188 protein-coding genes, 1 tRNA gene and 13 pseudogenes (2 of these 202 cut by a window edge) are annotated in these 230,686 nt (G+C 57.8%); 102 read left to right on the plus strand and 100 right to left on the minus strand.

Features of this window, described 5'->3' with window-relative positions; all coding sequences use genetic code 11:
* From tssI to ACA048_RS14030, 13 genes are all read right to left on the minus strand, one after another.
* Positions 1 to 2,257, minus strand: partial view of a type VI secretion system tip protein TssI/VgrG gene (tssI, locus tag ACA048_RS13970; RefSeq protein WP_497629659.1) — the 5' portion only. Its footprint begins 1,268 nt before the window's first position; only the first 2,257 of its 3,525 coding nucleotides appear in the window; the start codon lies at positions 2,255 to 2,257; the stop codon falls past the left edge of the window.
* A 316-nt stretch (positions 2,258 to 2,573) separates the two neighbouring features.
* Entirely contained in the window at positions 2,574 to 3,518 is a 945-nt protein-coding gene (locus ACA048_RS13975) for a carbohydrate kinase family protein (protein ID WP_497629660.1), read from the minus strand.
* A gap of 13 nt (positions 3,519 to 3,531) precedes the next feature.
* Positions 3,532 to 5,028, minus strand: coding sequence for a xylulokinase (gene xylB, locus ACA048_RS13980; RefSeq protein WP_497629661.1), 1,497 nt, complete (start codon positions 5,026 to 5,028; stop codon positions 3,532 to 3,534).
* Positions 5,029 to 5,186: 158 nt separating this feature from the next.
* On the minus strand, positions 5,187 to 6,659 hold the full coding sequence (locus tag ACA048_RS13985) for a mannitol dehydrogenase family protein (protein WP_497629663.1): 1,473 nt from the start codon (positions 6,657 to 6,659) through the stop codon (positions 5,187 to 5,189).
* A 15-nt stretch (positions 6,660 to 6,674) separates the two neighbouring features.
* On the minus strand, positions 6,675 to 7,778 hold the full coding sequence (locus ACA048_RS13990) for an ABC transporter ATP-binding protein (RefSeq protein ID WP_497629664.1): 1,104 nt from the start codon (positions 7,776 to 7,778) through the stop codon (positions 6,675 to 6,677).
* Between the two features lie 140 nt (positions 7,779 to 7,918).
* On the minus strand, positions 7,919 to 8,749 hold the full coding sequence (locus ACA048_RS13995) for a carbohydrate ABC transporter permease (protein WP_123431547.1): 831 nt from the start codon (positions 8,747 to 8,749) through the stop codon (positions 7,919 to 7,921).
* Positions 8,750 to 8,759: 10 nt separating this feature from the next.
* Complete coding sequence (locus ACA048_RS14000) at positions 8,760 to 9,686, minus strand: carbohydrate ABC transporter permease (RefSeq protein ID WP_497629665.1); 927 nt, start codon at positions 9,684 to 9,686, stop codon at positions 8,760 to 8,762.
* Between the two features lie 119 nt (positions 9,687 to 9,805).
* Positions 9,806 to 11,116, minus strand: a complete 1,311-nt coding sequence (locus ACA048_RS14005) for an ABC transporter substrate-binding protein (RefSeq protein ID WP_497629667.1) — start codon at positions 11,114 to 11,116, stop codon at positions 9,806 to 9,808.
* 225 nt (positions 11,117 to 11,341) lie between these two features.
* Entirely contained in the window at positions 11,342 to 12,247 is a 906-nt protein-coding gene (locus ACA048_RS14010) for a helix-turn-helix domain-containing protein (RefSeq protein ID WP_497629668.1), read from the minus strand.
* A gap of 79 nt (positions 12,248 to 12,326) precedes the next feature.
* Positions 12,327 to 13,208, minus strand: a complete 882-nt coding sequence (locus tag ACA048_RS14015) for a phosphatidylinositol-specific phospholipase C domain-containing protein (RefSeq protein ID WP_497629670.1) — start codon at positions 13,206 to 13,208, stop codon at positions 12,327 to 12,329.
* A 125-nt stretch (positions 13,209 to 13,333) separates the two neighbouring features.
* On the minus strand, positions 13,334 to 14,200 hold the full coding sequence (locus tag ACA048_RS14020; RefSeq protein ID WP_497629671.1) for a phosphatidylinositol-specific phospholipase C domain-containing protein: 867 nt from the start codon (positions 14,198 to 14,200) through the stop codon (positions 13,334 to 13,336).
* Positions 14,201 to 14,318: 118 nt separating this feature from the next.
* Positions 14,319 to 15,644: a glycosyltransferase gene (locus ACA048_RS14025; RefSeq protein ID WP_497629672.1), complete on the minus strand. Its 1,326-nt coding sequence runs from the start codon at positions 15,642 to 15,644 to the stop codon at positions 14,319 to 14,321.
* Positions 15,645 to 15,693: 49 nt separating this feature from the next.
* On the minus strand, positions 15,694 to 16,062 hold the full coding sequence (locus ACA048_RS14030; protein WP_497629673.1) for a response regulator: 369 nt from the start codon (positions 16,060 to 16,062) through the stop codon (positions 15,694 to 15,696).
* Between the two features lie 261 nt (positions 16,063 to 16,323).
* Between ACA048_RS14030 and ACA048_RS14035 the strand changes: the two genes are divergently transcribed.
* From ACA048_RS14035 to ACA048_RS14055, 5 genes are all read left to right on the plus strand, one after another.
* Positions 16,324 to 19,815 carry a response regulator gene (locus tag ACA048_RS14035; protein WP_497629674.1) on the plus strand — a complete coding sequence of 1,164 codons (3,492 nt, stop codon included), beginning with the start codon at positions 16,324 to 16,326 and terminating at the stop codon, positions 19,813 to 19,815.
* A complete protein-coding gene (locus tag ACA048_RS14040) occupies positions 19,815 to 20,648 on the plus strand; it encodes a CheR family methyltransferase (RefSeq protein WP_497629675.1) in 834 nt (277 codons plus the stop codon). The genes ACA048_RS14035 and ACA048_RS14040 overlap by 1 nt, the downstream gene beginning before the upstream one ends.
* Complete coding sequence (locus ACA048_RS14045) at positions 20,645 to 21,238, plus strand: chemotaxis protein CheB (protein ID WP_497629676.1); 594 nt, start codon at positions 20,645 to 20,647, stop codon at positions 21,236 to 21,238. The genes ACA048_RS14040 and ACA048_RS14045 overlap by 4 nt, the downstream gene beginning before the upstream one ends.
* On the plus strand, positions 21,232 to 22,413 hold the full coding sequence (locus ACA048_RS14050; protein ID WP_497629677.1) for a hybrid sensor histidine kinase/response regulator: 1,182 nt from the start codon (positions 21,232 to 21,234) through the stop codon (positions 22,411 to 22,413). Before ACA048_RS14045 ends, ACA048_RS14050 begins: the two co-directional genes overlap by 7 nt.
* A 77-nt stretch (positions 22,414 to 22,490) precedes the next feature.
* Positions 22,491 to 22,868, plus strand: coding sequence for a response regulator (locus ACA048_RS14055; RefSeq protein ID WP_497629678.1), 378 nt, complete (start codon positions 22,491 to 22,493; stop codon positions 22,866 to 22,868).
* Positions 22,869 to 22,877: 9 nt separating this feature from the next.
* Here ACA048_RS14055 and ACA048_RS14060 read toward each other — a convergent pair whose 3' ends face one another.
* The 4 genes from ACA048_RS14060 to ACA048_RS14075 all read right to left on the minus strand — a co-directional run bounded on the left by ACA048_RS14060 (position 22,878) and on the right by ACA048_RS14075 (position 28,292).
* Positions 22,878 to 23,789: a halovibrin HvnA gene (locus ACA048_RS14060; protein WP_497629679.1), complete on the minus strand. Its 912-nt coding sequence runs from the start codon at positions 23,787 to 23,789 to the stop codon at positions 22,878 to 22,880.
* A 163-nt stretch (positions 23,790 to 23,952) separates the two neighbouring features.
* On the minus strand, positions 23,953 to 25,623 hold the full coding sequence (locus tag ACA048_RS14065; RefSeq protein ID WP_497629680.1) for an ATP-binding protein: 1,671 nt from the start codon (positions 25,621 to 25,623) through the stop codon (positions 23,953 to 23,955).
* Positions 25,620 to 27,122 (minus strand): ATPase domain-containing protein, encoded by a 1,503-nt coding sequence (locus ACA048_RS14070; RefSeq protein ID WP_497629681.1) that lies wholly within the window; start codon positions 27,120 to 27,122, stop codon positions 25,620 to 25,622. The genes ACA048_RS14065 and ACA048_RS14070 overlap by 4 nt, the downstream gene beginning before the upstream one ends.
* A 114-nt stretch (positions 27,123 to 27,236) precedes the next feature.
* Positions 27,237 to 28,292, minus strand: coding sequence for a tetratricopeptide repeat protein (locus ACA048_RS14075; RefSeq protein ID WP_497629682.1), 1,056 nt, complete (start codon positions 28,290 to 28,292; stop codon positions 27,237 to 27,239).
* A gap of 184 nt (positions 28,293 to 28,476) precedes the next feature.
* Between ACA048_RS14075 and ACA048_RS14080 the strand changes: the two genes are divergently transcribed.
* Genes ACA048_RS14080 through ACA048_RS14090 form a run of 3 tightly spaced genes read left to right on the plus strand, consistent with a single transcriptional unit; the run spans position 28,477 to position 31,772 of the window.
* Positions 28,477 to 30,612: an FUSC family protein gene (locus ACA048_RS14080; RefSeq protein WP_497629683.1), complete on the plus strand. Its 2,136-nt coding sequence runs from the start codon at positions 28,477 to 28,479 to the stop codon at positions 30,610 to 30,612.
* Positions 30,602 to 30,802, plus strand: a complete 201-nt coding sequence (locus tag ACA048_RS14085; RefSeq protein ID WP_007949274.1) for a DUF1656 domain-containing protein — start codon at positions 30,602 to 30,604, stop codon at positions 30,800 to 30,802. Before ACA048_RS14080 ends, ACA048_RS14085 begins: the two co-directional genes overlap by 11 nt.
* 4 nt (positions 30,803 to 30,806) lie before the next feature.
* A complete protein-coding gene (locus tag ACA048_RS14090; protein WP_497629685.1) occupies positions 30,807 to 31,772 on the plus strand; it encodes an HlyD family secretion protein in 966 nt (321 codons plus the stop codon).
* 208 nt (positions 31,773 to 31,980) lie between these two features.
* Here the strand turns inward: ACA048_RS14090 and ACA048_RS14095 are convergent, their stop codons facing one another.
* The 4 genes from ACA048_RS14095 to ACA048_RS14110 form a co-directional block, all read right to left on the minus strand.
* Positions 31,981 to 33,402: an efflux transporter outer membrane subunit gene (locus ACA048_RS14095; protein WP_497629686.1), complete on the minus strand. Its 1,422-nt coding sequence runs from the start codon at positions 33,400 to 33,402 to the stop codon at positions 31,981 to 31,983.
* A complete protein-coding gene (locus ACA048_RS14100) occupies positions 33,399 to 36,581 on the minus strand; it encodes an efflux RND transporter permease subunit (RefSeq protein WP_497629687.1) in 3,183 nt (1,060 codons plus the stop codon). Before ACA048_RS14100 ends, ACA048_RS14095 begins: the two co-directional genes overlap by 4 nt.
* 15 nt (positions 36,582 to 36,596) lie before the next feature.
* Positions 36,597 to 37,850 (minus strand): multidrug efflux RND transporter periplasmic adaptor subunit MexE, encoded by a 1,254-nt coding sequence (mexE, locus tag ACA048_RS14105; protein ID WP_497629688.1) that lies wholly within the window; start codon positions 37,848 to 37,850, stop codon positions 36,597 to 36,599.
* A 325-nt stretch (positions 37,851 to 38,175) separates the two neighbouring features.
* Positions 38,176 to 39,093 (minus strand): LysR family transcriptional regulator, encoded by a 918-nt coding sequence (locus ACA048_RS14110; protein WP_497629689.1) that lies wholly within the window; start codon positions 39,091 to 39,093, stop codon positions 38,176 to 38,178.
* A gap of 268 nt (positions 39,094 to 39,361) precedes the next feature.
* On the opposite strand from ACA048_RS14110, the gene ACA048_RS14115 reads away from it, so the two are divergent.
* From ACA048_RS14115 to pgm, 4 genes are all read left to right on the plus strand, one after another.
* A complete protein-coding gene (locus tag ACA048_RS14115) occupies positions 39,362 to 40,384 on the plus strand; it encodes a zinc-dependent alcohol dehydrogenase family protein (RefSeq protein WP_497629690.1) in 1,023 nt (340 codons plus the stop codon).
* A 560-nt stretch (positions 40,385 to 40,944) separates the two neighbouring features.
* The gene (locus ACA048_RS14120; RefSeq protein WP_497629691.1) at positions 40,945 to 42,405 is read left to right on the plus strand and encodes a hypothetical protein; all 1,461 of its coding nucleotides are present in this window, start codon (positions 40,945 to 40,947) and stop codon (positions 42,403 to 42,405) included.
* Positions 42,406 to 42,472: 67 nt separating this feature from the next.
* On the plus strand, positions 42,473 to 43,873 hold the full coding sequence (locus ACA048_RS14125) for an aminotransferase-like domain-containing protein (protein WP_497629692.1): 1,401 nt from the start codon (positions 42,473 to 42,475) through the stop codon (positions 43,871 to 43,873).
* Between the two features lie 111 nt (positions 43,874 to 43,984).
* Positions 43,985 to 45,631 carry a phosphoglucomutase (alpha-D-glucose-1,6-bisphosphate-dependent) gene (gene pgm / locus ACA048_RS14130; RefSeq protein WP_497629693.1) on the plus strand — a complete coding sequence of 549 codons (1,647 nt, stop codon included), beginning with the start codon at positions 43,985 to 43,987 and terminating at the stop codon, positions 45,629 to 45,631.
* 149 nt (positions 45,632 to 45,780) lie between these two features.
* Here pgm and ACA048_RS14135 read toward each other — a convergent pair whose 3' ends face one another.
* The gene (locus ACA048_RS14135) at positions 45,781 to 46,476 is read right to left on the minus strand and encodes a pirin family protein (RefSeq protein ID WP_497629694.1); all 696 of its coding nucleotides are present in this window, start codon (positions 46,474 to 46,476) and stop codon (positions 45,781 to 45,783) included.
* A gap of 236 nt (positions 46,477 to 46,712) precedes the next feature.
* On the opposite strand from ACA048_RS14135, the gene ACA048_RS14140 reads away from it, so the two are divergent.
* A complete protein-coding gene (locus tag ACA048_RS14140; protein ID WP_497629695.1) occupies positions 46,713 to 49,184 on the plus strand; it encodes a UvrD-helicase domain-containing protein in 2,472 nt (823 codons plus the stop codon).
* Positions 49,185 to 49,244: 60 nt separating this feature from the next.
* Here ACA048_RS14140 and ACA048_RS14145 read toward each other — a convergent pair whose 3' ends face one another.
* Positions 49,245 to 49,520 (minus strand): DUF1652 domain-containing protein, encoded by a 276-nt coding sequence (locus ACA048_RS14145; protein WP_497629696.1) that lies wholly within the window; start codon positions 49,518 to 49,520, stop codon positions 49,245 to 49,247.
* Between the two features lie 240 nt (positions 49,521 to 49,760).
* Here ACA048_RS14145 and ACA048_RS14150 point away from each other — a divergent pair, with 240 nt between their 5' ends.
* The 12 genes from ACA048_RS14150 (at position 49,761) to ACA048_RS14205 (ending at position 65,928) form a co-directional block, all read left to right on the plus strand.
* Positions 49,761 to 50,576 (plus strand): AraC family transcriptional regulator, encoded by an 816-nt coding sequence (locus ACA048_RS14150; protein WP_497629698.1) that lies wholly within the window; start codon positions 49,761 to 49,763, stop codon positions 50,574 to 50,576.
* A 50-nt stretch (positions 50,577 to 50,626) separates the two neighbouring features.
* Positions 50,627 to 52,033, plus strand: a complete 1,407-nt coding sequence (locus tag ACA048_RS14155; RefSeq protein WP_497629700.1) for an NAD(P)/FAD-dependent oxidoreductase — start codon at positions 50,627 to 50,629, stop codon at positions 52,031 to 52,033.
* A 30-nt stretch (positions 52,034 to 52,063) separates the two neighbouring features.
* The gene (locus ACA048_RS14160; protein ID WP_497629701.1) at positions 52,064 to 52,405 is read left to right on the plus strand and encodes a cupin domain-containing protein; all 342 of its coding nucleotides are present in this window, start codon (positions 52,064 to 52,066) and stop codon (positions 52,403 to 52,405) included.
* A 47-nt stretch (positions 52,406 to 52,452) separates the two neighbouring features.
* Positions 52,453 to 53,538 carry a polyamine ABC transporter substrate-binding protein gene (locus ACA048_RS14165; protein ID WP_497629703.1) on the plus strand — a complete coding sequence of 362 codons (1,086 nt, stop codon included), beginning with the start codon at positions 52,453 to 52,455 and terminating at the stop codon, positions 53,536 to 53,538.
* A gap of 102 nt (positions 53,539 to 53,640) precedes the next feature.
* On the plus strand, positions 53,641 to 53,892 hold the full coding sequence (locus ACA048_RS14170) for a hypothetical protein (RefSeq protein WP_497629704.1): 252 nt from the start codon (positions 53,641 to 53,643) through the stop codon (positions 53,890 to 53,892).
* A 400-nt stretch (positions 53,893 to 54,292) separates the two neighbouring features.
* Positions 54,293 to 55,750, plus strand: a complete 1,458-nt coding sequence (locus tag ACA048_RS14175; protein WP_497629705.1) for a serralysin family metalloprotease — start codon at positions 54,293 to 54,295, stop codon at positions 55,748 to 55,750.
* A 61-nt stretch (positions 55,751 to 55,811) separates the two neighbouring features.
* Positions 55,812 to 56,225 carry an AprI/Inh family metalloprotease inhibitor gene (locus tag ACA048_RS14180; protein WP_497629706.1) on the plus strand — a complete coding sequence of 138 codons (414 nt, stop codon included), beginning with the start codon at positions 55,812 to 55,814 and terminating at the stop codon, positions 56,223 to 56,225.
* A 152-nt stretch (positions 56,226 to 56,377) separates the two neighbouring features.
* Positions 56,378 to 58,153, plus strand: coding sequence for a type I secretion system permease/ATPase (locus ACA048_RS14185; protein WP_497629707.1), 1,776 nt, complete (start codon positions 56,378 to 56,380; stop codon positions 58,151 to 58,153).
* Positions 58,150 to 59,484: an HlyD family type I secretion periplasmic adaptor subunit gene (locus tag ACA048_RS14190; RefSeq protein WP_497629708.1), complete on the plus strand. Its 1,335-nt coding sequence runs from the start codon at positions 58,150 to 58,152 to the stop codon at positions 59,482 to 59,484. The genes ACA048_RS14185 and ACA048_RS14190 overlap by 4 nt, the downstream gene beginning before the upstream one ends.
* A gap of 2 nt (positions 59,485 to 59,486) precedes the next feature.
* Positions 59,487 to 60,851 (plus strand): TolC family outer membrane protein, encoded by a 1,365-nt coding sequence (locus ACA048_RS14195; RefSeq protein WP_497629709.1) that lies wholly within the window; start codon positions 59,487 to 59,489, stop codon positions 60,849 to 60,851.
* Positions 60,852 to 60,923: 72 nt separating this feature from the next.
* Entirely contained in the window at positions 60,924 to 63,971 is a 3,048-nt protein-coding gene (locus ACA048_RS14200; protein ID WP_497629710.1) for an autotransporter domain-containing protein, read from the plus strand.
* Positions 63,972 to 64,074: 103 nt separating this feature from the next.
* Positions 64,075 to 65,928: a polyurethane esterase gene (locus ACA048_RS14205; protein ID WP_497629711.1), complete on the plus strand. Its 1,854-nt coding sequence runs from the start codon at positions 64,075 to 64,077 to the stop codon at positions 65,926 to 65,928.
* 134 nt (positions 65,929 to 66,062) lie between these two features.
* Here the strand turns inward: ACA048_RS14205 and ACA048_RS14210 are convergent, their stop codons facing one another.
* Positions 66,063 to 66,287 carry a YgdI/YgdR family lipoprotein gene (locus ACA048_RS14210; RefSeq protein ID WP_497629712.1) on the minus strand — a complete coding sequence of 75 codons (225 nt, stop codon included), beginning with the start codon at positions 66,285 to 66,287 and terminating at the stop codon, positions 66,063 to 66,065.
* A 171-nt stretch (positions 66,288 to 66,458) separates the two neighbouring features.
* Here ACA048_RS14210 and ACA048_RS14215 point away from each other — a divergent pair, with 171 nt between their 5' ends.
* The 3 genes from ACA048_RS14215 (at position 66,459) to ACA048_RS14225 (ending at position 71,430) form a co-directional block, all read left to right on the plus strand.
* Positions 66,459 to 68,126, plus strand: a complete 1,668-nt coding sequence (locus ACA048_RS14215) for a VRR-NUC domain-containing protein (protein WP_497629714.1) — start codon at positions 66,459 to 66,461, stop codon at positions 68,124 to 68,126.
* Positions 68,123 to 70,402, plus strand: a complete 2,280-nt coding sequence (locus ACA048_RS14220; protein ID WP_497629715.1) for an ATP-dependent DNA helicase — start codon at positions 68,123 to 68,125, stop codon at positions 70,400 to 70,402. Before ACA048_RS14215 ends, ACA048_RS14220 begins: the two co-directional genes overlap by 4 nt.
* A gap of 128 nt (positions 70,403 to 70,530) precedes the next feature.
* Complete coding sequence (locus ACA048_RS14225; RefSeq protein WP_497629717.1) at positions 70,531 to 71,430, plus strand: zeta toxin family protein; 900 nt, start codon at positions 70,531 to 70,533, stop codon at positions 71,428 to 71,430.
* Here ACA048_RS14225 and ACA048_RS14230 read toward each other — a convergent pair.
* On the minus strand, positions 71,411 to 72,163 hold the full coding sequence (locus ACA048_RS14230; RefSeq protein WP_497629719.1) for a DJ-1/PfpI family protein: 753 nt from the start codon (positions 72,161 to 72,163) through the stop codon (positions 71,411 to 71,413). The genes ACA048_RS14225 and ACA048_RS14230 overlap by 20 nt on opposite strands.
* 147 nt (positions 72,164 to 72,310) lie before the next feature.
* Between ACA048_RS14230 and ACA048_RS14235 the strand changes: the two genes are divergently transcribed.
* The gene (locus ACA048_RS14235) at positions 72,311 to 74,233 is read left to right on the plus strand and encodes a hybrid sensor histidine kinase/response regulator (protein ID WP_497629720.1); all 1,923 of its coding nucleotides are present in this window, start codon (positions 72,311 to 72,313) and stop codon (positions 74,231 to 74,233) included.
* Between the two features lie 80 nt (positions 74,234 to 74,313).
* Here ACA048_RS14235 and ACA048_RS14240 read toward each other — a convergent pair whose 3' ends face one another.
* The 4 genes from ACA048_RS14240 to ACA048_RS14255 form a co-directional block, all read right to left on the minus strand.
* Positions 74,314 to 74,790 carry a PA2171 family ribosome-binding persister protein gene (locus ACA048_RS14240; protein ID WP_497629721.1) on the minus strand — a complete coding sequence of 159 codons (477 nt, stop codon included), beginning with the start codon at positions 74,788 to 74,790 and terminating at the stop codon, positions 74,314 to 74,316.
* Positions 74,791 to 75,068: 278 nt separating this feature from the next.
* Positions 75,069 to 75,365: a hypothetical protein gene (locus ACA048_RS14245; RefSeq protein WP_497629722.1), complete on the minus strand. Its 297-nt coding sequence runs from the start codon at positions 75,363 to 75,365 to the stop codon at positions 75,069 to 75,071.
* A 188-nt stretch (positions 75,366 to 75,553) separates the two neighbouring features.
* Complete coding sequence (locus ACA048_RS14250; protein ID WP_497629724.1) at positions 75,554 to 76,897, minus strand: cation:proton antiporter; 1,344 nt, start codon at positions 76,895 to 76,897, stop codon at positions 75,554 to 75,556.
* 353 nt (positions 76,898 to 77,250) lie between these two features.
* Positions 77,251 to 78,405, minus strand: coding sequence for a MalY/PatB family protein (locus tag ACA048_RS14255; protein WP_497629725.1), 1,155 nt, complete (start codon positions 78,403 to 78,405; stop codon positions 77,251 to 77,253).
* A 315-nt stretch (positions 78,406 to 78,720) separates the two neighbouring features.
* Here ACA048_RS14255 and fdnG point away from each other — a divergent pair, with 315 nt between their 5' ends.
* The 12 genes from fdnG to ACA048_RS14315 all read left to right on the plus strand — a co-directional run bounded on the left by fdnG (position 78,721) and on the right by ACA048_RS14315 (position 93,806).
* Complete coding sequence (gene fdnG / locus ACA048_RS14260) at positions 78,721 to 81,786, plus strand: formate dehydrogenase-N subunit alpha (RefSeq protein WP_497629727.1); 3,066 nt, start codon at positions 78,721 to 78,723, stop codon at positions 81,784 to 81,786.
* Positions 81,787 to 82,722 (plus strand): formate dehydrogenase subunit beta, encoded by a 936-nt coding sequence (fdxH, locus tag ACA048_RS14265; protein WP_497629728.1) that lies wholly within the window; start codon positions 81,787 to 81,789, stop codon positions 82,720 to 82,722.
* Positions 82,719 to 83,372: a formate dehydrogenase subunit gamma gene (locus ACA048_RS14270; RefSeq protein WP_497629729.1), complete on the plus strand. Its 654-nt coding sequence runs from the start codon at positions 82,719 to 82,721 to the stop codon at positions 83,370 to 83,372. Before fdxH ends, ACA048_RS14270 begins: the two co-directional genes overlap by 4 nt.
* A gap of 4 nt (positions 83,373 to 83,376) precedes the next feature.
* A complete protein-coding gene (fdhE, locus tag ACA048_RS14275) occupies positions 83,377 to 84,303 on the plus strand; it encodes a formate dehydrogenase accessory protein FdhE (RefSeq protein WP_497629730.1) in 927 nt (308 codons plus the stop codon).
* Positions 84,304 to 84,356: 53 nt separating this feature from the next.
* On the plus strand, positions 84,357 to 85,787 hold the full coding sequence (selA, locus tag ACA048_RS14280; protein ID WP_497629731.1) for an L-seryl-tRNA(Sec) selenium transferase: 1,431 nt from the start codon (positions 84,357 to 84,359) through the stop codon (positions 85,785 to 85,787).
* Positions 85,784 to 87,691, plus strand: a complete 1,908-nt coding sequence (gene selB, locus ACA048_RS14285; RefSeq protein ID WP_497629732.1) for a selenocysteine-specific translation elongation factor — start codon at positions 85,784 to 85,786, stop codon at positions 87,689 to 87,691. The genes selA and selB overlap by 4 nt, the downstream gene beginning before the upstream one ends.
* A gap of 6 nt (positions 87,692 to 87,697) precedes the next feature.
* Positions 87,698 to 87,793, plus strand: a tRNA-Sec gene (locus ACA048_RS14290).
* A gap of 159 nt (positions 87,794 to 87,952) precedes the next feature.
* On the plus strand, positions 87,953 to 89,032 hold the full coding sequence (locus tag ACA048_RS14295; protein WP_497629733.1) for an AI-2E family transporter: 1,080 nt from the start codon (positions 87,953 to 87,955) through the stop codon (positions 89,030 to 89,032).
* Between the two features lie 54 nt (positions 89,033 to 89,086).
* Positions 89,087 to 90,271, plus strand: coding sequence for a patatin-like phospholipase family protein (locus ACA048_RS14300; protein WP_497629734.1), 1,185 nt, complete (start codon positions 89,087 to 89,089; stop codon positions 90,269 to 90,271).
* Positions 90,272 to 90,563: 292 nt separating this feature from the next.
* Positions 90,564 to 91,853: an NAD(P)/FAD-dependent oxidoreductase gene (locus ACA048_RS14305; protein WP_497629735.1), complete on the plus strand. Its 1,290-nt coding sequence runs from the start codon at positions 90,564 to 90,566 to the stop codon at positions 91,851 to 91,853.
* Positions 91,854 to 91,878: 25 nt separating this feature from the next.
* Positions 91,879 to 92,436 carry a helix-turn-helix domain-containing protein gene (locus tag ACA048_RS14310; RefSeq protein ID WP_497629736.1) on the plus strand — a complete coding sequence of 186 codons (558 nt, stop codon included), beginning with the start codon at positions 91,879 to 91,881 and terminating at the stop codon, positions 92,434 to 92,436.
* A 23-nt stretch (positions 92,437 to 92,459) separates the two neighbouring features.
* Positions 92,460 to 93,806 (plus strand): glutamine synthetase family protein, encoded by a 1,347-nt coding sequence (locus ACA048_RS14315; RefSeq protein WP_497629860.1) that lies wholly within the window; start codon positions 92,460 to 92,462, stop codon positions 93,804 to 93,806.
* A gap of 46 nt (positions 93,807 to 93,852) precedes the next feature.
* Here ACA048_RS14315 and ACA048_RS14320 read toward each other — a convergent pair whose 3' ends face one another.
* The 6 genes and pseudogenes from ACA048_RS14320 to ACA048_RS14345 form a co-directional block, all read right to left on the minus strand.
* Positions 93,853 to 94,338 (minus strand): short chain dehydrogenase, encoded by a 486-nt coding sequence (locus ACA048_RS14320; protein ID WP_497629737.1) that lies wholly within the window; start codon positions 94,336 to 94,338, stop codon positions 93,853 to 93,855.
* A gap of 738 nt (positions 94,339 to 95,076) precedes the next feature.
* Positions 95,077 to 95,256 carry a hypothetical protein gene (locus tag ACA048_RS14325; protein WP_497629738.1) on the minus strand — a complete coding sequence of 60 codons (180 nt, stop codon included), beginning with the start codon at positions 95,254 to 95,256 and terminating at the stop codon, positions 95,077 to 95,079.
* 5 nt (positions 95,257 to 95,261) lie between these two features.
* Entirely contained in the window at positions 95,262 to 95,549 is a 288-nt protein-coding gene (locus ACA048_RS14330; RefSeq protein WP_497629861.1) for a hypothetical protein, read from the minus strand.
* Between the two features lie 161 nt (positions 95,550 to 95,710).
* Positions 95,711 to 96,827: pseudogene (locus tag ACA048_RS14335) on the minus strand (aconitase family protein); the annotation flags it as partial.
* A gap of 128 nt (positions 96,828 to 96,955) precedes the next feature.
* Positions 96,956 to 97,621, minus strand: a complete 666-nt coding sequence (locus tag ACA048_RS14340; protein ID WP_497629739.1) for an MliC family protein — start codon at positions 97,619 to 97,621, stop codon at positions 96,956 to 96,958.
* 323 nt (positions 97,622 to 97,944) lie between these two features.
* A complete protein-coding gene (locus ACA048_RS14345) occupies positions 97,945 to 98,304 on the minus strand; it encodes a hypothetical protein (RefSeq protein ID WP_497629740.1) in 360 nt (119 codons plus the stop codon).
* Positions 98,305 to 98,463: 159 nt separating this feature from the next.
* Here ACA048_RS14345 and ACA048_RS14350 point away from each other — a divergent pair, with 159 nt between their 5' ends.
* Positions 98,464 to 98,691, plus strand: coding sequence for a DUF3079 domain-containing protein (locus ACA048_RS14350; protein ID WP_497629741.1), 228 nt, complete (start codon positions 98,464 to 98,466; stop codon positions 98,689 to 98,691).
* 100 nt (positions 98,692 to 98,791) lie between these two features.
* Here the strand turns inward: ACA048_RS14350 and ACA048_RS14355 are convergent.
* Positions 98,792 to 98,914: pseudogene (locus tag ACA048_RS14355) on the minus strand (hypothetical protein); the annotation flags it as partial.
* Positions 98,915 to 98,992: 78 nt separating this feature from the next.
* Positions 98,993 to 100,330: an MFS transporter gene (locus ACA048_RS14360; protein ID WP_497629862.1), complete on the minus strand. Its 1,338-nt coding sequence runs from the start codon at positions 100,328 to 100,330 to the stop codon at positions 98,993 to 98,995.
* Between the two features lie 314 nt (positions 100,331 to 100,644).
* On the opposite strand from ACA048_RS14360, the gene ACA048_RS14365 reads away from it, so the two are divergent.
* A complete protein-coding gene (locus ACA048_RS14365; RefSeq protein ID WP_497629742.1) occupies positions 100,645 to 101,418 on the plus strand; it encodes a ParA family protein in 774 nt (257 codons plus the stop codon).
* A 120-nt stretch (positions 101,419 to 101,538) separates the two neighbouring features.
* Here ACA048_RS14365 and ACA048_RS14370 read toward each other — a convergent pair whose 3' ends face one another.
* Both ACA048_RS14370 and ACA048_RS14375 read right to left on the minus strand, forming a co-directional pair.
* Positions 101,539 to 102,813 carry a glucarate dehydratase family protein gene (locus ACA048_RS14370; RefSeq protein ID WP_497629743.1) on the minus strand — a complete coding sequence of 425 codons (1,275 nt, stop codon included), beginning with the start codon at positions 102,811 to 102,813 and terminating at the stop codon, positions 101,539 to 101,541.
* Positions 102,810 to 104,207 carry an MFS transporter gene (locus ACA048_RS14375; RefSeq protein ID WP_497629744.1) on the minus strand — a complete coding sequence of 466 codons (1,398 nt, stop codon included), beginning with the start codon at positions 104,205 to 104,207 and terminating at the stop codon, positions 102,810 to 102,812. The genes ACA048_RS14370 and ACA048_RS14375 overlap by 4 nt, the downstream gene beginning before the upstream one ends.
* 106 nt (positions 104,208 to 104,313) lie before the next feature.
* On the opposite strand from ACA048_RS14375, the gene ACA048_RS14380 reads away from it, so the two are divergent.
* On the plus strand, positions 104,314 to 105,216 hold the full coding sequence (locus ACA048_RS14380; protein WP_497629745.1) for a LysR family transcriptional regulator: 903 nt from the start codon (positions 104,314 to 104,316) through the stop codon (positions 105,214 to 105,216).
* Positions 105,217 to 105,291: 75 nt separating this feature from the next.
* Here ACA048_RS14380 and ACA048_RS14385 read toward each other — a convergent pair whose 3' ends face one another.
* Both ACA048_RS14385 and gfa read right to left on the minus strand, forming a co-directional pair.
* On the minus strand, positions 105,292 to 105,732 hold the full coding sequence (locus ACA048_RS14385; RefSeq protein WP_497629746.1) for a hypothetical protein: 441 nt from the start codon (positions 105,730 to 105,732) through the stop codon (positions 105,292 to 105,294).
* A 973-nt stretch (positions 105,733 to 106,705) separates the two neighbouring features.
* Positions 106,706 to 107,284, minus strand: a complete 579-nt coding sequence (gene gfa / locus ACA048_RS14390; protein ID WP_497629747.1) for an S-(hydroxymethyl)glutathione synthase — start codon at positions 107,282 to 107,284, stop codon at positions 106,706 to 106,708.
* A gap of 88 nt (positions 107,285 to 107,372) precedes the next feature.
* Between gfa and ACA048_RS14395 the strand changes: the two genes are divergently transcribed.
* The 3 genes and pseudogenes from ACA048_RS14395 to ACA048_RS14405 all read left to right on the plus strand — a co-directional run.
* Positions 107,373 to 107,693, plus strand: a complete 321-nt coding sequence (locus tag ACA048_RS14395; protein WP_497629748.1) for an acyl-CoA dehydrogenase family protein — start codon at positions 107,373 to 107,375, stop codon at positions 107,691 to 107,693.
* Positions 107,694 to 107,801: 108 nt separating this feature from the next.
* Entirely contained in the window at positions 107,802 to 108,203 is a 402-nt protein-coding gene (locus ACA048_RS14400) for a HAMP domain-containing protein (protein ID WP_497629749.1), read from the plus strand.
* Positions 108,188 to 108,787, plus strand: a pseudogene (locus tag ACA048_RS14405) (methyl-accepting chemotaxis protein); the annotation flags it as partial. The gene ACA048_RS14400 and the pseudogene ACA048_RS14405, both read left to right, overlap by 16 nt.
* 345 nt (positions 108,788 to 109,132) lie before the next feature.
* On the opposite strand, the gene ACA048_RS14410 reads toward ACA048_RS14405, so the two are convergent.
* Positions 109,133 to 109,846, minus strand: a complete 714-nt coding sequence (locus tag ACA048_RS14410) for a Crp/Fnr family transcriptional regulator (protein ID WP_497629750.1) — start codon at positions 109,844 to 109,846, stop codon at positions 109,133 to 109,135.
* A 76-nt stretch (positions 109,847 to 109,922) separates the two neighbouring features.
* A complete protein-coding gene (locus tag ACA048_RS14415; RefSeq protein WP_497629751.1) occupies positions 109,923 to 118,571 on the minus strand; it encodes a GH36-type glycosyl hydrolase domain-containing protein in 8,649 nt (2,882 codons plus the stop codon).
* A 513-nt stretch (positions 118,572 to 119,084) separates the two neighbouring features.
* Between ACA048_RS14415 and ACA048_RS14420 the strand changes: the two genes are divergently transcribed.
* The 9 genes and pseudogenes from ACA048_RS14420 to ACA048_RS14460 all read left to right on the plus strand — a co-directional run bounded on the left by ACA048_RS14420 (position 119,085) and on the right by ACA048_RS14460 (position 128,452).
* Positions 119,085 to 119,657, plus strand: coding sequence for an ABC transporter transmembrane domain-containing protein (locus ACA048_RS14420; RefSeq protein ID WP_497629752.1), 573 nt, complete (start codon positions 119,085 to 119,087; stop codon positions 119,655 to 119,657).
* Between the two features lie 97 nt (positions 119,658 to 119,754).
* A complete protein-coding gene (locus tag ACA048_RS14425) occupies positions 119,755 to 120,102 on the plus strand; it encodes a hypothetical protein (protein WP_497629753.1) in 348 nt (115 codons plus the stop codon).
* A complete protein-coding gene (locus tag ACA048_RS14430) occupies positions 120,081 to 120,623 on the plus strand; it encodes a VCBS domain-containing protein (protein ID WP_497629863.1) in 543 nt (180 codons plus the stop codon). The genes ACA048_RS14425 and ACA048_RS14430 overlap by 22 nt, the downstream gene beginning before the upstream one ends.
* Positions 120,624 to 121,318: 695 nt before the next feature.
* Positions 121,319 to 121,462 (plus strand): annotated as a pseudogene (locus ACA048_RS14435) (Crp/Fnr family transcriptional regulator); the annotation flags it as partial.
* Between the two features lie 206 nt (positions 121,463 to 121,668).
* Complete coding sequence (locus ACA048_RS14440) at positions 121,669 to 122,082, plus strand: arsenate reductase ArsC (protein WP_497629754.1); 414 nt, start codon at positions 121,669 to 121,671, stop codon at positions 122,080 to 122,082.
* Positions 122,083 to 123,264: 1,182 nt separating this feature from the next.
* Entirely contained in the window at positions 123,265 to 124,761 is a 1,497-nt protein-coding gene (gene gmtY, locus ACA048_RS14445) for a gamma-mobile-trio recombinase GmtY (protein ID WP_330216361.1), read from the plus strand.
* Positions 124,758 to 127,349, plus strand: coding sequence for a gamma-mobile-trio integrase GmtZ (gene gmtZ, locus ACA048_RS14450; protein ID WP_497629755.1), 2,592 nt, complete (start codon positions 124,758 to 124,760; stop codon positions 127,347 to 127,349). Before gmtY ends, gmtZ begins: the two co-directional genes overlap by 4 nt.
* On the plus strand, positions 127,324 to 127,983 hold the full coding sequence (gmtX, locus tag ACA048_RS14455) for a gamma-mobile-trio protein GmtX (protein WP_330216363.1): 660 nt from the start codon (positions 127,324 to 127,326) through the stop codon (positions 127,981 to 127,983). Before gmtZ ends, gmtX begins: the two co-directional genes overlap by 26 nt.
* A 238-nt stretch (positions 127,984 to 128,221) precedes the next feature.
* A complete protein-coding gene (locus ACA048_RS14460; protein ID WP_497629756.1) occupies positions 128,222 to 128,452 on the plus strand; it encodes a hypothetical protein in 231 nt (76 codons plus the stop codon).
* A 261-nt stretch (positions 128,453 to 128,713) separates the two neighbouring features.
* On the opposite strand, the gene ACA048_RS14465 is transcribed toward ACA048_RS14460, so the two are convergent.
* On the minus strand, positions 128,714 to 129,538 hold the full coding sequence (locus ACA048_RS14465; RefSeq protein ID WP_497629757.1) for an inositol monophosphatase family protein: 825 nt from the start codon (positions 129,536 to 129,538) through the stop codon (positions 128,714 to 128,716).
* A 10-nt stretch (positions 129,539 to 129,548) separates the two neighbouring features.
* Here ACA048_RS14465 and ACA048_RS14470 point away from each other — a divergent pair, with 10 nt between their 5' ends.
* From ACA048_RS14470 to ACA048_RS14485, 4 genes are all read left to right on the plus strand, one after another.
* Complete coding sequence (locus tag ACA048_RS14470) at positions 129,549 to 129,902, plus strand: Xre family toxin-antitoxin system antitoxin (RefSeq protein WP_497629758.1); 354 nt, start codon at positions 129,549 to 129,551, stop codon at positions 129,900 to 129,902.
* Between the two features lie 132 nt (positions 129,903 to 130,034).
* Positions 130,035 to 130,268 (plus strand): BPSL0761 family protein, encoded by a 234-nt coding sequence (locus tag ACA048_RS14475; protein WP_497629759.1) that lies wholly within the window; start codon positions 130,035 to 130,037, stop codon positions 130,266 to 130,268.
* A gap of 90 nt (positions 130,269 to 130,358) precedes the next feature.
* A complete protein-coding gene (locus tag ACA048_RS14480) occupies positions 130,359 to 130,559 on the plus strand; it encodes a hypothetical protein (protein WP_497629760.1) in 201 nt (66 codons plus the stop codon).
* Positions 130,560 to 130,906: 347 nt separating this feature from the next.
* Positions 130,907 to 131,242, plus strand: coding sequence for a helix-turn-helix domain-containing protein (locus ACA048_RS14485; protein WP_497629761.1), 336 nt, complete (start codon positions 130,907 to 130,909; stop codon positions 131,240 to 131,242).
* Between the two features lie 154 nt (positions 131,243 to 131,396).
* On the opposite strand, the pseudogene ACA048_RS14490 reads toward ACA048_RS14485, so the two are convergent.
* Positions 131,397 to 132,226, minus strand: a pseudogene (locus tag ACA048_RS14490) (TolC family protein); the annotation flags it as partial.
* Positions 132,227 to 132,517: 291 nt separating this feature from the next.
* Here ACA048_RS14490 and ACA048_RS14495 point away from each other — a divergent pair.
* From ACA048_RS14495 to ACA048_RS14515, 5 genes and pseudogenes are all read left to right on the plus strand, one after another.
* On the plus strand, positions 132,518 to 132,670 hold the full coding sequence (locus ACA048_RS14495; RefSeq protein ID WP_497629762.1) for a transposase: 153 nt from the start codon (positions 132,518 to 132,520) through the stop codon (positions 132,668 to 132,670).
* 190 nt (positions 132,671 to 132,860) lie between these two features.
* A pseudogene (locus ACA048_RS14500) lies at positions 132,861 to 132,929 on the plus strand (gamma-butyrobetaine hydroxylase-like domain-containing protein); the annotation flags it as partial.
* 236 nt (positions 132,930 to 133,165) lie between these two features.
* The gene (phaC, locus tag ACA048_RS14505; protein WP_497629763.1) at positions 133,166 to 134,845 is read left to right on the plus strand and encodes a class II poly(R)-hydroxyalkanoic acid synthase; all 1,680 of its coding nucleotides are present in this window, start codon (positions 133,166 to 133,168) and stop codon (positions 134,843 to 134,845) included.
* 279 nt (positions 134,846 to 135,124) lie between these two features.
* Positions 135,125 to 136,087 (plus strand): annotated as a pseudogene (locus tag ACA048_RS14510) (transposase); the annotation flags it as partial.
* A complete protein-coding gene (locus tag ACA048_RS14515; RefSeq protein ID WP_497629764.1) occupies positions 136,059 to 136,496 on the plus strand; it encodes a transposase in 438 nt (145 codons plus the stop codon). The pseudogene ACA048_RS14510 and the gene ACA048_RS14515, both read left to right, overlap by 29 nt.
* 444 nt (positions 136,497 to 136,940) lie before the next feature.
* Here ACA048_RS14515 and ACA048_RS14520 read toward each other — a convergent pair whose 3' ends face one another.
* Positions 136,941 to 139,181, minus strand: coding sequence for a methyl-accepting chemotaxis protein (locus ACA048_RS14520; protein WP_497629864.1), 2,241 nt, complete (start codon positions 139,179 to 139,181; stop codon positions 136,941 to 136,943).
* A 562-nt stretch (positions 139,182 to 139,743) separates the two neighbouring features.
* Between ACA048_RS14520 and ACA048_RS14525 the strand changes: the two genes are divergently transcribed.
* The 4 genes from ACA048_RS14525 to ACA048_RS14540 all read left to right on the plus strand — a co-directional run bounded on the left by ACA048_RS14525 (position 139,744) and on the right by ACA048_RS14540 (position 143,076).
* Entirely contained in the window at positions 139,744 to 140,670 is a 927-nt protein-coding gene (locus ACA048_RS14525; RefSeq protein ID WP_497629765.1) for a transporter, read from the plus strand.
* 625 nt (positions 140,671 to 141,295) lie between these two features.
* Positions 141,296 to 141,469, plus strand: coding sequence for a hypothetical protein (locus ACA048_RS14530; protein WP_497629766.1), 174 nt, complete (start codon positions 141,296 to 141,298; stop codon positions 141,467 to 141,469).
* 39 nt (positions 141,470 to 141,508) lie between these two features.
* Complete coding sequence (locus ACA048_RS14535) at positions 141,509 to 142,513, plus strand: patatin-like phospholipase family protein (RefSeq protein WP_497629767.1); 1,005 nt, start codon at positions 141,509 to 141,511, stop codon at positions 142,511 to 142,513.
* 344 nt (positions 142,514 to 142,857) lie between these two features.
* Entirely contained in the window at positions 142,858 to 143,076 is a 219-nt protein-coding gene (locus tag ACA048_RS14540) for a hypothetical protein (protein WP_017736579.1), read from the plus strand.
* Positions 143,077 to 143,190: 114 nt separating this feature from the next.
* Here ACA048_RS14540 and ACA048_RS14545 read toward each other — a convergent pair whose 3' ends face one another.
* The 5 genes from ACA048_RS14545 to ACA048_RS14565 all read right to left on the minus strand — a co-directional run bounded on the left by ACA048_RS14545 (position 143,191) and on the right by ACA048_RS14565 (position 146,005).
* Positions 143,191 to 143,811, minus strand: coding sequence for a tyrosine-type recombinase/integrase (locus ACA048_RS14545; protein WP_497629768.1), 621 nt, complete (start codon positions 143,809 to 143,811; stop codon positions 143,191 to 143,193).
* 184 nt (positions 143,812 to 143,995) lie between these two features.
* Entirely contained in the window at positions 143,996 to 144,238 is a 243-nt protein-coding gene (locus ACA048_RS14550) for a hypothetical protein (protein ID WP_497629769.1), read from the minus strand.
* Positions 144,239 to 144,481: 243 nt separating this feature from the next.
* Positions 144,482 to 145,345: a tetratricopeptide repeat protein gene (locus ACA048_RS14555; RefSeq protein ID WP_497629865.1), complete on the minus strand. Its 864-nt coding sequence runs from the start codon at positions 145,343 to 145,345 to the stop codon at positions 144,482 to 144,484.
* 15 nt (positions 145,346 to 145,360) lie between these two features.
* Positions 145,361 to 145,585 (minus strand): hypothetical protein, encoded by a 225-nt coding sequence (locus ACA048_RS14560; RefSeq protein WP_497629770.1) that lies wholly within the window; start codon positions 145,583 to 145,585, stop codon positions 145,361 to 145,363.
* 186 nt (positions 145,586 to 145,771) lie between these two features.
* A complete protein-coding gene (locus tag ACA048_RS14565) occupies positions 145,772 to 146,005 on the minus strand; it encodes a BPSL0761 family protein (RefSeq protein ID WP_080942986.1) in 234 nt (77 codons plus the stop codon).
* A 215-nt stretch (positions 146,006 to 146,220) separates the two neighbouring features.
* Here ACA048_RS14565 and ACA048_RS14570 point away from each other — a divergent pair, with 215 nt between their 5' ends.
* Complete coding sequence (locus ACA048_RS14570; protein ID WP_497629771.1) at positions 146,221 to 146,505, plus strand: hypothetical protein; 285 nt, start codon at positions 146,221 to 146,223, stop codon at positions 146,503 to 146,505.
* A gap of 230 nt (positions 146,506 to 146,735) precedes the next feature.
* On the plus strand, positions 146,736 to 147,200 hold the full coding sequence (alaE, locus tag ACA048_RS14575) for an L-alanine exporter AlaE (RefSeq protein ID WP_497629772.1): 465 nt from the start codon (positions 146,736 to 146,738) through the stop codon (positions 147,198 to 147,200).
* A 768-nt stretch (positions 147,201 to 147,968) separates the two neighbouring features.
* Here the strand turns inward: alaE and ACA048_RS14580 are convergent.
* The 3 genes from ACA048_RS14580 to ACA048_RS14590 form a co-directional block, all read right to left on the minus strand.
* Positions 147,969 to 148,664, minus strand: a complete 696-nt coding sequence (locus tag ACA048_RS14580) for a VIT1/CCC1 transporter family protein (RefSeq protein WP_497629773.1) — start codon at positions 148,662 to 148,664, stop codon at positions 147,969 to 147,971.
* A gap of 251 nt (positions 148,665 to 148,915) precedes the next feature.
* Positions 148,916 to 149,281 (minus strand): histone-like nucleoid-structuring protein, MvaT/MvaU family, encoded by a 366-nt coding sequence (locus ACA048_RS14585; RefSeq protein ID WP_497629774.1) that lies wholly within the window; start codon positions 149,279 to 149,281, stop codon positions 148,916 to 148,918.
* 221 nt (positions 149,282 to 149,502) lie between these two features.
* A complete protein-coding gene (locus ACA048_RS14590) occupies positions 149,503 to 149,643 on the minus strand; it encodes a hypothetical protein (protein ID WP_497629775.1) in 141 nt (46 codons plus the stop codon).
* Here ACA048_RS14590 and ACA048_RS14595 point away from each other — a divergent pair.
* Positions 149,642 to 149,782 (plus strand): hypothetical protein, encoded by a 141-nt coding sequence (locus tag ACA048_RS14595; protein WP_497629776.1) that lies wholly within the window; start codon positions 149,642 to 149,644, stop codon positions 149,780 to 149,782. The genes ACA048_RS14590 and ACA048_RS14595 overlap by 2 nt on opposite strands.
* A gap of 59 nt (positions 149,783 to 149,841) precedes the next feature.
* On the opposite strand, the pseudogene ACA048_RS14600 reads toward ACA048_RS14595, so the two are convergent.
* A pseudogene (locus ACA048_RS14600) lies at positions 149,842 to 150,173 on the minus strand (DUF4113 domain-containing protein); the annotation flags it as partial.
* Positions 150,174 to 150,509: 336 nt separating this feature from the next.
* On the opposite strand from ACA048_RS14600, the gene ACA048_RS14605 reads away from it, so the two are divergent.
* Positions 150,510 to 150,800, plus strand: coding sequence for a hypothetical protein (locus ACA048_RS14605; protein WP_497629777.1), 291 nt, complete (start codon positions 150,510 to 150,512; stop codon positions 150,798 to 150,800).
* 195 nt (positions 150,801 to 150,995) lie between these two features.
* On the opposite strand, the gene ACA048_RS14610 is transcribed toward ACA048_RS14605, so the two are convergent.
* The gene (locus ACA048_RS14610; RefSeq protein ID WP_497629778.1) at positions 150,996 to 151,304 is read right to left on the minus strand and encodes a hypothetical protein; all 309 of its coding nucleotides are present in this window, start codon (positions 151,302 to 151,304) and stop codon (positions 150,996 to 150,998) included.
* Between the two features lie 156 nt (positions 151,305 to 151,460).
* On the opposite strand from ACA048_RS14610, the gene ACA048_RS14615 reads away from it, so the two are divergent.
* The 3 genes from ACA048_RS14615 (at position 151,461) to ACA048_RS14625 (ending at position 152,886) form a co-directional block, all read left to right on the plus strand.
* The gene (locus ACA048_RS14615; protein ID WP_497629866.1) at positions 151,461 to 151,757 is read left to right on the plus strand and encodes a YoqU family phage-derived protein; all 297 of its coding nucleotides are present in this window, start codon (positions 151,461 to 151,463) and stop codon (positions 151,755 to 151,757) included.
* A gap of 427 nt (positions 151,758 to 152,184) precedes the next feature.
* Positions 152,185 to 152,379, plus strand: coding sequence for a hypothetical protein (locus ACA048_RS14620; RefSeq protein WP_497629779.1), 195 nt, complete (start codon positions 152,185 to 152,187; stop codon positions 152,377 to 152,379).
* A 207-nt stretch (positions 152,380 to 152,586) separates the two neighbouring features.
* Entirely contained in the window at positions 152,587 to 152,886 is a 300-nt protein-coding gene (locus ACA048_RS14625; protein ID WP_497629780.1) for a hypothetical protein, read from the plus strand.
* A 185-nt stretch (positions 152,887 to 153,071) separates the two neighbouring features.
* Here ACA048_RS14625 and ACA048_RS14630 read toward each other — a convergent pair whose 3' ends face one another.
* On the minus strand, positions 153,072 to 153,380 hold the full coding sequence (locus ACA048_RS14630) for a hypothetical protein (protein WP_497629781.1): 309 nt from the start codon (positions 153,378 to 153,380) through the stop codon (positions 153,072 to 153,074).
* Between the two features lie 906 nt (positions 153,381 to 154,286).
* Between ACA048_RS14630 and ACA048_RS14635 the strand changes: the two are divergent.
* Positions 154,287 to 155,073, plus strand: a pseudogene (locus ACA048_RS14635) (transposase).
* 549 nt (positions 155,074 to 155,622) lie between these two features.
* Positions 155,623 to 158,946 carry an Ig-like domain-containing protein gene (locus ACA048_RS14640; protein WP_497629782.1) on the plus strand — a complete coding sequence of 1,108 codons (3,324 nt, stop codon included), beginning with the start codon at positions 155,623 to 155,625 and terminating at the stop codon, positions 158,944 to 158,946.
* A 226-nt stretch (positions 158,947 to 159,172) separates the two neighbouring features.
* Here the strand turns inward: ACA048_RS14640 and ACA048_RS14645 are convergent, their stop codons facing one another.
* Positions 159,173 to 159,700 (minus strand): GNAT family N-acetyltransferase, encoded by a 528-nt coding sequence (locus tag ACA048_RS14645; RefSeq protein ID WP_497629783.1) that lies wholly within the window; start codon positions 159,698 to 159,700, stop codon positions 159,173 to 159,175.
* Positions 159,701 to 159,975: 275 nt separating this feature from the next.
* Between ACA048_RS14645 and ACA048_RS14650 the strand changes: the two genes are divergently transcribed.
* Together ACA048_RS14650 and ACA048_RS14655 are read left to right on the plus strand one after the other, a co-directional pair.
* Positions 159,976 to 160,788: a MerR family transcriptional regulator gene (locus tag ACA048_RS14650; protein ID WP_497625067.1), complete on the plus strand. Its 813-nt coding sequence runs from the start codon at positions 159,976 to 159,978 to the stop codon at positions 160,786 to 160,788.
* A 385-nt stretch (positions 160,789 to 161,173) separates the two neighbouring features.
* Positions 161,174 to 161,365: pseudogene (locus ACA048_RS14655) on the plus strand (cytochrome c); the annotation flags it as partial.
* 198 nt (positions 161,366 to 161,563) lie between these two features.
* On the opposite strand, the gene ACA048_RS14660 reads toward ACA048_RS14655, so the two are convergent.
* Positions 161,564 to 162,469, minus strand: coding sequence for a LysR family transcriptional regulator (locus ACA048_RS14660; RefSeq protein WP_497625068.1), 906 nt, complete (start codon positions 162,467 to 162,469; stop codon positions 161,564 to 161,566).
* A gap of 127 nt (positions 162,470 to 162,596) precedes the next feature.
* On the opposite strand from ACA048_RS14660, the gene ACA048_RS14665 reads away from it, so the two are divergent.
* Positions 162,597 to 163,589, plus strand: a complete 993-nt coding sequence (locus tag ACA048_RS14665) for a zinc-dependent alcohol dehydrogenase family protein (RefSeq protein WP_497625069.1) — start codon at positions 162,597 to 162,599, stop codon at positions 163,587 to 163,589.
* Between the two features lie 76 nt (positions 163,590 to 163,665).
* On the opposite strand, the gene ACA048_RS14670 is transcribed toward ACA048_RS14665, so the two are convergent.
* Positions 163,666 to 163,977, minus strand: a complete 312-nt coding sequence (locus tag ACA048_RS14670) for a hypothetical protein (RefSeq protein WP_497625070.1) — start codon at positions 163,975 to 163,977, stop codon at positions 163,666 to 163,668.
* Positions 163,978 to 163,982: 5 nt separating this feature from the next.
* A complete protein-coding gene (locus ACA048_RS14675; protein ID WP_497625071.1) occupies positions 163,983 to 164,576 on the minus strand; it encodes a cyclodeaminase/cyclohydrolase family protein in 594 nt (197 codons plus the stop codon).
* A gap of 123 nt (positions 164,577 to 164,699) precedes the next feature.
* On the opposite strand from ACA048_RS14675, the gene ACA048_RS14680 reads away from it, so the two are divergent.
* Entirely contained in the window at positions 164,700 to 165,671 is a 972-nt protein-coding gene (locus ACA048_RS14680) for a ribonuclease Z (protein ID WP_497625073.1), read from the plus strand.
* Between the two features lie 339 nt (positions 165,672 to 166,010).
* On the plus strand, positions 166,011 to 166,844 hold the full coding sequence (locus tag ACA048_RS14685) for a GntR family transcriptional regulator (RefSeq protein WP_497625074.1): 834 nt from the start codon (positions 166,011 to 166,013) through the stop codon (positions 166,842 to 166,844).
* 155 nt (positions 166,845 to 166,999) lie between these two features.
* On the opposite strand, the gene ACA048_RS14690 is transcribed toward ACA048_RS14685, so the two are convergent.
* The 11 genes from ACA048_RS14690 to ACA048_RS14740 form a co-directional block, all read right to left on the minus strand.
* Entirely contained in the window at positions 167,000 to 168,160 is a 1,161-nt protein-coding gene (locus ACA048_RS14690; RefSeq protein ID WP_497625075.1) for an acyl-CoA dehydrogenase family protein, read from the minus strand.
* Positions 168,157 to 169,965: an acyclic terpene utilization AtuA family protein gene (locus tag ACA048_RS14695; protein WP_497625076.1), complete on the minus strand. Its 1,809-nt coding sequence runs from the start codon at positions 169,963 to 169,965 to the stop codon at positions 168,157 to 168,159. The genes ACA048_RS14690 and ACA048_RS14695 overlap by 4 nt, the downstream gene beginning before the upstream one ends.
* On the minus strand, positions 169,950 to 170,714 hold the full coding sequence (locus ACA048_RS14700) for an enoyl-CoA hydratase-related protein (RefSeq protein WP_497625077.1): 765 nt from the start codon (positions 170,712 to 170,714) through the stop codon (positions 169,950 to 169,952). The genes ACA048_RS14695 and ACA048_RS14700 overlap by 16 nt, the downstream gene beginning before the upstream one ends.
* The gene (locus ACA048_RS14705) at positions 170,711 to 171,958 is read right to left on the minus strand and encodes a CaiB/BaiF CoA transferase family protein (RefSeq protein ID WP_497625078.1); all 1,248 of its coding nucleotides are present in this window, start codon (positions 171,956 to 171,958) and stop codon (positions 170,711 to 170,713) included. Before ACA048_RS14705 ends, ACA048_RS14700 begins: the two co-directional genes overlap by 4 nt.
* Before the next feature lie 24 nt (positions 171,959 to 171,982).
* On the minus strand, positions 171,983 to 172,528 hold the full coding sequence (locus ACA048_RS14710; protein WP_497625079.1) for a 2,4'-dihydroxyacetophenone dioxygenase family protein: 546 nt from the start codon (positions 172,526 to 172,528) through the stop codon (positions 171,983 to 171,985).
* Positions 172,525 to 173,322 (minus strand): cupin domain-containing protein, encoded by a 798-nt coding sequence (locus ACA048_RS14715; RefSeq protein ID WP_497625080.1) that lies wholly within the window; start codon positions 173,320 to 173,322, stop codon positions 172,525 to 172,527. Before ACA048_RS14715 ends, ACA048_RS14710 begins: the two co-directional genes overlap by 4 nt.
* A 553-nt stretch (positions 173,323 to 173,875) precedes the next feature.
* Entirely contained in the window at positions 173,876 to 175,195 is a 1,320-nt protein-coding gene (locus ACA048_RS14720) for an outer membrane protein transport protein (RefSeq protein ID WP_497625081.1), read from the minus strand.
* Between the two features lie 163 nt (positions 175,196 to 175,358).
* Positions 175,359 to 177,260, minus strand: coding sequence for an acyl-CoA synthetase (locus ACA048_RS14725; RefSeq protein ID WP_497625082.1), 1,902 nt, complete (start codon positions 177,258 to 177,260; stop codon positions 175,359 to 175,361).
* Positions 177,260 to 178,216, minus strand: coding sequence for a fumarylacetoacetate hydrolase family protein (locus tag ACA048_RS14730; RefSeq protein ID WP_497625083.1), 957 nt, complete (start codon positions 178,214 to 178,216; stop codon positions 177,260 to 177,262). The genes ACA048_RS14725 and ACA048_RS14730 overlap by 1 nt, the downstream gene beginning before the upstream one ends.
* Positions 178,217 to 178,391: 175 nt before the next feature.
* A complete protein-coding gene (locus tag ACA048_RS14735; RefSeq protein ID WP_497625084.1) occupies positions 178,392 to 179,483 on the minus strand; it encodes a VOC family protein in 1,092 nt (363 codons plus the stop codon).
* A gap of 87 nt (positions 179,484 to 179,570) precedes the next feature.
* Entirely contained in the window at positions 179,571 to 180,185 is a 615-nt protein-coding gene (locus ACA048_RS14740) for a TetR/AcrR family transcriptional regulator (RefSeq protein WP_497625085.1), read from the minus strand.
* 42 nt (positions 180,186 to 180,227) lie between these two features.
* Here ACA048_RS14740 and ACA048_RS14745 point away from each other — a divergent pair, with 42 nt between their 5' ends.
* Both ACA048_RS14745 and ACA048_RS14750 read left to right on the plus strand, forming a co-directional pair.
* Positions 180,228 to 180,416 carry a hypothetical protein gene (locus tag ACA048_RS14745; RefSeq protein WP_497625086.1) on the plus strand — a complete coding sequence of 63 codons (189 nt, stop codon included), beginning with the start codon at positions 180,228 to 180,230 and terminating at the stop codon, positions 180,414 to 180,416.
* Positions 180,413 to 181,648 (plus strand): NADH:flavin oxidoreductase/NADH oxidase family protein, encoded by a 1,236-nt coding sequence (locus ACA048_RS14750; protein WP_497625087.1) that lies wholly within the window; start codon positions 180,413 to 180,415, stop codon positions 181,646 to 181,648. The genes ACA048_RS14745 and ACA048_RS14750 overlap by 4 nt, the downstream gene beginning before the upstream one ends.
* 21 nt (positions 181,649 to 181,669) lie before the next feature.
* Here the strand turns inward: ACA048_RS14750 and ACA048_RS14755 are convergent, their stop codons facing one another.
* Positions 181,670 to 182,317 carry a TetR/AcrR family transcriptional regulator gene (locus tag ACA048_RS14755; RefSeq protein ID WP_497625088.1) on the minus strand — a complete coding sequence of 216 codons (648 nt, stop codon included), beginning with the start codon at positions 182,315 to 182,317 and terminating at the stop codon, positions 181,670 to 181,672.
* A 2-nt stretch (positions 182,318 to 182,319) separates the two neighbouring features.
* Entirely contained in the window at positions 182,320 to 183,978 is a 1,659-nt protein-coding gene (gene mhpA / locus ACA048_RS14760) for a bifunctional 3-(3-hydroxy-phenyl)propionate/3-hydroxycinnamic acid hydroxylase MhpA (RefSeq protein WP_497625089.1), read from the minus strand.
* 361 nt (positions 183,979 to 184,339) lie between these two features.
* Here mhpA and ACA048_RS14765 point away from each other — a divergent pair, with 361 nt between their 5' ends.
* Complete coding sequence (locus ACA048_RS14765) at positions 184,340 to 187,219, plus strand: ATP-binding protein (RefSeq protein WP_497625090.1); 2,880 nt, start codon at positions 184,340 to 184,342, stop codon at positions 187,217 to 187,219.
* Here ACA048_RS14765 and ACA048_RS14770 read toward each other — a convergent pair.
* Positions 187,216 to 187,932 carry a hypothetical protein gene (locus tag ACA048_RS14770; RefSeq protein ID WP_497625092.1) on the minus strand — a complete coding sequence of 239 codons (717 nt, stop codon included), beginning with the start codon at positions 187,930 to 187,932 and terminating at the stop codon, positions 187,216 to 187,218. The two genes, ACA048_RS14765 and ACA048_RS14770, sit on opposite strands and share 4 nt — an antisense overlap.
* A 355-nt stretch (positions 187,933 to 188,287) precedes the next feature.
* Here ACA048_RS14770 and ACA048_RS14775 point away from each other — a divergent pair, with 355 nt between their 5' ends.
* From ACA048_RS14775 to ACA048_RS14790, 4 genes are all read left to right on the plus strand, one after another.
* Positions 188,288 to 188,503, plus strand: a complete 216-nt coding sequence (locus ACA048_RS14775; protein WP_497625093.1) for a hypothetical protein — start codon at positions 188,288 to 188,290, stop codon at positions 188,501 to 188,503.
* Positions 188,504 to 188,620: 117 nt separating this feature from the next.
* Entirely contained in the window at positions 188,621 to 190,138 is a 1,518-nt protein-coding gene (locus ACA048_RS14780; RefSeq protein WP_497625094.1) for a TolC family protein, read from the plus strand.
* Positions 190,139 to 190,168: 30 nt separating this feature from the next.
* The gene (locus ACA048_RS14785) at positions 190,169 to 191,281 is read left to right on the plus strand and encodes an efflux RND transporter periplasmic adaptor subunit (protein WP_497625095.1); all 1,113 of its coding nucleotides are present in this window, start codon (positions 190,169 to 190,171) and stop codon (positions 191,279 to 191,281) included.
* Positions 191,278 to 194,376, plus strand: coding sequence for an efflux RND transporter permease subunit (locus ACA048_RS14790; RefSeq protein WP_497625096.1), 3,099 nt, complete (start codon positions 191,278 to 191,280; stop codon positions 194,374 to 194,376). Before ACA048_RS14785 ends, ACA048_RS14790 begins: the two co-directional genes overlap by 4 nt.
* A gap of 255 nt (positions 194,377 to 194,631) precedes the next feature.
* Here the strand turns inward: ACA048_RS14790 and ACA048_RS14795 are convergent.
* Positions 194,632 to 194,778 (minus strand): annotated as a pseudogene (locus ACA048_RS14795) (GNAT family N-acetyltransferase); the annotation flags it as partial.
* 376 nt (positions 194,779 to 195,154) lie between these two features.
* Here ACA048_RS14795 and ACA048_RS14800 point away from each other — a divergent pair.
* Positions 195,155 to 195,886 (plus strand): annotated as a pseudogene (locus ACA048_RS14800) (IS110 family RNA-guided transposase); the annotation flags it as partial.
* A 112-nt stretch (positions 195,887 to 195,998) separates the two neighbouring features.
* Here the strand turns inward: ACA048_RS14800 and ACA048_RS14805 are convergent.
* Positions 195,999 to 196,862, minus strand: coding sequence for a LysR family transcriptional regulator (locus tag ACA048_RS14805; RefSeq protein WP_288099608.1), 864 nt, complete (start codon positions 196,860 to 196,862; stop codon positions 195,999 to 196,001).
* Positions 196,863 to 196,974: 112 nt separating this feature from the next.
* Here ACA048_RS14805 and ACA048_RS14810 point away from each other — a divergent pair, with 112 nt between their 5' ends.
* Positions 196,975 to 197,583, plus strand: coding sequence for a LysE family translocator (locus ACA048_RS14810; protein ID WP_497629867.1), 609 nt, complete (start codon positions 196,975 to 196,977; stop codon positions 197,581 to 197,583).
* A gap of 109 nt (positions 197,584 to 197,692) precedes the next feature.
* Here ACA048_RS14810 and tnpC read toward each other — a convergent pair whose 3' ends face one another.
* From tnpC to tnpA, 3 genes are all read right to left on the minus strand, one after another.
* Entirely contained in the window at positions 197,693 to 199,243 is a 1,551-nt protein-coding gene (gene tnpC / locus ACA048_RS14815) for an IS66 family transposase (RefSeq protein WP_497625097.1), read from the minus strand.
* A gap of 61 nt (positions 199,244 to 199,304) precedes the next feature.
* A complete protein-coding gene (tnpB, locus tag ACA048_RS14820; protein ID WP_497625098.1) occupies positions 199,305 to 199,640 on the minus strand; it encodes an IS66 family insertion sequence element accessory protein TnpB in 336 nt (111 codons plus the stop codon).
* Positions 199,637 to 199,960: an IS66-like element accessory protein TnpA gene (gene tnpA, locus ACA048_RS14825; protein ID WP_497625099.1), complete on the minus strand. Its 324-nt coding sequence runs from the start codon at positions 199,958 to 199,960 to the stop codon at positions 199,637 to 199,639. The genes tnpB and tnpA overlap by 4 nt, the downstream gene beginning before the upstream one ends.
* A gap of 408 nt (positions 199,961 to 200,368) precedes the next feature.
* Here tnpA and ACA048_RS14830 point away from each other — a divergent pair, with 408 nt between their 5' ends.
* On the plus strand, positions 200,369 to 200,836 hold the full coding sequence (locus ACA048_RS14830; protein WP_497625100.1) for a hypothetical protein: 468 nt from the start codon (positions 200,369 to 200,371) through the stop codon (positions 200,834 to 200,836).
* 18 nt (positions 200,837 to 200,854) lie between these two features.
* Here the strand turns inward: ACA048_RS14830 and ACA048_RS14835 are convergent, their stop codons facing one another.
* The 20 genes from ACA048_RS14835 to ACA048_RS14930 form a co-directional block, all read right to left on the minus strand.
* The gene (locus tag ACA048_RS14835) at positions 200,855 to 201,049 is read right to left on the minus strand and encodes a hypothetical protein (RefSeq protein ID WP_497629948.1); all 195 of its coding nucleotides are present in this window, start codon (positions 201,047 to 201,049) and stop codon (positions 200,855 to 200,857) included.
* A gap of 111 nt (positions 201,050 to 201,160) precedes the next feature.
* Positions 201,161 to 202,771, minus strand: coding sequence for a gamma-glutamyltransferase family protein (locus ACA048_RS14840; RefSeq protein WP_497625101.1), 1,611 nt, complete (start codon positions 202,769 to 202,771; stop codon positions 201,161 to 201,163).
* 79 nt (positions 202,772 to 202,850) lie between these two features.
* A complete protein-coding gene (locus ACA048_RS14845) occupies positions 202,851 to 203,630 on the minus strand; it encodes an amino acid ABC transporter ATP-binding protein (protein WP_497625102.1) in 780 nt (259 codons plus the stop codon).
* Positions 203,631 to 203,632: 2 nt separating this feature from the next.
* Entirely contained in the window at positions 203,633 to 204,406 is a 774-nt protein-coding gene (locus ACA048_RS14850) for an amino acid ABC transporter permease (protein WP_222586833.1), read from the minus strand.
* A gap of 12 nt (positions 204,407 to 204,418) precedes the next feature.
* A complete protein-coding gene (locus tag ACA048_RS14855; protein ID WP_497625103.1) occupies positions 204,419 to 205,225 on the minus strand; it encodes an ABC transporter substrate-binding protein in 807 nt (268 codons plus the stop codon).
* A gap of 72 nt (positions 205,226 to 205,297) precedes the next feature.
* A complete protein-coding gene (locus ACA048_RS14860) occupies positions 205,298 to 205,966 on the minus strand; it encodes a GntR family transcriptional regulator (RefSeq protein ID WP_497625104.1) in 669 nt (222 codons plus the stop codon).
* Between the two features lie 492 nt (positions 205,967 to 206,458).
* Positions 206,459 to 207,742, minus strand: coding sequence for an OprD family porin (locus ACA048_RS14865; protein ID WP_497625105.1), 1,284 nt, complete (start codon positions 207,740 to 207,742; stop codon positions 206,459 to 206,461).
* 144 nt (positions 207,743 to 207,886) lie between these two features.
* Positions 207,887 to 208,891 carry a CDP-6-deoxy-delta-3,4-glucoseen reductase gene (locus tag ACA048_RS14870; RefSeq protein WP_497625106.1) on the minus strand — a complete coding sequence of 335 codons (1,005 nt, stop codon included), beginning with the start codon at positions 208,889 to 208,891 and terminating at the stop codon, positions 207,887 to 207,889.
* Between the two features lie 31 nt (positions 208,892 to 208,922).
* Positions 208,923 to 209,942: a 4-hydroxy-2-oxovalerate aldolase gene (gene dmpG, locus ACA048_RS14875; protein ID WP_497625107.1), complete on the minus strand. Its 1,020-nt coding sequence runs from the start codon at positions 209,940 to 209,942 to the stop codon at positions 208,923 to 208,925.
* 10 nt (positions 209,943 to 209,952) lie between these two features.
* Positions 209,953 to 210,894, minus strand: coding sequence for an acetaldehyde dehydrogenase (acetylating) (locus ACA048_RS14880; protein WP_497625108.1), 942 nt, complete (start codon positions 210,892 to 210,894; stop codon positions 209,953 to 209,955).
* Positions 210,891 to 212,750, minus strand: coding sequence for a feruloyl-CoA synthase (locus ACA048_RS14885; RefSeq protein WP_497625109.1), 1,860 nt, complete (start codon positions 212,748 to 212,750; stop codon positions 210,891 to 210,893). The genes ACA048_RS14880 and ACA048_RS14885 overlap by 4 nt, the downstream gene beginning before the upstream one ends.
* A 125-nt stretch (positions 212,751 to 212,875) precedes the next feature.
* Positions 212,876 to 213,658 (minus strand): 2-keto-4-pentenoate hydratase, encoded by a 783-nt coding sequence (locus ACA048_RS14890; protein ID WP_497625110.1) that lies wholly within the window; start codon positions 213,656 to 213,658, stop codon positions 212,876 to 212,878.
* A gap of 32 nt (positions 213,659 to 213,690) precedes the next feature.
* Positions 213,691 to 214,668, minus strand: coding sequence for an NAD(P)H-dependent flavin oxidoreductase (locus ACA048_RS14895; protein WP_497625111.1), 978 nt, complete (start codon positions 214,666 to 214,668; stop codon positions 213,691 to 213,693).
* A 40-nt stretch (positions 214,669 to 214,708) separates the two neighbouring features.
* Entirely contained in the window at positions 214,709 to 215,521 is an 813-nt protein-coding gene (hcaB, locus tag ACA048_RS14900; RefSeq protein ID WP_497625112.1) for a 3-(cis-5,6-dihydroxycyclohexa-1,3-dien-1-yl)propanoate dehydrogenase, read from the minus strand.
* 10 nt (positions 215,522 to 215,531) lie between these two features.
* Positions 215,532 to 216,062, minus strand: a complete 531-nt coding sequence (locus ACA048_RS14905; protein ID WP_497625113.1) for a 3-phenylpropionate/cinnamic acid dioxygenase subunit beta — start codon at positions 216,060 to 216,062, stop codon at positions 215,532 to 215,534.
* 11 nt (positions 216,063 to 216,073) lie between these two features.
* Positions 216,074 to 217,423, minus strand: a complete 1,350-nt coding sequence (locus ACA048_RS14910; RefSeq protein WP_497625114.1) for an aromatic ring-hydroxylating oxygenase subunit alpha — start codon at positions 217,421 to 217,423, stop codon at positions 216,074 to 216,076.
* A 53-nt stretch (positions 217,424 to 217,476) separates the two neighbouring features.
* Positions 217,477 to 217,818, minus strand: coding sequence for a non-heme iron oxygenase ferredoxin subunit (locus ACA048_RS14915; RefSeq protein WP_497625115.1), 342 nt, complete (start codon positions 217,816 to 217,818; stop codon positions 217,477 to 217,479).
* The gene (locus ACA048_RS14920) at positions 217,815 to 218,669 is read right to left on the minus strand and encodes a DODA-type extradiol aromatic ring-opening family dioxygenase (RefSeq protein WP_497625116.1); all 855 of its coding nucleotides are present in this window, start codon (positions 218,667 to 218,669) and stop codon (positions 217,815 to 217,817) included. The genes ACA048_RS14915 and ACA048_RS14920 overlap by 4 nt, the downstream gene beginning before the upstream one ends.
* Before the next feature lie 4 nt (positions 218,670 to 218,673).
* Positions 218,674 to 218,970, minus strand: a complete 297-nt coding sequence (locus tag ACA048_RS14925) for an extradiol ring-cleavage dioxygenase (RefSeq protein ID WP_497625117.1) — start codon at positions 218,968 to 218,970, stop codon at positions 218,674 to 218,676.
* Positions 218,971 to 218,976: 6 nt separating this feature from the next.
* Positions 218,977 to 219,792 (minus strand): alpha/beta fold hydrolase, encoded by an 816-nt coding sequence (locus tag ACA048_RS14930; protein ID WP_497625118.1) that lies wholly within the window; start codon positions 219,790 to 219,792, stop codon positions 218,977 to 218,979.
* Positions 219,793 to 220,124: 332 nt separating this feature from the next.
* Here ACA048_RS14930 and ACA048_RS14935 point away from each other — a divergent pair, with 332 nt between their 5' ends.
* The 9 genes and pseudogenes from ACA048_RS14935 to mhpB form a co-directional block, all read left to right on the plus strand.
* Positions 220,125 to 220,700 (plus strand): TetR/AcrR family transcriptional regulator, encoded by a 576-nt coding sequence (locus ACA048_RS14935; RefSeq protein WP_497625119.1) that lies wholly within the window; start codon positions 220,125 to 220,127, stop codon positions 220,698 to 220,700.
* Positions 220,701 to 221,647: 947 nt separating this feature from the next.
* On the plus strand, positions 221,648 to 222,778 hold the full coding sequence (locus tag ACA048_RS14940) for a PAS domain-containing protein (RefSeq protein WP_497625120.1): 1,131 nt from the start codon (positions 221,648 to 221,650) through the stop codon (positions 222,776 to 222,778).
* Positions 222,775 to 224,211, plus strand: a complete 1,437-nt coding sequence (locus ACA048_RS14945; RefSeq protein ID WP_497625121.1) for a sigma-54 interaction domain-containing protein — start codon at positions 222,775 to 222,777, stop codon at positions 224,209 to 224,211. Before ACA048_RS14940 ends, ACA048_RS14945 begins: the two co-directional genes overlap by 4 nt.
* A 239-nt stretch (positions 224,212 to 224,450) precedes the next feature.
* Positions 224,451 to 225,053 (plus strand): dimethylamine monooxygenase subunit DmmA family protein, encoded by a 603-nt coding sequence (locus ACA048_RS14950; protein ID WP_497625122.1) that lies wholly within the window; start codon positions 224,451 to 224,453, stop codon positions 225,051 to 225,053.
* Positions 225,050 to 226,018 carry a PDR/VanB family oxidoreductase gene (locus tag ACA048_RS14955; RefSeq protein WP_497625123.1) on the plus strand — a complete coding sequence of 323 codons (969 nt, stop codon included), beginning with the start codon at positions 225,050 to 225,052 and terminating at the stop codon, positions 226,016 to 226,018. The genes ACA048_RS14950 and ACA048_RS14955 overlap by 4 nt, the downstream gene beginning before the upstream one ends.
* A gap of 17 nt (positions 226,019 to 226,035) precedes the next feature.
* Positions 226,036 to 227,076, plus strand: a complete 1,041-nt coding sequence (locus tag ACA048_RS14960) for a heme-dependent oxidative N-demethylase family protein (protein WP_497625124.1) — start codon at positions 226,036 to 226,038, stop codon at positions 227,074 to 227,076.
* Positions 227,077 to 227,164: 88 nt separating this feature from the next.
* Positions 227,165 to 228,694 carry an APC family permease gene (locus ACA048_RS14965; protein WP_497625125.1) on the plus strand — a complete coding sequence of 510 codons (1,530 nt, stop codon included), beginning with the start codon at positions 227,165 to 227,167 and terminating at the stop codon, positions 228,692 to 228,694.
* A gap of 53 nt (positions 228,695 to 228,747) precedes the next feature.
* Positions 228,748 to 230,001 (plus strand): annotated as a pseudogene (locus tag ACA048_RS14970) (gamma-aminobutyraldehyde dehydrogenase); the annotation flags it as partial.
* Between the two features lie 53 nt (positions 230,002 to 230,054).
* Positions 230,055 to 230,686, plus strand: the 5' portion of a protein-coding gene (gene mhpB, locus ACA048_RS14975) for a 3-carboxyethylcatechol 2,3-dioxygenase (RefSeq protein ID WP_497625126.1). 322 nt of this gene lie beyond the right edge of the window; only the first 632 of its 954 coding nucleotides appear in the window; it begins with the start codon at positions 230,055 to 230,057; its stop codon lies off the right edge, out of view.

Consider the following 230,686-nt stretch of genomic DNA (forward strand, 5'->3'; position numbering starts at 1 on the left):
TCCCTTTGCCGTCATAACCATACGCCGCGCAGAACTGACGAATATCCTCAGCCGATTCCTCCAGATTCACATCCGGCGCGAAGCAGCCAAACACTCGTTCACTGTTGCTGCGGTTATTCCCCGTACCATCAAAGAACACCCCAATCCGCAACGTAATATCTTCAACCTCAACCTCAACCTCAACCTCAACCTCAACCTCAACCTCTTCCTCTTCTTCCTCCAGCTCTTCCTCCTCAGCCGCTCGCGCTGCCTTAGGCTCCAAATCAGCCACAGCATTAAACTTGGCAACCGGCGGAGCACTCAGCAGTTTCCCTGCTGCGGCAGCCGCTGCTGCACCCGGAGTAATCGGCGGAAGAATCTTAATCCCACTCCCCGAACCCGGCGCACCACCCGAATTGGTTTTCACCTCAGCCCCACTTATCGTCACGCCCCCGGCATCCACCTTGACGAAACTCCCGCCAGCCTTGGCCGTCAGTTCCATCCCGCCTTCAACCACCACTTTGTCGCCAGCGTTGTAGTGAATCTCTTCTCCCGCCTCGACGAACTGCGCCGTGCCGACCTTCACATGCTGGGTCGCCGCCACCGTCAGGTGATCATCGGCCCGCGCTTCAGTCTTGCGGTCCAGGTGGGTAATGCGGTGTTCTTCACCCTTGAACTCGCTGAAGGCATTGGCCTCGACCGTGTCGTGCCGTTCGTTGCCGATGCGGATTTTCTGGTCGTGTTCGATGTTTTCATCCCAGTCGCGCTGGGCGTGGAGGTAGATCTGTTCCGCGCCTTTTTTATCTTCGATGCGAAATTCGTTGTAGCCCTTGCCGCCCGGTGAGCTGAGGGTCTTGAAGGTGCTGCGGGTTTTGTTCGCCGGCAGGTCGTAGGGGACGACGTTTTCCTTGTGGTACAGGCAGCCGGTGACCAATGGCTGGTCGGGGTCGCCTTCGAGGAAGGTGACGAGCACTTCCATGCCGACGCGCGGGATGGCGATGCCGCCGTAGGCACTGCCGGCCCAGCCGGTGGCGACGCGCAGCCAGCAGCTGGTTTTGTCGTTGGCCTGGCCGTCGCGGTCCCAGAAGAATTGCACTTTGACGCGACCGTATTCGTCGCAATGGATTTCTTCGCCTGGCGGGCCGGTGACGATGGCGGTCTGGCTGCCGAGGACCTTGGGTTTCGGGTGTTCGAGGGCAGGGCGGTAGTGCGCGTCCCAGGGCGTGGCGAGGAAGCGGTTGCGGTAGCCCTGGTGGAAATCGTCGTTGTTGTGGGTGACGTCGCTGGTGATGTTCTCGCCGAGCACTTGCGGTTGCTTGCCTTCGTGGACCACTTCCAGCAGCAGCCAGAGGTCGTTCCATTCTGTGCGCGGGTGTTCGCTGAGGGCCAAGAAGTGGCCGCTGACCAACGTGGGTTCGTCACCTTTGCCTTCAGCGAGTTTGTAATCGCTGCGATGGCGTTCCAGCGCGCGGGTCGCCAGTTGTTTGCCGCGTTCGCGCGTGAGGAAGAGACCGGGGTAATCGTAGTCTTCGAGGTCCGGGGCGACTCCGCTCTTGGCGGCGCCTTCGGGCAGGATGGGTGGCTTTTCAAAGTCGTAGTCGCGGCGACTGACGCGACTGGTGCGGGTTTCCAGGCGCAGGTTGAAGCGTTTGATCACTGGTTTCTCGGCGGCCATGCCGGAGTCTTGCTGGTAGGCCACGGGCGCGAGTTTGCGGAATACGGTCTGGTCATCGCCGAACACCAGTGTGTGGCCGCTGGCACTGTGCTGGAAGTGGAAGTGAATGCCTTCTTCTTCGCACAGGCGCTGGATGAAATGCAGATCGGATTCGTCGTACTGCACGCAGTAGTCGCGGTCCGGGTAGACCGCGCCAAGCTGAAAACTGTACGCGTCAGCGAGGATGCCGCGTGCTTCCAGGACCTGACCGATGATTTTCGGCACGCTCAGGTGCTGGAAGATTTGCTGGTCGTGGTTGTGGCGCAGGTAGGCCAGTTGCGGGCACAGGCTGATGCTGTAGCGGGTCAGTTTTTTGCCCGAGTCGCCTTGCTCGATACGATAGACCAGACCATGGATGAGGCCTTTGCCGGTTGCGCCGAAGGTCAGGCAACCGGGTTTGTGCAGGATCTCTTCGAGTTTCAGGTCGGGGCGGGCGCTGACCAGTTCGATGTCGAAACAGAACGGCTGGTTGAGGGCTTCACGGCCGACGAAACTGAGGACTTGCAGGTCGGCGGAAACGCCTTCCAGCGTGAGGGAAATATGGGTTGCATTAGCGTCCAGCATGCTTTGAATTCCGTCCTTTGGATAAGCTGGGGCGGATGGTGCAGGATTAAACGGCCTCGTTCAAGGCGCAAATGGCATAGGTGCGGGGTGCTTGGGGGATAGGGAAAACCCTTAGTGGCACGGTTTTGGCCAGTGAATGCGGGGGATATCACCCTGTGTGGCTTTCGAAGCAGTGACTGACTGGAGATGGACGGTGTGAGATACACCGCCATCGCGAGCAGGCTCACTCCTACAGGGGATCTGCGGTGAACGCAGGTTTTGTGTTCGACAACGATCCCTTGTAGGAGTGAGCCTGCTCGCGATGAGGCCCTTACATTCAGTGAAGATCCAGCTGATGCCGATACGGCAAATCCGGCCCGGTCTTGCTGCACGTCAACGCCGCCGCCTGCACCGCAAACTTCAACATGCCATCGATGTGCTCGCGGCTCAGGGATTGAACGCCCTCGACAGAATCCAGCTGCTGCTCGGTCAACCAGGTAATCAACGCTGCCTGAAACGTATCGCCAGCCCCCACGGTGTCGGCAATTTTCACCGGACTGGCCGGCACTGACCACGAACCATGAACCCGACTAAACACCGTCGCGCCTTCGCCACCCCGGGTCAGGAACACCAACTGACAGCGATGCTGCAGCCAGCCTTCGATCACGCGTTGCGGATCTTGTTCGGGGTACAACAGGCTCAGATCCTCATCGCTGACTTTGATCAAGTCTGCCAACTCAACCAGCGTCGCGATACGTTTACGCCACAGGTCGATGTTCGGTTCAGGATTGAGCCGCACGTTCGGGTCGAGGCTGATCAGGCGTTTACCGCTTTCGCGCTGCACCAGCGCGAGCAATGTGTCGGCAATCGGTTGCACCACCAGCGAGAACGAACCGATGTGCAAACCGCGCACTTCAGGCCCCAATTCCGGCAGGTGTTCCGCTTTTAGCTGACGGTCCGCGCAGCCTTCACCGCGAAAGCTGTAATGGGGTGAGCCGTTGGCGCCCACTGCAACCATCGCCAATGTCGTGGGGGCGGCGAAGTCCACGAGGAAGTCCGGGTGCACGCCTTCGTCCTCTAGCACTTGCTGCAAGCGCCGGCCGAGGTAGTCGGTGGACAGTCCGGCAAACAGCGCCGAGTCCACGCCCAAGCGGCGCAAACCGACCGCGACATTGAACGGCGAGCCGCCGGCAATCGCCTTGAAATTCACTTTTGAAGCCAGGCCGCTGGCATCTTCTTCGCTGAAGAAATCGAACAGCGCTTCGCCACACACCAGATACATAATTGTTCGCTCTTTAAAGGGTTGCGACATGCTGTTGATAGCGTTCGTAGGCCTGCTGACAGGCCGCTACATTCTCTGCAATCGGCAGGGTTTCGCTGGCCAGGTCGAGTTTGACGCAGCGCTCGCACAGGTCCGCCAGACTGTCTTCCTGCCCGTTTGCCCAGGACCTGCACCACGCCGCCTGAATTGCCGCGCCGAGGGCGGCGGCTTCGCTGTGTTCGGTACAGATCACTGGCGTATTCATAATGTCGGCGACGATCTGCCGCCACACCGGGCTCTTCGAGCCGCCGCCGATCAGGCAGATGCTGCGGCTTTGTAAGCCATTCTGGCGCAAGAGGTCCAGTCCGTAACGCAAACCGAAGGTCGTCCCTTCCACTACCGCACGGCACAGGTTGGCCCGCGTCAGGTTGGTGATCGTCAGCCCCAGCAGGCTGCCGGTGGCGTGGGGCAGGGCGGGGACGCGTTCACCGTTGAGGAACGGCAGCATGCTCACGCCTTCAGCACCGATGGGGGCTTGCGCGACTAAGTCGTTGAACTGTTGGATATCGAGGTCGAACAACTCGCGAATAACACCCGTCGCATTAGTCAGGTTCATCGTGCAAATCAGCGGCAGCCAGCCACCGCTGGAGGAGCAAAAGGTTGCGACCGAGGCATCGGCGCTGACTTTTGGTTGATCGGCATAGGCGTAAACGGTGCCCGACGAACCGAGGCTCATGGTGATCGCGCCGGGCTTGATATTGCCGGTGCCAATCGCGCCCATCATGTTGTCGCCGCCGCCGCTTGAAACCAGCGCTTGCGGGTTGATGCCCAAGTGTTCGGCGATGCTCGGCAGGATCGTGCCGACCGCTTGATGTGCATCGATCAACTCCGGCAACGCGGCTTGCAGGCGTCCGCTCGGGTCGATGTCGCGCAGCAGTTGCAAGTCCCACTGGCGGGTGCGCACGTTGAAATAACCGGTGCCGGAGGCGTCGCCATACTCGCTGCAACTGCGGCCGGTGAGCCAATAATTCAGGTAATCGTGGGGCAGCAGGATGCGGGTGATTCGGGAAAAAATCTCGGGGTGCTGCTCTTTGGTCCAGAGCAGTTTTGATACGGTGTAGCCGGGTGCAATGACCACACCGAGGCGCTCAAGTGAACCTTTTTCACCGCCGAGATGCGTGAGCAGGCGGTCGTTTTCCGGGGTGGATTCGGTGTCGCACCAGAGTTTGGCCGGGCGCAGGACCTGGCCTTGGTCGTCGAGCAGGACCAGACCATGTTGCTGGCCGGAGACGCCGATGCCGAGGATGTGTTGGCCGTCGACGTTGGCATCGAGCAGGGCGCTTCGGGTGGCGAGGGTGAATGCTTCAAGCCACTGGTTAGTGTCTTGCTCGCGGCGACCGTTGGCGCCGCTGATCAGGGTGTGGACGGCGGCGCCCTGGCCCAGCACTTGGCCGCTGACCACGTCGAGGACGATGGCTTTGGTGCCTTGGGTGCCGCAGTCGATGCCCAGGAATAGGTGTTGGTTTGCCATGTTAGGTCCTTGGAGTGTCAGGTGGATCTCGGTGAAGGCCATTCGCGAGCAAGCCCGCTCCCACATTAGATTTCGGTGGACACAGATTTTGTGTTCGACAACTATCGAATGTGGGAGCGGGCTTGCTCGCGAAGACGGCAGCCAATTCACCGCAGTATTTAAGCCAGCACCCGCTCCAGCGTCCGTGTCACCCCAACTTCCCGCAAGCTGTTACAGCACCACTCAAACGCCGCCACAAACTCCGCCGAATGCGGGATCGCCGTGCCAAAAATCTCCTCGACCGCCAGCAACCGCTGGGTAATCAGCACATCATCCGCCACCAGCCCCTGGCAAAACGCCGTTCGTGGGTCCGGAATCGAATAGGTGTCACCGTTCTCATCCACACCCTTCAAGTACAACGCCCACGCCGCCACCACCAACGCCGCACGCTTGGTCTCGCGACCCTCGGCAATCAAGCGATTGATCGTCGGAATCGTGAACTTGGGAAACTTCGACGAACCGTCCGAACACACCCGCTCCAGTTGATCGGCAATCGCCTGATTGGAGAAGCGTTCAACCAGCGTGTCTTTGTAGTCGGTCAGATCAATCCCCGGCACCGGCGCCAGTTGTGGCGTTACGTCCATGTCCATGTAAGCACGCATGTAGCGCACGAACAGCGGGTCATTCATCGTCTCGTGAACAAAGCGGTAACCCTTCAAGAAACCCAGATACGTCAGTGCCAGATGGCTGCCATTGAGCAGTTTTATCTTCATCTCTTCATAGGGCGTGACGTCGTCAGTGAACTGCACGCCGACCTTTTCCCAGGCCGGGCGACCGTTGACGAATTTGTCTTCCAGTACCCATTGCACAAACGGCTCGCACACCACCGGCCAGGCGTCGTCAACCGCGTGTTTGTCTGCCAGTTGCAGACGATGTTCGGTGCTGGTCATCGGCGTGATGCGGTCGACCATGGCATTGGGAAAGCTGACGTTGCGGTCGATCCAGTCGCACAGATCAGCATCGCGTAAAGCGGCGAAAGCCAGTAGCGCTTTGCGCGTCACCGCGCCGTTGTGCGGGAGGTTATCGCAGGACATCAAGGTGAACGCGGGGGTGCCCGCAGCGCGGCGTTTGGCCAGCGCGGCGCAGAGGAAACCGAACACGGTTTTCGGCTCATGCGGGTGCGCCAGGTCGTGCTGGATTTGCGGCAAGTGCGCCATGAATTCGCCGTTGCTGTCATCGATGCAGTAACCGCCCTCGGTGATGGTCAGCGAAACGATGCGGATCTCGGGGCTGGCGAGTTTGTCGATCAGCGCGGCCGCGCCGTCCTCCGCCAGCAGCATGTCGCGAATCGCACCGATCACCCGGACTTCGGTGTCATCGGTATCACCGAGTTCAAACAACGTGAACAGGTAGTCCTGCTCTTTGAGATCGTCCCGGGCGCGGCGGTCTTCGGCGCGCAGGCCGACCCCGCAAATCGCCCAGTCCAGGCCTTCGCCAGTGTTCATCAGCGCATCGGTGTAATACGCCTGATGGGCGCGGTGAAAACCACCGACGCCAATGTGCGCGATGCCTTGGCGCGTCTCGCTCAGGGCGTAGGCGGGCAGGACCACCTTGGGTTTGAGGTGGTGGAGATTCTGTTTATTGAGTTTCATCACATAGTCTCGATATCAGGCCGCAACGCGCAACGGACGGGTCAACGCCACGCCGTCGGCATCGAATAAATGGCAGTGTTCCGCGTCCAGGTGCAGGCTCAGCGACTCGCCGTAACGGCTGGCCAGGTCGCCACGAACGCGCATAGTCAGGGCCTCGCCGGAGGAGGTCACGACGTGGCAGAAGGTGTCGCTGCCCAGACGCTCGCTGACGTCGGCGGTGACCTGCAGCGTGCAATCGCCGGTGTGTGCCAGTTCCAGATGTTCGGGACGAATGCCCAAGGTCACTGCGCCACCGACGCTCAAATTGGCGCCGGTCAACGGCAGGGTGATGCGGGTGCCGGCATCGAGCAGCACTTCACAGCTTTGGCCGTCGATGCGGGTGACTTTGCCCTTGAGGAAGCCCATTTTCGGCGTACCCAGGAACCCGGCGACAAACAGGTTCGCCGGCTGGTGATACAGGTCCAGCGGCGAGCCGACCTGTTCGATTTTGCCGCCGTTGAGCACCACCACTTTGTCGGCCATGGTCATGGCTTCGACCTGATCGTGGGTCACATAGATCATGGTCGCTTGAAGCTCTTTGTGCAGTCGCAGCAGTTCCAGGCGCATTTGTACGCGCAGGGCGGCGTCGAGGTTGGACAACGGTTCATCGAACAGAAAGATTTTCGGGTTGCGCACAATTGCCCGGCCGATAGCCACGCGCTGACGCTGGCCGCCAGACAGTTGTTTCGGTTTGCGTTCCAGCATCGGCCCCAGTTCAAGGATGCGTGCCGCTTCGCCGACTTTCTTCTCGACTTCGGCTTTCGGCACGCCGGCAAGATCGAGGGCAAACGACATGTTCTTGCGCACGCTCATGTGCGGGTACAGGGCGTAGGTCTGGAACACCATCGCCAGGTCGCGCTTGGCCGGGCTGACTTCGGTGATGTCGCGGCCGTCGAGTTCGATGGTGCCGCCGCTGACTTCTTCCAGGCCGGCGATCAGGCGCAGCAGGGTGGATTTGCCGCAACCCGACGGGCCGACAAACACTACGAATTCCTTATCGTTCACTTCCAGGTCGATGCCTTTGATGATGGAAAAGCCTTCGAAGCCTTTTTGCAGATTCTTGATTTTCAGGTTGGCCATGATGATGGGCCTCCACGTGTTGTTATTCAGTTGAGCCGTAGGGCTTTCTGTAGGAGCCAGCGATGCGGCGATCCGACTTGCCTGCGAAGGCGTCTGTTGAATCGCCATCGCCGGCAAGCCGTGCTCCTACAGGGAACGATTCATTTCACGGCGCCGAACGACAGGCCGCGGACCAATTGTTTCTGGCTGATCCAGCCGAAGATCAGGATCGGCGCGCAGGCCAGCGTCGACACCGCCGACAACTTCGCCCAGAACAGTCCTTCAGGACTTGAGTAGGAGGCAATCAACGCGGTCAGCGGCGCGGCTTTGGATGACGTCAGGTTCAAGGACCAGAACGCCTCGTTCCAGCACAGGATCAGCGACAGCAAAACGGTAGACGCCAGGCCACCCTTGGCGATCGGCAACAGCACCCGGACCATTTCCTGCCACAGCGTGGCGCCGTCGAGGCGCGCGGCTTCGAGGATGTCTTTGGGGATGTCCTTGAAGTAGGTGTAAATCATCCAGACCACAATCGGCAGGTTGATCAGCGTGTAGATCACGATCAGCGCAATACGGGTGTCGAGCAGGCCGAAGGTCTTGGCCAGCAGGTAGATCGGCATCAACACGCCCACCGGCGGCAGCATTTTGGTGGAGAGCATCCACAGCAGCGTGCCTTTGGTGCGCTGGGTTTCGTAGAACGCCATGGAGTAGGCCGCCGGCACTGCGATCAGCAGGCACAACGCCGTGGCGCTGAAGGAAATCACCACCGAGTTCCAGGCGAAGCTGAAGTAGTCGCTGCGCTCGTTGATGTGCAGGTAGTTTTCCAGCGTCGGCGTGAAGATGAATTGCGGCGGCGTGGCGAACGCGTCGATTTCGGTTTTGAAACTGGTCAGCACCATCCAGAAGATCGGAAAGAAGATCAGGATGGCGATGGCCCAGGCCAGCGTGCCAAGCAGCAGGCTTTGCAGACGACGGGATTGTTGAAGGGTCATGGCGCAGGCCTCAGGCTTTGTCTGTCAGGTTTTTGCCGATCATGCGCACCAGCACGATGGCTGCGATGTTGGCGATCACCACTGCAATCAACCCGCCGGCGGACGCCATGCCGACGTCGAACTGCACCAGCGCCTGGTTGTAGATCAGGTAAGCCAGGTTGGTCGAGGCGTAGCCGGGGCCGCCGTTGGTGGTGGTGAAGATTTCGGCGAACACCGAGAGCAGGAAGATGGTTTCGATCATCACCACCACTGCAATCGGCCGCGCCAGGTGCGGCAAGGTCAGGTGCCAGAAGATGGCGACAGGCCCGGCGCCGTCGAGGCGTGCGGCTTCTTTCTGCTCCTGGTCGAGGGACTGCATGGCGGTCATCAGGATCAGGATTGCGAAGGGCAGCCATTGCCAGGACACAATGATGATGATCGACAGCAGCGGGTAGTGCGCCAGCCAGTCCACCGGTTGCGCGCCGAACAGTTTCCAGACGTAGGCGAGAATCCCCGACACCGGGTGGAAAATCAGGTTCTTCCAGATCAACGCACCGACGGTGGGCATGATGAAGAACGGTGAGATCAACATCACCCGTACGATGCCGCGGCCCATGAATTCACTGGCTTCAAGCAGCGCACTGATCAGCACGCCGAGCACCACGCTGATCAGCAGCACGCTGCCCACCAGCAACAAGGTATTGGTGGCGCCGGGCAGGAAGCCGGAATCCGTCAGGAAGTAAGTGAAGTTCTCCAGCCCGACGAACTCGTTTTCACCCGGATTGAGCAGGTTGTAGCGAATCGTCGAGAAGTAGACGGTCATGCCCAGCGGCACGATCATCCACAGCAGCAACAGTGCGACCGAAGGACTGACCAGAAACCAGCCGGGGTTGGCCAACCGGCTTTTACGCACCGGTTGGGGAATGTCCATGTGAGCTTTGGCAGTTGAAATATTCATGGCATTAAAACCGATTAGGAGCTGACAGACAGGGATCAAAATGTGGGAGCGTGGCTTGCCCGCGATGGAGGCAACCCGGTGTCCGGACAATCAAGACCGCCGCACCCACTGCACCTTCATTACTTGGGATAACCAGCCCGCTTCATCTCACGTTCGGTGGTTTGCTGAGCCGCAGTCAGGGCTTGATCGACGGTGATTTGCCCAATCAACGCCGCCGAGAACGACTTGCCCACCTGGGTGCCAATGCCCTGGAACTCAGGAATGGTCACCAACTGAATGCCGATGTAAGGCACGGGCTTGAGCGTCGGCTTGCTCGGGTCCGCGGCTTTGAGCGATTCCAGCGTGACCTTGGCGAACGGCGCGGCATTCATATAGGCCTCGCTGTAGGTGGATGCGCGAGTGCCGGGCGGCACGTTGGCAATACCGTCTTTTTCCGCAACCAGTGCGCCGTATTCCTTGGAAGTGGCCCAGGCACTGAACGTTTTGGCGGCGTCTTTGGCCTTGGAACTGGTCGGGATCGCCAGCGCCCAGGAATAGAGCCACGCCGAACCCTTGTCGGTGGTTTCGTGCGGGGCGTAGGTGAAGCCAACGTGGTCGGCCACCTTGCTTTGCGTTTTGTCGGTGACGAAAGAGCCGGCAACGCTGGCATCGACCCAGATCGCGCACTTGCCGCTGTTGAACAGCGCCAGGTTTTCGTTGAAACCGTTGCTGGAGGCGCCCGGTGGGCCGGACTGCTTCATGGTGTCGACGTAGAAAGTCAGTGCGTTTTTCCACTCGGGGCCGGTGAATTCCGGCTGCCACTTCTCATCGAACCAGCGAGCGCCATAGGCGTTGGCGATGGTGGTGATCAGTGCCATGTTCTCGCCCCAGCCGGCCTTGCCGCGCAAGCAGATACCGTACTGTTCTTTGTCCTTATTCGTTAGTTTGCTGGCGAATTCGCCGATCTGGGTCCAGGTCGGGCGCTCGGGCATGGTCAGCCCGGCATCCTTGAACAGGTCGGTGCGGTAATAGGTGATTGAGCTTTCGGCGTAGAACGGCAGGGCGTACAGGGAACCCTTGACTGAAAGGCCCTCACGCACCGACGGGAAGACGTCGTCGAGGGCATAAGACGCCGGCAAATCCTTCATCGGCTCCAGCCAGCCCTTGGCACCCCACAGTGCGGCTTCGTACATGCCGATGGTCAACACGTCGAACTGTCCGCCCTGAGTGGCGATGTCAGTGGTCAGGCGTTGGCGCAGTACGTTTTCTTCAAGTACCACCCAATTGAGCTTGATGTCCGGGTGCTCGGCCTCGAAGGTTTTCGAGAGCTTTTGCATGCGGATCATGTCGCTGTTGTTGACGGTGGCGATGGTCAGCGTTTGTGCGCCGAGGCTGACGCTGCTGAGGGTCATGCAGGTGAGGGCAAGCAGAGCTTTTACAGAAGGTTGCATCGTGCACTCCTTTTCTGCACCCAAGGGTTACAGAAGGACAGTTATTGTTTTTGTGTCTTCCGAGGCAGGAAGAATGTGCACTGATTACAGCCTTCAATTGAGAACGAGACAAATCATCCGTCGCACTTGAATCGATACTATTTTGCACTGGGTTGGAAGCCGATAGCTGCAGGGAAGGGCGTTTCAGCGGCGAGCGGCTATCGGATCCGTACATGTTTCGGGCGTTTAGCCCAGGTTTTGTTCCGTCAGGCGCTGCACCGCCAGCCGCCGGTAGTGCGACGGTGTCATGCCCTTGAGTTGCTGAAAACGCCGGTTGAAGTTGGAAATATTGTTGAAGCCTGACTCGAAGCACACGTCGGTCACCGGTTTGTCGCCATCGGCCAGCAGCTCACAGGATTTGCTGATGCGCAGACGATTGACGAACTCGATGAAGCAGCGCCCGGTGGCCTGCTTGAAGACGCGACTGAAGTAAGTCGGCTTCATGCCCAAATGCTCGGCGACTTCCTCGAGCGGCAGTTCCCGGGCGTAGTGGGCGAAGATGTAGTCCACGGCTCGGTTCGTGCGATCGATATTGTGCTCATCGGCCAATTGCGGCGTCGTTGCACCTGACAGCAATTGAAAGTCGTCGGAGGCCGCCAGCAGCTCAAGCAGAATGAAAAAATGCCCGAGGCGGGTCACCCCTTTGGTGTCGGCTATTCGCTGCATCAGCGTCATGGCCTGGCGGATGGTGCGTTTGCAACGAAACTCGATGCCGTACTGCGCGCGCTCCAGCAGTGGCGCAAGGGTCTTGAGCTCGGCGAACACCTGATGGCCGCTTTCGAATAACTCGTCGGTGAAGTTGACCAGCATGTCGCGCTTGGGCACCACTTCGTCTTCCTCGACCTGGCTGATCCAGTTGTGCGGCAGGTTGGGGCCAGTAAGGAATAACGTCTCCGGATAGAAGTTGCCGATGTAGTCGCCAATGAACACTTTGCCGGAGCTGGCGACGATCAGGTGCAGTTCGTATTCCTTATGAAAATGCCAGCGCACCAAAGGGCAGGGAAACCCGTGCTGGCGGTAAATGATGGACAACCCGTTGTGGTCATCCATTAATTCATAGGAGGGGTCGGTCACGCGGGCTGTTCGGGTCATGTCAGGATGCTTTTCTTGTTATCGCTACCGGATCATGCCCCTTTTGGCACCTGCGATGCCAGCCTGCAACGACTTTCGCTTATGCCGGCTGATGCAACCGGTGTCCATACACTGCCTTCATGCTGGTGGCACTCCAGCAATAGCGGACAATATCCGCCTCATCAAAGAAATCGGTGCTGATGATGCTGCATCGGGTAACCCAATCGCGGGTGGTGTGGAACCAGTCGTTGATTTGGTTTTTGATGTGTTGCGGGCCACCCAGCAGCGAGTAACAGGTCGCCGGCAACGACCAGAGAAAGGTCTCGTAAGGTGCTCCCGCGAGGGTGGTCTCGATGTGTGATTTCAGGTCGCTGGTATCGGTGAATGTCTTGCCGTTCCACTTATGAGGGATCTGCGGCCAGAAAAATTCACTGTCCAGTCCGGGTTTAGCCTGCGCCGCCAAGACGATGCGGCGCTGCGAACTGGAGCGTTTGAGCTGTTCTACGGTGCTGAATGCATCCGTAGAGCGGATCAGCCGCGACCCCAGCTGTCGCATCAACACATCGTTGAGTTGTAGGTAATCGAAAGGCCTGGATGCATCTCCCAACTGATGGAAGTCGAAGACGATGAACTCATCCGGATTCTGAGTGAGGAACGTCGTCACAGCGTCGATCAGTTCATCCAGAATGCGGTTGGACTGATAGCCGTTGTGATGAAAGTAGTAAACCGGTACTTGAGAGCCGGCAGTACAGCCGAGCCGGATATCGAATGCCCGTGCGCCGTTGGTCAGTTGCCAGGCAAATGAATCGTTCTGACACGTCGTCCAATTGCCGACCACGACCTCGTAGTTGGGTGCATTCTTGTCCATCCCGGCATTGTGCGTGCCGGGCCAGACAATATCGGTCAGCTTCAACCGGCCTATGTCCAGTACGTTGCTCATCCATTTCTGTTTGTCGAATGCAATTGTTGTGCTGCGGGTCATGAGGTTTCCTTGTCGTTGATTCGCCCCATCCGTGGGGAGACTTCATGACCCAGCGTAGAAGTGCCTGGCAGCATTGCCAGTCACGGAAACACTTGCACAAGAATAGCGATTTAGTGGCCCTGTAACTATGGATTCTTCCAGTTGGCTTTTGTCAGATTGATAGTTCTGCAGTAAGAAACTATTTTGGACTCGTCAATGAAGTCGACATTGATAATGCTGCACTTCTCTGCCCAGTTACTTTTCTCTGGGTCAAACCAGGAATCAAGTTGTTCGTGAATATCCACTGGGCCACCGAGAGCACTGTAACTGGTAGCGGAAAGGGACCATGGCGCCCAGGTTCCCGGCGGGTATCTCAGTACGTCAACAATGTGCTTTTCCAGTTCCGCGGTATTGGTAACGCCGCTGCCGGACCATTTGTGTTCTATCTGTTCTAAAAACACGTTTTTATCCAGTGCCCTGTGCCAAGGGGCCGCGACCAGAATTCGCTGCAGCGGACTGATTTTTTTCAGCTGGCCAAGGCTCATGGACAGGTTTTGGGGAGGGATGATGCGCTCACCGAGAAACCGCACCACCATGCTGTTGAAGTAAACGAAATCAAATTCGTCGCCGTGCAATTCATGAAAGTCCAGGATGATGAATTCGTTCGGGTTCTCTACAAGAAACTTACTCACGTCAGTTACAAGGTGTCCCAGGGTACGATCGTTGCGGTAGCCATTGTGATGAATGCGGAACTTCCCAAGCCCCGGTGCGTCGGCGTCGAAGGTCAAGCGAATGTCGAGCGCTCGAGCGCCGTGGTTCAACTGGGCATGAAACGATTCGTGTTGACAGGCCAGCCAGTGCGCGCCCGGAATCAGTGGCCATGAGGCTTTCCAGTCGCTACCGGCATTATGGGTGCCAGGCAACGTTAGTTGACTGAGCGACAATGTATCAATCGCCGGAGTAGTGGACATCCAGTTATTAAGTGCGTGGCTATTTTGAACAATACTGTCCATTCAATGCGTCCTTGCATAAGTTGTTGATCTGAATAAGTTGTGCCGAACATCAACTGATTGGGTTGATGTCCGGTCGGTTATTTATAGAGAGACTGTCCGGTATGGTCAACAAGCCCGGTTATTCAAAATGTTTATCGCCGACAAAACTTTGTGAGGGGTTGCGGTTCTTCGCTTCAATCCACTGGGCCATATATTGCGTACTTTTATGGTAGTGATGTCGCAACATGCTGCCTGTAAAATTGTTGCGTCTAAGTTGTGCCAGATGTTGTTGGCAGTGCACTAATTTTTCGATCAGCGCCGGACCATGTTCCGCCTGTCGATAACGATCGGCCAACAACGCCTTCCCCAGGGATTGGGCGTCAGTCCAAAGCGTTTCATCCTTGTACAGTCGTACCGCGCTATCGGCGAACGCCTGAGCTGTCTGGGTCACTGCGCCGGGCCACAGATGTTCGCCATGCATCGCTTCAGCGCCGATTGGTGTTGTGACCGTGGGCGTGCCGCACAGCATCGCGTCAACAATCTTGCCTTTGATACCTGCACCGAATCGCAGCGGTGCCAGGCAAATCCGCGCAGCGGACATGACTTGCAAGGCATCTTCAGCCCAGTTCATCACATGAAAGCCCTGAGCCGGGTTGTGCAGCGCGGTCGCCTTGGGCGGTGTGTAAGCGCCATAGATATGCAATTGCGCCGTGGGCAGTTGCTCACGTATCAGCGGCCAGACAGTCGTTTTCATCCAGAGCACCGCGTCCCAATTCGGCGCATGGCGAAAGTTACCGATACTCAAAAAGTGCGCGCGGTCTGCAAATGCTGTTGGCGGCGCACTCGGAATATCAACCATCAACGGGCACCAATGCAGCAAGTCGCGCGGAAGTTTGAACTGTTCGACCAGCAGCTCGATCTCCACTTCGGAAATCATCAGGTTCAAGTCGCACCGATACAGCGCGGCAATCTCGCGTTTGGCCAGGTCCGTATCAGCCATCAACGCGAACTCTTCACGCAACGCCGGGGCAAACAACTCGCTGAAGTCATGGGCGTCATCACGGTCTTTCAAGCGGTCTTTCAGTCGTTGATGCCGGGCATGACGCAGGCTTTGCAAATCCGACGTCTCAAGCACACGCAGCGCGTCGGGACAGTGTTTTTCGACGCGCCAGCCGAATTGTTCTTCCATCATGAACTGATCGAACAGCACGATATCGGGTGCCAGCTCACTGATAAACGCGTCGAAGCTGCTGTTGTTCAACTCGATTGCCACTTCACGAATACCCAGCGCCGTCAGGTCCGCCCGGTGTTCGCCGGTGCCGGCCGGGCTGCTGAAGGTAATGTCCCAGCCTTGCTGCAACAACGTATCGAGGATTTGCATCACATGCCCGCTGGCCGCTGAAGAACGCGGCTCGGGCCAGACGTAACCAATGACCAGGACTTTGGTTGCGCGGGGCTGACTCATTAACGGGTATTCCTTGGTGCGGGTAGTAGAGAAGAGTGAAACGAGGAACTCAGGCCTGGATTTCGAGCATGAACTTGACCTTGTCGCGCAACTGATCAATCGAGAACGGTTTGCCGATCACGTGCATACCAACAGGCACCTCAATGCTTTCGGCATAACCGCTGGCAAACAGGATCGGCAGTTCAGGGTGCAGCATCCGTGCCTGAACGGCCAGTTCTCGTCCGTCCATCACGGGTAAGCCCACATCAGTCATCATCAAATCGATGTGCTGGTCTTCGTCGTTGAGAAATTCCAGCGCCTTTTCGCTGCCATCTGCCTCAAGCACTTTGAACTCCAGTTCCTCCAGCACGTCAACGATCAGCATGCGCACAATGGCATCGTCTTCGACTACTAATATGATGGATGCGTCGGCGGACATAGTGGGAGCTCTCAAAGAATGAATTCAGGGTGCCGGTCAATAGAAATGCGGGGGCTCTTGCATGAGTAAGTGGCGGGCCCCGACAAGTTCCCAACGCTGCGCAAAAAAGAACAACGGTACACGGGTGGCAAGGATAACCGCTCCCTTTGCGCTCGCGCAGCTAAATGCAGGGATTTACCTTGATACACGGCAAAAAATTGGATCAATACGCCTTTTTTGGGGCAGACTCCATCATTTCGAACAGTTCGACAAGGCCTTCCCATGACCACTGCGTCTTCGGTTGATGAGCAACGATTCCGCAAACTCCTGAGCCGCAACGTCAGCCTGCCATTGGGTGTCGGCGTCTTCAGTGCGGTGTTTTTTGTCACGCTGATCACTTATCTGTTGTCGGTGATCCAGTGGGTCGAACACACCGACCGGGTGATCAATAACGCCAATGAGGCATCGAAGTTGACCGTCGATCTGGAAACCGGCATGCGCGGTTTCCTGCTGACCGGTGACGAACACTTTCTTGATCCCTACGAAACCGCCAAGCCAAGAATAACGGTCGCCCTCAACACCTTGCTCGAACTCACCGCTGACAATCCGGCGCAGACCGATCGTCTGCGTCGTCTGCAAGCGTTGCAGGCCGACTGGACGAACTACGCGCAATCGATGATCGATTTGCAGCGTACCAGCGGTGATTACCGCGCTGCGGTCAAGACCGGGCGCGGCAAGCGGCTGACCGATGAAATTCGCAAACAGTTCGAAGAATTGATCGACATGGAGCAGCAGTTGCGTGCCGCGCGCAACGACGATGTGCGCCGTACCACGATCTGGAGCATCGGCCTGTACCTGTTATTCGTCGCCGGTATCAGCGCCTTGCTGGCCTATATTGGCCGTCGCGACCTGCTCAATCTTTCGCAAGTCTATAGCGCCAACCTGGCTGCGCAGCAAGCCAGCGCCCGGCGTCTGGAACAACAAGCCTGGCTGCGCAATGGCCAGACCGAGCTGGCCGAGCAAGTGTTGGGGCAACTGAGCCTCAATTTATTGGGTCGCAACATTTTGCAGTTCTGCGCGCAGTACCTGGGCACCGCCGTCGCCGCCATTTATGTTCGCGAAGATCACGGTGGCCTCAAGCGCATTGCGTCTTACGGTTTCTCTCGTGAGCAGGAAGAACGCGACCAGCAGATTTACAGCGATGAAGGGATAGTCGGACAGGTCGCGAACCAGGCTCGCCTGATCCGTCTTGATGAAGTGCCGAGCGATTACTTCAAAGTCAGTTCCGGCCTCGGCGAAGGCCTGCCGCATAGCGTGCTCGTGGTGCCGACCAGTGATGAGGAGCGGGTCAATGGCGTGATCGAACTGGGTTTCTTGCGCCCGTTGAGTGATCGTGACATCGAGTTGCTTGAGTTGATTGCCGGCAACATCGGCACCTCGATCGAAGCCGCTCGTTATCGGCAACGTTTGCAGGAAGTGTTGGGTGAAACCCAGCAGCTCAACGAAGAGTTGCAAGTGCAACAAGAAGAGCTCAAGACCGCCAACGAAGAACTTGAAGAACAGTCGCGAATTCTCAAGGAGTCCCAGGCGCACCTGGAAACCCAGCAGGTAGAGCTGGAGCAGACCAACGAGCAACTCGCCGAGCAGGCGCAGATTCTGGCGGATCAACGCGATGCCATGGACCTGAAGAACACCGAGCTGAACCAGGCCCAGGTGCAACTTGAGGATCGCGCCCTGGAGTTGCAGCGCTCCAACAAGTACAAGTCCGAGTTTCTCGCCAACATGTCCCATGAACTGCGCACGCCGCTGAACAGTTCGTTGATCCTGGCCAAATTGCTCGCTGAAAATTCTCAGGAAAACCTCACTGCCGAACAGGTGAAGTTCGCCGAGTCGATCTATTCCGCCGGGAATGACTTGCTTAACCTGATCAACGACATTCTCGATATTTCCAAGGTCGAGGCCGGCAAGCTGGAGATGCGTCCCGAGAACGTCAGCGTCGAGCGTCTGGTAGACGGCTTGCGCGGGATGTTCGAGCCGATGGCAACTGACAAGAACCTCGCGTTGTACGTCGAGTCGCAACCCGGTTCGCCGAAGATGCTCTTCACCGACCGCCAGCGTCTGGAACAAGTGATCAAAAACCTGCTGTCGAACGCGGTGAAATTCACTGAGAAAGGCTCGGTCAGCCTGACCGTGGCGTTGCAGCCCAATGATGGCGTGGCCTTTATCATCCGCGACTCCGGGATCGGTATCGCCGAGGACCAGCAGGACAGTATTTTCGAAGCGTTCCGCCAAGCTGACGGCACCACCAATCGCCGTTACGGCGGCACCGGTCTGGGCTTGTCGATTTCTCGGGACCTGGTCGCGTTGCTCGGTGGTTCGATCAGCGTAACCAGTGAACCGGGGCAGGGCAGTGTGTTCACCCTGGTCTTGCCCCAGCAATACGTCGAGCCGGGCGATGAGCCTGTCGAACCCATGAAGGCTTCTCCCGTGGCGATCACCCACCGCGTGGCGCCGGCAGCGCTGGTGCCGCTGATTGCCGAGGTGGGTATTCCTCGCTTCAACGACGACCGCACCCAGGCGCCATTCACCACACGCTGCATTCTGGTGGTGGAAGATGAGCCCGACTTTGCGCACATCCTCTACGACCTTGCACACGAACTGGGCTATCAGTGCCTGGTCGCCCACGGTGCCGACGAAGGTTATGACCTGGCCAAGGAGTTTATTCCCGACGCCATTTTGCTGGACATGCGCCTGCCAGATCATTCCGGGCTGACCGTGTTGCAGCGCCTGAAGGAACACGCCGAAACCCGGCACATTCCGGTGCATGTCATTTCGGTGGAAGACCGGGTCGAAGCCGCGATGCACCTGGGCGCCATCGGTTACGCGGTCAAGCCGACTACTCGTGAAGAACTGAAGGATGTGTTCGCCCTTCTCGAAGCCAAGCTGACCCAGAAGGTCAAACGGGTGCTGCTGGTGGAAGATGACGACGTACAGCGCGACAGCATTGCCCGCCTGATCGGCGACGAAGACATCGAGATTACTGCCGTTGGCTTGGCTCAGGATGCCCTGGACCTGCTGCGCACGACGATTTTCGATTGCATGATCATCGACCTGAAACTTCCAGACATGCTCGGCAACGACTTGCTCAAGCGCATGTCCACGGAAGACATTTGCTCGTTCCCGCCGGTGATTGTCTACACCGGGCGCAACCTGACCCGCGATGAAGAGGCGGAGCTTCGCAAGTATTCACGCTCGATCATCATCAAGGGCGCGCGCTCTCCGGAGCGATTGCTGGATGAGGTCACACTCTTTCTGCACAAAGTCGAATCGAAGTTGTCCCATGAACGGCAGAGGATGCTCAAGACCGCGCGCAGCCGCGACAAGGTCTTCGAGGGTCGCAAGGTTCTGCTGGTGGATGACGATGTTCGCAACATTTTCGCCCTCACCAGTGCGCTGGAGCAAAAGGGCGCTGTCGTGGTCATTGGCCGCAATGGTCGTGAAGCGATTGAAAGACTGAATGAAGTCGAGGACATCGATCTGGTGTTGATGGACGTGATGATGCCGGAGATGGATGGCTTCGAAGCCACTATCGAGATCCGCAAGGACCCGCGCTGGCGCAAGCTGCCAATCATTGCAGTGACGGCCAAGGCCATGAAGGACGATCAGGAGCGCTGCTTGCAAGCCGGCTCCAACGATTACCTGGCCAAGCCCATCGACCTGGATCGCTTGTTCTCGCTGATTCGCGTGTGGTTACCGAAGATGGAACGCATTTAGTGGAACGCATTTATTCAGTGGAGCGAAATAGCGAAATCGAATTGCGCTTGTTGATCGAGGCGATTTACCTCAAGTACAGCTATGACTTTCGCGATTACTCCGGCGCTTCGATCAAGCGCCGGGTGAATCATGCGCTGGTTCAATTCGAGTGCAACACCATCTCGGCCCTGCAAGATAAGGTGCTGCACGATCCAGCTGCGTTCATGCAATTGCTGCAATTGCTGACGATCCCGGTCAGTGAAATGTTTCGCGACCCTTCGCACTTCCTCGCGATCCGCAAGGAAGTGGTGCCACTGCTCAAGACCTATCCATCGATCAAAATCTGGATCGCAGGTTGCAGCACGGGTGAAGAGGTCTATTCGATGGCGATTCTGCTGCGCGAAGAAGGCTTGCTCGACCGCACCATCATTTATGCCACCGACATCAACCCACGCTCGCTGGAAAAGGCCAAGCAGGGGATTTTCTCCATGGAAAATGTCCGGGCCTACACTTCTAACTATCAGAAGGCGGGTGGCCAGTGTTCATTCGCCGACTACTACACGGCTGCCTATGGTTACGCCATTTTCGACAGGAGCTTGTGTGAGAACGTGACGTTCGCCGATCACAGTCTGGCGACTGACAGTGTCTTCTCAGAGACTCAATTAATTTCGTGCCGTAATGTATTGATTTATTTCAATAAAAAACTTCAGGATCGCGCGTTCGGATTGTTCCATGAGTCCCTCTGTCATCGCGGGTTCCTGGTGCTGGGCAGTAAGGAAACACCGAATTTTTCGGCCTACGGCAACCAGTTCGAACCGCTAGTCAAACAAGAACGGATCTACCGAAAATCATGAGCGACGCTGCAGATGTTCCTTCAATCGAGGCTATCGTGATCGGCGCTTCGGCCGGCGGAGTGGAGGCGTTGCTCACTATCCTTGGTCCGCTGCGTGAAGGCTTCGCACTGCCGATCATTGTGGTGCTGCACCTGCCCGACGAGCGCCGCAGCTTGTTGGCCGAGGTGTTTGCGCGCCGGGTGTCGATGCCTGTACGGGAAGCGACCGATAAAACCCGGGTCGAAGCCGGGACGCTGTATTTCGCCACCCCCGGTTATCACTTGTCGGTGGAACAGGACCACAGCTTCTCGTTGAGCCTGGAAGACCGCGTGCATCATTCGCGACCTGCCATCGATTACCTGTTTGAATCCGCTGCCGATGCCTACGGGTCAGCCTTGGCCGCCGTGTTGCTGACCGGGGCCAATCGCGATGGTGCCCGTGGCCTTTCCCACGTTAAACGTCGCGGTGGCCTGACCATCGTGCAGGACCCGACTGAGGCGCAGGTCGCGACTATGCCTCAGGCAGCACTGGATATTCAGCAGCCTGACCATATTCTCACTGTCCGCGGCATCGGCCGTCTGCTTGTCGAGCTGGAACGAATAGCATGTTAAGTAACATCCAAGCCAAATTGCTGATCGTCGACGATCTGCCGGAGAACCTGTTGGCGCTCGAAGCGCTGATCAAGCGTGAAGACCGTATGGTCTACAAAGCCTTGTCCGCTGACGAAGCCTTGTCGCTGTTGTTGCAGCACGAATTCGCCCTGGCCATTCTCGATGTACAGATGCCGGGCATGAATGGTTTCGAGCTCGCCGAATTAATGCGCGGCACGGAAAAAACCAAGAACATCCCGATCGTGTTTGTCAGTGCAGCCGGTCGCGAGTTGAACTACGCATTCAAAGGCTACGAAAGCGGCGCGGTGGACTTCCTGCACAAGCCGCTGGACATCCATGCGGTGAAGAGCAAGGTCAACGTGTTCGTGGATCTGTATCGCCAGAGCAAGGCGATGAAGCATCAGGTTGAAGCGCTGGAGCAGAGCCGTCGCGAGCAAGAAGAGTTGCTTAAACAGCTGCAGCGCACTCAGCTGGAACTGGAGCAAGCGGTGCGCATGCGCGATGACTTCATGTCGATCGTTGCCCACGAAGTGCGCACGCCGCTCAATGGCCTGATCCTTGAAACCCAGTTGCGCAAGATGCACCTGGCCCGGGATAACGCATCGGCGTTCACGCTGGACAAGATGCACGCCATGGTCGACCGGGATGAGCGGCAGATCAAAAGCCTGATCCGCCTGATTGAAGACATGCTGGACGTGTCGCGTATCCGCACCGGCAAGCTGTCGATCCGGCCGACCCGATTTGATCTGGTGCAATTGGTCAGCAACCTGCTGCAAAACTTTGTCCCGCAGGTCGATGCCGCCGAGTCTTCAGTTACGCTGACGGCCGAGCAACCGGTGGTCGGCAACTGGGACGAATTCCGTATCGAGCAAGTGATTTCCAATCTGCTGACCAATGCGTTGCGCTATGGCGCCCACAGCCCGATCGACGTTCGCGTGTACAATCAGGACGGCCAGGCGCGCGTCGAGGTTCAGGATCGTGGTATCGGTATCGGCGAAGAGAACCAGAAACGTATTTTTCAGCAGTTTGAACGGGTTTCGGCCAAAACCGTGGTGGCGGGGTTGGGGCTGGGACTGTTTATTTCGGAACAGATTGTCGCTGCCCATGGCGGCACTATCACCGTCGAGAGCCGGATTGGCGAAGGCGCATTGTTTCGCGTTTGTCTGCCGCTGTAGGAAAACAGCCAGATAGACGCAACCTCTGATCGACCCTACGGTCGTATCAGCAGCTATTGACAGAACAAAGGCTTCCCATGAGTGAAGATGCGCAAGATGTAGTACTCATTGTCGAGGATGACCCCTCGATTTTGATGGTGTTGTCCGCTTACTTGTCGGGTGAAGGTTATCGGGTGCTGCAGGCCGAAAACGGCGAACAGGCCTTTGAAATACTGGCGAGTAAACCGCACCTGGACATGATGATCACCGACTTCCGCTTGCCCGGCGGGATTTCCGGCGTACAGGTCGCCGAGCCTGCGGTGAAGTTGCGACCGGAACTCAAGGTGATTTTTATCAGCGGTTATCCGCAGGAAATCCGAGAGACCGACAGCCCGATCACCAAAACCGCGCCGATCCTGGCCAAGCCGTTCGATCTGGATGAACTGCAAGAGCTCATGCAGCAAATGCTTTCCTGAGCCGATTTTTCACGGCGCTACTTGATCCCCCGGAAGGTACATGAAGGTCGCGTCGCTAGCGGGGGTAGTGGGTAATGTCATCTTGATAATTGGAACGACTTTTCCGCCAGTACTGGAATAAAAGTCCTTTTGATCATGCTGCGCACCGGCCAACCCACCAGGAAGGTAGTAAAAAGCCTCGATAGGTAGTTCCCGAGGAATGTTTTGTGGCCATGTGGCCATGATCAACTCGGAGTAATCGTAGCTACCGGCAAAATAGCCCCCAAGGTTATGGGCTCGAATCGATTGGTAGAACGAATCTGCGCCTAGATTATTCATTGAATCTCGCACATCGAAACTACACATGTTCCATCCGTTCTGATTTTTGTTGGCGATCCATTGTTCTGCCGTGGTTATGCCAATTGTCTGGCAGCGCCTACTGCGATCGGGCGCATAAGGATGAGCACCACAACCCGGTTTGTCTCTTATTTGTGTCGCACCGTCGATGGGGAATGCACACAGGATTTCGATCTGCCTTGTATCAGCGGGCTTCGACAGTACAGGGAAGAAAATAAAGCCGTTTTTTTGGCTGAACACCAGATTTTTGAACTTCGCATCCTGACTCAAAAATGTAAATGAAACACCTCCGCTGGCTTGGGAATGCGGACTGGGATTCCAGCTTCGGTAATTGTTGGATGGTACGGTCGAGCGCAAGATCACTCCTCGGCACAGGAACGCCGGCATCGAGGGTTTACCGCAGTTAATACGTACATCAAGATATCGGCGAGTTAATTCTGCTGCGACTTCCGCTCCGCCTGAAACTGAAGACAATGTAGAAAGAGAAGACGTATTGGTAGAGTTAGAAAAAGGTGTTTCATCTTGACGAGCCGTCTGGCAACTAGCCTGTGCCACGCAAAGCGCAAGAATAAGTAGTCGCTTCATTTCAGTGTCCCTTCAATAATTCGCGCAATGCCGGTTAAACGGCGATGAAGCATCGCGTCGTAGAAGGGATTAGAGAGCACCAAAGAACCATTGAATAGCTGTCAAACCTGACAGGTAGGCAGGTCTGAAACATTCAATTATTGTGTCAAGTGGCCCACCGTTTTCAGATTCTGATCATCTCCCGCACCTTGGCCGTCAGCAAGTCAAAGGTGAACGGCTTTGTGATCATCTGCATGCCAGGATCAAGGAAACCGCCGCGCACCGCCGCGTGTTCGGCGTATCCGGTGATGAACAACACCTTCAGATCAGGTCGGTATTGCCGGCCGATTTCCGCCAGTTGCCGGCCGTTCATCCCCGGCAGCCCGACATCGCTGATCAACAGATCGATCCGCTGCGCAGAGTCGAGAATCGGCACCGCACTGTCCGCATCGCCTGCCTCGACAAAGGCGTAACCCAACTCACTCAATACGGCACTGACCAGCACTCGAACCGCCGGGTCATCTTCGACAATCAGTACGGTTTCACCGTCCTGAGCGTGAGGGGCGTGCTGGATGTCGATCAGGCTTTCTTCGGCCAGACCCCCGCTGTAACGCGGTAGAAACAGCGTCACCGAAGTGCCGTGACCCACTTCGCTGTCGATTGTGACGTGACCGTGAGACTGCTTGCTGAACCCGTAAATCATCGACAACCCCAACCCTGTGCCCTGGCCGATCGGTTTGGTCGTAAAGAAGGGGTCAAAGGCCCGTCTGATCGTGCTTTCGGGCATGCCGCAGCCGGTGTCGGTCACGCGCAGCACGACGTAATCACCGGGCAGCAGATTGCCGTGCTCCGCAACGAATCCTGAATCCAGCTGCTGATTGGAGGTGTTGACGATCAGCGTGCCGCCTTCGGGCATCGCATCTCGGGCGTTTAGCACAAGGTTGAGCAGGGCGCTTTCCAGTTGGTTGGGGTCAGCCTCGGCGACCCAGAGGTCGTCACTCAACTGCATGTCCAGCTGAATACTTTCGTTGATGCTGCGCTGGAGCAGTTCGCCCATGGACACCACCAGCGTGTTCATCTCCACCGGTTTGGAATCCAGCGATTGGCGCCGCGAGAACGCCAGCAGGCGATGGGTCAGGCCCGCTGCGCGGTTAGCCGAGGTCACGCCCAAATCAATCAGCCCATCCAGGTCCTCGGTACGGCCTCGGGCCAAGCGTCGACGCAGCAGCTCCAGACTGCCGATAATGCCAGTCAGCATGTTATTGAAGTCATGGGCGATACCGCCGGTGAGTTGGCCGACCGCTTCCATTTTCTGCGACTGCCTCAGGGCTTCTTCGTTGTGTCGCAGTTGGGCGGTGCGCTCCTCGACCTGTTGTTCGAGGGTTTCCAGCGTATTTTGCAGTCGCAGTTCACTTTGGCTCAGATCGATCAATCGGTCCCGGGCCTCATACTGTCGTCGCCGTCCGCGCAACGCGGTGGTGACGAGGCTGATCAAGGTCACCGGATGAAACGGGCGCTCAAGGAAGGTCACATTACCCAGTTGCGGGCCGAGTCGAGAAGCAGGGTTCTGCTCGGGCCCGCCGTGGTGGGTCAGCAAAACGATCGGCAGGTCGGACCAGGCCGGTTGTTGCTCGATAAGATGCAGAAGTGGGTCGAGTTCACAACCAATCAGCGCTTCCGAAGCAATCACCAGCATTCCGGCACCTTGCACCAGCTCACTGCACAGCGAGCTCAGATCCCGGGTCACAATGCCTTCGAATCCCGCTTCGTTGAGCATCATCAGCGCAATCTGGCTGTCGCGTCCCAGCGGCGCGAGAATGATCGCGCGCTCGGACACCGCCTCAATAATACTCACCGGATATCTTCCTGAAGCAGCGGCTGGCTGGCGCCCAGATAAGTCGGCACGCCGCGTAATACGCCCTGGAATGCATCCAATGGCTCACCAATCGTCATGCCCCGAGTCCCGATGCGGTATTCGCGGATGGTCGACTCATGGCTGCCGGTGCGTTTTTTGATGATCGAGATCGCCCGTCGAACCTTGCCGAGGGCTTCGAAGTAGCGCAACAGAATCACCGTGTCAGCCAGATACGTAATATCGACTGGCGCTTGCATGTCACCGACCAGCCCATGCTGGGCGACCGTCATGAATGTCGCAGCGCCTCGCCGATTGAGGTACAGCAGCAACTCGTGCATGTGCAGTACCAGCGCGTTTTCTTCGGGCATCGCGGCCTGATAGCCGTTGATGCTGTCGATGACCACGGTTTTGATATTACCTTCATCGACGCAGCGGCGAACCCGATGAGAAAACTCACCGGGCGACAACTCGGCCGCATCCACTTGTTCAATCATTAAATTACCGGTGTCTTGCAGCGCCTGCAGGTCGATGCCCATGTTTTTCATGCGTTCAAACAACAGCCCCAGTTCTTCATCGAAGATGAACAGCGCGGCTTTTTCACCACGGGCCACGGCGGCCGCGGCGAAGATCATCGAGATCAGCGATTTACCGGTACCGGCCGGACCCAGAATCAACGTGCTGGAACCCGTCTCGATACCACCGCCTAGCAGGGCGTCCATTTCCTTGATGCTGCTGGTCAACTGTTGGCGGACATAACCGCCGCGATGTTCGGCCGCCACCAGGCGTGGGAACACATGCACGCCGTCGCCCATGATGGTGAAGTCATGAAAACCGCCGCGATATTTTTGGCCGCGGTACTTCACCACGCGAATGCGTCGACGTTCGGCGCCATAGTTGGGCGTCAGTTCTTCGAGGCGAATCACGCCGTGCGCGACGCTGTGTACGGTTTTATCCAGGGATTCGGTGGTCAGGTCATCCAGCAACAGCACGGTGGCGTCGTAACGCACAAAATAGTGTTTGATCGCCAGAATCTGTCGACGATAACGCAGCGAGCTCTGGGCCAGCAGGCGGATTTCGGACAGGCTGTCGAGCACCACGCGGGTGGGTTTGATCCGCTCAACCACTTCGAAAATCTGCTTGGTGGCTTCGCCCAGCTCAAGGTCCGAGGAGTACAACAGGCTTTGCTGGTGTTCTGCATTGAGTAGGCTTTCCGGCGGGGTCAGCTCGAAGATATGGATGTTCTCATCCAACTCCCAGCCGTGGGACAGTGCGCCTTGACGCAGCTCACGCTCAGTTTCTGACAGCGTGATGTACAACGAGCGTTCGCCAGCGCGGGCGCCGGCCAACAGAAAATGCAACGCGACGGTGGTTTTGCCGGTTCCGGGTTCGCCCTCCAGCAAAAATACATGTCCGCGGGACAAGCCACCGGCCAGGATGTCATCCAGACCTTCGATGCCGGTGGCGGCTTTTGCACTGAACAACTCGTTTGATGTAAACAAAAAAAACCCTCTCATGACTAGGGAAAGCGAGGCAGCAGGCTTGAGGTGCCTGTATGGACTGCCTGATCACTTGACCCTTGGCCGTGACGACGGTTCAACACAATTTCGTTGTGATTAAAGCCCTTGCTGCAACGCGGGGTCGTCCGGATTGAGCTGTTCCAGCTGCGCCAGCAGAATCTGTACGTTCTGCAACTGTCCGCTTTCTTTCCAGTAGTTGATCAGCAGCACGCGCGCCTTGCGGTCGGCAGGGTGGCGCTGGACGATTTCCTGTAATTGCTTTTGCGCAGCTTCCAGCTCCTGCTCAAGGTGCAAGGTGGTCGCCAGGTCATAGCGATAGTCCTTGTTGTCGGGCTCCAGCTCCACCGCTTTGGAAAGGCCGAGCAAGGCAAACTCACTTTGCCCGTGGTGCAGCAACCAAAGCCCCAGGGCATGTTGCAGGTAGGCCGAGTCGGGTTGCGCTTTCAATTGTTTCGCCAGCAACTGGCGTGCGGCATCGCTCTGGCCTTGCCGGTCGAGTACATCAATCTGCATCACCAAGGCCGGCAGATTGCCTGGGTCCAGCTGTAATGTGCGTTCCAGCGCCTCCTGTGCCTTTTTCAATTCGGCGTTGTGCAGGTGCAGGCGCGCTAGTTGGTATTGGTTTTGGGCACTGGGCGGTTGACTGTCAAGGGCGAACTCCCAGGCATCGATGGCTTGCTCCAACGGCCCGAAATACAACCCCAGATCATCCGGCGACAGCCCCAGCAGTGCGTTGACGGCTACAAATCGCACGTTTTCTACGTCGTCATCGAGCATCGGGCCAATCAATAGGCTGCGTTGCCCGGAGGAGACTAGACCACTGATGCTTTTGATCGCGGCGATCCGCACGTTTTCATTGGGATGTTGCAGGTCCGCGTCCGCCAGTTTCAGGGCCTGCGGGCTTGGGTAGTTGGGCAGTTCGGCATGCAGCCAGATGCGACGCTTGGCCGACAGATCCGGGCGGCCCAATTGCTGGTAAAGCACCCGTGCAGCCCCCGGTTGACCGGCACGGGTCTGAGTCAACGCTTCGCTGTAACCACGTTTGATTGCTTCGGGCACCTCAGGCGTCGTGCTGCGCAGGAATAACCAGGCAATAGTGATGGCAAACAGCACACAGAGACTGATGAGCAAGTAGCGGCGGGACTGGGGCATGCAGGAATCCAGGAGCTGGCAAGCTTTTGCAAAGTCCGTCAGCTTCGGTCAGGCCGGGCTGTGAGTCAAACCCTGACGTGCCTCTATATCGACGATTTTGCCTACAGGTTCCGTCGACATTGAAACCTGTCGAGGCCGTGACGCAGTGACTACGCTTGCTAGAGATGACTCGAAGAGTGCTCCCATGCAACCGCTGCTTCAATACTTCAAGGCCATACTCAATCCCGGGCAAGGGGTGTTGCTGTTTGCCTTGAGAACCATCGTGGCCGGGCTGCTGACCCTATACCTGGCGTTTCTGTTCGACCTCGATCAACCCAAATGGTCGATCATGGCGGTAGTCATCGTCAGCCAGCCACTGGCCGGGATGGCACTGGCCCGCAGTTTCGGCCAGGTCATCGGCACCACCCTGGGTGCTGCCGCGGCGGTGTTGATCATGGCGATCTTCCCCCAGGCGCCGCTGCCTTTCATCATCACCCTGGCACTGTGGCTGGCGTTGTGCACCGCCGGTGGCACCTTGTTGCGCTACACCAGTTCCCAGGCCTTTGTGCTCAGCGGCTACACGGCCGTAGTGGTGGCGCTATTGGCCGTACCTGATCAGGACGGCACTTTCCTGCTGGCCGTTACGCGCGTGACCGAGACGCTTCTGGCGGTGGCTTGCGTCTGCGTTGTCAGCCTTCTGACCGCGCGTCCGGAAGCCGTGGCCCGAAACTACTTCACCAAGATTGATCACGTGATCAAGTTACTGGCGACACACGCCGCTGCCGTCATTCGAACCGAAGAAAGCGACGCCGATTTTCAACGCAGGCAAATGCAGCTGTTGGGCGAAATCAGCGCCCTGGAAGGGTTGCGGCGGCATCTTTACTTCGATGCGCCACGGTTACGCAGTGCCAATAGTCTGGTCCAGTTGCTGGGAAACCAATTGGTGTTGCTGACATCACGGTTAATGGCGCTGCGCCATCAGCGTGAACTGCTGACCGAGCGCTGGAAAGGTGATTTACCCCTGGAGATACAGCGTTTGCGCGCTGAAGAACTGGCATTTCTCGATGAGCTGGCCCAAAAGGGCCGCTCGCTATCGGCCGATGCACGCCAGCATTTTTCGGCATTGCAGCAGCGTTTCGATGATCAGGCTTACAAGGCTGAACAACTGACCGAAACCATGCCGGCCACGCTGCGTTCGCTAGCCTGGGCCCTTCGCTGGGAGCAAGCGCGGTTATTACAGCAACTGGAGCAGATTCTGGAGTTGAGTGATGCCATTCAGGAAGGACGCCAGGCCAGCAGCGTGTTTCGGGGACAGGAGAATCCGCTGCATCTGGATTTCACCCTGGCAGCGATGAACGCCATTCGGGCCTTTACCGCGTTTGTGGTCGCCGGACTGATCTGGATCGAGACGGGCTGGGATGGTGCACGCGGCGGGATGGTTCTGGTAGGGATTCTTTGTTCGCTGATGGCAACGTTCCCCAGACCGCTACTGGCTGCGCAAAGCTATGCAAGGGGCCTGGGCCTGGCGTTGCTGGTGTCGGCGCTTTACCAATTCATGCTGGTGCCAATGATCAGTGATTTCGAGCTTATGGCATTGCTGTTGGCGCCGTTGCTGTACGCGGTCGCGGTAGGGCTAGCCACGCCGGCTACCACCGGCACAGGCATCGGTCTCGGGTTGTCGACCTTTCTGTTGTTGGGGCCGCAAAACGTCGGTATCGGCCAGAACAGTGCGATTCAGTGGTTCGAGTTCGCCGGCGCGTATATCAGCGCAACGGTCCTGGCATTGAGTGTCTTCGCCTTGATCTTCCCGTTCAGGCCCGCTTTGCGGATTCGCCGGCTATTCAAGGAAAACGCTGAGCAGGTCTACGCTTTGATGAAGATGCCAGCCACCGATGAACAGCAATTTGCCTTTGAAAGCCGCATGGTCGATCGACTGACCATGATGTTGGGACTGTTGCCGGCGACCAGCGACAAATCTTCCGGCGAGTTGTTTCAGGTCAGCCTCGGGTGCATGGCCCTGGGCGTTGCGTTGAACCAGCTCAGGCAGCAGGGGCAGGGCAACACCCTGTTGAGTTCAGAGCAAAAGCGCCGGTTGTTGGCGGCTGTCCGGGACTGCGGAAGATGGGTTGCCGGGCGCCCCGGGGTAGACATCAACCGGCTGCTGGAGGATTTGCACACCCTGGGCGACGAGCTGGACGATCTGCACCTGGAGGTTCACGAGCACCTGTGGTCGGTGTTCCGGATGCGCGTGGCGCTGCTGATCGTGGAGTCGTTCATACAGCGATACCGCGAGTACTTTCAATCTGCAGACGAAGCGGGAGTGCCGGCCCTTGCCCATTGATTTTGAACTGGGTGGCGTGTACTTGCCGCCAATCGCTCAAGCGTTGCTATTGGCGCTGCCGATCTTTCTGGCGCTGGACTGGGGCCTGCGCCGCCTCGGTGTGCTGCGTTTTGTCTGGCATGAAGCGTTATTCGAGGGCGCGCTGTATGCCTGCGTGTGCGCAACGCTGATTCTGGTAATGGGAGCCTGATGCCTTGAAGAACATCCTTCCCCGACTCGCAACACTGGGCGTTGTAGTGCTGGCCTTCATTCTTGGCTGGTTTGCCTGGGAGCATTACACCCGGGCCCCCTGGACCCGGGATGCACGGGTGCGCGCTGATGTGGTGACGTTGTCTGCCGATGTCTCGGGGCGCATCGTCAGGCTGGCTGTTCAAGACAACCAGCATGTTGAGAAAGGCCAGTTACTGCTGGAAATCGACCCGGCTCGTTACACCCTGGCAGTGGAACACTCCAAACGCTCAGTGGAAGTGGCGAAAGGTTCGCTGGGGCAGTCGCAGGCGGCGATTACCGCCAGCGAATCGCTGCTCAGGCAGCGACAGAGCGAGGAGCATCGGCGGCGTACGCTGAAGGAACGCTCGGCCATCTCTGGCGAAGAGTGGGAAAAAGCCAACACGGAGGTGACCGTGGCTGAGGCCGATCTACTGCGTAACCAGGCCAATTTGATTTTGGCGCAGGCCAATGTGCAACTGGCCATCGCTGCATTGAGCCAGTCCGAACTGAACTTGCAACGTACTCGGGTCGAATCGCCCGTCACCGGTTTTGTCACCAACCTGCTGACCCGTCAGGGGGACTATGCCACTGTCGGAGGCCCACTGTTGGCACTGGTGGACAGCCAGTCGTTTTATGTCAGCGGGTATTTTGAAGAGACCAAGTTGCCGCGAATCGCAGAGGGCGACCGGGTCAACATCGAATTGATGAGCGGCGAAGCCTTCGGCGGCACTGTGCAAAGCATCGCCTTTGCTATCGCCGACCGCGACAACCTTCCCGGTGGGCGCTTGCTGGCCAGCATCAACCCTAGCTACACCTGGGTCAAACTTGCACAACGGGTGCCGGTACGGATTCAGATTGACGCCGACTATGCCGACAAAAACCTCCTGCGCGCCGGGACAACGGCCACCGTAACCGTGCTGGAAAACCGCAACGAAAAGGCAACCCACTAACCCCTGTAGGAGTGAGCCTGCTCGCGATGGCGTAGTTTCAGGCAATGCATTTGCCGACTGATACACCGCTTCGCGAGCAGGCTCAGTCCTACAGGGGCCGGCAGTGGTCCCGAGAATCAGCAGACCAAAAAAAGCCCCGCGACCGAATGAGGCGCAGGGCTAAAAATTTTGGTTGGTTGCGGCCAACCAAAGGAGCGTTTTAAAAAGCTTACTTGCTGGCGACGGTCTCGGGTTGCCAGCCACCGCCCAGGGCTTTGTAAATCGCGACAATGCCGCTATACAGATCGGTTTCAGCCTGGGCCTGGGTATCTTCTGCCGCCAGTCGCTCGCGTTGAGCATCCAGCAGGACGAGGAAGTCCGCCGTGCCTTCGCGGTATCGAACTTCGGCCAGGTCGGCGGCGGCGCGGCTCGATTCACTCTGACGAATCAGTGAGATCAACCGTTGCTGCCGTTTGCCGTAATCGCTGAACGCGTTTTCCGACTCTTCCAGCGCCAACAGCACTTGCTGCTCGTAACTTGCCAGCGCGCCTTCGGCATCCGCATCGGTAGCGCGTATACGGGCCTTGACACTGCCCAGGTCAAACGCCGCCCAAGTGATGGCTGGGCTCAGTACCCACGCGTTGGCCGCCGAGGAACCGATTTGCGAGCCGCGACCGGCGGTGAAACCCAGGAAGCCGCTGAGGCTGACCCGAGGGAACAAATCAGCCGTGGCCACGCCGATACGAGCGGTGGCGGAAGCCAGTTTGCGTTCGGCGCTGAGGATGTCCGGTCGACGTTGCAGCAGTTCACCCGGATCGCCAATCGGCAGCGCTTTAGCGATTGCCGGCAAGTTCTTGGGACTCAGGTCGACGGTCAGTTTCTCCGGGCGCTCGCCCAACAGGGTGGCGATGCGATTTTTCTGCCGTGCCTGTTCGGCCTGCAATTGCGGCACGCTGGCTTCGACGGACGCCAGACGTGCATCGGCGCGCTCCACATCCAGCTGATCGCCGACGCCGGCATCCCGCAGACTGATGGTTATCTTGCGCGACTCCTGCTGATTGTTCAGGTTGGCCAAGGCGATTTTTTCACGCAGTTGCGCACCACGGAGTTGACCGTAGGAATCCACCAGTTCGGCAATCATGGTGACTTGCAGTTGGTAAAAATCAGCCTCGATAGCCTGCTGTTCAGCGTTGGCTGATTCCAGGTTGCGCTGGATGCGGCCAAACAGGTCGACCTCCCACGCCATGTCCAGGCCAAGGTCGTAACGTTCGCTGTTGACCTGGTCGGTGGTCTGCCCCGGGACTTGCCCATTGCCCAGGTCACTGCTGACCCGGCTGGTGATGGTCGGCATGGCGTCATTGCTGACGTCATCACGAATCGCCCGAGCGGCTTTCCAGCGCGCGAAAGCTACGCGCAAATCACGGTTGCCTTGCAGCGATTGAGTCACCAACTGGTTAAGGGTCGGGTCTTCGAATTGCTGCCACCAGATGCCCTCGAAATGCGAACGGTCGAAGTTTTTCTGACCGGCAGCGCCATCGGTAGCGGCGGTAATGTGGGCCGGTTCGGTCGCTGGGGTCTTGTAGTCCGGGCCGACGGTACAGGCGCTCAGGGCCAGTACCAGCAGGCTCGGCAGAAACGCTTTCAAACTCATTGTTGCGCCTCCAGTTTCAGGGCCTTGGCCGCTTTGCGCTTTTCACCGCGCTCCACAAAGTTACGAATCAATACGTAGAACACAGGCGTCAGCAACAGACCGAAGAAGGTCACCCCGAGCATCCCGGAGAACACTGCCACACCCATGGCGTGACGCATTTCGGCACCGGCACCGCTGGAGAACACCAGAGGCACAACACCCATGATGAACGCGAAGGAGGTCATCAGGATCGGACGCAGACGCAGACGGCAAGCTTCCAACACAGCGGCGAGCGGGCTGAGGCCTTCGTCCTGCTGTTTGTCCTTGGCAAACTCGACAATCAGGATCGCGTTCTTACACGCAAGTCCCACCAGTACGATCAGGCCGATCTGGGTGAAGATGTTGTTGTCACCACCCGAAGCAATCACACCGGTAATGGCCGACAGCAACGTCATCGGTACGATCAGGATCACCGCCAATGGCAGGCTCCAGCTTTCGTACTGAGCCGCGAGTACCAGGAACGCCAGCAGTACGCAAAGCGGGAACACGAACAACGCCGTGTTGCCGGACAGAATCTGCTGGTAGGTCAGGTCGGTCCATTCGTAGGTCATGCCGTTCGGAAGTTCATCCTTGAGCAGTTTCTCAATGGCTTTTTCGGCCTGTCCAGAGCTGTAGCCCGGGGCTGCTGCACCGTTGATTTCAGCGGTGATGAAGCCGTTGTAGTGCATCACGCGGTCCGGCCCCGAGGTGTCGCTGACCTTGATGAAGGTCGCTAGCGGGATCATCTCGCCTTTGTTGTTGCGTACTTTCAGCTGACCGATCTGGTCCGGTTCAAGACGGAATTGTTGTTCAGCCTGAACGTTGACCTGATAGGTACGACCGAAGCGGTTGAAGTCGTTGGCATACAGCGAACCCAGGTAGATCTGCAGGGTGTCGAATATGTCGCTGACGGCCACGCCGTGGGTCTTGGCTTTTTCCCGGTCGATGGCGGCATCGACCTGTGGCACGTTCACGGTGTAGCTGGTGAACAGGCCGGCCAGTTCCGGCACGTTGTGGCTTTTGTTGATGATGTTCATGGTTTCTTTGTACAGCTCGTCGTAGCCCAGGTTGCCCCGGTCTTCGATTTGCAGACGGAAACCACCGATGGTGCCCAGGCCCTGTACCGGCGGCGGCGGGAAGATCGCCATGTAGGCTTCTTGAATCCCGGCGAACTGACCGTTCAAGGCGCCGGCAATCGCACCGGCGGACATGCTCGGGTCCTTGCGCTCGTCGAACGGTTTCAGGGTCACGAACACGATGCCGGCGTTAGGACTGTTGGTGAAACCGTTGATCGACAGGCCAGGGAAGGCCACCGCACTTTCTACGCCAGGCTGTTTCAGGGCCAGGTCGGACATGCGTTTGATCACGTCTTCGGTACGGTCCAGGCTCGCCGCATCCGGCAGTTGAGCGAAGGCCACCAGGTATTGCTTGTCCTGGCCGGGAACAAAACCGGTCGGGGTGTTGGCAAAACCGAAGAAGGTCAGCACCATCAAGCCTGCGTACAGGAGCAAGGCGATCCCGCTGCTGCGGATAACCCGGCCCACGGTGCGGACGTAACCATGGCTGGCCTTGTCAAAAAAACGGTTGAACGGGCGGAACAACCAGCCACCGAAGATCTTGTCGAGGACCTTGGAGAAACGGTCTTTCGGCGCGTCATGACTTTTCAGCAAGACGGCAGCCAGTGCTGGCGACAGGGTCAGCGAGTTGAACGCCGAGATCACGGTCGAGATCGCAATGGTCAACGCGAATTGCTTGTAGAACTGGCCAGTCAGACCCGAAATGAACGCCGCCGGGATAAACACCGCGCACAGCACCAGCGCTGTGGCGATGATCGGGCCGGTCACTTCACGCATGGCACGCTTGGTCGCTTCGACCGGCGTCAGCCCCAGCCCAATATTTCGCTCGACGTTCTCCACCACCACGATGGCGTCATCCACCACGATACCGATGGCGAGTACCAGACCAAATAGCGACAAGGCGTTCAGCGAGAAACCGAACAGGTGCATCACGGCAAACGTACCGATCAGCGAAACCGGCACCGCCACCAACGGAATGATCGAGGCACGCCAGGTCTGCAGGAACAGGATCACCACCAGCACCACGAGAATCAGTGCTTCAAAGAGGGTGTGAACCACCGCCTCGATGGAACCGCGCACGAAAATCGTCGGGTCATAGACGATGCTGAAATCCATGCCTTCCGGGAAGTTCTTCTTCAGCTCGGCCATCTTCGCTCGAACTTCGTTGGAGATTTCGATGGCGTTGGAACCCGGACGCTGGAAGATCGGAATCGCCACCGCCGGTTGGTTGTTGAGCAAGGAGCGCAGGGCGTATTGGCTGGAACCGAGTTCGACGCGGGCAATGTCTTTCAGGCGAGTGATTTCGCCGTTATCGCCGGAGCGAATGATGATGTTCTCGAACTCTTCTTCAGAAACCAGACGACCTTGAGTGTTGACCGAGAGCTGGAAAGCGGTGGCATTTGGCGCAGGCGGCGCGCCCAGTGCACCGGCAGCCACCTGACGGTTTTGTTCACGGATCGCGCTCACCACATCGGTGGCGGTCAGGTTGCGTGAAGCGGTCTTGTTCGGATCGAGCCACACCCGCAGCGAGTAATCGCCCATGCCGAACAATTGCACGTCACCGACACCGCCCAGGCGCGCCAGCTCATCCTTGATGTTGAGCAGGGCGTAGTTGGACAGGTACAGCATGTCGTAGCGTTTGTCCGGTGAGGTCAAGTGCACAACCATGGTCAGGTCGGGCGAAGCTTTGTCGACGGTGATACCGATGCGCGTCACTTCTTCAGGAAGTTTGGGCTCGGTGCGAGTCACGCGGTTCTGCACCTGCACCTGTGCGTTGTCCAGGTCGGTGCCCAGCGCGAAGGTAATAGTCAGGGTGATCTTGCCGTCAGCGGTGGACTGCGAGGACATGTACAGCATGTTCTCGACGCCAGTGATGGCTTGCTCCAAAGGAGCGGCCACGGTTTCACCGATGACTTTAGGGTTGGCGCCCGGGAAGTTGGCTCGGACCACAACGGTCGGCGGCACGACTTCCGGGTATTCGCTGATCGGCAACTGGAACAGCGAGATGGCGCCGGCGATCAGGATCAGCAGCGACAGCACCGCTGCAAAGATCGGCCGTGAAATAAAGAATTGGGAAAAATTCATCGGAGTCGTTATCCCTTATCCGCGTGGAGTCGCAGCAGCCAGTTTCACAACCGAACCCGGCGCGACCCTGGCAGGTGCGACTTGGGGCAAGTTGCTGGCTTCCAGCGCTTGTCGTTGTTGCGCCAGAGCCGCGAGGGTCTGTTCGCTGGCCATCGGGATCACTTCAGGAGTGACCGGCGAGCCAGGGCGTACCCGTTGCAGCCCCTTGACGATGACGGTGTCATCCTTGTTCAGGCCGTTGCGCACGATGCGCAAGCCTTCAATCTTCGGCCCCAGCTCGACGGCGCGGTATGCCGTTTTGTTGTCGGCATCCATGACCAGTACGAATTTTTTACCCAAATCAGTGCCGACCGCTTCATCATTGATCAGCACGGCGGAATAGGTGCCGCTCCCAACCAGTTTCAGGCGCGCATAAAGACCCGGGGTGTAGCTGCCATCAGCGTTGTCGAATACCGCACGACCGCGAATGGTGCCGGTTTTCGGGTTCACCTGGTTGTCGATGAAGTTCATCACGCCCTGGTGCGGGTTGCCGTCTTCGTCAGACAGGCCCATGTAAACCGGGGTGGTGGCACCGCGTTTGCCCTGGCGGGCGAGTTGGGTGTACTTGAGGAATACGCGCTCGTCAGCGTCGAAGTAGGCGTAAACCTTATCGGTGGACACGACGCTGGTCAGTGGCGTGGTATCGGCGGTCACCAGGTTGCCGGCGGTAATTTCCGCACGGCTGACGCGACCGCTGATTGGCGCGGTGACGCGGGTGAAGCTCAGGTTCAGTTTGGCCAGGTCCAGTTGCGCCTGAAGGGCACCGACGGCGGCACGGGCTTCTTGAGCTGCACTGGTGCGCGAGTCGGCCAGTTCTGCGGAGATCGCGTTGCTGGTGCGCAGACGTTCACCGCGCTGGGCTTCGTTTTCACTGCGGGTTGCGTTGGCGCGGGACTGGGCAACCAGGGCTTCGAGGCGGCGGACCTCTGCCTGGAATGGACGCGGGTCTATCTGGAACAGCAAATCGCCTTTCTTGACCAGTGCGCCTTCAGTGAACGCCACTTCATCAATCTGCCCGGAGACCCGCGGACGAATTTCTACCGTTTCCGGGGCTTCCAGGCGCCCGGTGAATTCGTCCCACTCGTTGATCGGTTGTTCCAGCACCTTGGCGACGCTGACTTTGGCCGCAGGCATGGTCGCGGCTGACTCCGGAGCCTTGCCGCAGGCGCTCATCACCAGCACGGCCAACAGGGCCAACGGGAAACGCAAATGTTTGAGAGATTGTTCCATGGATGCATCCGCCAATGTATTGAGAATGGACGGATGATGAGCGGCGAGGGTGTATGTCACGAATCGAATGAAGCGAAGGTAACTATCATTCGGAATGATAGGAGGGCTGGGCAAGCTCTCTAGCATGCACCTTTGGCTGATCAGTGATCAATTGAATTGATGACAATTCAGTGTTGCTGTGACTGCAAAGGTCGGGCGTGAAATCGAGTCGAGGCCATCGCGGGCAAGCCACGCTCCCACAGGGAAATGCATTCCAATGCAGGAGCGGCGGTGCGACGATTCGACTTGCCGCGAAGAGGCCATCAGCCCCGACACAACGTCAGAATCAGGCCAGACTGTCCGGATCCCCAAAAAACATCTGAATCCGCGAGCGCAACCAGCGCTCACCCGGATCATTATCCTGCGACCCGCGCCAGGCCATGTGCAATTCAAAAGTACGTACCGGCAGCGGCGGATCTTCAGCCCGGACACCACCGGCCGCGGTCAGCGCGTCGGCCGTATAGTCAGGCACCGTCGCCACAATATCGGTGCCGCTCAGCAGCGAGCTCAGCCCGTTGAACTGCGGTACCGCGAGCACGACATGCCGTTTGCGCCCGAGTTTTTCCAGCTCGTCATCTATAAAGCCGCTCAGGTCACCCGCGAACGACACCAACGCATGCGGCCGGGCGCAGAAGTCATCCAGGCTCAATGGCCCGGGCACGGTGTCGGCCCGCAACAGCTTCGGCATACTGCGACGCAGCACTTTGCGTTTGGCGTTGGCCGGCAGGTCGGCGGTGTAGCTGACGCCGATGGAAATTTCACCCGAGGCCAGCAGGCTTGGCATCAGAATGTAGTTGGCGCGACGCACCACCAGCACGATTCCGGGCGACTCGGCACGCAGGCGCTTGAGTAGCATCGGCAGCAGGGCAAACTCGACATCGTCCGAAAGACCAATGCGGAACACCGCGGTGCTGGTGGCCGGATCGAATTCCGCCGCACGGCTGACGGCCGTGGAAATCGAGTCCAGCGCAGGGGAGAGCAGAGCGAAGATTTCTATCGCCCGTGCGGACGGTTCCATGCTGCGACCGGTGCGCACAAACAGCGGATCATCGAACAGCCCGCGCAGGCGTGAAAGCGCCGCACTGATGGCCGGCTGGCCGAGAAACAGTTTCTCCGCAGCGCGGGTCACGCTGCGTTCGTGCATCAATGTTTCGAAAACGATCAACAGGTTCAGGTCGACACGACGCAGGTCATTACGATTCATCTGGAGTCCTGGCAGAGTCATCAAGCTTGACGAGAGCGGCCATATAAGAACAATGGCCGGCATGAATCTTACGGGGAAAGGCTGCTACTCTGCACCGTGTAATTCAGTTTTCCCTGAAAGGCCGCTTCGATGTTCACGACATTTGATGATGTCGGCGGTGCTGCGGAATCAATGACAGGCATGTCGACTATTAATAGCCACTGATAGTCTTGGGTAGAAAGCCCGGATAGAGTTCAGGGCATTAGAGGTTACTTTGACGAGGTTTGCGATGTCCCGCACGATCCGTTTTCACAAGTTTGGTCCAGCCGAGGTGCTCAAATGCGAAGAGCATGCGGCAGCACTTCCTGCTCCGGGCGAAGTGCAGGTGCGCGTCGAGGCGATTGGCATTAGCTGGTACGACACTCTCTGGCGCCAGAATCTGGCCCCGTCCCACGCTCGCCTGCCTTCCGGCCTTGGTCAGGAAATGTCCGGCGTCGTTACGGCGCTCGGCGAGGGCGTCGATGACCTGGCAGTCGGTGACAAGGTCGCCAGCTTCCCGGCCGAAAGCCCGAACGACTATCCCGTGTACGGCGAGCAGATTGTTCTGCCGCGCTCGGCACTGACCCGCTATCCGGAGGTGCTGAGTCCGATCGAAGCGGCCGTACATTACACACCGCTGCTGATTGCCTACTTCGCTCTCAACGATCTGGCACGCGTCAAACCCGGGCAATTTGTCCTGGTGACCGACGCCAGCCATTGTGCCGGACCTTCGTTCGTGCAACTCGGCAAAGCCTTGGGCGTACGAGTGATTGCCGCCACCAAAACGGCAGATGAACGTGAGTACCTGCTATCGCTGGGTGCCGAGAAAGTGATCGTCACCGAAGAAGAAGATCTGCTCATGCGGGTCAACAAAATCACGGACAACCGCGGCGTGGATGTGGTGTTCGACGGGTTGGGTGGTCCGCAGATGTCGCTGCTCGGCGATGTGCTCGCGCCTCGTGGCAGCCTGGTGTTATACGGCCTGCAAGGCGGTAACCAGACGCCGTTTCCGGCCTGTGCAGCGTTCCAGAAGAACATTCAGTTTTTTGTGCACTGTATCGGCAACTTCACCGGCAAGCCGGAATTGGGCATCACCCAGGACCAGGTCGCACTGCAGCGTGCCTTGCGTGATATCAACCAGTTGACCGCTGACCACGTGTTACTACCGCTCAAGACTCGGGTCTTCCCGTTTTCCGAGTTTGTCGAAGCGCACCGCTACATGGACGAATGCCCATGCCGCGAGCGGGTGGCTCTACAGGTCGAGCCTGCGTAACACGCTCCAAAAAAAGTCCGTGCTTGCACGGACTTTTTCATTCTCCCTCCGAAAAAATGAGGCGTTCCGTCAATCGATGACGGGGCCGTTCAGCAACTGAACTGGTTTTTGCCCTCAATCTGTATCTTCTAATCATCATATAAGCCCCGATAATTGAATGATTACTTTCATCTCAAGGAATGAGCTATGGCCAGGTATCGGGCAGACACTTTTCAATGCGCCCCGGCAATACAAACTCAACAATTAGCGCGTTATCGAACAGTTGCCGAAAAACTTAGGGTGACTTCTTTCTTTATTTGTCGTGCTACTTGTCTGTGGGACGCTGTCGGATATTTCCTAGGATCACTCGCGTTGTCGCCAGACGCCCATTCTGTCGGGGCTGGAGGCCTGATGGCGTCAGGCGGTTTGTCGCCAGGTTCTAATCGTTTCAAATAATGACTAAAGACTAAGTGTTAGCATCTGATATCAAGCACGGCACTCTAATCATGACGGGCAACCGATTGCGCAATGCAGAGCGTTGTTTGCGTGACATCGAACCTATGAGTAACAGGTAAACAATGATGACCAATACCCATGATCAGGCAATGAACTATGTTTATCAGCAAGTATTGCAACGATTGCTGAGTTTTTTTTCGCGGGCCGAACGCACTGCATTGCAGCTGTTGATTCAGCGCGTGGTGGTCGCTGCAGGTGGCATGGAACGTATTGGCGAGTACAAGGTGCTGACGATCCAGTCGGGGACCCGCGACAGCTGCTACACCCTTGCGCTGCTGCGTGCCGCGCAATTGAGCATTGCCGGCCGGGCACCCGCGACATTCCAGCTGCGGGTGGCGACCTTGCGCTTGAGCGACGCAGCCTCGATGGCCCTTGAAAACATCCATCGCAGCTGCAGTGCGTTGTTTCTTTACGATGATCCTCGGGTTGAAGTGTTGATGGTCGATAACCGCGAGGTCCTGCCGTTCAATCACGGGGTCGGGGTCTCTGAAGCCGGCCGCGAGTCAAATCGACTCAATCTCTTGATGGTCGGTCACCGCCGAACCTTGAACGACCCTCTGGATCTGTGGGATGACGGCTACCTGGCAACGGGCGAGTTCTACGGACAAATCGCCCGCTGGGAACGGGGCGTCGATGCCTTGGTCAGTAGCGATTCACCGCGCCAGCAAAGGCAGTTTATGGAGGGATTGAACCGTGCTGCGGCAAAAGCCGGCTTCCCGATGCCTGATCAGCCTGAAACGGGCTTTGAGCAGCTCTTCACTCGGCTCGATGAACTGGGCAGCGATTGCTATCGCGAGTTTTATTCTGGCCATGAACAGCCCGCGTGGCGTCCCGCAGAAAATTTTGAGGCGTGTCGCCGCGCGACATTCATCGACATTCACGACTTGCTGGTCAGCAACCTGGAAGAGCGCTGGCCGCTGCTCACAGAGTTCCTGAAATTTCAACCTGACGGGTTGACGACTCAGGTTGGCGATAACGAATTCGTCAGCCTTTCGATTTGCGCACACCTGCGGGGGCTGCAAGCCTGCTTCGTGGAGGGGAGGATGTATGAGGCCGGCATTAGCGATTATTTGCAGCGGCTACTGGTCATGATGCGACGCAAGCAACTGCCAGAGCCTGTGTGCGACCAGGCGTTGCAGACGTACGTCAACCCGGCAACCCGGTCGGATCAACGCGAACTGGCGGCGGTCGAGGCGCAAAAAAATCTTGGCCTGAACGAAGCTCAACTGGTGTGTTTACTGTTTGCGCCCTTTGTCGACAACGGCGCGTCGCTTGAACGTTTTCTACGCCAGTGTCATCCCGGCATGCTCGTGGCGCTGCCCGAACTGCATCGGGCAATGCAGGGCAAGCCTGCGCCCGAGCAGGTATTGCAATGGATGGTCGATGTCAGCGGGTTGCCCGTCAGCCTGATCGGCGCGTTATATCGCATGGGACCGGTGGCCAGCGCCGAACCAGCGGACACGGGCCAGCAAGCAGAGCTGATGGCGATTGACGCCAAGGCGGGCGAACGGTCAACGGGACGTTGAAAGTGCCTGGCTTGATAATGCGCACTCAGCGGCACCGGGCCGAGTTCAATATGTTCGGCCATTGCCCATGAAAGGACCCCGAGAAACCGACTTCGCTTATCAGGCGGTGTACCGCTACCTGACCCACCTGATCAGCGAACCGGTCAGCGAAACGCGTGTGCGGCTCCCTTCGTTACGGCAGTTGGCGGACCGCCTGAGCGTCTCGATTTCGACCATTCAGTACGCGTATTCGTTGCTGGAAAAGGAAGGGCGCGTCTATTCGGTGGCCAAATCCGGTTATTACGCACTGCCGGTGTCGTTCATCCGGCCACCGTGCAGCGGCAATGATCTGCTGGAAACGGTCTATGTGAATGCCAGACGCCCTGGAATGCTGGTATTGAGCGCTGATGAGCCCGCACTGCTGCAACCGTTGGACAGTCCGCTGTTGCTGCTTGAGAGAGAACTGTTGCGCCAGTATCCACGCCAGCCGCAACCCACCTCTCAACCCTGTGGCGAACGGGAACTGCGCGCCGCCCTGGCGGCTCGTTATACCTCCTCTCCAGCACGCTGCTGGCACGCCGACGATGTCTACATCGGGGCTGATCTGCGTGGCGTACTGGAAATATTGATCGCGGTGCTGTGCCTCAAAGACGCCACGGTCGTGGTGGAGTCGCCGTGCGACTGGGCGATCCTGCGATTGTTCCAGGACGCCGACGTGCAGGTCATCGAGTTGTCATTGCAAGCTGATGGCGGGCTGGACCTGGATCATCTGCAGATGCTGCTGGAAACCGAACCGGTGAGGCTGGTGATGCTGTCATCCGGCCTGAACATGCCGCGCGGCAGTGTGGCGTGCGACAGCAACCGACAATCCACGGCGCAGTTGCTGGAGCGGCACGGCAGTTGGGTGTTGGAAAATGATTGTCACGGCGAACTCGAATTTGAACCCGGCCGGCCACGGTTTCGTGATTGGCTGGCCCCGGAGCGATTGATCGTGTTTTCCACGTTCGAGAAGGTCATCGGGCCTGAAGCGCCTTACGGCTACCTGCTTTCGCGGCAGTGGCGAGATGAGCTGCAGCGGCACTTTCTGCTGAGATCCTTCCGCTTATCGCCGATCCGCCAGAAGGCCATCGCGCGTCTGTACAACAATGGACGAATCGATCAGCACTTACTGGTGCTGCGCCGGCTGCTCAAGGAGCGCAAAGTGCAGATGACTCAACTGCTGGAGGAGCGACTGGCAGACGCCTTGCACTTCGTCGACCCCCTGGGAGGCGCAACAGTCTGGGTGCGCTCGTTGCGGCGGGTCGATGTGCGCGGCGTGTTCCACCGATTGCTCAAGCAGCAGGTGGTGGTGGCGCCAGGGGATTTGTTCAGTTTGCGCGGCCTGCATGGGCAACACTTGCGGCTGAGCCATACCTTCGGCGGTGAGCATGACCTTGCCGTTGCACTGGGCCTGCTGGGGGATGCCTTGCGTCTGGAGGCCACCGATTGAGCGAGGCGGTCAAACATCTTGAATCATCTTGAATCGATCCCATCGCGCTGCGGTCAAACTGCCAGTAAACTGCGTTCCAATTCCTGAACCAGTCTATTCCAGAGGTTTTGCATGACACTCAGTGCTTTTGCGGGCAAACCGGCACCGGCAGAATTGTTGGTCGACATCCCGCGACTGGTAACGGCCTATTACACCGGCCAGCCTGACGCCGCCATTTCTACCCAGCGTGTAGCCTTTGGCACGTCCGGACACCGAGGCAGTTCGTTCGACCTGAGTTTCAACGAATGGCACGTTCTGGCCATCAGCCAGGCGATCTGCCTGTACCGCGAAGCTCAGGGCATCGACGGCCCGTTGTTCGTCGGGATCGACACCCACGCACTGTCCACGCCAGCGGGTGCCAGTGCGCTGGAAGTATTGGCCGCTAACGGCGTCACCGTGATGATTGCCGAAGGTGATGAATACACACCGACCCCGGCCATTTCCCACGCGATTCTTTGCTACAACCGTGGCCGTACTTCGGGATTGGCGGACGGTATCGTTATCACGCCGTCGCACAACCCGCCGCAAAGCGGTGGCTACAAATACAACCCCACCAACGGTGGCCCGGCCGATACCCATATCACCAAGTGGATCGAGGCCAAGGCCAATGAGCTGCTGGCAGCCAAACTCGCCGGCGTCAAACGCATCAGCTACGAGCAGGCGCTGAAGGCCAGCACGACCCATCGTCACGATTACCTGAATACCTACGTGGCCGATCTGATCAACGTGATCGATTTCGATGCCATCCGCGATGCCAAGCTGCGTCTGGGTGTTGATCCGTTGGGCGGAGCAGGGGTTCGCTACTGGTCGGCGATTGCCGAGCACTACCGTCTGGACCTCGACGTGGTTAACAAGCAGGTCGATCCGACGTTCCGCTTCATGACCGTCGATTGGGACGGTCAGATCCGTATGGACCCATCGTCCACCCATGCGATGCAAGGCCTGATCGGTCTGAAAGAACGTTTTGACGTGGCCTTTGCCTGCGACCCGGATCACGACCGCCATGGCATCGTCACGCCATCCGGTGGTTTGCTGGCGCCTAACAATTACCTCGCGGTATCGATCGACTACCTGTTCCAGAACCGCCCGCAGTGGCGCGCCGATGCTGCCGTGGGCAAAACCGTGGTCAGCAGTGGCCTGATTGATCGCGTGGCCAAGCGTCTGGGCCGTCGTTTGTATGAAGTGCCGGTCGGCTTCAAATGGTTTGCTGACGGCCTGTTTGACGGCTCACTGGGCTTTGGCGGTGAAGAAAGTGCTGGCGCCTCGTTCCTGCGCAAAGACGGCGGCGTCTGGTGCACCGACAAGGATGGTTTGATCCCAGCATTGTTGGCAGCCGAAATGACCGCTCGCACTGGCCGCGATCCAAGTCAGGCCTATCGCGCGTTGACTGATGAACTCGGTGAGCCCTTCTCGGTACGCGTGGATGCCAAGGCCAACCCTGAACAGAAAGCCTTGTTGAGCAAGCTGTCGCCGGATCAGGTCACCTCGACCCAACTGGCGGGCGAAGCGATCCAGAGCATCCTCAGCCATGCGCCGGGCAATGACCAGGCGATTGGCGGCCTGAAGGTCATGACCGAAAATGGCTGGTTCGCGGCACGTCCGTCGGGCACTGAAGATATCTACAAGATCTACGCCGAAAGCTTTGTCAGTGATGACCACCTCAAGCAGTTGGTGGCCGAAGCCCAGACACTGGTGGATGGCGCCATTTCTGCGAAGTAATTGAAGTCTCCCACAAGGATTGCGCATTACCCTGTAGGAGCGGCGGTGCGACGGTTCGACTTGCCCGCGAAGGCGTCAGTACAGTCACCAAAAATCCAAAAAAGGGGCGACCGTAACGGTCGCCCCTTTTTTGTCTCCCGTTTACCGGATCAAGCCAGGTCGACCAGGACGATTTCGCTGTCCTCAATCGCGGTCACTCGCAACACCTGCTCATCGGCCACCGCAACACCGTCTCGAGCTTGCGCATGTAAGCCGTTGACTTCAATCACGCCCGTGGCCGGGACCAGGTAGGCGCGACGACCGCTATCCAAACGATACTCTGCGGATTCACCGGCCTTGAGGTTCGCCGCCACCAGGCGCGCATCGGCGCGGATTCGCAGGCTCTGATCATCGCCGGATTTACCGCTGGCCAGGGTCACGAAGCCTTCACGCTCACCTTTCGGGAACGGCTTGGCGCCCCAGGACGGTGCAAGACCGGATTCGTTCGGGATAATCCAGATCTGAAAGATCTTGGTCGCGGTCTCTTCCAGGTTGTATTCGCTGTGAGCGATGCCGGTGCCAGCGCTCATGACTTGAACGTCGCCTGCCTCGGTGCGGCCCTTGTTACCCAAGTTGTCTTCGTGAGTGATCGCACCTTCACGGACGTAGGTAATGATCTCCATGTCCCGGTGCGGGTGTTTTGGAAACCCGGTGCGGGAGGCAATCACGTCATCGTTCCACACTCGCAAATTGCCCCAGTTCATGCGCTTTGGGTCATGGTACTCGGCGAACGAAAAGTGATGATGGGCATCCAACCAGCCGTGATGGGCGCCGCCCAGGGAGCTGAAGGGTCTGAGTTCGAGCATGATCGTCTCCTGAAAGTGGGTTAATGGCGAGCATCATCTATCAGGCACACATCGATAAAAAGCGTAAAAAATGCCTCATTACAATCGAATTAGTTGATGTGAAATGCCCTCGAAATGTACTCATCCAGCCTTCACTTCATCGCATAAGCCAATGACCTCAAAGCATTTCACTAGAACTCAAGCGCAAATGCAGACACCATAGCCCTCAACCGCCTCACACCCTGGAGTCAGTCCGCGTGCCGCAACACACCCCCGATCTTCCTCCCGAACTTCGCCCCTTGGCGGAGATGCCGCTGCTCAAGCGCCTGGCCGCCCGATTTTTCGGTCATGGCTTGACCCGCCTGCGCGCGCAGCACCGTGCGTCCTGGTTGCACGGGCAGGCTGACGGCTTTCGCAGCGGTCACAGTGCGGGGTTTGAGTACGGCTTTAAGGAAGGCAAGGACGAGGGGCTGGAACAAGGCCGGCAAGTGCTGCTGATCCGTGATTCGCGCTCAACCGAGCATCGATCGCCCAACGTCGATGACAACCTGTTTGACGATTGGCGCCTGCCATTGAGCGCTGAACTGAAGAAGCGCATGAAGGCCGATGTTGCGCGGCTGCTGCCATCTCATGCCCAGCCAAGCGTTGCGCAGTGGAAGATGATCTTTAGCGACACGCCGTCGACGTCGGTGATTGCCGGGGCGGGCGCAGGCAAGTCGACCACGCTGGTGCTGCGTATCCTGTTGCTGAGCCACTATCTGGGCTTCGAACTGGATTCGATGACCGTCGTGACCTTTACCCGCGAATCGCGCAAAGACTTCATTAACAAGCTGATCGAGCTGTTCGCGGTGTGGGGCCGGCCGCTGAGCCTGAAAGAGGCGCGTGATCTGGTGCGCACCTTCCATTCGCGCATACTGCCAATGGTCCGCAGCCTGCCCGGGTTCGAGCGTCTGCAAGCGTTCGAAAACCTGAGCAACCGTGTGCAAAACGGTGAAGAGGAGCTCGACAGCAACCCGTTCGACCTGCGCATCAATGACGCTCAGCGTCAGCAGCTAAATACCTGCTACCACCAGTTGCACACACGCGATGAGCGCTTTGGCGAGTTGATCAAGCCTTTGTCCCGCCACGCTTTGCAGCTCAAGGAGCTGGAACGCGATCATCCCGATGTGCAAAAACGCGTGGCCGTGACCGAACTGGCGGCCAAGCGCGATGAAGAACTCTGTGACACCATTGAAGACCTGTGGTTTCGCGCTGGCGCCTGGCCGATCAAGGGGATTGAACCCAATCGGCACTCGTTCGATATCAATGGCTCGACGTTTCGTTGCCACGGCTACATCCCGAGCCTGGATGCCTGGGTCGTATTGGGTTTCGATCCTCGGGAGAATCCGCAGGTTTGCCGCCCGAATGCCAAGTTGACCGTCCGGGCGGAATGGGCAGTAAAGCGCACCCTATTTCAAGCTTTCTGTCGTAAGCCATTGATATGGCTAGATGGTTACGAGTCGTCAAGGCGCGTTTTGGCCTCTTTGGCAGGCGATGCCAGCGCGGGACCTGGCTTTGATTACAAGGTCAAAGGCGAACTGGCTTCTGCACCATTGCTGGACTGTTTTGTGGCGGCAGCCGGGTTTATAGAAAACCTGGGGCTGGATGTTCCGAACGCCGTTGGCCAGATGAGTTTCGCCAAGGACGACCCCGACAGGTTCTTCTTCGAGGCGTTGAGCCTGTTCTGGCGAGCGCTGGAAGATCATCTGCTGGATCAAAAACCGCCGGTGATGACCTACAACCGAATGTTTGCCTTGTTCAGCGAGCATTCCCCGGAAAACCTGAAACTGCTCAGCGATGAACTGCTGCGACCACTGTCGCACCTGATGATCGACGAATTTCAGGACGTATCGCCACAGATCGTTTCCTGGATTCGCGCCAGTCTCGCCGAGATCCGCAGTCGAGGCCCGGCAATGCATGTCGGGCGGGGGGCGCAACGTTCGTCTCTGCTTTGCGTGGGCGATGACTGGCAGTCCATTTATGGCTGGCGCGGCAGTTCGCCGACGTATTTCATGGAGTTCAACAAAGAGTTCCCGTCGCCGAGCACCACCAAAGTCATGCTCAGCGATAACTATCGCAGTCATCAACACATCATCGACGCCGCCGAACATATCGTTCGCGCAGCGCCGGCCATCGCGGGCAAGAAAGCCAAAGCCAGCGGCGAGCCTAAGGCGCTGTTGCCGGTAAACGTTCTGGATCGGGACGATCAAGGCATGGCCCAGCGCCTGATGGAGCATTACCGGAAGGGTGATTCGATCTTAATGCTTTATCGAAAAAGCAGCGATAAGTTATTGATTGAACAGCATATTCAACCTGTTGTTAATGTTGATTCGAGCTTGCCGTATGAAAGTCGCCGGCTTAAACAGTTGACCTATCACAGCGCCAAAGGCTTGCAGGCCGACGCGGTGTTTTTGCTGGGTGATTGCCAGCATCTGACCAGTTCCCCCTACAAAAACCAGGTTTACCGTATGGCGGGACTTGGCAAGGCCGGTGACAGTGATCCGTATGACAGCGCACAAAAAGACGAAATCCTGCGACTGGCTTACGTCGGTATCACCCGGGCAGTGAGCCATTGCTACTGGTATGTCGAGGGGCAGGACACGGCTGCGAATATGCCCAAGGCGTCAGACCGGATCGGCAAGGGGAAAGCGTTTTTTGCTGATCATCGTGTCAGTCAAAAACTGGTGTGAGCCTGAATCGTCTCCCAATAAAAAGCCCACGAAAAGTGGGCTTTTTTGGGGGTTCGGCCTTCAGGCATAGCTTTTGAGGGCCATTGGTGGAACAAATGCCTCAAGTTCATCCTCGACCGCTTCAATGATTCGTTCGACATCCGCCGCATTCATGACCGTTGCGCAAGGTATACCGGCAATGGCGATCATGGTCTCGCCACTGGCACGATCAAACAACCGGGCGATCATGCTGCCCGGCGCGTCCATGCTCGCCTCAAATCCCATGGGATGAAAATGCCAGCGCATCAGCTGGCAGGCGTTTGGAAACGTAACTTTGCTGAAAGACCCTTGATTCATATATAGCCCGCCTTCTTCATCGAGCGCTTCCTTTAGCTCATGTTAGGAGGGAAGAGCCTTCAATGGCTCAACCGGTGACTGACTTTAAAAGTAGCACTCGAATGTGAAATCTATGTGATTTTTTTTCGGCCGTTGGGCGGTTTGTCGAGTTCTGTTGATGCAGCTCAACTGGCCAATCTTTCAGTCATTGAATGCCATGCAGAACTTCGGCAAGCTCGGCGTTTTCCCGTTGAGACCTTTATGCACCCCGATGATGATGGGCCGCAGCAAACCCGGGCTACGGGCGAGACGGTCATGCGCTACCACTTGTGCTGGAAGCACCGTGACCTGGACGGCGTCATGGTGCTTTATCACCCTGACATCCAGTACCACGATTTTTTCCAGAACCGCGTGATGGGGCTCGACGATCTGCGCGAGTACGTGCGCGTCAGCATGCCTCGCAACCCGGATGAAGCGCTGGAACACTCGGACCGGATTCGCCTGGACGGCAACACAGCATTTATTCAGTACCGGATGACGTTGCGGGGCGGTGAGGGGCTGGTGTCCTTTCATACCAGCGAGGCGATCACAGTCCGTGACGGGTTGATCTGGCGGGTCAACGAGTACGCCACGCTGGTCCACGAGCAGCCGTCCAGCACAGCGACCAAAACACTGCGTCCGGCCGTCAGCCGACTCGGTCTGTCCCCGCGTCAGTTGAGTTTCATGGCCGATGACTTGCAACAGTATTTCCAGCGCCAGCAACCCTATCTGGACCCCGAACTCGATCTGCAACGGGTGGCGAAGGAGTGTGGCTACAGCCGCAACCAGATTTCCTACCTGTTGAATCAAGTGCTGGGCCAGAGTTTCTATCGCTACGTGAACCAGGCGCGCCTGCAACATTTGCTCGGCTCACTGGACACTGCCACACCGCCGGTACGCATCGACGAACTGGCGTTTGCCGCCGGCTTCAATTCGTTGTCGGCGTTTTACACCTGTTTTCGCCAGCACACCGGTCTGTCGCCCAAGGCGTACACCAAACAAATTTCCTTGCGTGCACGCGCGCAAGACAGGCCCTGAGCCCACGCACTAGGATCGACGCCATCGAAGTTTGAGTGGCGGAGTCTTGCATGTCGGCGTGGCGCACTATCAGTTTATGGATGGATCAACTCGAGGAGCCATTATTGGCCCGTCCGGCACTGGAGCACGACCTGGACGTCGACGTGGCCATTATTGGCGCCGGTTATACCGGACTGTGGACCGCGTATTACCTCAAGCGCCTGGCGCCGGGCCTGGACATCGCCATCGTCGAAGCGCAAACCGCCGGTTTTGGTGCCTCAGGCCGTAACGGCGGCTGGTTGATGGGCAATATCCTGGGTGAAGACCGGCTTCTCGCCGGGCTGTCCCCGGAACAACGCCGCGCCTCATTCGACCTGCTGCACAGCATTCCTGATGAAGTCGAAGTCGTCCTCGAATGTGAAGGCATCGCCTGCGATTATCGCAAGGGCGGGGTGCTTTACTGCGCCGCACGCTATCCCGAGCAGGAAGCCAGCCTGCGTCACTATCTGGACGGCCTCTACCGCCAGGGCCTGACCGAAAGTGATTACCGCTGGCTCAGCCCTGAGCAACTGGCGCAACAGATCAGAGTGGCGAAGCCTTATGGCGGTATCTATGCACCGCACGTTGCGACCATCCACCCGGCAAAGTTGGTGCGAGGTTTAGCACGGGCGGTGGAGAAAATGGGGGTCAACATCTATGAAAACAGCGCCGTCACGCAGTGGCAGTCGGGGAGCTTGCGCACCGCCAGGGCGGCGGTTCGCAGTCGCTGGATTGTCCCGGCGGTAGAAGGTTACGCGACGACGTTGCCGCCGCTGGGTCGCTATCAAATGCCGGTGCAAAGCCTGATCGTTGCCACCGAGCCACTGTCCGCTGCGACCTGGGACGAAATCGGCCTGAGTCGCGGCCAGGCCTTCAGCGAGAGCAGCCGTCAGGTGACCTACGGCCAGCGCACCGCCGACAACCGCCTGGTGTTCGGGGCGCGGGGCGGCTACCAGTTTGCCGGTAAGTTACGCCATGACTTCGACCTGACAACCAGTGAAGTGGAGTTACGACGCTACCTGTTCGGCGAACTCTTCCCGCAATTGAAAAATGTGCGGATTACCCACGCCTGGGGCGGCAACCTCGGTATGTCGCGGCGTTTCAAACCGCACATGCTCTGTGATCACGCCAGCGGCATCGCCTTGTCCGGCGGTTATGGCGGGGAGGGCGTCGGCGCCAGCAATCTGGGCGGTAGAACCCTCGCCGACCTGATTCTTGAACGCGATACCGAGTTGGTGCGCCAGCCATGGGTCATGCGGCAGGGCGGGCTCGACACGCTCAAGGCCTGGGAGCCGGAACCCTGCCGCTGGCTCGGTTACAACGCGATCATCCGCAGCTTCGTCCACGAAGACCAGACCCTGGCCAACCCGGCTACCGCCCCCTGGCGCCGCAAGCTGGCCAGCGGGGTCGCGGGGTTCATGGAAGGATTCATGCAGTAAACAGCGCTTTCTCGATCGACAGGTACGCCCATGAGCATCACGCAATTCAAGAACACCGCCACTCTGAAACTTGAAGAATCCAACCCGGTCGCGGTGCCACTGGGAACGCCCGTGGCAGTGGCCTCGACCACCAGCGTCGAACGCGACGATGGTGTCGAAACCGGTGTCTGGGAATGCACTCCCGGACGCTGGCGCCGACAGATCGTGGCCCAGGAGTTTTGTCACTTCATCCAGGGCCGTTGCACCTTCACCCCGGACGACGGTGAACCCCTCTACATAGAAGCCGGCGATGCATTGATGTTGCCAGCCAACAGTGTCGGCATCTGGGATATCCAGGAAACCGTGCGCAAGACCTACGTTTTGATTTTTTGATCTTCTGATTGCCTGCCAATAACAAAAACCCCTACAGGAATCGCCTCATGATCCGAAAGACACTGACACTGGCGCCACTTGCACTCGTCGCGACCCTCAGCCAGGCGGCCGAGACGGTCAAAATCTATAACTGGTCCGACTACATCGCCCCTGACACCACGAAAAACTTCCAGAAAGAAACCGGTATTGCCTTTACCTACGACGTCTACGACAGCAACGAAACCCTCGACGGCAAGTTGATGACCGGTAAATCCGGGTACGACGTAGTGTTCCCGTCCAACCATTTCATGGCGCGACAGATTGAAGGTGGCGCACTGAAGAAACTCGATAAAAATCAGTTGCCGAACTGGAAGAACCTCAACCCGGTGTTGCTCACGGCGTTGCAGACCAACGATCCGGGCAACGAGCATGGCTTTCCGTACCTGTGGGGCAGCACGGGTATCGGTTACAACATCGCCAAGGTCAAGGCCGTATTGGGTGACAACGCGCCCGTGGATTCCTGGGATCTGATCTTCAAACCCGAGAACATGGAAAAGCTGCAAAAGTGCGGTGTTGCCATCCTCGACAACGGCCCGGAACTCTTGCCCGCCGCTCTGAACTACCTGGGCCTGCCGCCTCACAGTAAAAACCCGGAAGACTATAAGAAGGCAGAAGCGCTGCTGCTGAAAGTCCGTCCGTACGTGAGCTATTTCCATTCGTCCAAGTACACCAGCGACCTGGCCAACGGCGACATCTGCGTGGCAGTCGGCTTCTCCGGCGACATCCTGCAAGCCGAGAATCGCGCCAAGGAAGCCAACAACGGCGTCGACATCGGCTACGCCATTCCCAAGGAAGGTGCCGCCATCTGGTTCGACATGGTCGCCATGCCCGCCGACGCGCCGGACGAGAAGGCCGGTTACGCCTTCATGAACTACCTGCTGCGGCCGGACGTCATGGCCAGCGTCAGCAACTACGTGCACTACGCCAACGGTAACGAACAGGCTGACAGCCTGATCGACCCGACGATCAAAAACGACACCAAGGTTTATCCGAGCCCCGAGATGATGGGCAAGCTGTTCGCACTGGAGGCGATGCCGCTGAACATTGACCGGGTCCGTACGCGGGTGTGGAACAAGATTCGAACGGGGAGTTAATCGCCCTTCATTGGCCCATACCTGTAATTTCTGACAGTAGATGCCTGCCGAAGCAGCTCATAGAGTGAACTCGCAGGCATGGAGCCTGCAGGAGAGAGCTCAATGAAAAAGTCTGCATTCAAAACTTTTGTCGAAAAAGAAATTAACACCGCCGCCGCGAAAATCACCGAGAAAGGCACCACATCCGATGAAATAGCTTTAGGGCGGTTGTTTGTGTTGCTTAGCCTTCGTCGAACGCTGGACAACAAGTCGACACCCGAAGACGTCGGAATTTGGGGCGCTCTCAACGATCTGCTCCAGCAGCTGAGGGTGCTCGATAGCAAGGAGACAATTTTCTCTGGAGTTGAACCTTAGCGGCAGATTTTCCTTACGGTGGCGGGAAGCCAAGCTTCCTCGTTTCTGCTATTTATACTCACGCTTAATTGATATCAATGCACTGGCACTGTTGATAATAAGTCCAAAAAAATGAGACGCACTAGACAAAAAACAACCTTGTTGTATTTAATATTTAAATGACTAATCGTCATACAATTTGCGCAAACTCACCGCGACAAAACAAACTTTCGATAGCGCAGGCATTATTTCCGGGCATTTGCTGGGCTTGCACAATTTGACGTCAAAAAAACGCTAGACGTTTGATTTCAGATTGTGTCAGTTTTCTTTCGCCTTCATTGGGCGAGTGATAGGACGATCTCGCCAGAGATCGTCGTTATCTGACAAAAACTGTTCCATAGCTAAACAAGGAAGTGTGTTTATGTCGAAAGTAAAAAACAATGCTATTGATCTAGCCGAACAGGCCATAACCCCCTTGCAAGCATTGGCTGCACACAGTTCTGCGTATAACCAGATCGACAGCTTCAGCCATCAGTATGACCGCGGTGGCAATCTCACGGTCAATGGCAAACCCTCCTTTTCCGTCGACCAGGCAGCCACCCAATTGCTGCGCGACGGTGCTGCCTACCAGGACAAGGACGGCAGCGGAAAAATCGAACTGACCTACACGTTCCTGGCCTCGGCGTCATCGAGCACCATGAACAAGCACGGGATTACCGGCTTTAGTCAGTTCAGTACGCAGCAAAAAGCCCAGGCGGTGCTCGCCATGCAATCCTGGGCCGATGTCGCCAATGTCACCTTTGCCGAGAAGGCCAGGGGCGGCGACGCGCACATGACCTTCGGCAACTACAGCGGTGGCCAGGATGGCGCGGCGGCATTTGCCTATTTGCCAGGCACCGGTGCGGGTTACGACGGCACTTCCTGGTACCTGACCAACAGCAGCTACACGCCTAACAAGACGCCGGACCTGAACAATTACGGTCGTCAAACGCTGACCCACGAGATCGGTCACTCGTTGGGCCTGGCCCACCCCGGCGACTACAACGCTGGCGAGGGGGCCCCGACTTACAACGACGCCACCTACGGGCAGGATACCCGCGGTTACAGCGTCATGAGCTACTGGAGTGAAAGCAATACCAGCCAGAACTTCAGCAAGGGCGGTGTCGAAGCGTATTCGTCCGGCCCGCTGATGGACGACATTGCAGCCATCCAGAAACTCTACGGTGCCAATACCACCACCCGTACCGGTGACACCACGTACGGCTTTAACTCCAACGCCGGTCGCGACTTCCTGAGCGCGTCTTCGTCGTCGGACAAGGTCGTGTTTTCAGTGTGGGATGCAGGCGGCAAAGATACCCTGGACTTCTCCGGCTTCACCCAAAACCAGAAAATCAATCTCAATGAAGCCTCGTTCTCTGACGTTGGCGGCCTGGTGGGCAACGTTTCCATTGCCAAGGGTGCAATCATCGAGAACGCGACCGGCGGTTCGGGCAACGATCTGCTGATCGGCAATGCCATTGCCAACGAACTGAAGGGCGGTGCCGGCAACGACATCCTCTTCGGTGCACGCGGCGCGGACAAGTTGTGGGGTGGTGCCGGTTCGGACACGTTTGTGTTCGCTGCCAGCAGCGACTCCAGGCCAGGTGTCGCCGACCAGGTCCTCGACTTTGTCAGCGGCCTGGACAAGATCGACCTGACCGGCATCACCCAAGGCGCAGGCCTGCACTTTGTAAATGCGTTCACCGGTACGGCAGGTGATGCCGTATTGACCACCTCGGGCGGTAACAGCCTGTTGTCGGTGGACTTCTCCGGGCACGGCGTGGCTGATTTCCTGGTCAACACCGTTGGGCAGGCGGCGTTTTCGGACATTGCAGCCTGATGTAAGGCGATAAGGAGGGTGGCGCCGATGCGCTGCCCTCTGTGGCTGGAGTAAAACAAAGATGGCCTCTAAAGCCTTTGCCGCATGGCTCTTGGCGATGTTCATGATTTTTTTTGGAGAAGCAGCCATGGCGAGCAGCCTGAAATTAGCAGATCCCTCGGAACTGGCCGGTAAATGGCAGGCCACCCTGAACACCCGGGACGACTCGCCAGAGACCCAGGCATTGCAGGACAAGCCTTCCAACGTCTGTTTCATCGAATTGCAGCTCAAGCAAACACTGGGTGAGGGCGCCGACTGTTTAAGTGCATGGCTTGCAGGTGAAAAAGCCATAGGCTGGTTTACCGAGCCGGACGGCATTGCGATCACCGGTAAAGAAGGCTCGAAGATTCTGTTTTTCAGTCGCCAACGTGATGGATCCTATAAAGCAAACTTGAAAGCCACGCTGGTCATAACACTCGTGCGACAGGCGCATTAATTAAAACGCCGCTACTCGTGATAAAGACATCACGCATTTAAGTTGTAGTTGGTTTGTAAGCGCTAGAGCCCACAAAGCACATCCGTGCCTGCGTGGACAGTGAATGGAAACGTCGTCAGGTATGACGAGGAATAACACCTCAGGAAGAGCCCATGAAGATGGCAAAAAGCCCGGCCAGCGCACCGTTATTCAAAGCATTGGGCGACTATAAGAGCATCCTGGTCAGCGTCGGTTGTTTCACCGCGTTAATTAACGTGCTGATGCTGGTCCCGTCGATTTATATGCTGCAAGTCTATGACCGCGTGCTGTCTTCGCAAAACGAAACGACCTTGGCCATGTTGTCTCTAATGGTGGTCGGTTTCTTTGCCTTCATCGGTTTGCTTGAGATCGTCCGTAGTTTCATCGTCATCCGCATTGGTAGCCAACTGGAACGACGCTTCAACCTGCGGGTTTATCAAGCCGCGTTCGAGCGCAATCTGTCCAAAGGTGAGGGAAATGCCGGCCAGTCGCTCGGGGATCTGACGCACATCCGCCAGTTCGTTACCGGCCCAGCGCTGTTTGCCTTCTTCGATGCACCGTGGTTTCCGGTCTACCTGTTCGTGATCTACCTGTTCAACGTCTGGCTCGGGGTGTTTGCCACCGTAGGCGCGCTGGTGTTGATTGGCCTCGCGTGCCTGAACGAAGCAATGACCAAAAAGCCCTTGGGCGAAGCCGCCGGCTTTTCGCAGAAGTCCAGCCAATTGGCTACCAGTCACTTGCATAACGCCGAAACCATTCAAGCGATGGGCATGCTGGGCGCGCTACGCAAGCGCTGGTTTGACGTGCATTCACGTTTTCTCGCTTTGCAGAACCAGGCCAGCGACACCGGCGCAGTTATCAGTTCCCTGAGCAAAACCTTGCGTTTGTGCCTGCAATCCCTGGTCCTGGGGCTAGGTGCGCTGCTGGTGATCAAGGGCGACATGACCGCCGGGATGATGATCGCCGGTTCGATTTTGATGGGCCGCGTCCTGAGCCCCATCGATCAATTGATTGCCGTCTGGAAACAGTGGAGCGGCGCCAAGCTGGCCTACCGTCGTCTGGATGCGTTGCTGCAATCCTTTCCACCGAGTGACGAGGCCATGGCGCTGCCGGCGCCGAAAGGGCAGATCACCTTCGAACAGGTCAGCGCCGCGCCGCCGGGTCAGCGTGCGGCAACGCTGCACCTGGTCAACTTCAACCTTGGCGCAGGGGAAGTGATGGGCGTGCTCGGTGCTTCCGGCTCAGGCAAATCGACCCTGGCCCGGGTGCTGGTGGGCGTGTGGCCCACCCTCGGAGGCACGGTTCGACTCGACGGCGCGGACATTCATCGCTGGAACCGCGACGACCTCGGCCCCTACATCGGCTATCTGCCGCAAGACATCGAATTGTTCAGCGGCAGCATTGCCGAAAACATCGCCCGCTTTCGCGCAACCGATCCACAAAAAGTCGTTGAAGCCGCGCAACAGGCCGGCGTCCACGAACTGATCCTGCGCATGCCGCAAGGGTACGACACGGTGCTGGGTGAAGACGGCAGCGGTCTGTCCGGCGGCCAGAAACAACGGGTGGCATTGGCTCGCGCCCTGTATGGCAACCCGCGTCTGGTGGTGCTGGACGAACCGAACTCCAATCTCGATACCGTGGGCGAAGCCGCGTTGGCCAGTGCCATCGCGAACATGAAAGCGCAAGGCACCAGTGTGATTTTGGTCACTCACCGTTCTTCGGCGCTGGCTCAGGCCGACAAACTGCTGGTGCTTAACGACGGGCGCTTGCAGGCGTTCGGCCCGAGCCAGGAGGTATTGAAAGCACTGTCCGGCGCCCAGGAACAGCAGCGGGAAAAAGCGCCGCAGGCACCCGGCGGACTGAGCATGAGCCGACAGTATCAGCCCTCGACAAGGAGTTCGGGCGTATGAATCACCGCAACGAAGCCACGATGGAACGCGATTACATCGCTGAACGCCCCGAGCACGATGCGCACTTCTTTGCCCGCATGGGCTGGATTCTGGCGATTGTCGGCGCGGGCAGTTTCTTCACCTGGGCCAGTCTCGCGCCGCTCGATCAAGGGATTCCAGTGCAGGGCACGGTCGTGGTATCGGGCAAGCGCAAAGCCGTGCAATCGATGAGCCCCGGCGTGGTCAGCCGGATTCTGGTGCGTGAGGGTCAAGTGGTGAAGCTGGGCCAGCCGCTGTTCCAACTCGACCAGACTCAGGTTGCGGCTGACGTCGACTCGCTACAGGCGCAGTACCGAATGGCCTGGGCCAGCGTTGCGCGCTGGGAAAGCGAACGGGACAACCTCAAACAAGTGAATTTCCCAACCGAGCTGAGCACCGAGGCCGATCCCCGGCTGGCACCGGTACTGGAAGGCCAGCGGCAATTGTTCAGCAGCCGCCGCGAAGCCTACTTCCGCGAGCAGGGCGGGCTGCGCGCCAACATGGAAGGCGCCGCCGCGCAATTGGCTGGCATGCGTCGCGCGCGTACCGACCTGACGGCCCAGGCCCATTCGCTGCAACAGCAACTGAGCAATCTTCAGCCCTTGGCGGATAACGGCTACATCCCGCGCAACCGGCTGATGGAATACCAGCGTCAACTGTCGCAAGTGCAGCAGCAACTGGCCGAGAACACCGGCGAAAGCGGCCGGGTGGAGCAGGGCATCCTCGAAGCGAAGCTCAAGCTGCAACAGCACATCGAGGAGTATCAGAAAGAGGTCCGCACCCAACTGGCCGACGCGCAACTCAAGAGCGTGACCCTCAAGGAGCAACTGACTTCCGCCGGGTTCAACCTGCAACACAGCGAGATCTTCGCCACCGCCGACGGCATCGCGGTCAACCTGGGGGTGCATACCGAAGGAGCGGTGGTGCGCCAGGGCGACACCTTGCTGGAAATTGTGCCGCAGGGCACCCGCCTGGAAGTGGAAGGGCACCTGCCGATCAATCTGGTCGACAAGGTCGGCACCCATTTGCCCGTGGACATCCTGTTCACCGCGTTTAACCAGAGCCGCACGCCGCGAGTGCCCGGCGAAGTCAGCCTGATCTCTGCCGACCAGATGGTCGACGAAAAAACCGGCGCGCCGTACTACGTGCTGCGTAGCAGCGTCAGTGACCAGGCTATGGAGAAGCTCAACGGATTGGTAATCAAGCCTGGCATGCCGGCGGAAATGTTCGTGCGTACCGGTGAACGTTCACTCCTCAACTATCTGTTCAAGCCGCTGCTCGACCGGGCCGGCTCCGCGTTGACCGAGGAATAAGGATGTCCGGTGGTATGAAAATGCTTTCCCTGCTCGCAGCGACCCTGGCGTTGCTGACGTGCAACAGCGTGATGGCCCTGGGGCCGTTCGACATTTACGAGCAAGCGTTGCGCAATGATCCGGTGTTCCTTGGCGCGCTCAAGGAACGCGATGCCGGTGTTGAAAACCGCCTGATTGGCCGGGCCGGCTTGCTACCCAAGGTGGGGTACAACTACAACAAGGGGCGCAATTCGTCCAAGGCCACTTACTTCAACGAGCACCGGCAGAACCAGACGGATGACCGCCACTACAGCAGTTACGGCTCGACCCTGACCCTGCAACAGCCGTTGATCGATTACGAAGCCTACGCCGCGTACCGTAAAGGCGTGGCCCAGTCGTTGTTTGCCGATGAAGCCTTTCGCGGCAAAAGCCAGCAATTGCTGGTACGTGTGTTGGAGAACTACACCAAGGCGTTGTTTGCTCAGGATCAGATCGACATTGCGTTGGCCAGGAAGAAAGCCTACGAACAGCAGTTCCAGCAGAACGAGCAGATGTTTCACCAGGGCGAAGGCACTCGCACCGATATTCTTGAGGCCGAGTCCCGTTACGAACTGGCCATCGCTGAAGAGATCGAGGCGCGCAACGAGCAGGACGCATCCTTGCGCGAACTCGGCGCCCTGATTGGCGTGTCGGTGATCGACATCACAGACCTGGCGCCGCTGGCGCCGCACTTCCAGACCTTCAGTCTGCAACCGGCCAACTACGACACCTGGCACGAATTGGCCGTGGCCAACAACCCGAACCTGGCCTCCCAGCGCCAGGCGGTGGAAGTGGCGCGTTACGAAGTCGAACGCAACCGTGCAGGGCATTTGCCGAAAGTCAGTGCCTTTGCCTCGGTGCGCCAGAACGAATCGGAAAGCGGCAACACCTATAACCAGCGCTACGACACCAACACCATTGGCATCGAAGTCAACGTGCCGCTGTATGCCGGCGGCGGGGTGTCAGCTTCCACACGCCAGGCCAGCCGCAGCATGGAACAGGCCGAGTACGAACTGGATGGCAAGACCCGCGAAACCCTGATCGAACTGCGCCGACAGTTCAGCGCCTGCCTGTCAGGTGTGAACAAGCTGCGTGCCTACCAAAAGGCCCTTGCGGCTGCCGAAGCGCTGGTGGTGTCGACCAGGCAAAGCATCCTTGGGGGCGAGCGCGTCAATCTGGATGCGCTGAACGCCGTACAACAACTATTTACCACCCGCCGCGATCTGGCACAGGCACGCTACGACTACTTGATGGCCTGGACCCGGTTGCACTACTACGCCGGTACGTTGAATGAACAGGATCTGGCCAGGGTGGACGAAGCGTTCGGCCTGGGCCCGAGGCCCCAATGATGCCTGTGAATTTGTAAGTGCCTTTCAAGGCAAAAAATGGATTCTGGCAACACAACTAAGGACGGTAGCTAGATGAACAACAAAGACAACACACTGGCCGTGCTCTGCGCACTCGCCACTCTCGGCACTGCACACGCCGAGCCCTACGTGGAAAACGGTAGAACGGGCGACCCCAACAGCTGGCGCAGCGCCGAATTCAGCGCCGATTGGGGCCTGGGCGCGATCAACGCACAGGACGCCTACGCCGCTGGCTACAGCGGTAAAGACGTGAAACTGGGGATTTTCGACCAACCGGTTTACGCCAAGCACCCGGAGTTTTCCGGGGCCAACAAAGTGATCACGCTGGTCACCAGCGGCATCCGCGAATACACCGACCCGTACATTCCGGTCAAAGCCGGGGACTCGTTTCGGTATGACGGCGCGCCCACCGTCGGCTCCAACGGCAAGCTGGGTGCTCACGGCACCCACGTTGGCGGGATCGCTGCCGGCAGCCGCGATGGAGGCCCGATGCATGGTGTCGCGTTCGGCGCGCAAATCATCAGCGCAGATAACGGCGACCCGGGCCCGGAAGACGGCATTATTCGCGGCAACGATGGCGCGGTGTACAAGGCTGGCTGGGATGCATTGATCGCCAGCGGCGCGCGGATCATCAACAACAGCTGGGGCATTGGCATTACCGATCGCTTCGACCTCGGCGGACGCAACCCGGCGTACCCGCATTTCACCGTGCAGGATGCGCAGGCGCAATTCAATCAGATCCAGCCACTGCTCGGGACCAAACCGGGCGGTGCCTATGACGGTGCAATAGCCTCGGCGCGTAGCGGCATCGTGACGATCTTCGCCGCTGGCAACGACTACAACCTCAACAACCCGGACGCCATCGCCGGGCTGGGCTATTTCGTTCCGGAAATTGCGCCGAACTGGGTCACGGTCGCGGCGTTGCAAAAGAACCCGGACCTCACCAGCTCGAACCTCTACACCATCAGTACTTTTTCGTCGCGCTGCGGCTACACCGCCAGCTTTTGCGTGTCGGCGCCAGGTAGCAAAATTTACAGCTCGGTTATCGGTGGCACCAACGCCGAGAACCTCACCACCGATTACGCCAATTACAACGGCACTTCGATGGCCGCGCCGCATGTCGCAGGCTCTATGGCAGTGCTGATGGAGCGCTTCCCGTACCTGACCGGTGCGCAGGTCGCCAGTGTGCTGCGCACCACCGCCACCGACCTGGGCGCACCGGGCGTCGACGCGTTGTACGGCTGGGGCATGATCAACTTGCGCAAAGGTATCGACGGCCCGGGGATGTTGGTCACCGAGCAGGACATTCCTGAGGAGTTCCGCATTCAGGGGGCCTACGGCTCCAGCCAGTTTGTTGCCGATTTACCGGGCATCGGCGCGATCATCGACGCCGGCAAACCCACTGAGCGTGTGTGCAACGACGTGTACTGCGGACTCGACGTCTGGCGCAACGACATCTCCGGTCATGGCGGCCTGACCAAGCAGGGTATTGGTACGCTGGTCTTGACTGGCGCCAACACCTACGCAGGGCCGACGCTGGTCAATGAGGGCCGATTGGCGATCAATGGTTCGCTGGCTTCAACGGTCACCGTCAATGACAGCGGGATCCTCGGCGGCAACGGTCGCATCGGCGGATTGACCGCCAAACGCGGCGGCACCGTGGCGCCGGGCAATTCCATCGGCACCTTGCAAGTGGCGGGCGATGTAACCTTCGAACCAGGCTCGACGTACGCCGTGGAATTATCGCCCACCAGCAGTGACCAGATCGTCGCCAGCGGCAAAGCCGTGATAAACGGCGCCACCGTCAGCCTGTCCCTGGAAAACAGCCCGACGTTGCTGACCCCCCGCGAAGTGGAATCCCTGCTCGGCAATCAGTACAACATCCTGCAAGCGGCGGGTGGCATCGAAGGTCGTTTCGGCGCGGTGCTACCTGATTACCTGTTCATTGGCGGATTACTAGACTACTCCGCCACCAGCATTCAACTGGCAGTCGAACGCAACGCCACTTCCTTCGCCAGCGTCGGCCAGACACCGAACCAACGCGCCGTGGCCGCTGCCGCCGAGCAACTGGGCGCAGGCAACACTCTGTACGAAACCCTTCTGCTGTCGCCCACTGCCGCCGTCGCTCAGCAAGCCTTCCAGCAACTGTCCGGCGAGATTTATCCGGCCATCGGTACGCTGCTGATCAACGACAGCCGTTACCTGCGCGATGCCGTCGGTGAGCGCTTGCGTGAACACGACCTGTTCGACGCCGCAGCGCCGACCGATGACCGCAGCAACGCCTGGCTCAAAGTGCTCGGTGCCTGGGGCAAAAGCGATGGCGGGCATGACAACGCCAGTTCCAACAGCTCCATCGGCGGCTTGCTGGCCGGGGTCGACGGTCTGATCACTGAAGATACACGGCTGGGATTCGTCACCGGTTATAGCGACAGTTCGTTGAGCATGGGCGATGGCACGCATTCGTCAGCCTCGGTCGACAGCTATCACTTGGGTGCTTACCTGGGCCATGAAATCGACGCACTGCGATTGAGCGTCGGTGGTGCTTTCAGCTGGCATCGCATCGACGTGAAACGTGATCTGCAATTGGGCGACGTCAGCGGCAAACAAAAGTCCAAACGCGATGCCACGACTGCGCAATTGTTCACTGAAGCGGCCTATCGCCTGGACATGCAACCGTTGGCGCTGGAACCGTTCGCCAATCTGGCTTATGTGCACTTGAACAGCGACAGCTTCAGCGAAAAAGGCGGTGCCGCCGCACTCAAGGGCGGTGAAGACAACCGTGACGCCGTGCTTTCAACCCTGGGCCTGCGGGCGGGCAAAGCGATTGCCCTGTCGGACAAACAGCAGCTGGAACTGTCCGGCACGCTGGGCTGGCAGCACAACCTGAGCAATACCCGCTCCGAAGATCACCTGGCCTTCGCCAACGGCAATACCGCGTTCAGCGTGCAAAGCGTTTCCCTTGACCGTAATGCCGCCGTCATTGGTGCTCGGGCCGGTTTGGCGGTGGCTCAGGATGTGCGTGTGAGCCTGGATTACAACGGCCTGCTCGGTTCCAACGAGAAAGACCACGGTGTGGGCCTGACGCTGGACTGGCAGTTCTGATCACGCAATGCAGCTTGCACTAAAGGCTCCGGGGCGCTTCGTGATTGAGGCGTCCCGGTTGTGAGCCATCTCTGACCATTCCAACAAAAGAGAGGCAATACCAATGGGTGTGTACGACTACAAAAGCTTCGGCACAGCTGATTCCAAAGCGTTGTTTAGCGACGCCATGGCGATCACGCTGTATTCCTATCACAACCTCGATAACGGCTTTGCTACCGGCTATCAGCACAACGGCTTTGGCCTGGGCTTGCCCGCGACATTGGTCACCGCGCTGCTGGGCGGCACCGACTCCCAGGGCGTCATCCCCGGCATACCCTGGAACCCCGATTCGGAAAAAGCGGCACTGGATGCGGTGCAAAAAGCCGGTTGGACACCAATCACCGCCTCGCAATTGGGCTATGACGGCAAGGTCGACGCTCGCGGAACCTTCTTCGGTGAGAAGGCCGGTTACACCACTGCGCAAGTCGAGATCCTCGGCAAGTACGATGCCCAGGGACACCTGACCGAAATCGGCATCGCCTTTCGCGGCACCAGCGGCCCACGGGAAACCCTGATCGGCGACTCCATTGGCGACGTGATCAACGATCTGCTGGCGGCATTTGGCCCCAGCGATTATGCAAAAAACTACGTTGGCGAAGCCTTCGGCAACCTGCTCGCCGACGTTGCGGCGTTTACCCAGGCCAATGGCCTTTCGGGCCAAAACGTCCTGGTCAGTGGCCATAGCCTCGGCGGGTTGGCGGTCAACAGCCTGGCGGATTTGAGCACGGGCAACTGGGGCGGGTTCTTCAAGGACTCCAGCTACATCGCCTACGCGTCGCCAACCCAAAGCGACACCGACAAAGTGCTCAACGTCGGCTATGAGAACGACCCGGTATTTCGCGCGCTCGACGGTTCATCGTTCGACCTGTCTTCGGTGGGCGTGCACGATGCCGCCAAAGCGTCGGCGACCGATAACATCGTCAGTTTCAATGATCACTACGCGTCGACGGCGTGGAATGTGCTGCCGTATTCCATCCTTAACATTGCGACCTGGATCTCGCACTTGCCCACCGCGTACGGCGACGGCATGAGCCGGGTCATCGAATCGAAATTCTACGACCTCACCAGCAAGGACTCGACGATCATCGTTGCCAATCTGTCCGACCCGGCGCGTGCCAACACTTGGGTCCAGGACCTCAATCGCAATGCTGAAACCCACAAGGGCAGCACGTTCATCATCGGCAGCGACGCCAACGACCTGATTCAGGGCGGTAAAGGCAACGACTACCTGGAGGGGCGCGACGGTAACGACACCTTCCGCGACGGTGGCGGCTACAACATCCTGCTGGGTGGCAAGGGCAACAATGTGCTGGAATTGCAGCAGTCGGTGAAAACCGTCGAATTCGCCCATGATGGCGTCGGCACGCTGTACGTACGCGATGGCAATGGCGGCATCAGCATCACCCGTGACATTGGCAGCATTGTCAGCAAGGAACCGGGGTTTCTGTGGGGGTTGTTCAAAGATGACGTGACGCATAGCGTGACGGCCAATGGTCTTGTGGCCGGCAACAATCTGACTGCGTATGCCTCATCGGTGAAGGGCGGCGCCGGGGCCGATATGCTCAAGGCACAGGCGACCGGCGACTGGCTGTTTGGCCTGGATGGTAATGACCATCTGATCGGCGGCAAGGGTAACGATGTTTTTGTTGGCGGGGCAGGGAATGACCTGATGGAGTCGGGAGGCGGGGTCGATACATTCCAGTTCAGTGGTGCGTTTGGTCAGGACCGGGTCGTGGGTTATCAGGCAAATGACAAACTGGTGTTTCTTGGGGTTCAGGGGGTGGTGCCCAATGATGATGTTCGGGCGCATGCGACTGCGGCCGGGCAGGACACGGTGCTGACGTTTGGCGGGGATTCGGTGACGTTGGTGGGGGTGGGGCTGGACAGTTTGTCGGGCTCAGGGATTGTGATTGCCTGATAGTGATGTGGCGCCGATAAGGGCCTCATCGCGAGCAGGCTCGCTCCCACAGGGATTTTGTGACCGCCGCAGATCCAGTGTGGAAGCGGCGGTGCGACGATTCGACTTGCCCGCGATGAACGATAACGCGGTCTTCAGTCTTCCGGGCGAACCGTGGCCACGTCCTTGGCATTGACCTTGACCTTCTTGCCTGAAATATCCTCGAACTCGTAGAAGCCGTCCTTGTTCTTGGTATCCGGCATGTCCTTGGTCAAATACTGGGTGCCGTTTTGCAAAGTCACGACCGTCGGCGTCGAGCAGCCGGTCAAGGCTAACAAGGCTGCCGTGGCCAGCGGCAAACCCAGGGTTTTGATCTTCATATTCACCTCTCACAGTGTTGAAAAGTATCTCAATGCCAGTTGGTGTCATCGATCAGCATAACGTTCGATGCCAGCCCTAAAATGACCGAATAACGTCGCCGCTTATCCTTTTCCGTTTGCACCGCACTGCGGGTAACTGTTATCTGTACGCATAACCAGTACTCGCTTGCCATGGCGCTTTTCCCTGTGACTGCAAATCCCCTCGACGATCCGTTCTATTACCTGAATAACTTCATGCAAGTGCTTGATTGGCTTGAACATCGATATGCCGATGTATTAAGTGTAGAAGAACACGCCTTCATCCGTGATTTCTCTCGGCTACCAAGGGAGTCGCGAGCGCTGCTGGTCAGAATGGTGATGCGCAAGGGCGTGCATTTCAGGGCCGGCAAACTGAATTACGTCGAGATCGGTCCGATCGCCAGCGCGGCCGAGCCGTTGCTGGCGGCAGGCTGGATCGATGAAGTATCGCTCTTGCACATCGAGGAGCTGTTCGATGTGTTGCTAAAGCCTGAGATTCTTCAGTGTTTGGGCGATGCCATTGAGCAGCCTAGGGGTAAAAAAAGTGATTGGCTCCCGCTCCTGAGCGAACAGTTTGCCGAGGCACAGAGTTTTGCCCATTGGTGCCCGGCATTGAATGACCGGCTGTTCTCCCTGACCATCATGGACCTGTGTGACCGGTTTCGACTGATGTTCTTCGGCAACCTCTATCAGGACTGGTCCGAGTTTGTACTGGCCGACCTCGGCATTTTCACCTATGAAAAAGTCGAATTCAGCGCCGAATCCCGGGGCTTGCGCAGCCGTGAGGACGTCGACGCCTGCCTGTTCCTGCACCAATGCCAGCAGTATTTCGAGGCGGGCGAGCCGCTGGCGTCCATCGTCGAGCAAATCAATGGGCTGACACTCGGCAATCCCTGGCTGCAACGTCGTCGCGACAAGTTGCTGTTTCAGATCGGTCAGCACTGCGAGCGCATCGCCGATTTCGTCAGCGCACTGACGATATACCGCGACTGCGCCTATCCCGGCGCACGCGTGCGACTGATTCGCGTGCTGGAGCGCTGTGGTGACTATCAGCTCGCCCTGGACTTGGCGACGCAGGCCCAGCAATCGCCGGAAAGCGCCGCCGAGCATCAACATTTGCTGCGCGTGTTGCCCAGACTGCGGCGCAAACTCGGGGGGCCGGCGCTGAAGCGGCCAGCCCCGCGGCCTATGCAACGCCTGGACCTTCATCTGCCCAGAACCGATCTGGCGTTGTCGGTGGAATATTACGTGCAGGCGCACTTGGCGGAAGAACAGGCCCCGGTGCATTACGTCGAGAACAGCCTGATCAACTCACTGTTCGGCTTGTTGTGCTGGCCGGCCATTTTCGCGCCGCTGCCGGGGGCGTTTTTTCACCCGTTCCAGCGCGGGCCGGTCGACCTGTTGCAAGAAGACTTCTCAGCGCGCCGTGCCGAACTGTTCGAGGCGTGCCTGGCCGAGCTCGATGACGGTCGTTACCGGCAGACGATTCGCGAGCGTTATGCTGCCAAGTGGGGCGTGCAGTCGCCCTTCGTGTTTTGGGGCGTACTGAACGAAACGTTGCTGGATCAGGCACTCGATTGCCTGCCGGCGGAACACCTCAAGCACTGGTTCAACCGCCTGTTGCTGGACATCAAGGCCAACCGCGCCGGGATGCCGGACCTGATCCAGTTCTGGCCGCAGCACAAGACCTACCGCATGATTGAAGTCAAAGGCCCCGGCGACCGGCTACAAGACAACCAATTGCGCTGGCTTGAGTTCTGTCATGAGCATCAGATGCCCATTGCCGTCTGTTACGTGCAATGGGTGGAGCAGAACGCTTGAACTACAGCATTGCGGTACGGGCACTGTGTGAATTCACTGCCAAGGTCGGCGACCTGGACCTGCGTTTCACCCCGTCACCGACGGCACTGGAAGGCATCGTCGGGCACCGAACGGTGGCGTCCCGGCGCAGCGACGGTTATCAAAGTGAAGTTGCCCTGGAAGGTACGTACAAAACCTTGAGCGTGAAGGGCAGGGCGGATGGCTATGATCCGGGGCAAAACTGCCTGGAAGAAGTCAAAACCTATCGCGGTGACTTGAGCAAACAACCGCCCAACCATCGGCAGTTGCACTGGGCGCAGGCGAAGATCTACGGCTGGTTGATGTGTCGCAAGCTGGAGTTGGCGCAGATCAACCTGGCGCTGGTGTATTTCGACATCGTCAGCGAAAAGGAAACCTGTCTGGTCGAGGCGTTCAGCGCTGAGCAACTGCAACCGTTCTTCGAGCATCATTGCGCGCGGTTTCTGCACTGGGCCGAGCAGGAAATGACCCATCGTGCGGCGCGTAATCAAGCGGCGCAGCAATTGGCCTTTCCCCATGCCGGGTTTCGTCCGGGGCAACGGCATCTGGCCGAATCCGTGTTCAAAGCCGTCAGCACCGGGCGCTGCCTGATGGCGCAAGCACCGACCGGCATCGGCAAAACCGTGGGCACGCTGTTCCCGATGCTCAAGGCCCTGGCGCCGCAGCAACTGGACAAGGTGTTTTTCCTCACCGCCAAAACGCCGGGGCGCAAACTCGCGCTGGACGCCGCACAGGTGATCCTGCAAAGCGCCGATGCGCCGCCACTTCGGGTGTTGGAGATGATCGCCCGGGACAAGGCTTGCGAGCACCCGGACAAAGCCTGCCACGGCGAATCCTGCCCCTTGGCACGGGGTTTCTATGATCGGTTGCCAGCCGCTCGTCAGGCCGCCAGCGAGCTGAGCCTGTTGAATCAGAGTGCTTTGCGCGAGGTGGCACTGGCGCACGAGGTTTGCCCCTATTACCTGAGCCAGGAAATGGCCCGTTGGGCCGACGTGGTGGTCGCAGACTTCAACTATTACTTCGATTTCAGTGCGCTGCTGTTCGGGCTCGCCCAAGCCAATAACTGGGCGGTCGCGGTGCTCGTCGATGAGGCCCACAACCTGGTGGAACGCGGCCGGCAGATGTACAGCGCCAGTCTCGATCAGTCGACCCTTAACGGCGTACGCAAAACCGCGCCTGAGCCGCTGAAAAAATCCTTGCAGCGGGTCAATCGGGAATGGAATGCCCTGCATAACCCGCAATCCGGCGCGTACCAGGCGTACGACAGACCACCGGAAAAACTGCTTCAAGCCTTGTTTTCGTGTAGTGCGAGCATCGGTGACTACCTCAACGATCACCCGCAGGGCCTGGACAGCTCGCTGCAAAGTTTCTACTTCGAGATACTGCAATTTTGTCGGGTGGCCGAACTCTTCGATGAACAGTTCCTGTTCGACATCAGCAAACGCGACCTCGACCGCCCGCGCCAACTGTCACAGCTGTGCCTGCGCAATGTGGTGCCGGCCGGTTTCATCCGCCCGCGCCTGACCGCCGCGCGCAGCACTGTGCTGTTCTCGGCGACGCTGAGCCCGCGGCATTACTACGCCGACCTGCTGGGCACCCCCGCGAATACGGTGTGGATTGATGTCGAGTCGCCGTTTCATGCTGATCAGCTACAAGTACACATCGTCAGCCAGATCTCGACACGCTTCGTACACCGGCGAGCGTCGCTTGAGCCGATTGTCGAGCTGATCGCCCGGCAATTTGGTGAACGCCCTGGTAACTACCTGGCATTTTTCAGCAGCTTCGATTATTTGCAGCAAGTGGCGCAGTTGCTGGCTGAGCGTCACCCGCACATCACGCAGTGGTCGCAGTCCCGGGGTATGGGGGAAGCACAGCGTCAGGAGTTTCTCGACCAGTTCACCGCGCACAGCCAAGGCGTCGGCTTTGCGGTGTTGGGCGGCGCGTTTGGTGAAGGCATCGATTTGCCTGGCGCACGGTTGATCGGCGCGTTCATCGCCACGCTGGGCCTTGCGCAACTCAATCCGGTCAACGAACAGTTGAAACACCGCATGGCGGCCATTTTCGGTGCCGGTTATGACTACACCTATCTGTTTCCAGGGGTGCAAAAAGTGGTGCAGGCCGCCGGGCGCGTGATCCGTACCCAGCAGGATCAGGGGGTGGTGATGCTCATCGATGACCGGTTTGGCGACAGCAAGGTTAAACAGTTATTGCCACGTTGGTGGTCGGTTGAACCGACGCATTTTCGCGCTATCGAGTAGGATTTTTTACTTTATAAAACAGTGACATATCTTGAAAGACACGCGCATTTGAACAAACAGCGAATCACCGCTTTATTCAAAGGGCAGGCAATCACTTTCAAGCGATTCTTTGATAAGGAAATCAAGGTATGTCAGTTGCACCAAACTACGCTTACACCCCGGAGCAGGTCACTGCCGCTTTCAATGAAATCAAAGCGACGTTGTTCCGCGGCATCACCGCCCAGGCAACCCCCAAAATACTGATCGTTGCCGGGCTGCAAGGCTCAGGCAAAACCTATCTGTTGGAAAACAGCCTTCTACCTTCCACGCGCTATCAGTGTTTTGTCCGTCTTTACTTGCCCGAGTATCGACAAAAGCACCCCCAGTACGCCGAGATGATCAAGCTCGGCGTACTGCATGCCTATGAGCAGACAGAAGCCTTTGTCCGCGAGGTCAGTGCCAAGATCTTCACCGAAGCCTTCACCCTCAAATACAACATCATCATGGAGTGTGCGTTCGACAGCCTCGATTTCGCCGCGTTTCCACCCCTGGCAACCGCAGCCGGTTATCAGTTCGAGACGCATATCGTCGGCTGCAATCAAGCGTTCGCTCACGTGTCGAGTATCAAAAGAGCCCTCAGCAGCCTGAAAAAACAGCAACTCGAAAGGTTTGTCACCTTGTCGGCGCTGGAAACCAGCATGAGTAACGCGCAGGCGATCATCCTGGCCTTTGAAACCGCCTCGAAAGCAGTCAGCGGCTCAGAGATCACGGTCTATGAACGTGGGCTCGGCGGCTTGAAAGAGCGGGTTTCGCGCTTCCAGAAGACTTATACAAAAGACCCGGCCGAGATAATCCCTCCAACGGCACCGACCGTTTGCAGCACCTATGCCAGCATTATCAATAACCACGTCTACACCCTGAGGGAGCGCGACGAGATGGTAAAGACATGCCACTTGGCGTTACTCAAAACCCAGACACACGCTGCGCTGGTGCCTGACTTCGTCTACAACGACCTGCATGCCTACCTCGTCAAATACGTGAACCGATAAGTCGTACCCATTCGGCGGCGAAGCGATGACAGTCTCCCGGCCAGCGAGCGGTCAATAACTGGCCATCACGCACGACAAAGCCTCGTTGTGGCTGGTCCGCTGAATCACGTACGGCGAGAAATCGGCCCCGCAGGAAATCTGCGGGGCTGGAAAGGGCGGCGGTGACTTCCACCTCGACGGTCTGCGGGTAGGTTCGGTAATAACGTCCGAGCCAGGGCGCGGTCATTGCCCAGGCAGGTAGTTCCATGGTGTTGGCCACCAGCGCGGTGACCTTGCGACCCCGCAATATAGAAAACCCGGTATCGGGATTCACGGTACGGGCCAGTAACAGAACACCGTGACACACCGCGGCCACCGGTTTTTCTGCGGTGAAAAAGTGCAAGGCAATCCGTTGCGCCTGAGCGGATTCCAGCAGTGTGCGCATGCCCTTGGCATGGCCACCAGGAATCAATAGACCGTCGAACTTGCTCGGATCGACATCGTCATAGGACAGTGGTTTACGAAATGACGCGTCTTCGATCATCTGCCTATAACTGGCGAGGTCGGGCTTGCGTGTCATCAGCAAAGGGTTGAGCGGACCAAAACCGATATCCACCAGGCGCGAGTCGGCGTAGGCAGGCAAACCCTGTGGTGTAGCAAAACACACCTCGAACCCGGCCCTGCACATCGCTTGCCAGGGCACGCTGCTCTCGGTCGGGTCGTAGTCGCAGGTTGGTAACAGAATCAGGATCATGGTGGCGCCTTATATCCGCCTAAGATGGCGTTTGGCGTCGAGCATAGGTGTTCTGCTGTCTGTACTCCACTGAACAAGCGTGCTGTGGCTTTCCAAACCCACGGTTTGCCGCATACTCCATCAAAACGATAGTCGCGGGTGTAATCGATGAGTGATGTGCCGTCCAAAACCAATTCCATCGAGGAGATGCGCTTTCGCCTGCTGATTGATTCTGTGGTGGATTATGCGATCTACATGATCGATCCCGACGGCATCATCACCAGCTGGAACACTGGCGCCCGACGATTCAAAGGCTACGAGGAAGCGGAGATTCTCGGTCAGCACTTCTCGCGGTTCTATACCGAAGAGGATCGACGTGCCGGTTTACCCCAGCGCGCGCTGGACACGGCGATTAATGAAGGTCGTTTCGAAGGCGAAGGCTGGCGGGTGCGCAAGGACGGGACGCGTTTTTGGTCGCACGTGGTGATCGACCCGATTCTGGACCCGACCGGCAAGCTGCTGGGATTTGCCAAGATCACCCGCGATCTCACCGACCGCAAAATGGCCGAGGAAACCCTCAAGCAAAGCGAACAGCAGTTCCGCTTGCTGGTTCAAAGCGTCACGGACTATGCCATCTATATGCTTGCCCCTGATGGACGCCTGACCAACTGGAATCAGGGCGCCCAGCGCATCAAGGGTTATCGGCCCGAAGAAGTCATCGGCCAGCACTTTTCAATGTTTTACACCCCCGAAGACCGCGAAGCCGGCGAACCGCAACGGGCATTGGAGACGGCCATACGGGAGGGGCGATTCGAAAACAAGGCATGGCGCGTGCGCAAGGACGGTACACGGTTTTTTGCTCACGTCGTGGTAGACCCGATCTGGGGCGACACCGGCACGTTACTGGGTTTTGCCAAGATTACCCGTGATATCACCGAGGCGACCCTGGCCCAGCAAGACCTTGAGCGAACTCGCGAGGCGTTGTTCCAGGCGCAGAAAATGCAAGCCATCGGCCAACTCAGCGGCGGGATTGCCCACGACTTCAACAACCTGTTGACGGTCATCCTCGGCAATCTGGAAATCGTGCGCAAAAGGATAGGGGATGATCCGAAACTGACCCGTCTGGTCGACAATGCCCGCCAAGGCGCCTTGCGCGGTGTCTCCCTGACTCAGCGCATGCTGGCCTTTGCCAGACGCCAGGAACTCAAATTCGAATCCGTGGAAGTACCCGCGCTGATTGAAGGTATCAGTGGGTTGTTACGCAGTTCCCTCGGGCCTTCAGTGCTCCTCGAAACGCACTTTTGCGAAGAACTTGAGCCGGTCATGGCTGACGTCAACCAGCTCGAACTGGCCGTTTTGAACCTCGTCACCAATGCCCGGGATGCCATGCCAGATGGCGGTGAAATCGTCATCACAGCCAAGAAAGCGGAGCCGGGCGATTTAACAGCGTTATCCCTGAAGGAAGGCTCTTATGTTTGCCTGAGCGTTACCGATACGGGCGAAGGGATGAATGAGGAAACGCTCGCGTCGGCGATGGACCCGTTTTTCACCACCAAAGGGGTGGGTAAAGGAACAGGCCTGGGGCTGTCGATGGTGCATGGTTTTATCGAACAACTGGGTGGGCGGTTCGTTCTCAAGAGCCGCCAAGACATAGGCACCACCGCTGAACTGTGGATCCCGGTCGCTACCCCTGCGTCAGATATCAGGCCCGTCATCGAAGAAGAACAATCAGCGCCGGTGGCGCAGCTGTGTGTGCTGGTGGTGGATGACGACAGCCTGGTGTTAACCAGTACCGGGCTGTTGTTGGAGGATTTGGGTCACCGGGTAATCGCAGCGATGTCCGGTGCAAAAGCGCTTGAACTGTTCGAGAGCGAGCAGCACATCGACCTGGTGATCACCGACATGGCCATGCCGCACATGAATGGCGCGCAATTGGCACACGCCATCCGGCTGAAGAATCCCGACCTGCCGATCATCCTTGCCACCGGTTACGCCGAACGCCTGGAAGGTTTCGCGACCATGCTCCCGCGCTTGTCCAAACCGTATACCCAACTCAATCTGATAGAGGTCATTGCCCAAGCCATGAAGTGAGGCGGGTGAATGTTTGCGAAGCTGCACCAGCAAAATGGCCCGGCAAACGCCGGGCCAATCGTTGTGTGGCTATTTCAGGATCAGGCAGCGAGATTGCCGTCGCTCAATTCTTTTTTGTACTGAGCCTTCAACGTTTCCATCTGCGCGCCCAATTCTTCGAGGGTCGCTTTGCCCAGCAGCTTTTTCGCCTGAGGGAACATCTCCGTTTCTTCCTCTTCGATGTGGTGCTCCAGCAGCTCCTTGACCACTTTGACTCGGCCTGCAAACTCCGGGGTGGAAGGGTCGGTGACTTTCAAGTCCGGCAGCACCAGCGAGTCCACGGTACGGTGCTCTTCCTTGGCTTCGTAATACATCACGTCCTGCTCCCTACCGCCGGCCTTTTTGTAAGCCGGATACAGGACTTCTTCCTCAAGTCGCGTATGAATGCTGATTTCCATTTCCAGCTTGGCCAACAACTCTTTGCGTTTTTTAACGCCGCGTTCAGTGGATTCGCTCAATTGGCTCAGAATGCCTTTTACACGTTCATGGTCAGCTTTCAACAGATCGATGGCGTTCATGGTCAAGTCTCTCAAGTCGTCACGGGGATGAGCGCGAACGGTCTCAATGGCCGATAGTCGCTTGAGTGGATTGAGCAGGAGTCGTGCCGTCTTTCGGCTGGATGAATTATCAATACAAATCAATCAGTTAAACAACTTGATGGCTAACTGCGCTCGTGCAGGCTGCATGAGTCCGAGATTTTGGCTCATGCAGTTCGCGGTGCAGCGTGCGCAACCCTGAAATACCGTCATCTTGCAGTGAAAAAGAAGCCCGGCAATCGCCGGGCTTCTTTTCACGCTCAGGCTCGGTGTTCAAGCTGCTGGCGCAACTGATGAGAGTTGCTGGCGGACAGTGGAATCGGCGGAAAATCCTCGTTGAGTAATTGCAGATGCTCAATCGCTTCCTGAAACTTCGAATCAGCTTTGCGGCGCAGCGCTTGATAGCGATCAAACAACTCCATATCCAGGTCGCCGCCATCGAGCAATTCGAAAGCACATCGGCTCAGGTTCTGTGCCTCTTCGAACATCTGACGGTTACGTTCCAGGGCTAATGCCCGGCAGGCTTTGATTTGATCAGAGGAAGAGTAATGGATCATGACCGCACCTTTTTCTTTTTCGGGGTCCCTTTAAATAGGCGTCGTTGCCACAGTGGAACCTAACCTGTCGGATCCCGCGATGCACAAACAAGGCGGGATTGAAGTTGTGACTGCCAGATGAAATTGGGAATTCAGTTTTTTGCAGGCGAAAATTTGATAAATCTGCCAACGAAGGCGCAGAGGAAAAATCAAATAGTTTGTTTTTTCAGGCGCTCGTAGCGGGCGAGGGTGGGCTGGGTCGTAATGCCGTGAATCAAGATACTCAACGCGACCACCGACAACGTCAGGTCGGTACACAGCGACGCCACCGACTGACCGAGCCCGTGGTTCAAGGCGTAAAACAGGTAATAAAGACTGCCAATGCCACGGATGCCGAACCAGCCAATCAATGCGCGCTGACGCCAGTCAAGCAAGCTGCCCCACGGCATGACGGCCACACTCAGCGGCCGGATCAGGCAAAACAGCACGCCGCCAATGGGCAGGGCGCGCCAATCCCAGTGGGCGACCAGCACCACGCCCAGCAGCGTCACCAGAAACACTTCCATGGCCCGCTCTACGAGGCCACCGAAGGCGAGCATGTCACTCATCATGATCCCCGCCGCGACCTGGCTGTCTTCCAGATGGTCGGTGTTGCCACGCATGGCATGTTGCGGCTCGACGTTCTGATGACCCACCACTGGCTGAACAAGGTGTTCGGCAGGCTCTAGCGATTCGCCCGCGGTCTTGACCTCGGCCTGACGCAAGCCGAGGCCGGCGGCGAAAACCGAGAGAAACCCATAGGCATGAATGAATTCGGCCCCGACATAGGCCAGGGCGATCAAGGCGAGGGCGAGGTAATCATTTGGGGACAGCGTGCTGTCACCGTTATGGATACGCAGCTTCAACGTCACGCGCCCGATGCCGCGTCCCATCCAGTAACCCGTAAGCAAACCGGCGGGAACGGCCCAGAGCAGACTTTTAAGCGCCCAGTCGCCCACCCAGCCGGGATCGCTGTCGTGTTGCAACAAGAGTAATCCGAGAATCACGAATGGAAACGCGATGCCATCGTTGAGCCCGGCCTCGCCCGACAGACCGAAGCGCACACTGTCGTCGTCCCGCGCGTCATTGACCTGTACGAGGGCGGCGAGCACCGGGTCGGTCGGCGCCAGAATCGAGCCGATCAGGACGGAGGCTCCCCACGACACTGCGAAGCCGTAATGCAACAGCAAACAAACGCCGCCAATGGTCAGGACCATGACCGGCCCGGCCAGCCCGAATGCGATTCGCCAGGTCTTGTCCTTGAGCGGCAGACGCAATTTCAGTCCGCAAACAAACAACGAAAAGAGCACCGCGACTTCCGTCAGGTGCTCCATCCAGTCAGCGGCGTCGTTGGTGTTCAGCTTCAACAAGCCCAATGCGCCCGGCCCAATGGCAGCACCCAGCACCAGGCACACCGCCGACGTGGTCACCGGCATCCAGCGCAGGTACGACGACGTCAGTGCCAGCGTCAGCAGCACGGCACCCAGCACCGCCACCCAAAGAATGAAACTCATGTCTTGACTCGCCGGGCAGATGTCGCGATGCAGGGCTCTGGCAATCAACCGAACGTCGCGCGCAGGTATTCAGGCGGCAGCACGTTGAACCACACCAGAATCAGTTCCAACAGAATAGTCACCAATAGATCGATTGAGTTATGAACCGGTCGGCAGGTTCAATTCAGAGCATCGGCTTACCGCCCGTGACGCCATAACGCTGGCCCGTGATGTAACTGGCTTCATCCGACGCCAGCAAACTTTGCCGGGTGGCATTCGCCCTCATGAAAAACCAGAGCGAATACCAACCTGATTTAAGGCTGCAAGGTTTCCCTGCAACATAGAATCTCCCACAGGGGCATATGGTGTGTTCTTCAGGCCTTGCGATTACGCAAGCTGCGCTCCATCCGCGCAATACCTTCTTCGAGCAGTGCGCGTGGGCAGCCGAAATTCAGGCGCACGAATTGCTTGGCGTCATCGCCGAAATCCAGGCCAGGGCTCAAACCGACTTTGGCTTCTTCCAGGAAGAACTGCTGCGGGTTGTCCAACCCCAGCGCCGAGCAATCGAGCCACGCCAGGTAGGTGCTTTGCGGGACGTTCATCGTGACGCCCGGCAGCCGGGTGCGGACGGCGTCGACCAGGTAATCGCGGTTGCTTTGCAGGTAGGCGCTCAGTTCCGCCAGCCATGGCCCGGCTTCGCTGTAGGCGACGCGGGTGGCCAACAGGCCCAGCGGGTTGACGCTGTCCACCATGCCGCAACGGGCGTGGTTGACCTTCTCGCGCAAGGCGCGGTCCTGAATGATCATGAATGAGGTTTTCAAGCCGGCGATGTTGTAGGCCTTGCTCGCCGACATCAGCGTGATCGTACGCCGGGCAATGTCCGGGCTCAGCGTCGCCATCGGAATGTGCTTGCGCCCGTCGAAGCACAGCTCGGCGTGGATTTCGTCCGAGATGATCCAGGCGCCCTGTTCCAGGCAGATGTCGGCAATCGCTTGCAGTTCGTCTCTTGGGAAGGCTTTGCCCAGCGGGTTGTGCGGATTGCTCAGCAGCAGCGCGCCGCCACCTTGCAGCGACTGGCTGAGCGTGGCGAGCGGGGTGGTGTAAGTGCCGTCGGACTGCGCGTCGAAAGTCAGTTCGACCTTGTTCAGCCCCCAATGACCCGGCGCGTGACGTAGTGGCGGATAGTTGGGCACCTGCACTACGACGTTCTGTTGCGGCTGGACCAGCGCCTTGAGCGCCATGTTGAAGCCCGACTCGACCCCCGGCAGAAAGATCAGCTCTTGCGGTTCGACGCGCCAGGCGTATTTGTTCCAGAGGTCGGCCACGATGGCGTCGCGCAAGTCATCCGGGGCCACGCTGTAGCCGACCATCGGGTGTTCCAGGCGTTTTTGCAGGGCCTGGATGATCATCGGCGGCGCGGCAAAATCCATGTCGGCCACCCACATCGGCAGCACGTCGGCCGGGTAGCGGCTCCATTTGGTGCTACCGGTGTTATGGCGGTCGAACACCTGATCAAAATCGAAAGTCATGCGCGGTCTCGTAACAGCGGGTGGGTGATGCCGGCCATGATAATCGCCAATCCCTGTGGGAGCGAGCCTGCTCGCGATGAGGCCGGCACAGTCAGCATTGATGTTGCCTGACTTACCGCTATCGCCGGCAAGCCGGTCTCGCTCCCACAGGTTCGGTGGTGTGGCGGGTATCGGGTGAGTGCCCGACGGTCGGTTTTCACACAGGGCACGGCCGTATTGACTAGAGTTTCAAGGGTCGGCAGCCCGTCTGCCGTCACCGTGATTGATTGAAAAGTCCGGCAAAGCCCCGGATTTCCACCTGATCAGGAGTGCACGATGGACCTCAGCCGTCGTCAGTTCTTCAAGGTCGCTGGTATCGGCCTTGCAGGCTCGAGCCTGGGCGCGTTGGGCGTGGCCCCTACGCTTGCCTTCGCCGAGCAGGTGCGCCACTTCAAGCTTGCCGCCACCCATGAAACCCGCAACACCTGCCCGTATTGTTCGGTCGGTTGCGGCTTGATCATGTACAGCCAGGGCGATACGGCCAAGAATGTCGCGCAAAACATCATCCATATCGAAGGTGACGCGGACCACCCGGTCAACCGCGGCACCCTTTGCCCCAAAGGCGCAGGCCTGCTGGATTTCATTCACAGCCCCGATCGCCTGCAATACCCGCAGGTGCGCAAGCCCGGCAGCAGCGAGTGGACGCGAATCTCCTGGGATGAAGCGCTGGACCGCGTTGCCGACCTGATGAAGGCCGACCGCGACGCCAACTTCATCGAGAAGAATGCCCAGGGCCAAACGGTGAACCGCTGGCTCACCACCGGTTTCCTCGCGGCCTCGGCGGCATCCAACGAAGCGGGCTACATCACCCACAAGGTCATTCGCAGTCTCGGCATTCTGGGGTTTGATAACCAGGCGCGTGTCTGACACGGCCCGACGGTGGCAAGTCTTGCCCCGACGTACGGCCGTGGTGCCATGACCAATACCTGGACCGATATCGCCAACGCGAATCTGGTTCTGGTGATGGGCGGCAACGCAGCAGAAGCGCACCCCTGCGGTTTCAAATGGGTGACGGAAGCCAAGGCGCACAACAAGGCGCGGCTGATCGTGGTCGACCCGCGATTTACCCGCACGGCCTCGGTGGCCGACTATTACGCGCCGATTCGCACCGGCACCGACATCGCCTTCATGGGCGGGCTGATCAATTACCTGCTGACCGAGGACAAGATCCAGCACGAATACGTGCGCAACTACACCGACGTGTCGTTCATCGTCAAAGCCGGCTATGGCTTTGAGGACGGGATTTTCAGCGGTTACGACGTGGCCAAGCGTAGCTACACCGACAAGTCCGGCTGGGGCTATGAACTCGGTGAAGACGGCTTTGCCAAGGTCGACCCGACCCTGCAAGACCCACGCTGCGTCTATCAATTGATGAAGCAGCATTACAGCCGCTACAACATTGACCTGGCGAGCCAGATTTGCGGCATGCCGGTCGATGCAATGCAAAAAATCTGGGATGAAATCGCCACGTGCTCGGTACCGGGCAAGACCATGACCATCCTGTATGCGTTGGGCTGGACCCAGCACTCCATCGGCGCGCAGATCATCCGCAGCGCGGCGATGGTGCAATTGCTGCTGGGCAATGTCGGCATGCCTGGCGGGGGCGTGAATGCCTTGCGCGGTCACTCCAATATCCAGGGCCTGACCGATCTGGGGTTGTTGTCCAACTCGTTGCCCGGTTACCTGACGCTACCAGGCGACGCCGAACAGGATTACGCCGCCTTCATCACCAAACGTACGCAGACACCGTTGCGGCCGGGGCAACTGTCCTACTGGCAGAACTACGGCAAATTCCACGTCAGCCTGATGAAAGCCTGGTATGGCGCCAACGCCATAGTCGAGAACAACTGGGCGTACGACTACCTGCCGAAACTGGACATCCCCCAGTACGACATCCTCAAAGTGTTCGACCTGATGGGCCAGGGCAAGGTCAACGGCTACATGTGCCAGGGTTTCAACCCCATCGCGGCGTTGCCCGACAAGAACCGGGTGATGGTGGCGCTGGCCAAACTCAAATGGCTGGTGGTGATGGACCCGCTGGCCACCGAAACTTCAGAGTTCTGGCGCAATGTCGGGCCGTACAACGATGTGAAAAGCGCCGATATCCAGACCGAAGTGATTCGCCTGCCCACTACCTGTTTTGCCGAGGAAGACGGCTCGCTGGTCAACAGCAGCCGCTGGCTGCAATGGCACTGGAAAGGCGCCGACGGCCCGGGTGAAGCGCAAACCGACATTCGGATCATGGCCGAGCTGTTTCTGCGTTTGCGTCAGCGCTATCAGGCGCAGGGCGGTGCTTATCCCGATCCGATCCTCAAACTGTCGTGGCAGTACAAGATCGCCGACGAACCGTCGCCGGAAGAACTGGCCAAGGAAATCAATGGCTATGCCACCACCGACTTCACCGACGCCACGGGCGCGGCAATCAAGGGCAATGCGCAACTGGCTGCGTTCAGTCAGCTCAAGGATGACGGCAGTACCGCGTCCGGCTGCTGGATTTTCTGCGGCAGTTGGACCGAAACCGGTAACCAGATGGCCCGTCGCGACAACAGCGACCCGTGGGGTATGCACCAACAATTGGGATGGGCCTGGGCCTGGCCGGCGAACCGACGGATTCTCTACAACCGCGCGTCAGCCGACCTGCAAGGTAACCCGTGGGACCCGAAAAAACGCCTGGTGTGGTGGAACGGCAAAGTCTGGGGCGGCACCGATGTGCCGGACTACAAGGCTGACGTGCCGCCGGAAGCGGGGATGAATCCGTTCATCATGAACCCCGAAGGCGTGGCGCGGTTCTTCGCCGTCGACAAGATGAACGAAGGCCCGTTTCCCGAGCACTACGAGCCGTTCGAGACACCGATCGGCATCAACCCGCTGCACCCGAACAACAAGAAAGCCACCAGCAACCCGGCGGCGCGGATCTTCGATTCGGTGTGGGATTCCCTCGGTGTGGCCAAGGATTACCCGTACGCGGGCACCAGCTACCGCTTGACCGAGCATTTCCACTTCTGGACCAAACACTGCCGGCTCAACGCGATTACCCAGCCGCAGCAGTTTGTCGAAATCGGCGAGGTGTTGGCGAAGGAGAAAGGCATCGTCGCCGGCGATCGCGTGCGCGTCAGCTGCAAGCGCGGGCACATTGAAGCGGTGGCGGTGGTGACCAAGCGGATTCGTCCGTTACAGGTCAACAATCAGGTGGTGCACCAGATCGGTATCCCGTTGCACTGGGGGTTTACCGGGCTCACGCGCCACGGTTACCTGACCAACACCCTGGTGCCGTTCCTCGGCGATGGCAACACGCAAACCCCGGAATCCAAGTCATTTTTGGTCAACGTGGAGAAAGTCTAAATGGCCAGCCAAGACATTATTGCCCGTTCGGCCACCACGACCCCGTCACCTTCGGTGCGCATTCAAGAGGAAGTGGCCAAGCTGATCGACACCACCAAGTGCATCGGCTGCAAGGCTTGCCAGGTCGCCTGCTCGGAATGGAACGAGCTGCGCGACGAAATCGGCTTCAACCTCGGCACCTACGAAAACCCGCATGACTTGAGCGCCGAAACCTGGACACTGATGCGCTTCACCGAGCATGAAAACGATGCCGGCAACCTCGAATGGCTGATTCGCAAGGACGGCTGCATGCATTGCGCCGAACCCGGTTGCCTGGCGGCGTGCCCGAGCCCGGGGGCGATCATCAAGCTCGCCAATGGCATTGTCGATTTCAACCAGGACCACTGCATTGGCTGCGGCTATTGCATCACCGGTTGCCCGTTCAACATACCGCGGATCTCGCAAAAGGATCACAAGGCCTACAAATGCACGTTGTGTTCGGATCGGGTCGAATACGGGCTGGAACCGGCCTGCGTTAAAACCTGTCCGACCGGGGCGATTGTGTTCGGCACCAAGGAGGACATGAAAGAACACGCCGCCGAACGGATCGTCGATCTGAAAAGCCGTGGCTTCGAAAACGCCGGCCTGTACGACCCGGCCGGCGTTGGTGGCACCCATGTGATGTACGTGCTGCACCATGCTGATACGCCGCAGCTATACGCCGGGCTGGCGAAGGATCCGGCAATCAGTCCGCTGGTGGGGTTGTGGAAAGGCGTGAGCAAACCGTTAGGCCTGTTGGCCATGGGCCTGGCGGTACTGGCCGGGTTCTTCCATTACGTGCGCATCGGGCCGCAGGTGGTCGAAGAGGACGAACATCCCCCAGGCAAGGACCCGGCCGTGCATGAGGTTGACCCATCGGTTCATACCTATGATCCGCGGCGGGAGGACAGGCCATGAGCAACAAAACGATCCTGCGCTACACCACCGGTCAGCGCACCAATCACTGGCTGGTGGCGATCCTGTTTTTCATGGCAGCACTCTCCGGGTTGGCGCTGTTTCATCCGGCGTTGTTCTGGCTCAGCAACCTGTTTGGCGGTGGCCCGTGGACACGCATCCTGCACCCGTTCATGGGCGTGGTGATGTTCGTGCTGTTCCTTGGATTGGTGCTGCGCTTCTGGCGCGCGAATTTCTTCATTACCAATGATCGGTTGTGGCTGAAGCGAGTCGGTCGGGTAATCAAGAACGAGGAAGAGGGCGTGCCGCCCGTTGGCAAGTACAACCCCGGGCAGAAGCTGCTGTTCTGGACCTTGCTGGCCTGCATGCTGGTGCTGCTGTTCAGCGGACTGGTGATCTGGCGCGCGTATTTCAGCGCTTTTTTTGGCATCACCGCGATTCGTTGGGCGATGCTGCTGCATGCGTTGGCCGGGTTTGTGCTGGTGCTGAGCATCATCGTGCACATCTACGCCGGGATCTGGATCAAGGGCTCGGTCAGCGCCATGGTGCATGGCTGGGTCAGCCGCGCCTGGGCGAAAAAACACCATGAACTCTGGTACCGCGAAGTGACCCGCGACGAGCACCCCGACCGGCCGATCAGCAAAAAAGGATAAGCACTTGCCGACCATTCTTGAGCCTGGAGAGATTGAAGCGGCGGCGACTTCACCGCCGTTTCTGTACCCGCCGCCACACAACCTGTTCACCTTGCGCGCATTGCGGCTGGAGCGGCTGGCCGAGGGGCATCCGCTGGCCGATTACCTGCGCCTGGTGGCAGGCTTGTGTCGCGTGCAGCAGCAACTGATGGACGATCCGCCCGTCGCCACCCTGCCAGATCCCGAACGAATCAACGTGTGCCAACTGCACGGCCTGCCACCGCTTGCCGCCGACACACTGGTGCGCGAGGGGCATTGGTTGCCGTACCTCGACGCCTTGTTGCAACGCTACCGGCCAGCGCCGCAACCGGCGGTAGAGCAAGCCTTGGCGATGTTGCGCAATACCGACTCCGGACAATGCAAAGCCTGGGCGGTGGCGTTGGTCAGCGGCCAGTTCACGCTGCTGCCAGCGGCGCTGGTGCCGTTTCTCGGCGCCGCGTTGCAAGCGGCCTGGAGTCACTGGTTGCTGAGCACGCCGGACCTGGCACTGAAACCCGGTGACAGCCTCAGCCAATGCCCGGCTTGTGGTTCACCGGCAATGGCCGGTGTGATTCGCCACCGAGGCAAACACAACGGTTTGCGCTATCTGGTGTGTTCGTTGTGTGCCTGTGAATGGCATGTGGTGCGGGTCAAATGCGTGTACTGCGAACAAAGCAAAGGCCTGGAATACATCAGCCTGGAGGATGACCGTCACGTCGCCAATCAGGCGCCGTTACGCGCCGAAACCTGCCCCGGTTGTCGCAGTTACCTGAAACTGCTGTACCTGGAAAACGACGCCGACGCCGAAGCGTTGTCCGCGGACTTGGCCAGCCTGATGCTCGACATGCGCCTGGAAGAGGAAGGCTTCTTGCGTCCGGCGCCCAATCTGCTGCTGGCACCTGGGGGTGACTGAACGCTCTGCGGCTACACTCAGACGCGACGGTCAATCGTTTCCAGGAGCGCCTGATGCCTTCAACTTCCGCCAGTCAAACCTTGCGGCTGCCTTCCATCGATAGTTTGCTGCGCCATCCCGCCTGCCAACCACTGGCCGAGCGCTATGGCCGGGAGGCGCTGCTGGCGAGCCTGCGGCAATTGCTCGATGACTTGCGCGAACCGGTTTTGACCGGGCAACTCGATGCCGTGGAAATCAGCCCGCACGTATTGGCGGGACGGGCGGGTGAGCGTCTGGCCCAGCATCACCAAAGTCATGTGCGGCGGGTGTTCAACCTGACCGGGACCGTGCTGCACACCAACCTCGGACGGGCGCTGCTCCCCGAAGTCGCCATCGAAGCAGTGCAAATGGCCGCGCGCTATCCGCTCAATCTCGAATTTGATCTGCTCAGCGGCAAGCGCGGCGACCGTGATGACCTGATCGAAGGCCTGATCCGCGAACTGACCGGCGCCGAAGCGGTGACGGTGGTCAACAACAACGCGGCAGCGGTGCTGTTGACGCTCAACAGCTTGGGCGCGCGCAAGGAAGGGATTATTTCCCGGGGCGAGCTGATTGAAATCGGCGGCGCCTTCCGCATTCCCGACATCATGGCGCGGGCCGGGGTCCGGCTGCATGAAGTCGGCACCACCAACCGTACGCATGCCCGTGATTACGAAGCAGCCATCGGCCCGCGCAGTGGTCTGGTGATGCGCGTTCATGCGAGCAATTACAGCATTGAAGGGTTTACCGCGCGGGTGCCAACCGCCGAACTGGCGCAGTTGGCGCACCAGCATGGCTTGCCACTGCTTGAAGACCTCGGCAGCGGCAGCCTGCTGGACCTGACCCGCTGGGGCCTGCCCGCCGAACCGACGGTGCGCCAGGCGCTGCTCGATGGTGCGGACATCGTCACCTTCAGTGGCGACAAATTGTTGGGTGGTCCGCAGGCCGGGTTGATTGTCGGGCGCAAGGACCTGATCGCGAAGATCAAGAAAAATCCGCTCAAACGCGCGTTACGGGTCGACAAACTGACCCTGGCCGCGCTCGAAGCGGTGTTGAGTTTGTACCGCGATCCCGATCGCCTGGCCGAACGTCTGCCAAGCCTGCGCCTGCTGACCCGCCCGCAGGTCGATATCCTCGCCCAAGCCGAACGGCTGCAACCTTCGCTGGCGCACGTAGTGGGCGACGGCTGGAGCGTCAGCGCGCTGCCGGCGTTGGGCATGATCGGCAGCGGCAGCCAACCGGTGGCGCGCCTGCCCAGCGCCGCGTTATGCCTGCGGCCAAAGGTGTCCAAACGTCTGCGCGGGCGGCAGTTGCTGTGGCTGGAGGCCGCGTTCCGCCAGTTGGCCATTCCGGTGCTGGGCCGCATCGACGACGACGCATTGTGGCTGGACCTGCGCCAACTGGACGATGAAGCCGCCTGGCTGGCGCAACTCGATCAGTTATCGGTCGAGGGGCAGGCAGGGTGATCGTCGGCACCGCAGGGCACATCGACCACGGTAAGACTTCGCTGTTGCAAGCATTGACCGGGCAGGCCGGTGACCGTCGCCGCGAAGAACGCGAACGTGGCATGACCATCGACCTCGGCTACCTTTATGCGGCGCTGGAACCGGGCGCCGAGTTGACCGGGTTCATCGACGTGCCCGGTCACGAGCGGTTCACCCATAACATGCTAGCCGGGGCGCAGGGCATCGATCTGGTGTTGCTGGTGGTCGCAGCGGATGACGGCGTGATGCCGCAAACCCGCGAACACTTGGCGATCGTTGAACTGCTGGGCATTCCCCGGGCGCTGGTGGCGATCACCAAGTGCGACCGGGTCGATCCGGCCCGGGTGCAAGCCGTCCATGAACAGATGACAACGCTACTGGCGCTCGGGCCCTATGCCGATGCGACGCAGATCGCGCTGTCGAGTGTGACCGGGGAGGGCGTCGAGGCGCTGCGCCAGGCGTTGCTCGATGTACAGCGCGACGTTCTTCAACGCAGCACCAGCGGCGGTTTTCGCCTGGCAATTGATCGAGCTTTTAGCGTAGCTGGCGCCGGCATCGTGGTGACCGGCACGGCATTGTCAGGGCAAGTGACGGTGGGCGACACACTGGTGCTTAGCCCGCTAGGTAAACCGGTGCGTGTGCGCGGTTTGCATGCGCAAAATCAAGCGGCAAACAGCGCGTATGCCGGGCAACGCGTTGCGTTGAACCTGAGTGCCGAGCGCCTGGCGCTGGAGCACATTCACCGTGGCCAATGGCTGCTGGCCGAGTGGCTGTATGCCCCGACCCAGCGACTGGACATTGACCTGCGTTTGCTGGCCAGCGAAGCCAAACCCTTCGAACACTTTCAGCCGGCGCATGTTCACCTCGGCACTCAAGACGTGACAGGGCGGGTTGCGTTGCTCGAAGGCGCGAGTTTGACGCCAGGTGGGCGGATGTTCGCGCAGATTCTGCTGAATGCACCGGTGCAGGCGGTGAAAGGCGATCCGTTGATCCTGCGTGATCAGAGCGCGCAACGCACCCTCGGCGGGGGCCGGGTGCTCGACCCGTTTGCCCCGTCCCGACACCGACGCAGCCCCGAACGCCTGGCACAATTACAGGCCCTCGCCAGCCGTAATACGCTTGAAGAACTCTTGCCGGCGTTGTTGGCCAACAGCGACACCGGCCTCGATCCACGGCAACTGGAGCGTCAGTTCAACCAGCCACGCGCGACCTGGGTATTGCCCGCTGATGTGCGCTTGATCGAGACCCGCCAAGGTTCGTTACTGTTCAGTGCTGCGCGTTGGGATGCGCTGAAAGCGCCCTTGCTGGAGCAGCTCGCACGCTTTCATCGACTTGAGCCGGATCAAATGGGCCCTGACCGGGATCGCCTGCGTCGCTTCGCTGCAACAGCGATGGAACGCCCGACCTTCATCTGCCTGGTCGACGAATTACTCGCCAGCGACGCCCTGGCCACCAGCGGGCCGTGGCTGCATTTACCCGGTCATCAGGTGCGCTTGAGTGAAGAGGACGAAGCGCTGTGGCAGCGCCTACAACCGCTGTTCGAACAGGCCGGGCTCGATCCTCCATGGGTGCGCAAACTGGGGCATGACGAGGCGACTGTGCGCTTGTTGTTGCGCAAAATGGCGCGGCTGGGGCTGCTGCATCAAGTGGTCCGGGACCTGTTCTACACCGACGCGATGATCCGTCGATTGGCGGCTATGCTCTTGCAACTGGCCCAGCACAACCCGGTGATTCAAGTCGCGGCGTTTCGCGATGCGGTCGGCCTGGGTCGCAAGCGCAGCATTCAGATTCTGGAATACTTCGACCGCATCGGCTTGACCCGACGCCTGGGCGACAAGCGCCAAATCCGTCTCGACAGTGCCTTGGCCGAGCAGAAAGACGACTGACTTCAAGGAAGGCAATCGCGCCCGGTGGCGCGGCCGGGCTTCAAACCCGGTTGGGGACGGCATCCGTTCCCGGGCCGGTTCGACTCCGGCTGCCTTCCGCCATTTTCTGGATTCAGGCGTGGATGCAGAGTCGATGCGCTGCATTTTCAATTTTTTTCGAAGTGCTGCCATTCAGAGCACACAGATCACGTCGTACTGTTAAATCATTGTCTATGCTGGCCTTACCGCTCCCACCTGCTTTGAATAGGCAAGGAAACATCCATGGTGCCCACGCCGCTGTCCGAGAAATCGTTGACCCGCAGCATGCTCGATGTCCTGATTCGTGCCGGGTTGATTGTTGTTCTGGTGCTGTTTTGCTTCGAGATATTCCGTCCGTTTCGCGACCTGATGCTGTGGTCAGTCATCCTGGCGATCACGCTCTACCCGTTGCAACTGCGGTTGATGGGGTCGTTCGGACGCAGCGAAGGGCGTTCTGCCACCGCGATTGTACTGATTGCCATCGCTATTCTGGTGGTGCCGGTTTATCTGCTGGGCACATCGATTGGGTCGTCGGTCGGACAGGTCATCGACCTGGTGAAGGAGGGGTCATTCCACATCCCGCCGCCGCCCGACACGGTCGCCACGTGGCCGCTGGTGGGTAAATCCATCTCGTCGTTATGGATACAGGCCTCAACTGATCTTCCGGACCTGATAGCGAAGTACTTGCCGCAAATAAAAGGCGTCAGTGTGGGTTTGTTGACCAAAATTGCCGGCGTCGGGGCAGGTTTGCTGATGTTCATTGTTGCCTTGATCATCGCCGGTATTTTCATGGCGCATGGTGAGGCCGGCAGCCGATGTGCGGTAGATATCGCGTCGCGCGTCAGCGGTCCTGAAAAGGGGCCGAAAATCGCTGAACTGTGCACTGCAACCATTCGCGCAGTTGCGCTCGGCGTGGTTGGCATCGCTTTCATCCAGATGTTGCTGGTGGGGCTGGGCTTCGTACTCAAAGGCATCCCGGGCGCGGGGCTGCTGGCCATCGGCGTGTTGCTGCTCGGCATCATGCAGTTACCGGCCACGCTGATTACGCTGCCGGTGATTGTCTATGTGATGGCCACCGAGGGGCCCAATACGAGGACCATTATCTTCTCCGTCTTTGTATTCGTTGCTGGCCTGGTGGACAACGTACTCAAACCGCTTTTGCTGGGACGAGGTGTGGATGTGCCGATGCCGGTCGTGCTGATTGGCGCGCTGGGCGGCATGGTCACGAGCGGCATCCTGGGCTTGTTCGTAGGGCCGGTGGTGCTTGCGGTTGGCTACCAATTGTTCTGGCAGTGGGTTCAGGATCGGCCGGAGGAAGGGTAAAATCCGCAACAGTTCCCGCGGGCTCTGTCAATGGCCGGGGCCGGAGGAGGCGTTTTGAAACCATTCCTGCCCGGACCGGGTACATCAACGTGGAACATGTTGCGCCAAGCGTGCCTGCAACGCCGGGATGCCGTGCCGCCAGCCTTGACGGAACTCGCGGTTGTCCCCGGCATTCCAGAGGCGCGTTACTGGCTGGACCGGGAACTCGCTCCGCTCATTCGGGACGTGCATCAGGCCAACCATCGAGAGGCCCAGGCGCTTGCCAGAGCCGGGGAGCCGAATGACATGCTACCGCTGGCCAACATGCTGGCGGTCTCCGGTGGTAGTGACGCTGGCACCTTCGCGGCGGGCATCATCGCAGGATGGACGTTGCATGGGACGCGGCCAACTTTCAAAGTGGTCACGGGCATCAGCGCAGGCGCCCTGGTCGCCCCGTTCGCCTTCCTGGGGCCTCAGTACGACGACATCATTCTGCGCATCTGCAGTGCCCTCGGCCCCAAAGACATTTTCCATTCGCGCAATGTGCTGACCCGGCTTGCCAGCGACGGTATTGCGGACAGCAAGCCACTGTCGCGGCTCGTCGCGCAATACGTCACCCCTGACCTTCTGGCGGCGATTGCGGCGCAGTATGCCAATGGACGACTCCTGATGATCGGCACCACCGACCTCGATGCAGGGCGACCCGTGACCTGGAACATGGGCGCCATTGCCGCAAGCGGTGCGCCGGGAGCACTCGACCTGTTTCGTCAGATCCTGATCGCATCGATGAGTATTCCCGGTGCCGTCTCACCCGTCATGATCGACGTGGAGGTCAACGGTCAACGGTTCCAGGAAATGCACGTGGACGGCGGCGTCATCACGCTGGTATTTCTTTACCCCCCAGGCACCGTCATGGCGCTGAATAACGTGACGGGCGCGCGCTTGCGCCGTGATCGGCATTTCTACGTGATTCGCAACGGGAAACTGGAGCCGCAGTGGTCCGGCACAAAGCGCCGCACGTTGAGCATCGGCGGTCGCGCCATCACCGCGTTGATCCAGACGCAGGGAATCAGCGATCTCGACCGGATTTACCGAATGGCCCAGCAGGACGGGTCTGACTTCAATCTTGCGTACATCGGCTCCGATTTTCATCACCTTCGCACTCATCGGTTCGATGGCGAGTACATGAAGCGTTTGTTCGAGTATGCCTTTGAGCTCAGCGCGAAAGGTTACCCGTGGCATAAATCCCCCAATACCTGAAACACGTCGGGTGCTTTGGTGTTTCTGTGCCGGGATGTTTGTGGGGCTGGACTGGCCCTTTCGCGAGCAGGCTCGGTCCCACATGGATCTCCGTTAGGCACAGATTTTGTGGATGACAAAGATCAACTGTGGGCGAGCCTGCTCGCGATGGAGCCAGTCAAGACACCCAATTACTGTCAGGTGTACTTGCGCTTGTCCGGTGCCGGCGGGAATTACTGGCGCAGTTGCTTTCGTGAAATTAATCATGTAGTTTTTCATGAAAATATAAAAACATAATTTCATGAGAGCCGGTATGTTCCAGCAGTCCACGCAGCATGTCGCCAGCTATTACGCCCACAGTTGCGCTAATCACCTGACCACTCGACCTGCGCTCGCAGGTGAGCAAGACACCGAAATCTTGATCATCGGCGCCGGGTTCAGTGGTCTGCACACCGCGTTGCGCCTGGCCCTGGCCGGCAAACGCGTAACTCTGCTGGAAGCCAGTCGCGTAGCGTGGGCAGCCTCGGGGCGCAATGGTGGTCAGGCCATTCTCGGCTGGTCATGTGACATGCCACCTCTGGAAGCGGCGCTGGGTTATGAGCGCGCTCGCCGGTTGTGGGATGGAATGCGCTGGGCGGCGCAAGAACTGCGTGAATTACCCGCTCGCCATGGTTTTGACTGTGATTATCGCGCCGGCCATCTGTGGACTTCGGTCATGCCCCGGCGTGTCGGTCTGTTGACTGAGTGGCAGCGTGAGGCCAGTCACAAGTGGGGGCACCATGGTTTGCAGCTCATCAGCCGTGAACAGTTGCCGCAATGGATCGCCAGCGAACGCTATCAGGCCGGTCTCTTTGATCCTGAGGGCGGGCATTTGAACCCGCTGAAACTGGCCCTCGGCCTAGCCGCCGCCATCGAACGCGCAGGCGGCCGCATCCATGAACAAAGCAAAGCATTGAATTATCGAGAGGAAGGCGGTCGCTTCGTGGTGAACACCGAGCGCGGGTCCATTCGGTCGGATGTTCTGGTGCTGGCCTGCAATGCCTATCTGGACCGGCTCGATCCTAAACTGGCCAGTTGCGTATTGCCCGTCGGGACGTATCAAGTGGCGACCGCGCCCCTGACGCCAGAGCAGGCCACTGCGCTGCTGCCCAGCAATGTCTGCGTCACTGACAACCAGTTTGTCCTCGACTATTTCCGTCGCACCCCCGACAACCGCCTGCTGTTTGGCGGCGGTTGCACGTACCTGGGCGGCATGCCCAAGGACATTGCCGGGGCAACACGACCGTTCCTGGAACGGGTGTTTCCGCAGCTCAAAGGCGTAGAGCTGGAGTTCGCCTGGGGCGGGCACATCGACCTGACCCTTAAACGTACCCCTGACATTGGCCGATCGGGGGATCGCTACTGGCTGCAAGGCTATTCCGGGCATGGCGTGCTGCCCACGCTGGCCGCGGCCCGCGCAGTGTCCGAAGCCATTCTTGGTCAGGACGATGAATTATCTTTATATCAGGGCTTGAACAACGGCAGTTTTCCCGGTGGCAAATACCTCGCCGCACCGCTGGAAGCCATCGGCAAAGCCTGGTATCGACTACGCGACAGTATCTGATGAGTCATCTACCGGAATTGCAGGCATGAACAAGCAAGAAGAAATCGCCGCGCTGGCGATCCTGATTCACGATTTGCGCAAGCACAAGAAATACACCTTGAAGGAACTGGCGGACAAAATCGGCCGTTCTGTCGGCTTTCTCTCGCAGGTCGAACGCGGCTTGTCACGGCCCACCGTGGCAGACCTGACGGCGATCAGTGAAACCCTGGACGTACCGACGACGTATTTCTACAGCCTGCCAAAACCCAAAGAGTTGCCGTGGGTCACGCGGCCGGACGAACGCCGCACGTTGTACTTCGCCAACGGTATTACCGACATTCTGGTTTCGCCAAAAATACGCGCGTCCTTTTCCATGCTCGAAAGTCATCTGGAAGCCGGTGCCAGCAGCGGCGACCGGCACATGAGTGACAGCTCGGAGCAGGGCGGCTACGTGCTCGAAGGCGAGTTGACGCTGTGGCTGGGTGATGACGAAGAACCTGTGACTTTGGTGGCTGGCGACAGTTTTCAATTCGACAGTCATACCCGTTGCCGCTACGGCAACCTTACTCAGCAGCTCACACGAGTGCTTTGGGTTTACACCTGATAACAAGATAAGGACCAACAATGATGGATGCTACCTGCTCTGATCTGCTGGCTGAGGTGCGGGCCTTTCGCCAACGCTATCCTGAGGTGCGCTATGTCGACCTGATTTCCCTCGATATCCCGGGGCATTTTTACGGCAAGCGCTACCCGGTGGACATGCTGGAAAAGGTCGCGGCCGGGAGTGCGCTGAAACTGCCGCAGAACTGTGTGCTGCTGGGCGTGCAAGGCGGGTTGTTCAAGATTGGTGATTACTGTTTCAACGACGGCGATCCGGATGCATTGCGTCGTCTGGTGCCGGGAACACTGAAACCGGTGAGCTGGGAAGGGCAACCGCTGGGGCAAATGCTGATCACCTCGGACGGCACTGAAAACCCCATTGTGTTTGAACCGCGCCAGGTACTTGCGCAGGTCCTGGACAGGCTTGCCGGCAAAGGCATTCATCCCGTGGTGGCGTTCGAGCTGGAGTTCTACCTGTTCGATAAAAAGCTGCGCGAGGGGCTACCGCAGTTTCCCCGCGACGGGCTGACGGACGATGCCGATGACCAACCCAACATGCACATCGAGCGACTGTCACGCTTCGCGCCGGTACTCGACGACATGGTCGAGACCTCGCGGGCCCAGGGCATCGACAGCACGGTGATTACCGCCGAACTCGGGCCGGGTCAGTTCGAAATCAATTTCGGGCACCTTGACGATGGCTTGCGTGCGGCAGACTGGGCGGCGCTGTTCTGTCGCAGCAGCCGTGGCGTAGCGCTTAAACATGGTTATCGTGCGAGCTTCATGGCCAAACCTTACTTGCAGCACCCGGGCAGCGGCATGCATGTGCATGTCAGTCTTTACGACGCGGCTGGCAACAACATCCTGGCGGCCAACCAGCAGCAGTCATTGCGTCACGCCGTGGCCGGCTGCCTGGAATTACTGCCGCATTGCATGCCGGTTTTCGCCCCGAACCAGAACGCTTATCGCCGCTTGGGCGGCACGACAAACGTGGCTACGCAAGCGAGCTGGGGGTTTGAGGATCGTGATGCGTGCCTGCGCATTCCGGAGTCGGATTCGAAAAATTTGCGCATCGAACATCGTCTGGCGGGCGCCGACGCCAATCCCTATCTGGTATTGGCAGCGATTCTGGTGGGACTGGAACATGGGTTGGACGCGGGCAAAGAACCCATCTTGCCGCTGAACGAAGAGCGCAACAGTGGCGTCGACTTCCCACTGGAAATGCTCGAAGCCGTGCGCTCGATGCAGCATCAGCCGCAGTTGCGTGAAGGATTGGGGGCAGAGTTCGTGGATGTCTATTGCGAGAACAAACGTCAGGATCATCTGGCGTTTATGCAGGAAATCAGCGCGCGGGAATACCGCTGGTATCTGTAATCGGTGGAGACGGGCAATCGTTCAATCCGAGTGATTGCCCGCAACACTAGCGAGAAGATCGACGATGTCCAAGACGATTGAGCACGAGAAGCGAACCGCTGACCAGCAGCGCAACACCGACCACCAGCAGCGCCGAAGGGCGAATCGGCATTCTCTCGGCACTTGTCGTGCCGATTGCCGACGAGTATGACGGGCTCACGGCAGTGCCCAGAATGTCATCCGTCATTTCGGTGGGCAGATATTGCTGCGCGTCGTACGGCACTTTGTTCAATGCCAGGCGCGCGCCGTCGCCCAAGGTCAACGTCAGGTCTTCAATGGTGCCGACGACCCGGCCGGGGTACACCGGATCGCCGATGGGATCGAGTTGGTCATACAGAAACTGTCGCCCTTCGAGCCAGCCGACTGCCGTTTGCAACTCCGGCCCCAGGTAATATTTTCCGTCGAGAAAGAAGCCGGGGAAATGCGGCGTGCGTTCAAGGCTTTCGACGTTGTAGCGCTCGCCCGGCCTCATACCGGTTGCTGGGTCGATCATGGTGAAGTTCTCCTTCTGCTGGTTCTGCGATAGAGAACAGGCTCAATCCTTAGGTTCCATTGGATTGATCGAAAGGCACGGTGCGCTGTTGATCCACCCTGCCCGCTGCAAAGCGTGGCGATCCAGCGGCATAACCGTTCGTCAGCCGCGCTGAGCGCCTTTCAACGCTCGCGGCTCACTATTTTTTATTGAGTGGAACCTGACCATGTCGTGTGTAATCTGTGAAAACCCTTTTGCACGAACACTCTGCGCGGGCGTTTGGCAGGAATTCCATTGTTCTGAATGCGGCAATGGCCGTATTACCCAGGAGTTTCTGAGCCTGATGATGTTGTTGAATTTGCAACTTGATGTCAGGCGAAGCCGAAAGTGGCTTAAGGAACGTAGACAATCCGACCCGCTGCCAATGATGCGCGTGTCAGATATCTTGCTGTGCTGTACCGCCAAGGATGCTGTCGGTCCGGCCACAGGCAGCGAGGGATAGACACCGCAGAGCAGGGAGTCTAGTTGCCATCCGCCGCGTGGCGTTCAATTCGTAGCGGCTAACTAAGACAGGAATGAATGAGCAATCTGAGCGCTTTGGGTTGACTTGCCACTTTCAAAATCGGCAATGGCCGAAGTCAGCCTTAAACACGCTACTTCAGACCATCCCTAAGGGATGGTCTGGAGCAACCGTGTATTTCTGGCTGACTTCAGTCCACAGAAAAGGGAGGTCGGCATCGACCCCCCATTTACTCAGCACTAATTACCATCAGCCACCTTGCGTTCTATCTCCGCGATTTTTTCGCTGATCGTTTCAGCCTCCCGCTCCTTGACGCGGGTGGAAGAGGGCGTAATGGCTTCATCAACGCCTTCGGTTTCATCAGTGGGAGGGGCGTTTGATGGCGTTTGAGCGTCATTGACATCGTCATCGTCGTGCATGTCGTTTACCTCTGCTGACTGCGTTCATTCAGTTTTTCTTCGTCCTGCGAGCCGCTGGAAGAGGCAGCGTCTTTTTCCGCTGCCTGCGCATCGGCACCGGAGTTTGAACCCGCCGCTTCTTCGCCCTTTTTGTTGGCTTTCTCTTCGTTGGATTCGGCGCTTTGAGCCTGGTTAACGCCTTGGATAGCGGTAGGTGGGGGCACAGATCCCTTCGTCGTTTCGGCTGCAAACGCGAAAAACGAACTCGTCAACAGCAGGCTCGCGATGGAGAGGGAAGTTATTGATTTGTTCATCATCTGAGTTTTCCTGCGAGGTTTATAAAACGTTGGAAAATCAGGAGGAGGCAAAGGTGCTGACTCACTGACGAGCGGCAGCGCTTGTGGGGATTTGTGTGAGGGCATAAAAAAACGCCGCGCATCTCACGATGGGCGGCGTTTTCTATTGCGTTATAGCGTCAGGCTTGAACGACCGGAATGTTGGCGTTCGCAGCAGCTTCACGGAACTCGGCGATCTGGTCGAAGGACAGGTAGCGGTAGACATCGGCCGCCATGCTGTCGATCTTGCCAGCGTATTCCATGTACTCCTCGACGGTCGGCAGGCGACCCAGGATGGAAGCAACAGACGCCAGCTCGGCCGAGGCCAGGTAAACGTTCGCGCCGTCACCCAAGCGGTTCGGGAAGTTACGGGTCGAAGTCGACACCACAGTGGCGTTCGGCTCTACACGTGCCTGGTTACCCATGCACAGCAAGCAGCCCGGCATTTCCATGCGTGCGCCGGCCTTGCCGTAGATGCCGTAGTAGCCTTCCTCGGTCAGTTGGTGAGCGTCTATCTTGGTCGGCGACGACAGCCACAGACGGGTTGGCAGCTGACCGTCGACCTGTTCCAGCAACGTGCCGGCCGCGCGGAAGTGACCGATGTTGGTCCTGCACGAACCGATGAACACTTCGTCGATTTTCTGACCTTCAGCGGTCGACAGCAGACGGGCGTCGTCCGGGTCGTTCGGTGCGCAGAGAATCGGTTGGGTGATCGCCGTAGCCTTCGTCGATCATCCAGCGCGGCAGGGTGATGTTAGAAGTCAGGTACTCGGCAATGACCTTTTCCGGGAGTTTGATGGTGCAGCCGGCCGCCGAACGCTCGGCCGAGGCGTCGGACAGTTCAAACGCTTGCTCGACGGTCAGGTTGTTCAGACCTTCGATGTCCAGGATTCGGCCGGAGAAGGCGTTGATCTTGCCTTTCTTCTCCACAGTCAGCAGACCGGCCTGAATCGCGAAGTAAGGGATCGAATGGACCAGGTCACGCAGGGTGATGCCCGGTTGCATTTCGCCTTTGAAACGCACCAACACTGACTCGGGCATGTCCAGCGGCATGACGCCGGTGGCAGCGGCGAACGCATTCAATCCGGAACCGGGCGGGAACGAAATACCGATCGGGAAACGGGTGTGCGAGTCACCACCGGTACCCACGGTGTCCGCCAGCAGCATGCGGTTCAGCCTGCTGTGGATGATGCCGTCACCCGGCTTGAGCGAAACGCCGCCTCGGTTGCGCATGAAGTCCGGCAGGGTGTGGTGGGTCGTTCGACATATCTTGGTTTGCACCCAAAATGTTACGCCGCAAATGGCGGTTGGAATGGCTGAAAAACTTGATTGATTGCAACGGGAGTCGACAATGAGATGGCTCTGTTGCAGGCGTGCCAGAGCCCTCAGCCGACCGGCTCGACCGTACAGCTCATTTCCCCAGAGCCTGGCTTCTGGAAAAACACCCCGTAGTCGTTTTGTCGGAAGCTGTAGTTCCCCTGGTAATCCTTGCCGATGTATCGGCTTCCTGAATCACTTGGCACCTGGTTCAAGGTGATCGAGGCGTTCGCCCATTTCAGGTACACGACACCCGGCTGCGTGTGAAAGTAAGTGGCGGCAATCAGCGCGTTGAGCCCGGTACAACGAAACGCCAGGGGGCCATCGGTCAGTCTGTCGGGGTCTTTGGTTCTCACAATGGCCGAGCCTTGGCGTAGCTGGTGCGCACGCTCGGCATAACTTCGGACCGTACAGGCCTTGGGCTCCGGCGCGGTGCCACACTGATTGCGTGCATCGATCCAGAACTGCTGATCGATCATGACTTTGTCGGGAGGCGGTACGGAATGTTCATCTGTGAGCGCCAGGCGATAGAGACGCAACAGTTCAATATCTATCTGCGCCAGTTGTGGATCGTGGCAGATGAGTTTTTCTACGCGTGCACTAGCGTTGCCGCAGTCGAAGCTGGTTTTGTAGGTTCGCGCAGGCTTGGCATGCTTTGCAGCATTGGCAAAGGGGATCGTCGCCGCGCATACGCTGACGAGAAGACAGGTGAAAAGGGCCGTGACCGTTTTCATGTTGACGTCACCCGGATTGTGACAAGTTTCAAAAAAATAAAATAAAAAGCTAATAAAAACAAATTGTTATGATGTTATTTAGCCAATAAAAAACCCTCAGGAATTTGGTTTTCTATCGTTTCAATCAACCTCTTTCTTGCCCACACCGGTACCTGATCATTTCAAGTCAGGGGCGTGATTGTAAAGTAGCACGACGGTCTGGTTGTCGCTCATTACGGTGCCGACGCTGCGATGCTCGGTCATAGCATGACCACTGACGAGTACGACCCCGAGTCCAGTAAGCCTGACTGCGAACAACAACGTTTGTTTTCAAGTTTGAATAATTAAACCGGTGGTTCGTCGTGCTGGCGAAATCGTTGGGCGCGCTCGATGCTGTGGGTCATCTGTGCGGACGCGTGAATGGTCAAGGGATGCTGGGTAAAACCGGGTCTGGGGGAAATGTAATTGGCCATTTGCCTGGCAACGGCGAGCTGACGTTCCGAGCCTTCGGCCAGCAACGCGATGACCAGGTTTTCCAGGGCAATGACTCGGACTCGCAAGTGAACCAGTTCGGCGTTGGTCAGCGCGGGCGGGGCGGTAAACGCATCGCCATTGATGGAGGTTGCTGCGTCTTGATCGTCCCATGTCGACAAAGGTGGATGGACTGGTGTCTCAGCGTTTGGGAAAGGATTTTTATTGAGCATGAGCGAGGTCTCCAAGGCTGGTCAGCGGTTAGAAGCTTAGCCCCGGATCGCATAGGGGGGAGGGCAATCGCTCGATGTCGATATCTTGATATCAATCAAGGATGGCGTTGCACATAGGCTGTAGGATCGAAAAACGCCTCTCAATGATCGGAGATCGGCATGGCCAAGAACTTCCCTGTCAACCCCAAACACCCCGAGCGGATCTGCTGGGGGTGCGATCGGTATTGTCCGGCCAAGTCGTTGGCTTGTTGCAATGGCTCTGAGCGTACGATGCATCTGGCCGAGTTGTTTGGAGAGGATGGGTGCGTGCCTGGCGACAGGGGCATACAGATGCCCACGCCGCAACTTCCAGCCGCTAGTTCGCTTAAGCGGCTGATAAAAGAGTAAAGAATGGCGTTCAGACCAGGCTTCACTGGGCTTAATGTGCGAGAAAAGCTGACAGCCCGCTACGAACTCTATCCCGCGTCGGCACCCGCGTGATGTCCGCTTACTTCGATCCTCCACCGATTTGCCAGACGTAGGGCGGTTCGGTGCCGTTGATTTCCCAGTCGCCGATGATGCGTTCCTTGTAGATCAGCGGGTTGTGTGAAACCACGGTGCGCGCAGATCTTCGAGATTATCCATCAGCTCAATCAGCTCAATCAGCGCGAAGGCGCGAGCTTTTTGATAGCCGAGCAGAACATCAACTTCAGGCCGCAGAGCTTACTCCTACGCCTTTCCCCTCCGTCGGAATGTCATGAAGGGAAATCCTTGAGGTTTCCGGCAATGCCAGCCCACCCGCCAGCGCAAGCAAAGCCACCGCGATGAGATAGAACGCCGGCGACAAGTTGCTGCCGGTGGTGCTGATTAGCCACGTAGCCACCAGCGGTGCGGTGCCGCCGAAAATGGTATATGCCATGTTGTAGGTAATCGCCGATGCGGTGTATCGAGTACGGGTAGGGAAGGTTTCCGAGAGCAAGGCCGCCGTTACCACACCGCACAACACCGCTCCAATCGCCAAGAGCATAACGCCGGCGATGGATGCTGCGAACGAGCCGGAGCTGGCCATCAGAAATGATGGATACACGGCCACAATTAATAGAGCGCAAGCCGTCATCACCGTAACTCGACGCCCGACCCGGTCCGAATACAGCCCGGCCAGCGGGCAGATCGCCGCAGCGAATAGCAATGCAATCAGTGACACCAGCAACGCTGTTGCACGGCTCAGGCCACCCGCGACTTGCAGGTAAGTAGCGAAGTAGGTGGTGAACATATAAAACGACAGTGCCGTGACTGACACAAAAGCGCCCAGGCAACAGATAGCCGCACCATGGTTGCGCAAGGTTTCCTTAAGTGGGGAATGTGCTACTGCACATTCCTGAGTCACCGCCTGGAATGCCGGTGTCTCGTCGAGCTTCCAGCGCAAGTAAAGGCCCACCAGGCCCAGTGGCGCGGCAATCAGGAACGGCAAACGCCAGCCCCAGCTACCCATCGCTTCTGCCGGTAACGAAGCCTCGAGTGCGTAGGCCACCACGGCTGCCGCGGCGAAGGCGGAAAAAGTAGACACCGGAATGAAGCTGCCGTACCAGGCGCGTTTATCCTGCGGAGCATGCTCCATCAGATAGGCACAGGCACCTGCATATTCTCCCCCGGCGGAAAAGCCTTGGGCGCAACGGATCAGGGAAAGCAGAATCGGTGCCATGACCCCGATCGTGGCATAAGTGGGTAGCAGACCGATCAAGGTCGTCGCACCGGCCATCAGCAGAATCGTCATCGCAAGGGTTCGCTTGCGGCCGATCCTGTCGCCCAGCATGCCGAAGAAAATCCCTCCGAGGGGCCGAAACGCAAAAGCCACGGCGAATACCGCAAAGGTTTTCAGCAGCGCGGCACTGGCATCGCCACTTGGGAAAAATTGTTGGGCGATGGTAGTGGCCAAAAAGCCATAGACGGCGAAGTCGAACCACTCGACGAAATTGCCGATGCCGGCAGCCACAATCACTCTTCTCAGGGTTCTTGGGCTGACTTGTTCTGTCGTTGCGCTCGTCATGCTGGACCTCGAGAGTTCGTTAGTAAGCTTTCGATTATCGGGGCAGGCACCAAGGCGGTTCACTTCAAAAGTGTCATCCACATAGTCAGTACCGACTTCATGCACTTGAATTACGCATTACTCGTGCCAGTTTGGTTGGCCATTCATTGCAGAGCCATAGCGACTACCACCTTGTATTGGCAGTCAAACGCTCTAATCCGCGGCTTTGGCTAATCACTGTCGTAAAACTGTAATGTTACGGTCATAGAATTGACACGACTTCTTACACTTCACCTCAGCTGGCCTTTGGCCTTTTTCACGGATGAGCAAGCCCCATGCGTCGTGTCGTATTCAATCAGAAAGGTGGCGTTGGAAAATCCAGCATTGCCTGCAACCTTGCCGCTGTGAGTGCTGCCGAAGGTTACCGAACGCTGCTGGTCGATCTCGATCCCCAGGCAAATTCGACTCACTATCTCACTGGCCTGATCAACGAGAGCATTCCGACGGGCATCGCCGATTTTTTCAAACAAACATTGTCTGGGGGCTTCGAAGGCAGAAGGAGTCGCGTGAACATCATCGAGACCCGATACGACAACCTCCACCTGGTGGCTGCCAGTCCCGAACTGTCAGACCTGCAATCAAAACTGGAGAGCAAGTTCAAGATCAATAAGCTACGCAAGTTACTGGTAGAGCTTTCCGAGGATTATGAGCGCATCTATATCGATACACCCCCGTCACTGAGTTTTTATACCTTCAGCGCGCTGGTGGCTGCAGACAGGTTGCTGATTCCGTTTGATTGCGACAGTTTTTCTCGTCAGGCGCTGTATCGCGTCATCGCACAGGTAGAAGATCTACGTTGTGATCACAATGAATCACTGAAAGTGGAGGGGGTGGTGGTTAACCAGTTCACTGGGCACACTGACCTGCACCAAAGTCTCGTTGATGAGCTGCTGGCGGAAGGTTTACCTGTGCTGCCGGTTTACCTGAGCAGCTCCGTCAAGATGCGCGAATCTCACGAAGTTTCAGTCCCGCTCATCCATTTGGCCCCTCGCCATAAGCTTTCGCTGGAATTTGTTGGCTTGCTGGATGCCCTGGAGCGGGCCGCCTAGCGTAAGGGTCCAGCCAACACACCTTCCAAACGCCAGCATTAAGGGCGAGGGTGTCCGCGTAATGTTTTATCGGTGCTGAAAAACCGGTGCCTTGCCCTGACAGCCAGGCTCCGGACACCCTCAAAAACGCGGTTTGATGGTTTTCCACTCAGGCTTGTAACGCTGCATCTGTTTCACATCATCGCGCTGGCGAATGCCGCACGTCAGGTATTGGTCATGCAGCTTGCCCAATTGATCGTGATCCAGCTCGAGGCCCAACCCGGGCGCTCGGGTAATTTTCACGCAACCATCGACGATGGGCAGCTTGCCGCCCTTGATCACCTCTTCGTCTGGTTCCTGCCAAGGGTAATGCGTGTCGCAGGCGTAATCGAGATTGGGCACCGAGGCGGCGACATGGGCCATGGCCATCAGGCTGATACCCAGGTGTGAGTTGGAATGCATGGACACGCCCAAGCCAAAGGTCTGGCACATTTTCGCCAGCGCCTGAGTGTCGCGCAGGCCGCCCCAATAGTGGTGATCGGCGAGGACGATCTGCACACTGTTCAATGCCACACTGCGGCGAAACTCATCGAAATCAGTGACCACCATATTGGTCGCCAGCGGCAGGCCGGTGCGTTTGTGCAGTTCGGACATACCCTCCAGGCCCGGCGTCGGGTCTTCGTAATATTGCAGGTCGTCGCCCAGCAGTTCGGCCATGCGAATCGATGTTTCCATGGACCAGTTAGCGTTTGGATCGATCCGCAGCGGGTAACCCGGGAACGCCTTTTTCAGCGCCTTGATGCACGCCACTTCATGCTCCGGTTCCAGCGCGCCAGCCTTGAGCTTGATGCTCTTGAAACCATAGGTCTGGATCATGCGCCGAGCCTGGGCGACGATCTGCTCTTCGTTCAGCGCTTCACCCCAACTGTCTGGTTTGTAAGGCGAATCGATATGCTGGGCGTATTTGAAGAACAGATAGGCGCTGAACGGAATCTCGTCACGGATCGCACCGCCCAGCAAGTCCACCAACGGCACGTTCAGCGAGTGCGCCTGTAAATCCAGGAACGCCACTTCGAACGCCGAGTACGCATTGCTCACCGCTTTGCTGGCGTGAGAACCGGGTGCCAGTTCTGCGCCGGCGATGCTCGCCGGTTTGTTCGCCGCCACGGTGGCCTGCACGATGGCGCGCAGCTGATTGAGATTGAACGGGTCGAGGCCGATCAACTTATCTTGCAATTGCTGCTGGATCGCCAGCGCCGGAGCGTCGCCGTAGCTCTCACCCAGGCCAATGTAGCCATTGTCGCTCTCGATCTCGATGATCGAGCGCAGCGCGAACGGTTCGTGGATACCACTGGCATTGAGCAGTGGCGGATCACGGAAAGCGATGGGGGTGACGGTGACTCGTTTGATTTTCAAGAGGCTGCTCCCTTTGAACCTGAACTCAAGGCTGGTTGACTGATGGATTTTTTGCAGGCTGCGTCTGCGGCGGGTTTGCCGGTCCGCGAGCGAAAGGCGTCGCCACGGGGTGCCGTGCGAGCGAAAAAGATCACCACGGCCGCTACCAGTGATGTGGCGGCCAGGCCGTAAAGCCCGCCCTCGATAGAGCCGGTTTTTTGTTCCAGGAAACCGAACGCCGTCGGGGCCACGAAACCGCCAAGGTTGCCGATGGAGTTGATCAGGGCGATCACCGCCGCGGCGATGCGCGCATCCAGATAGCCTTGCGCAATCGGCCAGAACAACGCCGAGGCGGCCTTGAAACCAATGGCCGCAAAACAGATGGCGACGAAGGCGAAGATCGGTCCGCCCATGGTCGACATGAACATGCCGAAGGCCGCAATCACCAGCGTCAACGACACCCAGGCTTGCTGGTGTTTCCATTTACTGGCCATGGCGGCGAAGCCATACATCGCGACGATGGAAATGAGCCACGGAATCGAGTTGAACAGGCCAACCTGGAAGTCGCCGAGGTTGCCCATTTTTTTGATCATGCTCGGCAGCCAGAACGTGGCGCCATAGATGGTCAGGGCAATGGAAAAGTAGATAAAACAGAACAGGGTAATTTGCTTGTCGGCCAGCAGTTTGAACATCGACGGTTTGATCGTCTGCGCGGCTTCGCGAGCCTGCTGCTCCAGCGTGATGGCGCCAACCAGAGCGTCCTTTTCTTCGGCGCTCAGCCATTTCGCTTCACGCGGATGGGACTGCAGCCAGAACCAGACAAAACCGCACAGGACGATGGAGGCGAAGCCTTCAATCAGGAACATCCACTGCCAGCCATGCAGGCTGAAACCGCTGACGTTCAGCAGCGCACCGGACACCGGGCCGGAAATGACCGAAGCAATGGCGGAACCGCTGAGAAAGATCGCCATGGCTTTGCCCCGTTCAGTCGACGGCAGCCACTGGGTGAAGTAGTAAATGATGCCCGGAAAAAAACCCGCTTCGGCCGCGCCGAGAATGAAGCGCAGCACATAGAAGCTGGTTTCGCCGCGCACGAAGGCCATGGCCATGGCGGCGGCGCCCCAGGTGAACATGATGCGCGTCAACCAGGCGCGCGCACCGTAGCGTTGCAGCAGTATGTTGGAGGGCACTTCGAATATCGCGTAACCAATGAAGAACAGCCCGGCACCCAGGCCATAGGCCGCTGCGCCGATGCCCAGGTCGGTTTCCATGTGGCTGCGTACGAAGCCGATGTTGACCCGGTCGATGTAGTTGACGATGAACATCACCACAAACAGCGGCAGCACATGGCGCTTCACCTTGGCCGCGGCGCGGGCAAGCACATTCGGGTCCGGCGGATTCTGGAGGGTATTCAAGAGGCAACTCCCGATCATTGTTTTTTTAGGGACGCGCCGATCATGGACGGGACAATTGATCCCGTCTAATCTAACTTGGCATTAGATTGATACCTGGATTAGATCAATGTTCGAACTGACTCAACTGCGCTGCTTCACCACGGTGGCCACCGAACTCAACTTTCGTCGCGCCGCCGAACGCCTGAACATGACGCAACCGCCCCTCAGTCGACAGATCCAACTGTTGGAGCACCACTTGGGGGTCGAGTTGTTCACCCGCACCACCCGTAGCGTTGCCCTCACCGCCGCCGGTCGCGCGTTCTTCATCGAAGCGCAGAACCTTCTGGAGCGCGCCCAGCAAGCCGCCGTCACTGCCCGGCGTTTTGCCGAAGGCGACATCGGCTCGGTCAATATCAGCTTCGTTGGCAGCGCGGTGTACGAATTTCTGCCCAAGGTCATTGCTGAAGCACGGCTTAAACAGCCGCATGTCAAAATCGATCTGTCGGAGATGAACACCTACCAACAGCACGAAGCCCTTCGCGCCCGGCGTATCGATCTGGGCATCGTCCGCGCGCCCTTGCTGGAACCGGGCTATGCCACCGAGTGCCTGGTGCGCGAGCCATTTGTATTGGCCGTCCCCAGCCGCCACCCGCTGGCCAGTGCCGAAGCCGTGTTCGTCAAAGACCTCGACGCGCAACCGTTCCTGATGTACTCCCACGCCGCCTATCCGCCGTTCAACGAACTGCTGACCGGCATGCTGCGTTCAGCCCGCGTCGCTCCGGAATACGTGCAATGGCTCGGTTCGTCACTGACTATTCTGGCGCTGGTCAACGCCGGAATGGGCCTGGCCCTGGTCCCTCGCTGCGCCACCAGTGTTGCGTTCAAGAACGTGGTGTTTCGGGATATCGATCTGGGGGAAGGCATACAGAGCGAGCTGCATTTAATCTGGCGCGAGAATAATGACAACCCGGCGTTTGCGATGTTGCTGGAGGGGATTCGAAAGGCTGTGAGGGAGGGGTGGGGGGTATGAATTTGGCCATTTTTTGGCTCAAATGAAAGTCTGGGTCGGGCAGTTTTTGAGGGGAGGTCTGGTTAGCGCGGAGCGCTAGCTACAAGTGACACTGACTGCCTTTGCGGCGCGTTCGAGCTGTTGTTTAACATCGACGGGGATCCGCTGCTTCTTTAATCGTTGTTCGAGGAATGCTTGAATGCCTCGAGCGTCCACCTCTGCCTCAACAGGGGCGTCCACCGCTTCTATGGCGGCAGCGTGACTCTCCATGACCGAATCAACATCCGCCGCGCTATTCGCACCTTCGAGAGCGCGGATCAGTTTCGCCACTTCCTCTTCTTCAGCGTTAGCGTACGCCTCTACGGTCATCCCGGCAGCCAACGCTCGCGCTCGAATCTCCACTCCTTTCAAGACGTGCCTGGCTTCACTGCAAGAAACTTCTTGATTCTGCTTTGCGACGGCTCTCCATTGGAGTAGACCAACGGTCATCGTGCTGATTATTGCCAGGGTGATAGCACCGCTCAGGATCCGCTTCATGGCCACTCTTGGTCTCTATGAAGTGAGTTTTCGATGGGAGTCGCTTCATCTCCTGTCGTCGAGGTTGAAGCGTAGCATTTGCATCAGTTTAAGGGGCGTCGATCTCCTGTCACCGACGATGCAACCTGGAAACTGGATGACTGATTGCATAGCCAAGAGCAGATGAAACGAGTTCAAGATCCTGTCTTGGTGTACTTCTGGACGTGAACGCCCGTTTCAAAAGAATCTCACAACGGCTCCCGAGCGTCCTAGAATCTCTCGTTATACGGGCCTTTGAATTTCTTTTTAAACCTGCGACGGCTCATAAGAAAAAGGCAAATTTGCAAGACGATTAAGAGCATACGCGTGTGCGTCACCTCCATCCAGATTGCATTCTTCAGTAGCGCCGGGGCAGGGCGGTACGTCCTGAACCTTCAATCCACACCTTGATGTCCTCAGGTCTTCTTGGGGAGATGCAAGATTCCCGCCCGTCACCCCCATGAAACCCCAACCCGTCGAACTGGCAGTAACCCGTGGTTGCGTTGTCAGTAATTGGCGCCTGTAGCGACGAGGATCGTCTCTGATAGCCGCACGTCAAGCTACGTGTAGTGAGATGATCGAACGACTCGGCGCCAGGCCCACCCTCAAAAACATCTACGCCAAGCTGGAAGTCTCGAGCCGTTATGATGCGGTCTCCTGGGCTCGCAAGCAGGGCTTGATCGAGTAAGCACGAAACACCAGCGCGGCGCAGGAGGGGAGCGTTGAGTGGACGCGCCATTCACGTCGCGCGCTGGAGTTTCGCCGGGGCAGTCTAGAGCCGGTTTCGGCTTGGCAGCCAACCCTGATAGGGGGGGCTTTCGACATCAAGACCACGGGTGCCGGACCAAATTGCTGCGCGTACATCTATCCGGCCGCGTTCGGGCGGTCTCCATTCAAACGTTAGTTCGGCACATCACTTGGCACTTGGCGCGAAGAAACCGCGATGGCCGATCAATCAGGCGGCGGGGAGCAGGCCTTTCTGTCTCGCAACATGAGTCGCCATTGCGTCCATCAAGTCCGGGGACAGGCAGTCATAGGGCTCCAGGCCGATCGAGCGCAGGCGCTCACGGATCGCCTTCATTTGCACTGGCGGTGTGCCGGTTTCGATGATGGAGGACACGAACGCAGCGAAACCCGGCGCAGCCCATCCGCTTTGGGGAGAGAGTTCGGTGTGGACGAAGTCCAGGCCATAAAACGCATGGTCCTTGTTCTCGATGCGCCCGAAGAGATGGGCGTGGCACTGCTTGCAGGCGTGGCGCTGAATGGTGGCGGTTTCGTCGATAATCGCCAGTTTTTCGCCGTGGGCAGTGACGCTGACCTTATCGCGAGGTACCACGGCGATGACGGCAAATGTCGCGTCTTGCGGTTTCCAGCATTTGCTGCAGCCGCACGCATGGTTATGCAGCGTTTGTGCGTCAATCTTGACCTCGACCTTGTCGGTCGCACACAGGCATTGCAGGGTGCCACCTGTGAAATTCGCGGCGGCGGGTTGAATACCATTGTCCAGTGCTGGGTGAAGTTTCAAGCTGGTCATGCTGGCGTCTCCTTTGCAGGTTGTCCCCAGATAAAGAATAGCTCGCCGTTCGAAGCGTTCCTCTCGGCGTGGCGCCCAGGACACCACCATGCTGTTCTTCGACAACGTTCGGGTGCCGAAGGGAAACCTGCTGGGCGGCGTGGCCGGGCAGGGCTTCATACAGTTGATGAAGGAATTGGCCGGGGAACGGCTGTCCATTGCTATCAGCAGCGTCGCCGGCACCGAGGCCGTGCTCGAAAGCACGCTCGAGCACACCAAGGACCGCAACGTGTTCGGCATACCGATCTTCGCCTTCCAGAACACCAGCTTCAAATTGGCCGATCTGAAAATGCAATTGGCGGTGTTCCATCGAGATCCGGTCAATCCTGATCTGCGCCCTGATTGCCGGATTCGGCGCGCTCGATGTTGACGACCACGCGCCGTGGAAAACGCCCGAAACTGGCTCGGTACTGTGGGTTTACCCAGCCATGTCTGTGACCGCCTCACTACCTCCCTCAGGAACGCGCACAGCGGTGTGATGGGCGCGTTACTGATTGTTGCGCTGGCCTCATTCTCGGTGGCACTAGTGTTGATTCGCAGCATTGTCCTGCCGCTGCGGCAGTCGGTCATCCTGGCCGAAACCGTGGCCACGGGTAATCTCACCAGTCAAATTGACGTAACAGGCAGCGACGAGCCGGCCCGGTTGATGGCGGCGCTGCGCACGATGCAAGGCAATCTGCGCGATACCCTCCTGGCTATCGCCCAAGGGTTAACCCTGCAAAATGGCGAGATCGAACAGGCTGCGACGGCCATCAATGAAATGACGGGGCTGCGGAAGATGTCGCCCGAAACGCCGTATCAACCTCCGATGCCACACGCGAATCCGATCAGACCGCTCAGCTCGGCCGACAGCAGGTTCTACGCACCGTCGATGCTATAGGTGAACTGGTCACTGGCGTAACGGCTACCGCTGACGATGTGGAAGATTTGGCGGGACGCGTTCGTGATATCAGTCAAGTGCTCGACGTTATTCGCTCGGTTGCCGAGCAAACCAATCTCTTGGCACTCAACGCGGCAATCGAAGCGGCCAGGGCAGGGGAGGCAGGGCGCGGCTTTGCCGTGGTCGCCGACGAAGTTCGTGGGCTGGCCCACCGTACCCAGGGTTCAACCCAAGAGATCGAACAACTCGTCAGTGCCATCGAGCAAGGCACCCAACAGGCCGTCAACGCAATGCAGCGCAGTAATACCAAGGCGCGAGATACGCTGGAAATGGCCCAGGCAGCGGGGAATGCCCTCGATCGTATGGCTTGCTCCTTCACTCAAATCAATGAACGCAACCTTGTGATTGCCAGTGCTGCCGAACAGCAGGCACAAGTAGCTCGGGAAGTGGATCGTAACCTGACCAACATCCGCGACCTGGCCTCTCAAACATCCGCCGGCGCGATCCAGACCAGTGCTGCCACTCAGGAACTGTCTCGATTGGCAGTGTCACTCAACGGTCTTGTGTCGCGTTTTTCGGTATGACGCGAGCGACAATCGTCTGACTCAGGAACGGTTACACCTGGAGGAGAATGCCTACACGTCAGGCGAAGTGGGCAGACAGCCCTGTCTGGCAAATAAAAAGTAGGGGCAGCCTTTTTTAGCTGAGGAGGGTGACCGCCCACACCGCTAAAAAAGAACCTGCTCCTACGAAAACTGTAAGTCGCTGACGATCAGTAGGCTGGTACCAAACTTGATACGTCTACGCTTTCGTTTTGGCTTGATAGAAGAGCCAATCCGGACAGTGCCCAATTGTTGGGCTTTAAAGTGATGGAAACACCACCTTTTACGGGGGGGCATCTATATTTGCCCGAAACAGGAGGTGATGGTTCACTCGGACCAAGGCAACAGCCGATCGGTTTCGGTCTTGACCACCAGGTAGCACTCGCAGCTGAGCCGTTCAAGGCGCGCTCTATCGAGTACCGTGATCTGGCCGCGGCTGTACTCGATGACGCCTTGACGCTGCAGTTTGCCGGCGGCTTCCGTGACGCCTTCGCGGCGCACGCCCAGCATGTTGGCAATCAGCTCCTGAGTCATGTTCAGGTGATTGCCGTGCAGGCGATCCAGCGACAGCAGCAGCCATCGACACAATTGCTGATCAATTGAATGATGGCGATTGCACAGGGCGGTCTGTGACATCTGCGTGATCAGCGCCTGGGTGTAACGCAGCATCAGCAGGAGCAGATCGCCATGACGGTTGAATTCTTTCTTGAGTTGTTGCCCCGGCAGGCGAAATGCACCGCCGGCACTCTGCACCACCGCCCGACTGGAAGTGCTTTCGCCGCCCATGAACAGCGCAATGCCGATCAAACCCTCGTTGCCGACCACGGCGATTTCTGCTGACGAACCGTTTTCCGTGACATGCAGCAGGGAGACGATGGCGTCGGTCGGAAAGTAAACGTGCCGCAAGGTGTCCCCCGGTTCATACAACACATCCCCCAGCGCCAGGCTGACCAGCTCCAGGTGCGGAACAAGACGCTGGAGGTCGACGGCCGGGAGTGCCGCCAGTAGATGATTGTGGCTTGGATCGGGGGAGGCATGCATGGCAGAGCATCCGTGGCGGAACAGGGGCGTGACCGCTCAGGGTACTCCCATGCATGCCATGGCTGGTGATCAATGTCTATTCATCGGCGGCACGCTCGAATTCCAGCGCTTGGGGCCTGGGTGACCGCACGCGACAATCTACCCGGACCCAATGCTCCAGACCGCCGTCATCCAGTGGCAGCGCACCGTCACCCAATGGCTGGCCGTCGAGGGTCATGGAGGTGAAGGTCGAACTGCCCTGACGCACATCAAAGTGGTAGAGGGTTTTGCCGAAGCGGTAGTGCAAGATGAAGCCCGGCCAGTCGACCGGTATCAGCGGTTCGATTCGGAGCGTGCGGCCGCTGCGTTGTACGCCCAGCAACGACTCGACAATCAGCCGGTACATCCAGCCCGCAGAACCGGTGTACCAGGTCCAGCCACCTCGACCGGCATGGGGCGCGGTGCCGTAGACATCCGCAGCCATGACATAGGGCTCCACCTTATAGGTCTCGATTCGAGCGTTGTTGGCAGGGGCGGCGGGGTTGATCAGATTCAGCAATTCCCATGCTTTGCCGGCTTCACCCAACTGCGCAAACGCCATGCCCGCCCAAACAGCAGCATGGGTGTACTGACCTCCGTTCTCGCGCACGCCTGGCACGTAGCCCTTGATGTAGCCGGGGTCCAGGGCGCCCTTGTCAAACGGGGGATCGAGCAGCAGCACGGCGCGGATGTCACGTTTGATCAGATGCTCATCCAATGCCTGCATGGCCTTGATCTGGCGGACGGCAGAGCCGGCCCCCGACAGCACTGACCAGCTTTGAGCAATGGAATCGATACGGCATTCTTCATTGCTCGCCGAGCCGAGCATTTGTCCGTCATCGAACCAGGCACGGCGATACCAGGCGCCGTCCCAGGCCGTTTGATCGAGGTTGCGTTGCAGTGTCACCGCGCTGTCGCTGCAGCGTTTGGCAAATGCGTGATCACCGTGCAGGCGAGCGGTCAGCGCAAATTGCTCCAGCACCTGATAGCTGAAGAAGCCCAGCCAGACACTTTCCCCTGCACCCAGGTGGCCGACGCGATTCATGCCGTCGTTCCAGTCACCGGAGCCCATCAGCGGTAACCCGTGATGACCCCGGCGCAGGCTGTGTTCGATGGCCCGCACGCAGTGTTGATACAGGGACTCTTGCAGGGGCGATGTACCGGGCAGGTCATAGTAGGATTCTTCGCCAGCCACCAATTGGCGTCCTTCCAGGTATCCGGCGACCTCTTCCAGTACACCCACATCGGCGGTCATTTCGACATAGCGGTTGGTGGCGGCCACCAGCCACAAAAAGTCATCGGAGCAGGCGGTGCGGACCCCTCGATTCATCGGCGGGTGCCACCAGTGTTGCACGTCGCCTTCCACATACTGATGGCCGGCGCACAGCAACAGGTGCGCTCGCACGGCTACGGGATCGGCATGGATCATCGCCATGCTGTCCTGCAACTGATCGCGAAAACCGATGGCGCCACCTGACTGGTAGTAGCCGCTTCGGGCTTGGAAACGGCACGCGATGACCTGATACATCAACCAGCCGTTGACCATGACGTCGACCTCAGGCGCGCCCGTTTCAATACGAATCACCCCGAGCAATGAACGCCAGTGTTCCCGTACTTTATGCAATTCCTCGGCAGCCACCCGGCTGCCCCGATAACGCTGCACCAGCTGGGTGGCGGCGTTACTGGAAGACGCGGCCCCCAGACGCAGAATGACTTCCCGTGTATCACCCTCGCCGAGTTCGATCGACACTTGCAGGGCGGCACAAGGGTCCAGACCGCCGCCCATGCGCCCGGACAGACCCGCCTGCTGCATCGCTGCCGGTGAGGCGAGGGTGCCAATGCGGCCAATGAATTCAGTACGGTCACCGCTGACACCGTGATCGATCGTGTCGGTGTCAAAGAACGCCACCCGCTCGGAAAACTCCACCGAATAGGCGTTGCGGGCGAAGAAGGCCCCACTGGCGGGATCCGATTGGGTGACCACATGCATCGCCGTTTTGCTGCGCAGATCGCCCAGCACCCATTCCACATACCCGGTGACCGACAATGACCGGCGGCGTCCCGAGCGGTTGCTCAACACTAGCCGAGAGAATTTGATCGGCGCATCCAGCGCCACGTAGATCCACAGCTCGCTGTAAATGCCGTCTTCTTCATGCTCGAAAACGCTGTAACCGAAACCGTGACGGGCCTGGTACGGGCCTTGTCCGGGGCAGGGTTGAGGCGCTACAGACCAGAAATGCCCGGTCTCTTCATCACGCAGGTAAATAGCTTCGCCGCTGCGATCGGTGACCGGATCGTTGTGCCAGGGCGTCAGGCGAAATTCATGGGCGTTTTCGGCCCAGGTATAGGCACTGCCGGCTTCCGAGACCACCGTGCCGAGATGTGCATTGGCGATCACGTTGACCCAGGGCGCGGGTGTCGGGTCGGGCGCGAGCCCGGTGATGATGTACTCACCGCCGTCGGCGCTGAAGCCGCCATATTCGTTGCTCAACAGCAGGAAAGGACGGTTCGGTCGTACCGATGCCGGCCGAGCCTGAAAATGCCGGGTCGCCACAAACGGCGCGTGCACCGGTGACACTTTGCGGCGATGAATCTGCTCGGCCAGGCTGCCCAGATCTTCGCTCAGCACCAGCCTGGCAACCGATAAGAACAGCACGCGATCTTCATTCGACATCTGCTGCGCGGGGCGAACAAAAATCCCGCCCGGACGATCCAGCAGAGTGGCTTCACTGCCTGAGGTGATAAGGCCCAGGATCGCGTCTTGCAGTTGCTGGCGATAACCCGCCTGATCTTCGTTCCAGATCAGCAAATCGACCACCAACCCTTTTTGCCGCCAGTAGGCGTGGGCCTGAATCAATTGCTGCACCAGGGCGATGTTGTCCAGGCTCTGGATTTGCAGCAACACGATGGGCAGGTCGCCAGAAATGGCCTGACCCCAGAGTCCCGGTTGATTGCGGCGATTGGCAATCAACACCGCGTTGTCGGCGCGCATCGAGGCGTTCGCATAAAGCACCGACGAGGCCATCTGCTCGAACAAACGGGCATCGGACACCGAGGCATTGAGCTGACGCAGCAGCACCTGGCTATGGGTCCAGGACAGGTCGAACACCCGATCGGCGAGGTGGCGGTCGCGGTATTTGTTGATCAGATAGAGGCAGTCATCACGACTGTCGGCGACACCGGTGACCAGATCGATGGTGGCCAGTTGGCCGGGTTGCAGGGTAATCCTGCAACGAATCGCGACGACCGGATCGAGCACCGGGCCTGCCGTGCCTGACAAGCGTTGGCAATCGGCATCGAGGGCGGCCGGCGACACCAGGCTGCGTCCCCGGCCGATGAACCGGGCGCGATCGGTTTCGTACGAGATCGCATCGATGTCCACCCCGTGTGCCGCCAGCAAATGGCACATCCACGGCGTCGGTTCATCGCTGGCCCGGGGGCGGCGGCTGCAGACAATGGCTTGAAGCTCCGGCAGTAATTCAGTCTGCACGAACAGCTTGCTGAACGCCGGGTGCATGGCATCGTTGCTCGGGGATGTCAGCACCACTTCGGCATAGGTGGTGAGTTCGAGCGTCTTGGCCGATGACGCTCGATTGGTGACATGCAGGCGACGCAGTTCGATGTCGTCTTCAGGTGAGACAACAATCTCCAGGTGCGTGTCGAAATCCAGGTTGCGCGCGCGAAACTCCGCACGGGAGTCGCTGAAAATCGCCTCGTGGCTCTCGGGTCGATGCAACGTCGGTTGATGCGCCGCCGACCAGACTGTGTTGCTCTGGACATCGCGCAGGTAGCAGAACATCCCCCAATTGTCCTGTGAGGTGTCCTCCTGCCAACGGGTGATCGCCATTTCATTACGACGGCTGTAACCACCGCCGCCGCTGGTCAGCATGACGTGGTAGCGACCGTTGGAAAGCAACTGCACGGCCGGACGCTTGCGTCCCGGATCGGAGAACACCCGCAGCCCCGTATCCTGGCCTTGACCGACATAGCCGAGTACCGGCGACTGTGCGGTTTGCAGGTACGGCGCGGCGGATTTCGGCACCCGCTCCTGTAGCAGCAGCAGGGCTGATCGCAGCGCCGGATCGGACTCGAACCGCTGTTGCATGGGTTGATCGAGCAGTCGGCTGGTCAAGGCCAGCATGCTCATGCCCTGATGGTGAGCCATGAACGAGCGGACCACGACGAAGTGTTGGCCACGCGGTAAGCGGGCCTCGGTGTAATCCACGGCTTCATACAGACCGAAACGTCCAGCGCAGCCTTGCTGGGCGAGGCGTTGCAGGTTCTTGCAGGCCGCATTGGCATCGACCATCAACGCCAGGACGCTGGCGTAGGGCGCTATCACGACGTCATTGCTCAGCCCGCGCTGCAGCCCGAGGGCCTGAACGCCAAAGGCGCGGTATTGATAATTGAAGTGCGCGTCGACGGTGGAGTAACCCGATTCCGAAACGCCCCACGGTATGCCCAGCCTGTTGCCCTGTTCGATCTGCACCGACACAGCGGCGCGGCAAGTCTGGTCCAGCAGGCTGCCCTCGAAGTTGGGCATCACCAGCATTGGCATCAGGTATTCGAACATCGAACCCGACCAAGACAGCAACGTCGGTACGCCCGCGTTTTCACTCAGCAGCCTGCCCAGGGTGAACCAGGCGCGCTGGGGGATTTGTCCTTGAGCGATGGCCACGTAATTGGTCAGCCGCACCTCGGACGCCAGCAGGTCGTAGTAACCGGTGTCGAGCCTGCGCTCCTCGGCGTTGTAACCGATGACAAACAGGTCACGCTGGTTGTCGTAAAGCAACGAGAAATCCATCTGCGCCAGCGAATTGGCCAATAACACCAGACGCTTGAGGGTTGCCAGACGCTGCGCGGCGTCGCTGCGGACCCGCTCGATTTCAGGATGATGCTCGGCGCCCCAGTCGGTGGGGTTCAGGTGGGCCAGTTGACGCAAGGTGCGAGGCGACTCAATCGTAACCAAGGGGGCAGGGAGGCGATAACGCTGCAGTTCTTCTGTCCAATCGGTGCATTGACGGGTAAACGCTTCTCGCCAGTAGAGGCTTTCCTCGTCGGTGTCCGCTGGCTGGCTAGTGACCATGCTGCGAGCCGTGTGCAGCAGGTCTGCCAGCGCCTCAGGGGGAGCCGCTTGCGAGACCGTTTCAAGGCCTTTTCTCAGTGGCAGGGCGTATTCATCCGCCCCCGAGGCGCGTTGGGAATCTGCAAGGATGTCCAGGGTATCGCGCAGGCCCTTGATCACGGCAGGGCCGAACATCGGGGCGTCTGCCAACTGCGCGATACCGGTGCTCAACGTCAACAGCAGGCCCGCCAGGTTGCCGCTGTCGACGGTGGAGACGTAATGCGGACGCAGCGGCTCGAGGGTCTGCGTGTCGTACCAGTTATAGAAATGCTGCCGATAACGCTCCAGGCCGTCCATGCTGTCCAGCGACGCCGCAAGCCGGGACAGCAACCGTTCGGTGCTCAAGTAAGCGAAATCGTGAGCGGCCAGGTGGGCGAGCAGCGACATGCCCATATTGGTGGGCGAGGTGCGATGGGCAATGGCAGGCCTGGGGTCTTCCTGCACGTTGTCCGGTGGCAGCCAGTGATCCTCAGGCCCGACGTATTGATCGAAGAACGCCCAGGTTTTGCGCGCCAGCAACCGCAGGAAGCGCAAATCATCCGTCGACGGTGCGAACACCGACTGCTTGGGTGCCGAACTGAGCCACCAAGCGATCCAGGGGCCCACTAACCACGACAACAGCAACGGACTGGCGATGGCCAGCGTCTGCGGATCCTCCACCAGCAGGGCCAGTGAGATCAGGGCCGACACCGGCTCGATCCACATCTGGCGATAGAGGCCGGACAGCCGGTTTCCGGTGGTGCGCTCGACCTCGCGCGAGGGCTGCCATTGCAACAGTCGGCGTCTGCTGAAGCCGATTCGCCAGAGTGAGCGCAGGATGGCGTCAGCGCTGTAGAACATTTCGTAGGGCAGCCAGGCGAGCGTCAGACCCGCCCGGGCGAGGTCTTGTGCCAGATCCCCCAGCAGCGCCCTGAGGTATTGTCCATAGGGCACATTAGCGGGGGGCTGCATCAGATCGGTCACCGCTCGCAGCAACGGTTGAATCACCATCAACCCGATGACAGTCAGGGTCCAGTTCATTGGCTGACTGCTGGCAAACCAGCCCCATGCGAACATCAGCAACAGCGCCAGCGGTTCCAGGCTGCGTCGCAGATTGTCCAGAATCTTCCAGCGTGCCATGACGCTCAGCCTGTTGCGCACCCACTTGCCGTCGGCGTTGCGCGCCCAGGGCAATGTCCACGGCAGCAATTGCCAGTCGCCACGAACCCAGCGATGCCGTCGATTGACATCGGCACCGTAGCGCGAAGGGTATTGCTCGTAGACTTGCACGTCGCTGAGCAGGCCGGATCGTGCATAACACCCTTCGATCAGGTCGTGGCTGAGAATCTGGTTATCCGGCAAGCAACCTTCCAGGGCGCAGGTGAACGCGTCCACGTCGTAGATGCCTTTGCCGATGAAAGAACCTTGCTGGAACAGGTCCTGGTAAACGTCCGATACCGTCCGAGTGTAGGGATCGACGCCGGCATCACTGCCAAACAGCCGGGCATAGATCGAGCGCGTGGCGCTGGTCAGGCTGATGCCCACTCGCGGTTGCAGCACCGCGTAGCCGGAAATGATCTGCTCGCCGCCACTGTCGAACAACGGACGATTCAACGGGTGCATCATGGCCGCCACGCATTGGCGAGCGACATCGCGCGGCAGCAGGGTGTCGGTGTCGAGCGTGATCACGTAACGCACCCCGCGCAATGGCGTGATGTCGCCGACGATGGCGTTGAAGCGTTCCTCTCCATGGCCACGCAACAGGGCGTTGAGTTCAATCAGTTTGCCGCGTTTGCGCTCATGACCCATCCACACACGTTCGCTGGCGTTCCAGCGACGCGGCCGATGGAGCAGAAAGAATCGGTCGCTGAGTCCGTCCGCGTATTTTCGGTTGAGCAGGGTGATTGCACGGGAGGCCTGTGTGAGCAGCTCGGCGTCTTGCGGCTGAGACGCTTCAGGCGCGTCCAGAAAATCGCTCAGCAACGCGAAATACAGGTTGCTGTCGCGGTTGGCGAGAAACCGCACTTCAAGACCTTCCACCAGTTCGTCCACATCTGCCGGGCTGGCGATCAGCGTCGGGATCACCACCAGACTTCGCGCGTCATCGGGAATACCGCTGGCAAAATCCATTTTCGGCAGCGTCGTCGGCAACAGACTGAACGTCACCAGCCAGTTGATCAGGCTGATCGCCAGTCGGCTGGTCATGATCAGGCAGGGAATCGCCATCATCAGAAGCGCCGCATCGGGCATTCCGTCGCGTTGCGCGGAGGCCAGTAAAGGCCAGGCGAAGATGAGCGTCAGAACAGCCACCGGCGCCAGATAAAACATCAGCGGCGACTGCTGCAACAACCGTTTCCAGCGCTCATGAAGCGGCACCTTGGCCTTGAGTCGTCGCTCCAGCGTCGGCAGTCCTGCGCTGACCAGGTAATACCCGACATGGCGCGCCAGCAGTTCGCAGGGGACTGTAGCGGTTCCGGTCGCAGCCAGATTGATCGCGGCGCGGGCGACCTGGATTTCCGAGTGCTGGGGACTTCTGCGGGCAAGGCGTTCTATGACATGCCGATAGCTGTCGCGGGTACTGAAATCCATCGCCCGGTAAATGTCTGCCGGGTCTTCATTGAGAATTTGCTCGACATGACTCATCGACTCGACGAACTCGCGCCAGTCCGTGGCGGACAGGAGGCGCAAACTGCCGATACTGTTGCCAATCGACACCTGATCCGCTGCCTGTTGTTGCGCATCGAGCTGCACCTGGCGTTCGATGCTGGAACCTGTCTCACTCAGCGACTGCTCCATCCAGTTCAGCGCCAGGGCCAGCGCTGCGCTCTGGCCCTGCAGGCGGCGGGTGAATTCAGCGACAAAAGCGGCGGTCATCGGAGGTGCGGAGCGGGCCATGTCGGCAACGGTCAGCACCACGCTTTTGACGTCTCGTTCCGCGGTTTCGATCAGGTGTTCGGCCCAGTCATCGGCCAGATTGCGCTCGCCGGCATTGGCCATGACTCTGGAGGCCACTCGCCGCAGATTTTCAATCAATGCCAGACGCAGCATGATCGGTATCGCCCACAGTTCGCCCAGCGCAAGCGGCATCACGGTCTGATAGGAAAAAATGAAGCGGCTCAGGCTTTCCTCATCGACTCGACCGTCGCCATGGGAGATGGTCTCCAGCGCGATGTCATAGACGCGAGGCAGCCCCGCCGACGGGCCGTTGATCAGGCGAGGCAACTCACGGCTATAGCCTTTGGGCAAGTGCGTTCTGGCGGTGCGAATGTTTTCATCGATCAGATAGTAATTGTCCAGCAGCCATTCCGCTGCCGGCGTCACTCGTCGGCTGGATACTTGCGCGTTGGCCAGCGCCGTACTGCTGCGTTTGAGCAGCTCCTCGTTGTCATCGAGCCTGTGCAGCATCGAGTCCCGTGCGGACAGCGTAGTCAGGCGATGCCGGCCGGCCAGGGCGATGCCGTGACTGGCCATCTGATCGGCGCTGAAAAGCTCCGAACGCAAAATGGGTTCGTATTTGAATCGGGGCGGGGGAAACAGACGGGCTCGCCAAAAATCGGACGAGCGAGAAAATACCTTCTGTAGGCGTGTCCATATGCTGTTCATAAGGTCCTGTGCCTGATACGCATCAATACAATTGTGCGCATTTTAAGAGGTGCGCCAACACATTGCGCCGGCACTGAGCAGCGCCTTGGTGGACGTAGCTTTTCAGCTTTGAGTGTGGAGACATGGAGGGTTGATCGTCTGTTCGGTGGCGCACATAGCCAGCGCTCTTTGGGCGCCCATAGACAAAGAATGCGCGAAGCGCGTTGGGTGATCCGGTGAGCGAAACGTCGGTAAGCGGATGGCTATCCGGCGATTCGTTAAGCTGAATTTCTATCGCCTGAAGCCCCTTCATTTGAGTTTTGAGCTTGGCGATTTTCTAAGTGCTACCGGTAGCCGCAGCCGCTCGGAAGGCTACGTTCATTTACCCGAAATTTTGCTTCAAACTTAACTGGCGCGACGTAGCCGCGATGGCGGTCTAAAGTAAAGGTGCGATGTATTCCTGCAGTTATGTTGGGGTTGGCAACCAGCACTAACAAGCCGGGCTCGATTTCATCCCGAAAAGGAATGACTGCGATGCCGACCAAGACTCCTATCGAGAGAGGTCCAAGCCTCAAGCGTCTGGACATTGCAGCGGTATCCTTGGTCATACACCTGTTGGCGCTGGCCTTGCCGTTGGCCTTGCTGCAGATCTATGACCGGATCCTGCCGAGCCAGTCATTTGGAACCGCGACAGTGCTGGTCATCGGTGTCGCCATCGCCATCCTGCTTGAGGCCGTGCTTCGATATGGCCGTACCGCCGTGTTTGCCCATATTGCCGCCCGATATGAGAGCGAGGCAACCACGCGCATATTTGAGCACTTGCTCAAGGCGGACATCAACGCGGTAGAACATTTGGGTACGGCCTCCGTGATCGAAGGTGTGCGTTCAGTGGCGCAAGTACGCGATATGTGGTCTGGAAACGCGGCGGTGGCGCTGTACGAAGTACCTTTCATCATCGTCTACATCGGCCTGATCGCCTACATCGGTGGCTGGTTGGCTGATTCCCCTTGTGCTGTTCCTGGTGTCATTGGGCATGACGCTGCTGGTCAAACAGGCCACAGAATTTACACTTGGCCGCGTCGAAGAGGCGGATCGGCAGAGGCGTAATCTACTGTGGGCAGCTCTTGCCAGCTTGGCCGAGGTAAAGTCCAGAGGAGCCGAACCAGGTCTCAGCCGCACCTATAGTCAGGCCAATGCGCGTTTCATGGAGGCCACTGCGCGCCTTGAGACATTGGGCGCGTGGGTGCGGGAGAACGCCGCTCTGCTCGGTCAGTTGTCGACCGTCTTGACGGTCATAATCGGTGCTACCGAAGTGATCAATGGCAGCCTCACGACAGGTGCATTGTCGGCCTGCACGATACTGGCCGGACGTTCGATCGGGCCGGCCATGCTTGGCCTCGGTCATCTCACTCGACTCGCCCAGGCGCGCGATGCCCAAGCCAAGGTCGATGGGCTGCTGGATCTCCCTGTCAATGATGCGGCGGTGCCTGGCACTACAGCGCGGATAATGACCAGTCAGCGATTGCGCAGCTGGCGCCGGGTGAAAGCGTGACTGATCACTTTATCGTGAGCACGGCCGATGGTACTGAGCATTCCCTGGTGATGACCTTGACCGGTAGCCAGCCGGACCCGACGCCACTGCTCGAGTCAGGGCATGAGCAGCAGTCTTCGATGGCCAGTGCTGATCTTCACATGGGGGCGGGCACCCCGGAGCCGAATATCACCGAGCTCTCGCCGGTGGATCACTACCTGCAGTTTGCCCAAGCCAGCAGCGAACATTCGGCACCCGTGGTACACGAGCAGGGTACCGCGCAGACCCCTGACACTGAGCACAGCCCTGTCGAGCTGGCCGAGGCCGCGCCGGCACACGATTATCTGCAGCTTGCCGGCGTGGACCCGGCCCATGCCAATGTCCCCGAACCGTCCCATCCGGCAAGCAATCAGCCACCGCCGGATTCACCTATGCACCTGGACGCCCATGTCGAAGACCTTCCGAGTTCCATCGAGGATGGCGGCCTGGCAGATCTGCAACCGGTTCCCGTGCCGGACCAGGATCCGCAGCACCACAGCTGACATTGGATATGCTCTGAACCCAAATATACAAAGTAGCGACCGTCAGAAGTCATCGGATTCATGTTGAACACACATTGTCATTTCAAATGCGGTGGGCAAATAAGGGCCACTAAGGTAGTTCTCAACTGGCAGGGCCAGGTAGCCCCACCGAGGGGCCTTCAGTAGCCCGCCCCGGCATTTGAAAAATGCCGTTAGGATTACGGGCCCAGCAGAGACCTATATAAAGCCGACAAATGACAGAATAAAGACGGCAATCACTACTGCCCCGACGATGTAAATAATATTGTTCATAAAAACCACCTTTCTATGTGAACAGGATCTCGACACTACGGTGTCGTAATACAAACGACACCGTCGATTGCGACTCCGTTCCGTAAATCGGTCTGAGAGGCGGGCGCAATTGCAGTCGAGTCCGCATTGGCGGTTTTTCAAATCATCATTCGCCTGCATTTCATCCCTATCGCTGTTTTCGGTGTAATGTTAGGTTGTCATTTACGGTCAATCCACGCCCCTTAAGAATAATTGTGAAAAGCTTGCCCGAGGCAAATGATCTGGAGCTGCTGAAGGCAGTTTTCCATCGGTATGGCGTTAGCGATTCGACGCTCTGGAAGCACCTCCTGGAGGTGTTCGAACTTCGTCACTATGCTCGTGATCAGCCGATCATCCGGGCAGGTGAATTCCCAACACATTTCTTCGTGATACTCACTGGCCTTATCCGCTATTACTACTCCTCACCAGAAGGCAAGCAGCGTAATAAGGCTTTCTTCCACGAAGGAGAGGCGATCGGCTCTTTGAGTGCGTACCTGAAGCAAGCGCCTTGTACTTACTGCATTGAGGCGTTGGAGCCGAGTTCGGTGGTGGCCGTGCCGCTGCATACGCTGACTCGTCTGCGCGAGCAATTTCCGCAATTGCAGGGTTTTGTCGACAAAGCCATACGGGAAATCATGTTGCGCAACGAGTCCCGTGATGAAGTCGGGCGATCAAAACACTACTTAACTGAGCAATGTCGTTTTCTCAGATCACCGTTCGAGCGGAGGAGATTAAAATGGCTGACAAATTTCGGGTGCTATTTGTTTGCGCTAAAAATGACGTCCGTTCGCTGTTTGCGGAGGCGCTCTTACGCCACACCGACTCATCAAATTTTGAAGCATGCAGTGCTGGCCTTGAACCCAGCGAAGTTGATCCTCGCACCTTGGAGTCGCTCGAACACATAGGCATAGAGACCAACGGCCTGCGCAGCAAAGCAATCGATGAGTTTGTGGGGGAGCAGTTTCACTACGTGAGCACACTGTGTGACAAATCTTCCGAAGAAGCCTCGCGGATGCCGACCTCCGGCGAAGTGATCGTATGGAGCTTTGAAGACCCGACGACCAGTGAGATGCATGAGCCTTTTCGCCATGCACTCCAAGAGATTCACGACCGTATCAAAATGTTCGTCACGGTGAAGACAAGGCAATGACGTTGGACGTGCGGTAGAGTTTACCTGTTGTTCTGAGACGTGAGGATTTAACATAATATACATTATGCGAAGCCATGGCTTTACCCGTGAGGGTGGATGGTGATCAGATTTTGTGAATGTCAGCTAAAGGCGGGAATGCTTTACCGTTTAGAATCTCTAGTGAAATCAATTGGATAGGAATACACCATAAGACCACTATTTAATTGAAGACATCCGTTTCTTAGCGAAAATATGTTCTAAAGCATTGATTGTATTCAAGAATTTTGTCGTTGCTTTGCGGCGGTAACGGCACCGCGGCTTATCATTTGAAAACGGAACTGGTTGCGGGAAAAATGGGTAAATTGAGACGTGTTTTCAGGATTTCGCTCCGTCCAACGCAATTCAACGCGATCGATGAAGAAATTTGCTCACCAAATTTATTCCTCTTTTAACTGTTAAATAGGTACTGCTGTACATAAGTTCTCAGAAGTAATCGTATAAAAAATGGGACGTAATCGTGTAAATCGAGCCTTTCGCAGTACGCGGAAGTAAATCTGCATACAGATTAGGAAGTAATGGTTTGGATAGCCCTTCAAGCTGCCTTATCCTTTTTTTACTTCCAGTTTTGGTACGTTCGTCGTCAGAGGTTGCCTCCTTATTTTTTTTACTTCCGGTTTTTTCCATTGTCATGAAAATCTGCTTCCCTAACTTTTATTTACTTCCGATCATGGGCTATCGCGAATTTGAGCCCGTATCTTTTTTACCTCCGCTTATTTTTCATCTAGCGCCGATGTGTAAAATTCTGCTCCGAATCTCGCGAGCTTTCAGGCATGAGGCGACGAACGTCGAGCCAACCTATGCAAGCCGAAGGGATTGATGAATGGCGTTGTGCACCATGCCGAACCCGAAGCTTTGCGAAACTCTCATGCACAACTGCGGCTGTTCGAGAGGAACACTTGCTGCTCGTCCTCTGCTACAGATTTGCACTCCAATTTCGGCGCAAGCAGGCAAAACGATCATCAATTCCCATTTTGTACCGCTACGTTGCGAAAGCAGCGGTCACACTAACGCGTGTCGCTAACTCATTGATAATTCAACTAAACGGCTATTATTGGTATCACCTAAAACTATACTAAGTGCATTAGATTAGAGGTAAAACCTAGCTCTACCTCCCCCTAGAAATCAAAGTGTTGACACCTATACATGTACTATCTGTACCATCCGCACCTTTTTGGGTGGGTGCATTGGATGGCGGTGGTTCAGGTAGTAGCGAAGGTGGTGGTTGACGATACGGGAATCCAGAGCGAGATCCCTGTCTTGATAACTGAGCATGGAGTGGTGTCCTCGCTGGTTGACTACCTCCTGGATAACCACCACCTGAGTCCTAGCTGGCAGCGTTCGGTCACCCAGGCCACAAAGCTGCTGCTGGAGTACATGGAGGCCAACCAGCACCACTTCTCTGATCCCCGCGCCCTCTTCCAGGCTTTTGCCTCACGCCTCTATACCGGAACGGTTGGAGATGATGGCCTAGATCCATCTGGTCTAGGGTGGGTTCCAGCCAGTCGCAACTCATCCAACCGTCACGTTTCAGTTCTCAAGGGCTTCACAGACTATCTTGCTGATCTGTACGACGCTCCGGCCATGAACCCCTTGATGACCGCCAGTACCTATGATCAGAGACTTAACTTCGCTGCCTGGCATCGCCGTAACAGCAATGATTTCCTAGGGCACATCAGAAGCAAGGCGCTCTCGGAGAACGTGGATCAGTCGCGGAATATTCGAGGCCGGCGCACGCTCAGCAACGCTGATGATGATGCCGTGGCATTCCCTGAGAAGTTGTTCCAAGCGATGTACATGGATGGCTTCGGTGGAGCTTCTGATCCTAGGTGTGCAGTACGAGATCAATTGATATTGATCATGATGCATGGCGCGGGTTTGCGAGAGAGCGACGCACAGCATCTATGGGTAGTCGATGTTGAAGATCACCCACTGATCGAGGGTGGCGCCATGGTTCGTGTCTATCACCCAGAGGAAGGCAAGGCACCAGACAACTGGAGGGGGCGCAAAGGCACGACAACACGTGCGGCTTACTTAAGGGAGAAGTACGCCCTAACGCCCCGAAATCTTCGCCAGGGCACCAAACGTGTTGGGTGGAAAACCAGGATGGTTGACCACGTCGACAATTACATCCAGCTGCACTGGTTTCCTCCACGCTTCAGCGTGCTCTTCATGATGCTTTGGAGGGTGCATCTCCGCTACCTGACCACAGTAGAGCGGCACCACCCATACGCCTTCGTCTCCTACGAAGACTCCGCCGCAGGCCAGCCTTACACCCTTCAAGCGCTCAACGGCAACTACAAGCGGGCCCTAGCGCGAATTGGGGAAACGGTTTCAAAGCCCGAGGGTCGATCTACCCATGGCCATCGACACGCTTTTGGTCGGCGGATGACCAAGGCCGGGGTTCCCCCGCAGATCATCCGCAAAGCGATGCATCACCGCTCCCTGGATTCGCAGAAGAGATATACCGCACCAGGTGTTGCGGACGTTTCTTCTGCGCTTACAGCCGCTGAAGAGAGGCTCGATGAGTTGACCGACAGCGGCAAGATCATTTCGCCATTCAACGATTGGGACGAAGCGTTGCCAGAGATCCTGGCAGCTTTCGAATCGCCACAAGCAAAGTACAGAGTTAAGAAATTTTGACTAAGACAACACGACGCGGCTCGCGTGACGGTCGCTCTTCGGACACGAACTTCAATTGGATTGTTCAAGAGCGAGGCGAAGCTTGGGAACGCTGGCGTCAGCTCTTTTCCGGCTGGATAGCCACGCAGAACGGCTCCATTGGCGTGAAAATCAACGCGATGAATTGGTTCATGGCTCATTACCTACCAACGGTGCCGGGCGGGGCCAGTCCAGACGTGTTTTTCCAGATCGCAGAGAAAGGTTTGCTGCCGGAGTTGAGGCCAATCCTGGAGGCATCCATGAGCGCCGCGACTGCCGTTAAAAACCAGAACTGGATCGTGGATCTGCTCGGCTGGATCATTACTCACAGCTACAGCGAGCCAAATGACCATGGCGTCCCTATGGCCGTGGTCAAGAATCCGTTTGTCAAAGGGAAGGAAAAGACGGTAATCACCGAGACCGTGTACAACCCCTTGCCCTACGCATACATTCGGGAGCTTCGCGAAATTCTGTGCCCGCAGCCCAGGGGAACATTCCGCGACTGGGAATGGGCTCAATCCCAGTCCGGCCAATTGCGGTCGGATTTCGGAGACTGGTTTCCGGTTGAGCAGTCAGCCATCGACGAAGATGACCCGGATTGCGTATGGCGCTACAAAAATGATCGTTACGAAATCTGGTCTCCCGTTAGGTCAATGGCGCTGCACATAAAGCTTCATTTGCCGCTTCGCACTTATCAGGTACGTTTTCTGGACTCTGGTGAGGCAGATACGTGGCGGTACGAGGGTGGCGACTGGATTCTGAACAAGCGCCATGGGTTCTCTCTAGGCCGTGAGGCGAACCCATGGAAACGAGGGGTCTTCTGCCGTATCCACGACCGGGATATCGGTGAAATCATGACCGGCCTCTACGTCAGTACGAACAAAACGGCAGACCAGAACAAGGAGTCTCGTGAGCGTGGCTACACGATCCCATGGCAGAACGAAGATGTCCTGTACTGGCTGGAACGCCTGAGGGACTGGCAAGAGAAATACAACCCTATTAACGGCCCTACGCCCTGCACCGTGCTTGTAGAGAAGCACTTTGGTAGCGTCAAAACTGTCGAGCAGAAGAAAGACATGGGCTCGATCTGCTTCCTCTTCCGCGACCCCACAGCGGCTCCAGGTGAGCGCGACAAGCCCATTGCAGGCAATACACTGCCCAACCTATGGTATCGATTGCTCTCCACGCTAGAGGATCGGGCTGCCGCGCGTGGTCAAACCCTGTCAGACGGCTCTAGGTTGCGCTTTGTGCAGCCTGTCGACCCCGAATTAAATGTACTACCGGTCAAAACGCATTTCCCGCTTCATAGCCTCCGTGTTTCGCTTTTGACGTGCTATGCCATGGAGGGGCGTGTCCCGATTCAAGTGCTATCTAAGCTGATTGCTGGGCACTCCAGGATCATTATGACGCTGCACTACACCAAGCCAACCCCGGCGATGGTGTCCCAGGTAATGGACTTGGCCAGCGGACGCATCAGTGCTGCGCAGGATGAAAGCCTGAAGATCTTCCTCCGGGACGCTGATATGCGTCAGATCCACTCTAAAACGGCATTCATTGATGCTGGCGCAATCGACATTGCGTTGGCGAATCGCAACGCCATTGGCTGGGAGCAGCGTCACATAGGCTTATGCCTTGTCGGCGGAAACAGCGCTCGATCTGACGAAATGAGCAACATAGGCGGATGCTGGAACGGAGGGGAGATTGTCGGTCGGAGCAGTAAAGGCCACATCTATGGGCCAGTCCCACACGGCCTAGAAAACTGTCCCCGCTGCCGCTGGTTCATCACGGATGCACGCTATCTACCAGCGCTTGTGGCCCACCTCAACATGCTGAGTTATTTAGCCTCTCAGGTCTCATCACTTGCCGTTGAGATCGAACAAGATCGCGATGAGCTGCTCAACGAAATGTACTTTGCTGAGCAAGAAAAACGCCCCTTCCTCCTGCATGCGGAGCTGCAACAGGCTGAAAGGCGCTACGAAAAGCAGATCAAGGAGGCCGATGAGTACGCGAAAGACTTGGTCTCCTGCTTCCAGATCATCAGCAAGATTGTCGCAATCGAAGAGGGCCGGGACACAGATGATTCGGGCACAAAGCTGGTAGCTGTGGGTTCCTTGGAGGACATCCATCAGCCCATCTCATTCATCGAAACCCGTAGCGAGCTGTGGCAGATATCTCAGCTGTGCGAGAACGCTGAAATTTACGCTGATTTGACCGATGAGCTGAGGGCCACACCTGCCATCGAAAAGCGCTCCCGCGCTTTAAACCATCTCCTCATGCAGGGCGGCTACGCACCTATTTTGATGGGAATGGATGATCGCCTCCAGCTCATCGCTGGGAATGCAATGATGAGGTCTATGGCTTTGACGCTATCTCCTAAAAACCAAATGGAGGGATTCCGCGAGGTTTCCAGCCTGCTTGAGGCCGGAGAAGGCCTAAAGCTTCTTCCAGCCGCCATGGAGCCGCTAGAGCGCGTTACGAAGCAGCCTGTAGCGAAGCTTTCTGACCTGATCACAACCACCTCAAAACAAGTACGGGAGGCCATCCGTGATCGATCCGCAGCTGATCTTTGAAGAACTCGTGTCTCAGGCTACCAAGCAACAAGCCAAGTCCCTGACCGTGCTGCATGGCGTCCTGGAGGCTCATCAGAAAACGGGGAGTCGCAATTTCTCGATTGCCACGATTGCCAAGCTCTCTGTTGAGGCTGGAGGGCCATCTGCCTCAACGATACGCAACACCGGGGGGTTTCGCTTTCGGCAGTTAATTGAGACTTGGGCTGCCAGTGTGGGAACAGATAGGAAACTGCCTGCGAAGTCCAAGGAACAGGGTGTACCAAGCGATAATGAGCTAGTTCGACGTATCGACGATCCAGCGCTGCGTGCAGTTTTTACGCAGATCTTGGCCGAGCGTCGCCGCTACCTGGCCGAACTCAACCTGTTGAAATCTCAAAAGGACATTGTTGTTGACCGACGCCCCAATGTGGTCGAGATATCTCAAGAGAGCGAGTCAGTTCAGCTGCTGCCTTCACTGAAAGGGGTTCTCAGTGACATGGAGATTACAGCCCTAAGAGCTGCGGTTTCGGACGATTTCTTCGACAAGCAAGGCTGGATGGTCACCAGGGCAGGTCAGGTGAAAGGGGATTCAGGTGAGATCTACAAGCATGGTTACGTGCCTGCAATTAGGAAAATTCTGAAGGAAATCGAATGATCTGACGGGCTGTGGAGGGATGGCTTGTAGTACAGCATGTTAGTACATACACTAACCGTCCCTCGCGGCTTTAGCCCCCCAGTGCTACTGGCCCACGGTCATCTTAGTACAGTAGGTGATCTTATCTGTAGCTCTTTAGTTGAGTTAGCTTAAGCGTGCTATGACGAAGAGAAAGTCAGGTGTCATGCCCATCCTCCTTTTCCAGCGCTAATGATGTCCTGGAGTAGCGGCTCGTTTTGTGTCCATTTTGTTTTATGCGCAAGCTGAGGTTCCTGAAGGCAAGAAGTTCGTGGGCGTGATGTTTATGGTCTCTGCGATTGATTCACTGAAAGACATCCTTGAGCCGCAGCAGGAATCGTTTCGGGTACGGTCGATCCACCTTTTGACCCCGAGCTTTGTGAACAAAACAGGCCAGTGGTGTATGGAGCCGCTTCTTGAGGGCACCCAGAAAGACATTCACGAATATTAAGATATTGTTCACCCACGGGACGGGCAAACATTCGCAGCGTCATTTAGTCGGTGCCAAAATCTCAAAATCCTACGAGCAATGGTGCTGCTTCACAGACTGATTGCCTAAAACAGCCGCCCGTCTACAGTCAACCGCCCTACCCCAGCTGCCCGCACTTTCCGGTTCCCTCCAATGGCCTTGGGTTACGTAGCAAGACTTAGCCCAGTCGCCTTCTTGGATCTCCCACGAAGTGGCCAATCGTGACAGACCAGCTGAGGTCATTCATATAGCCGTATTATTGAAGACCCTGGCCCAGTCACGTGATACCAACTCGAGACATACGCCGGATGCTCCGCCAAAGCAGCGCTGGGATACCGTCAACATCTCCACCTCAGTCTCGTAGCTTATGGAAGCACCATACTCGTTAACCAGAACACCTTTGGAGCCAATAAGCAGCGCATGGCCTGCCACCACATCATGGGCTGAAACTGGGTAAAGGGAGATACCACAGACGGCATCGCCACTAGCCACTCTGGCGAGTCTGTAAGCGATTGACGGCATTGCATGAAATTTTCCAGGAGCACAGAGCTCCCGATTAGTCTGTGGTTTGCTGTCAGCAGCGGCACTCACCATCACCAAGCTTTTATCAGAAAGGCATTGATCCGAAAGATCCACAACAATGGGAGTGCCGTTTCTGATCAGATGATCCATACCTTCGGCCCATGCTAGGCAGTCAGGGGCACCTTCGGACGTGACAGGAGCATGTACTACCCCAAGAACCGGTTGCTTGTTGTAGAGCAATCCCACTGATATTGCCGATCCTTTTAGCCCCTTCAAGAAATCACTTGTACCGTCGTTCGGATCAACGACCCAACACCAAGGATGCCCTGTAATAACGTGCCCGGTTTCTTCCCCCCAAAAGTCACAATTGAAGATTTTCAATAGCTTGGCGCGAAGGATCTCTTCGATTTCAACGTCTATTTCCGCTTTGTCTCCTGACCCCCTGCGTCCCCCAGGCCGTACACACTCCTGCGTTAGTAGAGTACCCGCGCGCTCAACCGCGTCTATCGTGAGTTGTAGAATTTGCCACAGCCGGGAATTGCTCATAGATGACCTTATGGAAGTAGCCTTGAATTTTGCTGCTGACCTATTCCAAGCTGTGCGCGTAGCCTTTGACCTACCAGCGCACAGCTTCGAGGCCTTATTCAATGTCACCGTTTCCACGCTGCAACGATGTAGGCGCGAGCTAAAGCCCCTTGACCCGGTCGCATCCGAACGGCTTGTACGAATTTTCTCCGTCGGTCATCTGGCTCAGGAGGTCTTTGAAAGCAGAGAGGCGGCCGCTAAGTGGCTGTCGAAACCGAACAAATCTCTCGGTACAAGTGCCCCGATTATGCTTTGCGATACAGAGATCGGAGCCAAGCAAGTTCGCCGTGTGCTTCAAGCCCTTTCATGGGGTGGCGCGGCCTAATGTTGTTTGGCAGAGTACAGTCAGGTGTGATCTTCAGTTAGTTTTGGTGGCCAGCTTTCGCTCAATTGCTCACTGCCGAATCGAACACGCTCTGCGGTGGTGGGTCCATTCGATTACAGTTCGGAGGCTTAAATGACGATGCCATTTGAAAGGACTAGGTCTGTCGCACAAGCTCATAATTTCATCACGGAGCTTGCTCGCGATACAGAGGTGCCCGAACGCGTAAGACAAAATGCTCATTTCCTTTTACGCCACTTTCCCACTAAGCACGATGTGCTGCAGGCGGGCCGCATTGAATTGCAAGCGAAAAAATTAGGGATAGGCACATACGGCCCCGTATTTAGCTCCTCAACTGAAGATTGGTAAACGTCTGCCTGTCCATTAGGGGGGAACGGTGTCCTCAAGGGGATCGCTCGAATGGTATGACTTCATCTACATCAAACTTGTCCGTAGGGCGTGAATGAACAACGCATGGTGCAGGCAGGCCTGTATGGTTCCGCGCGGGTATTGATTGACGATTTTTTTCACCTGTTCGAAGGTTTCGAGATCCATCCGGAGGCTGAGCGGAACTTTATCGCCCCGACGGCGCTGCCACGTACACAGGAGGCTTTCAATTTCCTCGACTGGTTCAGCCTGGAAATGGAGCATGGCTTTTGAAATCCATTCCGCCCACGTTTGCTCCGAACTCGCCTGAGCAGCGCGAATGGTATCAATCTGGTCACGTGCGACCCACAATTTGTAGGACACCGTCGCGCTGCGCATGTACGGGGACCGTATTAATGGCTTTCTGAGCATGGCGTCTACTACACAAACCGCACCTCATGGACAGGTTCGGTATGTTCTAAGGGGAAGGGGTCATAGGATTGAACGCATGATCCTTGTAGCGAACCAATGACTGCGCCTCTACCAGACTTCGACTGGGCGCCACCGAAATTCACGCACAATATATGTTGTAGCCATATATTATTCAATAACGCCTTATCGTTCCTTTTGTGAGACTACAAATGGAACTGAAGGAAGCGTTTGGTGAGACCCTAAGGGCGGTACGCCGTGGTAAAGGTTTGACCCAGGAAGACTTTGCATTAGTGAGCAGCCGGACCAATGTCAGTCTCCTTGAACGAGGGGGAACAATACCTACACTGGAGAAACTGGAAAAATTATGCGATGTGCTCCAGGTTCATCCGGTGACGCTGGTGGCAGCGTGCTATCTGCGCAAGCAAGGGCAAACAGATACTCAGGCATTCCTTCAAACAGTGGCGTCTGAACTATTACTCTTAGCTCAAGAGGCAGAACGATATAGTTTTGATATTGAGAAAAGGGCTAAGCCCAGTGACCTGTGACTGGAATAATCCCAGCATACCCTCCTACGGTTCTCCAGCGGATCGTAGGCTACAGGAGGTCTTGCGCAATACCGCCCATGGATAAGAGGATCAAAGATCAGTGTGATATCCGGTAACGCGCAGACCCGGATATTGCATGGTGCACCCTAGCCGTTCAGTGCCCGATGGCTTGCCAGCCTCCCCCCAGGCTCTGGATCAGCGCGACACTGCCCTGACTGAGCTGGCCCTAGGTGTCCCGCAGGTTCTGCTCGACTTGCGGCAACACCAGTTGCTGGGTAAGCACCGCATCTTGGCTGACAGTGCCAGAGCGCAACTGCGCCACCTGACTACCGAACATTGGCCGCCGCCCAGCGTTCGGCAGCCACCACATCGGGGCGGCGCAGGAGTAGGGTCGAATGCAAGGTCAGCGGTGGCCGAGGCAGGACGAAGATGAGTCATTTCGAGATGCTACAGCAAACTCGCTCGGTGCCTCGCCCACAGCACCGCCAAGGCATGTTCATATTGCTCGCGATCGCGCAGCGAGGTCTGCAGATTGGCAATTGAGGTAGTCAGTTGATCCTGGGTTACCAGCAGTTGGTCGTTGGTGGCGACACCCTGGGTGTACTGGGACTGGATCATGTTCAGCAGCTGCTGATTGATCTTCTGTTGCTGTTGCTGTTGCTGTTGCTACAGCCGCACATCGATATCCATCTGCCGCAGCGCGAAGTAGTTACTGGCTACGCTGGAGCTGATGGACAGCCGCACCCCAGCCAGCAAGGCATCGGATTGCTGGGCCGTCGCTTGGCTCGACTCGATGCTACGGCATACCTCGCCCCTCAGGTCCGGCTCTCAACTGGCGGTCAAGGTAGCGCTGACGCTGTTCTTGACCCCGCTTGAGGTAGGGTTGGAGGTGCTATCGCCGCCCTCCCCCCGCGAACCCGACAAGCCCACGCCAACCGTCGGCGACAGCCCGGCCCGACTCGACGCCACCTGCGACTTGGCCAGACTGGTCTCGAGTATTGATTCCAACGTCCAGCAAGCTCATTTTTGGTTGGTTGCGACAGGCTGAAAACGGCCAATAGCGGTCAATCGTCCGTTGACGTGTACATGGGAAATAAGATGTCACACCAATTTTTTCAGGGGTGTTCAGACACTGCGCTCAACCTGAACAGTCCTCAGATTCGAAGTCACCGTATTTAAGGGGCCGGCGAACACACCTTCCTCGCCCGGCCGATAAGGGCGATTGTGTCCGCGTATTTTTAAGCGGACGCAATTGCCCTTAACGCCAGGATCGCCATGCGCCAACGTAAGTCCTACCCGAAATCCTTCAAGACCCAAGTCGTCCAAGAGTGCGAGCAGCCCGGTGTTTCCGTGGCAGCTATTGCGATGAGGCATGGTATCAATGCGAATGTCGTTCGCCGGTGGCTACCGCTTTACCGCGATCAGTAGGCCGCCACCCTGCCAGCTTTCATTCCTTTGAAAGTCGAATCAAAACGAGTGGTTGAAGCGTCGGCGGTTATTGAATTACCACTTGGCCAGCAAACGCTCACGGTAAAGTGGCCAACTTCCGATCCCGAAGGGTGCGCCCGATTCATCCGTGGGCTCGCTTAATGATCCGCATCGATTCCATCTGGCTCTCCTTGCGGAACTCAAAACGGCCGGCAAGACCCGTGATCCGAATGAGTCGGTCGTCAAGCTGATGCTCTAAGTCGGGCCTCTGGCTCATTAGAAGGCATTTTCTAATTCCATCTGTTTGAATACTTTGCTGCGGCGTCAATGATTGGCCCGCTTGCGAAAAAAATAAACTCGGGTAACCAATGGATCTGGCAAGTTCCGTGCATTTGTAGCGGTGTGCAATTAGCGGTCAACCTAGCAGTAGTGCCTGGCATTTGCTGTGAGACTACACAGCTGTATTCAGGTACTCAGGACAATGGAGCGTCGTAGATGAGTAACAAGCATAACGAGGACCTGAAATCTCAGGCTTCGGAAAATACCTTGGGGCTGAATCCTGTTATTGGACTGCGTAGAAAGGATCTATTGGGGTCTGCTCGAATGGTGCTGGCCCAGGCCATCAAACAACCCATTCACAGTGCCAGACATGTCACCCATTTCGGCATCGAACTCAAGAATGTGTTGCTGGGTAAATCCGAGCTGCAACCGCAAAGCGACGACCGTCGCTTCCTTGACCCGGCCTGGAGTCAGAACCCGCTCTACAAACGTTACATGCAAACTTATCTGGCGTGGCGCAAGGAACTCCACACCTGGATCGACGAGAGCAATTTCACGCCCAAAGACGTCGCCCGCGGGCATTTCGTGATCAACCTCATGACCGAAGCCATGGCCCCGACCAATACCGCGGCCAACCCGGCGGCGGTCAAACGCTTCTTCGAAACCGGCGGCAAAAGCCTGCTCGATGGCCTCGCCCACCTGGCCAAGGATCTGATCCATAATGGCGGTATGCCGAGCCAGGTCAACATGGGCGCGTTCGAAGTCGGCAAGAGCCTGGGCGTGACCGAAGGCGCGGTGGTCTTTCGCAACGATGTGCTGGAGTTGATCCAGTACCGACCGACCACTGAACAAGTGCATGAGCGCCCACTGCTGGTGGTGCCGCCGCAGATCAACAAGTTCTATGTTTTCGACCTGAGCCCGGACAAAAGCCTGGCGCGCTTTTGCCTGCGCAACAACGTGCAGACGTTCATCGTCAGCTGGCGCAACCCGACCAAGGAGCAGCGCGAGTGGGGCCTGTCGACCTACATCGAAGCACTCAAGGAAGCGGTCGACGTGGTCACCGCGATCACCGGCAGCAAAGACGTGAACATGCTCGGCGCCTGCTCCGGCGGCATCACCTGCACCGCGCTGCTGGGGCACTACGCGGCGATCGGCGAGAAGAAGGTCAACGCCCTGACGCTGCTGGTCAGCGTGCTGGACACCACCCTCGACAGCGACGTGGCGCTGTTCGTCGACGAGCAGACTCTCGAGTCCGCCAAGCGCTATTCCTATCAGGCCGGTGTGCTGGAAGGCCACGACCTGGCAAAAGTCTTCGCCTGGATGCGCCCCAACGATCTGATCTGGAACTACTGGGTCAACAATTACCTGTTGGGCAACGAGCCGCCGGTTTTCGACATCCTGTTCTGGAACAACGACACCACAAGGTTGCCCGCCGCGTTCCACGGCGACCTGATCGAGATGTTCAAAAACAACCCCCTGATCCGGCCCGACGCACTGGAAGTGTGCGGCACATCGATCGACCTCAAGCAGGTCACTGCCGACATCTATTCCCTTGCCGGCACTAATGATCACATCACCCCGTGGAAGTCCTGCTACAAGTCGGCACAGCTGTTCGGTGGCAAGGTCGAGTTCGTGCTGTCCAGCAGCGGGCATATCCAGAGCATTCTGAACTCGCCGGGCAATCCGAAAGCGCGCTACATGACCAGCACTGAAATGCCGGTCAACGCCGAGGACTGGATGGAAAACTCCACCAAGCACACCGATTCCTGGTGGTTGCATTGGCAGACATGGCAGGCCGAGCGTTCGGGCAAACTGAAGAAATCCCCCGCCAGCCTTGGCAGCAAGGCTTATCCCGCGGGCGAAGCGTCGCCAGGCACTTACGTGCATGAACGTTGAGCTTCAAATAACGTGCAGTCCGCGGCACCGGGAGGTGCCGCGATCTCTATCAATGACCCTAGAGGCCAGCCTCGAACATCCTGCGACGGCCTGGTGTCCATGTATTTTTAGGTGGACACCATCGTCCTTATGGCTGGGATCGGGTAGGTGACTTCGCCGGACGCTTACCCACCAGTCTCTTCCAGTGTCCGTTATGGGTCGATTCTGTTGAAAAAGTAGCTCCCCTGTCTGGCCTGCGGCAAAATCTCTGCATTGGCCAGCAGGGAAGTACGCAGCATGATGGGACAGTTATCGAGTGGGCAGGAACGGCTGTTTTACTCGTTCAACCTTGAAGATCACATCCCAGCCAATCACCTTCTGCGCAGCATTGATCGGTGTCTCGATCTGAGCGACTTGCGCCATTACCTCGCCGATTTTTACAGCCCAATTGGGCGTCCTTCGATTGACCCTGAGTTGATGATCCGCATGCTGATCGTGGGCTATTGCTACGGTATTCGCTCCGAGCGGCGGCTGTGCGAAGAGACCCATTTGAACCTGGCGTATCGCTGGTTCTGCCGGTTAAGCCTTGAAGATGAAGTCCCCAATCACTCGACCTTTTCCAAAAATAGACACGGCCGTTTTCGGGACAGCGATCTATTTCGCTGGCTGTTCAATGAAGTGCTGCGTCGTTGCATGGATGCCGGCTTGGTCAAAGGTGAAGGCTTTGCCGTGGACGCCAGCATCATCAAAGCGGATGCCAGCCGGCAGCGCAGTGTACCGGGTGATGAACAGGTCAACTGGAGCGATCCGGCCCTGAGCACCCGCGCCGTGCGTGAATACCTTGAAGCCCTCGATGAAGAGGCTCTGGCCGAAACGCTACCGAAACGCCTATCGCTGACTGATCCTCAAGCCCGCTGGACCGCTGCTCCAGGAGGCCCAGCGTTCTTCGCCTATTCCACGAACTATCTGATCGATACCGAACACGGTGTGATTATGGATGTGGAACCGACACCGGCTCATCGAACCGCAGAAGTCGAGAGCACCAAGACGATGATCGATCGGGTCGAAGCGCAGTTCGACATCAAGCCGGAACGCCTTATTGGCGACACCGCTTACGGTACCGCGCCGATGCTGGCCTGGATGGTGGAGGAAAAAGACATCGAGCCGCATGTGCCGGTGTGGGACAAAACTGAGCGCAAGAACGACAGCTTTTCGAGTAACGATTTCTACTGGAATGAAGAGTCCGAGGAAATACCGCTGCCCAGCCGGCAACGTATTACGCAGCGAATGGCGAGCCTTCAAGAACGAGCGTTCGCACGTCACAAAAGCCAATACCATCATCTTCCGATCCAGACAGACCGACTGCGCGACATGTCCGATGAAAGCCAAGTGTTGCCCGAACACTTCGATTCGCAAGATCGTCCGCAGCGTCCATGAAGCCGCTAGTGATGTGGCCCGACGCATCGCAGCGACGCCGGAGTACGTGCGCTCTCGCCACGAACGTAAGAAGGTCGAAATGTTGTTCGCCCACCTCAAGCGCATTCTGAAACTGGATCGCTTGCGACTACGTGGCATGAGCGGCGCGACCGATGAGTTCACACTGGCGGCTGCGGTACAGAACCTGCGTCGACTGGCCAAACTTACATCTCAAGGGCCGCCTGCCCCGGGATAGGTGCGCCTGCACTAAGCCAAAAACCTCAAATTAACCCCAATAACAAAGCAACAAGGGTCAACGAAGGGCCGAGAAACCACTCAATGTGGTGAGTAGGTTCTCTGGTGGTGGCCGTGCCTGAGTTCAGGTGATCTGAAAATCCGACTTTTTCAACAGAATCGGCCAAAAGCAGTCACTCATCAGTACCTGCTAAACATTTACCTCCGATACCATAGCGGCTCCACTCGCGCAGCTCTACCGATCCGAACATGATCACAAAAACGGGTACGTGTGGCGCGGCGAGGGGGGCTTGGCTTGGGGCTCCACCTTGAACATGACTCACAAAAAATCCCTGGATAATTGCATGCGCTATGCCGGCCGATTCGGTGGCACGCCGCATACCTGCCACGTGGTGTTGGCGGAGTGCAAAAATTAATAGAGTGGAAGCGCCCCCCTCGCCCAGATTCAAGCCGCCGCAACTCCTTCGATATTGCTACTCACCTCAAACTGCCCCACTAATTTTTTCAGTTTGTTGGCATTGAGCCTCACGGTTTCCGCACTGCTTTGCAGCACGACCACTGTCTGGCGCATTTCTGTGGAGGATTGGTCGACCTTCTTGATTGTCTTGCCGTAGTCGAGGCTGCGCATGTTGAGTTGCTGAATGATCGCAAACATACTTTCCACCGCTTGATGCAACTGCACGTTTTCCGAGGATGCATCTTCGGCCAGGCGCAGGCTGTTATCGACGTTCTTGACGCCCTCCTCCATGAATCTGACGGCTTGTTGCGTTTCGTTCTGTAGGCCTTCGACCATCTTGCGAATGTCGTCGGCAGCTCGTGACGTGCGTGAGGCGAGACTGCGTACCTCATCGGCGACCACCGCAAAGCCTCGACCATGTTCACCCGCGCGTGCAGCCTCAATCGCCGCATTGAGTGCCAGCAGATTAGTCTGGTTGGTGATGTCGCTAATCAGGCCGGTGATGTTGCCGATCTGACTCATCCTGCTGTCGAGCAACTGCACGCTCGAAGAAGAGCGCTCGACCACGTCCCGAATGGACTGAGTCCCTTTTTGAACGGCGAGAAATTGCTCGCGGGAACGCGTGACAACTTCATCCATCGCCTGTCTCATTTGTTCAGCGCTGGCAGATGCTTGTTGGATCTCGCCCAATTGGTCTTCGACGATAATCATCATGCGATGCACCGCTTCGGCGACCTCGGTGGAAGTAATACCGGCTTCCTGGCTGCGTCCCAGCATCATTTGATTGGTGGTGCCGACGTTGTGGCTGGCTTTCACCACTTGCCCGACAACCGAGTCCAGACGGTCGATGAAACTGTTTATCCAGCGTCCCATGTCACCAGTCTCATCGTTGGCCATGCGCGTGGTATCCAGACGCTGACGAAGGTTGCCCTCGCCCTCGGCGATGGTCCTGACCACACTTGTCATCCCGTTCAACCTTGCCGCAAGACGTTTGGGCCCCAGCAGGCCGAACAGGACAGTGGCGCATACCATGCTCGATACCTCGACGGTATCGATCAAGCTTTGCGTCAGGCCACTGTAATGCTGGGCCATGAAATTGCAGACAAAGAGTCCCGTCATGGTCGCGAGATAAGGCTTCATCAAACCGTAGCTGAGTGAGCGCCGGCGGTATACCTCTTCCAGATCGGCCTCACACATCATGCCCCAGCGGTCAGGTGATCCTGGCAATTGAAACGTAACGCCCTTACCGACCACCGGAATGTGCCGGTAGTCCGAGTAACCGGGATAAGTAACGAACAGATTGGAGCCCATGCGGATGGTTTCGCGTACGCCTGGGTGCAGTTGCTGCGTCGCCGGGTCGGTAAAACGCAGTTCCAGTTCGGTGTGTCGCTGGATCTGCACGGTTTTCCAGGGCGTGTGTACGCCACTTTTCAGATTTTCGCCGTGGGTGAACGTACCGTCCTCGAAACGTGAACGTGACAACGCGGTTCCCGGCTTGATAGCGGGATCAAAGCGTGATTGCGCCATGAACAGATAGTTATCGCCCGACTCGGCAAAAATGTGCCCGGCTTCGCGCTGGATAAGATCGCCCAGCACATCGTTTGGCACGCGACCGCAGAGGCAGCCAAGGACTTTTCCATTGGCCTTCAGGGGCTGATAGAACATCAACGTGACTTCATCGTGGAAGCGTGAAGACGATGGACCTATTTGCAAGGTCAGTGGATCGGTGTAAGGACCATGGAGAAACGGCCCCTTCATCCCTTCTGCCAACGCACGAGTTTGCTCGATCCGGGTTTTGTCGCGTCGATTCCAGGTCGATACCATGACGGTGCCGCTGGCATCAACGACAAACAACTCCGAAAAATCTTCTGCCTGGCTGAGCTTGTCCATCAACGAAGCGCTGTCGAGATGGGCGAAATCACGACCGAGGTTTTCCGCCAATTCAGCCAGGTGTTCCCACTGCTCGCGCGTCCAGTTGTGCAGCAACTGCACACGGGTTTTAGCGATAGCTTCGAACGTTTGTTCGATCACCGGATAAGCCGACTGATTGAGCCGACACGACCAGCCCATCGCAATTTTTCCAGTTTTGCCGAACCAGGGTAGCCAGCGCTTCTCACTAAAGGATAACTGCATCGAATTACTTGATAGCGACATTAACTTCACCAACTGCGTCATTCGGATGAAAAATGAATAGCAAATACTAGGCCAATTCGAAAGCACCCCAACCATCGCCAATGGCAAGGGATGTTCAGGCGAAGTCTTGGACCCTTCTGTTGTTTTGCCTGAACGGACAGCGCAATGCACATCCTGCTTCAACTCAGTGCGCCTACCGCGCCACGCTCTATAAGAGAGCTGTGCCACGACGATCAAAGTCGCCCAGGCTCAAGCGGAATTCCCTAAGGCAGTTGGTGAACGTAGAAGCTACCGAAGCAGGCTGTGTGAAAACTCCTGCGACCGATCCTGCGGATCAACCTGATAACTCTGAGGAATGCGAACCATCAATTTCATCCCAGCTATCGGCCAACAGCTGCCTGTCGATTTCGTCTGAGGAAACCCAGACGATCTGTCTCTTGCAGCGCCTTGTTATAAGACTTCGAGTTGTCCACGAAACCAGGGGGGCAAACCTCATCCAATAAACGGTATGCCTAGGCACTGATCGGTCAGGAGTATCCGATCAAACAGTAAGTGCGGCCACACAGTGCTGGTGGCAGCTGTAAGTGCCAAACGCATGCAGATGCGCTACAACAATACACAGAACTCTGGGGTCCTCACAGGAAGCGAGCGAATGTGGATGAAACACAAACTCTGCGTCGTCAGGCTGGTTCGGTTCGCATCCGCTTCGCTCATCATAGTAGCCCCCGGTGCAGTCGCAGAGGATCTCGAACCCAGGTCCTACGCCAATACGCCGGTCGGTATCAATTTTCTGCTCATGGGCTACAGCGATCTCCATGGCAGCGTGACCGCCAACCCCTCAATCCCGCTCCAAGATGCCAAGCTCAACATAAAGACTGTCGTGTTTGCCTTTGCCAGATCTCTGGACGTCTGGGGCCGCTCCGGGAAGTTCGATATCATCGTGCCTGAGGCAAGATTGACGGGCTCTGCTCTGTTCGCCGGTGAACCCAAGGAGCGTAATGTTACTGGGTTGATCGATCCAAGATTCCGGTTTTCGGTCAACTTATATGGCGCCCCGGCGATGTCCTTGGCTGAATTCCCCAGCTATCAACAGGATGTGATTATCGGCGCCAGCCTGGCGATCACGGCGCCACTCGGCCAATACGACGCTAGTAAGCTGGTAAATCTCGGCAACAACCGCTGGTCATTCAAGCCTGAACTCGGGATTTCCAAGCGCTTGGGGCCAGTGACCCTGGAATTAACCGGCGCCGGAACCTTTTACACCGACAATGACAAGTTCCTTGGCAACCACACACTTTCCCAGAATCCGATTTACCAGGTACAGGGTCATCTTATTTATGCCTTCAGCAACGGTGTCTGGGCTGCGCTGGATACGACCTACTTCGCTGGCGGGAGTAGCTCGGTCGATGGGGTCGGTAACCACGATTTTCAGGAAAATACGCGCTACGGATGCACCCTTTCGCTGCCGTTGAACCGGAACCACTCGCTAAAGTTGAATGCAAGCAAGGGCGGGTATACCCGTACGGGCAGTGAATTCGATGCCATTGGCATAGTCTGGCAGTACCGCTTCGGCGGAGGGCTTTGAAACTCAGGACTTACGCTGCATTCCATTCATGCGTTCGTGAGACATTTGTCTGATGCTGGTTGTTACCTGCCATTTGTGACAGGCAGGCATCGGCCCAGGCTGTGTGAAAACGCAGCCGAGCAGTTGAAGCGTTAAAAAGCAGAGCAAATATCTCGCTTCTACGCAAAATCCAGGTCTGCTCACTAGCCGAATGGTCATAGATACTTACGTAGAAACGCGGTGTTCAAATCAGAGCCTGCGTTTTCACACAGCCTCGGCCAGAAGCTGCCTGTCGATTCCGCCCGAGAAATCCCAGGCTATCTGCTCTTGCTGCACCTTGTTGCCGCTCAATGCGGTCCACAGAAACGTGGGTGATTCAGATATCCGCCTTTATCACCCGGATCAAGCTGGATGTGCTCGATCTGGAGGTTGCGCAATAACGGAGCGGTTCAGCAGTGCTATCGTTCCAACTATTGCAAGCGATTAGGACGTATTTGGAATGACTACTCGACTTCAGGAAACCAATCGCTTCGAAGCTGTCGACACCTCTACACGATCGTTGATCAACCCAGCAGACGCCATTGGATGCTACACGGATGATGGAATGACGCCACGGGCAAGCGGATCGAAATTTTTCGAGCGATAGATGACTATGAAAATCACCAGCCTGATTGTGGCCCTGCTTGTACTGATGCAAGGTTGCGCCATGGCGCCGCCGCGCTTATCCGCGGTGCCGTCCGAGTTGACGGCGAGAGCGGAGATCCCAGGCATGCCCGGGGTGCGTTATGTCGCCGGCGGAGACATGACAGAGCTGACCTGAGTCGCGATTGACGCGCTACGGCGGGAACAGGCATATCTCGTGAAGCGGGGGCACAAGGGGCCCCTACCGCCAGCGGTATTTCTCGCCATTTCAGGCGGTGGTGACAATGGCGCGTTTACCGCGGGATTGATGAATGGCTGGACGGCTAAAGGAACGCGCCCTGAATTCAAACTCGTTACCGGCATCAGCACGGGCGCACTGATTGCGCCGTTCGCCTTTCTTGGGCCGAAGTACGACGCGGAGCTGAAGAGGGTCTATACCACCTTATCGCCCAAAGACGTCATTTTGCATCGCAGCTTTTTCGCAGGCGTTTTGGGCGATGCGATGTCGGACAACGCACCGCTGTTGGAGCTGACGCGCAAATCGGTGACCGATGTCATGCTCAAGGAGATCGCCGCCGAGTACGCAAAGGGCCGCTTTCTGTTGATCGCCACCGCCGATCTCGATGCGCGACGCCCCATTATCTGGGACATGGGGAAAATCGCGACCTATGGTGGTCCTGAGGCGTTGGACCTTTTCGTGAAAATCATGATCGCATCCGCCTCGATTCCGGGAGGATTTCCGCCAATGATGATCGATGTGGAAGTCGACGGTAAAACCTATCAGGAAATGCACGTGGACGGTGGCATCATGGCGCAGGTTTTCGCTTATCCGGCCGGGATGCGTATCAATGAGGACGCGGCAAAAGTAGGGTTCACCCGCGAGCGCAGACTCTACGTGATACGCAACTCGCGACTCGATCCGGACTGGGCGCAGGTCGAGCGCAGCACCATGAGCATCGCTGGGCGCGCGGTCGCCTCGTTGATCCACAGCCAGGGCATCGGCGACCTGTACCGGATCTATGCGACCACCCAGCGCGACGGTGTGGACTTCAACCTCGGGTTCATACCGTCGAGCTTCAACTTCCCCCACAAGGAAGAGTTCGATAACGAGTATATGCGCAAGCTCTACGACACCGGTTATGACATGGCGGTGCAGGGCTTCCCGTGGCTCAAAGTGCCGCCCGGATTCGCGCCTCCTGGTGCAACAGCAACGGGAAAATAGTGAGCGCGCGTTGCACTCAATGACTAGCTCCTACCGCGATATGAGATCCAAATCCGAATTCCTGTTCATTCTCGTATTGTTCTCTCTTGCCGAAACTGGCGCCTGTGATCACGGTGCCCGCGAACTGAATTGCACAAGCTTTCCTAAATGCTCGCCCGGCACTTGAGGGGCCGCTCTGGGTCGACCTCTGCCGGTCATAACCAGGGGGCGTGCTAATCAAGTTTGTTTCAAAGGACTGTCAGGTCGTATGCAAACAATTGGGTAGCTCTGGGCAATTAGCCACCAGTCTCAGCCAACGGCGAGATGAGCTAGGCTTCCGGCATCATTTTTCAAGGACGACCATCATGCCAGATAACTCAGACTGCAAGATCGCCACAGCGGACGCTCTGACACTGCTCCTCCACAACCAGCACGCCCTAAGTGCTGCGATAGAAGAAATAACCAAGTGGCTCTCAGAAAACGGGGTAGGCAGTGTCGCCGCAAATGCGATGTCGGCCATGGAAACGCTGGACACTAATGCTCAAGCCATCACAGATTCCATTTTGAGAATACGCCAGTCGTAGAGTACTCAGCGCAAGACTTCCCTCTGATTTGAATGGCCCCTGATTTTGTAGACACAATTGACTGGCAGCTAGGGACGGATAGCGACGGTCTAACACGACCGTCGCAGTGAATGGTCAAACTTCCGTCTGCTCCGCCATTTCCAAGGCATCATCGACCTCGATTCCCAGGTATCTGACAGTGCTTTCAAGCTTCGTATGACCAAGCAGAAGTTGGACGGCTCTCAGGTTCTTCGTCCTGCGATAGATCAACGAAGCCTTAGTTCTCCGTAGCGTGTGGGTACCGTACATGGTTGGATCAAGGCCAATGGCTGTCACCCACGCTTTGACTATTCGAGCGTATTGCCTGGTGGAAAGATGATCTGAGGCGTGCAACCGGCTCGGGAACAAGAAATCCTCGCTGCGGAGACGCGCCTGATGCATCCACGCCTCTAAAACTGTTCGGGTTTGCTCAGTGATTTCACATTGCACTGGGTGCTGAGTTTTCTGCTGCATCACGATGGCCCGTGATGACACATGCTCCCCATGGGCAATATCTCGGACTCGCAACTTGGTTAAGTCACAGGCACGCAACTTGCTATCGATGGCCAAGTTGAAGAGCGCCAAATCACGGGTCTTCTCAGCAAGCTGAAGTCTTACGCGAATAGCCCAGATATCTCTGACTCGAAGCGGAGCTTTCTGCCCGACAAGCTTTCCCTTGTTCCAAGGCTGATGGTGGTTTGTAGCAATCGTGTTCATGGCACATCCTCCACGTTGAGGGGAGGACAAGGGTGGATTTGTCACAATAGCTGGTGGTCGCTATCCGACCCATTGCGGCCGGTGGCGATAGTCAAAAAACGGCCAAAAGCTGCCTCTCATTTCGGCAGCAATGGGCAGGTGAAGACTGCATCTTATGACTGAGTATTGGTGCAATTCAGAGGGGTCATTTCTTCATTGAAAGCCGCAGTCGCTGCCATTCATTCCAGCAATCCTCGGCAACTAAGTCCCGGAAACCACGTTCGTTCTCCATATCCAGGGCGACGTCGAATGGAACTGCAACACACGTCGCTTGATCACGGATTTTGAGTGCCTCGGACTCTGTAAGTGGGGAGCCTTTGTTCTTTTCGGCGCTTTGCAAAGCCACCGAAAGCGCCGGAATGAATACAACGCAAAGCTGTTCCGTCATCTGTTGCTTGCCTCAATTGTGCGAGAAGGCCGAAAGATTACGCTGGTTGCTTAATCACGGCTATTGGCCAAGAGCATCCATCGCCTGATGTCAGCTTAGGGTCGTTTCTGCCTTTAACAAATGACGGCAATCGATAGGAAGCAGATATTTGTGGCTCTTTGTCCACGGAAACACAGGCATATACCTGATCACTCCTTATATGACCGCTAGTGAACTAGCACATGGCTGAGCGGCCGTCGCTAATTACTGTTCGCTTGTCAGATCACCTTGCAGCGCCCTGAGACCCGCCGGGCTTGAGTAGAGTTTTTCCAGAGCCAATGTCTCAGCCAGTTGCTGCGGTGAAAGCGTTTTCTCTTCCTTCTCAAGCTGCATGCGCATGGGGTCTGCAATATCGCTCGGCAGCGTCTGTTTGAGCGCCACACGCAATAATCCGCAAGCCTTGAGCTTGTCACGTTGGAAGCCCTTCCCATTATCAAGATGAACGGCGAGGGTAATGAGCGCCATAGCGTTTCCTTGAGCGGCAGCCTGTAACAACCAGCGATTCGCCAGTGGATAGTTCACTGGCACATCACCGCCACTACTGTAGAGATAGCCGAGGACGTACTGGGCGCTGACTCGGCCCTGGTCGGCAGCGCGGGTATACCAATGCAAGGCGGTAGGTACGTGTTTGGGGGTGCCAGTGCCCTGTAAAGTGGCCGCTCCCAAGAGTTCGAATGCAAGGCTATCGCCGGCATTGGCCGCTTGGGTGAGCAGTTTCACGGCGTGTTGAGGGTCTGCTGGAATCCCTTTACCAAAAAAATAGAGGGTACCCAGTAGCGTCAGAGCCTCGGCGTCGCCTTGAGCGCCTGCTTTGCTAGCCCAGTTGAACGCCTGCTGGTCGTTTACCTTAACGCCGTTACCTTTGTAATAAAGGGTTGCGAGTTGTCGTTGAGCTTTGGCATGATCTAGCTCTGCTGCCTTGCTGAACCATGTCGCAGCTTGGGCAAAGTCAGTCGGCATATCAAGGCCCGCGATACTTGCGACCCCCATAAAATATTGTGCGTCTGCGTTCCCGTGATCGGCCGACTCAGTTATCCACTTAAGCCCCTTAGGTCGGTCAACGTCGATACCTCGACCGTAATATTAAATGATGCCGAGCTTGTACTGCCCGACACGGTCTCCTTTTTCTGCTGCGCTTAAATACCAGTCTGCGGCTTTGCCCGGGTTACGGCCAACTATCAAACCCTCCTCATAGGCTGAGGCGATCAAGACAGTGAGGCTGTAAGGGCTTCGCCATAGCGTGACAACGAAGGAAACAATAACAAATGCCACGAGACTGAGGCATAGAGCAAACAAAGACTTGCGCAATTTCGAATCCGTTCATGAATAGTGAGCTGGAAGTGTATCGATGCTACTACGTACTGCTTAAGAGTGCCGCTTCTCACCGATTACTGCCTGTGCTGACAGGCAGCTATGGGTCGTTTTCTGCCTACCACGACTGGCTGAAAACGACCCAAAGCCTACCCATCGTTAGCTGCCTGTTATCACGGGCGACTACCAGTCTTCAGTTGAGGAGCTAAACACAGTACTAAATGCGCCTAAGCCTCGTTTTCTTGCTTCCTCTTCAATTCGGCCAGCCAGTAGAACGTCGCGCTTAGTGGGAAAATGACGCAAAAGGAATTGAGCGTTCTGTCTAATGCGCTCGGGCACTTCCGTATCGCATGCAAGATCCGTCAGGAAAGCATGAGTTTGTGCGACAGATCTGGTCCGTTCAAATGGCATCGTCATTTAATCCTCCAACTGCTGTGATCATCAGTCCAATACAAGGCAGCTAGCTTCGGTCAAACATTTTGACGATCCAGCCCAGCTTATGTCCATTAGGGGTCAGTTGCTAGCGACTCCTTTTGGCCGTTTTCAGTCGGTCACCGAAGGCAGAAACGGCCAAGAGCAGACGCTTTCCCTAAGTGCTTGTTGTTCGGGAGTGGTACGCGGACGGATAAACAATGGACGGCCTAAAGATTCCCCTGGTCTCCGAAGAAATCGTCCCTTGCGACCAAGCCAAAATCATCAGGGGCATCAGCAGCTTTGTCGCTGAACAAATTCTCGGTCCGCCGTTCCTGCTTGAGGTAAGCAATAGTCTTGAAGAAGCAGTCCTCACAGAGATGCAGCTCATACCGCTCGCCGTCATGTCTGGTGCCATAACCCCAGTGAGCGTGAAGGCTGGCGTATTGAAGTCCGCCATTCTCAGAACACGTGGAACTGCTGCATGCATCACAAGACGTCAATGACTGTCTCGATCTCGACTCTTCCCATGATCCTCATTGCTGTCCTCTACCTATGTCTTGAATCAACACGTCAGCATACAGCTTGCGAGTCGGGCCTATTGAACCGTTCGATGCAGTGTAGGTCACCACTATTATTCAAAAATACCTGGCGACTTGTCACAGCGAATTGGGATCGGGGCTTGAAGCCCAGTTCTTCGGACATAGCGCTCTAAACGAGGCAGGAGGTAAGCGATTTGTCTTATTCAACTGAAGATCGAAGCGATAGGTGGCGATCTTTCGCTGCGGATACTGTCGCGTTGATCCTATTTTTTACCGTTACAGGCATCCTTAACGAGCGGCTCATTGCGGGGATGGCTTGGGAGCAGGTGCTTCATACCCGACTTCTAGGTGCCGGGCTTATGGTTCTGACTGGCCGCCCATATGGGCTTTGGCGAGACTGGTTCATGAGATTTTCCAGCACGAGTCGAAGTTCCCATATCTTGTGGGGCTCGCTCGCTCTCGTAAGCTTCCAGGTACCAATCTATGCAGCCATATTGGCAATCTGCGGGGCTAACGGCGAAGAACTGCTGTATGGATCGCTTGGTGTGACGGTAATTATGCTAACTCTGGGACGACCATATGGAGCTTTCCTGAACTTCGTCAGAGGTCGTTTCGGCCTCCCGGACGGAGGAGAAAAGCCAATGTCGTTGAACATGTGATAGCCATTTTGTGGCTTCGGTGAGGGCGATGACGTCCACTTTAAAATAAGTGGACGCTATTGCCCTTATCGCTCTTGGCGTGTAGTTCAGGTAGGTGCAGGTGACGGGCAATATGCCAACGAAGCCGGCGCCGGATCTCGATGTAGTCATCACGGTGCCGATCGCCCCAGTTCGGCATCTCTTTGGAGAGAGCACAACCAAGTGCGCGGACGCCAGCTTGACCCCCTGTGCTCGGGTGCAAGCGCGTCAGCTCGTCCAACCCAGGTTGTCTTTTGTATTGCGCCAACGCTTGCCCAAGTACCTGATGAAGCGATGCACCGTAGGCACGCAATGCTACTGCCCAGACCGTCGCTTCCAGCTCTGACTCTAGCTCCAATTGATTCTCACATCACCCCACCCGCCGAAAACACAACATATAATGGTAAAAACGAAATAAAACCGATGAATAGCAATATGTGGATTTTTTTGAAAAAACTGACGGTATTTTGTATTCAAAGCATAAGCAGCGGCCCACGGCTGTAAGTAATGCGATTCCCCTTGGGCCCCCAAGGCCTGCGTTTCAGTTTCAGCTCCTGTTCCAGCTTTCAATCCTGTGGGATTAAAAAGCTAAAGAAAACAGAAGAAAAAACCGGCGGTATACTATCGGATAAAGGTGTGTGGGGGCAGCGCTGCTTTTCTCTTACCTTCAAATATATAAACCCTGTTCCATCCTTGTATAAAGGCCCACTCTCACCATCAAGAATTTAATTCTGGAACCCTCTCCGCGTTTTATACTGTAGTTCCCAACAGGGTACCGACTCCTGCTGCCACCGCCATCGAAAGCGCACTCCAAAAAGTCACACGTAAAACCCCATTTTTAATATTCGCCCCGCCGACCTTGGCCGCCAAGCCGCCAAGGATAGCAAGGAAGACCAACGACGCGACGACGATGACTGGGATGAGATGTTCTTGTGGAACTACTACGACCACGAGTAATGGTAGTGCCGCACCTACGGCAAAGCTTAGCGCAGATGCAAGAGCAGCCTGTAATGGCTTTGCACTCATCGCATCGGTGATTCCCAACTCATCTCGGGCATGCGCCCCCAAGGCGTCGTGATCCATTAGTTTAGTCGCGACTTCTTTTGCAAGCGGCACCTCAAGTCCTCGCTCAACATAAATTCCTGTCAGTTCACGATTCTCGCCCTTCGGATTTTCCTGAATCTCAATTCGCTCCGTCTCTAGGGCAGCCGCTTCCGTGTCGGCTTGGGACTGCACGGAAACGTACTCTCCGGTAGCCATCGACATAGCACCGGCGACGAGAGCAGAGACACCCGCTATAAGGATGCTGTTGTGAGTTGCGTGAGAGGTGGCTACGCCCAGAATCAGACTTGAAGTTGAAACGATTCCGTCATTGGCCCCCAATACGGCAGCGCGCAGCCAACCAATGTTGTCTATTGAGTGTTTCTCTTTATGATGCGCTGCCATTCTGGAATTCTCCGTGTGAAAAATTGCATTAGGTCGGGTCACTCTGGCGTCATGAGCACCGTGAGATTCATGTTAATGAACGGAGATCCAATCACCGGTAATGACTGAATCAACCGATTAAATTTCAGAAAGATGCTTTTTACGCTGCCAGCATGCCCCAGAACATACCGATCGCGGCAAAAAGCCATTGCGATAGTACATCGTGTTCAACAAAAAGGGCCCTCGAAGGGCCCTTTGTACTCAAACCAAACTCACTTGGTCAGCCAGGACTCGACAGCTTCCGAGCCGTGCTCTGCCTTCCATTCCTTCAGCGTTTTGTGATTGCCGCCCTTGGTTTCGACGACTTCGCCAGTGTGCGGATTTTTGTAGACCTTCAATTGACGTGGCTTACGAGTACTGGTCTTGGGCTCGGCTGCTGGTGCGCGACGGCCGGACTTCGGATCAAGCAGGTTGATCACGTTCGGCAAGCTGTAACCGTACTCGGCAAGCAATGCGCGCAGTTTCGTTTCAAATTCGATTTCTTTTTTAAGGCCGACGTCGCCTTTCAGGGCTTCGAGAGCTTGAAGCTGTTCGGCGAGGTGCTTTTCTAGTTGGCGGAATTCTACGAGCTTGGACATGGTCGTTCTCTAGGTAGTTAGTCACCTAACAATACACCAAAAACCACAATTTGAATTTAGAGTCAGGGAGCCCCGTGTATGCAAGTCGAGGTTCGCTGCCCTGATTTATTCGTCCTCCGCCAAGAGCGGCGTATTTAGGTCAACATCAGCCTGGCCGACTAGCGAAACTATGCGGGTGACCAAACATGTATCCACAGGCACCAAGCGCTCCGGATACGCATTCATGTCAGCAGCCAATAGTTCGAGAGTTCGAGAGTTCGGGACACGGAGAGATGAGCGTCCATCGGTTCAGTCAGCACCGGCGCGGTCTTGCTCTGAACGCGGTTCGCAGAAGTGATGATGGGGATACGAGGATCATGCATGACGCAACCTTATCTGCTGTTCGACGTCGCAGCAACAGCAGGAATTTCCGCCTATTTGGATGACGGCGTGTTGCTCGGATTACTGGGGCTTTTTGAAGTTAGAAATTATGGCTCAGCAATAATTATGGCTGAGCCATAATTTGGGATAATTCAGTTTTGCCGTCTCCGAGAACGCCTCTGTCAGTGGCGACGCTCATATCACTTGCAGTACACCGTCCACAGTTGATCAACCCGCGTCGTAAAGCTCTGGCTCATCATCTCCCGGCGCATCCCCCAATCAGGATTGGTTGGCACACTCGCCAAGCGCAGTGTTCCCCTCCCCCATCGCTCATTGATGGAATCCAGCACGCCCATGACTTTCTCAGTCGCGACTGCTGCAAGATTGAAAACAGGTCATCGGTAAACTCGCCTTTCTGGCAAAGGCTGAGCAAGAGCACCTCTGCTTTGCTGTACTTGAACCCTGGTCGGAATACACGATCAACAGCCTCCACCGCCGCCTTCGTCATCACTCGAACATCATCAGTTGGGTATCCGCGCCAACATACGCACAAACGTGTGGCGCTACCGGAAAAACATTACCCCTTACCGGAATAACCTTTCCTCCAAGGTCGGGACCATCGCGGCGCAATCAAGAGCAAGCTCGAGGCAAATGAGTGACGCGGTAGAGGAAAAATCTATTTTCAGGAGCCCGTTGAGGCTCTTCGCGACAGGCAGAAATCGGCTAAAAGTGGCCGGTGATCGTTCCGTTTCGCTTGTCGCCGGTGTTTGGCTAAGCTTGATAAATCGGGTCGAACTGAAACCTGAGTGATCGCGGCCATCAGCGGATCTGGATTGGCATCAAGACGGTACTCCCAAAGGAGACAACTATGTATGCGGTTATAAGAACCTACTTGGGTGCTGGAGCAAAGCAGCTTTTCGAGCGTTTAGAAGAGCGCAAAGCCGACGTCGAAGCTACCCTGCGGACAGTGCCTAGCCTCGTAAGCTACACACTGTTGAATACTGGTGATGGTGGTACGTCGGTGACTGTTTGCACGGACAAGGCCGGCAGCGATGCGAGCTTGGAAGTCGCGCGTGACTGGATTCAGAAAAATGCCTCGGATATCCACGCGAACCCGCCGATCGTAACGGAAGGTCCGGTTATTGTGCAGATCAAATAGCGCGCCCTTGCGATTGATCTCACGACACTATCGCTGTCGCAAGTTTTGTATGTTTGCTTCGCAGAGATGTGATCGTACGCAAACCATCATGACGCGCCATTCGGACGCCGCGCTGATCAGCTGCGCGCCAGCAGGTGCTGAATCAGCGCAAGGCTGCCTGACCATCCCTCACCTAATGCTCTAAAGTCTTACGCATTACCTCGGTCGTACCAGTTGTTGGCTGGCACAATCCGTTTCAATGAGCAGGTCATTGTCTTCAACGCTGAGTAAAGGCTCTAAATACTGAAGACTATTTGGATTCAATGGTTGTCGCTTTTTAGGATCACGCTGCCTATCAAGGCGATCTCTTGTGCGATCAACGTCAAATAACTTTCCCTCTGCCAGCGCATCTAAAGTGGTTGAAATCCGGAAAAAACCACCGCATGGCACGCAGTGGAAACGCTTACCGCCACCAAATGATAGATCCTCTACCGCATCCATATTCCTGCAAATTGGACAGGGCATAACGCACCTCTTCTTTTTTTATCGCTGAAATATAGCTGACCTGCCACCACCTTCCAACGCCCGGGCATCGCCCGGCATAGGACGCCACATGCCCACAGAAAACAAACTCACGCTGAAGCGCCAGCGCGCCGAGCAGTCTTTCAAGCGATCCAGATCATCGCCGACCACGGCCGCCGGTTCTTCTACAGCCAGACGGTTAATCGGTACGCCAGCATAGAAGTCGATCGCCGCGGCAAGGTCTGGTTCATCGACGACTACAGCGGCAAGCGTGTTTTCACCCATGACACGGTGTGGGGTGGACGGTGGCGCGGCTTCAGCCATGGCGGAACGCTGAAGGATGTGGTCAAAGCGTTCCGGGACTACATCTGCACCGGCGAACCTCTACACCCTGGTCATCTCGGACCTGAGCGTTTCAACGACAGTAACATCTGGGGTTACGACGAGAGGGAATGAATGCTGTGCGCGAGCAGGCTGGCGCCCTTCCTGTATTCCGGTAGACAGTCCCAGTGATGGAATGAAAAGCGTCTGCCCATCGCGCCGATGACAGACCAAAGAGGCTCGCCCAACTTCAGCCTAGCAATCCGTGCCTGGCAAAGAGCCAAAGTTGAGCAAGTGGTCAGATTTTATCAACATCGATCCTTCTCGCATAGTGGCTTATTGACATACTTGGTACGGGAATACTTCCCACTCCCTCCCCCTTCAAAGTCAGCTGCTATAGCGGTAAAGGATTCTGTATGTCTGAAGAAACTGCAGTTCCGTGGACGGGCGAAGGCCTGCCGCCTGTTGGGACGGTGTGTGAAGTGAAAGGCTGCATGAGCCATTACCTTCAATGGAACAAGGTGACCATTTTTGCGGTTCGCGGTAAACCGTATTTTTTGATATGGAGAATGGCCGCTGGGGACAAACTGGCTCCCATGAATTCCGCTCAATCCGCACGCCAGAGCAGATCGTGGCGGAAGAGCGGGAGAAGGCCATCGAAGAAATGCTGTTTGCAACAAACTGCGTGGGAAATCCTTGGCGCGAAAGATTTGGCTCGCTCTACGACGCCGGCTTTCGCAAGCAGCCAACCCCATGATCGCCCTCGCCTAGCTCGCCTACGTGTATTGCTACAGGGGGCAAAGATAATTGTTCACCCCGTCAGCTACCTCAGGGGAGAGCGTGTGTAACGCAACTGGCGAGGCGAACCATAAAACCTTAGCCCAGCTGCTTGACCTGCTTTAACCCTTTATCTGATTTCCACAACTCAACCAGCCTGCCGGTGAACGGCGGGGAGGAATTCGCTATGACTCAAACAACGCAGGAGCAGTTCGAGCAGGCCTACGGCGAGGACAACGGCAGCATGCTGGCATCGTTCATCACGCAACAGCGCTTGGGCGACAGCTACAGCGTGCCGAAGATCGCAAGGGCCTGTACTGGTTCAAGCGATCCCGATTGGTCATCACGCTGCCAGAAACGAAAGAGCCCGCCGACTGGGAGTCATTCGACGATGTCGAGGGGCAGTGCTTCAACTGGGCCAAGTACAACCGCGAATGGCGATTGCCATCAAGTCTTAAACCACCTTCTGCCGCCACGCGCGGCATGAAGCATTTCCCATGGCAAACGCCACTGCGGCTAAGGCCAGCAGCATCCCGCCGAGGTTCATCCGGTTTATGGATGCCCCCGGCTATCGACGTCCATGTCTTCCCAAGGGCTGCCTTGGCGCTACAGGTAAATTCGAGGCGTAAAAAAGCCCGCGTTGAGCGGGCATCGGAAATCATCCGAACAAATTCAGGCACCTGATTCAGGGTCACTCGCAGGCATACCGCGAGCTTCCGTATCGTTTCCGTCCTGATCGTTTATCTGTGGGTCGGCGTCAGGGTTATCGACTCGACCGCTCTGCCCAGCTTCTGGATGCTCACTCGACACCGAGTTATTTGCATCCACGTCAGTCATGTCTTCGTCGACAGGAGTCTCGTCGTTCGGAGGCAGCGGAACTTCGGACTCATCCCTCTTTGGGTCATGGCCGGTCTCGTTGTCCGTCGTGCGCGTTTCGGGCTGCTGAGATTTGTTGCCAGGTGCGTTCTCGTCAATGTCCATGCTGAAGCTCCGTACTGATGCGCGGGATGTCCGTGCTTGTACATGAGAAACGGCAAAGCGTTACAAGTGCAGCGCAGTGGATGAACGGAGAGAAGAAAACCCTGCTCACTGGCCGGGCTTTCTCTCCTATCTCCTATCGTCTGAAAGCGGTGTCTGTTCATCCGCCTCTGGGGTAGTCCTCTCACCAGGATCCTTCCAGTCTACTGGACGATCATCGCTTGGATTTGTCAACGGATCGTATTTGTTCGGATCGTCTGGATCTAGCGTCGGCTCATCTGAACCTGGCTCAGGCTTGGATGGAACAGAGCCTTGTATTTGGTCTTGAAAACTCGAATCGGTAGACATACCCACCTCACCAATGAGGTGCAGCTTTTCTGGGCCGTAATAGTTTGAAGTTGGCAGGTGAAAAGTGTGCGACTGAGCAGATGAGCGGGCAGTAAAAAGCCCAGCGGGCGGCTGGGCTTTTGGTCGCATCTCATAACGCGCAAGATCGACATGATGTGGTCAAACTCGCTCAATCGCTCATTTCTGTCCCCCAGCATAGGTTCTTCCGGCCAAAATGATTGCACGGGTAGTTCGAAGCCCGACATTCGTCGACTTTGAGGCGAAAAACTAGTGACCGATAACGGACAAATTGGCTGTCTTGTTTTCATTAGAAAGATCTTCTTGGAACGAAGGTGAGTTACTTGATGCGTCAGCTTTCTGTGGAATTAACCGACAATGCAACACAGCTACGAAGTTGCACGGAATTGCCCCCCATCTGCATCTCCACTAACCAGTCATTTGCATCCGACTTGACCAGCGCACAAGGGAATGACGACCGGCAGAGAACGGCCCAGAGTGTGTAAAAAACACCTTCGCGAACACTTGTTATGATTTCTGAGGATTTCATCGCAGGGATCGCCCATGAAGCGCTTTATCCAAGGTGAACATCGAGGCCAAGGCACCTTGCTTCCCGAGAGCCTCGACGACTACGTCAGCGATACCAATCCGGTGCGCGTAGTCGACGTCTTTGTCGACGAACTCGACCTGGTCAATCTGGGCTTTGAAGGTGCCATTCCAGCCGATACTGGCCGGCCTGCTTACCACCCCGCGATCTTGCTGAAGATCTACATCTACGGTTATCTCAACCGCATCCAGTCGAGCCGACCGAGGTTACTTCAAAAGTGAACAAATCCTGGCTTGTCACGATGCCGGCATCACCGCCTATGTGCCCAAGCCGATGACCTCTGGAGCCAAGGCTGACGGGCGTTTCAATAACGATGCCTTCATCTATGACGAGGCAAAAAACGAATACATTTGCCCGGCTGGAGAGGCACTGAACTGGCACTATTCCTACGTTGAAAAAGGCCTGAAGATGCATCGTTACTGGAGTTCGAAATGCCGGGGCTGCGCGTTGAAATCGCAGTGCACACCGAGCACGGAACGACGAGTTCGACGCTGGGAGTATGAAGACGTATTGGAGGAGATGCAGCTTCGGCTGAGCAAAGCACCAGAGATGATGCGAGTCCGAAAACGGACTGTTGAGCATCCCTTCAGGACGCTCAAACAATGGATGGGTGCAACGCACTTCCTGACGCGAAAGCTGGTCGGGGTAAGTGCGGAGATGAGTTTGAACGTGCTCGCCTACAACATGAAACGGGTGATGAAAATCATGGGTGCTAACGGTTTGATGAAGGCGCTGTCGGCGTAAAAAAGGCTGATTTTGGCCCATCCCAGAGGCTGTAAAAACAGCGTTAACGTGTTCCAGGTCGCGACCGATGCGACGCCGCCGCATTGACCATGCGATCGCTCAGCCAACAAAGATCGATGTTCCAAGACGATGAGGTCAGAGCGTTTTTACACACTCTGGGCCAAAAGCAGCCCTTCTCGACCAGTCAAATCCATGTCACCTCAGAGCAAGCAGCCCTATCCCAAGCGGTGGGTGAAACTGGGCGCTACTATCTCCATAAATGGGGCACTACACCCGCCTCGCCAGGCGTTTACCACCAAACTTGAGGAATTTTCCCCATTCACGCTTCTCCGGCTTAAAACACACATAAACAGCTCGTTAATTAAATTGAACTTTTTCTTCGCCCTATGGCAGTGGCTTATAAGTTGCACATCCTCCTTGGTACCCGCAACAGCTGTCGTCCCGGTAGGGAGACTACGGGACATCACGCGAGGGGTGAAAAAATTGAAACGCGCGACTCCATCTTTCGATTCCTTCGGTTTGCTGCACAAATCAAGCCTGTCTTGTGCGATGTTCCTTACTCTGACCACGGTAGAAGCCGCGCCGCTGGATGATTTCGGCCCGCCACCACCGACAGACCCCTCGGCGTTTACCAACCCGCCGGCCGACCCCAAGGCCGCGCTGGATGCCATAGAGGCCATGCCACCCGCCAATCAGGGCGCCTACGCCCTGCCCAATGGCGTGTACGGCACCCGCACCACGCCAACGACCGACAACGTGCTGCCGCCAAACCTGCAGACATCCTTCAAGATCCCCACCAACGGCAAGCCCAGCCCATTGTTCGGGGCCCTGCCGTACACTCAGCAACTGCTGTTGTTCGAAGAATTCGGCACGGAAAAACTCGACCCGACCCTGCCGGCACCGCCGCTGACCTTCCCTGTGCCTCTTGCCGGCCCGGCGCCTGCGCAAGACCCGAACAGCATCGCGCGCAGCGGCCCCTCAGCCGCAGCGCTGGAAGCCTTCATGCGCCAGCCGGGGCTGTACCCGTTTCCTTCGCAGTTTTCTAACGTGTTGGACCGCAACCCGTGGAAAGCGCAGATCGAAGCCTTCCTCAACCGCCATCCGGTCGGCTCGCCGGCCGAAGGTCGTCCGCCAGGAAAAGGCTGGTCACATCAACGCTGGAACGAGTTCTACCCGCAGGTCGCCTTCAAGACCGCTCAAGCGGGCGCCAAGCTTAACGGCGGCATGCGCGACCGCCGGCAATTACACAACTACGCCGTCGGTGAGTTCGGACCTGGCGGGCTCTACAACCAGACCTCGGACACCCCGATCATCGCGGGCACCACCAAAGGTATCGATACCCGTTTTCACCCCAACATGCCGATTCAGAACCACAAGGCACTCTGGACCTTCGACGGCACCTTTCCGCCCAAACTGCTGATGGTGCGGTACGGCCAACCGGTGCTGATGCGCCACTACAACGCCCTGCCGATCGATCCCGCGGCCAACATGGGTTTCGGCCTGCACACTCTCAGCACCCACGAACACAACGGCCACTCCCCGGCCGAAAGCGACGGCTTTGCCAATGCGTTTTTCTTTCCGGGGCAATACTACGACTATCGCTGGCCGCTGCAACTGGCCGGTTACGACACCATCAACACCAGCGCTCAGGATCCGCGCGCGGCGTTCCCCTGCGCTCCGGGTGAAACCCTGTACGTCAACGATGCCACTCCCGGCCTGAAGACGTGCAACAACGGCAGCATCAAGATCCGTGGCGACTGGCGCGAGACCATGAGCACCCACTGGTTCCACGACCACATGCTCGATTTCACCGCCCAGAACGTCTACAAGGGCAACGCGACGATGATGAACTACTATAGCGCCCTGGATCGTGGCAACGAAGCGCTGGAAGACGGCGTCAACCTGCGCCTGCCCAGCGGTTCCGCATTGCCCTGGGGCAACCGCGACTACGATGTGAACTTGACGGTGGCCGACAAGGCCTGGGACGCCAATGGTCAACTGTGGTTCAACCCGTTCAACACCGATGGCTTTCTCGGCGACCAGATCCTGGTCAACTGGCAGTATCAGCCGCGCCTGAAGGTGCGGGCGCGCAGCTATCGGTTCCGCATTCTCAATGGCTCGGTGTCACGGTTCTTCAGGATCGCGCTGGTGCGTGAAATCGTCGGCACCGGTGGCGAATTCCCCGGCCCGACCGGTTCCGGCCTGTCTTACACCCGCGTACCGTTCCACATGATCGCTAACGACGGCAACCTCATGGAACACGCCGTGCCGTTCGACGGCAGCATGGACCTGGACGGTGACGGCGACGTGCAGGACCACAACGCCATCCTGCCCACCCTGGGCATTGCCGAGCGCTTCGATATAATCGTCAACTTCTCAAAATACGGCATCAGCACCGGCGACAAGTTGTACTTCGTCAACCTGATGGAGCACCAGAACGGCAAAGGTCCGGAAAGTCTGCCGCTGAGCCTGGCCGATGTACTGTCCGGCAAGTATAAGGCGGTGCTCAAGCAGGGTAGTAACGGGTTGCAATGGGACGCCGGCGACCCGGTGGTGGGCAAGTTCATGCAGATGGTGGTCCAGCCTTATGCCGGCCAAGACGTGAGCATGAACCCCGCCGACTTCGAACCCGCCAAGCCGGGCAAGCCGGTGGGTAAAAGCATGATCCCTCTGACCCTTAATCGTGACGACCCGACGGTGCAGGCCACACTCAAGGCGGCGCGGCATCGCGAGTTCATCTTCGGTCGCTCCGACGGCACCGACGAAGAACCCTGGACGATCAAGACCGACGGCGGTTTAGGCTTCCAGATGGACTCTCGAATCATCAGCGCCGCTCCGCAACTGGCCACCGGTCCGACCCCTGCGGGATTCTCCGGCGACGGCACCCTGGAAGTGTGGAAAATCAGGAACGGCGGCAACGGCTGGAGCCACCCGGTGCACGTGCATTTCGAAGAAGGCATCGTCCTCAACCGTGACGGCAAGGCGCCGCCGGAATGGGAAAAATGGGCACGCAAGGACGTCTATCTCATCGGCCAGGGTATCGACAGTTCGGTGGACGTGGACATCGCGATCCGCTTCCGCGAATTCGCCGGGACCTACCTAGAGCATTGCCACAACACCCAGCACGAGGACACGTCCATGCTGCTGCGTTGGGATGTCGAGCACCCCGGTCAGTTCCAGCTGATGCCATCACCCCTGCCTGGCTGGGACGGCGTCACCTACGTCAATTCCGCTGCGCTGCCGACCTTCCGCACTGGAGATAAACGTGTCGAGGACGGCAATAACCAAAAACCGATCGCCAACGTCGACAGCGCCACCAGCAATAACAGCCTGCCGCTGACCATCAACGTGTTGGACAACGACACTGACCCTGACGGTAACGTGCCACTTAAAGTGGTGGGTCTGGAGCAACCGGACTCCGGCAAGGGCGTGGCCAGCACCGATGGCCTGCGAGTGATCTACACACCACCGGCCTCGGTTCCCGCGTCGTTCACCGCAACCTTTACCTATAAGGCCAGCGATGCCAAGGGCGCTGAGTCGGAACCGGCGACGGTGTCCGTCAATGTCACCACGGGAGCAGCCACCGAGACTCTGGTGGTCACCAGCGCTTTCGTCATCGTTCGCACCGACAATCGCTACACCTGGGATATTTCCGGCACAACCTCGCGTTTTGCCGGCAATAGCGTGACGGTGACCGTGTCCACTCCCGCCGGGCCGCTTAATCTGGGCAAGGCCACGCTCACGCAAGTCGGCACGGGTGCGAAATGGCGAGTGTTAGTGGCGACCTCTGGAGCCGGGCCGGCACCAAACCCGACCATCACTGTCAAGTCCGCACTCGGCAAGACGATAACGGCTCCGATAGTGGTGCGCTGAGCTACAACTAAGCATTGGCAATGAGGGTCTCATAGATTTTTGAGACCCATCTGTGGCAGTGTGAATCGGCACGTTGCTTAGCAGCCAAATCTTCGGAAGACATTTAGAGCAGTAGCGCAAATCGCCGGTGAACAAATGACCGTTATGGGTCGAAATGAGCCTCTCACGACGGGCAACAATCGGCCAAGAGCAGTCATTAGGGAATGGCGCTGTTGATCCGTGAAAGCTATGGGGTTTGGGGAACCAGCCATGACATTGCGCAGCGGCAACCTGGTTCAAAACCGTAGCCATACTCTTCTGCGAGGATGTCTGCCAAACGCTTATCCAATGCTGCCGCAGCGTTATGCTGAAACCCCAGACGCCGGTAGAAGGGAGCGTTCCATGGCACGTGTGTAAAAGTCGTTAGCGTTACAGAACGCAGCTGATTAGTTCGCGCATATTCCATCGCCGTTTCAACCAGTTTTCGTCCCCACCCCTGGCCCTGCATGGACTGTTTGACCGACAACTCATAGATATGAAGATCCCTGCCGTGGCGTTCTGCGCTTAGAAAACCTTGAGGCTGAGCTTCAGCATCGACAGCAATCCAACACGTTGATAGCCCGATCAATTGCTTATGACGATCGACTGTCATGGTGGCGGCGTCTGCAAGCCAACTCAATTCATCGATTAAACGGAATGCTTGAGCAGCGGAGCGTTCAATACGGGGTAACAACTCCGCATCATCGGGTAAAGCCCGGCGAATTTGTGCAGGCATGAGATCTCAAAATAGTGTTTGCTTGCGTGTAATTCTACGCTGCCTGGACGCGCATGATGGCTGCTGGAACCACGATTCAAATGTCCGGCCTTGGGTCTATTGCTGGCCCTAATGTGGCAGCGGTCCGCCAAGAGCGGACGATTAGGCGGGTCAATGTACGGCCTGTAACATATAAGGCCTGACCCCGTTCATGATTCTGAGACAGCGAAGCATGGGGCTTGAGCTTTCCCCTAGGGCAAGGAATAAGCTGCGTTTACCACTAAAAAGGAGGTTCCATGCTTACCATAGGACAAATGGCACGTAGTCACGGGCTTACTACTAAGAAGCTTCGCCACTACGACAGCATTGGTTTATTCACCCCGGCCTTGACTGGGCGCGAGAACGGCTATCGTTATTACCGACCCGAGCAGATCGTTACCCTGGGCCGGATTGTCTGGCTCAAGCAACTCGGTATGCCACTGGAAGATATCCGAACACTGGCGAACAGCGGCAGGCTGGACAGTGTTGCCAGCCTTCGTGAATCCTTGGAAGCGCACGCCCGCAAGCTCAGAGGCGCCATCGCCCGCGACCAGCAGGTGCTCGACCATCTAACCCGTTACTTGGCTCAGCCGGAATGTAGCATGCCCGCCATGCAAACACCTGAGCGTATCTTTCATCCTGCGCTACGAATCATGGGGATGAGCTGGCAACAGCAGGACGAAGGCACTATCGGCCAGATGTGGGAGCGCTTCTTTCCACGGGAAGAGGAAATCGATCGTTTGCAGGATCCAGTCGGGACCTTCGGTATTTGCCAGCCCTTGGCTGACGGTCAATGGCGTTATGTCGCAGGTTTGCCGGTGAGTGCCGATGCGCCACTGGTGCCGGGAATGGTGGAGTTGCAGATACCCGCTCGTTATTACGCCAGGGTCGAGCATTACGGCACAGTCACTACTTTGCCGGAAACCTTCCGCGCCGCTTACAGTGAATGGCTGCCTGCTGCAGGCATGGAGCCTGACGAAGGGGTGGAATTCGAATACAGCGGTGAGCGCTTCCTAGGACCCATGCATCCGGACAGCGTAACCGAGTTGTACATCCCGCTCAAAAACTGACGGCCACATAGCGGCTGGCTCGACCTGAGTCTATGACTCCGTCCACTACGAAACCAGCCTTCGCAAATTGGGCGCCGCTTTCATAATTACTGAGTAAAGCGCAGGTGAGTCAGGATCAGTCGCAGGCCTGATTCGCCCGTGTTGAAGACCAACAAGCGGTATTTGCGTTGTGAAGCGATGAATAATATTTTCATTGTTTTTATCTTCCTTGATGGGATCAGCGTCGATTGGACGCGATTTGGAGCGCGGGAAAGATATCAGCCGTCGCGTCGGCACACAGTCATTTCTGATGCCCATTAAACCAACACGTTTTCCCGGCGCATCCCGGTGACCGCTGTGGCCGATTGCTGTCTGTCGCGATGGGCTACAACCGGCCCGGAGCGGATGCGCTTTCAAAAAACGATTAAATGATTATCCGGGCGTGATTGTATCTTCGATAATACTTCGCCCAAATGGCGACTTGATTCCAAGAACCTCGCGTGAGAATGGTGTAAAGCTATCGCCGCACTCATGGAGCGTTAAGGATCTGCGCGATTTACATCAATACATGGGTGGTGTGATTTCACAAAACCGATGACCTTTAAAGTGCCTGGTGCTGTGCTGTCACCTTCATTGACATGACGCCAGCACCAGTGAATTATTTGCTTCACGCCGAGGCGCATTTCTTCGAATTTTCAGGTTTGGAAAGCCAAACCAGCCGCTCCGGGCTATCCCTGCGGCTACAAAGAAATGCTGGCGTCAGCAAGTGTTGCCCGGACGGTTACTTTGTGCCGTGTCACGCCAGGCAAATGTCGCTGCCCCCTGCAAATGCATCGCGCAAATAGTCTGTGAATGCTCTAACCCGCGCAGATTGTCTCCGATCCGGGGGAGTTACAGCGTGAATGGGTAGAGAAGCCGGCGAGTAACTCTCCAGTAATGCGACTACGCGCCCTTCCGTGTGGTCTTGTCGAAATAGCCACAATGGAGAAAGCGAAACACCTAACCCGTTCAATACCATCTGCCTGATCGCCTCACTGTTATTGCTGCGAACATTGCCACTGACTTGCACGCTACTCCATCTGCCATTGTGCTCGAATCGCCAGCTGGCAAAATGCTGCAGCTGTTTGAAAACAAGACAGTTGTGGTCGGTCAAATCCTTCGGCGTTGAAGGTACCCCATGTCGTTCCAGGTAGCTGGGAGTAGCGAACACACAACGCCGCGTCAGTCCAATTTGTCTAGCAATCAAGGTACTGTCTTTGAGTTCGCCTATACGCACCGCGACATCGATGCCAGCGCTCACTAAATCGACATTTTCATCATTCAGTTGCAAATCGATAGTCACGTTTGGGTAAAGCTCTAGAAAACCGCGCAGCCTGGAGGCGATTTGTACTCGTCCAAAACTACCCGATGAACCGACACGCAAAGACCCTGCAATACGCTCCTGACCGGTATGAAAAGTCTGCTCCGCATTCTCTACAGAAGCTAAAATGGCTCTGCATTGTTGGTAGTACCGCTGTCCCTCATCTGTCATGGACAATTGACGAGTGCTGCGAGCAAACAGGCGGCCACCTAGTCGGGTTTCCAAGGCGCTGATCTGTTTACTTATGGTCGGTTGGCTTAGGCCTAATTCCCGGGCAACGGCAGAAAAACTGCCTCGCTCCACTACCCGGACGAAAATCGCCATCGATTCAAGCGTGTCCATTTGATTCCGATTTATTCGCCTTTTGGAATCTTTACTATAGGGATTTACCTACTTATCGGAAACCATCCGCCAGGTGAAACTGTATTCAACGCCGGTAACGGTTTGGATCATTTCAAGAGGAAGACCTATGAACGACATGATGCGTGCTGCTGTCGCAGTAAATCCTGACAGCCAGCTTCAGCTCCAACGCTTAGCCCTCCCTGTACCGCAAGCGGGCCAAGTCCTGATTAAAGTAATTGCCAGTGGCGTGAATCCTTTGGATACGAAGATCAGTCAAGGTAAGGGTGCACACGCCCGCCAGCCTTTCCCAGCGGTCTTGGGCATGGATTTAGCTGGAGAAGTGGTAGCCGTTGGGGAAGGCGTCATGTCCTTGCGGCCTGGCGAAGAAGTCTACGGAATGGCTGGCGGCATCGGTGGGCAACAAGGTTCGTTGGCGGAGTACATCTGCGTGGACGCCGACCTGATCTCCCGCAAACCAAACAATCTGAGCATGCGCGAAGCGGCAGCGCTGCCTTTGATATTCATCACTGCTTGGGAAGGTCTGGTAGACCGCGCTAACGTCCACGCTGGCCAAAAAGTTCTGGTTCAAGGTGGCGCGGGTGGCGTAGGGCACATTGCAATACAAATCGCAAAAGCTCGAGGCGCGCAGGTTTACGCTACCGGAAGCGCAAAAAGTCGTGACGCCATCGAAAGCTTCGGCGCCACTGCCATTGACTACAACGATCAAGTCGCTGCCGAGTACATGAATCAGCATACCGATGGCGAAGGTTTTGACATCGTTTATGACACTGTCGGCGGCACGTCTCTCGACGCATCCTTCGCTGTGACGAAGGTGTATTCAGGTCATGGGGTCAGCTGCCTGGGCTGGGGTGAACATAAACTCGCTCCCCTGTCATTCCGTGGCGCTACCTACTCTGGCGTATTTACACTGCTGCCGCTCTTGACTGACAAAGGGCGTAAGCACCACGGTGAGATCTTGGCCGAGGCCACTCGCTTGTCTGAATCAGGGCAGTTGCGAGTTCTGCTTGATGACCGCAAATTCACCCTCGACACTGTCAACGAAGCCTATGCAATCGTGTCTGGCGGAACTGCAAAAGGTAAAATCGTCGTCGATATCTGATGATGCAAGGGCGCAGACAATGAACACGGAACGAACGATGCCGGCTTGGACGTTACGCGGATGTGTTGTGCCAGGGCTAACGAATGAGATTCACGGCGGTGGCACGGATCAAGATTTCTTCCTGTTGAAAACGCTCTTCTAGATCGCGTTTGTAACTATGCCACCAAAGCCGATCAACAACTTCCACCATGACCTCATAAATGATGATGTCGTCCTCTGATCTTTTGTTGCCTTGCTGTAACGAAATACCTTTCGCTGGATTGCGGATGAACGCCGTCACGCCTCCGAACTGGTCGGTCAAATGCTCCCGCACATGGCGCAAAAGCTCCACCGGCTGCGGTGTGCCTTCGTTGGTGTTGAGCGGTAGGAGGATCTCGATCAAGTGCATGATGATCACCTCTGCGGGAGCGATTTGTCCTGACGCCAGACGCCAGCTAGCGCTTCATCGGCTTTTTGCTGCAGGTCGCAGCGGTCATGTGCCAGTTCAGTTCTTCTGGCCGACGGTACGATCTGACCAACGTCCGAATCGACATTCAGCAATAGCGCCGAGAGGCTTGCGTGCATGATCAAGACGGCGGCGACCACATCGCATTGCAAGGACGGCTTCACACAGGGTAAGCCCCTCTGCGCAAGTTCGATGCCTTGAAGGCAGCCTCTCGCAGCAGCGAGTGCACCCAGGGTAACGTCCAGGGTTCGCTGTTGACTGTGACCTTGAGCGTCAGCCAGTGGCTCTTCGATGTAAGCACTGAACGCTCGAACATCATTGTCGGCGTGGGCCTTCATGACATCGATCAGTTGCTCCGCCTCATGGATGGTTTTTTTTCGCTCGTCTTCCAGGTTGCGGTCATCGGATTTACGTAGTGCCATGAGCAGAAGCGCAAGGCCGAAGCTGGCACAGACGCATGACGTGGCACCACAGCTTGGTACCGAAGTATCGGCAGCGATTTTGTCTCGAAAAGACTCAAGGCTTGATAACCAGATGCTCATCCGCAGCATATCCTTCAAGGCAGTGGGTTTTCTTTGGAGCAACCCGGTGCACGCCAGTGCAGCGCAGGGGACCAACGGTGTGGATATACACTTGAGCAAAACCCATTGAATAAGGGGACGGTCATGGATCTCATATTTCTGGGCACTTCATCAGGCGTTCCAACCCGCAATCGAAATGTGAGTGGCACCGCTCTCATAGAGTCCTCTGGCAGGGGTTGGTATCTGGTGGATTGCGGTGAAGCCACTCAACATCAAGTGATGCGCACCCCGCTGTCTTTGCGAGAACTACGCGGGTGTTTCATCACCCATGTACATGGCGATCATTGCTTCGGTTTACCCGGCTTGCTGGCCAGCGCCGGCATGTCGGGACGTTTGGAACCACTCGATATTGTGATGCCGGTTGCGCTACATGCCTGGGTGCGCCTCAGCCTGACCGTCAGCAAGTCCTGGCTGCCCTTCCAATTGCATCTGCACGCGAGCGAAACCTTCAATGGCTGGCAAAATGACAAGGTTCAGGTCAACACCGTTGCCCTCTCCCATCGCGTTCCCTGCCATGGCTATGTTTTTGCCGAATCAGATCCTCATCCGCGACTGGATATTCAACGTCTGGAGGCCGAAGGGATTCCTCGTGGCCCGCTGTGGGGCGAGTTGGCGCATGGACGTGAGGTTGAATACGCCGGACGTGTAATCCGTGCGGAGCAATATTTGCGCCCTGCGCGCCCCGCTCAACGCATTATTATCTGCGGCGATAACGATACCTCTGAACTGTTGGCAGAGGCGGCTGCCGGTGCGAATGTGCTGGTACATGAGGCGACTTTCACTCAGGCATTGATCGATCACAATCGCGAGAACTACGGGCACAGCAGTGCCGCCGCCGTGGCGCGCTTTGCCGAGTCGGCAGGCATTCCCAATCTGGTAATTACCCACTTCAGTGCCCGCTACCAGTGCAATCCCGAGCGAAGTCCGTCCATCGAAGATGTACGCAAGGAAGCAGCAGCCCACTTCACCGGCGAGCTGTTCCTGGCGCGAGATCTGCAGCGTTATCACCTCGACCTGGACGGTCGGTTGAAAGTCGTCATGGGCCGCATGGCGTAATGGCGATCACGTTCGGGGAATTTTTGCGTAGCCATTTGCAAGAGGAAGCCAGTGAAATGCTTCATTCAAAGTGAACATCGAGGTCAAAGCACCTTACTTCCCGAAAGCCTCGACGGCTACGTCAGTGATGCCAATCCGGTGCGTGTCATCAGCGATAGACTAGTGCAGCCCGATCTGCCCGCTACCCTTTCGCCCACGCGGGTCGACAGCAGGCGGTCGAGCGCACGACGATGGCAATCCCGCCAAGGGCAGGGTTTGCAGACTCACGGCGCACAATGACGGCCGCACGTCGGTCCTGATACCATAAGCCTAATGTTAGGCACTTGGGTGAAAGACGGCGTGAACAAGCGCAACAGTGATGCAGACATCAGGACCGAGCGACCGATGCTGGGGGCCGAACGCGGCGTTACCCAATATCAGCGGTTAGCTTCCCTGCTGAGACACCAGATCGCGAAGGGCGAGTACCCGCTCGGCACACAGCTGCCGACGATCACGAAACTGGCGGACGACTTGGGTGTCGCGGTCGTGACTGTCCGGCAAGCGTACGAGCTGCTTTCCAAGGAAGGACTAATCCGCAGCCAACGGGGTGTCGGCACCCACGTGGCTGCGCTGCCCGCCGCCACCGGCGGCCTCGAACAGACGATCAACGATCCGTTCGCCGCGCCGCAGGCGCTTTCCTTCGAGATACTCGAAGTCCGGTACCACACTCAATTGCCCCAAGAACTGCTTGGTGCGGACGATCGGTCGGCGGACGACAACGTATGCGTGCGCAAGCTGCATACCTATTCCGGCGAGGCGTTCTGCTATGCCGAGATTTACGTGCCCACGGCGGTCTTCGAGTCGCTGCCCAAGGACATCGCCAGGAAAAGGAAGCTGCTCGCCGCGGTGTTCGACAAACTGGGCACCCGCGGCAAACGCGTGAGACAGCGCATTTCTGTGATGCCTGCGGATTTTCCTTTGTGTGACCTACTGAAGATCCCCTTTGCCTCTCCCGTGGCGAAAATGTCACGGTGCCTGGTCGACGGCAAAGGCAACGTGCTGTACGCCGGTGTCACCTGGTATCGGGGCGACCGCTACGTCGCCGAGATCGACTTCCCTGCGTCTACATTGAAGACTATGCCCGGGATGACCGAACCTCAACCGGGCCTGGTGGGTGAACGCAAGCGGGACTAGAAGCGCTTGTGCGCGTTTTCCTGATCCACAAGAACACACTCGTCACGGCCACCCTGACCGGCCTTTACAAACACTGAGTGCGCCGTAGTACTGCAACTGTTTAAACGGTTCGGCGCGAATACCAATGAGGAAGGCGTGTTGGTTCGTTGCGCAGATCAATAGGACTTCGGCAGGCCGAGCGCCTGCTCGGCGACGTAGCACAGCGCGAGCTCCTGGGTAACCGGCGCGACCAGCGACAGCACGCTTTCGCGCAGGCCGCGCTCGACGTGGTACTCCGTGGCATAGCCGAATCCGCCGTGTGTGCGCACAGCACGCAATGACGTCTCGAAACTGGCCTCGGCCGCCAGGTACTTCGCCGCCGTGGCCTCGACGCCGCAGGGCTTGCCGAGGTCATAGAGCGCCGCCGCCTTCCACATCAGCAGCTCGGCTGCTTGCAGGCGCATCCAGCATTCGGCCAGTGGATGCTGGATCGCCTGGTTCATGCCGATCGGCCGCCCGAACACGACGCGTTCCCTGGCATAGTCCGTCGCCCTCGTCAGCGCCGTCTGCGCGGCACCGAGCGCAGAGGCCGCGACGAGGATGCGCTCCGGGTTCAGACCGTGCAGCAGATACCTGAACCCCTGGCCTTCCTCGCCGATGCGATCCTCGACCGGGATCTCCAGCCCGTCGATGAACAGTTCGTTCGAGTCCACGGCCTTGCGCGCCATCTTCTCGATCTCGCAGATGCGCACATGCTTGCGGTCGAGGTCCGTATAAAACAGCGTGACGCCGTCCATCGGCCTCGCGCATTCCTCAATCGGCGTCGTTCGGGCCACCAGCAGGATCTTGTTGGCGTGCTGCGCGGTCGAGGTCCAGACCTTCTGGCCGTTGACGATGTAGCGGTCGCCCGCGCGGCGCGCGAAGGTTCTGATGCGTGTGGTATCAGAACCGATGTTCGGCTCGGTCACGCCGAAGCAGGCGCGATCCGTGCCTTCGATCAATGGCGGCAGAAAACGCCGCTTCTGCGCCTCGCTGCCGAATACGACCATGGGCTGCGGGCCGAACAGGTTCAGATGCACCGACGACACCGCCGCCGAGCCGAGCTTGCCGATGGTGCGCATCACCATTGCGGCTTCCGATATGCCGAGGCCGGCGCCGCCATGCTCTTTGGGCATAGTCACGCCGAACCAGCCGCCGCGGGCGATGGTGTCGCAGAATTCACTCGGCCAGCGTCCGTCGCGCTCGCGCTCGAGCCAGTAATCGGCACCGAAGTCGGCGCAAATCGCCTCGACGGCGTCGCGGATCGCGAGCTGGTCTTCCGATAAATCGAAATTCATGCGGGCAGTTCCTGCAACAGGTTTTCGGGCACCTCGACCGGCATGTCGAGCAGCATCTGCGCCATGCCCTTGCCGAGCGGGTCGTTGCGCAGCGACGCCATGCCGCCGCCGCCCAGCGCGCGCTCGCATAGGAGGTTGATGGCTTGAATGCCGGGCAGTTCGTAGCGATGCACCGGCCCCTGCACCAGGTGGCCGAGGTAATCCTTCACGCGTTCGGGTGTCACCTGCTCGATCAGCACCGGCAACAGTGCCGGATGGCGGGCGATCAGGCCGATATTGGACGTGTCGCCCTTGTCGCCGCTTCGCCCGAGCGCGATTCTCACCAGCGGCACGGTCTGGCGTGGGCCGGCGGGCAGAGCACCCTCGGTGGGCACCAACCGTTCCGACACCCCCTGTGGTGATGGCGGCGGCAACGCCACGGTAAACGTCGTCTCGCCGAGCGTGACCGTCGGCGACACCTGCTCCTTCGCAATGAGCCAGGCAAACTGCCGCAAGACCGGCGACACGGAGGGACGGCCACCTGAACCGGTCGTGCCCGGTGACCATGACGTGCCGGGTGCGGCGAACTCGCGGCTGTACATCTCCAGCGCGCGCCGGTCGGCATGCGTAACAGTCAGGCGCAGCACGACTTCGCGCGTCGGCAACCGCCGGGCGAGCGGGCCGTAGGCCGACTCGGTGCCGAGCAGCTCGATGCGCGTCGCCAGGAAGTCCGCGAACCCGTTCTCGCGCAGCAACCGGCGGCCACGCTCGAGCAGCGCTTCGCCGGTGCGCTTGGCTTTTGCGGCGGCATCGATCCCGACGATGGTGAGCTGCCCGGACACCTTGAAGCCCGCCGGCGCAGTGGCGCTGACCTTGTAGGTAGTGGTCGGCGGCAGGCCGCGCGCACCGGTCACCCGCACGCAATGCGGCCCGACTTGCTCCAGGCGCACCTGGCGGAAGTCGCAGATCACATCCGGTAGCAGATAGCGGGCCGGGTCGCCGATCTCGTACAAAAGTTGCTCACCGACCGTCCCGGTCGAGACGAGCCCGCCAGTGTCCGCGGGCTTGGTGACGACGAAGCTGCCGTCGTCGCGGCACTCAACGATCGGATAACCGATGTTGGCCCAGTCGGGCACCGCGGCCCAGTCAGTGTGCAAGCCGCCGGTGGCCTGACAGCCGCATTCGATGATGTGGCCGGCGAGACTGCCCGCAGCAAGCCGGTCGAAGTCGTCAGGCGCCCAGCCGAATTCGTGCATCAGCACGCCGAGGGTGACCGCACTGTCGACGCAGCGGCCGGTGATGACGATGTCGGCGCCCGCGTCCAGCGCCTGTGCGACCGGCAGCGCGCCAAGGTAAGCATTGGCCGTCACCAACCGTTCCGGCATCGGCTCGCCGTTGGACATTCCGACCGTGCCGGCCGCCCGCATGGCAGCCGCGAGTGGCAACACGTCATCGCCTTCGACGATCGCGATGCGCACCACCACGCCCAGTTCGTCGGCCAGAGCCTGCACCGCTGCGGCGCAGCCCTTCGGGTTCACGCCGCCGGCGTTGCTGACGATGCGAATGCCCTTCTCGACGGCCTGCTTCAGCACCGAGCGCAGTGCCACCGTGACGAAGTCGATGGCGTAGCCTTCCTCGGGACGCTTCATGCGTGCGCCGGCAAGGATAGACATCGTCAGCTCGGCGAGATAGTCGAACACCAGGTAGTCGATCTCGCCCTGGCGCACCAGTTGCATCGGGCCGAGGCAGCTGTCGCCCCAGAAGCCCGAGGCGCCGCCGATGCGCACGAGCTTGTTCGAGGCTTGCGAATTCATTTGTTGGTCCATTGCGGTTTCCTTTTTTCCTTGAATGCGGCGATGCCCTCGCGCGCATCCTGCGTCATGGCCAGCAGGCCAATCTGGCCTTCGCCGAACGCGATCGCCTCTTCGAACGCCATCGAGCGCATCGCCTTCATCGCATACAGCCCGCGGCGTAGCGCGGTGGGCGAGTTGCCGAGCAGTCGCGACAGCAGGCGCTCGAGCGCTCCGTCGAGGTCGTCCGCCACGTCATTGATCAGGCCGATCTCGCGCGCTCTCGCGGCATCGATCGGGTCACCCGTCAGGCAAAGTTGCACCAGACAGCGCTGCGGCACCTGGGCCTGCAACACGGCGAGCACTTGCATCGGGAACACGCCGACTTTCGCTTCTGGCAGGCCGAAGATCGCGTGCGGGGCAGCGATGGCGAGGTCACACATCGCGAGCAGGCCCATGCCGCCGGCCATGCAGGCACCGTTAACCCGCGCGATAAGCGGCACGGCAAGCGTGCGGGCGGTGCGCAGCAGGTCGGAATAGGCGATGGTCGGTATGGAGTAGTCGAGCGCGAAGGCGTCCGCGCCCAGGTCGGCACCGGCGCAGAACGCCTCGTCGCCCGTGCCGGTGAGCACGACAGCGCGGATCGAGTCGTCCACCCGGGCGCGCTGCAGGGCTTGCTGCAGCGCCGCGATGACATCCGCGTTGAGCGCATTGCGGCGCTCCGGGCGGTCGATGGTGAGAATCAGCCGGCCGTCCTGCCGGCTTTCTTGAAGGACCGTCGTCATGTCCTGGCCTCCGTTTCCTTGGTTGCCGTCGTCACCTGGGTCACGTTGGTCAGCACCATCTCGCGAATCTGCTCGGGCGAGTAGCCAGCCTCCGCGAGCACTTCCTCGCTGTGCTCACCCAACAGCGGCGGCGGGCGCAACGGCGGCAGCGGCGATTGCGGCCATTCGCTCGGCACCGCCATGGTCCGCAACACGCCCTCGGTGGGGTGCTCGAATTGTTGGAAGAAGCCAATGTCCTTCAGGTGCGGATCCTCCAGCAGGGTCTCGAAGGTATGCGCCGGGAGCACCGGGATGCCGAGCGGCACCAGCAACTCTTCCCATTCTTTCGTGGTCTTGGTTTTCAGCTTGTCGGAGAGAATTTCGTACAGCACTTCGACATGCTGCGTGCGTGATTCACCGTCGGCAAACCGCGGGTCGCTCTCGAACCGCTCGGCCTCGCCGACCACGCGCATAAAGGCCTTCCACTGGTCGTCGGTGTAGACGACCAGGCAGACAAGACCGTCCTGCGTGGCATATGGCCGCCGATGCGGGTTGAGCAGTCGCGGATAGCCGAAGCCACCGCGCGGCGGGATGAACGTGTGGCCGTAAAGGTGATCGCCCAGCATCATCTGCGCGGTCGTCTCGAACATCGGCACATCGACCGACTGGCCGCGACCCGTGCGTTCGCGCGCCAACAACGCGGCGCAGATCACACCAAACGCGTACAGGCCCGTCGCCCGGTCCGAGAGGTTGAGCGGCGCATAGCGCGGTACTTCGGCCCCCGCCCGCACGCTGGCCTCGGGGATCGCGACGGCGGCCTGGATCAGATCGTCGAAGGCGCGCGAGGCCGCATAGCGGCCGCGCTGGCTGAAACCGAAGGTGCCGACATAGATAATGCGCGGGTTCACCTGCCGTACCGCTTCGTAATCCAGCCCGAGCCGCTGCATGGCCTGCGGCCGCACGTTGTAGATCAGCGCGTCGGCCGTCTGCGCCAGTTTCAGCAGCGCCTCCTTGCCGACAGGATTCTTGAGGTCCAGCACGATACTGCGCTTGTTGCGGTTGAGGTTGAGGAACAGCGGACCGGCGCCAGCGCGGCCACCGGGCCCGGTGGCGCGCAGCATGTCGCCACCGGGCGGCTCCACCTTGATCACGTCGGCGCCAAGGTCAGCCAGCATCTGCGTGGCCGAAGGTCCCATGACGACTTCGGTGATGTCGATAATGCGCAGGCCGGCAAGCGGCCCGCCCTGGCTTGAGTTGTTATTCATTCGGTCCGTGCTCCTCTTTTGCGGTCAGGAACCGGCTATGTCGGCGCTGTTGCCGCGGACGTAGGGCAACGCGAGACCGCGCTCCTTTGCGAGGGTCTCGAGCACGTACTGGATCGAAAGCGCGTCATTCATTGAGTGGAAGGTGCCGTCCTCGTTAAAGCTGACCTGCGCGCCTTCGATCCAGGCGATGGTGATGGTGTCTTCGGTGTTCTCCTTGGGGGTGTAGAAGGTGTGCACCGAGCCGCCCGGCTCGAACAGGTAGGAGCCCGCCGTCTGTGGCTGGTCTGGGTACTCGAGATACTTCCAGCAGCCCTGGATTGTCCACACCTGCGCCGTACCGGTGTGGTAGTGAATCGGCAGGGAGGCACCGGGTTCCACGATGGCCTTGATGACCCACTCGCCGCGCTCCGGGTCAATGCGTAACGGCTGAATGTGGATGCCCGGGAAGACATCCTTGATCAGTGGGATCTGCTCGATGTTGACGGTCAGCAGAGTGTCCTGCGGAAGGCCGACCAATGGCAGCAACGCGCCGGTGGAAGTTTTTTGCTGCGTGGGAAATTTAGCGTTCATGCGTTGTTTCCTTTTGTTGTTGGGAGTGAAGCGGTGGTGGGAAGCCGTCCTTGAATGAGAAAGCCGGATGCGGACTGCTCCGGCGGGCAGCGCAGGGCTGTGGAAACCCCGCAAGGTAGAAACAGGAAGTCGCCCGTCGCGAGACTGAAGTCCTGCCCGTCGACGTGCGCCTCGATCTGTCCGTCTTCGACGTAGAGAACCTGCTCGGCGTCGGGCTCGGTCGTGCAGGCCACTGCGCTGCCGGCAAGCATCCGCAGTGCCGAGATGTCGACCCACTGCGCGCCGACGGTGTCGCGGTCGATAAGTGGCACCCTGCCGGTGGCGGCGGCGTCGCCGGTCAGCACGCGGACGTCGCCACACTCAGCAACCGCAGGGTCGGGCTCCGTGATCGTCTGCGCCGGGTTCTCGCCATAAGGCGGCGTATAGACGACCAGCAGCCGTCCGGGCTGGTCGCTGGTCACGCGAAATGAATGGAACACGCCCGCCGGCACATAGGTCCAGGTTCCAGGGCCCATCACGTCGACGCGACCCTGCGCTTGCGACTCGCCAGTGCCTTCAATCATGTAGGCGCATTGCTCCAGGTACGGATGCGCGTGCGGCTTCGCGCCATGGGATTTCACGATCGTGCCGACCAGCACTTCGAGCGCCGTCGCGCCCACGGTCTCAGGGCCGATCACGCGCACATTGGAGGTGCCGGTGTGGTTCGCCGGCGAGTAGGCAGCAAGGTCCGCCGCCCTGATCACAGTGGGGATGGCTTTTATTGCAGCTGGATCCTGACCGTTTTGCGTAAGCATAGCACCTCCTACGAGACTTAAACCTAAAGATCTAATGTTAGGAGTTTTGCCATGAAAAATGAGCCTCGTCAAGCACCTCATTGGGGTGACCACAGAGATTCTGGCCAGACGGTACGAAGCAGAGGCGGATCTGTTTTCAATGGATTAAACGCCTCCTGCGGGTCGATTGTTGCCCTTCCCGACAGACAGCACAGCCAAAAGCTGCCATCCACTTAAGTAAGTGATAGCGGCTTGGCAACACAACACCTCTAGACTTTGATTTGCGTATTTCGGTGGCGCCGTCCCGAACTCGCAGAGCGCGAGTTCGGGGTCTTCCAAATCGCCACGGATAGCGACGACCTTCAGACAGGCGCAGAGATAAAACAGAGACTCTCTTGTGGAGAGTGCACCGACAGCAAGGAGCTTGGTAAAGCGCCTCGATTAGGCATGGCTACTAACGCCGTGGAACGCGTAGCGTCCGCCCGCTGTAAAGAGCCCCCATGACAGGTTCAGTAATGGGCGCTGGAAAAACTACTCAATCAATTTGTAGTGGAAATGCTCTGGGTCAAATCGATTAGTACCGATAGGTTGCCTGCACTGAAATTCCATTCGCGCTGTTTTCGTAGTTGGCACTGTATTCCGGTTGCAGTCCGGAGTTGTTCGGCTGCTTTACGGAGACTTTGGAATCCCAGAGGTAACCGTAAGCAAAGTCTATCGTCAGATCGGAGTTCGGCGAATAAGCACCACCCAAGGTCACGGCTTGGCGATTCCCAACCGGAATGCGCACGCTGCGATCGGCATTCCTGATTGGCGAAGGATCATAGGCGTAGCCTGCGCGCAACAGCCATTGTTGGTTCAATTGATAGGATGCGCCCACGGCAGTTGACCAAGTGTCACGCCAGTTCATTTCTTCGGTCACACTTCCCAGGCCAGCCGCCTGGCCAAGGGGGGAAAGACCGCTGTTGACAGCCTCGACCTTCTGGATCCGGCTCCAACGTTTCCAGGTAGTTCCCAGGTAACCTGTCCAGCGACTGTTGAAATGATGGGTGATGGACGTGTCCACGGATTCGGGCATAGTAAGGTCTATCTTGTTGTCATAGTTTCCGTCCAGCGGGATAACGCTCGGGGAGCCGGAAACCTCAGTATGCCCTTTGAGTTCATAGTCCACCTTCGAGTGATAGTTAATCCCCCAACTGGTAGCCTCAGTAAAGTCAACCAAGATGCCGACGTTGTAGCCAAGTGCGGTGTCATCGCCTTTGATGGTGACCAGTGTGTCCTCGCCGTTGTTAAGGGCGCCGGTGGCCAGGTAATTCTGAAGCTTTGCATTAAAACGGTTTATGGTCGGTCCGCCACCAATGGACACGTAATCATTGATCCGATAGGCAATGGTGGGCTGAAGGGTTATTTCCTTAGTCGTGCTATAGGAGCCATGGTAGCGGCCCTGAAAACTGCTCTCGTAATCATTGATCAGACCACTCGGAGCATAGAGACCCAGGCCAATCGAGAAACGATCATCAAGTGGCGTCGACATATAAGCGAAGGGCACCACCCCCAAAGGTACGGAGTCCCCTTTATTCGTTCCTGGGGCACTGCTCTGCGCATCACTGATGTCGTCGCTCACCGAGACGACCGCGGCGCCGCCGGAAATCTCACTACGCTTCAACTTGGTCAAGCCTGCAGGGTTTCCAAAGATGGTGCTGGCGTCCAACGCGGAAGACGACCTTCCCGCATACGCAGTGCCCGCACTGCTTGCACTTTGTTCGTTCAGGGCAATGCCATTGGCGCTTGCCATGGTGGAGGCGCTGAGTAGTGCGATGGCGCTGCTGAACTTAATCCAGACAGCACACTTTTGCTGAACAGAGAGACACGGGATCACGCAGCTATTCAGTTTCATTTTCCACCTCTTGTTTATTGTTTTTGTTGATTGCACGCAGGCAAGGCTTCGCCTTCCCGAGCACTTCTCAGTGCCGGTTGGAGTTGATCCAAGTTGTGTCAAAGGCCCTGGCTGAACAGCGCCAGGGCATGACTGACGGATTTACAGATTACGAATCAGAAACTTAATTAATCCACTCGACTTGAAAGCTGTAACGCCCCAAGAGCGGAGCCAGGACTTCTCGGCCAGTGCCGGCCCTGACGCAGGCAACCTGCCCACGACGGTTGTCCTGCACGACTTCAACGGCTATATCCGAAAGCCCCAGACGTTCCACTTCCTGCTGGACTACTTTGGCAATTTCGCGCTGCTGCAAAGCGGGCTTGAATATCTTGCCCACGGCAGTCAGTGGCAACGCTTCGAGGATTTCAATGCGCTTTGGAACGGCGGCCCGCTCGCTGATGTTGAGATGAGCGAATGCCTCAAGTTCTTCGACATTACAGGCTTGCCCGGGGCGCAGTTGAACGTAGGCGACCGGTACCTCGCCCGAGTAGGCATCGGGACTGCCAATGGCAGCAGCCAAGGCAACGGCAGGGTGCGCCTGCAGAGCCTCCTCGATTTGCTTGGGATCGATGTTGTGGCCGCCGCGAATGATCAGTTCCTTCTTGCGCCCGGTCAGCCAGAAGTATCCCTGCGCATCCTGGCGACCTAAGTCACCCGTATTCAGCCAGCGTTGACCGTCGATATCGATCCAGAGCCCCTGGTTATGACGCTCCTCCAAATAGCCATTGAAGAGGTTCGGCCCACTGATCGTGATGAGGCCGATCTCATCCACATTGGCATCGCGCAGGTACTCTCCGGAATCGTTGAGCAAGACCGCGCGCATATTCTGGTAGGCGATCCGTATCCCGATGGAGCCGATACGGCGCTCGCCGTGGGGCGGATTGATTGAAGAGACGCAGGCACCCTCGGTAAGACCGTAACCTTCAAGAATCTTCACCCCGGTCCGGCGCTCGAATTCCCGGAAAAGCTCGGCCGGCATGGGTGCGGCGCCACAGATTGCATAGCGAAGACTGGACAGGTCGCGGCCCTGCCATTCATTTTGCAGAAGTGCTGCATAGACCGTTGGCACGCCAGAAAAAAGGTTGATCCTGAAGTGCTCGACCATCTCCCAGAATCGTGGGATCACCCCCTCGCCACGATACCCTTGAGGCGTGCCGAGAATCACATGGTCGCCATGAGTCCAAGGCATCAGTCCAGTCACCAGCTGGCCATTGACATGAAATAGCGGCAGGCCACAGAACATGACCTGGGCACCATTGCGTGGCTGCATGTGAGCGGCGATGGCCGATGCGTTGAAGACTTCCGAGCCGTGGGTACGCGCGGCGATCTTGGGAAGCCCGGTGGTGCCGCCCGTACAGATGTAGGAGGAGCACTCATCCTGGCGGATTTGCCGACCGCTCTTGAGGTATGTGTGTGGCTGAGTATTCATCAGCGATTGCCAATCGTGGATCGCGATGCCGCTGTGTAAGTCTCGCTCCTTCAGTGCCACGGCTTTCAGAGCCCCACGCCCTGGTTCGTCGACATAGGGCGCCATGCTGACCCAAACGACAGACCTGATCCCGGGCAACTGATCCAGCTGCGAAGACAGTTTCGGCCACAGGTCGCTGCCTGGAGTCGGCGCGAGTGTCACCACCACGGATGCCTTCGCGGCGTTCAGCAAGCCAGCCATCTGCGTGGCCTCGAGCAGAGGATTGATCGCCATGACGATGCCCGCCGCCTCCCCGCCCCATATCGTGAAATGGGTTTCCGGCAGATTGGGCAAAACAAAGGCAATCACCTCGCCCGGTTTTATGCCGATTTCATCGAAGGCATTTGCTGCGCGGGTGATATCCGCCAAGAGTTGGGAGTAGTTCCACTCGTGGGTGCGCTTGAAATCGGCGGCATCGGCGAAGAAACTGAGCGCCGGTGCCTGGGGGGTGCGCTCGGCCGCCTGTCGCAGCGCGTCATAAGTGCTGCAAGCCAGACCACGCTCCGACAAGGGGACTCGTTCGAGACTTTCGATGTCATCCAGGGTCTGCACAACCATCAGGCTTCCCCCACAACGCGGTTGCGTTGCACGCCGAGGTCGATCACACCGTCGGCGCTGCGAATGCGCGCTTCGACCACGTCACCGGCCTTGAGGTACTGCGTCCGGCCTTCCTGCGCCTTGAGGAAAAGCTTCCACTTGGTGGCTTCGGGCAACAGGGCTGCGACGCGCATTTTGCCAGGCGATGGGATCGTCAGGGCGCAGCCGGCAGGCGTACCGGTGGCAATCAGGTCTCCAACGGCGAGATCTTGCAAGGCAGAGAGTTCGGTCAGGGTTTCAGCGGGGCCGTAAACCAGATTGGCCGTGCTGTCGTTCTGTCGCACCTGGTCGTTGACTGTCAGGCGCAGCTGCAGTGCTTTCAGGTAATGCATGCTATTGGCATCCAGCAGGCAGAGGTACGGGCCGACCGGGCCAAAAGTGCGGTAGCTCTTGCCCTTGTAGAACTGCATCTGGGGAATCTGAATGTCACGCGCCGAGTAGTCATTGACAATGACGACGCCTGCAATGAACTCATGCAGATTGGCGTCGGTGACAGTAATAGCGCCGGTGATCGCGCGCTTCATCACCAGGCCCAGTTCGATCTCGTAGTCAAGAAAGCGCACGTGGCGCGGCTTGATCAGGTCGCTATCAGCCGCCACCAGGCAACTCGTCGCCTTGGTGAAGATCATGTTGAATTTCTTCGCATCCGGGTCCATGCCCGACTCGATCATGTGCTGACGGTAATTGGCACCCTGGCAGACGAATTGCTGGTTACGGGATACCGGCGACAGCAGTTTTACTTCGCCCTGCGCAAGCTCCGAGCCTTTGAGTTGAGCGAGGTCGTCGATACTGTTCTGGCGAAGGAAGTCACCGGTGGTTTCAAAAACACCGGGGATGACTGTGATACGGCCCTGGCGAAGCACGCCCCAGTGGATACCGTTCTGAAATTCAAAGCGGACTACGTGTACAGCAGACATTGAAGGTACTCCTGGAGCGGCGTTTGTCCCACGTTCGGTGGCGTGGGAACTGTGGTGTTGTTCTGAAACGGGGCTGGCAACGGTGCAGACCCACGCACCGCCAGCAATCAAAGCGCCGGCTTTAAGCAGGTCCCGCCGGCCAAACCGGGTTGAGTTGTCCGACATGGCGGCAGCTCTACCCGAACATCCGCATGAGTGTTACCAACTTTCGGATGGTCAGGTCCGGGCTGCGTCGCAGATTGCGGATCAGCAAAATAAGGTTGGCCAGGCTCATCTTGGGTTTGGTAAAACTCTTGGGCATGCGCTGCCCCCACTGCGCCATTGCCTCGGGGCTCACCGGATGAATGCCCGTAGGCCGAGCGGCCGTGAAGACATCCCCGTCGCAGTAATGTTCATGCTTGTCGCCCCAAGGGTCTTGCCAGTAATCGAAAATCTGACTGCCCAGAATGTGCCGGCCGATGCCCCATGAGTGCTCCCAACCGCGCTCGCGCAGAACACGCTGCCCCATGCCCACGGCGTCTGTATCGACGACCTCATAAGCGCTGTGGCTATAGGTCGCCATGAACCCTTGCGCAATCGCGAGCGTATGGTGAGCCGCGGGTGTGTCACCGAGGTCAAGGCGCATGAAAGCAACAATAGGCGTGCCGTCGGGCAGTACCTGCACATCGCTGGGAATAAACCCGAAATGCCGCGTATACCAGGCACAGGTCGCTTGGTAGTCGGCCACTTCGATGACGATGTGGCCAAGCCTGAGCACTTCGGGTGGAGCAATCGGCGGGCGCTGCGTGGCATTCACTCGCGGTTGTTCGTGCGCCAGATTCCAGTTCAAGGGAGCTCTGTGTGCCAGAGGCTTGCCCGGGGTCTGATCGCAAACGGCTTCCACAATGAATCCGGAGGGATCGGTCAGTCTGACGCAATACCCTTTGCCAGGATGCTCCGACTTCTCTACCGATGACGCACCCGGGATTTGAGTGAGCTTTTGCAGGTCCTCCAGGGACCGCACGGCAAGTCCAAACCCGATAAAACGTGCATGTTCGGCCCATTGGACACGGTAACAGTACGAAGTGGCCTCGGTGGCGCGTAGATAGAGCGTTTCGGCCTCCTGCCGACTGACCGTCAGACCGAAGTCGGTCAGGAAATGCGCCGCCTCATTCAAGTCCGGCCGTTGAAAGATCAGGTGGGTCAGATCCTGGGCCTTCACCGTCGGCTGCGGATGCCGGGCGGGTTGTGGTGTCGCCAACCGGTGCAATTCATTTCTGTTGTTCATTGTTGTTGTTTTCCGGGTTTTTTTGGGCAAAACGGTCCCGAACCCCTGAAAAAACAGGGGCGTTATCCAGTTGAATCAGTTACGCGCTCAGTCGAGAGGCGGAAGTGCCGGCAGTTCTATCGTCGCCAACGCACGCGCCTCCTCTGGCGACACTCCCAATGCCCGCAGCACCAGTTCGGCGGTGTCGGAGCCCGATTCGCGCCACGTTTTATGACCTTCCAGTACCAGGAAAATCGAGCCCAGGGTGCTGCTCGATATCAAGGTCAGTACCGAGAGCAATTGCTCCTGCGCAAACGTGTACCGTCCAATGGAAAGCCCGCTCAGAAGATCCGTAGTCGCCTGGCTGCTAAATATTTCGCGCAACGAAGAATTACTCATGGCGAATTTATGGATGAATGCACCCCACTGGGAATCCTCGTGCGCTCGACGAATGAACAATCGAATGCCATTGGCCAGGCGCTGAGCCGGATCAGAGAGGGAATTGAAGCTCTTGTTGACGCGTTCATGCATCTCCTTCGCGAGATGGCTGGCGACCGCCTCGAACAGGCTTTCCATGCTGTCGATGTTGCTATAAACCGTTCCGCGCGCCACGCCTGCCTCTTGCGCGAGGTCAAGGATATTCACTTGTGAGGTGCCTCTCTCGGCGAACAGGCGAAAGGCAGCTTGATGAATGCGACGCTGTGTTGGATTCAGGGATTCCACGGTTCTCTCTCCAGGATTACCTTATGGATCGATTGAACACTCATGTTCACTCAACGTCAACCATATTTTTATGGACTGTTGGTTCTTCTGTCTGAAACCGGCCTAAAAACTGATAATCCAGATGCAATGACAGAGGTCTCCGAACCAATAAAAGCACTGCACATTGACATAATTGAACACGCATGCTCAATTATGCTGACCGACTTTTATCAGCTGGAGGACAGAACATGACCGGCTCCAAGCTCTTTGAACCGCTTCGATTGCCCAATGGTGTAGTGATTCCCAATCGAATCGCCAAGGCAGCCATGGAGGAAAACCTTGCCGATGAGAATCACGCTCCGGGGGAAGCGTTGGCCAGGCTTTATCGGGGTTGGGCGGAAGGTGGGGCGGGTCTGATCATCACGGGCAACGTCATGGTTGATCGCCACGCCTTGACCGGACCCGCGGGTGTGGTACTTGAGGATGATCGGAACCTGCGGAATTTCCGGTTATGGGCCGAAGCTTGCCGCAGTCGCGGGGCCCAAGCCTGGATGCAGATCAATCATCCCGGAAGACAGCTACTGGCCTCAATGGGGCAGCCGGCAAGAGGCCCCTCCGCCATTGCGGTCGATATCCCCGGACTTTCAAAAGCTTTCGTGCCGCCCAGGGCTTTGGATGAGCAGGAGATCGAGGAACTGATTGAGCGTTATACCCAAGCGGCGGTGCTGGCAGAGCGCGCCGGATTTACGGGTGTGGAGATTCATGCGGCGCATGGCTATCTGTTCAGCCAATTCCTGTCGCCCTTGACCAACCGGCGTGACGACCGCTGGGGCGGCAGCCTGGAAAATCGTGCGCAAATTCTCCTGCAAACCATCGACGCCATACGTCAGCGCGTGGCACCGATCTTTTGTGTCGCGGTGAAGCTCAATTCCGCGGATTTTCAGCGCGGCGGTTTCGATGCCGAGGATGCGGCTCGTGTGGTGGAAATGCTTAACGCCAAGGCGGTCGACCTGGTCGAGTTGTCGGGTGGCAGCTACGAAAGCCCGGCAATGCAGGGGCAGACTCGCGATGGCAGCAGTTTGGCCCGAGAGGCCTATTTTCTCGAACTCGCGGAAAGGATAGGAAAAATCGCAGACATGCCGCTGATGGTCACGGGTGGAGTGCGCAGAAAGGAAGTCGCGGAGCGAGTGGTGAGCGGCTCGGTGTCGATGGTCGGGCTTGCCACGGCGTTGGCCATTGAGCCGACCTTGCCCAGCCAGTGGATGGCAGGTCAGGACACCGAAGTGGAGCCCATCGTCGTCCGCTGGAAGAACAAGGCGCTGGCGTCGCTTGCAGTGGCGTCGTTGATCAAAAAGCAGCTTGGCTTGCTTAGCCAAGGGAAGCGAACTCGACCTGGGATGTCACCGTTCATGGCATTGATCAGCAACCAGCTGAAATCTCGACGCCAGGCAAAGCGTTATCGGCAATGGATTAATAACGCCTGACCGATCAAGAAAGACATCAGATCAGGCGGGTAGTGGCTTTACGGCGATTCTTCGGGCTTTGGCAGGCGTTACGCCCAGAGCCTGGAGAACCATTTCGACGACCCGCAGATCGTGCTCCGCCACTGCCCGTCCCTCAACAACTGAGCGCATTGCTCCGGTTGTGCACGACAAGACTATATCCAGGGCAACCCCTTCGTCCTCGTAAGCCAAAGTGCCGGCACGCAGCCCCTCACGCAGATCGCCCAGTACATGGTCAGCCAGACGCGAGCGCATGGCCTGATCGAAATGGATGATGCGCAGCAGCGCATTCGCCCATTGGTGGTCAGTCGCAGCACGACTCACAAACATGCGTACGCCAATCGAAAGCCGCTGTGCCCCGCACTGCACGTCCGAGTTCAGGACAGAAATGGCGTCAGAGAACTCGGCGGCCATGGCAATGCCCACTGCTTCGAGGACTTCGTCGCGTGTTCGGAAATAGTTGTAGATGGTGCCGTTGGAAACTTCCGCCTCGGCGGCGACTTCGAACAATCCGATATCCCCCACCTCCTTACGTGCAACAAGTCGCAATGCCGCGTCGACCAGACCGCGACGAGTGCGCTCGCGCTTCTTGTGCCCCCTGGTGAGAGGTTCTGGCACAGCAGCTTCTAAAGAAGGTTTGGGGGAATGCATGATCAAGCTCTTAATCTAATCGGCTCGTTGATAGTAATGGAAACATTGTCATGAGTGGCATCATTACTCATCAGCAGATCACGGCAATCTCGAAGAAGTTTGCTGGCCTCTGTGCCAGGGGCGTGGTGCATGATGATCCGGTCAGGACGGACGGCGACGAGCGTTCCTTTGGCAGCCAATGGCAAGATCTCATGGTTCATATCCTCGATGAAGTCACAACTGCCGCCGGAGCGTTGACCGCGGGGTCTCACCTCCAGGAAGTGGCCCCCCATTTTTTCCCAGGCAACGGTCTGATCAGTGGTGAGCAGGGACAACGGGTCAACCCCGAATCCCACCAGGGTCAGGGTGTCTCCCAGTGCATCGTCGCTCAGCTTGATCTGCTTTTGCAGGGTGCGAACCCAGGCTTGGGGAAACAGGCTGCCACGGACCAGCTTGTCACCCCGACGATGCTCCACGAACAGGCCGTGCTTGAAGGTGTTCTTCGGCTTGATGTCCAACTGTTCGAAGTACCTTCTGGTCGCGGGAGTCAACGCCAGCATGCGCATCAGGCCGTGGATGAAGAATGCCGCGATTTTGTTCTTGGGCATCACCAGACGGCCCATGAGTTTTGCCAGGTTGATCATCGCCTGAGCATGCGGGCGGCGCTCAACGTCATAGGTCTCGAGTATCGCCGGCGCGGCGTGGCCACGAAGGACCCAAGCCAGCTTCCAGGCCAAGTTGGCACCATCGCGAAGGCCCGCGACGAGACCTTGTCCCACAAAGGGCGGGGTGATGTGTGCGGCATCGCCGACGAGAAACGTACGTCCCTTGCTGAACCGGTTGCAGCAACGTGCGTGGAATCGATACACCGCCTTGCGTTCGATTTCCAGCTCCAACGGATTGACCCATGGCGCAATGAGTCGGGCGATGCTTTCCGGGCTTTCCAACTCCTCCCGGGACTCGCCGGGGTGCAGCATGAATTCCCAACGCTCCCTTCCACCGGGGGCCGGCATATGCGGCGTGGGCCGCCGCGGATCACAGATAAACTCAATGTGATCGATGGCTGACTGATGCCGGTTCTTGGCATCGACAATCAGCCAATCCTCTGCGTAGGTTTGTCCTTCGAACTCCTGGCCGATCAGCGCCCTAACCCTGGAGCTGGCGCCGTCCGCACCAATCAGGTACTGGGCGCGAACAGCATGCGAGTGCCCATGTTGATCCCGCACGGTCGCGACCACGCCCTCCGCTTCTTCGACCAGGCTCTCCAGCTCGAAACCACCCAGGCTGATCACTGATTTCAGCCGGGAAACCTGGCCTCGCATCGCGCGTTCCAGATCGGGTTGATAGAAGGTCACCAGCTTGGGATGGCCATCGATACACCCCTCGGTATTGGCTCGACCGAATTGCCCGAGGACCGGAGAGTGCATCTTCACTTCAGGGATGACGATTTTCTCGAAAGCGTCCTCCGACAATCCGGCGAGTTGCAGGATGCGCAGCGCCTCGTTGTCCAGAGCGATGGCACGCGGCATCAGTACGATTTCATGGAGCTTATCCAGCACCAGGGTCGTAACCCCGTAGCGGCCGAGCAGCGCCGCGATTGTTGCACCTACCGGACCGTATCCGACGACCAGCACGTCGACGGCGGAGGGAGGCAATTGGGAATCTTTTTTGTTGTTGTTCATCTCGAGCCCTTGTTGTGATTGAAGTCGTGAGGCGCGCAGGTCTCATCGTCAGGCAGGGTTCAAGGTATGCAATATTGAGAGATATTTCAATATTGATGTTTTCGTCATTATTTTTTGAGATCATTGAAAAACCGTGATGTGACCGACCGGACGCGCCGAGATACGGGCATCAGTGGCCGTGTTAAGGCTCATGGTGTGAATCTGCGCGCAGGCCAGTTTCCGACCGACGACGCTTGGCTTCAGAGCCGATCAGCGTTGTCATGGGAACAATGGACCAGGACGGCAGGAACATTTTTTTCAACGCTGGATTCCGTGCGAATCTTCAGCGCACTACCCTGTTTCAAGTCTTTAGGAATCAACCGTGGCGCGTCCGCAGCCCCATCCGTCCCCTGCCCTGCTTGACTTTGGCGAGTTCGAACTCGATGAGGCTAACGCTTGCCTGTTGCGTGATGGGCAAGCGGTGGCGTTGGCGCCGACCCCCTTTCTGTTGTTATGCGTGCTCGCCCGCCAGCCGGGGTCGCTGGTGTCCAAAGACGCCTTGCTGGATGCCGTGTGGGGGCATCGGTTTGTCAGCGATTCGGTCCTGAAGACGGCCATCAGCGATCTTCGCAAGGTGTTGCGCGATGACCCCAGGCACCCTCGTTTTATCGAGACGGTGTCGCGGCGCGGCTACCGCTTCATCGCCGTGTCACCCCCTGCGGCGTCGATACCACCTGCTTCCACGGCAGTTCCGGCGACCGACACACCGTTCATCGGTCGCATTGACGAGGTCTTCAGGCTGCAACGGGCGTGGGAGCGAGCCGGTGGTGGCCAGCGTGCCGTGGTTTGGCTTGCTGGAGAACCGGGGATCGGCAAAACCACGCTGATCGAACATTTCCTCGCCGGCCTTGGCGGCATCGCCTGCGCACGCGGTCATTGCATGGAACATTTCGGCACCGGCGAACCGTACCTGCCGGTGCTGGAGGCGTTGGCCGATCTGTGCCGTAGCGACCCGAACCTGCCGGCGTTGTTGCGCGATGTGGCACCCACCTGGCTGCTGCAATTGCCGTGGCTGAGTAGCACGCAGGAGCGAGACGCTTTGCGGCGCGAGCTGGCCGGGGTCGGCCCGGAACGCATGCTGAGGGAATTCGGTGAACTGTTGGACCGCTACACAGAGCTGCGTCCGCTGTTGCTGGTCACCGAAGACCTGCACTGGAGCGACCGGGCGACAGTCCAGCTCATCAACTACATGGCGCGACGACGTGGCCCCGCGCGGCTCATGTGGCTGTCGAGCTTCCGTCTTGCCGAAGTGGTGGCGCTCGACCATCCGCTCAGCTCATTGCGCCACGAACTGCGTCTGCAACGCTTGTGCGAGGAAGTGGTGCTCGACCCTTTTTCGGAAACCGAAGTCGCCGACTATGTGGCGCTGCGTTCAGCCTCACTGGCACGCGATGAAGCCTTCGTGCGCGCCCTGCACGAACGCACCGACGGCGTGCCGTTGTTCGTTTCTTCAATCATCAGTGAAGTGATGGATGCAAAAGAAGACGAAACCACCATCGAAGCTCGACTAACGGATCTGGCGGTTCCCGACAACCTGGCCGCCATCATCGATCACTACATCGCCAAGCTGGGTCCGGAGCAACGCGCACTCCTTGCGGCAGCTGCGGTTTGCGGGACCGACTTCCGGGTTGAGACGGTTTCGCTAGCCCTGGAGCGCAACCTCTCTTCAGTGATCGACGCCTGTGAAGAATTGATGCGTGAACAGGTTTGGCTCACACATTCGCGGGTTCCCGATGTTGACGAGGCGGTAGAGCCTCCTTACTCGTTCCGACACGCCCTTTTCCGCCAGGTGCTGTATGACCGCACACCGCGTTCGTTGCGCATCGATCTCCATGGCCAGGTTGGCACTGCCCTCGAACGCGAGCGCTCGGCCGGTGTGTCGGTGGCGGCCTCGGAACTGGCGATGCACTTCGACCGTGCCCGGCTGCCGATGATTGCGCTGCGCTACTACGCCGAGGCCGCAGAAGCCGCGCTACAGCACTTCAGCCCGGACTTGTGCATCGGCCTCACCGAGCGCGCCCTGATCCTGCTGACACAGGCACCCGAAGGGACGGAGCGCGATACGTTCGAAATGACCCTGGCCACGTTGCAGGGGGTTTCGGCCTTCCACATGTTCGGTGTCGGCAGCGAAGCCAAGGGGGCTTTCGAACGTGCTTACACGCTGCTGGCGGATGTACCCGAGCACCCTATGCGCGGTCGCCTGCTGCACGGATTCGGCTATCTGCTCGGTCTGCGCGGCGATTATTCGCAGGCTTTGGAAGTGGCAGATCGTGCTGAAGCACTGTCCCTGAACGCAAACGATTTAGTGCTCATGCTGGCAGCGTGCATCGTCCAGGGCGAGGTGCATCACCTACAGGGTCGAACGAAAACGACTCGCCGCTGGTTAGAGCGCGCCCTCGCGATCGCCGAGCCGCTGGACATCGGGACCAACGAGATCTTTGCAGCGGATCCCCAGGTCATGCTGCACGGTATGCTGGCCATCGAGCTGGTGCGTTCTGGCCTGATTGAACAAGGGCGAGCCCATATGCAGCGGGCACGAACCCGCGCGCATGCGCTTCGACAACCCATGACATGGCTGGTCGCGGCCTGGCAGGAAGTGTTGATCGAGGTACGACTGGGAAACCCTGTGCGAGTGGCAGCGCTGGCTGACGACATGCAGAAACTCGTCGATGAAAATTCCCTCGCACTCGGGCGTACAGCTTGCCGCTGGTGGCGCGGCTGGGCCGACGCGCGAAACGGTGCCCCCCGCGACGGCTACCGAAATATCCGCGAGGCCTACGAGGAACATACCGGACTCGGCATGCGCTCCGGTGCCAGCGAAGTCCTCGGCTACGCCACCGAGGCGCTGCTACTGGCAGGCGATTACGACGCTGCGCACGTTAAATTGCAGGAAGCCCTCCGGGTGGCAGAGGAACTGGGCGAACGCGTGTACCTGCCGCAGCTGTTGCTGCTGGAGGCCAAGATCACGCGAGCTCAGGGTCGATCGGATGCCAGCAGCGTGGCGGTGCGGCGTGCGATTGAGGAGGCTCGCGCCCAGGAAGCCTCATGGCTGGAGCTGCTCGCAAGGGTCGAGCTGTGTGAGCATCACGACGCTACCACTGAAGATCATCAGGCATTGGCAAGGCTGATTGACCAATTGCCCGAAACGCATGGGACTGAATTAGTAAAACGTGCGCGCGACCTCATTATTTTCAGCCCCTAAAATTTGTCACCGCTATAGAGATCAACCAATTCCTCTAAAGAATTAATTGTATTTTCCATAATCGTTAATTCTTTTTTAGCTTGAAGCTCCAACAATTCAACATTCGAAGTCAACCCCAGATCTTTCCGGATACCAATGAGAACTGAAACTTGAAACTCAGCAATATCCTTGACGTTTGGCAGCAAGCTCTTCAGCAAATTAAGACGCTCTATCCTCACCCGGGTTTCAGCACCACTGAGCGCCAGCCTTGCCTCTTCCGCCTCGGTAAAATAACGCTCATAAGCCCCCATCACCGCGTCAATAATTTTCGAATCTGAAGGGGGCACTTCTTTCAACTTGTTGAGCTCAAGCAGCAATCGCTCGGACTCTGAAACCGAGCATTCGCACTTTCTTTCCCAGCCATTTCTGTCACCGATAGCCTTACCGAGTACCGCTCTACTGAAGGCGGACTTCATCAAAAGATCGTTATATTTTGATACGAGCTCACCGACTAACGATGCCGTCACAGGCTCCGCCACTAACTGAATCTGCGCTGCAACGGAAAAGAAATCGCTTAACCCAGGGCTAATTGTGAATGATTCATCCCTATCGGAAGGCTCGATTAATGAACTCAACGCCTTCGGCATTTTTTTCGCAGCCTCCAGGTAAACATCTCGCCTTAGCGACGCGGTGCGCTCTTGAGACTTTATGGTCGCATCATGATTAAGTTGCATTTCCAGCCGCGATTTATTGCTCCTGTTGGAGATAAGAACACCCCCGAGTGTCAGACCCGACGCCAACAAGCCAGACCAGACAACATCTGGAACTGATCGGATGAAATCAAAAAAAATTCATTCCCTGATGCTCCTGGTGATGCCGTTTGAATGAAAGGGCCTCAACGCCATGATCTGTCGAAATTCAATATTCGAAAAGAGCCCCCTGTAGCGTCATGAGTCAGTTTGGGAAACGACAGGTGACGACTGTTGAGGCAGACGGACGTTATCCGACCAAACCCTGACCTTTCGCTTACGACTTCTCCCAAGGGGCGGCTTACGCTGGCATCGAACTTACTCGATCCCCAGGTCTGCGATGAGCCTTAACCCTGAATCCAAATACCCGAGCCGACGCTCCTACGTCGTCAAATTGCGCAGTGATGCCGGACCGAAGGCCCTGATGGGCCGCCTCGAGAACCTGGTCACCGGGCGTCAGCACGAGTTCTCGTCCGCCGAAGAATTGCTGGAGTCAATTGGCTCCGATCTGGCGTCAGCAGACCGTGAACAGGCGATAGAAAGGGACGGCGAATGACCGTTCCGACATCGACATCACGTGTGCAAGGCGACCGAACTGCGACGTTTCGCTGACTACTTCGCGCACCGAGGTCCCTACGCTGACGCCACCTCGAACTACACGAGTCCATTTCTAATGCTGCGACTTTCCACCCTCCCTCCGCTGCCCCGCCATACCAGTGGGATAATCTTGCAACGGACCCCATGCTCGACGGGGTTCGCCATGGCGGCAGCCCTTGTCACTTCGATCGCCCTCGCCCTTTCCGGATGTTCCACGCCGGTCGTCAAACCATCGGTAGAAGTGCCGAGCCATTTCGCCGCGAGTACGGCCTCCGAGATGGAGCCCGAGGCGGCCTGGTGGGAGGTCTACCACGACCCTTTGCTATCGGACCTTGTGCGCCGCGCCGCGCATGAGAACCGTGACGTCAAGATAGCCGCCGAACGCTTGCGTGCAGCGCGAGCCGGAGAAACGGTCAGCCAGTCCTGGCTGCTCCCAAGCGTCGGTGCATCCGTCTCCGGCAGCGACCGCAGCAGCGGCTTCAACTCGGCGGTAAAACAGGGTTATCCGGATACCAAGACCGCCAGTGCGGGTCTGGATGTCTCGTGGGAAGTCGACCTGAGCGGCCGGCTGCGAGCCGGTGCGGCGGCGGCAGATGCCGAGGCACTGGCCGCCGAACACAGTATGCGAGGCGTACGCTTGCTGGTGATGAGCGATGTCGTCAGCAACTATTTCACACTGGTCGGAGCACAGCGCCAGGTCGCGACGCTGCGCGCAATCTCGGCCATGCAAGATGAGACGCTGCGTCTGGTCTCCGCGCGTCAACAGGTGGGATTGGCATCCGCCTTCGACGTCGAACGCGCACAGACCGACGCCTTGTCGGCGCGGGCGCAGATTCCGCCGCTGGAAACCCAAGTGGCGGTGGCACGCCACCGTATCGCGGTGCTGATCGCCGACCAGTCTTTCAACACCACAAACATCCAGCCTCCGAGCGCAGACCTGGCCGACGTACCCGAGGCCAAGCCCGGGCAGCCCGCCGAGTTGCTGCAACGCCGACCTGACGTATTGGCGCTGATGGCACAGCTCGACGCCGCCAATGCCCGTCGCCAGCAAGCGAAAGCTGAGTGGTTCCCGCAACTCTTCCTCGGCGCGTCTTTCGGTCGCCAGGGTCTCAACCTGAACGGTGCCGATCTCGGCGCTGCGCGCTTCACCAACGTCGCGGGTCTGCTGGCGATGCCGCTCTTCAACGCGGGGCGCACGCAAGCGATCAACGAAGCGGCCGAAAGTGCCCAACAAGAGGCGCTGCTACGCGCCGAAGACGGCATCTTGCGGGCGCTCGAAGATGTGGAAAACGCACTCGTCACGCTGGCGCAGGAACGCCGCCGTTCCGGGTCGCTCCAGTTGGCCGCCGCGTCTGCGGAGAACGCACAGAATCGCGCCCAGTCGCTCTATACCCGCGGGCAGATCGACCTGTTGCCTCTGCTGGATTCGCAGCGTGCGCGCCTGAGTGCACGCCTGAGTGCCAACGAAAGCAACACCCGACTGCTGCTCGACAGCGTGCAGCTTTACAAAGCACTGGGCGGGGGCTGGCAGGTGTTCGAACACCCCGCCAACCCGACCGCGTCCGCTAAAACCGACCGACCACCACTTTCCTGAGTTTTTGTCGTTTTCCAAAGAGGAACCGTCTTGAAGAATTCCCTTACTGCGGTCGGCGCCTTGGCCGTCGCCGTGATGCTTTGCGCGTGCAGCCCGGATCAGCCGTCCGTGCCGGCCCCCAGAGCGGTACGTACCGTTGAAATCAACTACGACAATGCCCGCGACGTCAGTCGCTACGTGGGCACCGTGCAGTCGCGGCACGAAGTCGAGCAGTCTTTTCGGGTGGGCGGCAAGGTGGCCCAACGCAAGGTTGATGTGGGTCAGTTGGTGCATGAAGGCGACATATTGGCAGTGCTCGACGACAGTGACTACCGTCTCGCGGAGGAAGCCTCGCAACAGCAGTGGGCGGCTGCCGTGGAGCAAACGCGTCAGGCGGAATCGGATCGCCAGCGCCTGACGGCCCTGAAGGCTGATGGCTCAGTCAGCGCGGCCGACGATGAGCGTGCGCACACCAACGCCCAGACCACGCGCGCCACTGCCGAGGCCGAAGCGCGAAAGCTTGAACTCGCACGCAACCGCCTCAAGTACACCGTACTGCACGCCTCCCGTAGCGGCGTGGTCACGGCGGTACGCATCGAAGCGGGACAGGTCGTGGCGGAGGGTCAGCCAGTGATCTCGGTGGCGAATCCGGACGAGTCCGAGATTGTCATCGATGTGCCCGAGGATCAGCTGTCCACCTTCAAGGAGGCGCACTTCAAAGCCTCGCTGGCCAGTGCGCCGAACAAGACCTTCGATGTCACCCTGCGCGAGCTGTCGCCGCAGGCCGCCACGCAGACGCGCACCTATCGCGCCCGGCTCAAGCCGGCGCAGGCGCTGCCGCTGGGCGCCACTGCCACGGTCATGGCCGAGCGCGAGCTGACCAGTGTCTCGGTAGCGGCGGTGCCCGCCACGGCACTGACGCAAAGCGGTGGCCAGCCGTCGCTGTGGGTGGTCACGCCCGAGGGCAAGAATCCGGTGGGCACTGTCGAACTGATGCCTGTGGCGGTATTGGGCTATCGCAATGATGAGGTGCTCGTCTCCGGGCCGCAGGCCGGCGTATTGGTCGTCACCGCCGGGGTGCAGAAGATGGCATCCGGACTGAAGGTCGCGCTTCCCGGCACGCCGATTGTTGACACGAACACCACGCAGCAGGCCGCCCGATGAACAATTTCAACCTCACCGACTGGGCGCTGCGCCATCGCGCCATCGTTCTGTTCATGCTCCTCATTGTCGCCGCGGCTGGTGCCTTCAGCTTCACCCGCCTCGGCCAGCTCGAAGATCCGAATTTTTCCGTGCCCTCCATGACCGCCATGGTCATCTGGCCGGGCGCTACCGCGCAGCAGTTGCAGGACCAGGTCCTCAACCGCATGGAGAAAAAATTCGAGCAGATCGACAACTTCGAGAAGGTGGTCACCTACGCGCGGCAAGGCTACGCAGGCATGACGCTCACCGTGCGCGGTGGCACTTCCAAGGCTGACCAGCGAGAGGCCTGGTACCAGGCGCGCAAGAAACTCAACGACTTGAGCCTGGAGATGCCCGACGGCGTGGTCGGCCCGATCCTGAACGACGAGTACGGCGACGTGTATGGCCTGATGTACGCGGTCAAGGGCGACGGCGTTGGCCACGCCGAGTTGTCGGACGCGGCCGAAGACATCAAGCGCCAGATGCTGAAGGTGCCGATGGTCAAGAAGATCGATCTCATCGGCAAGCAGGCCAAGCGTGTTTACATCGAGTTCTCTCACGAGCGCCTGGCAGCGCTGGGCATTACACCGCTGGCCATCGCCGAAAGCCTCAAGAGCCAGAACGCCATGTTGCCCGCTGGCCAGATCGACACCCGCGGCGACCGCGTCATGGTGCGCGTGAGTGGCCAGTTCACCAGCGATGAGGCAATTCGCAACGTGCCCCTCTCCGCGGGCGGCCGGCTGATCAAGCTCGGCGACATCGCAACCATTACCCGTGGCTTCGAGGATCCACCGACCTACACGGTCCGCCACAACGGCCAACCCGTGCTGATGCTCGGCATCACCATGACCAGCGATGGCAACATCGTCGACCTTGGCAAGGCGATGGACACGGCCGTCGCCAAGATCCAGTCAGAACTTCCGCACGGCGTAGAGCTGGAGCTGGTGGCTGACCAGCCCACCACGGTGAAGGATGCAATCCTGGACTTCGGACGAGCGCTGGTCGAGGCGCTGATCATCGTGATCGCGGTCAGTCTCGCCAGCCTGGGCTGGCGCGCCGGCCTCGTGGTCGCGGCTACAGTGCCGCTGGTGCTGGGCGGCGTGGCGCTGGTGATGTTGGCGATGGGCTGGAACCTCGAGCGCATCTCGCTCGGCTCACTGATTATCGCGTTGGGACTGCTGGTGGATGACGCCATCATCGCCATCGAGATGATGGTGGCGAAGATGGAAACCGGTATGGACCGCGTGAAGGCGGCCGCCTTCTCCTATCAGTCCACCGCCATGCCGCGCCTGACCGGCGCACTCATCACCGTCGTGGGCTTCCTGCCCATCGGTCTCTCAAAGTCCACCACCGGCGAATACGCGGGTGGCATTTTCTGGATCGTTGGTGCCGCAGTGCTGTTCTCGTGGATCTGCTCCGGCATCTTCACGCCGTACCTGGCGGTCAAGATGCTGCCCAACGACTTGGGCAAGCACTCGCACGGTGATCAGCACGACACAACGTTCTACCGCAAACTGCGCCGCCTGATCGACGCCGCCATCGAGCACCGCTGGGTGGTCATCGGGGCGACGGTGGGCGCACTGGTGCTTGCCCTCGCGTGCATCAAGTTGGTACCGCAGCAATTCTTCCCCAACAGTTCGCGCCCTGAGCTGGTCATTGATTTGCGTGTCAAGGAAGGCGCCTCGTTCGCCGCAACGACCGAGCAGGTCAAGCACATGGAGCAGATCCTGGCGAAGGACGAAGACGTGCGTTTCTATACGGCCTACACCGGTGCCGGCGCACCGCGCTTCTATCTCTCGCTCAACCCCGAACTACCGAATCCGGGTTTTGCCCAGCTCGTGGTGATGACCAAGGATCTGGATGCGCGCGAGCGGGTACGTGCGCGGCTGATGGCCTCGGCCGACCAACAATTCCCGCAGGCGTGGGTGCGCGTGACCCGGCTCGAGTTGGGGCCACCTGTCGGCTACCCGGTGCAGTTCCGCGTGGTCGGCCCCGATACCCAGGTGGTGCGCAAGATCGCCCGCGACGTGGAAAAGGTCGTTGCGTCCAACCCGAAGGTGCGCGACCTCCAGCTCGACTGGAACGACCCGGTGCGCACGATGAAGGTGGAACTTGATCAGGACAAGGCGAGCGCGCTGGGCCTCACGCCGGCCGATGTGTCGCTGGCGACCCAGACTGTGATGAACGGCGCAACCCTGTCGCAACTGCGCGAGCGCGAGGACCTGATCGACATCGTGGCCCGTGCCGTACCCGAGGAACGCTTGAACCTCGACACCCTGAAAAACATCAACCTTTACACCCGCCAGGGCACCGTGGTGCCGCTGTCGCAAGTCGCACAGGTGCGCTCCGAACTGGAAGAGCCAGTACTGTGGCGCCGCAATCGCGACATGGCGATCACGGTGCGTGCCGATGTGAAGGATGGAGAGCAAGGTGTATCGGTGACGCAGGAAATCCAGCCATTGCTCAAGAGCATCGAAGCAAGTCTACCGACCGGTTACCGCATTGATGTGGGCGGAGCGGTTGAGGAAAGCGACAAGGCCAACAAGGCGCTACTCGCGGTGGCACCACTGATGCTGATCACCATCCTGCTGTTACTCATGCTGCAATTGCAGAACTTTTCCCGCATGTGGATGGTGATGCTGACCGCACCGCTGGGCCTGATCGGTGTGGTGCCCGCGCTGCTGGTGTTTCAATCGCCGCTGGGCTTCGTCGCGATCCTGGGCATCATCGCATTGGGTGGCATGATCATGCGCAACGCGGTGATCCTGATCGATCAAATACAAATCGAGATCGCCGAGGGGCGCGCCCCATGGAATGCTGTGCTGGATGCCGCCATTCACCGAGCGCGACCGGTAATGCTGACGGCACTCGCCACTGTGCTCGCCATGATTCCGCTCACGCGTAGTGTATTTTGGGGGCCGATGGCGATCGCCATCATGGGCGGCCTCACTGTGGCGACGCTGCTGACGATTTTCTTCGTTCCAGCGTTGTACGCCGCCTGGTTCAAGGTGGGGCGTCAAGCGGCCGCTGATCCCCAACAAGTACAGGGGAACGCCACGCTTGCTTCTGAGGGATGAGTGCCGAGCCTTTGTACCCGACCTCACCACTGTTAGATAAACCTATTAAGCACGGTTTCTGAAACAACCAAGGTCAGCCGTGAGGTCCTGCGAAGGCTCCTAGTCTTTTGCGCCTCGCGGCTCACCGGAAAGGCTGATGGCCAAAATAACGGCTGACGACAGACGGCTATCGGCCAATACCGGACGTTCAACCCAGGTCTGCCATAGCCCCATAGCTGCCAGTCAGAAGCGGACGGTCATACTCAACCGTTTATCTCAGCTATCTGCTAGGCGGTATAGCGCTTGGGCATGGGATGTCGTTAACACGGCACATTGCAGATTTCTGCGGCTTTGGGAGCTGGCCAAAGCGGTCGCACCGATCCAGTGGCAGCCATGCTTCTTTGCTTGCTCTATTCGGTGAGAAGCGACGGTTATCGGGGATGGTGGGCACCGCCTGCAAAACGTATGGTCCCTCAACTGAGATTTCGATTCGGACGGCCTGCAAGCAATCTCGATGGGCGATGCACAGACCAAACTATGCATCCTGACTTGCACTGAGGCACTGAAGGCTACACAACCATCGCGGTCGCACTCCTCCTTTGCTCTACACTCATACGGCGTGGAAAATCAGCACAGAAATAGTGATTTAGCGTTGTTGATGCAATCAAGCACTGGTGGGGCAATTGGCATTGCCAACGTCTGGGACATACGCCTCACACGCCCCCGACTGCGCTCGTTTTACCCTTAGTAGCGACTTCGTTCTGCACTGGTCTCGAGGTGAGGGATGAATAGATTCGTAGCAATGAGCCGTCCCAGCATGCGCTTCGTCGCCATCAAGACGATCGAGCAACAGGATATCCAGGCGACGCATCGCATCCGGGCCGGCTTAATCGAACAGCGGACGGCCAAAGCCAATCAGATCCGTGGGCTGGTCGCCGAGTACGGTCTCGTTGCACCGAAGGAATTGCTGATGCTGCGTCGTGCAATACCGTGCTGGCTAGAGGATGCGGATAACGGTTTGACGGCACGCTTTCGTCGTCTGCTGGATGGTTTGTGGGACGACCTTCGTGCGCTGGATGGGCGTGTATGCAAGCTCGACGGCGAGATCACTGCGATCGCGACAAACGAGCCGTCCGCCGTTCGCCTTCAACAGCTGCGCGGCGTCGGCCCAATGATCGCCACAGCGCTCGTCGTCGCTCTCGGTGATGCCCGTCAGTTTGCCAATGGCCGACAGTTTGCCGCCTCGCTGGGACTGACACCGAGGCAACACAGTTCTGGTGGTAAGGATCGACTGCTCGGTATCAGCAAGCGCGGTGATACGTATCTGCGAACATTGATGGTGCATGGCGCACGCTCGGCGCTACGCACAGCCAAATCCAAAGAGGATCGACTAAGCCAGTGGGCCGTTCGTTTAGCCGAGCGATCGCATCCCAATGTGGCCGCTATTGCGCTGGCCAACAAAACTGCACGCATGGCTTGGGCGATGCTGCATCACGGCACTGATTACCAACCGAATCAGGCAGCGGCCTGATCTATTTACCCGTAAGCGTTCGGCAATTACACCTTGCTCTTGGGTATTGGCATAACGGCAATCAGGCTGCCCACATTATCTTCCATGCTGTTACCGCCCCAACACCAGATGACTACGCCTGAAGTCTTAGCGCCCTGATGATGAAAGCATGCAGGCTATTGACCGCCTTAGACCCGCGAGAGGCTCGGCTACGCAGAATCGAAACTTCCATAGGTTCAATGCTTCCTAAGCCGTGCTCGCTACTTAAGACGTGAAGCGATGCCTGCACGCTGCACTGAGTGATCGCGGCAATAGCGAGCCCACCCTCGACTGCGGCCACCTGGCCAGCAAGGCTAGAGCTGTTGTATACCACCTTGAATTGGCGTCCCTGTTGGGTCAGTGAATTCACCGCATAACGCCGAGCCAAGCTTTCACTTTCGTAGACTGCGATAGGCACCGGGTCTCGCCTCCAAAGTTCGAATTGTGGTGAGCCAACCCAAACCATGGCCTCTTTGAAGAGAAATGTACCGCTTTGAGGCGAGTCTCTGGACACCAGGGCAAGATCAAGATCGCCGCTTCGCACACGCGGGATAAGCGTGGTCGACTGTTCACAGTTCAGTTCTATTTCCACGCCTGCGTAGCGCGGTGAAAAACGCTTTAGAACCGGCGTGAGATACCTTGCCGCGTAGTCCTCTGCGACTCCAAGGCGGATTCGGCCAGTTAACTCTTCGCCGTAAAAAGCCGCTTGCGTCTCAGCGTGGAGTGCGAGCATACGACGTGCGTAGCTCAGCAGCGTCTGGCCGTCAGCAGTCAGTTGAAGGTGTCTCGGGCCACGACTTAACAACTGCCGTCCAAGCGCGGCCTCCAGTTTCTTCATCTGCATGCTGACGGCGGACTGCGATCTGTTTACCTCGTGGGCTGCGCCAGATAGCGAACCTGCATCCACCACTGCCACGAAGCACTTGAGCCAATCGATCTGCAAATCGCTGGCAGGCATCGCTGTTACCTCTATTCGTTAATCGAATGGCTACGACGTGAATTATGCGCTTTTCATGACAATTGTTCACCCGCAAGATACTTGCCTGAATCAACACATATTGGATCTGATCATGCCGTTTGAGACCTGGTTGCTCTATCTGTGTACCTGCTGCGGCATAGCGGTAGTGCCAGGGCCCAATGCGTTATTGGTGCTTACCCATGGAGCAATTCACGGGAGTCGGAAAACGCTGTTCACTATCACGGGCGGCGTGCTCGGCTTTGCAGTCGTACTTTCGCTTTGCGCTTTGGGGTTGGGTGCACTGATCCAAGCATCGGCCACCTGGTTCACAGCATTGAAGGTTGTCGGCGGGCTATATCTGATCTGGTTGGGCTTCGGGCTGTGGCGATCTGCACCAGTCAGTCTTGAAAAGACCGGTACTACAAACTTCCGACGTTGGTTGATGTTCCGCCAAGGGCTGGTATCGGCTATTTCAAATCCCAAAGCACTGCTGCTATTCACCGCGTTTATTCCACCATTCCTCGATCCGCACAGGAGCATCATCGCGCAGACGACCGCCATCGCGCTGACCTACGCAGTCGTGGAGTTCGTCGTTGAGTATATGGTGGCCAGCGCAGCGCACCGGGTCAGACCTTGGTTGGCTCGAACTGGACGCCGGTTCAATAAAGTCTGTGGTTGGTTTTTTGTACTTTTTGGACTGGCCCTACCTATCCATACCTGATGGCCCTATGTCCCGTATCAGACGGAATTCGACGACAAATGTGGTAACAGTTGATGTACATAGGTTGGGCGTTGCGTCGGTATCCATCCGAGCATCATATCTTGCTTAATTAAACCGGTTGCCACGTATGCGGCAGCAACTGATCAATTTCACTCGCCCGCTGCGTCGGCAGGCGAGTGAGAACATCCTTTAGATAGGCGTACGGATCATGACCATTCAGCCGCGCTGACTGGATCAAGCTCATGATCGCCGCCGCCCGTTTTCCGCTGCGTAGCGACCCGGCGAAGAGCCAGTTCTTGCGCCCAAGAGCCCATGGTCGGATCTGATTCTCCGCCCAATTATTATCAATGGATACGGCCCCGTCATCGAGGTAGCGCGACAGCGCTGCCCAGCGTTTAAGGCTGTAATCGAGTGCTCTGCTGATAGCCGAACCTTCGGGCACAAGATCACGCTGGGCGATCATCCAGGCATACAGCCTATCCATCACCGGCACGGCTTTTTCTTGCCGTATTCGGCACCGTAAATCCGGCTCCAGGTCACGCACTTCGCTCTCGATTTCGTACAACAACTGGATGTAGCGCAGGGCCTGCTCGGCGATCTGGCTCTTGTTCGTAGCGTGCAGTTCGAAGAACTTTCGCCGGGCATGGGCCATGCAGCCGATCTCGGTCACGCCGCGTTCGAAGCTGGCCTTGTAACCGCCAAAATCGTCGCAGACCAGCTTACCTTTCCAGCCTTGCAGGAAGTTGCGAGCATGCTCACCGGCGCGGCTGGGGCTGAAGTCGTAGACGACTGCGGCTGTTTCGCAGAACTGGCTGGTGGCGTAAGCCCAAACATAAGAACGGTGGGTTTTCTTCGAGCCCGGAGCGAGCATCTGCACGGGTGTTTCATCCGCGTGCACGACCTGCTGCCCGATCACTACGTCACGCAGGGCATCGACCAAAGGCTGCAACTGCACGCCAGTAACACCCACCCATTGAGCCAAAGTGGAGCGTGGAATCGCCAAACCGGCGCGGCCAAAAATCGATTCCTGACGGTAAAGCGGAAGATGGTCAGCGAACTTCGCGATCATGACATCGGCCAACAACCCGGCAGTTGGGATGCCCTTGTCGATGACCTGCGCCGGTACGGGTGCCTGGATCAGCGTTTCGCAGTCATCGCAAGCCCACTTGCCACGAACATGGCGCTCGACGGTAAACACGCCCGGCGTGTAGTCCAGCTTTTCGCTGATATCTTCACCAATGCGCTTGAGTGCGCAGCCGCATGGGCAGTGGGTGTTGTCCGGTTCGTGTTGGATCAACGTGCGTGGGAATTCTGCCGGCAATGCCGTGCGCTTGGGCTTCTGCTTTTTTTGCTCGGTCGCCGCAGGTGCTATTTGCAAGGCTTGAAGCTCGGCCTCAATCGCCGCGATATCGGTATCGATCAGGTCATCAAGCAGGCTGGCCTGCTCAGTATTCATCTGCTCGCTGCGCTTGGCAAACTTCAAACGCTTGAGTTGTGCGATCTCGTGGGTCAGCTTCTCGATAACCGTTTGATCGCGGTTAATCTTCTTGCCCATTGTTTCGACCGTCTTGCCCATGGTCTCGACCTGCGACAGCAACTGCGCAGCGAATGCACGCAGTTGGTCGGGAGTCATTTGATCGAGATTGGGCGAGGAAGTCATGCCGTGGATTTTAACAAAGCAGGCCACTTGCGACAGCAAGCCAAGACGCTAATTACAGTTTCTAAAGCAGTGTAATTGCACCGCCAGCTCCAACACGTTGCCAAGGTAGACCGAGCACCAAGGCCTGAAGTTGCTCGTTATCCAGCTCCATTTTGCAGCCTCGTCTAATGCCAGGCCAATGAAACTTGCCTTGGTTCAACCGACGTGCAGCCAGCCAAACGCCAATGCCGTCATGTACCAGCACTTTCATGCGAGTAGCGCGGCGATTAGCAAACAGATAGGCGCAGTGCGGCTTCGCCGCACCAAACACGGCGATTACTCTGGCCAGCGCAGTTTCAGTGCCGGCACGCATGTCCATGGGTTCGGTAGCGAGCCAGATGGCGTCGATGCGGATCATCGCAACAGGTCTCGAAGGAAAGCGGCGCAGGCAGCAGCACTATCGGTTGGCCAGTTCACTTTGACGGTGCCGCGCGGGTGCAGAATCTCAACGCTGATATTCGATGAAGATACGTGCGCCGTTGTTTGCAAAGGCAATGGGATGAATGCAGGTTGAAGCGCCGTACTTTTCTGCGCTTGCACTCGAATCCATTTGTGGACGAGGTTTGCGTTGAGGCTATGGCTGAGGGCGATGCTGGCAATCGAAGCGCCGGGCTGGGCGCACTCTTGAATAACCTGGGCCTTGAAGGACTTGGAATAGGAACGGCGTGTTGGCTGCATGAAATACCCGCTTAAAAGGCTAGAACTGGTGCCCACTTAAATTTAAGTGCACACCATGTCTTGGCTTTGCGGGGCTGGGTAGATGACTTGGCCGGACGGTTACAATCTCACGGCCTTTTGCTGCGCTTGAATCCACCAGAGGTTCAAGCGCCTGAGAACTACTTATATCCCTCCTCACCTTATTGTGGATGATAAAACTCACTCGCTTTGCATCATATGCTAGGCCAATGTCGGACAAATTTTCAGGAGCATTTTACGTTTAACATAAATAGGATAATTCGTAAAAAATGATTCTACTATGCCATGTCGTTAGTTGACAAAATGGCAATGAATTTATCCTTGCAACGGGGAAAAGGTTGATGGGATATTATAGTCATTGCATATAATAACAATAAAAGGAAAGTAGCGATGTCCTATTGCATCAATGTTAGCCATCTCGAAAGAGAAACCGTGGTCTCCGTCGAGATAAACGGCCCAAGTGAGGAATACCGGTCAGTTCGAATCTCCCAATTCCAATGTATCGGCTGGCTCTTGAGTATATTCGACAGTGCTCAACGTCTGATTGACAGGTCTGATGGGCTTTTGAATGAAGGCTATGATCAGGAAGCGTTGGAGCGTGTGGCTAGGCTATCGCCTGATCAAGCCACCCAATTGCTGGCACTGACTACCCTCAGTGACCGCTTTGAATACGTGTGGGAGGTAATCGGGGAAAGCGAACGTGAAACGGCGAGTGTCATGGATTTTCGTTACTACGACAATTTCTGGCCTGGTTTCGATGTCTACAGCCTCATTTGGAATCCTACCCCCTCCCCCTACCCTGGTCAGACGCTTCCTTTGCCGGCAAACTTCCCCAGCTTTTCTACGCTGAAAAGCTAGAAATCAGGTGGCGCGGCATTAGCTCCCGCCGAGCGTCAACGACCTATATAGCATCACCAAAATTGAAAAAACTAGCGAGTGATCTCTCGCATTGATTTGTTTGGCGACATACTCGTCGATGACGCGAACGAGGTGATCCTCGGGGATCATTTCCTCCTGCGAGACCGGAAACAGACTGGACTGGCTGCGCGACTCTCCTTGAATATAGGCCATAACGAAAAATGCTCCGTATCTTCCGATACAGAGCATTTTCATTCAGCGCTGCGCAGATTGCTAGGTTTTCACACAGTCTGGGAAGTCTCTTTTTTTGTTTTCAGTAGCCCACTACCACACCGCGATATGGGAATCGGCCCGTGGCTCGGTACCGCCGCACAGTACACCGGTGTACGGGTCACGGATGATGATCTGCCCTCGGCCATAGTTGATCAGGTCGCAATCAATCTGAATCTGATGTCCGCGCCGTGCCAGCGAAGCCGCCAGATCCCGCGATGCTCCCTGTTCGATGCCGACCTTCATACCCCCGAGCCATTGCCACCGCGGCGCATCCAGCGCAGCTTGAGGGTTGAGACCAAAATCCACTAGATTCATAACCATCTGCACATGGCCTTGCGGCTGCATGTAGCCACCCATGACGCCGAACGGCCCCACCGGCGCATCACCTTGACTGATGAAACCGGGAATGATGGTGTGAAAGGTTTTTTTGCCCGGTGCCAGGCAGTTGGCGTGGTCAGGGTCGAGACTGAATTCCTGTCCGCGGTTCTGCAAGGCGATGCCACTGTCTGGCAGCACCACTCCGGAACCGAAGCCGTGGTAGTTGCTCTGGATGAAGGACACCATGTTGCCCTCCTCATCCGCCGTCGCAAGGTAAACCGTGCCGCTGGCATGGGGATCACCGGGATTAGGTTCTCGCGCCTGATCCGTAATCTGTTCGCGACGTTCGCGGCTGTAGGCATCGCTGAGAAGGTCAGCCACCGCCACACGCATGTGCAGTGGATCGGTGATGTAATGCAGGCCGTCGCTGTAAGCCATCTTCATGGCTTCCAGTTGACGATGCCAGGTCTGCTGGCTGTCGCGGTGATCGAAGTCAAAGCCCTCAAGGATTTTCAGGGTCATCAGGGCGACCAATCCTTGCCCGCTTGGGGGGATTTCCCACACATCGTAGCCGCGATAGTTGATGCTGATCGGGTCCACCCATTGGGCACGATAATCTTGCAGGTCATTGGCGCGCAGGTAGCCGCCGGTGGCGCGGGAATGGGCATCCAGCCGCTGAGCCCATGCGCCGCGATAGAGGCTTTCACACTCGGTGTCAGCCAGCTCTTGCAGCGTTCGGGCTTGCGCCGGATTGCGGAATATTTCACCGGCCTTGGGTGCACGACCATCGATCAGGAACGTATCGAACCAGGCGTCGAGCACTGGGTCTCGATGGGGGCTGAATTCATCCAGAGCAGTCTGCCATTGTCGAGCGACCACCGGAGACAGTGGAAAACCATCCCTGGCCAGACTGATGGCGGGCTGCAGCAAGTCGGCAAAGGGCAGCTTGCCGAACCGTTTGGAGAGCTCCGCCCAGGCCGAAGGGCAACCGGGCACCGTGACCGGCGTCCAGCCATAAAGCGGCATCTGCTCGTGACCGCCCGCCTTGACTGCATCGATCGTCAGCGCTGCCGGCGCCTGTCCATTGCCGTTCAACCCATGCAATTGGCCTTTGCTCCAGACCAGTGCAAAGGCGTCGCCGCCCAAGCCGCAGCCGGTGGGTTCAACTACTGTCAACGCTGCCGCCGTGGCGATCGCGGCATCAATGGCATTGCCGCCCTTGCGCATGATTTCGATACCGGCTTCGGCGGCCAATGGCTGTGAAGCCGCGACCATGCCACGCCGGGCAAACACACTCTGACGTTGCGACGGATAGGGATATTCGTGGGCAGAAAATTTCAACATGGCAAAAGCTCTTCCAAACAAAGATTCATTGGCCGCAGGTGTCCGGTTCCATGCCGGGTGAAAAACCCGACTGAGAAGGTCACAGCACGCGGCTGAGAAAGGCCTGGGTTCGCGGGTGTGTCGGTCGACTGAAAATCTGCTCCGGCGGTCCCTGCTCGATCAATTCTCCCTGATCAAGCACTACCACCCGGTCGGCGACCTCTCGGGCAAACCCCATTTCATGGGTGACCACCACCATCGTCATGCCGTCATCGGCCAACTGTTTCATCACCTGCAGCACCTCGCCGACGGTTTCCGGATCGAGGGCACTCGTGGGCTCGTCGAACAGCATGGCTTGAGGTTTCATCGCCAGCGCCCGGGCGATTGCCACGCGCTGTTGCTGCCCACCGGACAACATCGACGGGTAATGCATGGCCTTGTCCGCCAGGCCGACCCGCGCGAGCAAGGCACGGGCCTGTTCCAACGCTTCGGCGCGTGGTACGCCGAGCACCTGGATCGGTGCCTCAATGATGTTTTCCAACGCGGTCATGTGAGGGAACAGATTGAAACGTTGAAAGACCATCCCAATGTCCCGACGCTGGCGAGCGATGTTGCGTTCGGAGTCGCGCACCAGGCTGCCGTCGGCGCGCTCGCGATAACCCATGGCTCGGCCGTTGACGCGAATGCGCCCGCCTTGAATGTCCTCCAGCAGATTGATGCAGCGAATAAAGGTGGTCTTGCCCGAACCCGAGGCACCGATCAACACCACGACTTCACCACGCCGCACCTGCAAGGAAATCCCTTTGAGAATCTCCAGTTCACCGAAGGACTTATGAATGTCCAGCGCCTCGATGATCAGTTCTTCACTTTTGTGCGCCATGCTTAACGCCCCCTCAGCAATTTCAGCGTGCCGCGGCCGAACATGCGACTACCAGCCGCTGGCGGTGCGGGTCGATCGGACTGTCCGAAACGCGCTTCCAGCCAACGCTGGAAGAAGCCCCAGAGGGTGGTCAGCAGCAGGAAATAAATCGCCACCACCAGGTACAGTTCGAATACCCGGAATGTCGCCGACGTGACCATTTGTGTACTCAGCAGCAACTCCTGCACGCCAATCACGCTGACCAGTGTCGTATTCTTGAGCATCACGTTGAATTCGTTGCCCAACGGCGGGACGATGACCCGGAACGCCTGCGGCAGAACGATACGCCGCATGAGTTTGGCGAAAGTCATGCCCAGCGAGCGCCCCGCTTCGTACTGCCCCTTGTCCACGGCGCCGATCCCGGCACGAATGATCTCGGCCATGTAGGCGCCTTCATTCAGGCCCAAGGCGATGATCGCTGCCTGGATATTGCCCGGCACCACCAAGCCCAACAGCGTCACGTCTTCGAAACGGAAGATCCCGCCGGCCGCCAATGCGGTATAGAGAAAAACGATTTGCACCAATAGCGGCGTGCCGCGCATCAGCCACACATAAAACCGCACTGGCAGGTTGAGTAACGGATTGCGCGACAGACGCATCAGCGCCGCTGCCAGACCCAGCACGCAGCCCAACGCCATTGCCAGCACACTGATCAGACAGGTCAGCCAGAGTCCGGTGAGGTACACCCCGCTGGGCTGCAACAGGTATTGCCAGAACACATCCCAATTGAAATTCATCGAGTGTTCGCCTCAGTCGAGTGTGTCGCTGGGAACATGCCATTTGCTCAGCAACTGCACGTAACTGCCGTCGCTACGCATGTCACTGATGATCTGTTGTACCGCTGCGGTGAGCTGCGGATCATCCTTGCGAACGCCCAAACCGGTGAGTATCCGGCTGAAGGCCGGCACCCCTTCCTCGAACAGATCGGGCGCCATTGCAGCGTAGTAACCGGCGGTTTCCACGGTAGTACCGTAGGCGTCTACCTGACTGATGCGCAGCGCCTGAAAGGCGTCGGTGTCACTGTTGTAGACCACCAGTTTCATTGGGGACTTGCCAGCCTTGGTCAGCTTCTCGTTCTCGGCGTCCAGCAAGGTTTTGATCGTCGAGCCATTGAGCACTGCCACCTTGTGCCCGGACAGGCCATCCAGGGTTTTGATGCCCTTGGGATTGCCTTTGGGAACGACCACTGACTGGCTGGAATACATGTAGTTGACGATGTCGATCACCTCCCGCCGTTCGGGTTTGTCGAACAGCTGATCCACGATCATGTCGCACTGCTGGGCAAGCAGTGCCGGCAGCAACCCGGAGAACGGAATGACCCGCCATTGCACGGGTTTGTCTCCCAGCCGTTTGGCAATTTCCAGTCCAAGGTCAACCGTCAGGCCCCTGGGTTTTTGCGCCTCATCGAAAGACACCAGGGGCGGCGAATCCATGCCCGAGCAATACGTGAGTTTGTCAGCCTTCTGCAGTCGCTCCGGCACTTGTGGCGTAGCAACCGCCCACTGTGTACAGAGTCCGAGGGAGATAGCGGCGAGTAACATATGGCGTTTATGCATGACGAGATACTCCGGTTGTTGGGTAACGGGGCAGTACTCAAAGTCAAAACACTGTCGGGTTTAGGCCCGATTCTATTTTTCCGATTGCAGAAACTGGATCAACGCCGGCACCGTGCCCTCGATGTGCTCGCGCACTATTGCCTCGGCCCGGTCGACATCGCCTGAGCGAATGGCATCAAGGATCACCGCGTGTTCCTGGCGAGCGCTCAAGGGTTTTTTGCTGTGTTGCAGCCACAGGCGCATTGGCGCCTCGATCAGCGAATACAGCGCCGAGATCTGCTTCATCAGCCGAGGACGGCCGCTGAGGCTGCACAGGTATTCATGGAAGGCACGATGAAGTCTGACCCACTCGGCGCTTTCGTCGCGGTAGTCATCCATCTCGTCCAGCATGCGTTCCAAAGCCGCTAGCTGCCGCTCGCCTATCTTGGCCACGGCCACGCGGATGGCCAGGCCCTCAAGAGCACTGCGCATCTCGAAAACTTCGTGCAACTCGTCGAAATCCAAGCCACTGACAATGGCCCCGCGGTTAGGTCTCAGGGTTACCAGGCCTTGAGCATCGAGACGGCGAAAGGCTTCGCGCACTGGCATCCGGCTCATGCCAATTTCGCCGGCAATGTCCTCAGCGATCAGGCGGTCGCCTTTGCGGTAACGACCGCAACAAATCGCTTCCAGCAGAAAGTTGTAAGCCTCTTCCTCGGCGGTCAGAGGCTGACGTTCAATGTAGGCGGCAGCGAATTGCATAAAGTCACCTTTTTGCTGTTTTGTATCCAATTATCCACAGATTCAAAATAGCAGAAACCGTGCCAGCCTGCTTATAACTGCCTCAAGTTATTAATTAGAAAGGGGTTCTGGCTCAACCCCGATGATCATTAGCTCGGCGTGATACTCGCCGGGTGCTACGAAATGGCCCAGCGCGCCCCAAATGGGTGAATAACGGTATCTAGGTAACAAATCATTTCCGCCGAATACCCTCCGAAGTTTTTTGTCACCGCGAAACAGCCACTATAGAAATTACTGATTTAAAAATTTTACTTAATTAAGCATTTTGAATGAATGATCGGGCGCCGTCGGCCCCCCTTATTCATAGCAACAGGAGTTTTTCGTGAGCGCCGCCAAGCCATCAGCAAGGCAGCGATCGAACTGTTTGAGCGTCAGGGTTTGCCATGGACCGCAGCAAGGGCCGAACAGCCGCGCGATGACGCCTGTTCGGCCCACCGATGACGCCTTGGAGGGTCACCAGAGCGCCAATGTGTAATCGATGTTGACCCGGGTTTCGTTGTCATCGCGGAAGGACGCTGTCGGCGCAAAATCGTTGCGGTACCAGGCCTGGCGAAGACGTAAGGAAACCCCCTTGAAAGTGCCCGACTGCACCACATAGGACAGCTCGACGTCTTTTTCACTTTCGCTGAGGCCGTCGCCCCCCAACGCTGTCGGCAGTTCGATATTGCTGCCGTTGAGGTAGCGCAGCATGCCTTTGAGCCCCGGCACCGCGACGCCTGCAAAGTCGTAGTCGTATCGCACTTGCCAGCTGCGCTCCTTGGGGTTCAAGAATTCGGAACTGAGCGAGCCCTCGGTAACCACCAGCGGCTCGGTGCCGTTCAGATAGGGCATCGCGGTAGCGCCGTTGAGCTGCATGTAGCCGGCTCCCAGGCTATGGGCGCCCAGCGCATAAGTGAACATCATCCCCAGGTTGCGGTTATCGACTTTCCCGGCCTTGGCAGCACCGTCTTCCCCTGTGATGAAATAACGGACATCCGTCTTCAACTTCCCCGGACCGATAGGCTGAAACTGCTCGAAGCCGAAGTAGTCCTTGCGATACATGTCCTCAAGCGCCGCGTGGTAGTACTTTAGCGTCAGGCTGTCGGACCATTTATAGTCGCCGCCCAGGAAGATGAACTGGCCCGATTCAGCTTTAGGGTTGAAACGGCCATTGGGGGACGCTACGGTCATTTTTTGGTAATTGGTCGAATCACGCAGGTTAATGCGGTCTAGCCAGCCTGCACTCAACGTCAGGTTGTCCAAATCCTGCGAGCGCAAATAGGTGCCACGAAAAGTTTGCGGCAGCAGGCGGGTAGGGCTGGCGAAGGCGATGGGCAGGAAGGTGCTGATGGTCCCGGCTTGCAGTTCCGTCTTCGAGATCTTCATTTTCCCGGTCAAGCCAAGCTCCGAATAATCATCGTTGGGCTCACGAGTACTCGGGTCGTACGGCAATAAACCCGTGCCGGTAAGGTCCGGCGATGAGTCGAGCTTGATGCCCAACTGGCCTGTGGCGTCCAGACCGAAACCGGTCGGCCCCGGAGTGAACCCCGAACTGTATTTTAGAATAAAGCCCTGTGCCCACTCCCTGGCCGCCGATTGCGCGGAAGTCCCTTTGTAATCGCGATCAAAGTAATAATTGCGCAGCGTCAGACTGGCTTTACTGTCCTCGACAAAACCGGCAGCCTTTACCTGTCCAGCAAGAACGCAAAGAACTAAACAAACACCGATACTCGAGTGAACGCGAACTTGAGCTTTCATGATTTTCTCTATTTTTATTAGTATTGAACGTAGCCTTACTGCCGGCGTGCCCCTGCCCCCGAACCTGTTGAGCGTCCACGCAGGCGTGCCCAATAAAGTTCGGGTGTTTTCTCGCTCTAATCCGTTAGTTAACGATTGTTGCGCTTATACAAATGCATCGGCGTAGAAGTTGGTATCGAGCAACTCACGCTGCCCAATAAAGTCGCGACGGGCGGAATCCACCACGATCGGTGCTCCACAGGCATACACCTCGAAGCGCTTCAACGAAGCAAAGTCGGCCAGAACCTGACGGTGCACGAATCCGCAAGCGCCCTGCCACTGACAGTCATCGCCCGGTTCCGAGAGCACCGGAATGTAATTCAACCAGGGTAACTCGGTCTCCCATTCGAGCAACTGCTCGTGCTGGTAGAGATCCTTGAGCTGCCGACCACCCCAATAGAGATAAACAGGACGCGTGTTATTACCCTGTTCACGCAGTTGCTCAAGTAACGCCTTGATCGGCGCAAAACCGGTACCACTGGCGAGAAAGATCATCGGTCGGTCATTGTCACGCAAATAGAATGAACCATAAGGTCCTTCCAGACGAAGCAGTTCGCGCGGTTTCAAGGTGTTGAAAACATGCCCGCTGAAACTTCCACCGGGCATATGACGGATGTGCCATTCCAATTGATTATCCACGGTCGCTCGAGTGGCCATCGAGTAACTGCGACGACTCCCATCTTTGAGTAAGACCTGGATATATTGACCAGGGTAATAATTAAACGTGGCCGTGGGCGGCAACATCAGACGGACAATCATTACATCGTCTGCGACTTTATCGATACTGGTCACGCGGGCGGCCGTCTGCTGAATCGAAATACCGCGCAGTTCGGTGACTTCCGGAGCATCGATGACCAGGTCCGAGGTCGCTTTGGCACAACAGAACAAAGCGAGTCCGGCAGCACGCTCCTCTTCGCTCAAAACCTCCAGCGGACTATTGGCATGATCGACACTGCCGCTCACCACCCTGCCCTTGCAACTGCCACATGTCCCTTCACGGCAACTGTGTTTTAGCATCAGCCCGTCCGCCAACGCACCATCCAGAATGGTCTTGCTCGCTTCCAGATCGAATTGTTGTCCAGCAGGTTGAATATCTACGTGATAGGTCATGGCATTTGCTCATTCACTGTGTGATCAAAAATCAACGGCGCTGTGCCGCTAGCAGGTCCAGCGCGACGTCGACGATCATGTCTTCCTGTCCGCCCACCATGCGCCGCTTGCCCAGTTCGACGAGTATGTCGAGGGTCTTGAGGCCGTACTTGGTGGCGGCGATTTCGGCGTGGCGCAGGAAGCTCGAATAAACGCCGGCATAGCCCAGCGCCAGGGTTTCGCGGTCGACTCGCACCGGGCGATCCTGCAGCGGACGGACGATGTCGTCGGCGGCGTCCATCAGGGTGTACAGGTCGGTGCCGTGGTTCCAGCCCAGACGCTCGGCGGCGGCGATGAACACTTCCAGCGGCGCGTTACCGGCGCCGGCACCCATACCCGCAAGGCTGGCGTCGATTCGGTCGCAGCCTTCCTCGACGGCGGTGATCGAGTTGGCCACCCCGAGTGACAGGTTGTGGTGCGCGTGCATGCCGGTTTCGGTTTCCGGTTTCAGCACAGCCTTGAACGCACGGAAGCGGTCGCGGATGTCCTGCATGTTCATCGCGCCGCCGGAGTCAGCCATGTACACGCAGGTTGCGCCGTAGCTTTCCATCAGCTTGGCCTGGGCCGCCAACTGCTCGGCCGGGATCATGTGGCTCATCATCAGGAAACCGACGGTGTCCATGCCCAGCTCGCGGGCGTATTCGATGTGCTGTTTCGACACGTCCGCTTCGGTGCAGTGGGTGGCGATGCGCACCACGCGGGCACCGGCGTTGTAGGCCGCTTTGAGGTCATGCACCGTGCCGATGCCGGGCAACAGCAAGGTAGTGATTTTGGCGTGGCTGATGACGTCGGCGGCGGCTTCGATCCATTCCAGATCGGTGTGCGCCGCAAAGCCGTAGTTGAAGCTCGATCCTTGCAGGCCATCGCCATGGGCGACTTCGATCGAGTCGACCCTGGCGTTGTCCAGGGCGCGGGCGATATCCTGCACGTTCTGCAGCGAATACTGGTGACGCACCGCGTGACTGCCGTCGCGCAGGGTCACGTCGGAGATGTAGATTTTTTTGCCGTTCATGAAATTCTCCTCAGGCCTTCAGCATCGACTGCGCCATGCGCTCGGCGGTGGCCAAGGCAGCGGAGGTCATGATGTCGAGATTGCCGGCGTAGGCCGGCAGGTAATGGGCGGCGCCTTCGACTTCGAGGAACACCGAGGTCTTCAGGCCGGAGAATTTTCCCAGGCCCGGAATGTTCAACGGGGCGTCTTCAGGGATGACGTCGAACTGCACGTGTTGTTTCAGGCGATAACCTGGCACATAGGCCTGTACGGCGACTGCCATTTCGACAATCGACGCCTCGATTTCGGCCTTATCGGCCGCTTCGGACAGCACAAACACTGTGTCGCGCATCATCAGCGGCGGCTCGGCCGGGTTCATCACGATGATCGCCTTGCCCTTGGTCGCACCGCCGATGACTTCAATGGCCTTGGAAGTTGTTTCGGTGAATTCGTCGATGTTGGCGCGGGTGCCTGGGCCCGCAGATTTACTGGCAATCGAGGCGACGATTTCGGCGTAATGCACCTTGGCCACTCGGGATACCGCCGCGACCATCGGGATGGTCGCCTGGCCACCGCAGGTGACCATGTTGACGTTGAGCTGCGCGAGGTTCTGTTCCAGGTTCACCACCGGCACGCAGTACGGGCCGATGGCCGCCGGCGTCAGGTCGATCAGGCGGATGCCGGGTTTGATCGAGCGCAGGAATGCATCGTTCTTCACATGGGCGCCGGCCGAGGTCGCATCAAAGACGAAGTCGATGTCCTTGAACACGTCCATGCGTGTCAGGCCTTCAACGCCTTCATGGGTGACTGCTACGCCCATACGCTGGGCGCGGGCCAGACCGTCGGAGGCCGGGTCGATGCCGACCATGACCGCCATTTCCAGATGCTTGGCATTACGAAGGATCTTAATCATCAGGTCGGTGCCGATGTTGCCGGAACCGACGATGGCGACTTTCAGTTTTCTGGAACTCATTTACTTTCTCCAAAAGCTTCGTCAAGAAGGACGACGGCCGGGGCCAACGTTTCGGCGTACAGACGCTTGACCGCATCAGCACGCAGGCCAAGTGCAGCACGTTGGTTGATGTAACCCTTGTCGGTAATTTCCCCATCATCGAGGCTCGGCGGCGAGTCGAGGATTACCAGGCGCACAACATGTTGCGAGGACGCAGGAAATTGCATGGCCAGTGTTTGCAACGCCGCACTCAGGGCTTGGCGAACAGCGGGACTCATAGCGAGTTGATCAGCCGTCATTTGCTTACCGGCAGCTCCGTGCAATGCGCGCAATGCCGGCGTCGGGTAGATCAGTGCGCCAATAAAATCTTGATCGTGGCCGCAGATAACGCAGTCAGAGGCGTATGGCGCCAGGACGCTCACCAGCCGCGGACGCAGCGTGCCGACGGATACCCAAGTACCAGTGGTCAACTTGAAGTCTTCGGTGACTCGCCCATCAAATACGATGCCCTTCTGCGGACAGTCGGGATCTAGCAACCGACCGGCATCGCCGATCTGATAGAAGCCTTCTTCATCGAATGCCTGAAGGCTACCTTGCGGGTCATTAAGGTACTGCCGGAACACTGATGGACCACGTACCCGCATTTCCAGCTTGTCGCCGCTGGGCACGAACTTGATCTCTACGCCCGGTACAGGAAGGCCAATATTGCCAGGCTTGTCCAAACGGTAATGAACATTGGTGAGCACCGGGGATGTCTCGGTCGCCCCCCATTCGCTGGTGAAAAAAAGCGGCTTGTCGCGCACCTTTTCCGCACAGGCCATCAACCGATCCCATGTGTTCTGCGGTAATGCCGCCGCCGCATAGAACAGCATGTCCAGACGACCGAAAAGCGCTTGCGCCAACTCCTCGTCGCGTTCCAGGAATGGCAGTAGGGCTTCGTACCCACGAGGGACGTTGAAGAACACCGTCGGCTTGACGGATTTGATGTTTTCCACAGTACGTTCGATTCGCCCGGTCACCGGCAGACCATCATCGATATAGAGTGTGCCGCCATTGCGCAGCACCATGTTGAAGTTATGGTTCGCGGCGAAGGTGTGACTCCATGGCAGCCAATCCACCACGACCATTTCACTGCCTTCGAGGAACCGCCAGCATTGGGCGATCGATTGCTGATTCGCGCACAGCATGCGATGAGTATTGACTACCACCTTGGGCGTGCCAGTGGAGCCCGAGGTCAACATAAAGCGGGCGGGGACATCGCCATTGAGGCGCAGGAAAGCTTCCATGACCTGCGCACTTTCGACCCGGTATAGCAGGGGCAACGGCAGCGCACCTGGAACTGCCTGAGCGTTGCGCGCAACCACCACAGGACAGTTCGGCTGAATCAGTTCGATTGTCCGGCGATAGGTGTCCCCATCGTTGATGAAGATCAACGCAGGTTGTAGCTGCGCCACGATACACTTGAGCTTGCTGCAGCCGCTTTGCGTATTACGGGAATAAGCGACTGAAACGGTGGCCACCGCAATCCCGACATGCATGGCCGCCAGCGTAATCAATGCCTGGTCGAGGTCGTTCTCCGACAGCACCAGCACCGGTCGACCGGGCACAGCATCAAGCTCGAGCAAACCCTGGGCCAGGGCGCCAACACGTTGACGAACCTCGCTGTAGTTCAAGGTAAACCAGACGCCGTTGCGACGCTCAGCCAAATAAGGGCGCAGCGGTGCCTCGCGCGCCCATTGCTCCAACCATTCTCCGATACAACGGGCATAGGGTTGCAGTTGCTCAGGGGATCGCAGAATGAAACTGCCCGCCTCACCCGGCTCGACAGACACGCGAGCAGGTGCCAACTTGGCAGGATCGTCGAAAAAGTCGTACATGGCACGCCCTCACGAGATCAACAGACATGTCTGTTGTTCATCATCATTATTTTTATTGTGATAGCTGCCGGCTCAAAAAAACCGGCGCCTTTTCCAATGACGCCAAACGGCTCATTGATCAGCACTCATACGAATCGGCAGTTCACTTCACCCAGACGGGTCAGTTTCAAGCGCAAGCTGTCACCGGCTATCACCGGAATCATGGGGCCCAGGGCGCCGGACAACAGCACGTCGCCGGCCCGTAATGGACGACCAAATTCGGCCATGGTTCGCGCCAGCCACAGGCAGGCGTCCAGCGGGTTGCCGAGGCAGGCAGCGCCCACACCGATCGAGGCCTGAGCGCCATTTTTTTCAAGCAGCATGCCTTCCAGCGCGAGGTCCAGATTAGCCAGGCGCACGGGGTTCTTGCCAAGCACGTAGAGGCCCGACGAAGCATTGTCGGCCACCGTATCAACCAGGGTGATTTTCCAGTTCTCGATCGCTGAATCGACAATTTCCAGCGCCGGTACCAGGTACTCGACCGCGCTCATCAGCTCGCCCAATGTTGTGTCTGGATTGGGCAAGTCCCGCCCCAATACGAACGCGATTTCACCCTCGGCCTTGGGCTGAATCAAACGAGAGCTGTCAATGGCATCGCCATCGCCGTATTCCATATCGGTAAACAGCATGCCGAAGTCTGGCTGATCGACACCCAACTGCTCTTGTACGGCCAGCGAAGTCAGGCCGATTTTCCGGCCGCTGAGACGGCGCCCGGCTGCCAGCGCGGCCTGGGTGTTGAGTTCCTGGACGGCATAAGCGTCAGCCAGCGTGGAAATCTGGAAACGTTCGGAGATGCGCCCACACGGGGTTCGCGTCATGCGTGCCTGCGCCAGAGCCGAGGCGGCAGCCTGAATGGAATCGTGGTTCATGGAATAGCTCCTCAACAAATGGTGGTGACCGCTCAATGCGAGCGTTGCTGACTTGTCAGATAACCCTGATGCAACTCATCGACCAGCTCGGCAACGCTGTAGCTGCGCTTGATCTGCCCTACGCCCTGCCCGGCTGACCACACGTGTTTCCAGGCTTTGTTGGCGGAGGCGATGTCACCGGAAAAATCGATACGCGTATTGTTCTCGGTGACTGGGTCAATGCCGGCCTTTTCCAGGGAAGGTTTCAACCAGGTGGCGAGAACGCCACTGACCGCTTTGGTGGTAGCCACGTCATCCATGGAGCAGTCCACCAGCATGTCCCGGTAGGCGTTTTCGACTAGGCTCTCGTGAGCCGCGACCAAACGAGTGCCCACCAGCGCGAAATCGCAGCCCAGGACTTGCGCCGCATGGATGTCACGTCCATTCGAAACAGCACCGGCCAGACCGAGCGGACCATCCCAGAACTCGCGGACTTCAGCGACGAAGGCAAACGGGTTGTAGCTGCCGGTATGGCCACCGGCACCGTTACAGACCAAAACCAGACCATCGACACCCGCATCGACAGCCTTGCGTGCCAAGGCTGGTGTTATGACATCAGCGATCACTACGCCGCCAAAACCATGCACCGTTTCCAATACGCGCTTTGGGCTACCCAGGGCCGTGGAAACAATTGGTGGCTGGTAGCGCTTGACAAGTTCCAACTCGGACTCGAACCGATCGTAGGTGCTATGCACGATCATGTTCAGCATCCAGGGTGCCCAGATCTGGCCTTGTGTTTTCGCGGACTCACGTTCGACAACAATCTGAGTCAGCCAGTGGTCCAGTTGCTCGACGGTACGTGCATTGGGCGCTGGCATGCTGCCGACTATGCCGGCCTGACAACAGGCGTTGACCAACTGCGGCCCGGAAACCAGGAACATCGGAGCGGCCAGAACCGGCAGGGGTAAACCAGCGAACAGATCCAACAACTTTTGTTGGGGAGCTCTCAAGGAACGGCTGTTGACGCTCATGGTCATTTCTCGTGTTATAGGTGCACGTGGAGGTCTGGCTTCAGACTTTTCTGTGGCTGCCTGCGCCTGGGCTGCGGACTTCCCAGCCACCGTCGCTGTGGATGATGTTGGCGGTGGTCAACCCGGCGTTTTCACGTGAGGCCAACAGTACATAGTGGCCCGTATGATCCTCAGGCTCAGCGATACGCTGAAGCGGCACGGCCTGTGCGGCTCCTTGCTCGAAACCCGGGATCTGGTTGAGCGGAACACTTCGCGTATTGAGCCCATCCAGGCTCTTCATCGGCGTATTGGTGGCCCCTGGGGCTACGCCGTTCACTCGGATATCCGGTGCCAACTCGTAGGCCAGCTGACGGATCATCCCGACCAGCGCATGCTTGGCGGTGACATAGAGAATGCCGCCACCTCCGGCATAGAACGCGCTGTTGGACAGGGTGAAGATCATGCTGCCACGACTGGCACGAAGCGCATCGGTGCTGCATCGCGCGCCAAGCATGTAGCCTTGGACATTGATGGCAAACAGACGCTGAAATGCACTTTCAAAATCTTCCGGGGCGATGCGGTCCAGTCGTGTGAAGTAATCAAAGACCGCCGCGTTACCGACAAACGTATCAAGCTTGCCGAAAGTGTCCAGCGTGGCAGCCACTGCACGCTGATTGTCCTGGTAGCTGGAAACATCGCCCTGCACCGTGATGATCGCGTCGCCCAGTTCATCACGTAGCGCATTCAACTGTTCTCCGTCACGGGCCATCACACAAACCCGTGCGCCTTCGTTCACATAGCGCCGAACGATAGCGCTACCGATGCCGCCAGTTCCGCCAGTGACAAGTGCTGCTTGTCCTTCGAGCCAACCCATGTGCGTATCCTCAGAGGAAAGTGTTGATGTTCTTACACAACAACATCGCGTTAGGAATGAGTATCTTGCGCTTGAGCAGCTTCAAGCCATCAGCCTCTCGGCGCAGCACATCTTCACGGCGGCCGACCAATTGATGGGACTCGTCCAGGCCACGGCTGCGAATGTTCATGAAGCAGGAAAACGCAATGAACTCGCCCTCCTCTTCACCGGCAAACACCTCGATATTGCTGATCATGTGCACGTTGCGCGTCGGCGGGTTTTCCGCCCACGCCGACGGCTGCTTGAACCGCGCCACGCGACGCTGCAGATCACGCATGCCATCGTCGAAGAAGGCCATGTGTTCCAGCCTGTAGGGGCCAGACTTGTCTTCGCGACGACGGTTTTCGATACCGGGCATCCAATAGTGGATGGTCTCGCTGAGCGACTGCAGCCACTCATCCCAGCACTCGTTGTCGAGCAGGCGCGCCTCACGCAATAGGAAGGCCTCGACGGCGCGTGTATCTTCAAATGCAACGGGTTGTTCCATTGGCAATGCATTCATTTTCGGTCCCCTCAACGCATCTTGCCGTTACGATCTGGTACGTCCGCCCATGTAGGCGATTGCAACAGGTCTTTCCAGCGCTGGTAAAACGCACGGGAGTTGCATTCGTTGAGTTGCCCCTTGAACACGTTACCTGGCAGCTCACTGTTTTCGATCCGCGTGTCCATGCCCAGGCCCACGTACAGATCCTGATAACGCGTGACCATGCCGCGACTGGTCTTGGTGCAATATTCCCAATTCTCGCCATCGTCCATTTCGAACACGCCGGTCGGCGAAAAGGTCATCATTGCGCCGCGGCGCCATTTGTCCTTGATGTCCTGGGGTGCATTTTTGTTAACGATGACCCAGGTAAACAGCTCGATCTTGTGTGGCCCACGCGGTTGCCAGATACGGACGGTATTCTGGCCCGGCAAGAACGAGAAGTTGGGGAACACGGTGAACGAGGAAATCGAACCGATCAGCTTGGAACGGAACTCACCCAGACGCTCCGCCACTTTCGGGCGCAAAACGTGCAAGTATTTGTTGATGTCTTTCTCGCCCAGGGTCGCGGCGTTGCCCACAACATCAGTGGCGAACTCGTAGCCGTGGCCATTCCAGTTCACCGAGTAGGACTCGGGAAGGTCGCCGACATTGGCCACTGGTCCGCCGAGCATGGCCTTGGCCGCGGAGTCGTGTGTCCAACCGCCGTGGAGTATGTCGCCGACGAAGTTTTCAGCCGCGACTTTCCAGTTGCATTCGATGGTGGAACGGATGCAACCACCGAGAAACTCACTGCCACCCTCGTCCATATCGAGCATGACATCCAGGTACCAGGTCATCGGCCCCAGGTATTCTTCAAGTGACGGTGCATCTTCAGCAAAGGTGGCAAACACCAGACCCTTGTAGGTCGCAACCCGTGCTTCGCGCAGGCCATGCTTGGACTTGTCGAAATTGCTTTCCTCGTAGCACTTGGACTCGTGCATACCCAGCAAGCGACCGCCATCGGCGCCGAATGACCAGCCGTGGTAGTTGCAGATGAAGCCTCGCGCATTGCCCGCCTCGGCGAAACAGATCTTGTTGCCGCGGTGTGGGCAGGCATTGAGGAATACCTTCAGCGATGCGTCTTTCTGGCGCACCACCAGGACCTCGTCCTCGCCCATGCTGGTGGCGAGATAGTCACCAGACTTCGGCAATTGCGATTCATGGGCGACGAACAGCCAGCAACGCGCGAAAATCTTCTCGAGCTCTTGCTCGTAAATAGCCTGATCCCAGAACACTTTGCCGGACAGGCGGCCTTCTTCCATGTCGCATACCCGGTCGAGGTTCGGCAGGCTGGGTGTGGACTCAATGGTTCTGAGTGGTATGTGTTTGCAGTTATCCATTGATCTGGACTCACAGGGAATACGGGTGGAAAGACAGGCCTTCGTTTCAGGCGTCAGGCGTCGGCAAGCGCCGCATCACTGGCATGCTCGAGATCGGCAAAGACTTCTTTGTCGGTGACGATGATCCGGTACGTGCGAAGGTGCTTTTCACAGGGAAAAGTCACGGCCTCCCCCGTCCGGATGTCAAACTGCCCCCAATGAACCGGGCAGGTGATCAGGTGATCTTCCAGATCGCCTTCTGCCAGAGAGGCCGTGGCGTGCGTGCACATGTCCGAGGTGGCGTAGAACGTGCCGCCCAGGTTGTACACGCAGATATCTTCGGCAGCGCCATGGCTGACTTTTTTCAACTCGCCCGGCGAAAGCTCATCGCGCTGGCACAGCAATATTCGGCTCATGACTTTTCCTCACCAGTAAACAGTTGCAAGAAACCCAACCCGGTGACCCAGGCAGGCACCGCCTCATACAAAACGACTTCACCCGTCGGGTTGGCTACGGCAGCCATGGCGCAGGCGAAATTGCGAATTTCCATGGCGCCATTGCCGGCGCGACGCAAAATCTCTTCATCCGAATAGGCGCACAACGCTTGCAGATCGCCGTTGACGCCGTGGGCGAGAATCTCCTGGTCGAAGTCTTCGGCAACCCGGCCCATTTCCGCCGTCCCTACCCAGTGGCTGATGCCGCCGCTACCGATAATGACGACGCGCTCGTCGGCATCGAACGACTCCACCGCAGCACGGATCTGGCGACCAAGGTCGGCAGCTCGCTTAAGCGAAATGTAAGGATCCACGCCACAGGCCAGGTACACCGGAATGGTCGGCAACAGCCGGCCGAGAATGTTTTCAGCCGGCTTTACCGTTAGCTGATGTGGAATCGAGAACGAGTGATCCACGGTGAAACTGCGCGCCACCGTCCAGTCGATGCCCTGCCCTTCGCCGTGCGAGACGATATGACCAGCCAGTTTTTCCTGGTTGCGCACCACACCTCGCTCCAGCCCCGGTAAGCGATCCAGTGGGCCATCGACGTCACCCGTACCGATGACATAACGCGGCAGGCACTGGGTCCCAAATAGGATGTAATGATCGCAGCCCACGATAATCACCGAGGTCGGCGCCAACTGCGCCAGGCGCTGGGCACACAGCTCATATGCGCCCCAGACCGCATCACCCTGGGCCTGCGGCGGCGCTTTGGGGGCGACGAACATGACCGGATCATGTGGCATCCAGAAACCGCCTACTATCTTGCCCATCGGTTCACCCCTTGAGTGCGGCAGAGAAAGCCGCGCGTTGTTCATCGGTTGCACCCAGGCGCTGCTTGTACAGCGACATGCTTCGCGAAGGCGCCAACTCCTGCCAGAAGCCCATGGTCAACATCGGATTGACTCCGACCGACTGCAGGGCGGCGACATCGAAGCTCACGACCATCTCGACTTCTTTTTCACTCAATGCGAAACGCCCGAGGAAGCCTTTGGGGTCTTCGCGAAAACGCTCTTTGGAGGCGCGATCAACCGAGAGTTGCCACAGCGCTCGCTCCAGTAGATTTCGGCTCATGTCGGGTCACTCGCTCAGGAAGTCGCGAACCAGCGCCACGAAGCGACGCGGTTGCTCGCTCTGCACCCAGTGGCCGCAGTTGCCGAACAGATGTAAGTCCGCATTCGGCACGCTGTTGGCGATCAGCAATCCGCAAGCTGGCGGCACCACACCATCTTCGCGACCGTGCACGACCAGGGTAGGCGCGACGATCTTGGCCAATGCCGCAGCAGGGAAGCCCTTGACCAGTGTTTCGCCCTCGGCGGCCGGCTTTGGGATGAGTTTGCGCAAGGCTTCCTGCGAACCGCTGCGGGCACTGGCTTCGTACCGGCCCTTGACCAACTCGGGGGTGATCAATGCCTTGTCGTGAGGGAACAACTCCATCAGACGCTGCATGTTTTCCAGCGATGGCTCGTACTCCCAGGCACCGCGTAACCCCGGCGTCTGCACGAATTCACCAGCAGGTGTACCCAGTAGCACCAACTTGTCGACCCGCTCCGGGGCAAACACCGCCAAGCCAATGGCGACCGCACCACCAAAGGAATTGCCGACAAAGGAAGCTTTGCGAATATCCAGCGCATCCATGATGCCGACCAGGTGGCTGACCCACAGCTTGATGTCGTACTTGGCGTCTTCCTGGAACTCGGTGAAACCGAAACCGGCAATGTCCGGCACGATGACCCGCCACTTATCAGAGAAGGCCGACATGCTCCGGGACCAGTTGGTCCATCCAGAAACGCCAGGACCGGAGCCATGGAGCAGAAACAGGGCATCCCCCTGACCCGCTTCGTGATAGTTGGTCTTGTGTCCTGCCGCCAGCAGGGTTTTTCCAATACCGTCCATAAGGCCTCCGTTTGTTTTTATTTGTAAAGATACAGATGTGTATCTGTATGCTAGTGACGACTTACTGACCCGTCAACCCCAAACATACAGACATGTATCGCGGTATTTTCCTAAAGCACAGGCTCTAGAGCGGATTAACAGCACCACCATCAAGATACATTACTGTATCTTTCGGATAGACGGTCAACGTGGAAAGAAGAAGTACTGATACAAGACACAGGTGAATTGCGGCTGCCTGCACAGCCGTCAGACGTTAGAATGGTTTTCCTTGCCTGAGGCGCCCCTGAGCAGCCCCGGCACTCATCCAGTTGGTTGGACAAGGCCCTAGCACAATGTCAACACGCACCAGCCTCACCCGAGAAGATTGGATTCATGCGGCACAGGATGTCCTGGTTACCAGCGGCGTGGATGCCGTTCGGGTCGACACTTTAGCCAAGGAGCTGAAGATCACCCGTGGCAGCTTCTACTACCACTTCAAAAGCCGTGGTGAATTACTCGAAGGCATTCTCAGCAACTGGCGTTCCCGAGCAACCGAGGACGTCATCCTTCAACTGCGGACTGCACACACATCACCGCTGGAGCAATTGCAACGTCTGCTGGAGCTGCCCTCCCATGGCCAGACAGCTCGCGACGCCGCCGCCATTGAATTGGGCATTCGCGCCTGGGCTCGCAGGGACAGCAAAGCCCGACAAGCCATCGACGAAGTCGACCGCCACCGCCTGAACTACATAGAAGGCCTGCTGATACAGGCTGATGTGACGCAGAGCGAAGCGCGAGATCGCGCCTATCTGATTTATGCCTATCAAATCAGCTTGTCACTGCTGCACAGCGAAGACACGGCGCAAGACCGCAAGGATCGCAACGCTCGCATGGTGCACATTCTGATTCCTGACCCACTACTTGTGTGACATGCACAGTAGATGCTGACCAACCATGGAGCGGTGAAACGACAGGCGGCAGAAGCGGTGAATGGTCTGACTAATAGCCGTGGCATTAGAATGCATTCAGCTTTCTAGATTCCCCCAGTGACACGAGCGGCTCCCTCCAAGTGGGAACTGCTTCTAAAAGCCATTTCTTACTGCACCTCCACCCAGTTGTTGCCGATGGGAAGCACCGTCAGCTCTATCCAGCGTTTGAGGGTCAGTAATCCAAAGCCTTGACGATGGCCGCGCCCTCAGATTTGAGCTGTGTTGAGCGATCATCCAGGTAAAACATTCCCTGACTGAGCCTGGATGTCGGGCGTTTTACCCATGGGCTCACAGTTCACTTCACGTCGCGATGGCAAAGACTTGACCAGTGCCAATGTTGTCGGTGGTCGATATCGCTTCAAGGACAGTGTCAATGTTGGTCTGTACTACTCAAACGTGGCTGAAAGCTTGGAAGCACGATGCACACACTGACCGCTGCCTTTCAGAAAAGCACTGGCGAAACCGGCTATGCCTATGGCGTGGATGGAGGAAGCGCGATTTGGTTGGCCAACTCCGTGCAGTAGTCTGCCTTTTGGGAACCTGACTCACACTACATTCGTAATGCCCACCTGATTCTGAACGGTCGGATAGTCATTGCGAGTAAAGCGACAGCCTGTTTCATGCCCCTTTTGGGGTAACACACGCCAGCCGCCGATTATCTCATCCAAGGGCCGTGGACTTATGGGAACTCATAAATAGAACTAAGCTGAGACTGAAGGTGCTGCAAAAATGCGCACTCCAATGCAATATCACAGCGATCACTCACTCGCACGCCCCTGAACATCAATCTCTATCAGCTATTTTTGTTGGCATGCGATATGCCCTTGCTCTAATTGCCTGAGTGTTTTCTATCAGGTACTCACAAGCCAAATCGAGCCGATCAATCGATGGATACCCTGAATTTACTCGTCAACAAAGTCCAGCCCCTTTCAAGCACGTTGAGCGCTGACGGGCATCTCGTCAGTCTGTCTGCCAGACTGAGCGATCAATTGGGTTACGCGCCAGAGGAATTGCTGAATCAGCCGATTGAACGCATCTACAGTGTCGAGTCGGTGCGTGCCTTGCAATTGATGTTCGCCAACCCTCCTGCCGATGAACAAGTCCATAGCCTGGAGCTGACCCTGATTCGCCACAACGGCGGTCTACTGCATGTGGTCGCCTGCGGCCTGCTGGAATGGCGCTCGGTTCAACCGGCGCGCCTGCACCTGCTGAAGATTCCGTTGGGATCGCTGGGCCATCGGCTGCGGGAAATGCACAGCGCCAATGACGTGATGAGCCAGATGCTGCAGAGCGCCAAGGTTGCCTATTGGTGCATCGAATTCGCCGAGGCGGTGGACATCAACACGTCGCCGGATGAAATCGTCCGCCAGGTATTCGAAAACGACTCCCACTGGCGAATGTGCAATCGGGCGATGGCCGACGTCTATGAAATGCCGTCCGATGTCGATTTCAGTCAGCAACCGGTTCGTCTTTACTGGCCTCGCAGCCCGGCCAACGAGGAGTTCGTGCGGCGCTTGATCGAAGCCGGTTTCAGCGTCGACTGCGCGCTCTCGGTGGACCGCCGTCACGATGGCTCACCGGCCTACGTCGAGAACGATGTCCGCGCGACCATCGTCAACGGACATCTGCTGCGGATGTGGGGCAGCATTCGCGACGTCAGCCAGGAGTTGCGTATGCAGCACGACGCCGAACAGCGCATCGACGCGTTGCGCCGAGTCTTTGACGCGGTGCCGGATGCGGTGCTAGTGATCGACGAACATCTGCAGCCACAATGGCGCAACGCAGCCTTCGAAGCGACCTTTGGCATTACCCATGGCACCGGTATCGCTCGACTTCTGCAGGATAACAACATGCCCGAGCGCATCTGGCACAGCCTGCCACTGCCTGATTTGAGCGGGCGGGACTTGAATTTCAATGTGCATTGTTCGCGCATCCTGATTCGCGAAGGCGTAGCTTGGCGGGTCGCAGTATTTCGTGAAAGTCAGGGCGCACGCCGTGCGCAAGAGTTGCACCCATGAAAGACAAGAACCTGCCACCCACGCTGCAGATGGGTATGCGCTCTTCAGTTAATGTCAGCAGCGAGATTCTCGGTGCGTTGCTGGAAACCCCCTCGCTCCACGCCTTGCTCGACAGCTTCGGCGAAGCCCTGATCGTGACGGACGGTGAAGGCCGGGTGCGCTTTCTCAACTTGGCCGCCGAGCGGGTTAATCGACTGTCCAAACAGCAAGCCGTCGGGCTGTCCGACAACGAGTTTTACCAACACTCGGCCTTGAATTACGACGACTTGATCGCGGCGCTGAATCGAGGCGGCAACAGTGCATTGACTCGCTCACGGGAAGGTCGCGTTCTACTAAGCAGCACCCAAGCCATCCCCACTGGAGCCTACGAAAAACCGTTCAGGATGTTGACTCAGAAAGACTTCGACGGCAGTCAGCCGCAGCGTCGAGCGTCGCTAGGCAACCGGCCCGTGGACCCCCAAGGTCTGCGCGACCCTCAGGACAGCGCCCTGCATCTGTCGCCGCAGCTATCGGGCATCGCCGACACTGGCGTGCGCGCCTTTCGACGTCGTGCACGGCTGTTACTGCTTGGCGAGCCCGGCGTCGGCAAGACCGCCATCGCGCGGCATATCCACCGTGCGGCCGGCTGGGGTGATCGCCCTTTTATTCACGTTAACTGCGGAAGTATTCCGGAGAGTTTGTTCGAGTCGGAGATGTTCGGCTACGAGCGTGGCGCCTTTACCGGAGCCCTGCAGGGCGGCAAACAAGGCTATATAGAGGCTGCATCGGGCGGGACCTTGTTCCTCGATGAGATCGGCGAAATCCCCCTGCATGTCCAGGCCAAACTGCTGAAATTCCTTGAGGACAGTACGATCCAGTCGGTTGGTTCGCCCCTGAGTAAAACGGTACAGGTACAAGTCATTGCGGCCACCAACAAGGACCTCCGCCATCTGGTGAGCATTGGTGAGTTTCGCGCCGATCTCTACTATCGCCTGGCCGTCCTGCCGGTAGAAATACCACCGCTGCGCCAGCACCGGGATGACTTGCCATTTCTTATCGACATTCTGTTGAGCCGCATCAACGGTGATCGCGAGCCCTCACTGAGCCTGTCTGCAGGATGCCGACAGCGGCTGATGAGCTATGACTTTCCGGGCAATATCCGCGAACTGGTGAACATCTTTGAACGGCTGGCGGTTCTCGCCGAAGATGAAGCGCAAGAGCATCATCTGCCGGCCGAATTGCTCGAGCCGATGCGCCCTCAGGAACCTTTGAAACCCCGCGCTGCGGACGACGAACCAGAGGACAATCCAGAGCGAAACCTCAAGCTTCAGGTCCAGCATTTCGAACGCCAAGTCATCCTCAGGGCCGTGCACCTGTGCGGCAGCAAGCGCAAAGCTGCACAGCACTTGGGTATCGACATAGGTACGCTGATCCGCAAGCTCCAACGCGACTGAATCCCCTGGACACAGGGGTGTGTCCAACTCCCTTCCTTTTCGCATAAAGCGCTGTAAAAACGCATACAACCGTAGTCATCCTTGCCTACATACAACACCAAGAACCAAATAAAAAGCCCGTAAAATCAATTAGGTATATATCTGGCACGACCTATGCTCCTGCTATCTGCACCCCATCATCGGGCTTTGCATCAGGGTCGGCTTCTAAGCCGAGCCGGTAGCCAGGAGGAAAAATAAAAATGTTGATCACCGGGATCAAAAGCCGACCGGTCTATGACCAGTTGCAACCGCTGCCGGGAGGCATCAGGCACATCATTGCCGGGCAAGGGAGCGGTGGTCGCGCCATGTTGCGTTTGTTGGATGATATGGCAGGACTGGAAAGACCGATCACCTTGCTGTACTCCCAGGAGTCGTTTTCCGGCCAGGACTTCCTGACCCAATTGCAGCAACACCCTCAACACCCAATACAGGTGCATGCCTCAAACCAAGCGCTGATCGACGAGCTCAAGAGCCTGCTCGGAAAAGCGCACATGGGCACCCGACTTTACCTCGCCGGATCCGAAAGCTTTCTCGGCACGGCCATGCAAGTGGCGACGCATTTCGACCTTAACCGCGACGAAGTGCTGCGCGAGCACTCCGGAACGTTGGTCCGCAGGGTCTGGTGCGTGCACTGCGACAACTATACCGAAAATGTCACCCATCGCGTCTACGACTGTCCCGGTTGCGGTCTGACGCTGGTGGTGCGCGATCACTATTCCCGGCGACTGGCAGCCTTTCAGGCGGTCAAGGCCGATGCCGAAATCCCGGGTGAATTGCCACAAGCCGAGGAGCTCGACACATGAGCCAGAACAATGGGACGTTGAATCTGCGTGTGGCCCGAATCGAAACGGTCACCCCGGAAATCAAACGCTACACCCTGGTGTCGCCAACTGGCGCTCATCTTCCCGCCTTTTCCGGTGGCAGCCATGTCGTGGTGCTGATTGGTACTAAAAACAACACACTGCGCAATCCTTACTCGCTGATGAGTTCACCGTACGACACCAGCAGTTATCAGATAGCCGTGCGCCGAGTACAAAGCGGTCGCGGCGGCTCGGTATCGCTGCATGATGACGTTGTTGAAGGTGATTTGATCGAAGTCTCGCCACCGGCAAACCTGTTTCCGATCATCAAGCAAGCGCGCCTGCATTTGTTCATCGCCGGGGGGGTCGGCATCACGCCGGTTATTTCGCAACTGGAAGAACTTCGCGTGAGCAAGGTGCCTTTTGAACTGCACTACGCAGTGCGCGGTGAAGAGCATGCACAGCTCGGCAAAGAGCTGCAGGCCACTTACGGCGAGCAGATTCATCTGTACCGCAAGGGAATCGAATCGCGCATGGAGATTGGCGGGATCCTCGCCCAACGCCCGCTGGGCAGCCACGTTTATGTGTGTGGTCCGGACAGCATGATCGACGCCACCCTGGCCTGTGCCCGCGACCTGGGCTGGACCGACAGCCACGTCCACTTCGAGCGCTTTCTTGAACAAAGCAGCGGAGGCGAAGCCTTCAGTTTCACCCTCGGCCGCAGCGGCGCAACCATCGACGTTTCGCCAGACCAGACCATGCTCGAAGCGGTAGAGGCCGCCGGTTACAGCATGCCTTACCTGTGTCGTGGCGGCGCCTGTGGCCACTGCGAAACCGAGGTGCTGGAGCTCGACGGCGAGCTGCTGCACACCGATGACTGGCTGTCCGACGAAGACAAAGCCAGCCGCAAGAAAATCATGCCCTGCGTATCCCGTGCCAAGTGCAATCGCTTGGTCATCGACCTCTGATCGACGGAGACATAACAATGAATATCAAATTCAATCCCGACGAAACCTACCGCGACGACTACACCTTCGCCAACAGCCCGGAAACTATCGCCCGCGCGCCCTTCCCGTTCCCCGATGACGACTACATGTACTCGATGAACCTCGAGCCGCATGTTTCGGTAGGCGACGGCGCATTCCGTGCGGCGTTCGATATCGACGAGCACTACATCAGCGAATGCCGCGATCGCGCCATCACCCTGGAGAAAGATCCGGGTATGCACTACGTTTCGGCGCCGCACATGATGGATGCGCAATGGGATTTGCTGGAACTGATCATGGAGTCCTACGCCCGGGACTATCCGCAGTACTTCAGCCTGGCGCGGGAAGGTCGGCAGTGGCATTGGACCAACCGTCTGCTGGACATCGACGACCACTTTACCTTCGGCGATCCGACCACCCTGCCCTATGAGCCTATGGAATACGTGACACGTCAGGCGCAGGGCGATTGGGTGCTGCAAGAGGAACGTGACGGCACGCTGTATTGGGGGGCCGGGATCGCTACCCAGCGCGCCGATTATTCCTTGCGTTTCAACCTCGGCATGAGCTGGGAAGAGTTCCACGGGCCGGTGCCGCTGGTGAAAGAAATCGGCATGCTCGATCGCGCCTTGAAGTTTCTGCTGCGCCTGCGCACCGGCCACCCGGTGCGCCGTCTGAACTGGTCACTGACCGTCAACCCGCGCCTCGAAGTCTCGGCTGAAAGCCTGCCGGAATGGGCACCGGACCGCACCATCGTGACCGCGGAAAACGCTGGCAAGCTGGTCTACCTGCGTATCGAGTTGCAGCCGCTACATCGCCTGCCGCGCAGTAACGCCATTGTTTTTCCGATTCGCACCTACCTGCTCAGCCTCGAAGACATTGCCACCAACCCGGCGTGGGCCCGACGCATGCATCGGGTCCTGCGAGATTTGAACCAACAACTGGTCGACTACAAGGGCTTCAGTCGCTATCGCGATGCCGCCGTCGAATGGCTCTCGAAGTACGACGATGGCCGCGACAGCGAAATGAAAAAACAGGCTTAAGCCTGCCGTTCACTAAAACAAGAAACTCGAATAGGTGGGACTACCTGCCTGTACTGCAAACAACTGCCATTGATAATGAGGAAATAAAATGAGTGGCTTACCCAACGCGCGTGCAAGCGTCGCCGATCAGGATGCGGAACAACTCCGTGCCCTCGGCTACAGTTCGGATTTCAATCGAAGCATGAGTCTTTGGGAAAACTTTTCCCTGGGCTTCACCTATCTGTCGCCGGTCGTCGGCGTCTACACCTTGTTCGGTTTGTGCCTGGCCGCGGGCGGCCCGCCGATGTTCTGGTCGTACCTGCTGATTGGCGCCGGTCAATTGCTGGTGTGCCTGATCTTTGGTGAAATTGTTTCGCAGTTCCCGATTTCCGGCGGCGTCTACCCTTGGGCCCGCCGTTTGGTAGGCAAGCGCTGGGCGTGGATGGTCGGCTGGGTCTACGCGTGGGCCTTGTGCGCAACCATCGCCGGAGTGGCGGTCGGTGCCGGCCCCTATCTGGCGATTATGCTGGGCTTCAATCCCGGTCCTGAAGCCAATATCTATATTGCCCTGTCGATCATCCTGCTCTCGACCTGCCTGAATTTGGTGGGCACCAAACTATTGGCACGAGTCGCCATGTTCGGCTTTCTCTGTGAGCTGGTCGGGGCGATTCTCGTTGGCGGCTACCTGCTGATCTTCGAGCGTCACCAGCCATTTAGCGTGCTGTTTGACACCTTCAACCTTGGGGTCAACGGCTCGTACTTGCCGGCGTTCCTCGCGGCATCCCTGGCGGGTCTGTTCCAGTACTACGGCTTCGAGGCCTGCGGCGATGTTGCTGAAGAAACCCCGAACCCCGGCAAACGCATCCCTAAAGCTATGCGCATGACAATCTATATCGGCGGTGCCGCAGCGATGTTCGCCTGCCTGGCGCTGATTCTTTCGGTGCCTGACATGGCCAAGGTGCTGGCCGGTGAGGACACCGATCCGGTGGCTACTATCCTGACTAGCGCCTTTGGCCCGGTCGGATCGCGGCTGGTTATGGCGGTAGTCATGGTGTCCTTCATCTCCTGCGTCTTGAGCCTGCAGGCTGCGGCCAGCCGTCTGTTGTTCGCTTATGCCCGTGACGAAATGATCATCGGTAGCTCGCTGCTCAAACGACTATCGGGCAACCACGTGCCATCGTTCGCGTTGCTGATCAGCGGAGTGGTGCCCGCAGCGATTGTCTGCCTGGGAATGTTCATGGCCGATGCCGTGGCGACCATCGTCGGTTTTGCGGCGATTGGTATCTACGTCGCGTTCCAGTTGATCGTTGTCGCAGCATTGATCGCTCGGGCCAAAGGTTGGCGCCCGAATGGCCAATTCACTCTCGGCGCCTGGGGCCTTTGGGTGAACCTGGCAGCCCTGGTGTATGGCGTATGCGCCATCGTCAACATGGTCTGGCCGCGCTCCCCGGATGCACCGTGGTACATCAACTACTCGATGATCCTTACCACTCTGGTAGTGATGGGCGCAGGCCTGATTTACATGCTGCTCGGCAAGCCTTACGACAAAGGCACTGCCCCCGCGGGCGATGCCTGGAAATTCTCCAAGCCGCTTGCCAAACCCGCTGATATTTCCGGCGTGTCGGTACAACAGCGCTGACAAAGGACTGGGGAAGTCCACTTCCCCGGCCTATAAAAAATTGAGGAAAAGTTATGCAAATCAAACTGCTGATCAACGGCCAACTGATCGACGGGGAAGGCCCCGCCCAACCGGTGTTCAACCCGGCCCTCGGTCGTGTGTTGGTGGAAATCAACGAAGCCTCTGAAGCCCAGGTCGACGCCGCCGTACGCGCTGCCGATGCCGAGTTCGACAGCTGGTCGCAAACCCCGCCGAAAGAGCGCTCGCTGCTGCTGCTCAAACTCGCCGACGCCATCGAAGCCCACGGCGAAGAGTTGGCCAAACTGGAATCGGACAACTGCGGCAAACCCTACAGCGCCGCGCTGAACGACGAGATCCCGGCGATTGCCGACGTGTTCCGTTTCTTCGCCGGCGCCAGCCGTTGCATGAGCGGTTCGGCCGGTGGTGAATACCTGCCGGGCCACACCTCGATGATCCGCCGTGACCCGGTCGGTGTAATCGCCTCCATCGCGCCGTGGAACTACCCGCTGATGATGGTCGCCTGGAAAATCGCTCCGGCCCTGGCCGCCGGTAATACCGTGGTGCTCAAGCCGTCGGAACAAACCCCGCTGACCGCCCTGCGTCTGGCGGAACTGGCGTCGGAAATCTTCCCGGCCGGCGTACTCAACCTGGTGTTTGGTCGTGGTCCTAGCGTGGGCAGCCCTTTGGTCACCCACCCGAAAGTACGCATGGTGTCGCTGACCGGTTCGATTGCCACGGGCTCAAACATCATTTCCAGCACCGCCGACAGCGTCAAACGCATGCACATGGAACTGGGTGGCAAAGCCCCGGTGATCATCTTCGACGACGCCGACATCGACGCCGCCGTGGAAGGCATCCGCACCTTCGGTTTCTACAACGCCGGCCAGGATTGCACCGCCGCGTGCCGCATCTATGCACAGGCTGATATCTACGAAAAATTCGTCGAGAAACTCGGCGAGGCGGTCAGCAGCATCAAGTACGGCTTGCAGGATGATCCGTCGACCGAACTCGGCCCACTGATCACCGCGCAACACCGCGACCGCGTTGCCAGTTTTGTCGAGCGCGCCATCGCGCAACCACACATTCGCTTGATCACCGGCGGAAAGGCTGTGGACGGCAACGGTTTCTTCTTCGAACCGACCGTGTTGGCCGACGCCCGGCAGGACGACGAAATCGTCCGCCGCGAAGTGTTCGGGCCTGTGGTGTCGGTGACCCAGTTCACTGATGAAGCGCAGGTGTTGGGCTGGGCGAACGATTCAGACTACGGTCTGGCATCGTCGGTCTGGACCGCGGATGTCGGTCGCGCCCAAGGCCCTGCCACAACCGGCCGCGACGATTGTCGCCAGCAAGGTGGCTTGAGATGAGCGCATATCTGCATTGCATGTCGCATACGCCATTGGTGGGTTATGTCGACCCGACACCTGAGGTGCTGGCCGAGGTCGACGGGATGATAGCCGAGGCCCGCGAACGCATCGGCCGCTTCGATCCGGAGCTCATCGTGCTGTTCGGCCCCGACCACTACAACGGCTTTTTCTACGACGTGATGCCGGCCTTCTGCATCGGCATGGCCGCTGATGCCATCGGTGATTTCGGCACCGCTGCCGGCGCGCTGGACGTGCCCAAGGCACTGGCCGAAGCCTGCGCTCAAAGCGTACTGGATGCTGGCGTCGACGCCGCCGTGTCCTACCGCATGCAGGTCGATCATGCGTTTGCCCAACCTTTGGAATTGCTGCTGGGCGGTTTGCAAGGCTGCCCGGTGATTCCAGTGTTCATCAATTCGGTCGCCGTGCCCTTGCCCGGCTTCAGGCGTGCACGCCTGCTCGGTGAAGCCATCGGTCAGTGGGCATTGACGCTGAACAAACGTGTGCTGTTTCTGGCTTCCGGTGGCTTGTCCCACCAACCTCCTGTTCCGGAATTGGCCAAGGTCGACGCGCGCATGGCCGATCGCCTGATGGGCAGTGGCCGCAATTTACCTGCCGATGAACGCCAGGC

It is taken from the genome of Pseudomonas sp. LBUM1659 (assembly GCF_059716045.1).

Bases quoted from the DNA above. Each gene is read 5' to 3' on its own strand.
- ACA048_RS13975 (WP_497629660.1), bottom strand. From the start codon at position 3,518: ATGTATCTGGTGTGTGGCGAAGCGCTGTTCGATTTCTTCAGCGAAGAA.
- xylB (WP_497629661.1), bottom strand. From the start codon at position 5,028: ATGGCAAACCAACACCTATTCCTGGGCATCGACTGCGGCACCCAAGGC.
- ACA048_RS13985 (WP_497629663.1), bottom strand. From the start codon at position 6,659: ATGAAACTCAATAAACAGAATCTCCACCACCTCAAACCCAAGGTGGTC.
- ACA048_RS13990 (WP_497629664.1), bottom strand. From the start codon at position 7,778: ATGGCCAACCTGAAAATCAAGAATCTGCAAAAAGGCTTCGAAGGCTTT.
- ACA048_RS13995 (WP_123431547.1), bottom strand. From the start codon at position 8,749: ATGACCCTTCAACAATCCCGTCGTCTGCAAAGCCTGCTGCTTGGCACG.
- ACA048_RS14000 (WP_497629665.1), bottom strand. From the start codon at position 9,686: ATGAATATTTCAACTGCCAAAGCTCACATGGACATTCCCCAACCGGTG.
- ACA048_RS14005 (WP_497629667.1), bottom strand. From the start codon at position 11,116: ATGCAACCTTCTGTAAAAGCTCTGCTTGCCCTCACCTGCATGACCCTC.
- ACA048_RS14010 (WP_497629668.1), bottom strand. From the start codon at position 12,247: ATGACCCGAACAGCCCGCGTGACCGACCCCTCCTATGAATTAATGGAT.
- ACA048_RS14015 (WP_497629670.1), bottom strand. From the start codon at position 13,208: ATGACCCGCAGCACAACAATTGCATTCGACAAACAGAAATGGATGAGC.
- ACA048_RS14020 (WP_497629671.1), bottom strand. From the start codon at position 14,200: ATGGACAGTATTGTTCAAAATAGCCACGCACTTAATAACTGGATGTCC.
- ACA048_RS14025 (WP_497629672.1), bottom strand. From the start codon at position 15,644: ATGAGTCAGCCCCGCGCAACCAAAGTCCTGGTCATTGGTTACGTCTGG.
- ACA048_RS14030 (WP_497629673.1), bottom strand. From the start codon at position 16,062: ATGTCCGCCGACGCATCCATCATATTAGTAGTCGAAGACGATGCCATT.
- ACA048_RS14035 (WP_497629674.1), top strand. From the start codon at position 16,324: ATGACCACTGCGTCTTCGGTTGATGAGCAACGATTCCGCAAACTCCTG.
- ACA048_RS14045 (WP_497629676.1), top strand. From the start codon at position 20,645: ATGAGCGACGCTGCAGATGTTCCTTCAATCGAGGCTATCGTGATCGGC.
- ACA048_RS14050 (WP_497629677.1), top strand. From the start codon at position 21,232: ATGTTAAGTAACATCCAAGCCAAATTGCTGATCGTCGACGATCTGCCG.
- ACA048_RS14055 (WP_497629678.1), top strand. From the start codon at position 22,491: ATGAGTGAAGATGCGCAAGATGTAGTACTCATTGTCGAGGATGACCCC.
- ACA048_RS14060 (WP_497629679.1), bottom strand. From the start codon at position 23,789: ATGAAGCGACTACTTATTCTTGCGCTTTGCGTGGCACAGGCTAGTTGC.
- ACA048_RS14075 (WP_497629682.1), bottom strand. From the start codon at position 28,292: ATGCCCCAGTCCCGCCGCTACTTGCTCATCAGTCTCTGTGTGCTGTTT.
- ACA048_RS14080 (WP_497629683.1), top strand. From the start codon at position 28,477: ATGCAACCGCTGCTTCAATACTTCAAGGCCATACTCAATCCCGGGCAA.
- ACA048_RS14095 (WP_497629686.1), bottom strand. From the start codon at position 33,402: ATGAGTTTGAAAGCGTTTCTGCCGAGCCTGCTGGTACTGGCCCTGAGC.
- ACA048_RS14100 (WP_497629687.1), bottom strand. From the start codon at position 36,581: ATGAATTTTTCCCAATTCTTTATTTCACGGCCGATCTTTGCAGCGGTG.
- mexE (WP_497629688.1), bottom strand. From the start codon at position 37,850: ATGGAACAATCTCTCAAACATTTGCGTTTCCCGTTGGCCCTGTTGGCC.
- ACA048_RS14110 (WP_497629689.1), bottom strand. From the start codon at position 39,093: ATGAATCGTAATGACCTGCGTCGTGTCGACCTGAACCTGTTGATCGTT.
- ACA048_RS14115 (WP_497629690.1), top strand. From the start codon at position 39,362: ATGTCCCGCACGATCCGTTTTCACAAGTTTGGTCCAGCCGAGGTGCTC.
- ACA048_RS14120 (WP_497629691.1), top strand. From the start codon at position 40,945: ATGACCAATACCCATGATCAGGCAATGAACTATGTTTATCAGCAAGTA.
- ACA048_RS14125 (WP_497629692.1), top strand. From the start codon at position 42,473: ATGAAAGGACCCCGAGAAACCGACTTCGCTTATCAGGCGGTGTACCGC.
- pgm (WP_497629693.1), top strand. From the start codon at position 43,985: ATGACACTCAGTGCTTTTGCGGGCAAACCGGCACCGGCAGAATTGTTG.
- ACA048_RS14135 (WP_497629694.1), bottom strand. From the start codon at position 46,476: ATGCTCGAACTCAGACCCTTCAGCTCCCTGGGCGGCGCCCATCACGGC.
- ACA048_RS14145 (WP_497629696.1), bottom strand. From the start codon at position 49,520: ATGAATCAAGGGTCTTTCAGCAAAGTTACGTTTCCAAACGCCTGCCAG.
- ACA048_RS14150 (WP_497629698.1), top strand. From the start codon at position 49,761: ATGCACCCCGATGATGATGGGCCGCAGCAAACCCGGGCTACGGGCGAG.
- ACA048_RS14155 (WP_497629700.1), top strand. From the start codon at position 50,627: ATGTCGGCGTGGCGCACTATCAGTTTATGGATGGATCAACTCGAGGAG.
- ACA048_RS14160 (WP_497629701.1), top strand. From the start codon at position 52,064: ATGAGCATCACGCAATTCAAGAACACCGCCACTCTGAAACTTGAAGAA.
- ACA048_RS14165 (WP_497629703.1), top strand. From the start codon at position 52,453: ATGATCCGAAAGACACTGACACTGGCGCCACTTGCACTCGTCGCGACC.
- ACA048_RS14170 (WP_497629704.1), top strand. From the start codon at position 53,641: ATGAAAAAGTCTGCATTCAAAACTTTTGTCGAAAAAGAAATTAACACC.
- ACA048_RS14175 (WP_497629705.1), top strand. From the start codon at position 54,293: ATGTCGAAAGTAAAAAACAATGCTATTGATCTAGCCGAACAGGCCATA.
- ACA048_RS14180 (WP_497629706.1), top strand. From the start codon at position 55,812: ATGGCCTCTAAAGCCTTTGCCGCATGGCTCTTGGCGATGTTCATGATT.
- ACA048_RS14185 (WP_497629707.1), top strand. From the start codon at position 56,378: ATGAAGATGGCAAAAAGCCCGGCCAGCGCACCGTTATTCAAAGCATTG.
- ACA048_RS14190 (WP_497629708.1), top strand. From the start codon at position 58,150: ATGAATCACCGCAACGAAGCCACGATGGAACGCGATTACATCGCTGAA.
- ACA048_RS14195 (WP_497629709.1), top strand. From the start codon at position 59,487: ATGTCCGGTGGTATGAAAATGCTTTCCCTGCTCGCAGCGACCCTGGCG.
- ACA048_RS14200 (WP_497629710.1), top strand. From the start codon at position 60,924: ATGAACAACAAAGACAACACACTGGCCGTGCTCTGCGCACTCGCCACT.
- ACA048_RS14205 (WP_497629711.1), top strand. From the start codon at position 64,075: ATGGGTGTGTACGACTACAAAAGCTTCGGCACAGCTGATTCCAAAGCG.
- ACA048_RS14210 (WP_497629712.1), bottom strand. From the start codon at position 66,287: ATGAAGATCAAAACCCTGGGTTTGCCGCTGGCCACGGCAGCCTTGTTA.
- ACA048_RS14215 (WP_497629714.1), top strand. From the start codon at position 66,459: ATGGCGCTTTTCCCTGTGACTGCAAATCCCCTCGACGATCCGTTCTAT.
- ACA048_RS14225 (WP_497629717.1), top strand. From the start codon at position 70,531: ATGTCAGTTGCACCAAACTACGCTTACACCCCGGAGCAGGTCACTGCC.
- ACA048_RS14230 (WP_497629719.1), bottom strand. From the start codon at position 72,163: ATGATCCTGATTCTGTTACCAACCTGCGACTACGACCCGACCGAGAGC.
- ACA048_RS14235 (WP_497629720.1), top strand. From the start codon at position 72,311: ATGAGTGATGTGCCGTCCAAAACCAATTCCATCGAGGAGATGCGCTTT.
- ACA048_RS14240 (WP_497629721.1), bottom strand. From the start codon at position 74,790: ATGAACGCCATCGATCTGTTGAAAGCTGACCATGAACGTGTAAAAGGC.
- ACA048_RS14245 (WP_497629722.1), bottom strand. From the start codon at position 75,365: ATGATCCATTACTCTTCCTCTGATCAAATCAAAGCCTGCCGGGCATTA.
- ACA048_RS14250 (WP_497629724.1), bottom strand. From the start codon at position 76,897: ATGAGTTTCATTCTTTGGGTGGCGGTGCTGGGTGCCGTGCTGCTGACG.
- ACA048_RS14255 (WP_497629725.1), bottom strand. From the start codon at position 78,405: ATGACTTTCGATTTTGATCAGGTGTTCGACCGCCATAACACCGGTAGC.
- fdxH (WP_497629728.1), top strand. From the start codon at position 81,787: ATGGCCAGCCAAGACATTATTGCCCGTTCGGCCACCACGACCCCGTCA.
- ACA048_RS14270 (WP_497629729.1), top strand. From the start codon at position 82,719: ATGAGCAACAAAACGATCCTGCGCTACACCACCGGTCAGCGCACCAAT.
- selA (WP_497629731.1), top strand. From the start codon at position 84,357: ATGCCTTCAACTTCCGCCAGTCAAACCTTGCGGCTGCCTTCCATCGAT.
- ACA048_RS14295 (WP_497629733.1), top strand. From the start codon at position 87,953: ATGGTGCCCACGCCGCTGTCCGAGAAATCGTTGACCCGCAGCATGCTC.
- ACA048_RS14305 (WP_497629735.1), top strand. From the start codon at position 90,564: ATGTTCCAGCAGTCCACGCAGCATGTCGCCAGCTATTACGCCCACAGT.
- ACA048_RS14310 (WP_497629736.1), top strand. From the start codon at position 91,879: ATGAACAAGCAAGAAGAAATCGCCGCGCTGGCGATCCTGATTCACGAT.
- ACA048_RS14315 (WP_497629860.1), top strand. From the start codon at position 92,460: ATGGATGCTACCTGCTCTGATCTGCTGGCTGAGGTGCGGGCCTTTCGC.
- ACA048_RS14320 (WP_497629737.1), bottom strand. From the start codon at position 94,338: ATGATCGACCCAGCAACCGGTATGAGGCCGGGCGAGCGCTACAACGTC.
- ACA048_RS14325 (WP_497629738.1), bottom strand. From the start codon at position 95,256: ATGCACGACGATGACGATGTCAATGACGCTCAAACGCCATCAAACGCC.
- ACA048_RS14330 (WP_497629861.1), bottom strand. From the start codon at position 95,549: ATGAACAAATCAATAACTTCCCTCTCCATCGCGAGCCTGCTGTTGACG.
- ACA048_RS14340 (WP_497629739.1), bottom strand. From the start codon at position 97,621: ATGAAAACGGTCACGGCCCTTTTCACCTGTCTTCTCGTCAGCGTATGC.
- ACA048_RS14345 (WP_497629740.1), bottom strand. From the start codon at position 98,304: ATGCTCAATAAAAATCCTTTCCCAAACGCTGAGACACCAGTCCATCCA.
- ACA048_RS14350 (WP_497629741.1), top strand. From the start codon at position 98,464: ATGGCCAAGAACTTCCCTGTCAACCCCAAACACCCCGAGCGGATCTGC.
- ACA048_RS14360 (WP_497629862.1), bottom strand. From the start codon at position 100,330: ATGACGAGCGCAACGACAGAACAAGTCAGCCCAAGAACCCTGAGAAGA.
- ACA048_RS14365 (WP_497629742.1), top strand. From the start codon at position 100,645: ATGCGTCGTGTCGTATTCAATCAGAAAGGTGGCGTTGGAAAATCCAGC.
- ACA048_RS14380 (WP_497629745.1), top strand. From the start codon at position 104,314: ATGTTCGAACTGACTCAACTGCGCTGCTTCACCACGGTGGCCACCGAA.
- ACA048_RS14385 (WP_497629746.1), bottom strand. From the start codon at position 105,732: ATGAAGCGGATCCTGAGCGGTGCTATCACCCTGGCAATAATCAGCACG.
- gfa (WP_497629747.1), bottom strand. From the start codon at position 107,284: ATGACCAGCTTGAAACTTCACCCAGCACTGGACAATGGTATTCAACCC.
- ACA048_RS14395 (WP_497629748.1), top strand. From the start codon at position 107,373: ATGCTGTTCTTCGACAACGTTCGGGTGCCGAAGGGAAACCTGCTGGGC.
- ACA048_RS14400 (WP_497629749.1), top strand. From the start codon at position 107,802: ATGGGCGCGTTACTGATTGTTGCGCTGGCCTCATTCTCGGTGGCACTA.
- ACA048_RS14410 (WP_497629750.1), bottom strand. From the start codon at position 109,846: ATGCATGCCTCCCCCGATCCAAGCCACAATCATCTACTGGCGGCACTC.
- ACA048_RS14415 (WP_497629751.1), bottom strand. From the start codon at position 118,571: ATGAACAGCATATGGACACGCCTACAGAAGGTATTTTCTCGCTCGTCC.
- ACA048_RS14420 (WP_497629752.1), top strand. From the start codon at position 119,085: ATGCCGACCAAGACTCCTATCGAGAGAGGTCCAAGCCTCAAGCGTCTG.
- ACA048_RS14425 (WP_497629753.1), top strand. From the start codon at position 119,755: ATGGAGGCCACTGCGCGCCTTGAGACATTGGGCGCGTGGGTGCGGGAG.
- ACA048_RS14440 (WP_497629754.1), top strand. From the start codon at position 121,669: ATGGCTGACAAATTTCGGGTGCTATTTGTTTGCGCTAAAAATGACGTC.
- gmtY (WP_330216361.1), top strand. From the start codon at position 123,265: ATGTACTATCTGTACCATCCGCACCTTTTTGGGTGGGTGCATTGGATG.
- ACA048_RS14465 (WP_497629757.1), bottom strand. From the start codon at position 129,538: ATGAGCAATTCCCGGCTGTGGCAAATTCTACAACTCACGATAGACGCG.
- ACA048_RS14470 (WP_497629758.1), top strand. From the start codon at position 129,549: ATGGAAGTAGCCTTGAATTTTGCTGCTGACCTATTCCAAGCTGTGCGC.
- ACA048_RS14475 (WP_497629759.1), top strand. From the start codon at position 130,035: ATGACGATGCCATTTGAAAGGACTAGGTCTGTCGCACAAGCTCATAAT.
- ACA048_RS14485 (WP_497629761.1), top strand. From the start codon at position 130,907: ATGGAACTGAAGGAAGCGTTTGGTGAGACCCTAAGGGCGGTACGCCGT.
- ACA048_RS14495 (WP_497629762.1), top strand. From the start codon at position 132,518: ATGCGCCAACGTAAGTCCTACCCGAAATCCTTCAAGACCCAAGTCGTC.
- phaC (WP_497629763.1), top strand. From the start codon at position 133,166: ATGAGTAACAAGCATAACGAGGACCTGAAATCTCAGGCTTCGGAAAAT.
- ACA048_RS14515 (WP_497629764.1), top strand. From the start codon at position 136,059: ATGAAGAGTCCGAGGAAATACCGCTGCCCAGCCGGCAACGTATTACGC.
- ACA048_RS14520 (WP_497629864.1), bottom strand. From the start codon at position 139,181: ATGGTTGGGGTGCTTTCGAATTGGCCTAGTATTTGCTATTCATTTTTC.
- ACA048_RS14525 (WP_497629765.1), top strand. From the start codon at position 139,744: ATGAAACACAAACTCTGCGTCGTCAGGCTGGTTCGGTTCGCATCCGCT.
- ACA048_RS14530 (WP_497629766.1), top strand. From the start codon at position 141,296: ATGACTATGAAAATCACCAGCCTGATTGTGGCCCTGCTTGTACTGATG.
- ACA048_RS14540 (WP_017736579.1), top strand. From the start codon at position 142,858: ATGCCAGATAACTCAGACTGCAAGATCGCCACAGCGGACGCTCTGACA.
- ACA048_RS14545 (WP_497629768.1), bottom strand. From the start codon at position 143,811: ATGAACACGATTGCTACAAACCACCATCAGCCTTGGAACAAGGGAAAG.
- ACA048_RS14550 (WP_497629769.1), bottom strand. From the start codon at position 144,238: ATGACGGAACAGCTTTGCGTTGTATTCATTCCGGCGCTTTCGGTGGCT.
- ACA048_RS14565 (WP_080942986.1), bottom strand. From the start codon at position 146,005: ATGACGATGCCATTTGAACGGACCAGATCTGTCGCACAAACTCATGCT.
- ACA048_RS14570 (WP_497629771.1), top strand. From the start codon at position 146,221: ATGGACGGCCTAAAGATTCCCCTGGTCTCCGAAGAAATCGTCCCTTGC.
- ACA048_RS14580 (WP_497629773.1), bottom strand. From the start codon at position 148,664: ATGGCAGCGCATCATAAAGAGAAACACTCAATAGACAACATTGGTTGG.
- ACA048_RS14585 (WP_497629774.1), bottom strand. From the start codon at position 149,281: ATGTCCAAGCTCGTAGAATTCCGCCAACTAGAAAAGCACCTCGCCGAA.
- ACA048_RS14595 (WP_497629776.1), top strand. From the start codon at position 149,642: ATGACGCAACCTTATCTGCTGTTCGACGTCGCAGCAACAGCAGGAATT.
- ACA048_RS14590 (WP_497629775.1), bottom strand. From the start codon at position 149,643: ATGCATGATCCTCGTATCCCCATCATCACTTCTGCGAACCGCGTTCAG.
- ACA048_RS14605 (WP_497629777.1), top strand. From the start codon at position 150,510: ATGTATGCGGTTATAAGAACCTACTTGGGTGCTGGAGCAAAGCAGCTT.
- ACA048_RS14610 (WP_497629778.1), bottom strand. From the start codon at position 151,304: ATGCCCTGTCCAATTTGCAGGAATATGGATGCGGTAGAGGATCTATCA.
- ACA048_RS14620 (WP_497629779.1), top strand. From the start codon at position 152,185: ATGGAGAATGGCCGCTGGGGACAAACTGGCTCCCATGAATTCCGCTCA.
- ACA048_RS14625 (WP_497629780.1), top strand. From the start codon at position 152,587: ATGACTCAAACAACGCAGGAGCAGTTCGAGCAGGCCTACGGCGAGGAC.
- ACA048_RS14630 (WP_497629781.1), bottom strand. From the start codon at position 153,380: ATGGACATTGACGAGAACGCACCTGGCAACAAATCTCAGCAGCCCGAA.
- ACA048_RS14640 (WP_497629782.1), top strand. From the start codon at position 155,623: ATGTTCCTTACTCTGACCACGGTAGAAGCCGCGCCGCTGGATGATTTC.
- ACA048_RS14645 (WP_497629783.1), bottom strand. From the start codon at position 159,700: ATGCCTGCACAAATTCGCCGGGCTTTACCCGATGATGCGGAGTTGTTA.
- ACA048_RS14650 (WP_497625067.1), top strand. From the start codon at position 159,976: ATGCTTACCATAGGACAAATGGCACGTAGTCACGGGCTTACTACTAAG.
- ACA048_RS14660 (WP_497625068.1), bottom strand. From the start codon at position 162,469: ATGGACACGCTTGAATCGATGGCGATTTTCGTCCGGGTAGTGGAGCGA.
- ACA048_RS14665 (WP_497625069.1), top strand. From the start codon at position 162,597: ATGAACGACATGATGCGTGCTGCTGTCGCAGTAAATCCTGACAGCCAG.
- ACA048_RS14670 (WP_497625070.1), bottom strand. From the start codon at position 163,977: ATGCACTTGATCGAGATCCTCCTACCGCTCAACACCAACGAAGGCACA.
- ACA048_RS14675 (WP_497625071.1), bottom strand. From the start codon at position 164,576: ATGAGCATCTGGTTATCAAGCCTTGAGTCTTTTCGAGACAAAATCGCT.
- ACA048_RS14680 (WP_497625073.1), top strand. From the start codon at position 164,700: ATGGATCTCATATTTCTGGGCACTTCATCAGGCGTTCCAACCCGCAAT.
- ACA048_RS14690 (WP_497625075.1), bottom strand. From the start codon at position 168,160: ATGAATTTCGATTTATCGGAAGACCAGCTCGCGATCCGCGACGCCGTC.
- ACA048_RS14695 (WP_497625076.1), bottom strand. From the start codon at position 169,965: ATGGACCAACAAATGAATTCGCAAGCCTCGAACAAGCTCGTGCGCATC.
- ACA048_RS14700 (WP_497625077.1), bottom strand. From the start codon at position 170,714: ATGACGACGGTCCTTCAAGAAAGCCGGCAGGACGGCCGGCTGATTCTC.
- ACA048_RS14705 (WP_497625078.1), bottom strand. From the start codon at position 171,958: ATGAATAACAACTCAAGCCAGGGCGGGCCGCTTGCCGGCCTGCGCATT.
- ACA048_RS14710 (WP_497625079.1), bottom strand. From the start codon at position 172,528: ATGAACGCTAAATTTCCCACGCAGCAAAAAACTTCCACCGGCGCGTTG.
- ACA048_RS14715 (WP_497625080.1), bottom strand. From the start codon at position 173,322: ATGCTTACGCAAAACGGTCAGGATCCAGCTGCAATAAAAGCCATCCCC.
- ACA048_RS14720 (WP_497625081.1), bottom strand. From the start codon at position 175,195: ATGAAACTGAATAGCTGCGTGATCCCGTGTCTCTCTGTTCAGCAAAAG.
- ACA048_RS14725 (WP_497625082.1), bottom strand. From the start codon at position 177,260: ATGGTTGTGCAGACCCTGGATGACATCGAAAGTCTCGAACGAGTCCCC.
- ACA048_RS14730 (WP_497625083.1), bottom strand. From the start codon at position 178,216: ATGTCTGCTGTACACGTAGTCCGCTTTGAATTTCAGAACGGTATCCAC.
- ACA048_RS14735 (WP_497625084.1), bottom strand. From the start codon at position 179,483: ATGAACAACAGAAATGAATTGCACCGGTTGGCGACACCACAACCCGCC.
- ACA048_RS14745 (WP_497625086.1), top strand. From the start codon at position 180,228: ATGTTCACTCAACGTCAACCATATTTTTATGGACTGTTGGTTCTTCTG.
- ACA048_RS14750 (WP_497625087.1), top strand. From the start codon at position 180,413: ATGACCGGCTCCAAGCTCTTTGAACCGCTTCGATTGCCCAATGGTGTA.
- ACA048_RS14755 (WP_497625088.1), bottom strand. From the start codon at position 182,317: ATGCATTCCCCCAAACCTTCTTTAGAAGCTGCTGTGCCAGAACCTCTC.
- mhpA (WP_497625089.1), bottom strand. From the start codon at position 183,978: ATGAACAACAACAAAAAAGATTCCCAATTGCCTCCCTCCGCCGTCGAC.
- ACA048_RS14770 (WP_497625092.1), bottom strand. From the start codon at position 187,932: ATGCAACTTAATCATGATGCGACCATAAAGTCTCAAGAGCGCACCGCG.
- ACA048_RS14775 (WP_497625093.1), top strand. From the start codon at position 188,288: ATGAGCCTTAACCCTGAATCCAAATACCCGAGCCGACGCTCCTACGTC.
- ACA048_RS14780 (WP_497625094.1), top strand. From the start codon at position 188,621: ATGCTGCGACTTTCCACCCTCCCTCCGCTGCCCCGCCATACCAGTGGG.
- ACA048_RS14790 (WP_497625096.1), top strand. From the start codon at position 191,278: ATGAACAATTTCAACCTCACCGACTGGGCGCTGCGCCATCGCGCCATC.
- ACA048_RS14805 (WP_288099608.1), bottom strand. From the start codon at position 196,862: ATGCCTGCCAGCGATTTGCAGATCGATTGGCTCAAGTGCTTCGTGGCA.
- ACA048_RS14810 (WP_497629867.1), top strand. From the start codon at position 196,975: ATGCCGTTTGAGACCTGGTTGCTCTATCTGTGTACCTGCTGCGGCATA.
- tnpC (WP_497625097.1), bottom strand. From the start codon at position 199,243: ATGACTTCCTCGCCCAATCTCGATCAAATGACTCCCGACCAACTGCGT.
- tnpB (WP_497625098.1), bottom strand. From the start codon at position 199,640: ATGATCCGCATCGACGCCATCTGGCTCGCTACCGAACCCATGGACATG.
- tnpA (WP_497625099.1), bottom strand. From the start codon at position 199,960: ATGCAGCCAACACGCCGTTCCTATTCCAAGTCCTTCAAGGCCCAGGTT.
- ACA048_RS14830 (WP_497625100.1), top strand. From the start codon at position 200,369: ATGTCCTATTGCATCAATGTTAGCCATCTCGAAAGAGAAACCGTGGTC.
- ACA048_RS14835 (WP_497629948.1), bottom strand. From the start codon at position 201,049: ATGGCCTATATTCAAGGAGAGTCGCGCAGCCAGTCCAGTCTGTTTCCG.
- ACA048_RS14840 (WP_497625101.1), bottom strand. From the start codon at position 202,771: ATGTTGAAATTTTCTGCCCACGAATATCCCTATCCGTCGCAACGTCAG.
- ACA048_RS14845 (WP_497625102.1), bottom strand. From the start codon at position 203,630: ATGGCGCACAAAAGTGAAGAACTGATCATCGAGGCGCTGGACATTCAT.
- ACA048_RS14850 (WP_222586833.1), bottom strand. From the start codon at position 204,406: ATGAATTTCAATTGGGATGTGTTCTGGCAATACCTGTTGCAGCCCAGC.
- ACA048_RS14855 (WP_497625103.1), bottom strand. From the start codon at position 205,225: ATGCATAAACGCCATATGTTACTCGCCGCTATCTCCCTCGGACTCTGT.
- ACA048_RS14860 (WP_497625104.1), bottom strand. From the start codon at position 205,966: ATGCAATTCGCTGCCGCCTACATTGAACGTCAGCCTCTGACCGCCGAG.
- ACA048_RS14865 (WP_497625105.1), bottom strand. From the start codon at position 207,742: ATGAAAGCTCAAGTTCGCGTTCACTCGAGTATCGGTGTTTGTTTAGTT.
- ACA048_RS14870 (WP_497625106.1), bottom strand. From the start codon at position 208,891: ATGACCTATCACGTAGATATTCAACCTGCTGGACAACAATTCGATCTG.
- dmpG (WP_497625107.1), bottom strand. From the start codon at position 209,942: ATGAACGGCAAAAAAATCTACATCTCCGACGTGACCCTGCGCGACGGC.
- ACA048_RS14880 (WP_497625108.1), bottom strand. From the start codon at position 210,894: ATGAGTTCCAGAAAACTGAAAGTCGCCATCGTCGGTTCCGGCAACATC.
- ACA048_RS14885 (WP_497625109.1), bottom strand. From the start codon at position 212,750: ATGTACGACTTTTTCGACGATCCTGCCAAGTTGGCACCTGCTCGCGTG.
- ACA048_RS14890 (WP_497625110.1), bottom strand. From the start codon at position 213,658: ATGAACCACGATTCCATTCAGGCTGCCGCCTCGGCTCTGGCGCAGGCA.
- ACA048_RS14895 (WP_497625111.1), bottom strand. From the start codon at position 214,668: ATGAGCGTCAACAGCCGTTCCTTGAGAGCTCCCCAACAAAAGTTGTTG.
- hcaB (WP_497625112.1), bottom strand. From the start codon at position 215,521: ATGGGTTGGCTCGAAGGACAAGCAGCACTTGTCACTGGCGGAACTGGC.
- ACA048_RS14905 (WP_497625113.1), bottom strand. From the start codon at position 216,062: ATGAATGCATTGCCAATGGAACAACCCGTTGCATTTGAAGATACACGC.
- ACA048_RS14910 (WP_497625114.1), bottom strand. From the start codon at position 217,423: ATGGATAACTGCAAACACATACCACTCAGAACCATTGAGTCCACACCC.
- ACA048_RS14915 (WP_497625115.1), bottom strand. From the start codon at position 217,818: ATGAGCCGAATATTGCTGTGCCAGCGCGATGAGCTTTCGCCGGGCGAG.
- ACA048_RS14920 (WP_497625116.1), bottom strand. From the start codon at position 218,669: ATGGGCAAGATAGTAGGCGGTTTCTGGATGCCACATGATCCGGTCATG.
- ACA048_RS14925 (WP_497625117.1), bottom strand. From the start codon at position 218,970: ATGAGCCGAAATCTACTGGAGCGAGCGCTGTGGCAACTCTCGGTTGAT.
- ACA048_RS14930 (WP_497625118.1), bottom strand. From the start codon at position 219,792: ATGGACGGTATTGGAAAAACCCTGCTGGCGGCAGGACACAAGACCAAC.
- ACA048_RS14935 (WP_497625119.1), top strand. From the start codon at position 220,125: ATGTCAACACGCACCAGCCTCACCCGAGAAGATTGGATTCATGCGGCA.
- ACA048_RS14940 (WP_497625120.1), top strand. From the start codon at position 221,648: ATGGATACCCTGAATTTACTCGTCAACAAAGTCCAGCCCCTTTCAAGC.
- ACA048_RS14945 (WP_497625121.1), top strand. From the start codon at position 222,775: ATGAAAGACAAGAACCTGCCACCCACGCTGCAGATGGGTATGCGCTCT.
- ACA048_RS14950 (WP_497625122.1), top strand. From the start codon at position 224,451: ATGTTGATCACCGGGATCAAAAGCCGACCGGTCTATGACCAGTTGCAA.
- ACA048_RS14955 (WP_497625123.1), top strand. From the start codon at position 225,050: ATGAGCCAGAACAATGGGACGTTGAATCTGCGTGTGGCCCGAATCGAA.
- ACA048_RS14960 (WP_497625124.1), top strand. From the start codon at position 226,036: ATGAATATCAAATTCAATCCCGACGAAACCTACCGCGACGACTACACC.
- ACA048_RS14965 (WP_497625125.1), top strand. From the start codon at position 227,165: ATGAGTGGCTTACCCAACGCGCGTGCAAGCGTCGCCGATCAGGATGCG.